Below are 230,686 nucleotides of genomic sequence, written 5' to 3'. Positions count from 1 at the left end.
TCTCCCAGTCATTCACATCGTCGGAGATTTTGCTATCTTGGTTTTGCTCATCGCCAAAGTTAACATTAGCCACCACCAACTCATCCACATTGTTGGCCAGTTGCGATAAGCGTTGCATGATGGTATTTTGATCTACACTATTGACGGACAGTAATTGTTTTAAGTCTTGATTAATGGCCGTGCGAATCGGTTTAACTTGCGGATCGTCCACTTTGGTCAGCACTTCATCGGCCACTTTTAACAGCGCAATACTGGTATCAATATCGTTATCTAACAACAATTTACGTAACGCATTGGTGAGTAAGAAATCTGCCTCACTGAGTAACCATTCACTCGGTTGTGCATTACTGTTATTGGCCAATTTATTTACTTGGTCTTTTAACGCAGAATAAGCGTTGTCTTTGTCAGACAGGCTTTGTTCAAGGCTTGCCAATTTTTGATCGTTGGCTTTTAAACTGGCGAGAACGTTTTCCAGTTGTGCACGTTCTTGCTCAAAATTTGGCATTTCAGCGAGAGAGGGACGATTATTGGCGGTCGTGACTACATCACCTGAGATTTTTTGCTCAAGTGCGGTGACTTTTTGGTTAATTTTATCCACTTCAAGTTGACCAAAATAATAACCCGCACCGCCTAGGCCTAAAGCAACTAATAAGGCGAGTAACCCCATAGCTGAACCGCCTTTTTTGACCACCACCGTTTCGGTTTGCACAGGTTCGCTTTTGGCTGGCTCGGATGTTGTTGGCTCAGCTGTCACGCTTTGTTTCTCGTCTTTTTTACTTGTTTGAGCGTTGTTAGCGTCGGCTTGCGTGCTATTTAACACCGGCTCAACTTTGGCTTTTTTATCTGCTTTTTCAGTGAATGCTTGTTTCACGTTTTCAACCTCTTTTTCTACAATAGTTTGTGTTTCAACCGCATCAGATTGATTTGCTTTTTTATTGCTCATACCCACTCTCTCTCTAAAATTAAGCTGTTAATAACGTTAGGGTTTCCACCAAACTGGCATTATCTGCTTTGGGTGAAATAATAATCTTCTCGGGTTGCCAACCCACAGCAATGGCTAAATTCGCAATACGGCGACTGATGGTGACAAGTTGACAACTTTTTAACCAAGTTTGGTCTCTCACTGGCACAAAGTCAACCAAAGAATGCAAAATTTCCGTACTGGTGACGATCACAGATTGCACGCCAGCACGTTTCCATAAGTCAATTTGCACCTCGGCCTGATACTGAATTGGCAAGCGTTGATAACATTCTACCACATTAATCGTGGCACCACGTAATTTTGCTTGCTCGGCAAAATATTCCCGTCCGCCATTGCCTCGTAATATCAAGATATTTTTGTCCGCCAATGTCTGCATGGCTGTTAAACTTAACACGCCCTCGCTGTTTTCTTGCTGAAAAGGATAGTGTACCGCCCTTTCTGCTAGGCTCGCAAAATATTCTGCGGTGCCTTGTCCCACGGCAAAATACTGTAAATCTTCACGCCAGTGAAACCCCGTGGCTTGCAAGGTTTCTGTGGCAAATTTCACCGCACTTTTCGACACACAGAAAATATAATCTCCCGCATTTAACTGGCTGATTCGGTTGGGTAATTCATTTAACTCTCGGCCTGCGGACAAGGAAAAAAAAGGCAAATGAATATTCGCGATTCCCGCTTTATTCAATTTCTCCGCTAACTGTTTGCCAGCCTCATCTGGTCGAGTAATCAACACTGCCATAACCATTAATCCTGATAGATTTCAGCTAAAATCTTGTCTGCCCCTTGGGCTAAAAGCTGTTCAGCAATCTGCACGCCTAAAATCTCGGCATTTTGCACCGCAGTTTTGCCGCTTGCCCGAATAATTTTTGAACCGTCTAAAGCACCCACTAACGCTTGCAAATAAACTTCATGGTTTTCTATCACCGCAAACCCCGCAATCGGCACTTGGCAACCGCCTTGTAAATGATTATTCATTGCACGTTCAGCTAATACACAAGCGGTGGTTTCAGGATCCGCCAAAGGGGCAAGCAATTGTTGCACTCGCTCATCAGCAATACGGCATTCAATTCCTACCGCTCCTTGCCCCGCTGCGGGGAGCGAACAATTAATATCCAAATAGGCCGTAATACGTTGTTGTAAACCCAATCGAATTAACCCCGCAGAAGCCAAAATAATCGCATCATAATCGCCATTATCTAACTTGCTTAATCGGGTCCCCACATTGCCACGTAGTGACTGAATGTGCAAATCGGGGCGTAAATTCTTAAGCTGGCATTGACGGCGTAAACTAGAGGTACCGACAACCGATCCTGTTGGCAAGGCCGCTAAATTCGGATAGTGATTAGACACAAAAGCATCTCGAGGATCTTCACGTTGGCAAATCACGCTTAACCCTAAGCCAGTCGGAAATTGCATGGGGACATCTTTCATGGAATGCACCGCAATATCTGCCTCACCATTTAATAAGGCCTGTTCTAATTCTTTGACAAACAAGCCTTTTCCGCCAATTTTTGCCAGTGGCGTATCTAAAATGACATCCCCTTTCGTCACCATTTTAACCAGTTCAATGGTTAAATCTGGATACAAGGCTTGCAAGCGATCTTTTACATAATTGGCTTGCCATAACGCCAATGGGCTTTGTCGAGTGGCTATTCTTAAACGGTTATTCATATTATCGTCAAACTATAAAATCATCTTAATTAATTTATCGGCTTTAATGCGAGAAAAACGTTTTAACAAGCGTTGAACCGGTGCAGGATATTGTTCCAGCGTATCCAGTTCTGAATAATGTTTCACAATATGCGTATATTGACGAATTTCACTTAACTCTTGTTGTATTTTCGGTTGTAATTGTTGTTTTGGATCGGAAATAAATAAACCATTTTCCGCATCAAGTCGCCAAGCTCGTGGGTTTAAATTATTGCCGGTTAATAACATATATTGATGATCCACCCAAATGCCTTTGAGATGATAACTATGATCTTGATCTTTCCAAAGACGAACGGTTAGGTGGCCGTTATTCATTTCATGTTCAAATTTTTTACAAAACGAACGGAGATTTTTTTCATATAAATAGGGCAAACCTCCGGCCATTTTAAAGGGTTCAGATGGCGGAATATAAAAATCGTTGGCGGTTTTATCTCCCACAATAATTTCCACTTGCTTACCGTCATTTAACAGGTCACGAATTTTGATTTGTAAAGTGCGTGGAAAGTTAAAATAAGGCGTACAAATGGTTAATTTTTCTTCCACTAATACAAATAAATCTTGGATGGTTCGGTTAAGCAAATTATCTCTGGCCCCTAAGCCAAATAAAGGCGTGATACACAATTCATCGGCTAATGGCTCCGCACCTTTTACCTGATAAGCCCCTTGCGTCATTAAGTGACGACGGAAAGATTTAATGTGATGCTTAATTTCTTTGGTGGTTGGGCGTTGTTTATCGTCCAATGGGAAAACCGCATCGGGTGCGGTTAAATAGGTTTGCATAAATTGCACTAAGCTGTCTGCCAAAGGAGCATTTTTAATTTTTTGATAACGGTCGTAACGATATTTATCTTGTTGATATAAATACACATTATTAATGCTGGCACCGCTGTATAAAATGATGTCATCAAATACAAAGCCTTTAATATGTAATACGCCAAAGACTTCACGATTATTAATCGGCACCCCAAAAAACATCGGATCATTTTGATGCAACGCACGCTGTTCTGCATACCAATCCGCATTGGTTTTGCCTTTTTCGGCCCCAATTAAATTGCGTTGAGCCCGATGCCAATCCACAAAGATTTTCACGTCTAAATGCGGATTTTTGGCTTTGGCTTGGTAAATTTCGGCTAAAATTTCTTCACCAGCCTCATCTAATTGCCAGTAAAGTGCGGTGAAATAAATGCGAGTTTTGGCCGTTCGGATTAAGTCAATAATCGCTTGCTTAAACGCCTTGGGCCCTGAAATAAATTCAATATTATCCGCTTGTTGTGGCACATAATTGAGTTGTGCCAAATGCTGTTTAGCTCTATTTCGTCGATTAATAAACATAATATTTCTTCGTTTTATTCCGTTTCATTGAGTTAGTTTACAATATTTATCAGAGAATAGGGTAGAAAAAAGCATTTTTTTGCTATAATAGCCACAATCTTACTTTATTAGTGACCACATTATGAACAAATCTAAATCTTCCTCTTTCAGTCAACCTACTTTTTCGACAGCGTCCGATGAAAAACGTTTCAAACCGGCCTTTAAACAAGAACGTCAATTTGATGATCGTGCCGATAGACGTGAACGACATGATAAATTTGCCAAAAATAAACCGCACTTTGCGAACAAAAGTCCAGCACGACATGAAAACAGGGAGTTTGCTGAACATTCGGATCGCCGTTCAGCTCGTACAACACGCCAGACCTATCGTCAACCAGTGTTAGAACCGCAAATTACCGAAACCACGTTAGGTGGCGTAAAAGTGATGGTGAAATCCACTGGTGTGAGTGACAAACCGAGAGAGAAGAAAACAGGTGCATTGTCACCGAGAGCCCCAGAAAAAATCAAGAAAAATCGGGCGGAAGAAATGAAAATCTTCGGGGAAAATGCTTGTTTAAGTTTGTTCGCTCAACGCCCTGAAACCATTGTTCGAGTTTGGGCGACGGTGGAAATGTCGCATAAAATCGGGGATATGCTCAGTTATTTAGCCGGTAATAAAAAAGTCTATCACATTGTAGATCGTGACGAATTAGAATTAGTCAGTGGTTCAGAACATCACGGTGGCATTTGTATGTTGGTGAAGAAACCTCGCACCTTTACCTTGACAGGTTATGTGGATTTACCACGTAAAGCCGATTGTTTATTGATGTTAGACGGTGTGGCGAATAATCCACAAAATCTCGGTGGCATTTTGCGAACCTGTGCATTCTATGGCGTGAAAGGGATTGTAACCAGTCAACCTGAGATGTTACTCAATGCCAATACCGCACGTGTGGCCGAGGGCGGTTTAGAATATGTGCATATTTTACAAGCCCATGACGGTGAAACCGCTTTGCAACAATTACGTCAAGTTGGTTATCAAGTGGTACATATTAGCCAAGAAAAACAGGCTCAAAGCGTGAATAGCCTGAAGTTACAAGATAAAGTCGTGTTTGTGTTAGCGAACGGTTGGGCAACAAAAGAGGATACACAAGTGAATTTAAGTTTAGCCAATCCGCTAAAATCGGGCTTGAATGTCGCAGTGGCGACTGGGGTGCTGTTAGCAAAATGGGTGGCTCGATAGATTACAATTTATCCGCATGATGAATTAACACAAAACGTTCCCAAAGTTCTTCTTGGGTTTCCAGATGCTCGGGATCGAGAATAATACATTTCGTGATTGGGCAAACTTTTTGGCACGTTGGGGTGTCATAATGTCCGACACATTCGGTGCAAAGATTGGGATCGATTTCGTAAATATCATCACCAATAGAGATCGCATCATTCGGACATTCCGGCAGACACATATCGCAATTCGTGCATTTATCAGTGATGAGTAACGCCATAACATTCTCGTAAGTTTAAAAGTGGGCGATTATAGCCAATTTTTACATAAATTTAAAGGTTAAAAATGAAACAAAAACAGCAGAAACAACTTCTTCAATTAGGCGTTATCTTGATCGGTTTGGTGATTTATTTTGCCATGGATTGGTTTAAAAGTGGGGCTCAATCCTTGCCAACAGGAAACACATCCACTCAACAAACCCAAAAACAACACTCAAACAACCAGAATTCAACCAATCATCATCAAAGTGCGGTGCAAACGGACTACGATTTTATTATGCGTCATGATGCGATTGGTCCGAATAAACAGGCGAAAACCGATTATTACATGCTCGCTTTATCTTGGTCACCGGCTTTTTGTGACAGTCAGCAAGAGAAATATGGCAACAATCTGCCTCAATCGGCTCAACTGCAATGTGGTACGCAACAACAATATGGCTGGGTGATTCATGGTTTATGGCCACAAAATGCTCACGCACATAGCACCAGTGATCACCCAAGATTTTGCCAAGGGGATTTGCCAGCAGTGGATTATACGATCATTCAAAACTATTTAAGCGACAGCCCTAGCCCGAATTTACTGCAAGGCGAATGGGAAAAACACGGTGCCTGTGCCTTTGATTCTGCCGAACAATATTTTAAAAAACAGCAAGATTTATACCGCAGTTTAACCTTACCGACGCAACAATTAAGCAAAAAAGAGCTGTTCCGTTGGATGAAACAACATAATCCAGCGTTAAAAAATGCTTATTTAGGGGCAAGTCGTGCGGAATTATTTATTTGTTATGATTTAAATTGGCAAGTGATAGATTGCAAATAACTGACAATAATTTGATCTAAAGCAGTTACAATAGCATTCAGATCTCGCTATAATAGGGCGGATGTACAGTTTTATTATTTTTAACATAAAGAGGAAATATTATGTCAGTAATCAAAATGACAGACCTTGATTTAGCCGGTAAACGTCTTTTTATCCGTGCCGATCTTAATGTGCCAGTCAAAGACGGCAAGGTGACATCGGATGCACGTATTCGTGCCACCATTCCAACCTTAAAATTCGCCTTAGAAAAAGGGGCGAAAGTCATGGTGACTTCTCACTTAGGTCGTCCAACCGAGGGCGAATTTGATGAAGCTTCTTCATTACAACCCGTTGTAGATTACTTAAACAAAGCATTAGATGTGCCAGTACGTTTAGTGCGTGATTACTTAGACGGTGTTGAAGTGAATGCAAACGAAGTCGTGGTATTAGAAAACGTGCGTATTAACAAAGGTGAGAAGAAAAACGATCCTGAATTAGGCAAAAAATACGCCGCACTTTGTGATGTATTCGTGATGGACGCTTTCGGTACCGCTCACCGTGCCCAAGCCTCAACCTATGGCGTGGCAGAATATGCACCAGTGGCTTGTGCTGGCCCATTATTAGCGGCAGAATTAGATGCCTTAGGCAAAGCTTTAAAAGAACCACAACGCCCAATGTTAGCCATTGTGGGTGGTTCAAAAGTATCGACAAAATTAACCGTGTTAGATAGCCTTTCAAAAATCGCTGACCAAATTATTGTGGGTGGTGGTATCGCTAATACCTTTATTGCTGCCGAAGGCAAAGCCGTGGGTAAATCGCTTTACGAAGAAGATTTAATTCCTGAAGCTCAACGTTTAGCTAAACAAACCAAAATCCCTGTGCCAGTGGATGTGCGTGTGGGTACTGAATTCTCTGAAACGGCTCCAGCCACTGAAAAATCAGTAGATGCGGTTCAAGCAGATGAATCTATCTTCGATATTGGTGACAAAACAGCAGAAGAATTAGCTGCAATCATCAAAGCATCAAAAACGATTCTTTGGAACGGTCCAGTAGGTGTATTTGAGTTCCCTAATTTCCGTAAAGGCACCGAAGTAATCTCCAATGCGATTGCTGAGGCTACTGCAAACGGTGCATTCTCTATTGCAGGTGGTGGTGATACATTAGCAGCGATTGATTTATTCGGTATTAAAGATAAAATTTCTTACATCTCAACTGGTGGCGGTGCGTTCTTAGAATTCGTAGAAGGCAAAGTGTTACCTGCGGTAGAAATTTTAGAAAAACGTGCGAACGGTTAATTAATTTAAACCCTCACCCCTGCCCCTCTCCCAAAGGGAGAGGGGAAAAGTGCGGTGAAAAAATGAGAAATTTTTAAACTTCCGATCTCGTCCCCTCTCCCCTTGGGAGAGGGCTAGGGTGAGGGTAAAAAATTCAAATTTAAATAAGGAAAAAACAAAATGGCATTATTAGACATTGTAAAACCAGGCGTTGTAACTGGTGATGACGTTCAAAAAGTATTCGCTTATGCAAAAGCACATAACTTTGCAATTCCTGCGGTAAACTGCGTGGGTTCTGACAGTGTAAATGCGGTATTAGAAACCGCTGCACGTGTGAAATCGCCAGTAATTATCCAATTCTCAAACGGTGGTGCAGCATTCTATGCCGGTAAAGGTATCAAACCAACTTCAGGCACACGTCCAGATGTATTAGGTGCCATTGCGGGTGCAAAACATGTACATAGTTTAGCTGTTGAATACGGTGTGCCAGTGATTCTTCATACTGACCACGCGGCGAAAAAATTATTACCATGGATTGACGGTTTATTAGATGCCGGTGAAAAACACTTTGCTGAAACAGGCAAACCATTATTCTCATCTCACATGATTGATTTATCTGAAGAGCCAATTGCAGAAAATATGGAAATCTGCAAAAAATACCTAGCTCGTATGGACAAATTAGGCATGACCCTTGAAATCGAAATCGGTATCACCGGTGGTGAAGAAGATGGCGTGGATAACAGCGATGTGGATGAATCACGTTTATACACTCAACCAAGCGAAGTACTTTTCGTGTATGACAGTCTTCACCCAATCAGCCCGCGTTTCACTGTTGCAGCGGCATTCGGTAACGTACATGGGGTTTACAAACCAGGTAACGTGAAATTAAAACCATCTATTTTAGGTGCATCACAAGATTTCGTTGAAAAAGAACGTAATCTACCGAAAAAACCAATCGACTTCGTCTTCCACGGCGGTTCAGGTTCAAGCCGTGAAGAAATCCGTGAAGCCATCGGTTACGGTGCCATCAAAATGAACATTGACACCGATACACAATGGGCATCTTGGAATGGTATTCTTCAATTCTACAAAGCTAATGAAGCCTATCTTCAAGGTCAATTAGGTAACCCAGAAGGTCCAGATTCACCAAACAAAAAATTCTACGACCCACGTGTTTGGTTACGTAAAATGGAAGAATCTATGTCTAAACGCTTAGAACAATCTTTCGAAGATTTAAATTGTGTAAACGTATTATAATTACGTAAAATACGCTAAAATATCACCGCACTTTTGCTAATTATTGAGCGAAGTGCGGTTTTTTTATGGTGATTTTAGGGGAAAATGAATAAATGAATTTATCACTGGATTTTATTAAGCAGAATAAAATACTGACGTTAACCAATGCAAGTGTTGGGCTATTTTTTCTGACGGTTTTACTGTTTAAAGGCTCGCATAATATCGGGTTTGCCTTATTAGTGGCAATAGGCATTATTTTTGCTATTTATCATGTGGTAAAAAAACAAAAAGCAAATTTCATAACACAAGATAAATGGATAACCGTCAGTTTCGTGTTTTATGTGTTGGTCTTTTTGCTATCACTACTTGTTAATGGTGGCAAAATGAGCGAACTGGATAATCCAAGCCGAGCCTTATTGGTGTTACCGTTGATTTTATTATTTATCAAATACCCACCCAAATTAACCGTATTATTAACTTGTATTCCAATCGGTGCCACCCTTGCTGGCATTGTGGCATTGACGCATCGTTTTGTGTTGCATTATGTGAGAGCATTTCAGTACCAAATGCAGATTCAAGCGGGTGATATGGCCATGTCATTAGGTATGTTTAGCTTTGCTATTGCCTTATATTTTGCTTATAAAAAACACACAAAATTAACCGCACTTTGCTTTATCGCCTCATTATGCGGTATTTTAGCCAGTTTACTTTCTACCGCTCGTGGTGGTTGGGTTGGCGTGCCTGTTATTCTTGTGGTGATCTTTTGGGTTTATCGTAAACAGGTATCTAAAAAAGTGATTGGCATAGTTTCTACTATTTTAGTGCTGTTAATTGCCGTCGCTGTGATGATCCCACAAACCAGAATTACCCAACGTATTCAACAAATGGAACATGATATTACCGTTTATATGGATAAAAATAATACTAGCACTTCGCTAGGTGCAAGATTTGATATGTGGAAAAGTGCGGTGTTAATGGCGAAAGAAAAACCACTATTAGGTTGGGGAGCTGAGGGCAGTAACCAACAGCGTAAAGAACAAGCCAAACAAAAATTAGTGAACCCTATCGTTGGTCATTTTACTCACGCCCATAATCAATATTTAGATGATCTTTCTAAACGTGGTATTTTAGGATTACTCGCCTTGTTGGGGATTTTATTGATTCCATTGCGTTACTTTTGGAAACACACTGCCTCACAACATGCCACGATAAAATTAACCGCACTTTTGGGCACCATTCATATTATTTCAGTGATCTTCTATGGTTTAAGCCAAGGTTTCTTTGCCCATAATTCAGGCACCATTTTTTATTTTCTGGTGACAATGATTTTTTATGGGGCGTTAAAAGAGCAGTTGAAACAAGAATAAGGCCAAAGGGTAGGGCGGACGGGGGACGGGTCCGCCCTATTATCTATCCCAAAATCATCAATGCCCAAACCACCACAAAATTCACAATCGCCACAAACACCGCTGCGGAGCCTTGATCTTTGGCTCTGCCTGATAACTCGTGGCGTTCAGTGCCAATACGATCAATGGCACATTCCACCGCACTGTTGAGCAATTCTGCTACTAACACAATCAAATAAGATCCCAGCATAAATGCCAGTTCAACTTTATCTTTTGCCAGCCAAAACGCCAACGGTACGATAAAAATGCCTAAAAAGAGTTCGTGGCGAAAAGCGGCTTCGTTTTGCACCGCACTTTTTAAGCCTTGCAAGGAATAGCGAGTGGAATTAATTAAATGGGTGAATCCCGTGGTTTTGTCGGTCATGAAATTTCTCTTTTAAATACGTTTTACATCAATCACATCATCAAGTTGAGCCAAGCGAGCAATCACTTTGCTTAACATCTCAACGTGACTTAATTCTAATTCCAAATCAAGGGTGGCAAGTTGGCGTTTTTTGTCGGTGCGAGTGGATACGCCGCTGACGTTGATTTTATCATTGGCAAGCACCGTGGTAACATCACGCAACAAGCCATTGCGGTCACTTGCCATGACCCGAATATTAATGCTGAAATTGCCTTTTAATTCTTTGCCCCAACTGGTATCTATCACCCGTTCTTCATTGGCTAGGCGGAGTTTTTTCAGCTGTTCACAATCGGTACGGTGAATGGAAATGCCTCGACCTTGGGTAATATAACCCACAATCTCATCGCCTGGGATCGGTTGGCAACAGCGAGCAATATGGTGCATTAAATTGCCGACACCATTCACCACCACATAGCCTTCGGATTTTTGTTGAGTATTGACCGCACTTTTTGGATTATTTTTTTGGCTAACATGTTTTAAGATTTCTTCATCAGCTTGCTCCGCTGTTGGCTTAATCAATTTGCCTTGCAAGAAATTAATCAGTTGGTGCAATTTAATATCACCGTTGCCCAAACCATTATATAAATCGTCTAATTGTTTCAAATTATAACGTGGTAAGGCATATTGTTCTGCCTGTTTTAGGGTGATGTTTAAGCGGTTAAGTTCCGCTTCTAACATCTCTTTACCCAACGGAATATTTTTATCCCGATCCAGCTTTTTAAACCACGCCATAATTTTGGAGCGAGCTTTGGCGGTGTGGGTAAAACCTGAATTTGGATTCAACCAGTCTCGGCTTGGGTTGGGATTTTTCTGGGTGATAATTTCCAGCTGATCGCCCATTTGTAATTGGTAGGTAAACGGCACAATCCGCCCTGCCACTTTCGCCCCAATACAACGGTGTCCCACATCGCTGTGAATGGCGTAGGCAAAATCCAACGGTGTCGAACCGGTTGGCAAATCCACCACTTCGCCTTTCGGGGTGAACACATACACACGGTCGTCAAACACTTGCGTCCGCATTTCTTCCAGCATTTCGCCGCTGTCCACAATATCCGCTTGCCACGCTAACAGTTTGCGTAACCACGAAATTTTTTCTTCGTAGGCAGACATCGATCCTGTGGTGCCTTCTTTGTATTTCCAGTGGGCAGCGACCCCAAGTTCCGCATCATTGTGCATTTGATGGGTGCGGATTTGCACTTCAATGGGTTTATCACCTTCGCCTAACACCACGGTGTGAATAGACTGATAACCGTTCGGTTTCGGGTTGGCAATATAATCATCAAACTGTTCGGGCAAATGGCGATAATGGGTATGTACCACGCCCAGTGCGGTGTAACAATCTTGCAAATTTTGCACCAAAATCCGCACCGCCCGAATGTCGTACAAGCCTTCAAACGCCAGATGTTTTTTCTGCATTTTCCGCCAAATGCTGTAAATATGCTTCGGTCGTCCGTACACATCCACCATATCAATGGTTTCGTGCAAATAGCCCGATAGTTGAGTCACAAAATCCTGAATATATTGCTCACGATCTAAACGGCGTTCGCCCAGTTTATGGGCGATAATCCGATATTGCTCCGTTTGCAAATTGCGGAAACAATAATCTTCCAATTCCCATTTCAACTGCCCGATCCCCAACCGATTGGCAAGGGGAGCATAAATATTGCTACATTCTTTGGCAGCGGCGATTTTTTCCGCTTTGGAATAACGTTTATCCGCATCACGCAAATAGGTAATACGTTCCGCTAACTTAATGATTACACAACGGAAATCGTCCACCATTGCCAACAGCATACGGCGGATATTGTCAATTTGCAGATTATTATCGGATTGGTTGGCGTTGAGTTGGCGAATGTTGTTCATCTCCAACACGCCTTTGACTAATTTACTGATTTTGCTACCAAAATCTTCTTTGACTTGCTCTAGCGTAACAATTTTGGCGTGAACCACAGGGAACAACATTGCGGCAAGCAAAGTGTCGCCATCCATATTCAAACTGTGCAGAATTTCCACCATTTCCACGCCGTCACGCAGATACCAATGACTATTTAAGAAAAGCTGTTCCGCATTGGCTCGGGCGTATTGCCACGCCTTAGTGAGATCCTGTTCAATTTGCACAGGCAAATCTAAATTTTCACACCAGTGGTGAATATTAAAATCCTTCGGATTTAATAAATGAGAACCACGCACCGCAACCATAATCTTTCCTTATTTTTTCTCAAACAGCGAGATACTTTCCAAATGTCCTGTGTGGGGAAACATATCAATCATCGCTACTTTACGCAAGCAGTAGCCCGATTGCAACAGTTTTTCGGCATCTCGTACCAAGGTGGCAGGATTGCACGAAATATAGAGTATTTTTTCCGCTTGCAACTGGCACAGCCCATCAATGGCAAAGGCGGCACCGCTACGGGGCGGATCGAGCAAAATTTTATTAAACGGCACTGTCGCCCAAGGCTGATTTAAAAACGGCTGATCCAAATTGCCTTGCTCAAATTGGACATTCTGACAGCCATTTTGTTCCGCATTTTTACGCGCTTTCGCCACCATTTCCGCTACGCCTTCCACGCCAACAACAGTCTGCACTAACTGGCTGATCGGCAAGGTGAAATTGCCCATTCCGCAAAATAAATCTAACACATTATCGCTGGATTCTGGCTCCAACCAATCCAACGCCGTTGCCACCATTTGCTGATTTAACACACGGTTAATTTGAATAAAATCCCGAATATCAAACTGGAGCGACAATTCCCCCAAGCGATAAAACGGCGGTTCGCCAAAGACCTGCTGAATTTGCGCATCATCTTGCACAAACAGCATTAACCGCTCTTGCTCAGCAAATGCCAACAACAAAGTGCGGTCTTTTTCGCTTAAATTTTGGCGATGTCGCAACAGCATTGCTACACCATTATCGGCGGCGGTTAGTTCAATATGCCCGAGTAATTTGGGTTGGGAAAACTGATTTAACAGAGTTCGTAATTTAGGGAGCAAGCGATCTAACGCTGGCTCCAGCACATCACATTGCGAAACATTGACAATTTGCACCGCACTTTTTTGCCGAAAGCCCATTTCCAGCTGTTTGGTTTTCGGATTCACATTCAAACTCAACCGCACTCGGCGGCGATATTGCCAACCTTCGCCCACGATCATCGGCATAAATTCAAGGCCTTGTGGCTGCAACTTTGCCAGCCGTGAAAATAACGCCTGCTGTTTGGCAAGCCGTTGCATTTCCAGTGGAATATGCTGACTTTGACAGCCGCCACAGGCTTGATACACCGCACATTGTGGCGATTGGCGTTCAGGATTGGCTCGCAAAATGTTGGTCGCCACCGCTCGTCCATATTGCCGTTTTTCTTCTACTACCCGAACTTGCACTGTTTCATCAGGCAACGCATTTTCTACAAACCACGTCTTGCCCTGCAGCTTCGCCACACCCAAGCCTTGATAATCCAGAGATTGAATATCAAGGGTTAAGTGCGGTGTTTTTTCTTGCGGTTTTGGGTTTTTGGGTTGCGTGTAAAATAATGCCATACTAGTTCAAATACAAAATCTGTTGCGAAAATAATTCCCGACTTTTCAACGGTTTATTGCCTAAATAGGGTTTTAACGCCATTCGGGTAAAGCGTTTGGCAGCTTTTAATACGTCGGGATCATCAAAAATCAACTGCTCAAAGGCTAACAAATCGCGTCCGTAAAAGGTTTGGTTATTTTTAATCAAGGATGCAATAAAGCCTTTTTCTTCCCGATATTGATAGGTCATTCCGCTGTCCACGGGCAAACCCGATCCTGCACAATGCCCGAAATCCACGCCATAACCTAAAATCTGCAATAACTGAAATTCAAAGGTGCGTAACGCAGGTTCGACATTTTCCGCTTGAGCCAATGCCATTAAACATTGCAAATAATATTGAAATAACAACGGATTAGGCGTTTCCTGTTCGATCACCCGACACAGCAATTCATTCACATAAAAGCCACTAAACAACGCCGTTTGTTGCAACGGAAGAGCAATCGCCGCAGGTTCAGCTTTGGTCAAGGTTTTCAACTCACCTTTCCCCGACCAACGCAACAACAACGGCGTAAACGGCTGTAACACGCCTTTCCACGCCGACTGTTTACGTCTTGCCCCTTTCGCCAACACCGTCAACCGCCCTGTTTCTTCGGTAAATAAATCCACCAACAGACTGGTTTCACTGTACGCTCGGCGGTGTAGCACAAAGCCTCGTTGCCAATTTTCGATGATGTTTTCTCCGTTGAAAAATATTGGAGTATTTTAGCAGAAAATGGAGCGGATGGATTGTGATTTATGAAATTGTGAGAGAATTTATTTGAGAAAAAAGCGAGAAGTGCGAGCCTATTTTCCCAAACTCCCCTGCACAAAATACCGCTGATCTTCCCAACGTAACAACGTCATTCGATTACCCCATGCACAACCTGTATCTAAGGCATAAATATTGCTCGGTGTGGGTGTATCCACCAGACTTGCCCAATGTCCAAAAATAATATTTTCGGTTTGGAATAATGGATTATCGCATTGATACCATGCCATTAATTCGGTTGGAGCTTGATCTAACGGCACTTTACAATCAAAATCCAACCTATGATCCGCATAGCAAAAACGCATACGGGTGAACACATTAATAATGTAACGTAAACGATCAATACCCGTTAATTCAGACGACCAACGATCAGGATTGCTGTCATACATTTGTTTGAGTAAATCCGCATAGTGGTCGGATTGTAAAACCGCTTCAACTTGTTTGGCACATTGTTGAGCCGTGTTCAAATCCCAGTCCGGCGAAATACCAGCGTGAACGAGAGTAAAATTCAGTTTTTCATGATGAATAAACAAGGGCTGATGACGTAGCCAATCCATTAATTCAGCAAAATCAGGGGCAGCAAAGATGGCATCGACTTTATCTCGAGCGTTGACTTTTTTAATCCCCAGTGCGGTGGAAAGTAAATGTAAATCATGATTGCCTAATACCGTATGACCACGTTGTCCTAAAGATTTAGCAAAGCGTAAACATTCAAGGGATTTATCACCACGAGCAACCAGATCACCGGTGAAATAAAGTTCATCTTGCGTGGCATCAAATTGAGCTTGTTGCAACAAAAGTTGCAATTCATCATAGCAACCGTGTAAGTCGCCGACAAGGTAAGTTGACATTTTTTATTCCTTTACTGCCTCTCCCAGTGGGAGAGGAGGGAGAAAATCCGACGGATTTTCGGGAGGTGAGGGTGTAAATTGACCCTCACCCTAACTCTCTCCCAAAGGGAGAGGGGATCGATTATATTTCATCAATAATTTCTATTTTTTCTTCCACTGGTGGATTATCATATAACCAATTGGCTAATCTGGCATAATCCGCAATACTCAAATTTTCTGCACGCGCATTTAAATCCACCCCAAGTGCGGTGAGATTTTCCGCAGAAAATAGCGTTGATAAGGCATTACGCAAGGTTTTACGGCGTTGATTAAAGGCTTGATTGGTCACACGATTTAACCAATACAGATCTTTCACTGGATTTGGCAAAATCTGATGGGGAATTAACCGTACGACCGCAGAATCCACTTTCGGTGCAGGTTTAAATGCCGTTGGTGGAACTTCTAATACAGGCATGACTTGGCAAAAATATTGTGCCATAATCGTAAGCCGTCCATAAGCCTTGCTGTTCGGTGCTGCACACAAGCGTTTGACCACTTCTTTTTGTAACATAAAGTGCATATCTTGGATTTTGTCGTGGAATTTGAATAGGTGAAACATTAACGGTGTCGAGATATTGTAGGGTAAATTACCAAATACCCGTAATTTTTGCCCTTTCTCCGCCAGTTTTTCATCATCATACAATTTGCCAAAATCAAATTGCATCGCATCGGTTTCAATCACCTTTAATTTTTGATGTAAAAAAGGATGATGACGTAAGCGTTCAGCGAGATCTCGGTCTAATTCGACGACGGTTAACTGATCTACTTGTTCACCGACAGGTTCGGTTAATGCCCCTAAGCCAGGTCCAATTTCCACCAGATATTGATCTTTTTGCGGATAAATCGCAGAGACAATGCCTTGAATCACATTGTCATCATGTAAAAAGTTTTGCCCGAAACGTTTTCGTGCGGTATGGCCTAAATGTCTTTTTGAATTCATGAGTTATCTATTATTGACAGTAAAATAAAAAAGGTGGGCGATTGCCCACCTCAGACAAATGATTTATTTAACAAGATATTGAATATCCGCCCCTTTACGCAAGGCTTTTACCCAATCCTTGGATTCTTCTTGTAGTTGTTGATTGACTAAAGTTTCATAGGCTTTTTGGTGGAATGTATTTTCACTGGCCTGACCTTGTTTGCTGTCGGTCACTTCTAAAATATGCCAACCAAATTCCGTTTTAAATGGCGCCGTAATCGTGCCTTTTTTCGCTGTTGATACTTGTTTCGCAAATTCTGGTACATAATTATCGGCAGGTGCAAACCCTAAATCACCGCCATTTGCGCCAGACAGATAATCTTTTGAATAATCTTTAGCGGCGGCCTCAAAGGTCGTTTTACCCGCAACGATATCGGCACGAATTTGGCTTAATTTCGCTTTGGCTTGTGTATCATTTAACAACGGATTGAGTTTCAATAAAATATGACGTACTTTGTAATGCGTGGTGGTTAAGGCCTTTTCATTGCCACTTTGTTTGGCTTGTTCCCACATTTTATGGCTCAAGGCTTCCACTTCTTCACGGCTGACATCAATATATTTCCCAATGCTACGATTACGTACTTCCGACATTAAAATCTGATTAGCAATATTATTACGGAATTGTTGTAATGACATGCCTTGGTAATCTAGTGCGTCTAATAATTGGCCATAGGTTAAGCCATTTTGTGCCGCAATGTTCTGCACAATTTGATCCACTTGGGCGGGATTGACTTTGACGCCTGATTCTTTAATGGCTTTCTGCACCAATATATCATCAATAATGCTATCTAAGGCCTTGCTACGGTTGGTTTCGTTGTTTGCTTTGCCGCCTAATGCTTGTCTTACTTGGCTTTCCAGAATAGGGTTGCCATCCACGGTGGCGACAACTTGCTCAACCGCTTGCGCATGGGTCGAGAACGCTAATACACTGATCGCAACAAGGAAAATTGATTTTAAAGCATGAAATTTCATAGTTATCCGTTCATAAAAGTTAATTAAATACAACCTGTTAGAGTACAGGTTGGGTAAAAAGTTCCCATCCTTATTTTGACAGCAAAGCCACATTGTAGCAACTGTCAAATTTCATGGTACGCACTTGCACTTTTTCCTGACGGCTGGTCGGTACATTTTTACCCACATAATCCGCTCGAATCGGCAATTCACGGTGGCCACGATCCACTAAAATCACTAATTCAACTTTGGCCGCCCGTCCAAAATCCACTAAGGCATCCAAGGCGGCTCGAATAGTACGCCCAGTGAACAGCACGTCATCCACCAAAATCACCGTTTTATTTTGAATGTTAATATAATCGGATGATCCTTTATAGACGGGAATTTGGCTCGGTTCTGCATATTCTAAATCATCACGATAGAACGTAATATCTAAATCAAACGCAGGCAGTTCTTGCTCGGTTAAATTGTGAATTTTACGTTTAATCAGCTCGGCAATTTCGGCGCCACGGCGTTTAATCCCAACGATAATTAATTCATTCAGATCGGCATGTTTTTCGATGATTTCATGGGAAATACGTGAAATGGTACGCATAAATTGGTCTTCATCAATAATGATCTTTTCCATAAAAATTCCTACTGTCAAATTTGCTACTACTATAACAAAAATTCTGCGAAAAATAACCGCACTTTGATGAAAAAATCTTTATAATAGCGAAAAAAGCACTAAATTCATGGCCATCAATGGCGTTGAGGAGAAAAAATGAAACAAAAAGTTGTATTGGCAACCGGTAATCAAGGCAAAGTCAAGGAAATGTCAGATGTTTTGGCGGATTTCGGTTTTGAGGTAATTGCCCAAACAGAATTGGGCATTGAAAGCCCCGAAGAAACAGGCTTAACTTTTGTAGAAAATGCCTTACTAAAAGCACGTTATGCGGCGAAATTATCCGGTTTACCCGCCATTGCGGACGATAGCGGATTAGTGGTTGCCGCATTAAATGGCGAACCTGGTTTATATTCCGCTCGTTACGCAGGAGCTGATGGTGATGAGCAGGCGAATCGCAAAAAATTATTACAAAAATTAGCAGATGTCCCCACCGAACAACGTCAAGCCAAATTCGTCAGTTGCATTGTGTTATTACAACACGAAACCGATCCAAGCCCGATTATTGCGGAGGGAGAATGTTTTGGGCAAATTGATTTTGTGGAAAAAGGATCAAACGGTTTTGGCTATGACAGCTTATTTTTTAGTCCAGAAAAAAATTGTACTTTTGCGGAATTAGAGCCTGCGGAGAAGAAAAAAATCTCCCATCGAGCCAAAGCCTTAGCCGTCTTAAAAATGAAATTACAAAAATAATGACCGCACTTTGTTTACCGCCATTAAGTTTATACGTGCATATTCCTTGGTGTGTCCAAAAATGCCCTTATTGTGATTTTAATTCCCATGCACAAAAGAGCGAAATTCCAGAAAGGGAATATGTACAACATCTGTTAACCGATTTACAACAAGATCTTGAACGTTTGAAAGACAGCGTACAGGATCGTTGTTTACATTCCATTTTTATTGGTGGGGGAACGCCGAGCCTATTTTGTGCGGAAAGTATTCATCAATTATTACAGGGGATTGAGCAACAAATCCCCTTTTCACCGAATATTGAAATTACCTTAGAAGCCAACCCTGGCACCGCCGAGGCAGAGCGTTTTAAGGGTTATGTTAAAGCAGGCGTAACACGCATTTCAATGGGCATTCAAAGTTTTAACGATGAAAAATTACAAGCGTTAGGACGTATTCACAATGCAGACGAAGCCAAAACTGCGGTGCAATTTGCCAAAGAATCTGGGTTAAAAAGTTTTAATTTAGATTTAATGCACGGTTTGCCGAATCAGACCTTACCACAAGCCTTAGATGATTTACGCCAAGCGATTGCCTTAAATCCACCGCATTTATCTTGGTATCAGCTCACCATTGAACCCAATACGATGTTTGCCTATCGTCCGCCACGTTTGCCAGATGATGATGAACTTTGGGATATTTTCGAACAGGGGCATCAATTATTAACCGAAGCAGGTTATCAACAATATGAAACCTCTGCCTATGCCAAACCTGATTTTCAATGTCAGCATAATTTAAATTACTGGCGTTTTGGCGATTATTTGGCGATTGGTTGTGGCGCCCATGGCAAAATGAGTTTTACCACAGGTGAAATCTTGCGTTACAGTAAAACCAAACACCCCAAAGGTTATATGCGTGGTGAATATTTATATGAACAAAAAAACGTGCCCGAAATTGACCGCCCTTTTGAATTTTTTATGAATCGTTTTCGCTTGTTGGAGGCGGTACCGAAAAGAGAATTTGAGCAATTTACTGGGCTACCGCAAAGTGAGGTGCAAAAACAGATAGATTTTGCGATTAAACAAGGTTATGTACAAGAAACTCACGAGCATTGGCAAATCACCCAACATGGTAAGTTATTTTTAAATGAATTGTTGGAGTTGTTTTTAGGGGATGAATAAAATCAATGTAATTACTTCACATATTGCAATAGTTTCAATACTAATTTACATAATCAATTGACTTTTTTTAAACTCAAATACTATCGGAGAGATAGTTTAAAGCTGAATGAAGTTGTTGGGAACTAAATTTGAGCCTATCCCATATTTTGTGTAAACACCAATTTTACTTAATATTAACCAAATTCTAGTACCAAACAGTTTAATGGGACTTTCTAATCGCAAAGCAATATTGATGATCCGATGATACTATTTTACCACCCTACAACCCAACAGTGGGGTTTTCCCTTGCATTCAGCGCAGCAGAGTGTCAAACTAACCCTATCCCGATTTTAACCAGATAACCGCAGAGAGATAATATGACAACCACTAAAAAAACCAAAAAAAACACCGCACTTGTGGATCCCAATCGCCAACAAGAACAAGAAAAATACGAAAACCCCATCCCAAGCCGTGACTTTATTATTCAAATTATCCGAGAACATAACGCCCCCATGAGCCGTGAGGAAATCGTGGCGACCTTTGGCCTACGCCATGAAGATGAACTGGAGGGCATTCGTCGCCGTTTGCGAGCCATGGAAAATGATGGACAGTTAGTGTTCACCAAACGGAAACGCTATGCTTTGCCGGAAAAGTTAGATTTAATTAAAGGCACCGTGATTGGACACCGTGATGGCTACGGCTTTTTAGAAATCGAAAGCCCGGCTAAAAATGCAGTCGCCAATAAAGATTTATTTATTCCAAATAACCAAATGCAACGGGTTATGCACGGCGATTTTGTGTTGGCCCAACCGGCGGGATTTGACCGTCGTGGTCGCCAAGAAGTGCGGATTGTGCGTGTGTTAGAAAGCCGTAAAAAACACGTGGTCGGTCGCTTTTTCCTCGAGGATGGCATTGGTTATGTGGTGCCGGATGATAGCCGTATTGGGCGAGATATTTTAATTCCGAATGAATTTCGTCAAGGGGCGAGAATGGGGCAAGTGGTGGTGGTCGAACTGAAACCCCGCACCGCTAGCTTTAGTCAGCCGGTGGGCATGATCAGCGAAATTTTAGGCGACAATATGGCCAAGGGCATGGAAGTGGAAATTGCCTTACGCAATCACGATATTCCGCATACTTTCCCAGATGCTGTCCAAAAAGCGGTGAAAAAACTGAGTGAAGACGTGCCAGAAGAAGCGAAAAAAGGGCGTATCAATTTACGTGATTTGCCGTTAGTGACCATTGACGGCGAAGATGCTCGAGATTTTGATGATGCCGTACATTGTCGCAAAGAAAAAAATGGCTGGCGGTTATGGGTGGCCATTGCGGATGTCAGCTATTATGTGCGGTTACGCACTGCCTTAGATACCGAGGCTCGCAATCGGGGGAACTCCGTTTATTTTCCGAACCGAGTGGTGCCGATGTTGCCTGAAATTCTGTCAAATGGCTTATGTTCACTTAATCCACAAGTTGATCGCCTATGTATGGTGTGTGAAATGGAGGTGTCCCATAAAGGCGAATTAAAAGGTTATCAATTCTATGAGGCGGTGATGAACTCACACGCTCGTTTAACCTACAACAAAGTCGCACGCATTTTAGAGGGCGACGAGGCACTTTGCCAACGTTATCACGCTTTGGTGCCGCATTTGAAAGAATTGCACACCATGTATCAAGCCTTGTTAGAGGCACGTCATTTACGGGGAGCCATTGATTTTGAAACCATTGAAAGTAAATTTATTTTTAATGAAATGGGACGCATTGAGCGAATCGAAAAAGTGGAACGCAATGACGCTCACAAAATCATTGAAGAATGTATGATTTTGGCCAATATTGCCTCAGCAAATTTGATGGAACGTCACCAAGAACCCGCCTTGTATCGGATTCATGCGGGTCCAAGTGAAGAAAAATTAACCGCATTTCGTGCGTTCCTCAGTGAATGTGGCTTATCCTTACGTGGCGGCAACAAACCTACCACCGCCGATTATGCCGAATTATTAAGCCAAGTGAAACAACGTCCCGATCAAGAACTGATTCAAACCATGTTATTACGCAGCCTTAGCCAAGCGGTGTATCACCCTGATAATATTGGTCATTTTGGGTTAGCCTTAGAAGAATATGCGCATTTTACTTCGCCAATTCGCCGTTACCCTGATTTAACCCTACACCGTGCCATTAAATATTTGATTGCCAAAGAAAAAGGCGCAAAACGCAAAACCACACCAAGTGGCGGTTATCATTACAGCTTAGAGGAAATGGACGCCCTAGGCGATCAATGTTCCATGACCGAACGCCGTGCAGATGACGCCACAAGAGAAGTCGCCGACTGGTTAAAATGCGAATTTATGCAAGATCACGTGGGGGATGAATTTGACGGTGTGATTTCCTCTGTCACGGGTTTTGGCCTCTTTGTTCGCCTTGATGATTTGTTTATTGACGGCTTGGTACATATTTCCACCCTCGATAATGACTACTATCAATTTGACAGTGCCGGCCAACGCTTAATCGGCGAAAACAGCGGTATGCTCTATCGTTTAGGCGATAAAGTCAGAATCAAAGTTGAGGCCGTCAGCCTCGAACAACGCCAAGTGGATTTCTCCTTGGTTTCTAGCGAACGCAAACCTCGCCGAGTGGGTAAAACCGCAAAAACCAAAGCGAAAAAATCGGAAAAAGAGGTGAAAAAGCACCGCAGTTTGAAAACCGAAAAAGCGAAAAACAGCGGAAAAGAGAAGAAATCAAGCAGTAAAAAACGCAAACCTCGCTAACTAGCTGTTATACAAATGCAAAGCGACGTCGATTTAGATTGACGTCGCTTTATTTTTACCCTTGTGTCGCTAAATAAAGTACCGTTGCGGCCACACGAGAATGCACATTGAGCTTACGTAGCAAATTGCGAATATGGACTTTGACGGTTTCTTCCGAAATAAATAATTGCGACGCAATTTGTTTATTGGACAGGCCCGTGGCAATCAGACGCAACACGTCCAATTCTCGCTCGGTTAAAGAATGAATAGGATCGGCATCGGCCACATGGCGTTCTCGCAACAGCGCTTGAATACTGTCACTCAACATCACTTCACCGCAAGCCACTTGTTTCAGTTGGGCAAGTAAGGTATCAGGTTCAGTGTCTTTTAACAAATAACCATCCGCCCCCGCATCAATGAGCGCAAACACATCATTTTTGGCATCCGATACAGTTAAAATCACAATGCGGGCATCCACGCCCTCAGCACGCAAGGCCTTTAAGGTGTCTAGGCCTGACAACCCTTTCATATTCAAATCTAAGATAATTAAATCTGGCGCCAATTTGAGCGCCAGAGAAATGCCATCATTGCCATTACTTGCCTCGCCAACAACCCTGAAATCATCTTCTAATTCAATCAGTTGTTGAATACCACGACGCATAAGGGGGTGATCATCAATAATCAGGATCTTAATTTTATCTTTCATTACACACTCTCTATATCTGAACGCTACGCATTATAGAATAAATCGTTATATATTGTCTTAATTAGCGGTGAACAGCAGTAAAAGGCACAATCTTTCGGCCCTCTCGATCAAACACTAATTGATAAAATTGAGGATAGTTAAAATCACGTTGAATAATATGATATAAATTGTTGCCTGAGCTATCGGCTTGGTGATAGATATGATTGATTTCTTTTATTTTATCTTCTTTTTCGCCATCACAATGACGATAAATTTCAATGTGATTTTGTTCATCTAAAATGTATACATTAAAGGTGCCGTCCGCATTGTCTTTAAAGAAAAATTGCAAAAATCCCTCGCTCGCAAAAGCGTCAATTTCCACTGGATAGCTACGATTATGTTGCTGTGCTGAAAGTTGATGTGGAAAGTGCGGGGCTTTTTCATCAAATTTTGCAGTATGCGCCAGTTCCTCAATATTGGCCACTTGGACATCCGGAATTTCCAGCCAACGTATGCCCCGATTTTCGAAGAAAAACTGCCAGTTTTTACCGGCAATCCGTAACATATTCGGGCTGTTCGCCGAAGAAATGGTGCCAACTTGAATACCAATACATTTATTCACCAAGGTTAACACTAAATCATGTAACGCTCGCTGATAGTTCTCACTGTAACAAAACACCTCAACGGATTTAGGCGAATCTGAACCTCGATGAATTTTATTGGTTAGCACTTTTAACGCCAATAAAATGGCATTCTGACCGTCAAAATGCAACGTCCGAATTTCATTCCAGACATTGCGGTAAATCAGATCGATACTGCCCACCAAACTTTCTTCATTTTGACCAAAACTAAATAAATCCGCTTGTTGAATATTGATCCGAGGTTGCACCAAATTTTGCGTTGGGTCCGAGGCTAAATTCACAAAAACCGCTAAATGCCGAATTTCACAAGGGTGGTGCAATTCTTCATTGGTGGCGGGCGGCACTTGCACAGGGAAGAACTGCGTTAAATCTGCCACAAAGGTTTTGAGCTTGTTTAACGATACCGTCTGGCTAAAAATATGCAACTGAGTTTTCTTGGTTAACAAGCCATTAAAATACGCCCAAGACACCAGTTTATGCAAATTCGGGTTGTATTCCACATGGCGATTATAAGAGGCAAGCTCAGAGGCCTCTGGCGCTTGATTGACCACATACCATCCCGCTCGGGTATCGTGCTTGGTTCTTGGCACTTCAATAAACGTCAGATGTTCTTCCGATAAATCATTAGAAATTAAGGGGTTAACCAATGACACTTTGCCTGGTAATTCCTCAAAGGCACTGTATAATTTTCTTGACAGAATACTAATATCCTGCGGCATAATGGTGGCGTCCACATGATTTTTACGGGCAAACTTGATCAGATTACGATAGCTCATCATTAACATTTGAACTAAATCATCATAAGAACGTTTGACCATTTTGATTTTCCAAAATGGTCGCTGATTAAGCTCCTCTATGGTATCTTGGCTCCAACCCCATTGTTTCACCATTTCCGATAATAAACAAAAACGCCACCCCTCGGCTTTGGTGTACCATAAATCTTCCGTCGCCTTAATATAAAAACAACGACGCACAAAGTTTAACCGTTTAAAATCGCCCAGATAAGTCAAATAACTGGTTACCCGATCTAACATGGCGAGATAAGGATCAAAATGATGATCTTCGGTACGATCCGTTAATAAATGAAATTTGAAATCAGATGAAATTAAATAGGTGTTTGGATATTCCCAATAATAGGCCTCAAGCAATAAAATCTTGATGGTGGATTTATAAGGTGCATCAATGCCTTTATAAAGATGCCACAAACTGGCACCAAAATATTCATTGGCGGAAAATGCCCCAAGGCCGCCAAAATCCACCCAATCTTGCGGATCAATCTCTTTATTTAAAATTAATTGTTCCACTTCGGTTTCGTATTGTTTTTCATCTTCGACCAGTAAATGCAACCACAATAAGGGTTTACCGGCTAAGCGAATCGCAGAACGATAAAATTCGTCAAGCAACAACATATATTGGGCAGAACCACAATTTTCTGATGTCATGGGATCGGAATAACGAAAACAACGAAAACGTTCTTGATCCATCAGGAAAAAATTCACATCCACTTCAAATTGTTTCGCCCAATATTGGATAGCCAAAGTTTTTTGAGTTAACAATTCTCGTTCATGTTGATTCAGATCTTCACGATGACAGACCCAAATATCTAGATCAGAAGATGCCGTTTGTGAAATAGAGGCAATGCTCCCCATCACATACACGCCATAAATTGCATCAAAAGTGCGGTGAGAAAATCCATTAATTTGTGAATATGACAACTCTGGCATAACCCGAGTTAAGTATTCTTGCTGATAATCCGATAATTGAAATTGACTAATACCCGCCGGAGAACCCACGACAAAACCAGGCAAACTGGGGTGGTTAACCTGCAATAATAATGTCACTAGTTTAAAGATATGCTGAAACTCGCTGGAGGCACCCGACAACGCTCGTACCACCCGAAAATGCTCAAGATCAGCCACCTGCTTTTTAGCAAATTCAATATCGTACTTCAAGAAAACACCTAATTTTTTCAATAGGTAACGTTTGTTACTTTATCATTTCGGGGCGGAGAAAGCAAATAATGAGGCGAGAAAGTCGGTGGCTTGTAAAGTGCGGTGAGAAAAATGAACGTTTTTTACTGCCTTTTTTATAAGCAAAAGAAATATAACCTAACTAAAAATTATTGGCTCGTAATAAGCTGTTTTTGCATAATCGGTTTTATTTTTACCAAGAAAGACCAAATTGTTGAGAATTTTTATCGGTGCTTATCCATTTTAGGTGCATGGACAATGTCCGTCCGAGTACGTAATTGAATTAATTTAATAAAAGGAAAAAATAATGATCGTAAAATTAGAAACTGCGGGGCTAGTTTGCCCATTCCCACTTGTGGAGGCCAAAGAAACAATGGCAAAATTAAACAAAGGCGATGGCATTGAGATTGAATTTGACTGTACGCAAGCTACAGAGGCTATTCCCAACTGGGCTGCGGAAGAAGGCTACGACGTAACGAACTTTGAGCAAATTGGTGATGCGAAGTGGACGATTACGGTGGTAAAATAAAAGATTAATCCTATGAAAAACGGTGTAAAAAACAAAGATTTTACACCGCACTTTCTTTATTTCGAGTAAAAAACTACTCCGCCAAAAATCCCCCGCTCTGATGTTGCCATAATTTGGCATACAAGCCATTCTGAGCCAACAATTCAGCGTGGGTGCCTTGTTCGACGATTTGTCCTTGATCTAACACAATTAGACGATCCATTGCGGCAATGGTGGATAAACGGTGGGCGATGGCGATCACGGTTTTGTTTTCCATCATTTTATCCAGACTTTGTTGAATCGCCGCTTCCACTTCGCTGTCTAAGGCACTGGTGGCCTCATCAAGCAATAAAATTGGGGCATCTTTTAACATCACACGAGCAATGGCAATACGTTGGCGTTGTCCGCCTGATAGTTTTACGCCCCGTTCACCCACATGTGCATCATAGCCTCGGCGACCATTTGCATCACTCAATAACGGAATGAAATCTGCTGCTTCGGCACGTTGGGCGGCATTCAGCATCTCTTGTTCGGTGGCGTTGGGGCGACCATAGATAATATTTTCACGTACAGAACGGTGTAACAATGAAGTGTCTTGCGTCACCAAGCCAATTTGGCTACGTAGGCTTTCTTGCTGTACATCAAGGACATTTTGACCGTCAATGGTAATGGTGCCTTGTTGCGGTTCGTAAAAACGTAAGAGTAAATTGACGATGGTGGATTTTCCTGCGCCTGAACGGCCAATTAAACCGACTTTTTCTCCCGCTTTAATGGTTAAATCAAAGTGTTGAAGTAGCTGTTTTTCAGGGGAATAAGCGAAACTCACATGATCAAAATGAATTTCCCCTTGGCTCACTTGCAATGCCGTGGCATTCGGTTTGTCGACAATCGTATGGGGTTTGGACAAGGTTTCCATACCATCATTCACCGTACCAATATTTTCAAATAAGCGGGCGGATTCCCACATAATCCAATGCGCCAAACCATTGACTCGTAATGCCATGGCGGTGGAGGTCGCAATGGCGCCAACGCCAACCGCCCCCTGTTGCCAAAGTACCACACCTAAAACGGCTGTGCTGAGAGTTAGGAAGATATTGCTCGCATAAGTTAATACATCTAGGCTTGTGCCTAACCGCATTTGGGCGTGAACCGTGACCATAAATTCTTCCATAGAACGTTTGGCATAGGCCGCCTCACGCTCACCGTGCGAAAATAATTTTACGGTGGCGATATTGGAATACGCATCGGTAACCCGTCCTGTCATCAGTGAGCGAGCGTCCGCTTGATGTTCGGCGGTTTTGGCTAATTTAGGAATGAGATAATATAAAATGCTGCCGAAAATCACGGCCCAAATCAAAAACGGCACAAGGAACCAACTGTCAAAGGCCACCAAGACCACGCCTGACGTAATAAAATAAACGCCCACATAAATGACCATGTTTGCTACCGTTAATACGGTATCACGCACAGCCAATGCGGTTTGCATCACTTTGGCAGACACTCGTCCGGCAAATTCATCTTGGTAAAAAGTGAGGCTTTGCCCAAGCATAAGGCGGTGGAAATTCCAACGCAACCGCATAGGGAAAACCCCTTGCAAGGTTTGCAAGCGTACCGTGGAAGTCAGGAATGTCCAGCCGATACTTAAAATGAGAATCAGCAACATACCGATTAAATAAGGGCCTTTTTCTGCCCAAAGGGTAGTGGCTGTGTAGGCTCCTAGCCAGTCTACTAATTTTCCCATAAATTGAAACATCAAGGCTTCCATTACCCCAATGCCAATGGTTAAAAATGAGAAAAATGCAATCCACGCCTTTGTTCCCTCTAAATTTGACCATAAAAAACGCCATAATCCTTTTTCGGGGGTTTTAGGGGGACTGTCAGGATAGGCGTTAATGCGGTTTTCAAACCAAGAAAATATTTTATTAAACATCGTGCTTTCCTTATAAAACAAAAGGCAACGAGGAAAGTTGCCTTAATCTGGTGATATTATAACGCAAAACGTGATAAAAAAGCACCGCACTTTTAAATAGATTAAACCCAATTATCCAACAATAAATTGGGAATACGGCAAAATTCTTTGGTATTGTTGGTCACAAGGGGAACGTTTAGACTTAATGCTTGAGCCGCGATCAACATATCTAATGAGCCAATAATTATCCCTTGTTGTTGTAAATCATTTCTCAGTTTCGCATAATGCCAAATGGCGTTTGTGTTAAAGGGAAGAATATCTAAGGGCACCAGAAATTTATTAAGAGCCTCTTTGTTGCGTAGCGACCCTGATTTTTCCACCCCAAACGCCAATTCGGCAGCAGTTATGCTAGAAATTGCCAGATCGCCTAATTCATATTGTGCAAAGCGTTCAAACACTTGTGGCGGTTTGTGGTTAATAATATAAATGCAAATATTGGTGTCTAACAGATACTTCATAAAATCTCTGCCCTCATTTGCTCCCCTTGCTCGGCTCGCTCAATCGGGGTATCAAATTCATACACGGCTTCTTGCATGGCAAGCCATGGATTTTTTTTCGGCATCAGCAAAATCCCTTGCCCATATTTTTGAATGATGACTTCACTTTCATCATTAAAGGCAAAGGCTTTGGGTAATCTGACCGCTTGAGAACGCCCAGACATAAATAATTTGGCGGTTTGCATATTGCCCCTTATTGAGTTGATATATTACATTGGGATATATCATAGCAAAGGTGTTTGATGTATTCAATAAAAAGGATAAAAAAGCACCGCAGTTTTTTCTGCGATGCTTAATATGAATGGATGTTTTCGTGATATAGTTTATTCCAACACCTTGCCTTTCAACTCCGGAATTAAGAACAGGGTCGCCAACATATCTAGCACATAAATCGTAGCAAGGAACGCAATAGCAATTTGGAATGAATAAGCCGACACCACGGCGCCTACAACAATCGGGCCAAAACCACCCACTGCACGTCCGATATTAAATAACACATTTTGTGCCGTGGCTCGTGCCTCGGTGGGATAGGCTTCAGACATTAATGCGCCATAACCACCCATCATGCCGTTCACAAAGGCACCTAATAATGCGCCTGCAAACAACATGGCCGCTGGGTCAGTTAATTGAGAATAAACCACAATACTAATCACTGCCCCTAATTGGAAAATCAGGAAACTTGGCTTACGTCCAATAGCGTCCGCTAACCGGCCAAAAATCCAAATGCCCGCCATCATGCCACAAATGGTGACGGCGGTCCAAAGGCCAGATTTGGTTAAACTAAAACCGAGTTGTTTGGATAAAAAGTTAGGTAACCAAATCATAATGCCGTAATAACCGAAGTTTTGTACGGAGGTTAAAACCACAATACCGAGGCTGACTTTGGCGGTATTTTTGTCTTTCACCAATAATGTAAATGGCGATTTTTTGGGTTTATTCGTGATGGCTTGTTGTTTCACAAAAACGTCGGGTTCATGTAATTTAGCACGTAAATACCAAGCCACAAAAGCAGGGAAAATGCCCACTAAGAACATCCCTCGCCAACCGATAACAGGCAATAATAACGGGGTCAATAATGCCGCAGCGAGTACGCCAATTTGCCAGCCTAATGCCACATAGGAGGAGGCTTTAGCTCGATGGCGAGCGGGCCATGTTTCAGCGGCTAATGCCATGCCAATCCCAAATTCACCGCCTAAACCGATACCCGCAATGGTGCGATAAATCAGTAAATCCCAATAACCTTGTGCAAAGGCACAAAGTCCTGTGAACACGGCAAATAGCACGATTGTCCATGTCAGCACTCGCACACGCCCGTATTTATCACTTAATGCACCAAAAATCAGCCCGCCTGCCACAGCGCCAATAAGCGTCCAAGTGACTAATGAGCCACCTTGTGCGGGTGTTAAGGCTAAATCAGCCGAAATGGCGGTGAGCATAAAACCAAGAATGAGTAAATCAAAACCGTCCATGGCATAACCGACGGCCGATCCGAATAAGGCTTTCCAGCCATATTTATCAACATGATGCGTTGTCATAATGTACGTCCTTTTGTTGCTCACAGGCAACATTTAAAGTTAAAAAGGAGGGTGTTTTCATTTCCAACATGGAAATTGGCGCTATTTTAGGGCGTCTTACCGCATTTGGCAACTGGATTTTGCTTTACCCTTTCTTATTTTCTTTCAAGGCCGCAAAATGCGCCCCTTTTGCGATCATACGAAGTTGTAAAATGACCCGTTCTTTTAATTCCGCCCGATCTTTTTCATCCATATCCAAGGCCTTGGACATGGCACTAAACGTCAGCGTCACACTGGCGTCGGCTTGCATATAACCAATATATCTTGAATAATTAAAGCGATAAGTAATAAACTCGCCCAATTCTTCGATAAAGTGTTTAATTTCACGGGAAACTGCGGTGCGAAAAAGTAAAGATGTGCCCGCACTTTCTCGTAATAATAAGCGAAAAACGTTTGGATCGTTTTCAATAAATTCGAAAAAGGTTGCAATGGAAACTTCGATCACACTGCCACCATTACGTAAGCGTTTCTGGGCCTGTCGCATCAATTGACGTAAGGTTAAACCCGCCTCATCAACCATGGTCAACCCCAATTCTTCCATATCTTTAAAATGGCGATAAAAAGAGGTCGGTGCAATGCCCGCCTCTCGGGAAACCTCACGCAAGCTCAAATTGGCAAAACTTTTTTCAGCGGTAAGCTGATTAAACGCCGCATTAATGAGCGCCTGACGTGTTTTTTCCTTTTGTAATGCTCGAATACCCGCCATAAGATTACTCAGCTAAAATCGGTTTAACCGCATTGGCGATGACTAGTGCAATGCGCTCATAACGTTGACGTAACGGCGAACCTGGGCGATAAATTAAGGTAATCGCACGTGTGGGTTCTGGGTTCACACAAGGAATATATTTGACGCCTTGGCGCTCGCCCTCATTATGAACAGCCAATTCTGGCATCAAGGTAATCCCCGCATTGGCGGCCACCATATTACGCAAGGTTTCTAAACTGGTGGCTTGAAAATGCGCATTTTCTCTGGCGCCGGCGGCAAAACAATAGCCGAGCGCTTGCTCCCTTAAACAATGCCCGTCATCTAACATTAAGATTTCTTTATTATTTAATGAGGACAGGGAAAGTTGTTTTTCCGTTGACCAAGGATGTTTATCCGACACCGCCACCAACATTTTTTCATGGAAAATCGGTACCTCAATAAAAGGTTGGGTTTCTTCCACAGAGGCCACAATCGCACAATCTAAATGCCCCGTTTCGAGTTGGTCAATTAAATGCGCCGTTTGCTGTTCGTATAAAAACAGCTCCAATTCAGGAAATTCATGGGTTAAAACTGGCATAATATGCGGTAATAAGTAAGGCCCCACGGTCGGGATCACACCAATATGTAATGGGCCCGTCATATCTTTGCCTTGATTGCTCGCCATTTCTTTCAGCAATTTCACTTCACGCAACACGGTTTTCGCTTGATCGACTAACAATAACCCCGACTGGGTAAACAGGACTTTGCGACTGGTACGTTCCAATAACACAATCCCTAATTCATCTTCCAACTTACGGATTTGTCCGCTCAACGTTGGCTGACTCACATGGCAAGCATCCGCTGCACGCCGAAAATGTTTATATTCAGCCAAAGCAACAAGATATTCCAAATCACGGATATTCATAAAAAAATTCCTTATAGGTATGAACAATTAAAAGGATAGAATTAATTGATTGTAACTATACCACAAAATTGCCTATAATCCACCCCGTTAAATAAACAATCACTCAAATCGGAGAAAAAATTATGTCAAATATGGAAGGAAAAAAAGTTCCTCAAGTTACATTCCATACTCGCCAAGGCGACGCATGGGTTGATGTGACCTCAGCAGAATTATTCGACAACAAAACTGTCGTGATGTTCGCTTTACCAGGTGCATTCACGCCAACTTGTTCATCTACTCACTTACCACGTTATAACGAATTAGCTTGCGAATTCAAAGCATTAGGCGTAGACGACATCATCTGTATGTCAGTTAACGACACTTTCGTGATGAACGCATGGAAAGCAGACCAAGAATCTGAAAACGTGACTGTCATTCCAGATGGTAACGGTGAATTTGCAGCAGGCATGGGTATGCTTGTTGACAAAGATGACTTAGGTTTCGGCAAACGTTCATGGCGTTATTCTGCGTTAATCCGCAACGGCGTAGTAGAGAAAATCTTCTCTGAACCAAACGAACCAGGCGACCCGTTCAAAGTATCTGATGCAGACACTATGATCAAATACTTAAATCCAAAATGGGAAGCCAAACCATCCGTCACCGTATTCACTAAACCAGGTTGCCCATTCTGTGCAAAAGCCAAAGGTTTATTAAAAGTGAAAGGTTACACATTTGAAGAAATCGTATTAGGTCGTGATGCGTCAACTATCTCTGTTCGTGCTATCACTGGCAAAACTTCTGTTCCACAAGTCTTCATCGGTGGTGAATATATCGGTGGCAGCGACGATTTAGAGAAATATTTCGCTTAATTTAAGCTGAAAAATTTAGAAAAAATGAACCGCACTTTCAAAGTGCGGTTTTTTTTATGCTAATTTTTCTCTAATAAGGTTTTATGTTCTTGAATAATCGCCATAAACGGCTGGGCAAATCGTTCCCATTTAATCGCTCCGACCCCATTAATTTGTAACATTTCCACTTTACTGGTCGGTAAATAGAGTGACATTTCTTGTAAGGTGGCATCGCTAAATACAATATAAGGCGGAATATTTTCTCGGTCAGCAATTTGTTTACGTAAGAAACGTAATCGTGCGAAGAGATCCTTGTCGTAATGGCTCACGGCGTGGCGTTGTGGTGCTGCCACCGTGGCAATAGCAGATAGTCTTGGGGTCGCCAATGCTAATGGCACTTCACCACGCAAAATAGGTCTGGCACTTTCGGTAAGCTGCAGTTGCACACCCACATCGTTCATGACTTGGTGAATAAAGCCGAGATGAATTAATTGGCGGATCACCGATTGCCAATATTCTTTGCTTTTGTCCTTACCGATACCGTATACACTTAATTGTTCATGTCGGTGATCACGGATTTTTTGGTTGTTCATGCCACGCATGACCGCTATCACATATTGCATACCAAAACGTTGCCCCGTGCGGTAAATGGTGGAGAGAATTTTTTGTGCATCAATTAAGCCATCGTATTTTTTTGGCGGATCGAGGCAAATATCGCAGTTTTTACATGGCGTTTGACGATTTTCGCCGAAATAATTCAACAACACCAAACGGCGACAAGTTTGACTTTCGGCAAATTCACCAATGGCCTCTAGCTTATGTTGTTTGATCTCTCGCTGTGGCGTTTCGGGTTCTTCCATAAGCATTTTATGCAACCAACCGTAATCCGCAGGCTCGTAAAACAGCACGGCCTCCGCAGGCAAATCATCTCGTCCTGCACGCCCTGTTTCTTGATAATAGGCCTCAATGCTGCGAGAAAGATCAAAATGTGCCACAAATCGCACGTTAGATTTGTTGATCCCCATGCCAAAAGCAATGGTCGCGACCACCACTTGAATATTGTCCCGTTGAAATGCTCTCTGCACCCGTTCCCGCTCGGCAAATTCCATGCCTGCATGATAAAACGCCGCCGACACGCCCCGTTTTTGCAAGGCTTCGGCGACTTTTTCCGATTTATTACGGCTGTTGCAATACACAATGCCACTTTTGCCTTTTTGTGCCACCACAAACTGACAGAGTTGCTCCATGGGCTTAAATTTTTCTACCAAGGTATAACGAATATTCGGGCGGTCAAAACTGCCGATATATAAGTGCGGTGAATTTAAGCGGAGATTTTGCCAAATATCCTGTCTAGTGGTGCTGTCGGCAGTGGCGGTCAACGCCATCACTGGCACATCAGGAAAGGTGTTTTTTAAACCGCCAAGTTGTTGATATTCAGGGCGAAAATCATGTCCCCACTGGGAAATACAATGTGCCTCATCAATGGCAATAAAGCTCACTTTGCAATGGGAAATAAAGGCAAAAAAACTGTTGGTCATCACCTTTTCAGGGGAAAGATAAAGCAATTTCAGTTCACCCGAAATGGCTTTATTTTGCACCTGTTGCTGTTGTTCGTAAGTTTGCGTGGAGTTGAGATAATCTGCAGAAATGCCGTTGGCTAACAGTTGATCCACCTGATCTTTCATCAATGAAATCAAGGGCGAAATGACCAAGGTTAGCCCCGAAAAACACAAGGCAGGAATTTGATAACACAGGGATTTCCCGTTGCCCGTAGCCATCACTACAAGGCTGTCTTGTCCACGTAAAGCGGATTGAATGACCTCTTCCTGTCCTGTACGGAAAGATTGATAGCCGAACACGTCCTTTAACATTTGTAAAGGATCAGTCTGTAATGGCTCAGAAACTGCGGTGGAAAAATCTTGCATTTTTTGCACCGTACTTTTTTGTTCAATTTCGCCAGACAAGGTCATTAAGCAAAGCTCACTTCTTCACCATGCGCCGCACAGGCCTCACTTAAACAATCGTAAAAACGTTTGCCGTCATGGTTAATCCAATCGTTATCTTTCCATGCAAAATGCAACCCGCCTAAACGGCTGGCTAACCAAAGCTCCAACATGGATTCTTGTTTATTAATCACAATTTGCGTACGATTGCCAAAGGTCATGGTAAACACAGAGCCTTGGCGTTCAAAATCTACGTCCACATCTTGCTCATCACATTGTTCTTCAATATGATCCCACACTTGTTCAATATTTTGATGAAATTCAACTAGGTTCATTTTTGTTCTCTCAGTAAAATCGTTAGGGTAAATTATAGAGAGTTTCAGCGAGTAAGGATAGAGGAAATATTGATTTAGTTGGCGTGAGTCATCAGGAATGTGTGAAAATTGGAATGGAGATCACAAAATTGTCGATCAATTTCACTTTCAAATCATCGGAATTATGATACACTTTTCAGAAATTGACGGGAGGCTGTATGGAATTGAACAAAGAACAAGAACGCTATCTCACCGAATTGTGGCAAGAGGGCATAGATAATGATGACTTTGAAGAGATAACGCTCGCACAAATTAAGGCAAAACGGGTTGAACGAGCAGAATATTTAGAAAATAAAAAAGCCATTGATGAGGTATTTTATAGTGAAGTGGCGTACGCTTAAAGGTTCAAAAATCAATGAATTTATGGCGTTGCTTTCCGATGAGGCTTTATTATATGTGGAAACCGTGTTAGACAATTTTGAACCAGTAAAATCGCCTTTTTCTATTGAAATCAATAGTTTTACTTCTTTGCAGTGTATTGTAAATAATAATATCGCTTATATTCTTTCTTTCAATTATGGGCGTTTTTCCAATATTAATACAGGGAGAACCTCTCGAGAAGTCAATTTTATTCAACTATTGAAAGAAAAATATTTTTCTTGCAATCAGTTCATTCATCTTTCTCCAAAACAACAAAGACGTTTAACTCGTCTGATAAAAAATAATTATTAATCAAGTTCTTATATACGGACGGATAATCATCATGAAAAAACACATTTCTCTTATTATTTTCACCGCACTTTGTGCCAGTCTTGTCGGCTGTGGCGTAAAAGGGCCGTTATATTATCCACAAGACAATACCCAACAAGCTCAACAAAAATAGGATACTGAGATGGATTATTTCCAATATAAAAACGATCGCCTTTTTGCGGAAGATCTTGCTGTGACCGCTTTGGCAGAGCAGTTTGGTACGCCGCTTTATGTGTATTCTAAAGCGACCTTGGAACGCCATTGGCACGCTTTTGATAAAGCATTTGGTGAGCATCCCCATTTAATTTGTTTTGCGGTGAAAGCCAATTCCAATATTGCAGTGTTACAAACCATGGCAAGACTCGGTTCAGGTTTTGATATTGTGTCGCAAGGGGAACTGGAACGGGTGTTGAAAGCAGGCGGTGAGCCGTCTAAAGTGGTGTTTTCGGGCGTGGCAAAAACGGCGGTGGAAATTGAGCGAGCGTTGCAGGTGGGGATTCGTTGCTTTAATGTGGAAAGTGTACCAGAATTGTATCGCATTAATGAGGTAGCGAAAAAGTTAGGCAAAATCGCCCCGATTTCCTTGCGGGTCAATCCCGATGTAGATGCCCATACGCACCCTTATATTTCCACGGGATTAAAAGAAAATAAATTTGGCGTGAGTGTGGAACAGGCTCGTGATGTGTATCGTCAAGCCCGTCAATTAGATCATATTGAAATTGTCGGCATGGATTGCCATATTGGGTCACAACTCACTGAATTACAACCCTTTTTAGATGCGGCAGATCGGTTGATTGTGTTAATCGAACAGTTAAAACAAGATGGTATTCAGTTGAAACATTTGGATTTAGGCGGCGGTTTAGGTGTGCCTTACACAGACGAAACTCCACCCCATCCAAGCGAATATGCCAAGGCGTTGTTAGAAAAATTGCAAGGACTAAATTTAGAGATTGTGTTAGAACCGGGGCGTGCAATTACGGCCAATGCGGGGATTTTGGTGACCAAGGTGGAATATATTAAAACCAATGAAAGCCGAAACTTTGCCATTGTAGACGCCGGCATGAACGATATGATTCGTCCCGCCTTGTATCAAGCCTATATGGCTATTATTGAGGCGGATCGTTCTTTAGGACGTGAAAAAGCCCTGTATGATGTGGTGGGGCCGGTGTGTGAAACCTCGGATTTTCTGGGTAAACAACGTGAATTGGCGGTAGCTGAGGGCGATTATTTGGTACAACGTTCTGCTGGTGCTTATGGGGCAACCATGAGTTCTAACTATAATTCTCGCCCACGCACGGCGGAAGTGTTAGTAGACGGTTCGCAAGTGCATGTCATTCGTCAGCGTGAAAGCTATGAAAATTTATGGCAGTTGGAAACCTTATTGCCTTAACAGAAAGATAAAAAGGAGTATGAAGATGAAATTATATTATTTAAAAGGATCTTGTTCTACGGTGCCACATATTGCATTGGAATGGATTGGTCAACCTTATCAAGCTATTGAAGTCAGCCGAGAGGCCATTAAACAAGCGGATTATTTAGCCTTAAATCCACAGGGTTCAGTGCCGTTATTGGTGGACGGTGATTTTGCCTTGTCACAAAATGTGGCTATTTTAACCTACTTGGATAATTTACATCCCGAGGCCAAAATTTTCGGCAGTAAAACGGTGCAAGATAAAGCCAAAGCCACCAAATGGTTAGCCTTTTGTAATGCAGATATTCACCCTCTCTTTAGTCGCATTTTTAATGTGCCAGTCTACTTGAAAGAGAATGAGGACTTAGTGAAACAATATCGTCAAGAATTGGCGGAAAGATTATTGCGTTTATATGCCATTGCGGACGATTATTTGAGCCAACATCAGTACTTTGGCGAACAGATTTCCGTAGCGGACGTGTATTTTTATATTACGTTACGCTGGTGCCAAGTCATTGGTTTGGATTACAGCCATTTACGCCATGTGACCGCACATTATCAACGTGTTGGGCAAAATGCCGGCGTGCAATCGGTGCTTAAACAACAAGGATTACCTGCCTAATGCCAAGTTTACGTCATTATCATACCTTTGCTATTGACGCACAGGCAAAAAGTATTGTAGAAATCACCGCACTTGAGCAATTTTCACCCGCTTGGACAGCGGCAAAAGCGGAAAATCAGCCCGTCTTGTTATTAGGCGAAGGCAGCAATGTGCTATTTGTGCAAGATTTTAACGGCACCCTGTTAGTCAATCGGTTAACAGGCATTGAACATAAACAGGATAATGACTTTCATTATTTACACGTTGCGGGTGGGGAAAATTGGCACAAATTGGTGCAGTGGTCGTTACAACAAGGGATTCAAGGGCTAGAAAATTTAGCCTTAATTCCAGGCTGTGCGGGTTCGGCACCGGTGCAGAATATCGGCGCCTATGGTGTGGAATTTAAAGATGTGTGCGATTATGTCGACGTGTTGGACTTGGCGCAAAATCAGGTATTTCGTTTAAGCGTTGCAGACTGTGGCTTTGGCTATCGTCATTCCGTCTTTAAACAACAATATGCCAAGGGTTTTGTAGTGGTGGCTGTGGGATTAAAATTGGCGAAAAACTGGCAACCTGTCTTGAAATATGGTTCTTTAGCCAATCTTGATGTGAAAACAGTAACGGCACAACAGATTTTTGACGAAGTGTGTGCGGTGCGTCAAGCCAAGTTACCCGACCCAAAACAAACGGGTAACGCTGGCAGTTTCTTTAAAAACCCTGTGGTGACGGCACGTCAGTTCCAAGATTTACAAGCAGAATACCCTACCATTCCTCATTATCCGCAAGCCGATGGTTTTGTGAAATTAGCGGCGGGTTGGTTGATCGATCAAGCGGGGTTAAAAGGTTATCAAATCGGCGGCGCCATGGTACATCAACAACAAGCCTTGGTGTTAGTGAATACGGGGAACGCCACCAGTTCAGATGTGGTGGAATTAGCCCATCATATTCGACAAGCCGTGGCCGCTAAATTTGATGTGTATCTTTCGCCAGAAGTGCGTTTTATCGGAGAAAATGGCGAAGTCAATGCGGACAATGTGATTAGTTAACATAAAAAGGACTGAGGCCGATGTTATCGTTATCAGTCCTTAATATTGATCTCACTAAGGTCAGATGTGGTAAAAGTGCGGTGTTTTTTATCCTTTCCATTTCTCAAATAAAGGTGAATTGACTACATTATCCACCCTATCAAACGCAATTATCTTACCATTTTCCATCAAAATCACTTGCTCTGCCAAGGTCGTGAGTTCATCAACGCTATGCGTGACATACAAAATTGGAATCGCAATTTGTTGAGCGAGATTTTCTAAATAGCTTAATAGCTCTTGTTTACGCGGTAAATCTAGGGCGGATAAGGGTTCGTCCATCAGCAACATTTCAGGTTGACTTAATAAGGCTCGCCCAATAGCGACTCTTTGTTTTTCCCCACCAGATAGGCTGATGGGGTAACGATTGAGTAAATGTTCAATACCGAGGAGTTGCACAATTCGGTCAAATTCCACCGCACTTTTTCCGCTTTTGGCTTGCATGGCATAGCGTAAATTGCCTTTGACGGAATAATGGGGAAATAAGCGTCCGTCTTGGAATACATAGCCCATGTGGCGTTTATTCGGGGGCAGACAAATCCCTTTTGCGGTATCGACTAATATTTTATCGTCTAACTTGATGTGGCCTTGATCGGGGTGGATTAAGCCACTGATTAAATTAATTACACTGGATTTACCCGAACCTGACAAGCCAAAAAGTGCGGTGACATTTTGGCTTGGAATTTGGGCGTTAAGTTGTAATTCAAAATTGCCTAAGCGTTTAGTTACATTAATTTCTAACATCAGATTGCCCCAATTTTTGTTGTGTTCGTTTGGCGAGCCATTCGGAAATAATCAGCGAGAGTAACGCAATAATAATGGAAATTAAACAAAGGCGAGCCGCAGCTCCCTCGGCGTTCGGGGTTTCAATAAAGGAATACATGGCGAGCGGTATGGTTTGCGTAACATTGGGAATGTTCGACACAAAGGTAATGGTTGCCCCAAATTCACCAAGGGAACGAGCAAAGCCTAAAATCATGCCTGCCAAAATACCAGGGAAAGCTAAAGGTAAGGTGATGGTGTAAAAGGTTCGCCATGGGGAAGATCCGAGTGTCAGGGCGGCTTGTTCAAGACGCATATCAATGCTTTCAATGGCTAAACGGATAGAGCGTACCACTAAGGGAAATGCCACTACGGCGGAGGCCAAAATTGCACCGTTAAGGCTAAAGCCAAAGGTAAAGCCAAACCATTGCGAAATATATTTACCAATAAAGCCATTGCGTCCCATGGAAATCAATAGTAAGTAACCGATAACCACAGGTGGTAACACAAGTGGTAAATGCACAATGCCGTTCAGTAAAGATTTGCCCCAGAATTGTTTGCGAGCCAGTAACCATGCAATAGCGATAGCGAATGGCAAGGCCCAGATATTCGCCCAAAAGGCGACTTTTAGGCTTAAAATAATGGCGTTAATTTCCGAGGGTGAGAGTTTTATATAGTCAATCATATAGCGAGTTTGCTTGTTACAAGGGCGGATACACCGATCCGCCCCTACAAATATTTTATGTCATTATTTACGCACAATCGGTGGCACAAAGCCTAAACCTAAATCCCATGGCTGTTCAATCCACGTATTTTGTGGAATATCGACTACGTAATCATCAACTAATGGGGCACCAGCAGGTTTAGCAAAAACGGTCACAAATTTAGCTTTTGGATACATTTTGCGAATTTCACGTGCGGTGTTGCCGGTATCCACTAAATCGTCCACCACGATAAAGCCTTCGCCGTCGGTTTGAGCAGCATGTAAGACTTTTAATTCACCTTGTTGATCATGATCGTAGCTTGAAATACACACGGTTTCAACGTGACGTAGCCCCAACTCACGTGCTAATACAGCAGCAGGAAACAAACCGCCACGGCTGACGGAAATAATGCCTTTCCATTGTGTGGCTGGTAATAAACGCTCGGCTAATTTGCGTGCGTGCATTTGGAACATATCCCAAGTGACAATATACTTTTCACTCATAATTTTACCCTTAACTTGATTTGAGAGAAATTTAAAAATTGCGTAAGGATACCATTTTCCATAAGGTGAATGCCAGAAATTTTGTTTTTTGCACCGCACTTTTTATGAAAAATAATAGAAATATCAGGAATATTTGTACTAAATCGGAAATTGATCCATAATTAACAGGTTTTTTAAGGAGAATTTATTATGTCAGAGATTCAAACATTACAACCAACGTTATTATGGCAATGGTTTGATCGCTTGTGTGCGATCCCACGTCCGTCACATCATGAAGAAAAAGTGGCAGAATTTATTGTAAATTGGGCGAAAGAAAAAGGGTTATTTGTTGAGCGTGATCAGATTGGCAATATTTTAATTCGTAAACCGGCTAGCAAAGGCATGGAAAATCGTCAAAAAGTGGCGTTGCAAGCACACTTAGATATGGTGCCACAAGCCAATGAAGGCACGACTCATGATTTCTTAACCGATCCAATTTTACCTTATATTGATGGCGAATGGGTGACGGCCACAGGGACAACCTTGGGGGCAGATAATGGTATTGGCTTAGCCTCTGCGTTGGCGGTGTTAGACAGTGAAGATGTGGCTCACCCTGAATTAGAAGTATTATGCACCATGACCGAAGAGGCCGGTATGGATGGGGCACATCATTTAAAAGCCAACTGGTTGCAATCCAGTTTGATGATTAATACCGACACGGAAGAAGTGGGCGAGATTTATATTGGTTGTGCGGGTGGTGAAGATGCCAAAATCACCTTACCTGTTGAACGTGAGCAAAATCCATTTACTAAAACCTATCGAGTGTTATTAAAAGGGTTACGTGGTGGTCATTCAGGTTGTGATATTCATACCAACCGTGTTAATGCGATTAAATTATTGGCTCGTTTTTTAGCCAATGTACAACAAACACAAGCCTTTTCCTTTGCTTTAGCGGAAATCCGTGGTGGTTCGGTGCGTAATGCAATTCCACGTGAGGCCAGTGCGACCTTGTGTCTGAATGATGAAACGGCACTACAAACTGCGGTGCAAAATTTCCAAGATTTTTTACAACAGGAATTGGCGATGGCGGAACCGAATGCAGTCATCAGTTTACAAGCGGTGGAGAACGAAAAAACAGCCTTTAATCAGCTATCCACCCATAACGCTGTGCATTTATTAAATGCGTTACCTAATGGTGTGATTCGTCACAGTGATGTGGTGGCAGGCGTGGTGGAAACCTCAAGCAGTATTGGCGTGTTAACCACCGAAGAACAAGCGGTCACTGGTTTGGTATTAATGCGTTCTTTGGTCGAAAGTGGTAAACAATACAGTGAAAATTTATTGCATTCGATCACCGCATTATGTGGTGCTAGCGTGAAATTCTCAGGCAATTATCCCGGTTGGCAACCGCACCCTGATACCGATATTTTGCGTTTAACCGAAAAACATTATGCCGACGTGCTAGGACATCCTGCGGAAATCAAAGTGATTCATGCCGGATTAGAATGTGGTTTGATTAAACAAGTGTATCCGCATATGGAAATTGTATCTTTTGGGCCGACGATTCGTAATGCTCACTCGCCAGATGAGAAAGTGCATATTCCAGCAGTGCAAACTTATTGGAAAGTGTTAACAGCGGTGTTAGCGAATATTCCGGCTTAACACAACTGCGGTGCAAAATACAGAAAATTCGGGGACAATTAAAAATTTGATATGAAAATATCAAAGAAAGTGCTACAATTCCACGTTCTTAAAAATGTCCCGAATTTTATAATTTTATTGATAGGTTAATTTATGGCTCTTGTCACTGAGAAAAAGAAAAATGCACCTGAGCAAACAGCAGGGCAAAAATCCGTTGGTTTAAACCGTTTATTGTGGTTATTAGCTATCGTTGTGATTATTGTTGCGGCGGTGGGGAATGTTTATTTTGTCGATCAATATTCAACAGCTGTTCGAGTAGTGGGTATTGTGGTGTTAATTGCCATTGCTTTAGGCTTGGCAGCGATCACGAATCAAGGGGCGAAAGCACTTTCTTTCTTTAGCGACGCTCGTGTCGAAATGCGTCGAGTGGTGTGGCCAACTCGTTCAGAGGCAACACAAACTACATTGATTGTGGCCGGTGTAACCGTGGCAGTTTCCTTAATTTTATGGGCGTTTGACAGCATTATTATTAGCGTCCTTGATTTCTTAACCAATTTGAGATTCTAATCCTATGACAGAAACAACAACAGCAAAAAAACGCTGGTATGTATTACAGGCTTTCTCTGGTTTTGAGGGGCGAGTAGCGACAACATTACGTGAATATATTAAATTAAACCACATGGAAGATCAGTTTGGTGAAGTGCTGGTGCCGACCGAAGAAGTGATCGAAAATGTCGCAGGTAAACGTCGTAAAAGCGAACGTAAATTTTTCCCAGGCTACGTGCTCGTCCAAATGGAAATGAATGATTATACTTGGCAGTTGGTACGTAGCGTGCCGAGAGTATTAGGCTTTATTGGTGGAACTGCCGATAAACCGTTACCAATTAGTCAACGTGAAGCGGATTTAATTTTAAATCGTGTGGAACAAAATGCCGATAAACCACGTCCGAAAAATACCTTTATGCCAGGCGAGGAAGTCCGTGTTACCGAAGGACCTTTTGCTGACTTTAATGGTACCGTGGAAGAAGTGGATTACGAAAAAGGTCGGGTTAAAGTCTCTGTTTCTATCTTTGGTCGTGCAACACCAGTTGAGTTGGAATTTGGCCAAGTAGAAAAAGCCCATTAATGGATTGTATTTGATAAAAAATAGTCGGGGCGTATTGCATACGCCCTAAAATTTGATTAAAATACAGCCCTTTTAACGTCCTCGCCTTGTGTGGGGGTAAATAGAAATCTTGCATTCGCAAGGAAATAAACAGGGGAGCTGCTTAAGTAAAGTCTGGCGGCGTTATCACCCAAATATAAGGAAACTTAAAAATGGCAAAAAAAGTCCAAGCATACGTTAAGTTGCAAGTTGCAGCGGGTATGGCTAACCCATCACCACCAGTTGGTCCTGCATTAGGTCAACAAGGTGTGAACATCATGGAATTCTGTAAAGCATTCAACGCTCGTACTGAGAGCTTAGAAAAAGGTTTACCAATTCCAGTGGTTATCACGGTATATGCAGACCGTTCATTCACGTTCATTACTAAAACCCCACCAGCTGCCGTATTATTGAAAAAAGCAGCCGGTATCAAATCTGGTTCAGGTAAACCGAACAAAGATAAAGTGGGTAAAGTCACTTTAGAACAAGTGCGTCAAATCGCTGAAACCAAAGCAGCAGATATGACGGGTGCGACTATTGAAACGAAAATGAAATCAATCGCTGGTACTGCTCGTTCAATGGGCTTAGTGGTGGAGGAATAATACGATGGCTAAATTGACGAAAAAAATGAAAGCAATCAAAGCTGGCGTAGATTCTACTAAAGCGTATGAAATCAACGAAGCCATTGCAGTGTTAAAACAATTTGCAACCGCTAAATTCAAAGAAAGCGTTGATGTGGCAGTAAACTTAGGTATTGATCCTCGTAAATCAGACCAAAACGTACGTGGTGCCACTGTGTTACCACATGGTACAGGTCGTGAAGTACGTGTTGCTGTATTTACTCAAGGTGCTAATGCAGACGCAGCGAAAGCGGCAGGTGCAGACTTAGTCGGCATGGAAGATCTTGCTGAGCAAGTGAAAAAAGGCGAAATGAACTTCGACGTGGTTATCGCCTCTCCAGATGCAATGCGTGTTGTGGGTCAATTAGGTCAAGTATTAGGTCCACGTGGCTTAATGCCAAACCCGAAAGTGGGTACTGTGACACCAAACGTTGCTGAAGCCGTGAAAAATGCGAAATCTGGTCAGGTTCGTTACCGTAATGATAAAAATGGTATTATCCATTCTACTATCGGTAAAGCAGACTTTGCGCCAGAACAATTAAAAGAAAACCTACAAGCCTTGTTGGCGGCTTTAACGAAAGCAAAACCAACCAGTGCAAAAGGTATCTTTATCAAGAAAGTCAGCCTGTCTACCACAATGGGTGCAGGTGTAGCTGTTGATCAGTCTTCACTTTAATTGATTATGCGGTTTGAAAAAAGTGCGGTTTTTTTACCGCACTTTTTTATAGAAATGGCTTTACCAATAGGAAAAAGTCGTCTATAATAACCGACCTAATTTTGCTATTTATAGCAAAATAATTGATGGTGCTTGCCTATTCAAGCCCCATCCAAGACCGTCGGTGGTGGCGTAAAATTGGTCACCTTAATATCCAACGTAGATGGTGAACAGAAAAAGAATTTTCTGCTTCTGTACACCGAAGTCGTCCTAGTGGCTATATTGAAATAGTTTATTAGGGAGTTTAATTCCGAGAAATCGGAGTGTATTCAGGAGCTAAAAGCCAATGGCATTAAATCTTCAAGACAAACAAGCAATTGTTGCTGAAGTAAATGAAGCAGCCAAAGGTGCCCTATCAGCAGTGATCGCGGACAGCCGTGGTGTGACTGTGGATAAAATGACTGAGTTACGTAAAACAGCTCGTGAAGCTGGCGTTTCAATGCGTGTGGTTCGTAATACTTTATTACGCCGTGCCGTTGAAGGGACAGAATTCGAATGTTTAAAAGATGCGTTTACTGGTCCAACTCTGATTGCATTTTCAAATGAGCATCCAGGTGCAGCAGCACGTTTATTTGCTGAATTTGCGAAAGCAAACAAAGAGTTTGAAGTTAAAGGTGCCGCCTTTGAAGGTAAAATCCAAGATGTTAATTTCTTGGCAACATTACCAACTTACGAAGAAGCGATTGCACGTTTAATGGGTACAATGAAAGAAGCTGCGGCAGGCAAACTTGTTCGCACTTTTGCAGCATTACGCGACAAATTACAAGAAGCCGCTTAATTTTAAAAGCACTTCTTAAATCGTTTATCAACTTATTTACTTTAGGAATTGATTGTTATGTCATTAACTAACGAACAACTAATCGAAGCGATTGCTTCAAAATCAGTATCAGAAATCGTTGAATTAATCGCAGCGATGGAAGAAAAATTCGGTGTTTCAGCAGCAGTAGCTGCAGCCGCTCCAGCCGCAGGTGCAGCAGGTGCAGCAGCAGAAGAAAAAACAGAATTCGACGTAGTTCTTGCTGAAGTGGGTGCAAACAAAGTTGCTGTGATCAAAGCAGTACGTGGTGCAACAGGTTTAGGCTTGAAAGAAGCGAAAGACTTAGTTGAATCTGCACCAGCTAACTTAAAAGAAGGCATCTCTAAAGCAGAAGCTGAAGCATTGAAAAAAGAATTAGAAGAAGCGGGTGCGAAAGTCGATATCAAATAATTTTGATTGACACTTTTTCCACTTCGGAAACCAGATTTTCTGGGAAAGTGGCTGACGGTATTCCGTCAGCCATTTTGTGCTATCAAGATAGCATAAATAAAACCACCGTTTCATTGTCGATAAATTAAGTTAAATCAAGCTGTTAGCTTAATGACAATCCGCTCATCAGAAGTAAGGTTCAGAGTGCGGTATCTAACAAACGGATTCAACTCATTGTAACAGGTCGGTAAAAATTTTTATTTTTTCACCGCACTTTTAAACTGTTGCAATTCGGTCACACTAAAAAATTACAGAGGAACCCCAATGGTTTACTCCTATACCGAGAAAAAACGTATTCGTAAAAACTTCGGCAAACGTCCGCAAGTTTTAAATGTACCTTATTTATTAACCATCCAGTTAGATTCTTTTGATAAATTTATCCAAAGCGATCCAGAGGGACAACAAGGCTTAGAAGCCGCATTTCGTTCTGTATTCCCGATTGTGAGCAACAACGGTGCCACAGAATTACAATATGTGAGCTATAAACTAGGCGAACCGGTATTTGACGTGCGTGAATGTCAAATTCGTGGTACCACATTCTCCGCACCATTACGTGTTAAATTGCGTTTAATCAGCTATGACCGTGACGCCGCACCGGGTACGATCAAAGATATTAAAGAACAAGATGTTTACATGGGTGAAATCCCATTGATGACGGAAAACGGTACCTTTGTGATCAACGGCACAGAACGTGTTATCGTGTCACAATTACACCGCAGTCCAGGCGTATTCTTTGATTCTGACAAAGGAAAAACCCACTCATCAGGTAAAGTGCTGTATAACGCACGTATTATTCCTTACCGTGGTTCTTGGTTAGACTTTGAATTCGATCCGAAAGATAACTTATTCGCTCGTATTGACCGTCGTCGTAAATTACCGGCAACGATCATTTTGCGTGCCTTACACTATACGACCGAAGAAATCTTAGATTTGTTCTTCGAAAAAGTCGTATTTGAAATTCAAGATAATAAATTATTAATGGCATTAGTGCCAGACCGTTTACGTGGCGAAACCGCCAGCTTTGATATTGAAGCTAATGGCAAAGTCTATGTAGAACGGGGTCGTCGCATTACGGCTCGCCATATTCGTGCTTTAGAAAAAGACAATATTGATAAAGTGGAAGTGCCAACTGAATATATTATCGGTAAAGTGGCAGCCAAAGATTATGTAGATTTGGAAAGTGGTGAAATTATTTGCCCTGCTAATATGGAATTGTCGTTAGAGCTATTAGCGAAATTAGCTCAAGCAGGTTACACCACCATTGAAACCTTATTTACCAATGACTTAGACTTTGGTCCATATATTTCTGAAACCTTACGCGTGGATCCATCTTATGACCGTTTAAGTGCGTTAGTGGAAATCTACCGTATGATGCGTCCAGGTGAACCGCCAACAAAAGAAGCGGCAGAAGGTTTATTTGATAACTTATTCTTCTCACAAGATCGTTATGATTTATCGGCTGTGGGTCGGATGAAATTCAACCGTTCATTAGGCATTGAAGAAGAACACGGTAGTGGCGTATTAAGCAAAGAAGACATTGTGAATGTGATGAAAAAACTCATCGACATTCGTAACGGTCGTGGCGAAGTGGATGATATTGACCACTTGGGTAACCGTCGTATTCGTTCTGTAGGTGAAATGGCAGAAAACCAATTCCGTATTGGTTTAGTGCGTGTGGAACGTGCCGTGCGTGAGCGTTTATCTTTAGGCGATTTAGATGCGGTCACACCACAAGATTTAATTAATGCCAAACCAATTTCCGCCGCCGTGAAAGAATTCTTTGGTTCATCACAATTATCGCAATTTATGGATCAAAACAACCCATTGTCGGAAGTGACCCATAAACGCCGTATTTCTGCTTTAGGACCAGGTGGTTTAACCCGTGAACGTGCAGGCTTTGAAGTGCGTGATGTACACACCACCCACTATGGTCGTGTGTGTCCAATCGAAACCCCTGAAGGTCCGAATATCGGTTTGATTAACTCACTTTCCGTGTATGCACGGACGAATGACTACGGTTTCTTAGAAACCCCGTATCGTAAAGTAGTCGATGGTCAAGTGACCGAAGAAATCGAATATTTATCTGCCATTGAAGAAGGTAAATATGTCATCGCACAGGCGAACTCCAATCTTGATGAAAACTTCCGCTTTACCGATGCCTTTGTTACGGCACGTGGTGAACACGGTGAATCAGGGTTATATCGCCCAGAAGACATTCATTATATGGACGTTTCCACCCAGCAAGTGGTGTCAGTGGCGGCAGCGTTAATTCCATTCTTGGAACACGACGATGCGAACCGTGCCTTAATGGGTGCGAACATGCAACGTCAAGCTGTTCCAACCTTACGTTCCGATAAACCATTAGTCGGTACAGGGATGGAAAAACCAATCGCCCTTGACTCTGGTGTGGCTGTGGTAGCGAAACGTGGTGGGACAATCCAATATGTGGACGCCTCTCGTATCGTGGTGAAAGTCAACGAAGATGAAACCATTCCAGGTGAAGCAGGGATTGATATTTATAACTTAATTAAATACACCCGTTCTAACCAAAACACTTGTATCAACCAAATTCCTTGTGTGAATTTAGGTGAACCAGTGGGGCGTGGTGAAATCTTAGCCGATGGTCCATCAACCGACTTAGGTGAATTGGCGTTAGGTCAAAATATCCGTGTAGCATTTATGCCTTGGAACGGTTATAACTTTGAAGACTCAATGTTAGTGTCTGAACGTGTGGTGCAACAAGATCGTTTTACCACCATTCACATTCAAGAATTATCTTGTGTGGCACGTGATACCAAACTCGGTTCGGAAGAAATCACCGCTGATATTCCAAATGTGGGTGAAGCGGCGTTAAGCAAACTGGATGAATCAGGTATTGTGTATGTCGGTGCGGAAGTGAAAGGCGGCGATATTCTGGTCGGTAAAGTGACACCAAAAGGTGAAACTCAATTAACCCCAGAAGAAAAATTATTGCGTGCGATTTTCGGTGAAAAAGCATCTGATGTGAAAGATAGCTCACTTCGTGTACCAAATGGCACATCAGGTACGATTATTGACGTGCAAGTCTTTACCCGTGACGGTGTAGAGAAAGACAAACGTGCCTTAGAAATCGAAGAAATGCAACTCAAACAAGCGAAAAAAGACCTTGTGGAAGAGTTGGAAATTTTAGAAGCAGGCTTGTTCTCTCGTGTGCGTAACCTATTAATTGACGGTGGTGTAAGCGAAAAAGAATTGGATAAAATGGATCGTGCGAAATGGTTAGAACAAACCTTGAGCGATGAAGCGAAACAAAACCAATTAGAACAACTTGCTGAACAATATGAAGAATTACGCAAAGACTTTGAACACAAACTTGAAGTGAAACGTGGCAAAATCATTCAAGGTGATGATTTAGCCCCAGGCGTGTTAAAAGTAGTGAAAGTCTATCTTGCGGTGAAACGCCATATCCAACCAGGTGATAAAATGGCGGGTCGTCACGGTAACAAAGGGGTTATTTCAAAAATTAACCCTGTGGAAGATATGCCGTACGATGAAAACGGTCAACCTGTGGAAATCGTGTTGAACCCATTGGGCGTACCATCTCGTATGAACATCGGTCAGATTTTGGAAACTCACTTAGGTTTAGCGGCCAAAGGGATTGGTGACCAAATCAATGCCATGTTGAAACAAAAACAAGACGTGGAAAAATTGCGTGGCTATATCCAAAAAGCCTACGATCTTGGCGGTGGTTCACAACAAGTGGATTTAACCACCTTTACTGATGAAGAAGTGTTACGTTTAGCGGAAAACTTACGTAAAGGTATGCCATTAGCCACACCAGTATTTGACGGTGCGGAAGAGCGTGAAATCAAAGAGTTACTACAATTAGGTGGCTTGCCGACTTCAGGTCAAATTACCTTATACGATGGTCGTACAGGGGAAAAATTTGAACGTCCTGTCACCGTGGGTTACATGTATATGCTCAAATTGAACCACTTAGTTGACGACAAAATGCACGCTCGTTCAACCGGTTCTTATAGTCTTGTTACACAACAACCGTTGGGTGGTAAAGCCCAATTCGGTGGTCAGCGTTTCGGTGAAATGGAGGTCTGGGCATTAGAAGCCTACGGTGCTGCTTACACCTTACAAGAAATGTTGACAGTGAAATCCGATGATGTGAACGGTCGTACGAAGATGTATAAAAACATCGTCGGCGGCACCCATTATATGGAACCAGGCACACCAGAATCTTTCAATGTGATTATGAAAGAAATTCGCTCGCTTGGTCTTAACATTGATTTAGACGAAGAGTAAGCCGACAGGCAAATTATCCGCTAAAGTGCGGTTAAAAAAATCAAAATTTTTACACCGCACTTTGAATACGTTTAACTCCGATAGGAGCAAAATCTGTGAAAGATTTAGTTAAATTTTTAAAAGCACAATCAAAAACTGCAGAAGATTTTGATGTGATTAAAATCGGTTTAGCCTCACCTGATATGATCCGTTCTTGGTCATTTGGTGAAGTGAAAAAACCAGAAACCATTAACTACCGTACATTCAAACCAGAACGTGACGGTCTTTTCTGTGCCAGAATTTTCGGACCAGTGAAAGATTACGAATGTTTATGTGGTAAATATAAACGCTTAAAACACCGTGGCGTGATCTGTGAAAAATGTGGCGTAGAAGTGACCCAAACCAAAGTTCGCCGTGAACGCATGGGACACATTGAGTTAGCCTCACCTGTAGCACATATTTGGTTCTTAAAGTCACTACCGTCCCGTATCGGTCTATTATTAGATATGCCATTGCGTGATATTGAACGAGTGCTTTATTTCGAAAGCTACATTGTGATCGAACCGGGGATGACGGATCTTGAAAAAGGTCAATTACTCACCGAAGAGCAATATTTAGAAGCCGAAGATCGTTTCCAAGATGAATTTGAAGCGAAAATGGGGGCAGAGGCCATTCAAGCGATTTTGCGTGAAATGGATCTTCCACATGAATGCGAAGTATTGCGTGAAGAATTGCAAGAAACCAATTCCGAAACCAAACGCAAAAAAATCACTAAACGCTTGAAATTAATCGAGGCCTTTATTCAATCTGGCAACAAACCAGAATGGATGGTGATGACCGTATTGCCAGTGTTACCACCTGATTTACGTCCGTTAGTGCCGTTAGACGGTGGTCGTTTTGCCACGTCTGACTTGAACGATCTCTATCGCCGTGTGATCAACCGTAACAACCGTTTAAAACGTTTATTAGATTTAATCGCACCCGATATTATTGTGCGTAACGAAAAACGTATGTTACAAGAATCGGTCGATGCCTTATTAGATAACGGTCGCCGTGGTCGTGCCATTACAGGGTCAAACCGCCGTCCATTGAAATCGTTGGCAGATATGATCAAAGGTAAACAAGGTCGTTTCCGTCAAAACTTATTAGGTAAACGTGTTGACTATTCAGGTCGTTCAGTTATCACCGTAGGTCCATACTTACACCTACATCAATGTGGTTTACCGAAAAAAATGGCGTTGGAATTGTTCCGTCCATTTATTTATGCGAAATTAGAAAGCCGTGGTTATGCGTCAACGATCAAAGCTGCCAAAAAAATGGTGGAGCGTGAAGATGCGATCGTATGGGATATTTTAGCGGACGTGATTCGTGAACACCCAATCTTATTAAACCGTGCGCCGACATTGCACCGTTTGGGTATTCAAGCCTTTGAACCGTTATTGATTGAAGGGAAAGCGATTCAGTTGCACCCATTAGTGTGTGCGGCGTTCAATGCGGACTTCGATGGTGACCAAATGGCGGTACACGTACCATTGACACTCGAAGCACAATTAGAAGCTCGTGCGTTAATGATGTCCACCAACAACATTTTATCCCCTGCCAGTGGTGATCCGATTATCGTACCATCACAAGACGTGGTATTGGGTCTGTACTATATGACCCGTGATAAAGTCAACGGCAAAGGCGAGGGTATGTTGTTGCAAGACCCGAGAGAAGCGGAAAAAGCCTACCGTACAGGACAGGCGGAATTACATTCTCGAGTCAAAGTGCGTATCACCGAATACAGCAAAAATGCGGATGGTGAATTTGAACCACAAACCAACTTAGTGGATACCACCATTGGTCGTGCCATTTTATGGATGATCGCACCAAAAGGAATGCCATTTAGTTTGTTTAACCAAACCTTAGGCAAAAAAGCGATTTCAAAATTGATCAACGAAAGCTATCGCCGTTTAGGTATGAAACCAAGCGTGCTATTCGCTGACCATATTATGTACACAGGCTTTGCTTACGCCGCACGCTCAGGTTCATCTGTCGGTATCGATGATATGGTGATCCCAGAGAAGAAATACGAAATTATTTCGGCAGCAGAAGAAGAAGTGGCAGAAATTCAAGAGCAATTCCAATCAGGTTTAGTCACTGCTGGCGAACGCTATAATAAAGTGATCGATATTTGGGCAGCCGCCAACGAACGTGTTGCCAAAGTGATGATGGAAAACTTGTCCACGGAAGAAGTGATTAACCGTGACGGTAATCCTGAAAAACAAGCCTCGTTCAATAGCATCTTTATGATGGCGGACTCTGGGGCACGTGGTTCTGCGGCTCAGATTCGTCAGTTAGCAGGTATGCGTGGTTTGATGGCACGTCCAGACGGTTCGATTATCGAAACTCCAATCACTGCAAACTTCCGTGAAGGCTTGAACGTATTACAATACTTTATTTCTACCCATGGTGCACGTAAAGGTTTGGCGGATACCGCATTAAAAACCGCAAACTCAGGTTATTTGACTCGCCGTTTAGTTGACGTGGCACAAGACTTAGTGATCACTGAAGACGACTGTGGTACGCACGAGGGTATCGTCATGATGCCATTGATCGAGGGTGGTGATGAAAAAGTCCCATTGCGTGAACTCGTATTAGGTCGTGTAGCCGCAGAAGACATCTTAAAACCAGGTACAGACGATGTATTAATTGCACGTAATACCTTGTTAGATGAAAAACTTTGTAACGTATTAGACGAAAATTCCGTGGATACCGTGAAAGTACGTTCCGTGGTAACCTGTAACACCGACTTTGGTGTCTGTGCGAAATGTTACGGACGTGACTTGGCACGTGGTCACTTGATTAACCAAGGTGAAGCGGTGGGCGTTATCGCTGCTCAATCTATCGGTGAACCAGGTACACAGTTAACCATGCGTACGTTCCATATTGGTGGTGCGGCATCTGCAGCAGCCAAAGAATCCAGCGTTCAAGTGAAAAACAACGGTACCATTCGTTTAGCCAACGTGAAATTCGTTAATAACAACGAGGGTAAATTAGTTTTAACTTCTCGTAATACCGAATTAACCGTGATTGACGCATTCGGTCGTACCAAAGAGCATTATAAATTGCCTTACGGTACCATTTTAAACAAAGCAGACGGCAGCGATGTCGAAGCCGGCGAAACCATTGCAAATTGGGATCCGCATACCATGCCGGTTATCTCTGAAGTAGCGGGTTTCGTGAAATTCGTGGATATCGTGGACGGCTTGACCGTGACACGCCAAACCGATGAATTGACCGGTTTATCTTCTATCTTAGTGCAAGATGTGGGTGAACGTGCAACAGCCGGTAAAGACTTACGTCCAGCGATTAAATTAGTGGATGCCAAAGGTAACGATATTTTAATCCCAGGTACGGATGTGGCTGCACAATACTTCTTACCAGGTAAAGCGATTGTGAACCTTGAAGACGGTGCAGAAATCAATATCGGTGATCCATTAGCACGTATTCCACAAGAATCCGTCGGAACCAAAGATATTACCGGTGGTCTTCCACGAGTAGCCGACTTATTTGAAGCACGTAAACCGAAAGAGCCAGCGATTTTAGCCGAAATTTCAGGTATCGTGTCATTCGGTAAAGAAACCAAAGGCAAACGTCGCTTATTGATTACCCCAACAGACGGCTCCGATGCGTACGAAGAAATGATTCCAAAATGGCGTCAACTCAACGTATTTGAGGGCGAAATGGTGGAACGTGGCGACTTAATTTCCGATGGTGCAGAAACCCCACACGATATTTTACGCTTGCGTGGTGTTCACGCCGTGACGGAATATATCGTCAACGAAGTGCAAGAAGTTTACCGCTTACAAGGGGTAAAAATCAACGACAAGCACATCGAAGTCATCGTTCGTCAAATGTTGCGTAAAGCCATTATCACCAAAGCCTACGATTCTGAATTCTTAGAGGGCGAGCAAGTGGAAGTGGCACGCATTAAGATCGTGAACCGCAAACGTGAAGAAGAGGGTAAACCGTTAGTGGAATATCAACGTGAATTGTTGGGTATCACTAAAGCCTCTTTGGCAACGGAATCTTTCATCTCCGCAGCGTCGTTCCAAGAAACCACTCGTGTGTTAACGGAAGCAGCAGTTGCTGGTAAACGTGATGAATTACGTGGCTTGAAAGAAAACGTGATTGTCGGTCGCTTAATTCCAGCCGGTACCGGTTTTGCGTATCACCAAAACCGAGTGAAAAACCGCCATGCAGGTATTCAAATTGAAGAACCTGTGGTGAAATTCTCTGCCGCAGATGAAGCAGAAATTGAAGCGGAATTCAACAATATGGTTGCGGATGACCCAACTGCGAGTTTGACAGAAATGTTGAATATGGTGGATGATGAGTAATCGTTAATCTTGATGAAAAAGCCCCGAGTTGATCGGGGCTTTTTTTACTTTCTATTAAACCCTAGCATAGTAAACAAAATACTTGGTGAAATTCCACCGCACTTCACTACTGCCCTTTTTTTACTATCGCTGACTATTCAATTTTTGTTCGACCTCGATCTTACTTTCTGAATTTGGTAACGGTTTTTCTTCCACATAAGAGGTAATGGCTTGAATCATTTGTGCATTTTCATTACGCACCATATTAATTCTTTCAATGTCATTACAAGGGTTTTCAATGTCCTGATACCCTCTATCTTCAGCTAAATTGAAATAATTACTGGCTTTTTCTAAATCATCTTTATTCGGAGAATCTTTATAAATTAAACTCAGCATGTAATAGGATTCTGCTTGTAAATCTATCTGGTTTTTATCTTCGGTTATACGCTTAAAATAGGTTTTGGCTTGTTCAATATCTTCATATTCCTTGTTCTTATAAAAATGGCAAGCAAGATTGAAATTAGAAATCGGTAATTTATCATTGTGATACCAAATATCTAAAGCTATTGAAATGTTTTTTTCTATGCCTAATCCTTGATAGTACATACTCGCCATAAAATTCTTGGCATAAGCATGATCTTGTTTCGCAGCTTTGCTAACCCATTCAAAGGCTTTTGCGGCATCTTTTCCCACGTATTCACCTTTATGATACATAATCGCCAAGCTGTTTTGAGCTTCACTTTCGCCTTGCTGAGCCGCTTTTTCAAATAACGTAAAAGCTCGACTAAAATCTGGTTCGGTTCCCTCACCACGATAATACATTAAAGCCAGATTATTAATCGCTGAAAGATCCCCTTGCTCTGCAGATTTTTGATACCATTCAAGGGCTTTGGAAAAGTTCTGCACCGTTCCCATGCCATCGTGATACATTACCGCTAGATTATATTGGGCAATCGCATCGCCTTGTTCCGCTGCGATTGTCATCCATTTAAAGGCTTCCTCCGTATCTTTCTCTGTGCCTTCTCCATTAAAGTACATTTGAGCCAAATTAAAAATAGCATCGAGTTTATCCCCTTGTTCAGCGGATTTTTTTGTCCATTCAAAGGATTTCTCAAGATTTTTTTCTACGCCTTTACCATGGCGGTAAAGCAAGGACAAATTAAATTGAGCAAAGCTTTCTCCTTGTATGGCGGCTTTGCTATTCCATTCAAATGCCTTAATAAAATCTTGGGGAATGCCTTCACCATTGTTGTACAACAACGCGAGATTCGTTTGCGCATCAACATAACCTTGATTGGCGGCTTTTTCATACCATTTAAACGCCTGCTGAAAATCCTGTGGCACACCGTACCCAATGTAATACGAAACGCCCAGATCATATTGTGCATCAAGCTGCCCTTGTTTAGCTGCCTTCTCACACCATTGTACTGATTGTAATGGATCTTCTTCAACTTCTACACCTTCTCGATATACTCGACATAAATCAAGCTGTGCAAGGGCATCGCCTTGTTGAGCAGATTTCATAAGTTGTGCAATGTCCATTTGTTGTGCTGTTTCGGTTTGTTGAACAACCTCTGTTTCTTGAGCTGCATTTTCTGGCTGTCCATACGCAGTTAAGCAACAAAATAAACCAGATAAGCCAAGGATTTTTTTATAGTTACGTATTTTCTTTATCGCCCACATTGCTTATTCACCTCATCAATAGACTTCGCCCCATTTTCATCTTTTACTTGAATATGAGTAAAGGTATCTTCTTTACTGTTATAAGCAGCAATAAAGACCTGTTCTCCAATAGATAACTCTCGATTATTGCGGTTAGTACAATAAACTCGGTATTTATCGCTCACTGAATGAAATGTAGCGAAAGTAAAATATTCTCTGAGCCATTTTTTATTATAATGCTGATTTAAATTAACGATATGAGCAAAAACAATAAAACTAAGTAAGAGAACCATATTGAGAGAGATAAAGCTCGTTTGTGTCGGGAACTTTTTGTTTTTTATTAACACATAAAGCGTGTTTTTATAGAAAATATACAGCATAAAACCTAGGACAAAAATAGAAAAATACAGAATGAAATAAATACTTTTTACAATAGCTTTATAATTCGATATATCCGTTTCTGAGGTATGAATGAAACTATATGCAATATCTGAACTTGCGATATCCAAACTGGAGAAAAAAATTGGGATAATAATGATATTGAATAAGATAAGCACCAGTTTATATTTATCAGGAAAATGGTCAAATAACTGTGTTTTCGATAGGAGATAAAAGAGATCGATCAGTAACAAAATAAACAAGACGACCAAATAGACCAAGCTATCATCATAACGAATCATAAGCTGAGAATGATTCTGCAAAGTATAAATTTTCGGCATCAGCACCAAGTTCTCAATACTGATTTTGGTGAGTAAGCCTGTAATTAAATCTCGCCCTAAAAACACGAAAAGGTTTAATAGAATTAATACAACTGCTCGTCTTTCCTTTTTCAGAATAGGAAGTATAGAAAATAATCTTTGAGTATTCATAATACCTAACCTTGATTAAACAAAACGCCGAATAATCGGCGTTTTATCTAAATTAACAGCGAAGAAATTACAAAATCTCTTTCGCTTTTGCCACCACGTTTTCCACGGTGAAACCAAATAATTTGAATAATTGGTCTGCTGGGGCAGATTCGCCGAAACCGTGCATTGCCACAATACGACCTTCAAAGCCTACATATTTGTACCAGAAGTCTGCGGTTTGTGCTTCAATCGCTACACGTTTGGTAATGTGTTTTGGTAATACGCTTTCACGATAGGCTTCGTCTTGTTTGTCGAATACGTTGCTGCTTGGCATAGAAACCACACGCACTTTTTTGCCTTCGGCTTTCAACACGTCCGCTGCTTTCACGGCTAATTCCACTTCAGAACCTGTGGCAATTAAGATCACATCAGGGTTGTTACAACCACAATCCACTAAGATGTAACCACCACGAGCCACATTAGCTAATTGCTCTGCTGTGCGTGGTTGTTGGGCAAGATTTTGACGAGTGAAAATTAAGGCACTTGGACCCTCTTTGCGTTCTACCGCAGATTTCCACGCTACCGCAGATTCCACTTGATCCGCTGGTCGCCATGTTTCTAAGTTTGGAATTAAACGTAATGCCGCTGTTTGTTCCACTGGTTGATGAGTTGGACCATCTTCGCCCAAACCGATAGAGTCATGGGTGTAAACAAACAAGGCACGTTGTTTCATTAATGCTGCCATACGCACTGCATTGTGAGCATATTCAAAGAACATTAAGAATGTTGCACCATAAGGAATGAATCCACCGTGTAAGGCAATACCGTTCATAATCGCCGACATACCGAACTCACGCACACCGTAGTTGAGGTAGTTGCCGTCCACATTGGTGGTTGCACGAATCGGTTTTGAACCTGACCATAGGGTTAAGTTTGAACTAGCTAAGTCTGCTGAACCGCCTAAGAATTCTGGTAAAATGTGTGCATAGGCTTCAATCGCATTTTGTGAGGCTTTACGGCTCGCAATAGAAGCAGGGTTAGCTTGTAATTTTTCCACAAAGGCTTGGCTTTCGGCTGCCCAGTTGGCTGGTAATTCACCGCTCACACGGCGTTTAAATTCTGCTGCAAGTTCTGGATAGGCTTTTGCATAAGCCGCAAATTTTTCATTCCATGCCGCTTCCGCTGTTTGACCTTTGGCTTTCGCATCCCATTCTGCATAAATATCGGCTGGGATTTCAAATGGGGCATAATCCCATTCAAGGGCTTTACGGGTTAAGGCAATTTCTTCATCACCTAATGGCGCTCCATGGCAATCGTGCGATGCAGATTTGTTTGGTGAGCCGTAACCGATAATGGTTTTACAGATAATTAAGGTTGGTTTATTAGTTTCTGCTTGGGCTTGTTTGACCGCTTCGGCAATTTGTTGTGGATTATGACCATCAATCGCTGGGATCACTTGCCAACCGTAGGCCTCAAAACGTTTTTGGGTATCGTCGGTGAACCAACCATCCACGTGCCCATCAATAGAAATATTATTGTCATCGTAGAATGCGATTAATTTACCTAAACCTAAGGTTCCCGCTAATGAACAGGCTTCGTGTGAAACCCCTTCCATTAAACAGCCATCACCTAAGAACACATAAGTAAAGTGATCCACAATATCGTGACCTACACGGTTAAATTGACCCGCTAAGGTTTTTTCTGCAATCGCCATACCCACTGCATTGGTGATACCTTGACCCAATGGACCTGTGGTCGTTTCTACCCCTGGAGCATAACCATATTCAGGGTGACCTGGAGTTTTAGAATGTAATTGACGGAAATTTTTTAAATCTTCGATAGAAAGATCATAGCCTGTTAAATGTAACAAACTGTAAATCAACATCGAACCATGTCCATTAGATAACACAAAGCGGTCACGATCTGCCCATTTTGGATTGGTTGGGTTATGTTTTAAAAATCCACGCCATAATACTTCGGCAATGTCCGCCATACCCATCGGGGCACCAGGGTGACCTGATTTTGCTTTTTGCACTGCATCCATACTTAAAAAACGGATGGCATTGGCAAGTTGCTTTTGGGTTGTCATTATTTACTCCTAATAAAATTAAATGAAGATTAATCTTGCCATTTTACCTGATTTTTCATGATAAACGGGAAATTAATGCGATTGATAATATAAATAGCGTTAAAATGTGATCTAGCTCATCCTTTTAAGGAAGAAACAAGAAAAAAGTGCGGTGAAAAATAGCCAACATTTTCACCGCACTTTCTCATATCACACCTATTATACTTACGCTTTTGCTTTCGCAGCCGCTTTGACGATCACGGCAAAGGCTGCGGCTTTTAATGAGGCACCGCCTACTAACGCACCATCAATATCTGGCTGAGTAAATAACTCTGCGGCATTCGCATCATTCACAGAACCACCATATTGGATAATCACTTGATCTGCTACCGCTTGAGATTTCACCGCAATATGATCACGAATAAATTTATGTACCGCTTGCGCTTGTGCTGGGGTGGCAGATTTACCGGTGCCAATGGCCCAAATCGGCTCATAAGCAATTACCGCACCGTTAAAGGCCTCTACGCCTAACGCATTGATTACCGCATCAATTTGTCTCGCACAAACTTCTTGGGTTTTGCCCGCCTCGTTTTCCGCCTCAGATTCACCGATACATAACACTGGTACTAACCCCGCCTCTTTTAACACGCCAAATTTTTTCGCAACAAATTCATCACTTTCTTTGTGATAAGTACGACGCTCAGAGTGGCCGATAATAATATATTTTGCCCCAAAGTCTTTTAACATTTCCGTAGAAATATCGCCAGTAAACGCCCCTTGTTTATTCAGATCGACATTTTGCGCACCTAAAGCAATGTCACTACCTACTAATGCGGTTTCTGCTTCAGCCAAATACATCACCGGTGGGGCAATAGCCACGCCACAACCGTCAACGCCTTGAAGTTCTTGTTTCAAGCCTACAATTAATTCTTTGGTAAAGGCTTTGCTACCGTTTAATTTCCAGTTACCCATCACGAGTGGTTTACGAACTGCCATTTAAATTCTCCTTGAATGACCTAGTTGATTTAATAAAAATGATGCTATCTAATATAGCAAATTTTCAGCCTATTTTTGCTTTTTTTTCACGTTTTTTTGATCTAACAGATGATTATTCTTGATTTACAAGGTAAAATCTACTGTATAAGTTTGTTATTTTTTAATCAACACTCACCTAAGAACCAGACATTATGCGTATTTTCAAAGCTGAACAATGGAATTTAGCGGTATTACTACCGTTATTTGAAGAATACCGTTTATCACACGGCATGGCGGAAAACCCAGAACGCACTCATACCTTTTTAAATAACCGTATTCGCTTTAGTGAAAGTATCTTTTTCTTAGCCTTTGACGATCAGCAACAAGCCGTCGGTTTTATTCAGCTTTATCCTCGCATCTCTTCTTTAAGACTACAACGCTATTGGCAACTCACCGATATTTTTGTGCAAAATACCCCGAAAAAAACCGAGATTTACACCGCACTTATTGAAAAAGCCAAAGAATTTGTCTGTTTCACACAGGCCAACGTGCTGACCGTTGAACAAGATCAGCAACAACGTCATCTGTTAGAAATGGAAGGATTTAAACTCAATCCGCAAAAAGCCGTGTTTGAGTTATTGTTAGACTAACAAACTCTCAATTTCTGCGGGAATGACTTTCGGCTCTGGCACAAACACCTGTTTATGGCGATTGAGTTCACCTTTTTCTAATACGATATGACTTTTCGGTACTTTAAACAACTTACTCAAATATTTTAATAAATAGGCGTTAGCAGCACCATCAATCGGAGGGGCTGTAATGCTGAGTTTTAATTCATCGTCATGCACACCCACAATCGCATCACGACTGGCTTTGGGTTGTAACAACAAGCGTAATCGTAATCCGCCGTTAATTCGTTCTACTGCAGCCATAAACACTTCGCCAATTTATACCGCACTTTACACGATTTTCCAAAGGCCAAACGGCACGATATCATACATCACTTTGTCTAACCAAAATAAGACAAAGGCTAAAAGCATTGGTGAAAAATCGATCATGCCTGTTTTCGGTAAAAGACGACGAATTGGGCTAAGAACGGGTTCACCTAATTGGTACAACAAATAAGCAAGCGGATCGTTACCACGACGGAACCAGCTCAAAACCGCACCAATAAAAATCACGTATAAAATCATTTCCCCAAAGATCTTCAACAGCGTTAATACGCCAATCAACGCAAATAAACCCACATTTGCAGCCACCGTATCAAACGACCATGTACCACCTAAAATGGCCAATAACGGATATTTAATTAAACCGAGCAAAAAGACAAAAAGTAACGCTGCGATATCGATATTTTTATAGGCTTTAAAGGCTTTAAAGGCTTTACGAATCGGATTTAACACAGGATCCGTTAATTTCACCACCGCTTGTGAAATCGGATTATAAAAGTCAGCTTTACAATATTGCAACCACATCCGCAACATCACCACTAACATATAAACGCCCAACAGGCTATTAACTAAATATTGAATTGAATTCATGAACTAACCCCAAGAATGATTAAACTAATCCAGAATATAGGGGTTAAAGAGAGGAAAATCAAGGGAAAACAAGTAAACGTTTTCCCCTATTAAAAATTATTTTGAAATATGATGTACAAAAATTGCCCCAGCACACATGATTGCGGCAAATACGGCAAGTCCGAATGTCCATTCCATGTTAAAGCTCCTCTTTTAGTTTATGTAATTGGCGTCCCATATATAATCCAGCATAAACACCTGAACAAAGCAAAATAGTGTTAATAATTTTTATCTGAATTGGACTTTCTCCGTACAGCATAACAGGAATCGCCAAAATTGCAACTTTTGCCACATCAACACAAAGCTTTGCCCAATCATTTAGCGTTTCTTTCTCATAGGGTTGACGAAATAAATTAAACATACTGCTACACCTCGATCATATTGTTGTTGAAACCTAGAGTAAAAAATACCGATTTCTATGTCAATCCTATTTCACGAGTAGCGAGTGATAATTTATCAAATTTGGAATGGAGATCACAAAAGGAGAGGATAATTTTATCACGTGATTACAATGGACTTTCCACTTGTAACTGCCCATAAATTTCCACCACCGTTAAAATCAAACAAGAACGTAATAATTTTTCTTGACGAGAATGTTTCATTTGAAACACTAAAGAGTCAGCATCTTCCTTAATCGGCTGAAAATCTAACAGACTTTTATTTTCGAGAAAATTTAATGAATGAGCAAAACGCACCACAATATGATCAACAAAATCATATTCCTTTTCATCATTGTTTAAGGTTTCTTTCATTTGAATAAAGGCTGATACATCTTCAAACAATTCATGGCTAATCACACCTAATCCCAACAAGACTTTTAAACGAATAGATAAATCAAACAAAGGGCCTGATGTTTCAAATAAACTTTCTACCACGGACTGCACCGCAAAATCTGTTTTACGAAAAACACGGTTAATCAGTTGATCCACAGCTTGGTCAAAAATGGCGACGGTAGCGGTAATAAAGCCTCGAATGGAACTTGCCTCATTGAGTTTTTCATAAATGGGATCCTCTGACAACACAATGTAAATCCTTATAAAATGACAGAAAGTGCGGTATTTTTAACCGCACTTTATAGATTATAGACGTTTCACCTTAAATAGCCTGATATGCCGTGACAATTTGCTCAATGACGTTTTCATCTTGCAATTCGGTGTACTTCTTCACCGTTGCCAGTACGCCATTATCCGCTAAGGATTGGGCTAATTCAACCGCTTGTGGATCATCTTGATTACGATAGGTTAAAGCATAAGCAATAGCGTTAATCAAATTTTTGTTCGGTAAGCCATATTCTATGGTGCCACGCAACGGTTTAATTAAGCGATCATTATAACTCAGTTTACGCAATGGCTGACGACCAACACGATCGACATCATCCACCAAATACGGATTGGCAAAACGTTTCAGGATTTTCTCAATGTAAGCCGCATGAGCTTGCGGAGCGAAACCATAACGTTTAATCAATACCGCTCCACTTTCTTGCATCACTGCTTTGACAAAGGCTTTGACTTCATTATCTTCAATACTTTCCTTGACGAATTGATAGCCTTTGGCCTTGCCATAATAAGAGGTTACGGCATGGCCTGTATTTAGCGTGAATAATTTCCGTTCCACAAATGCCATTAAATTATCGGTTAATTCCATGCCTTTAATGGCGGGAATCGTGCCTTTAAATTGGGTTTGATCCACAATCCATTCGCTAAATTCTTCCACGGTCACCAATAAAGGATCACTTTCATCTGCTTGTACAGGTGGCACAATGCGATCCACTGCACTGTCAACAAACCCCACTAACTGCTCAGCCTTGGCTTGCACCTCATGGGTTAAGTGATTAAACACTTCCTGTTTTAAGAACGTAGTACCTCGCACCATATTTTCACAGGCAATAATATTTAACGGTGTTTCAATGCCTGCGTTAAAACGTGCAGTGATGCCTTTAGCGATGGAACTGCTGATAATCTTCATTACTGTCGGTCCCACCGCCGTAGTGACTAAATCCACTTGACTGAATAAATCAATTAACTCCTGTTCATCTTTAGAATTGACGGCACTTACATTTTCTACTTTTTCAATCGTGTTAATGCTATCGCCGACAATTTTCACATTGTAAGACTGTTGAGTTTTGAGCAAATTCACCACGCTGTCGTTGACATCAGCAAAGATCACTTGCACGTCGCTGTCCGCTAATAATTTACCGATAAAACCTCGTCCGATATTCCCTGCACCAAAATGTAATGCTTTCATATTTATTCCTTTTTAATCAATTCATTGGCATAGTTAAAAACTACGCCAATTTTTACCGCACTTTACGCTTTTAATAATTCTAGTACTTTATTTACATCATTTGTCGACGTGAGTAACGCAATGGTTTTATCATCATCTAAAGCGTTAGTAATGGCGGACACTACCTGAACGTGTTCATTGTTACGAGCAGCAATACCAATCACCAATTTGGCCACACCGTCTTCTTCATCGGTAAAACGTACACCTGCCGGATATTGGCAAACCACTACACCTGTTTTGAGTACGGCATCTTTGGCTTCAATCGTGCCGTGCGGGACCGCAATGCCCTCGCCTAAATAGGTAGACACTAATTTTTCACGCTCAAACATTGCATCCACATAACTTGGTTCTACAAACCCTGCTTTGACTAATTGCTCACCCGCAAAACGAATGGCATCAAATTTATTGTCAGCTTGTAACCCTAAGAAAATCTGTTCTTTGCTTAGGCTGAATGTCGTACCATTGACTTCTACGGTATGATTTTCAACCGCAGTTTGTGCTGGCTTTTCGCCAGATAAATGGGCTTTTAAATCCCCTACTAAGCCATCATAGAATTTATTGTCTAAGAAATTCTGTAATGAGAAGTGCATAGCGTTTGGTACTTGTTGTTTAGCACGCAAGGTTAAATCCTGATGGGTAATCACGACTTGTGCATTATCAGGCAAATCATTGATAGCACAGTTTGCCACTTCAATCGGTAAACCTGCATCTTTGACTTTTTTACGTAACATGCTCGCCCCCATTGCACTGGAGCCCATTCCCGCATCACAAGATACAAAGATTTTTTTCAGGCCTGCAAAATCCTTGACAGCAATCGTATTCGCCTTGGTATTTTTCATCGCTTTAGAGGCAGCTTGCATTTCTTCTAAACTGTTTGAGCTCTCTTCTTTTTGAATTTTTAAGAAGAATGCAGAAATCACAAAGGAAACGGCACAAGCGGCAATCACAGAAGTAATCACACCAAAGAACGAGGCTTTTGGTGTCATGGCTAACACCGCAATGATTGAACCTGGAGAGGCTGGCGCTTGTAACCCTGCATTAAATAAAACTAGCGTGAACACACCAGTTGCACCACCCGCAATCACAGCAAGCAATAAACGTGGGTTCATTAACACATAAGGGAAATAAATTTCGTGGATACCACCGAAGAAATGAATAATCGCTGCACCGCCTGAAGTTTGTTTCGCTGAACCTTTACCAAAGAACATATAAGCTAACAATACGCCTAACCCTGGGCCTGGATTGGCTTCAATTAAGAAGAACACGGATTGACCAAATTCTTGTGATTGTTGAATACCAAGAGGCGAGAAAATACCGTGGTTAATCGCATTATTTAAGAATAAGATTTTAGCCGGTTCTACAAACAGAGAAGTAAGAGGTAATAACCCATTATTCACCAATACATCTACGCCAGCAGCCAACACTTCGGATAAAGATTTCACCACAGGGCCAACCACATAGAAGAACAAAATGGCTAAAATCATACCGATAATACCAGAGGAGAAGTTATTTACTAACATCTCAAAACCACTTTTAATTTTGCCGTCTGCCCACTTGTCGAAAGATTTAATAGCCCAACCGCCCGTCGGTCCAGCAATCATGGCCCCTAAGAACATAGGGATATCTGTTCCGACAATCACACCCGCAGTGGTAATTGCCCCAACGACTGCACCGCGATCACCCCCAACTAATTTACCCCCAGTGTAACCAATTAATAATGGCAACAAGTAAGTAATCATTGGCCCAACGAGCTTGGCGAGATTTTCATTCGGGATCCAACCCGTTTGAATAAACAGGGCTGTAATAAAACCCCACGCAATAAATGCCCCGATATTAGGCATCACCATATTAGATAGAAAACGTCCAAAATTTTGGATTTTCACTTTTGCATTTGCTGATAACATTTTTGACCTCTTATAATGAAGATTATGAGTAGTTGAAAAATAACACAATGCCAAAGTAACGCAATTTTTTTATTTCAAAAATGTGAAGTAGATCACACTTTATTTTTATATCTTGAATTTAAAAATGTGATATAGATCACACTTTTACCATTTTATTCAATTTTTTGTGATCCAGATCACATTTTATAAGGACAATAAAAACTCTCACCCCCCATTTAAAAAATGGAATATTATCCCCATTATGATGCAAAGTGCGGTTTATTTTTCTTTATTTTTTATTTTTCGCTATAATACCCCAACAAAAACAGGAACAAATGATGACCAAATACAATAAATTACGCATTGAATGGGATTGTCGCCGAGGCATGCTAGAGTTAGATAAAGTGATTATGCCATTTTATCAACAGCATTTTGAGCAACTCTCCGAGGCACAAAAACACACTTTTATTCGTTTATTGGCTTGTACCGATTTACAACTTTTTTCGTGGTTCTTTAATCGTACGCCCGCTCCCGATCCTGAATTACAAGCGATGGTGGATTATATTCATCAGATTTTGCAATAAGAGAGCTAAATTTGGCGGTGTTTAAAAATTTTTTGAACTTTTCGCAAAACACCCGCTCTAATTGATTACAACGGCTTGCTGTGTTATCGCAAGCAACAAGAGATAATATGACTGAACAGATTACCGATCAGGCTTTAGTAGAAAGAGTACAGCAAGGGGATAAGAAAGCCTTTAATTTGTTGGTTTCTCGTTATCAGAACAAGGTAGCAGGCTTATTAACACGTTATGTACCACGCAATGACATTCCCGATGTGGTGCAAGAATCCTTTATCAAAGCGTATCGCTCAATGGATTCTTTCCGTGGTGACAGTGCTTTTTATACTTGGCTTTACCGAATCGCAGTGAATACTGCAAAAAATTATTTAACGGCACAAGGTCGTCGCCCACCCAATGAAGATATTTTGGCGGAGGACGCTGAAAGTTATGATTCAGGCACGAACTTGCGAGATGTGGATACGCCAGAGAATGAATTACTCTCGGCAGAATTAAAAAAAATTGTTTTTGACACCATTGAGAATATGCAAGAGGAGTTGAAAACTGCAATTACCTTACGTGAGCTTGAAGGTTTGAGTTACGAAGAAATTGCCGACATTATGGATTGTCCAGTAGGTACAGTGCGTTCTCGAATTTTCCGAGCCAGGGAAATTATTGAAAATAAAATTAACCCGTTGTTACAACAGTAAAATGTGTCGCAACAGAAAATAAACAGTAAATTGGGGTATTATTATGCAAAAAGAGTTACTTTCCGCCTATATGGACGGTGAACAAGTAAGTAACGAATTCACTGCAACATTATGTCGTGATAGCGAATTACAACAAAGTTGGGCGAATTTTCATACCATTCGTTCAGTGATTCGTGAAGAAAGTGCGGTCTTTTTAGGCAGCGATTTTACGGCCAAAATGGACGCCTTAATTGAGGCGGAAACACCATTGCAAATGTCACAACCGACACCGGAAGAAGTCGAAACTTCGCCGTTTATGCAAAAATTAAAAGCCATGTTTGCCCCATTGACACAAGTGGCAGTAGCCGCAGCGGTATGTTTGGTGGCAGTGTTAGGTGTGCAGACTTTTAATGCGAACCAAGCGGAAAAATCGGCGGATACGCCAGTGTTGCAAACCTTACCATTCAATAACGGTGTGCAACAAGTGAGCTATAATGCACCAAGTAAAGATGTCATTACTAATGAACAAATTGAACAGAAAAACAAACGTATGGGCGCAATGTTGCAGAATTATGAATTGCAGCGCCGTTTACATGCTGACGGTGTGAACTTAGGTCAACATCAAAAATAGTTTATGGTTATACTCAGATCACCACCGTTCACGGTGGTGATTTTGTTTGCAAGGCATGGTAATATGGAAAATAAACGTTGGAATGGATCTATGCTAAAAATAATTAAAAATACCACCGCACTTTGTTTATTACTCGGTCTGTCTTGTGTCGCATTGGCTGAAGAGAGCTTAACGCCAAAACAACTGGTGAGTGCCATGAGCAAGGCACAAAGCCAGTTGAATTATCAAATTTCCTTTGTGCAAACTAATACCACGGATTTACAAACTTTCCGTTATAAACACGTCATGTTGGATAATAAAAGTTATGCCCAACTCACCACCTTAGAAAGCGGCAAACAGGATATTATTCGCCGTGATAATTTGGTCAGCTATTTTCAAGCGAATTTTACCCCGTTTACCATTCAAGCTAACCACATTGTGGATTATTTACCCACGATTTTATCGGCTAATTTAGACAAATTTTCTGAATATTATGATTTCTCTGCTTTAGGACGTAACCGTATTGCCGATCGTTTGGTGCAAGTGATTAAAATTATGCCAAAAGATGATTTTCGCTATCAATATCTCTTATTTATTGATGAAGAAAATCATTTGTTGCTCCGCAGTGATCTGCTTGATCGAAATGGTAATACTTTGGAAAGTTTCCATGTGGTGAATTTATATATCGGTGATGAAATAAACGGTTTGGCAGAACAACTCAATGCCGTGCATTTTCCCCCGTTATTAACCAATGAACCCGTTGCACAAAAGCCCATTACTGGCTGGCAAACAAACTGGATACCACAAGGTTTTAGTTTGGTTCATGAAAACATGGAACTCGAAGATAGCGATAATCAGAATATCATTGAAAGCCGCTTGTACAGTGATGGATTATTTTCTTTTACCATTTATGTGGCGGATAAAATTATCAATGAAAATCAGGATCACCTTTGGCAACAAGGGGTCAACACCATTTATAGCGAAAACATCGGTGACAAAGAAGTGACCCTGATTGGTCAAATTCCTGCGGCCACCGCTAAACGCATTGTACAAGATTTACAGTTTAAATAAAGGTCGTGGGTGATGATAACAGAAAGCGCCGTCGTCATTGATTATCAAGCGGGTGTGGCAACAGTGAAATGTCAATCACAATCCGCTTGTGGCGCCTGCGCTGTCAAATCAGGTTGTGGGACTTCAGCGCTGTCTGAACTCACTGGCAAAGTAGGCGAACATATTTTTACACTAGAAACCATTACGCCCTTAAAAATCGGCCAAACCGTGGAAATCGGTTTAGCGGAAAAATCCTTATTATTCTCCGCCTTATTACTTTATGTTGCTCCCTTACTCACCATTCTGATCACCGCTTTTATTGGCGAGCATCTATTCCAACACGAACTCTTACAGGCTATTTTTATCTTTTTTTGCACCGCACTTTCTTTTGTGATTGTGCGAGTTTACGCTAAAAACATGCAAAAAAAATCGGCATTTAAGCCGATTTTGTTGCGTGTGCTTTGAACATTGGAATAAATTAGTTTTCTTCCGTTCTTGTTCCACTCGGTTTACGCCGTTTGCCAATATTCTTCGTATCTTTATGACGCACTTTGACTTTTTTCTTCTGCTCGTCTTTTTTCTTCTCTTCTCGTTTCGCTTTAATACGAGCTTTGGCTTTTTTACTCACGGTTTTTACTTCACCGTCTTTCGGGGCTTTAGTGCGAGGTTCTAATCCCTCAATAATTCTTGGTTTAAGCAATTCTTCGGTATAACGTTTAATCTTACCGAGTAAGCCGTAATCATGCGCCTCGACAAAAGACACGGCGGTACCTTTTTTACCCGCTCTTGCTGTACGGCCGATACGGTGTAAATAGGTGTCTGCACTATAAGGCAGATCGAAATTCATAATATGGCTGACATCCTCAATATCAATGCCTCGAGCAGCGACGTCCGTTGCCACTAACACGGTGACCACGCCATTTTTGAGTTTATCAATGGCATTATTCCGTTGGGTTTGCGCCATTTCACCCTCTAAATAGGTGCTACGAATATTGCGTTTGCGCAAGGTTTCCGACAGCTCACGCACATCTTCACGACGACGTACAAACACAATGCCACGAGTCACTTGTTCATTTTCAATAAAGCGCACCAGTAACTTGGTTTTATGTTCCACGTTATCCGCATGATAATACCATTGGTTAATTTTCTTGCGTTCACGACGGCTTGGTTCGGCGTCTACTTGTAGCGGGTCTTGCAATAAACGCTCGGCAAAATCGGTTAATAATTCGCCCTCTAAAGTCGCAGAAAATAACATAGTTTGTTCACGCCAACGGGTTTCCGCCGCAATTTTTTCTGCATCTTGTCCAAAGCCCATTTGTAACATGCGATCGGCCTCATCAAAGATCAGAATTTCGACCGAACGACAGTCAAAATTTTCTTCTTTGATATATTGCAATAACCGACCAGGAGTGGCAACCACTAAATCTTGGTTCTTATTAAACACTTCACCGTGATTTTGATAGGCCACGCCGCCCGTAATAGTGGCAATGTTTAAATGGGTAAACTGCGCCAGTTCTTCCGCTTGCTCGGCCACTTGCATGGCTAATTCACGGGTAGGAGTAAGGACTAAAATCCGTGGTGGCCCAGGTTGACGGCGTGGATTGTCTAATAAATGCTGAATGGCGGGCAATAAAAAGGCCGCCGTTTTGCCGGTTCCCGTTGGGGCAGAGCCTAATACATCTCGCAGTTCCATGGCCGCCGGAATGGTTTCTTGCTGAATCGCCGTTGGGCGAGTATAACCCTTTTTCGCTAAGGCTTTCAGCAATAGCGGGGAAAGGTCAAGTTCTTCAAAAGTCAGTTGTGACATCATTTTCTCTAGTTTATTGTCAAAATTATGCTAAATTATACCGCACTTTCAGGCAATCGGGGGATTTATGTCGGGGTTTCGTTTTAAACAATTTTATATTCAGCATGATCGCTGTGCCATGAAAGTGGGTACGGACGGTATTTTACTGGGTGCTTGGGCCGATATTCAACAGGCGACGCATATTTGTGACCTTGGTACGGGATCGGGATTGGTGGCGTTAATGCTCGCACAACGTACGCATCCGCACGTGCAAATTGTGGGGGTGGAAATCGATCCTGATGCGGCTCAACAGGCCCAAGATAATGTTAATCAATCGCCATGGAAAAATCGGGTACAAATTCTTCAGCAAGATATCAGGGAATTTGCGCTAAACTGCGGTGAAAAAAGGCCTAAATTTGATTTAATCGTGGCTAATCCACCTTATTTTGCGCAAGGCGTGGATTGCCGAGATGCCGCACGCAATACCGCCCGTTATACCCAACAACAAACCCATATAGATTGGCTCCATGTAGCTGAACAGTGCTTAACCGAGCAAGGCAAAATTCAATTTATTTTACCGTTTGAACAAGCAGAAACACTGATTAAAAACACCGCACTTTTTTGCAATCGGCGTTGTGAAATCATCACCAAACAAGGCAAGTCGCCACATAGAATGTTAGTTTCCTTTGAAAAGAGAAAAACCGCACCTCAAATTGAGCAATTAATGATTTATGATGAAAATCATCAATATACGGCGGAATTTATTGCATTAACTGCGGCGTTTTATTTGAATATATAAAATGACTAAAAGCCATCAGAGGATGGCTTTTAGCAATAAGAAGGGGGCCTAATTAAAGAATATTTTTAAATTCAGCCAAGACATCTTTTGGCCATACGCTTGATTGTACTTCGCCAATGTGATGTTTTTGCAACAACAACATGGCTAAACGAGATTGCCCAATCCCACCACCAATAGACAATGGCATACGGCCGTTAATTAAATCTTGGTGCCAATCAAATTTTAAACGATCTTCATCATGCGTAATGGCTAACTGTTTGCGCAACGCAGTTTCATCCACACGAATCCCCATGGAAGAAAGCTCAAAAGCACGTTCCAATACAGGGTTCCAAACGAGAATATCGCCGTTTAAACCTTTGTATTCACCCTCAGAAACCGTTGTCCAGTCATCATAGTCTGGCGCACGACCGTCATGTGGTTTACCGTCAGATAACACGCCACCGATACCGATTAAGAACACCGCACCGTATTTTTTACAAATTTCGTTTTCACGTTCTTTGTCCGTCATGCCTGGATAGGCTTGCACCAAATCTTCTGAATGTACAAAGGTGATTTCTTTCGGTAAGAACGATTTCAAGCCGTATTTTTCATCCACCGCTTGCTCGGTTTCTAAAATCGCGGAATAAATTGAACGTACGGTTTCTTTTAAGTAAGCTAAGTTACGTTGACCGGCTGGAATCACTTTTTCCCAGTCCCATTGGTCCACATAAATTGAGTGCGTTTGGTCTAAGCTGTCCTCATCTGGACGTAAGGCTTTCATGTGAACAAATAAGCCCTCGCCCTCAGCGAAACCAAAACGGGCTAACGTATGACGTTTCCATTTTGCTAATGAATGTACCACTTCAAATCTGGCATCTTCAATCATTTTTACATTCACTTGAACCGCTTTTTCTTTACCTGATAAATTATCTTGAATCCCATTACCCACTTGACTTAAGATGGGACCTTGAACTTCAACCAGTCCCAAATGTTGCGCTAATTTTTCAGTAAACGTGTTTTTGGCAAAGCTAATTTCTTGTTGTTGTAAAATAAATGATTTTTTCATGGTTAAATACCTTTGTTCTTGTCAATTAAAATAGGTGTTTCGCTTGTTGCGTAACGCTTGTTGCATATTATTTAACATTACAAGCATATTTTTCAATACTTTTTATAAAAGTTTCGATATAATACAGAAAATATTCAAAATACACATAATAATTTTAGATAAATTCTAATAACGAGGTAGCTATGCAAACTATTGACAACTTAGATCAGCAAATTTTACGTGTTTTAACCAAAGATGCTCGCACACCTTATGCTGAAATGGCCAAAAAATTTGGCGTTAGCCCAGGGACAATTCATGTGCGAGTCGAAAAAATGCGTCAATCCGGCATTATTGAGGGCACCAAAGTGCGAATTAACGAACGCAAATTGGGCTATGATGTGTGCTGTTTTATTGGGATTATCCTCAAATCCGCCAAAGATTACGACAAAGTAATCCACCGCCTTGAAAGTTTTGACGAAGTGGTCGAGGCCTATTACACCACAGGCAACTATTCAATTTTTATCAAAGTCATGACCCACACCATTGAAGAACTACATCATGTGTTGGCCACCAAAATTCAGTTGATTGATGAAATTCAATCCACGGAAACCCTGATTTCTATGCAAAATCCGATCTTGCGAGATATTCGGCCTTAAGCATAGAACCTAGACAGACAAAAAGTGCGGTAAAAATGATCTGCACCCCAAAAGTTGGACCAATAATCAACTAAGTAAGGTGTAGATTTTATGACTAAATACAATCAAGCATTTAAACAACAATTCGTTGATTTTTACTTCACAAATCACGAAAGCCTATCCATAACACTCAAACATTTTAACCTACCAAATGAAATAGTTCGACACTGGATTGTATAATTCAAACATTCAAGCAGTAATGGGTTAGCTGTACGACAAAGCAAACAAAAATATTCTCCCGAGTTTAAATTTAAAGTGGTTCAAAGCGTACTTTTAGGTCAATTTTCAGGTCGTGGTGCGGCGTTACATTTTAGCTTAACAAGTTCTGGAATGATTAGCCAATGGTTGAAAACCTTTGAAAAACAAGGTATAAATGGCTTATTGCCTAAACCAAAAGGTCGCCAAACGATGAAACCAAAATATCCTAAAATGCCCCAAAACCTAAGAATCGGCTAGAATAACTCGAACTTGAAAATCTAAGATTGAGAGCGGAGAACGATTTTCTAAAAAAGTTGGACGAGATTATCAAACGAGAAGACAGGCAACGGCAGAAGCCGTCCAAGCCTTAAGATTACGCTATCCCTTAGCTTTGTTGCTCGACATTGTGGGACTTTCTCGTAGTGTATTTTTCTATCATATCAAGCCTAAAACGGATAAAGATGAAACGCTTAGAGCCAAAATCAGGGGGATAAAAACAAAGCACCCAGAGTATGGCTATCGCCGTGTAACTGCTGAGCTAAAATGAGTAAATCATAAGAAAATTCAACGTTTTATGCAGGAAATGGGCTTGCAGGTGAAAGGCAAAAAATGCCGAAAATATAATGCCTATCGTGGAAACGTGGGGAAAATAGCAGAAAATCGGCTTAACCGTGATTTTAGTGCGACTAAACCGAATGAAAAATGGCTGACTGACATTACGGAGTTCAAGGCAAAAGATGGTAATAAACTCTATTTTTCGCCGATTTTGGACACATTTAACAACGAAATGGTCGGACATCACAGCAGTACAAATCCAAACTGGGCATTAGTGGAAAGGATGTTGCAAAAAGCATTGAAAAAACGTTCAAAACGGGAAAAAACGATTTTACATTCAGATTAAGGATGGCACTATCAAATGCGAGCTTATCAGGGAATATTGCAAGAAAATGGTATTGAGCAGAGTATGTCACGCAAGGGAAATTGCTTAGATAATGTGGCAATGGAAAGTTTTTTCGGGCGAATGAAAACAGAACGTTTTTATGGGAAATCTTTTAAGACCATTGATGAAATTAAAATCATGATTGATGAGTATGTTAGCTATTACAATGAAGAGCGTATTCAATTAAAATTAAAAGGACTGAGTCCGATATAATATCGTCCTCAGTCCCTGATGTAAGTGTCTAACTTTTTGGGGGCAGATCAATAGGTCTTTCCTTTTTTGCTAATTAAATATAGTTTATCGGATTTTTTTTAATTTGATACGATAAATTGGAGTATTGTACCGTTTATTGGTGGGAGAGATCATCATGATGAATTATTTCCCCATTCAGATTGAAATAATTTTTGTCTTTATCGGCTTGTCTATCTCGCTTTTTAGTATTAAAGTGTAGCAATCGTTTTACCAAAAACTAAGGATTAAAAATGGATCAACTCGAACTGAAAAAACAAGCAGCGAAAGCGGCTTTGCAATTTGTGAAACCTGATATGATCGTGGGCGTGGGGAGCGGTTCCACGGTGAATTGTTTTATTGATGTACTTGGCAGCATGGCAGACCAAATTAAAGGTGCCGTAGCCGCATCAAAAGCATCAGAAGAATTATTACGTAAGCAAGGCATTGAAGTGTTCAGTGCCAATGATGTATCAAGCTTAGATATTTATGTGGACGGTGCGGATGAAATTAATCCACAAAAAATGATGATTAAGGGCGGTGGTGCGGCGTTAACTCGTGAAAAAATCGTGGCATCATTGGCGAAGAATTTTATTTGTATTGTGGATAGTTCAAAACAAGTTGACGTGTTAGGTTCAACCTTTCCTTTACCTGTCGAAGTGATTCCAATGGCACGTTCTCAAGTGGCACGTAAATTGGTCGCTTTAGGTGGCTCGCCAGAATGGCGTGAAAATGTGATTACAGATAATGGCAATGTCATTTTAGATGTCTATAATTTTAAAATCCTGAATCCAGTAGAAATGGAAAAAACATTAAACAATGTGGCGGGTGTGGTGACGAACGGCATTTTTGCGTTAAATGCAGCAAATACTGTAATTATTGGCACGCCAGAGGGTGCAAAAATTATTAAATAAAGCACCGCACTTTTTCTTTCATTTATTAAAAACACAACATCATTAGGAAGGCAAATATGACAAACAAAGTGTCTTTAGACAAATCAAAAATTAAGTTCTTATTGCTAGAGGGCGTGCATCAAAATGCGTTAGATATTTTGAAATCCGCTGGTTACACTAATATTGAATACCACAAAAAAGCCCTTGAACCTGACGAACTGAAAAAAGCGATTAAAGATGCCCATTTTGTGGGATTACGTTCTCGCACCAATCTCACCGCTGATATTATTGCCGAGGCCAAGAAATTGATTGCGGTGGGTTGTTTCTGTATTGGCACCAACCAAGTGGATTTAAAGGCGGCAAAAGCTCGTGGGATTCCAGTATTTAACGCGCCTTTCTCCAATACACGTTCCGTAGCAGAATTAGTATTAGGCGAAATCCTATTATTAATGCGTAATATTCCAACCGCCAACGCACAAGTTCATCGTGGTGAATGGAATAAAAGTGCGGTGGGTTCTCGAGAAGTACGAGGCAAACGTTTGGGCATTGTGGGTTATGGTCATATTGGTTCGCAATTAAGTATTATTGCGGAGTCCTTAGGTATGAATGTATTTTTCTATGATGTGGAAACCAAATTGCCGTTAGGTAATGCACAACAAATTTCATCACTAGAAGAATTATTAAGCACCAGTGATATTGTGTCATTGCACGTACCTGAATTGCCATCCACTAAAAACTTAATGAATGCGGAACGCATTTCACAGTTGAAGAAAGACTGTATTTTTATTAATGCAGCTCGTGGTACGGTGGTGGACATTGACGCCTTGGCCAAAGCCTTAGAACAAGGTCATATTCGTGGTGCGGCCATTGATGTGTTCCCTGAAGAACCAGCGTCTGCAGATGAAGTGTTTGAGTCGCCATTACGTCAATTTGATAATGTGATTTTAACCCCCCATATCGGTGGTTCAACGACGGAAGCACAAGAAAATATTGGGACGGAAGTGGCCAGTAAATTTGTTAAATATTCCGATAACGGTTCAACCCTTTCTTCGGTGAATTTCCCAGAAGTGTCTTTACCAGAGCATACTGGCACCAAACGCTTATTACATATTCACCACAATAAACCGGGTGTGTTAAATAAAATCAACCAAATTTTTGTGGAAGGAAATATCAACATTGCCGCTCAATACTTGCAAACCGATCCGCAAATTGGTTATGTGGTGATTGATGTAGAAACCGAAAATACCGAGGGTTTATTAACTAAACTCAAAGCCATTGATGGCACTATTCGGGCGAGAGTATTGTTCTAAATTTGATAAGAAAAATGCCGCAGTTGTGTCACAAAATGCGGTGTTTTTTTATGTGTTTTTTACAACCCTAAAATCTCTTTCACAAAGGGAATCGTTAATTTGCGTTGTGCTTGTAATGAGGCCTTATCTAATTTTGCGACGGCTGTAAATAAGCTGTGCATATCTCTATCTAAACGTTTGATTAAAAAATTTGCGGTATCTTCAGGTAACTCAATCCCTAATTGATGGGCGTTTTGCTGTAAGGCTTGGATTTTTTGCGTTTCGTTGAGCGGGTGAAGTTGATAGATTTCTCCCCAACGTAAACGTGAGGCAAGATCGGGTAATTTCACGGGGAGTGAAGTAGGGGATTGATCGCTACTAATCAGTAAAAGTGCGGTGCCTTTTTCTTTGATTCGGTTAAATAAATCAAAAATAGCCAGTTCCCAGTCGTGATGACCGATAACAGCTTGTAAATCGTCGAGGCAAATGACATCTTGTTGTTCAAGATTGTCTAAAACTGCGGTGGAAAAATAGGCGTATTTGCTTAACGGCACATAAATACTGCGACGATTTTCGGCCAGAATATAATTGGTCACGGCTTTGAGCAAATGGCTTTTGCCACTGCTGGCCGTTCCCCAAATATAAAAGAATGGTTGTTGTAATTGTTGGAAATTTTTGTGCAACGAGTTGAGCAACAAGAGGTTATTGTCGCCGTAAAAATTTTCTAAGGTTTCATCATCTAGTTGATGAATAGGGAGAGAAAGTTGTTGCACAAAAAATCCTATCAATTTCCCTCTCCTGTTGGGAGAGGGATAGGGTGAGGGTTATTCTTCGACTTTATTTTCCGCTTTTGGTAACACCAAGTTAAGAATAATGGCCACGATAGCACATAAGCTGATACCTTTGACCGAAAGTTCGCCCACGTTGACGAACATACCGCCGATACCGAAACTCATGACCACAGAAATAATACACAAGTTACGAGCCTCTGTCACATCTACTTTAGCACGGATTAAGGTACTCATTCCTACTACGGCAATAGAGCCGAACACCAACATCATAATACCGCCCATGACGATGGTTGGAATGGTGGAAAGGAATGCCCCCACTTTGCCACAGAATGAAATAGCAATGGCCCAAACGGCGGCCCATGTCATAATATTTGGGTTAAAGTTGCGCGTTAACATCACGGCACCCGTGACTTCCGCATAGGTGGTATTTGGTGGGCCACCTAATAAGGAGGCGGCAGATGTGGCGATACCGTCACCTAATAAAGTGCGGTGTAACCCCGGTTTTTTTAGGAAATCTTTGCCCGTCACAGAGCTAATTGCCATAATACCGCCCACGTGTTCAACCGCCGGTGCAATGGCAATCGGGAGTAAGTATAAAATGGCTTCCAGTTTAAATTCTGGCGTGGTGATTTGAGGTAAGCTAAACCAAGCGGCGTCATATACCGGTTGGAAATCAATTAAGCCTAAGCATAAGCATAAAATATAACCAACTGCGATACCGAACATAATCGGAATCAGTTTCATAATCCCTTTGGAGAACACGGCTACGCACAATGTGGTAAGCAAGGTGACTAAGGACACTAACACGGCTAAGTCATATTCATAAACTTGCGTCACACCGTCTGGTTTACCCACAGCCATATTTACTGCGGTTGGTGCAAGCCCCATACCAATAATGATGATCACTGGCCCCACGACTACTGGAGGGAAAATGCGCTCTAAAATACCCGCACCCCGTAATTTTACCAAGGTACTTAAGGCAATATAGACTAAACCGGTACAAGCCAAGCCACCCATTGTCACGGCAATGCCCCAAGTTTGTACGCCGTATTGAATGGGGGCGATAAAGGCAAAGGAGGAGGCGAGGAAGATCGGGACTTGTTTACCGGTGCAAAGTTGGAATAATAATGTCCCTAACCCTGCGGTTAACAGTGCAGTATTCGCATTTAAGCCAGTGATTAATGGCACAAGAACCAAGGCACCAAAGGCGACGAATAACATTTGTAAGCCCACAAAGGCTTGTTTAGTTTTACTTTGAATTTCAGGTGTTGTCATAGTTTTTTACTTCAATAAGCGGCCAAAGCTCACTGACTTTGCACCGCGGTTGCAGAAAAATGCCCTTGATAAAAATCAAAGGCATCAGGATTTATTTCGTTCCAAAAATCTTATCACCCGCATCACCCAAACCTGGGATAATGTAACCATGTTCATTTAAATGGTCATCAATGGACGCCGTGTATAATTCAATATCAGGGTGAGCTTGTTCTAAGGCTTTCAGACCCTCTGGAGCTGCCACTAATACAAGGACTTTAATTTGTTGGCAGCCTTTTTGTTTTAATAAATCAATGGTGGCAATCATCGATCCACCAGTCGCTAACATTGGGTCAACCACGATAGCTAAACGTTCTTCTAAATCACTGGCGAGTTTTTGGAAATATGGCACAGGCTCTAAGGTTTCTTCATTACGGTACATACCAACTACGCTAATTCTGGCACTTGGAATATGTTCTAATACACCGTCCATCATGCCTAAACCAGCACGTAAAATCGGCACCACGGTAACTTTTTTACCTTTAATTCTATCGACGTTGACCGGACCGCACCAACCGTCAATGGTGACATTTTCCACTTCTAAATCGGCGGTGGCTTCATAAGTTAACAAACTCCCCACTTCCGTGGCTAATTCACGAAAGTGCTTGGTGCTGATATCAGCCATACGCATTAAGCCTAATTTATGTTTGACTAAAGGGTGTTTTACTTCGACGATTTTCATAGGAGATCCTTACTTAAAATTTGCGAGAGAATTGCAGTAGATAAATTTCGTGGATTTTAAAATATTTTTAACCAAATTAACAGCAGAATTTTTTATTTTAGGTTTCTTTTTTTACTGAAAATAGATTAGAATTGAGTATCCTTAAGGAAGTCGTTGTATAACATTGGAGAGAGGCCTATGTCTTTATTATTAGTGGATGATGACCAAGATATTCGTTCTTTATTGGTAGATTTGTTGTCTTTGGAGGGATTCCAAGTCGACGAGGCTGAAAATGGCAAAGTGGCCTTGGAAAAATTGGCGGACAACACTTATCGTTTGATTTTATTGGATGTGATGATGCCTGTAATGGATGGTATTACGGCGTTAAAAGAAATTCGTCAACGTTATAATACGCCGGTGTTAATGTTAACCGCACGAGGTGACGACTTGGATCGTATTCAAGGGCTGGAATTGGGGGCGGATGATTATTTGGCGAAACCCTTTAATGACCGTGAGTTGATTGCGCGGATTAAAGCCATTTTACGTCGTACCGATAGCAGTACCACTGTCCCCCCTCAGCACATCACGAATGTCGAGGGACTCGTGCTAAACACGGCGACCAAACAAGCCAGTTATCAAGGCCATTCTTTAGATTTAACCACAACCGAATTTGGTTGCTTAGAGTTGATCGTGTCGAACCTCAATCAAGCTGTGAGCAAAGACGAACTCAGCATGAAAGTACTTGGCAAAACCTTGTCACCCTTTGACCGTTCCATTGATATGCACATGTCAAACTTACGTAAAAAATTACCGCCGAGAGAAAATGGCGATTTATGGTTTAGAACCTTACGAGGGCGAGGCTACGCCATGTTATCCGATGAATATTGCGATAAACGTGCCGATAATAATGCGTCAAATGGCAACCTTGCGGGGGGGGGTAATCCTATGATTTATAAAGAAAAATTAAACTGGTGGAATGATGATCAAAGCCACCTTTAATTCGCTTGCAGTTAAAATTTTCGCATTATTCTGGTTTATTTTTGCCTTACTGTTGCTGTCAGCACTTTTTATTCCACAATTAGACTCTCGCTTATATGTGGGCTTAACCTCTAAAGAAGTGAATAAATACCATCAGGATATTATTAATGCGGTGCGTTCTCAGCAATTTTCTCGCTTATTGGTGACACCAGAGGCATTTATTGAAGAAAAATTGAATACGCCTCGCCCGGTATTGGTTGACGAAACGCAGCGTATTATTGGCGCCCGAGAAAATGAAGTCGGCTATATTCGTGATTTTATGAAATATTCGACAGATTTATTGCGCCCACAACGCAAGACCTTTTATGATCTCTCCATTGCTGGCCCCTTTAGCATTCATATCAATAGTGATGAACATCAATATTCCTATTTTGCTTATTTTATCACCTATGTCGATCCTCAAAAGGAAATTGCCAACTATATCTTTGACCGTCCTTTTTTACTCTTGTTTTTGCTAATGTTGGTATCGACGCCGATTTTAGCGTGGCTCGCATACAGTTTAACCCAGCCTATTCGCCGTTTACAGCGTGCGGCAAATGCTGTAGCGATGGGGAATTTTAGTGTGAATAAAGAACTGGAAAAAACAGGTGTGGTGGAATTGCGCCAAGTGGGACGCAGTTTCAACCAAATGTCGAAATCTTTAGCGGATTTGATTAATACTCAACGGCAAATGATGTCGACGGCCTCACATGAGCTACGTACACCGTTAACACGTTTACAATTAGCGGCCAGTTTGATTCGACGTAAAATGGGGGACAGCAGTGAATTACAGCGGATTGAAAATGAAACTCATCGCTTGAATGCCATGGTGAGTGATTTATTGCTGATTTCTGCGACGCAAGTGAAAAATAATCTGTATCGTGAGTGCATTCGGCTCCCAGAAATCTGGCAAGAAGTCTTAGCCGATGCCATGTTTGAGGCGAGAGAGATGAATATCGGTATGAACGTGAAACAGCAGATCCATTCCCCTGAAAAGCACCAAATTTATGGGAATTTAGAGGGCTTATCAAGTGCTCTAGAAAACGTGATCCGCAATGCGCTTAAATATACTCACTCGCTTATTGAAGTCACCTTTTCGTTGCGTAAAAAACAACTGTTTATTATGATCGAAGATAACGGTGAGGGGTTACCCGACAACGAATATGAACGGATTTTTGCGCCGTTTTATCGAGTAGACGAATATCGCACACAACAAAAAACCGGTGCGGGATTAGGTTTAGCGATTGTGTACAGCACGGTGCAAGCTCACCAAGGTAAAGTCTGGGCAGAAAAAAGCCCATTGGGTGGTCTGCGAGTGGTGATCAGATTGCCATTATGGCAAGAGTAAATAAAGCAATCTCCCCGCTCATGGCGGGGAGATTTGAGTTTAAAGGGCTTGAATTTTACTTGGCCGTTTTAAGAAAAATAACGCCACCACGGCAATGAGTAGCACAAAACCGACGGCAATATACAGGCTTTGTTTTTGCCAACCTAAATCTAATAAAGAACCCGCAATGGTCGGCGCCAGAATCGATCCCACACGCCCCATGCCAATCGACCAACCCACACCGGTACTACGAATATCCGCCGCATAAATATTCGGATTGAGCGTATATAAACCGCTGATACAGCCGTTCATTAACGCCCCCACCAATACACCAAACACCATGGCTAACCATAAAATAGCAGAGGAGAAAATAAAAATAATAATGGCGCAAGAGGAGAGCACCGTAAATAGCATTAATACATGACGGGCAGACCAACGGCTCGCCAATAAGCCATAACATAAGGAGCCAATGGTGCCACCAATGGAAATCATCATACCCACCACAATACTGGCATTTTCCGTCATGCCCGCCTCTTTTAATAGGGCTGGCGTCCAAGAACTGACGAAATAGAAACTGAACATAATGGCGAAGAAAGCCGTCCAAATTAACAACGTCGAACGCAAATATTGGGCGTTAAATAATTGCGAAATAGGCAATTTTTTCACCGCACTTTGACCGTCTTGTTGTGCGGTTTGCATTGGCAATGACCAATCTTTGCCTAAGCCCATTTTTTGCGTAATTTTGTTTAACCGTTGTTGCGCATTGTGCGGTTGTTTATTTAACAGAAAATCAATGGATTCAGGCAACCAAGCCAATAACACCACAAAGCATAAACCTGTTAAAGCCGCACCGGCTAAATACACCGCACGCCAACCGTACACATCTTGCAAACCGACAGCAAAAAAGCCCCCTAACACGGCACCTACGCCAAAGCCCGCCGCATACACGCTGATGGCGAAACTCCGCCATTTGCGAGAGGAGTATTCGCTAGTTAATACGTTGGTGCCAACTAAAATACCGCCCACGCCTAAGCCGGTGAGTAAGCGCCAACCGAATAGGGCGTCATGATGGCTAATAAAGGCAGATCCCAACATCCCCAAGGCGGATAAGCCAATGGCAATCAGTAATAACGGACGACGGCCGATTTTATCCGCCAGTGGGGCCAAAAATAAGGAGCCGGCGGTCATTCCTATTAACCCTGCACTCATTAAATACCCGAGTTGCACGCCAGATAAGGCAAATTCGGCTTTAATGGAGGAGGCGGTAAAGGCTAGCGCCAATACATCAAAGCCATCTAATAAGTTCATAATGGCGGCCATAGCCACAATAGCCCATTGGTAGCCAGACATGGGGCTTTGGTCGATCTTTTCTCGTAAATTCATAGGGTTCCTTAAAGGGATAATAAAAAATAATTATACGTTATCTTCGGTTTTATCTTCTTGTGCCACATCGTTGCTGGTGGTTTCTTCCGCTTTTTCCACCGCACTTTGAATGGTCAAGTTAATTTCAGCCGAAATCAAACGGGTGAAAATATCCGATAATTGTTGTAATTTGGTCAAATCTGCTTGGCCATTTTCATCAAAATAACCGTTTGTTTTCAAGCTATTAATAAAACCAGAGAACACGGCTTTATCAAAAAATTCAGGAGCATTAATCCCATGTAATACCGATAAACGTTGTGCCACCGATTGGCTTTCTTTTTCCAAACTTGCACGAGACATGCTCGGATCGTTACACAGCAAGCTCACCGCAATTTGATAACGTTGCAAAATCTCACGCATACCGGCTGACCATAGTTGTAAACCACGCACTTTTGGTCGGTTGATACTGAGCAAGCTATCGTTGCATTTGATTAATTCTTGGCGGGCTAATTCAGCAATCACACTTTCAATGCGTTGATTCAGTTCTTCGTTACTAAAATGTAAAAATAACTCGGCACGTAAGAACGGATAAATTTTATTCACCGCATCAATCACCAAATCTTTTTGGGTAGCCTCATAATGCAACACAATGCTCGCCACTAAAGACGGTAACACAAATAAGTGTTGGATATTGTTGCGATAATAGGTCATTAATACCGCTGAATTACGTTCTAAACGGATAATTTCCCCGAAATTATCTTTTTCCGTTAACACGCCGACACGATCCAAGCTCAACACATGATTGAGCATTTCCTCTGGCGTTTCCGTTGGAATAATCACATCTTGTGAATATGGCGTATTTTGTAATAATTGTTGATAGCTTTCCAACTGCTCCAATAATTGCTCACGGGATAGCGCACGTTGGCGTGAGGACAGTAAGGCGGTGCCGGTTAAGTTCATGGCATTAACGGCGGCGGCGTTGTTAATGTTCACCATTACTTGATTGGCTACTTGATCCACCGCTTGGTTAAACCAACTTGGGCGTTCTTCTTGGAGGCTTTGTTTCCATTCTGGATAATGTTGCGTGAGGTAGCTATTGAGTGAAATCGGTTCGCCAAAGTTTACATAACCTTTGCCAAGATTGCGTAATTTCTTGATCACTCGCAACACTAAGCCTGCATTTTCTTTCTCTTTGGCGGCGCCACGCAATTCTTTGGCGTAAGTATCGACTTCTAACACATGTTCATAACCCACATACACTGGCACCAAGGAAATCGGGCGAGTTTGGCCTTGTTGTAAGGCTTGTAAGGTCATGGACACCATGCCGGTTTTCGGCGCCAATAAGCGACCTGTACGTGAACGACCGCCCTCAATAAAGAATTCCACGGCATAACCACGGTGGAACAATTCCGCTAAATATTCACGGAACAGCGTAGAATAGAGGCGATTGCCTTTGAACGTACGGCGAATAAAGAATGCCCCGCCACGACGGAATAAGCCGCCCACCGGCCAGAAATTAAGGTTAATCCCAGCGGCAATATGCGGTGTCACTAAGCCTTGATGATACAGCACATAAGACAGCAATAAATAGTCAATATGGCTACGGTGGCAAGGAATATACACAATTTCATGCCCCTCTAAGGCCAGTTTACGCACACGATCAGCATGTTGTACATCAATGCCTTGATACAGTTTATTCCATAACCAACGTAAAAAACGGTCGGCAATACGCAAACTTTCATAGCTCACATTGGCGGCAATTTCATCCAGAATTTTTTGTGCCTCTTGGGTGGCTTTTTCATGGCTTATTTTTTTAGCCGTGGCCTCATCATCAATGGCTTGTAAAATGGTTGGCGATTGCAATAGTTTTTTGAACATGGCTTGACGATTCGGTAAGCGAGGACCCGCCGCAGAAATACGCTGTTTGGCAAAGTGCATTTTCGCTACACGAGCCAATTTTTGAGCGATTTTTTCATCTGAACCATGTTCATCCACCATATAACGTAATGACACCGCTTGCGAGAAACGCACAAAGGTATCACGGCCAAACCATAACACTGTAAAGGTTTTTTGAATGCCATTCAGTAAGCGTAATTTTGGCAAGCCATTTTTATCTTCTTGCCCCGGTGAACGCCCCCATAACACCGAAACGGGCACCACTTGCACATTTAACTCGGGCAAACTGCGGTGTAATTCTAAGTAGTTATAGAATACTTTTTCCGTTTCTTTTTTGGCGCCCTTAGATTTAAAGAAACTATGTCCCTCATCTAAAAATACATAACGAGGTAGTTTTTCACCGTTGATTTCATTGGGTTGCAACGGATCGGGCAACCCTACATTTAAACAATTACGTTGAAAAATCACTAAATCCGTTTGTGAGGTATAAGGCAGAACATAAACAAAGGGTTGATTGATATCCAATTCCAATTCTTCTATTGGGTGATGTGGAATAGAATTGTTTTTGACCAATAATGATAAAGGGAACGCTAAAATTTTACGGTAGAGATTGGCTAAAGTTGACATTGAAAAATCCTTTGGTTTTATCAAATTAGCGCTAGTTTATCATAGCTTAATGATTTGTTTCAAAAACTTATTGTCGATAAGAGAGAACAGTATTAATATGTAACAGAATTGCAACAAAAATAAGGAGCTCCTATGTTTAGTTTTTTACAAAATTACCAAAAACACGTTGATGAACGTGCTGTACAAGGTGTTGTTCCCAAACCATTAGATGCAGAACAGACGGCACAGTTAATCGAATTGCTGAAACATCCGCCGGCAGAAAAAAGTGCGGTGGATTTGCTTGAACTTTTTGAGACTCGCATTCCAGCCGGAGTGGATGAGTCGGCTTATGTGAAAGCCAGTTTTCTGGCGGCCTTAGCCAAAGGAGAAACCCGTTCACCGCTGATTTCAACGGAACATGCCGTCAAGTTGCTCGGTACCATGCAAGGCGGTTATAATATTGAGCCGTTATTGGCCGCCCTCGATAATCCTACTCTCGCTCCCATTGCTGCAAACGCCCTTTCTACTACTCTACTCATGTTTGATAATTTCCACGACGTGGCGGAACGTGCCAAACAAGGCAATACGTTTGCGCAACAAGTCTTACAATCTTGGGCTGACGCCGAATGGTTTTTATCTCGCCCCAAATTGGCGGAAAAATTAACGGTCACCGTGTTTAAAGTCACGGGTGAAACCAACACCGATGATCTTTCACCGGCACAAGATGCGTGGTCTCGTCCCGATATTCCATTGCATGCCTTAGCCATGTTAAAAAATGAACGGGATGGTATTGAACCAGATGACGCAGGGAATATCGGCCCGATTAAACAAATTGAACGCCTGAAACAACAAGGGTTCCCCTTGGCTTATGTGGGCGACGTGGTGGGAACGGGTTCCTCACGTAAATCCGCCACCAACTCGGTACTTTGGTTTATGGGGGAAGATATTCCTTATATTCCAAATAAACGGGCGGGCGGCGTGGTGCTTGGCGGTAAAATTGCGCCGATTTTCTTTAACACCATGGAAGATGCGGGTTCGTTGCCGATTGAAGTGGATGTCAGCCAACTGAATATGGGTGATGTGATTGATATTTACCCTTATGCGGGCAAAATTTGCCGTCATGATACGGACGAGGTATTAGCGGAATTCCAATTAAAAACCAATGTGTTATTGGACGAAGTACGAGCGGGTGGCCGTATTCCATTGATTATCGGCCGTGGCTTAACCCATAAAGCTCGTGTGGAATTAGGTTTGCCAGAAAGTGACGTGTTCCAAAAACCACAAAGTGCGGTGCAAAATCACCGAGGTTTTACCCTTGCACAAAAAATGGTTGGCCGAGCTTGTGGCGTGGACGGCATTCGACCGGGTCAATATTGCGAGCCACGCATGACTTCGGTCGGTTCACAAGATACCACTGGACCAATGACCCGAGATGAACTTAAAGATCTGGCTTGTTTGGGTTTCTCCGCTGATTTAGTGATGCAATCGTTCTGTCATACCGCCGCTTATCCAAAACCAGTGGACGTGGTGACCCATCACACCTTACCTGATTTTATTATGAACCGTGGCGGTGTTTCACTGCGCCCGGGCGACGGTGTTATTCACTCTTGGTTAAACCGCATGTTATTGCCTGACATCGTCGGTACCGGTGGCGATTCCCATACTCGTTTCCCGATTGGGATTTCATTCCCTGCGGGTTCTGGCTTGGTCGCATTCGCCGCAGCCACTGGCGTGATGCCATTGGATATGCCTGAATCAGTGTTAGTGCGCTTTAAAGGCGAAATGCAACCAGGGATTACCTTACGTGATTTGGTACATGCGATTCCGTATTATGCCATTAAGCAAGGCTTATTAACGGTGGAAAAAGCGGGTAAGAAAAATATTTTCTCTGGACGTATTTTGGAAATTGAGGGATTGGAACATTTAAAAGTGGAACAAGCCTTTGAACTTTCCGATGCGTCGGCTGAACGTTCTGCGGCGGCCTGTACCATTAAATTAGACAAAGCGCCGATTATTGAATATTTAAATTCCAATATTGTGTTGCTGAAATACATGATCGCCGAGGGTTATGGCGATGTGAGAACCTTGGAACGTCGTATTCGTGATATGGAAAAATGGCTGGATAACCCAGAATTAATGCAAGCGGATCCCGATGCAGAATATGCGGCGGTGATCGACATTGATTTGGCGGATATTAAGGAACCGATTGTGTGTGCACCAAACGATCCCGATGATGCCCGTTTGTTGTCCGAGGTACAAGGTGATAAAATAGATGAAGTGTTTATCGGTTCTTGTATGACCAATATCGGTCATTTCCGTGCCGCAGGGAAATTATTGGCGAAATTTAAAGACATGATCCCAACCAAATTGTGGATTGCACCGCCCACCAAAATGGATGCGTCTTTGTTGAGTGACGAGGGCTATTACAGCATTTTCGGGAAAAGTGGCGCACGGATTGAAATCCCCGGTTGTTCACTTTGTATGGGGAACCAAGCCCGTGTGGCCAATAAAGCCACGGTGGTGTCCACCTCCACCCGTAACTTCCCGAACCGTTTAGGACAAGGTGCCAATGTGTATTTGGCCTCAGCGGAACTGGCGGCGGTGGCCTCCTTGTTGGGTCGTTTACCGACACCGCAAGAATATTTATCTTACGCCAATGATTTACAGCAAGATAAAGACGATACTTACCGTTATATGAATTTCGACCAAATTAGCCGTTATACGCAAAAATCCGATAATGTGATTTTCCAATCTGCAGTATAACTTTTTGATAAGGTTGATTTTTTAATGAAAGGTGCGTATTGTCACGCACCTTCTATTTTTTATTGGAGAGCATAAATTGGAAACTCGTTATTATTTTATTTTTGCCGCTGTTTTCGTGGTATTGCAATTATTTTTGTATATTTTTAACCGCACGTTAGGTTGGTTATATGGTGCGTTTTTACCCCAACAAGGGCGATATGCCTTTGCGATCCTTAGTTATCTCTTGGCGAACGGCATTATTTTATTGACCGTTTTGCGTGTTTCACCGAGCTTATTTCGGGTAACGCCTTATATTTTGGTGATTTTACTGTATTCTGCGTTTATTAGTCTTGCATTCGGGATCATTTGGTGGCTAGGTAAAAGTTATTTCCAGAGTCCTCGTTTATTGGCATGGGCTTATCCCGTGGCCATGTTCGGGCTGATTTCGGTGAGTGTATACAATGCTTACACACCGAAAATTGTGCATTATCAAATTACCCTTGATAAACCGCTCAAGCCGCTACGAATCGGGCTAGCCAGTGATTTTCATTTGGGCACGTTGTTTGGCGCCAAACAGATGGATCAACTGGCGGCGATTTTTGATCAACAAAAAGTCGATCTTATTTTGCTCCCTGGGGACATTATGGACGACAACGTGGACGCTTATTTAAGCCAACAAATGCAACCGAGTTTAGCCAAACTTAAGGCCCCCTTAGGCGTTTATGCCACCTTGGGAAATCATGATTTCTTTGGCGATCAACAACGGATTGCCGAGCAAATTAAACAAGCGGGTATCAAGGTTTTATGGGACCAAACCGAAACCATTCATCAGGAATTTGTGATTGTGGGGCGCAATGATGATTTAGTCAAAGATCGCCCGAGTACCGCACAATTACTGGAATCGGTTGATGCCTCATTGCCGATTTTTGTGCTTGATCACCGTCCCTCAGAAATTGAACAAATTTCACAATTACCCGTGGATTTACTGGTGGCGGGGCATACGCATAACGGCCAAATTTTCCCTGCGAATTTGATTACCAAATTAACCTACCGTTTGGCTTACGGTCATGAAAAAATTGGTCATGGTCATTTTATCGTGACCTCTGGCTATGGCTTTTGGGGCATTCCAATGCGCCTCGGTTCGCAATCGGAAGTGGTAATTATTGATGTAAAAGGCAAGGAATAAACAAGCCCTCACGCTAAAAATAACGTAAAAAAACACCGCACTTTTTAGGCAATGATCAACGTAGATTAAGCCGAAAAGTGCGGTGTAAAATAGCGCAGAATATTATTTCTTCAATACCACCATATCATCACGATGTATCGCCACTGCGCCATATTCATAGCCCAGAATTTGTTCAATTTGCTGAGATTTTTTGCCTTGAATACGGCTTAAGGCATCACTGTTATAACGTGGCATACCGAGCGCAATGTCTTTGCCACTGCGGGTGCGGATTTTGACCACTTCACCCCGTGAAAAACGTCCTTGCACTTCCACAATCCCCGCAGGCAATAAGGATTTTTGTTGGATTAACAGCGCATTTTCTGCCCCCTCATCAATCACCAACGTACCTGCTGACGGCGCAGCGAAAAGCCATTGTTTACGGCTTTCCAAGTGTTCAGCCGGTACCGTAAATTTGGTGCCAATAGGTTTATCATAGGCCAAATCCACGATCACATTTTCACGATTGCCCGACACAATAATGGTTTCAATGCCCGAACGGGTGGCCACATCCGCCGCCGTGATTTTGGTGGACATCCCGCCCGTGCCTAAATTGGTGCCACTGCCACCGGCAATCGCACGAATATGATCGTTAATTTGCGCCACTTCAGGAATTAATTTTGCCTCAGGATTTTTGCGAGGATCACTGTCAAATAATCCTTGTTGATCGGTCAAGAGATAAAGCTGATCCGCTTGCACTAAAATCGCCACCAAAGCAGATAAATTATCGTTATCACCCACTTTAATTTCTGCGGTGGCAACGGCGTCATTTTCGTTGATCACAGGAATAATGCGGTTGTCTAGCAACGCATGCAAGGTATCACGTGCATTAAGAAAGCGTTCACGATCTTCAATGTCGGCACGACTTAATAAAATTTGCCCAATGTGAATATCGTAAATAGCAAAAAGCTGCTGCCACGTTTGAATCAGTTGACTTTGACCAACGGCGGCCAATAATTGTTTAGAGGCAATGGTCGGCGGTAATTCAGGGTGATTGAGATAATCACGCCCTGCAGCAATGGCGCCTGACGTGACAATCACAATGCGAAATCCCGCTTGATGCAGTTGAGCGAATTGACGTACAATTTCAATCATATGTGGGCGGTTTAATGTTGGCGAACCTTGCGTTAAGGTGCTGGTGCCAAATTTCACCACAAGGGTTTTTTGTGTCATAATAAAAGCCTAGAAATGAGAAATGCGATTAAATTAACATTAAAATCTAAAAAAATCATTAATTTTTTACCGCACTTTTCTTGATTTAAGACAAATTAAATAATGATAAAACCCCGTATAATAGGGGCCAATTTATTGGTTAGGATGATGTCATGGAACAATATCAACAAACAGAAACAGAAGCTGAAGAACAGCAACGTGAAATCACGAGGCTTTGTGTCTTGGTGGCGCAACTATTATTACAACATGGTGCCGAGAGTATGGTGGTGTCGCAAAGTGCGGTACGTTTAGGCAAAGCCTTGGGGGCGGAATCGGTGGAATGTGCGCTCACACCGAACGCCATTGTGTTGACCACCTTAATGCACGGCCATTGTATTACCACCGCACGGCAAAATAGCGATAAAGGCATTAATATGCAAGTGGTGACCGCCGTACAGCGGATTGTGATTTCGGCAGAACATCATATTTATGACATTCACTTGGTGCGTAAAAAATTAGAACAGATTAAACCGCTGAAATATAACCGTTGGCTTGTGGTGTTTATGATTGGCTTATCTTGCGCCTGTTTTTCCCATCTTTCTGGCGGTAATCATATTATTTTTGGTATTACCTTTGTGGCCTCTGCGGTGGCCATGTTTGTACGGCAAGAATTAGCTAAACGGCATTTTAATCCGCTGATTGTGTTTGGTGTCACGGCTTTTGTGGCCACACTCATTTCAGGTTGGGCGTTAAAACTCAATTTAGGCAACAACCCTCAGATTGCCTTGGCGTCAAGTGTATTATTGTTGGTTCCCGGTTTCCCGTTAGTGAATTCCATTGCGGATATTTTAAAAGGCCATATTGGTATGGGTTGGGCCCGTTGGACCTTGGCCACGGTGTTGACCTTTGGCGCTTGTATGGGCATTGTTCTCGGATTAAATGTTTTAAATATTGCACATTGGGGAAATTAACATGGATTTGATTTTATTATTACTGGACGATATGTTTTTTGCCGCTATTCCTGCGGTGGGTTTTGCGTTGATTTTTAACGTGCCACCTAAAGCCTTGATTTATTGTGGTGTGTTAGGCGCATTGGGGCATAGTTTCCGCACCCTGTTATTGCATTTTGATGTCGCCTTGGTGTTGGCAACCTTGCTTGCCTCTGCGTTGATTGGGTTTGCGGGTGTGCATATTTCACAACGTTATTTAGCGCACCCAAAAGTGTTTACGGTGGCGGCGATTATCCCAATGATTCCAGGGATTTATGCCTATAAAGCGATGATTGCCATTGTACAAATTAACTATCATGGTTATGCCCCCGATCTGTATGAACATATGATTAACGATTTTATTAAAACCGGATTCTTACTCGGGGCGTTAGTAATTGGGTTGGCCTTGCCAAGATTAATGTTTTATCGCAATACGCCCGTGGTGTAATGGCGACAGAAAGTGCGGTGTTTTTGGGGCGAGTTTTGCCAATATTCGCACCGCACTTTAAGCATTTTCCATCATTTCTTTATAATGTCGGCGACAGACGGAAAGGTATTTATCATTGCCACCGATTTCAATTTGATTGCCGTCTTTCACCACCTCGCCTTGCGCATTTAAACGCAACACAAAATTGGCCTTACGACCGCAATAGCAAATGGTTTTCAATTCTTCTAATTGATCCGCCCAAGCGAGTAAATGTTGGCTGCCCTCAAATAAATTCGCCTGAAAATCCGTGCGTAAACCATAACATAACACGGGAATATTGAGCTTATCCACCACATCACTTAATTGACGAACCTGTGCTTGACTTAAAAATTGCGCCTCGTCGATCAAAATACAATGTAATTTCTCTTGTTCCACATGTAGCTTGATTTCTTGCCAGAGATTGCTGTTTTTATTAAATAATCTTGCCTCTTGGCTGATACCAATTCTTGAGGTAATTTTCCCGACACCAAAGCGATCGTCAATGGCCGCGGTGTAAAGCAACACGTTCATTTGACGTTCCACATAGTTGTAGGCTGATTGCAACAGGGTGGTGGATTTTCCTGCGTTCATGGTGGAGTAATAAAAATAGAGTTTTGCCATGGTTGTTAACCTTTTAAATTGATGCCAATTCCGTCATGGCCCAGCGGGGTTTGACGTCAATGGCGAGATCCGATTGTTCACCATTTTTTAAACGTAAAAAACCCACGTAAGCGATCATGGCACCGTTGTCCGTGCAAAATTCGGGGGCAGGGTAAAAGACTTGCCCTTTTAAACTTTGCATTAATTGCTGTAAGCCTTGGCGTAATTGCTTGTTTGCACTGACCCCACCCGCAATAACTAAACGATTGTAGCCCGTTTGGGCTAATGCTCGTTTGCATTTAATCGCTAAGGTATCGACCACGGCAGTTTGGAAAGCGTGAGCAATATCCGCTTTGTCTTGTTGGCTGAGTTCGCCTTGTTGTTTGATTAATTGGTTGATCGTATTGGCCGCCGCCGTTTTTAAGCCAGAAAAACTGAAATCTAAGCTCGGTCGATCCGTCATAGGTTTGGGAAACACAAAACGCCCCGTTTGCCCTTGTTCGGCTAAACGAGAAAGGGCGGCGCCACCGGGGTAATCTAAACCCAGTAATTTAGCGGTTTTATCAAAGGCCTCACCGGCGGCGTCATCAATACTTTCACCCAATAATTGATAAAGCCCCACGCCCTCGACTTGCACTAATTGCGTATGTCCACCCGACACTAACAAGGCCACAAAAGGAAACTGCGGTCGATTTTCGGGCCGTTCTAACATGGGTGCAAGTAAATGCCCCTCCATGTGATGTACGCCAATAGCGGGAATATGCCACGCATAAGCCAGTGAGCGAGCAATGGTGGCGCCCACTAACAAGGCGCCAACTAAACCTGGGCCAGAGGTGTACGCAATGCCATCAATATCCTGAGCGGTGAGATTGGCTTGTTGCAAGGCTTGCTGAATTAAGGGCAAGGTTTTGCGAATATGATCACGGGAGGCCAATTCTGGCACCACACCACCGTAATCCGCATGCAAGGCAATTTGGCTATACAGTTGATTGGCGATCAAGCCTTGTTGTTCATCATAAATCGCCACGCCGGTTTCATCACAGGAAGTTTCAATGCCTAGGATCTTCATCAAATACTCTTTATTTTGTTATTCTGCTAAAAAATAAGTGAGATTTTACCGCACTTTAGCGATTTTGCACAGAAAAGATCAAAATCCTACTTTACTTTTAGGGGTAAATTAGATTAAAATTGCGACCTTTATTGAGTAAGTTACTCAGTAATTTTGCAAAATTAACTCAACTTATTTATCAAATTTTAATAGAGGTGATGGCTTATGCCAGTAATTAAAGTTCGTGAAAACGAATCATTTGACGTTGCATTACGTCGTTTCAAACGCTCTTGCGAAAAAGCGGGTATTTTAGCAGAAGTGCGTGCACGTGAATTCTACGAAAAACCAACAACAATTCGTAAACGTGAAAATATTTCTCGTGCTAAACGTCACGCAAAACGTGTTGCACGTGAGAACTCTCGCAACACACGTTTATATTAATTAGACGTTCTAATTAACATTTGCGCTAAACAAACCGTGAAACCACTTGGAATCACGGTTTTGTTCATTTAATTGTTGTCTTGGTTTGGCTCACATAAAGGGTTATCTATGGCTGGTTTGATTCCACGTTCTTTTATTAATGATATTGTGGCAAAAGCGGATATTATTGATGTGGTGAATTCTCGGGTAAAACTGAAAAAAGCCGGTAGCAATAATTATCAAGCCTGTTGCCCTTTTCATCATGAAAAGACCCCGTCTTTTACGGTCAGCAAAAGCAAACAGTTTTACCATTGTTTTGGTTGTGGCGCCCATGGTAATGCCATCAGCTTTTTAATGGAATACGACAAACTGGAATTTGTTGAGGCGGTGGAAGAATTAGCCGCTATGCTTGGCTTAGACGTGCCACGGGAAGAACGCCAACATAAGTCTGATAAACCTTATGTGAATTATCAAACCAAAAAAGATCTGTATCAATTAATGCAAGAAATTGCGGAATTGTATCAACAACAATTGCCACAATTTGCCCATGCACAAGCCTATTTACAACAACGCGGCTTATCCGACGAGATTATTGCCCGTTTTGCCATTGGTTTTGTCCCCGATAGCTTTGATCTGGTGGTGCGTCACTTTGGCCATAACAAAGCCGAACAGGAACGTTTGTTTTCCTTAGGCATGCTAAAACGCAGTGAACGTGGCAAGGTCTATGATACATTCCGTGATCGTGTGATGTTTCCTATTCGTGACCGCCGTGGTCGAGTGATTGCCTTTGGTGGACGAGTGATTGGCGACGGCACGCCCAAATACCTTAATTCACCAGAGAGCGTGACTTATCACAAAGGCAATGAGCTGTATGGTTTATATGAGGCCTTGCAAATTAACGATAGCCCGAAAGCCTTGTTGGTGGTGGAGGGCTATATGGATGTGGTGGCCTTGGCGCAATTTGGGGTGGATTATGCAGTGGCCTCACTCGGCACAGCCACCACACCAGAACAAATTAATCAGCTCTTTCGTACCACCGATCAAGTGATTTGTTGTTACGACGGTGACCGAGCGGGCCGAGCCGCTGCATGGCGAGCCTTAGAAAACGCCTTGCCTTATTTAGAAGATGGCCGTCAGTTACAATTTGTTTTTCTGCCAGAGGGGGAAGATCCCGACACCTATATTCGTCAATATGGCAAACAACAATTTGAGGATTATTTACAACAAGCCCAATCCTTGAGCGATTTCTTATTTGATCACCTACTGAAAGACGTCAGCTTAGACAGTAAAGAGGGCAAAAGTAAATTAGCGTCGTTAGCGGTGCCATTAATTGAACGTATTCCGGGCGAAATGTTGCGGATTTATTTAAAAAATAGTTTAGCCCATAAATTAGGTATTATCGATCCTCAACAAATTGAACGTTTATTAGCACAACCAAAACAAAAAAGTGCGGTGCAAAAAATGCCCGAAGTGAAACGAACGCCTATGCGTTTGATGATCGCCCTATTATTGCAAAATCCGCAATTGGCACTAGAATTTGACTATGACGTTTCTCCCCTAGCAAGTTTAAATGAACCAGGTTTGGCTTTATTCGATAAATTAACCACATTATGCCGTGACAATGTGGGGATGACCTTAGGGCAAATTTTAGAACATTTTCGTGATACCGAAGACTATAAACCCCTTGAAATTTTGGCCACATGGGATCATCTAATAGAAGATGAACATATTAGTGCGACCTACATTGAAACCTATAATTTCTTGTTGGTGCAAATTGTCGAACGTCGTATTGAACAATTAATCGCCAAAGACCGAACTAACGGTTTAGACGAAACAGAAAAACAAGAGCTTGCTCACTTATTAACCGTACGAGCGAAATAAAACAATAGTGAATTAGCCACAAGAGTGATAAAATTTAACCCATTTTATCTTAACTATCTCAACGAACCCAAGTAAAGGCGGAGCCATTTATGGAGCAAAATCCACAATCACAATTAAAATTGTTAATAGCACAAGGGCAAGAACAGGGCTATTTAACCTTTGCTGAAGTCAACGACCATCTTCCTGAAGAATTGGTTGATGCTGAACAGATCGATAATATTATTCAGATGATCACAGATGCTGGGATTCTTGTATTGGAAACCGCACCCGATGCAGATGATCTTATCTTAAATGAAAATATCGATAATATTAATGATGATGTGATCGAAGAAGCGACCCAAGTTTTATCTAGCGTAGAGGCAGAATTAGGGCGTACCACAGATCCTGTGCGCATGTATATGCGTGAAATGGGGAGTGTCGAATTGCTAACCCGTGAGGGTGAAATTGATATTGCTAAACGCATTGAAGACGGCATTAATGCCGTGCAAAGTGCGGTGGCAGAATACCCAGAATCCTTGACTTATTTATTAGAACAATACGAAAAAGTGGAAGATGGATCGGTACGTTTAGTGGATTTGATCACTGGCTTTGTGGATCCGAATGTGGTGGAAGAAGAGGCCATTGAAGAAATTGATGAGGATATGGCCGATGAAGACGATGATGAAAATTCAGAAGTCGCAGATGTGGATTTAGATGATGAAGAAGATGAAGAAGAAACCGAATCTAGCTCCGATGACAGCGATAATGCCATTGATCCAGAAGTGGCCAGAGAGAAATTTGCGGCATTAAAAGCGCAACACATTAAAATTTTAGGCCTGATTGAAAAACACGGACGCACGCATAAAAAAGTGCGGTCAGAAATTCAAGCGTTATCTGAAATTTTTGTACAATTCCGCTTAGTGCCACGCCAATTTGATTTATTGGTGATGTCGATTCGAGACATGATGAAACGCATGCGCAAAGAAGAACGCCAAATTCAACGTTGGGCCGTGGATTATGCCAGAATGCCAAAGGACGATTTTATTAAAGTCTTTTATGGCAAAGAAACTAACGATGCGTGGTTAGTCAAAATTCTAGACAGCAAGAAAACCTATGCACCGAAATTGGCGGAATATGCCGACAATATTCGTCAAGCCATTGTACGCTTACAACAGCTTGAACAAGAATCCCGCTTAACTATTCCACAAATTCGTGAAATTGGCGAACGTGTCGCACAAGGTGAATCCAAAGCCCGTAAAGCCAAAAAAGAAATGGTGGAGGCTAACTTGCGTTTGGTGATTTCCATTGCGAAAAAATACACCAACCGTGGCTTGCAATTCCTTGATCTGATTCAAGAGGGCAACATTGGCTTGATGAAAGCCGTGGATAAATTTGAATACCGTCGTGGTTACAAATTCTCCACCTATGCCACTTGGTGGATTCGTCAGGCCATTACTCGCTCCATTGCGGATCAGGCACGGACTATTCGTATTCCAGTACATATGATTGAAACCATCAATAAATTGAACCGCATTTCCCGTCAAATGTTGCAAGAAATGGGACGCGAGGCTACACCAGAAGAATTGGCAGAACGGATGGGCATGCCAGAAGATAAAATTCGTAAAGTGTTGAAAATTGCTAAAGAACCGATTTCTATGGAAACCCCAATCGGTGATGACGACGATTCACATTTAGGTGATTTTATCGAGGACAGTACCCTTGAATTGCCATTAGACAGTGCCACTGCACAAAGTCTACGAGCAGCCACCCATGAAGTGTTGGAGGGTTTAACCCCGAGAGAATCCAAAGTACTACGCATGCGTTTCGGGATTGATATGAACACCGACCATACGTTGGAAGAAGTGGGTAAACAATTTGATGTGACCCGTGAACGTATTCGTCAAATTGAGGCTAAAGCATTACGTAAATTACGTCATCCAAGTCGCTCGGAAACATTGCGTAGTTTCCTAGATGAGTAAACGCCAATTTCTACTTATCGTTAGCTCCCTCGTTAGAGGGAGCAATATTTAAGCGATTAGAGCATAAAAATCAGCCTAATCGCTGTCTCACAATCTCAAACAAACACACCCCCGTAGCAACGGAAACGTTAAGGGATGAAACCGATCCTGCCATGGGAATGCTCACTAACTGATCACAACATTCACGAGTTAAGCGTCGCATACCCTCTCCCTCGGCGCCCATCACTAAGGCAATAGCGCCTGTTAATTTGGTTTGATACAGGGTTTCTGTGGCTTCGCCCGCCGTACCAATCACCCAGATATTGTGATCTTGCTGTAGTTCTCGCAAGGTACGAGCTAAATTTGTTACCCGAACTAAGGGCATGGTTTCCGCTGCACCACAAGCGACTTTACGAGCGACTGACGTTAATTGCGCGGATTTATCTTTTGGTACAATCACTGCATCCACACCTGCGGCATCGGCGGTCCGTAAACAAGCCCCGAGATTATGTGGATCGGTCACGCCGTCTAGCACCAATAAAAACGGACTTTGTTTGTTTTGCAAAATCTGATCCAGATCGTTTTCATTTAATTCTTTGGCTGCTTGCACTCGGGCAATAATGCCTTGATGCACTTCGCCGTTGGCTTTGTTATCCAAACTTTGACGGTTGAGAAATTGCACCGTAATGCCTAATTTGTGCAAGTCGTTGAGTAAAGGCTGTAAGCGTTTATCTTCACGGCCTTTAAGTACTAACACTTCAATAATACGTTCGGGCGTACGTTGTAAAAAGGCACTCACGGCATGAATGCCATAAATTTGTTCTGACATGGTTATCCTTTTAAATGAGTCAATTATTGCGCTTTAAGTTGCGCAATTTTTTCTTTATTAAAGAAATAATGGGTGCCGCAACATTCACATTGCATATCAATGCTGCCATTATGTTCTGCTAGGATTTCATCTATTTCAGCATCTGAAATTAACATTAAAGCAGAGCCTGAACGTTCGGCGGAACAACCGCAATGAAAGACGATAGGTTGAGCAGGGTACACTTCAACACTTTCTTCGTGATATAAACGGTACAGCATTTCTTCCGCCGATAAACCGAAAATTTCTTCGGGTTTGATGGTGGTGGTGAGCGTGGCTAAATGCTCAAAATCTTCCGGTGAACCCTGACCATCTGGCATAATTTGTAACAACATGCCAGCCGCAACGGGGTTACCCTCAAATTCACCGGTGTGAATAATTAATTGCGTTTGTAGTTGTTCGGAACGCATGAAATAATCTTCTAGGCATTCGGTAATGGTCGGTTTGTCTAAGGCGACCACACCTTGATAGCGCTCGCCCTCGTTTGGCGCAATGGTGATCACTAACACGCCTTTGCCAATCATTTGTTGCAAGCTCATTTGGTCGGTAACTTCGCCTTGCAAGCGAGCTAACGCACGGATTTGTTGGCTGTCGGAACCATTGACTAAGGCTAATTTTAACGGACCGTCGCCTTGAATTTGCACGGTAATATTGCCGTTAAATTTTAGCGTAGCGGTGAGTAAGGTAGTGGCGACCAGCATTTCGCCAAGTAAGTTTTGTACGGCTTTTGGGTAATGATGGGTATTTAAGGTATCGATAAAACTTTGGTTAATCCGCACCCATTCGCCACGTACGGCACGGTTTTGGAAGAGGTAGCGATACAGTTTGTCGTTATCTTTGTGAGGGTCTTTTAAGTAATCGGCCATGTTCTTTTGTGGTTCCTTGTAAAAACTGCGGTGTATTTTACCGCACTTTTTGTGATTTGGTTACTGATGTTTAAATTGAATGAGTTCTCGCCGTTCTTTTTTATTTGGTCGACGATCAGGATGTGGCATAGCATTCATTTTGCGAGCTAATGCAATTTTTTCACGTGTTTCAATACTTTGCGCCGTTTCGCAATACAGTAATTGTGCCTCGGGGGCGCCACGGCGTTGTGTGGAAAGTGCGGTGACGTTGATCTCTTTTTCTTCGTTGCCTTGGCGTAATTTGATGTTTGCACCGATTTCCACGGTTTTATTGGGTTTCGTGCGTTGTCCATTATAATGCACCTTACCACCGTCAATCATTTCTTTGGCAATGGTGCGAGTTTTGTAGAAACGTGCTGCCCATAACCATTTATCAAGACGAACATCATTATCGTCTTGTTGTGCCTGTGATTTATTTGATTTACCTTTTGCCATGATTTTCCCTTAAATCTGTTCGCTGTTTATGGTATCGTTATTCTTATTTTTTGTAAAACGAGAGATCACAAAATGCCCCTATTTTCTGAAAAAACCTTACCACAAATTTTGAACATTCAAACTGCTTGTCAATCCCGTATTTTTACCATTCAATCGGTGGATCTCAAATTCTCCAATGGAATTCACCGCACTTATGAGCGTTTTAAGCCTGCCAGTCGGGCGGCGGTGATGGTGTTGCCGATTGATGGCGATGATCTGTTAATGGTGCGAGAATATGCCATGGGAACCGAGCGTTATGAGTTGGGTTTCTGCAAAGGGTTGATGGAAAAAGAGGAAACCATTGAACAAAGTGCCAACCGTGAAATGCAAGAAGAACTGGGCTTGGGCGCCAAACAGTTTATTCATTTACGCACGGTCAATTCTAATTTAACTTTTATGAACAGCCCAATGCACATTTTAGTGGCACGCGATTTTTATCCATCAAAATTAGAGGGTGATGAGCCGGAGCCGTTAGAAATCCTGCGTTTCCCTTTGGCAAAATTAGATGAATTACTGAACAATCCTGATTTTTGTGAGAGTCGTAATTTAGTCGCTATTTATGCTTTGCGAGATTATTTAGAAAAAATATAAAAATTCGTTAAATTAATTAAATTTTATTAAATAAAGTTGATTAATTATTATATGGTGATATTTATGCTTTTTTTACGGCGTAAATTACAGTAAGATACTGAGGTTTTTTATATTAAGGGATAATTTATATGTCAAGCAATGATCTTTCATTAAAAGAATTAACACTGCGAGGAACGATTCTCGGGGCGTTAATTACCGTCGTGTTTACGGCGTCAAACGTTTATTTAGGGCTGAAAGTGGGCTTAACGTTCGCTTCCTCTATTCCGGCTGCCGTGATTTCTATGGCAGTATTAAAATTTTTCAAAGATGCCAATATTCTTGAAAATAACATGGTACAAACCCAAGCCTCTTCTGCGGGGACCTTATCTTCGGTGATCTTCGTGTTGCCGGCCATGTTAATGATGGGGTACTGGCAAGGCTTTCCATTTTGGCAAACCTTATTGATCTGTATCTCTGGTGGGGTACTCGGGGTGATTTTCACCGTGCCATTGCGACATGTGATGGTGGTCAAAAGTGATTTACCGTATCCAGAGGGCGTTGCAGCGGCTGAAATTTTGAAAGCCGGTGATGATCATTCTGGCGACAGTGGCATTAAAGAAATTGCCACCGGTGGTGTGATTGCTGCGGTGGTGGGATTTGCGACCAATGGACTGCGTGTGATTGCCGACAGTGCGAGCCTTTGGTTTAAAGGCGGCAATGCGATTTTCCAAGTGCCAATGGGCTTTTCACTTGCCTTGTTAGGTGCGGGTTATTTGGTTGGTATCGTGGGCGGTATTGCGATTCTACTCGGTATCTTCATTGCATGGGGCATTGCGGTGCCATATTTTACCTCTGCTTCACCAATGCCAGTAGATGCAGACATGGTCGGCTATGCGGTGAGTATTTGGAAAAGTAAAGTACGCTTTATCGGGGTAGGTACTATCGGTATTGCGGCGATTTGGACATTATTAGTGTTAATGAAACCGATGGCACAAGGGATGATTCAATCATTCCGTGCGTTAAAGGATCCAAATTTTAAAAATAATGACCGCACTACGCAAGATTTATCACCGAAAGCCATGATTTATATTAGCTTGGTTTCCGTGGTCTTGATTGTATTAGCTTTATATAGTTTCTTAGAACCCGTGGGTATTGAACCTGCAGTCGCCATTACGTTAATTGTGGTTTGTACGTTATTGGCCTTTGTGATCGGTTTCTTAGTCGCCGCCGCTTGTGGTTATATGGCCGGTTTGGTGGGTTCATCATCTAGCCCAATTTCCGGTATCGGTATTATTTCCGTGGTTATCACGGCCATTGTGTTAATGTTAATTGGTTCATCTGCTGGCTTATTAGATACCGCTGACGGTCAAAAATTCTTAACGGCGTTGACCTTATTTAGCTGTTCTATCGTGATCTGTACGGCAGCCATTTCTAACGATAACTTACAAGATTTAAAAACCGGTTATCTGATTCATGCCACCCCTTGGCGTCAACAGGTTGCCTTAATTATTGGGGTCATTGTTGGAGCGTTAGTGATTGCACCGGTGCTTGATATTCTCTATTATTCTTATGGATTTACGGGTGCTGTACCACGTGAGGGAATGGATCCAAGTCAAGTGCTTTCTGCACCACAAGCGACCTTAATGATGACTATTGCTAACGGTATTTTCTCCCATAACTTAGAATGGGGTTATATCTTCTTTGGTATTGGTTTAGGTGTGGTGGTGATTATCATTGATGCGTTATTGAAAAAATCATCTAACAACCGTTTCGCTTTACCTGCATTAGCGATTGGTATGGGGATTTATTTACCGCCGTCAATTAATGCACCATTAATTATTGGGGCGATATTGGCTTGGTTGACGAATCGTCATTTAGACAGCTATGCGAAACGTTCTGGCAAGAATGCCGATGAACTCAAGAAAAAAGCGGAACGCTCAGGGACGTTATTTGCTGCGGGTTTAATCGTGGGTGAAAGTTTAATCGGGGTACTTCTTGCCTTTATTATCGCAGGCTCGGTCACTTCCGGTGGGTCTGACGCACCACTCGCACTCAACCTTGAAAACTGGGGCGGCACCGCTGAGATTCTCGGGCTGATCGTCTTTGCCGCTGGGGTAACGATTTTTGCGCAGCGTGTACTTAAAGCGAAAAAATAATATAATAGACGCTCTCGATTGAGAGCGTTTTTTTATGGATGGATTTTATATGAACTTGCCCCAAATTGATGTCATCATTCCCTGTTATAATGCGGAACAGACTTTAGAACGTGCGGTAAAATCGGTGTTAAATCAACCGCAGTTAGGCACCTTATGGCTCATTGATGATGCCTCTAGCGATCAGACATTAACATTAGCGAACCAACTAGCCCAACAATTCCCCGATAAAATCCAAGTGGAACAGATGCCCCAAAATAGCGGTGTGGCGAAAACACGAAATTGGGGAGCGTTACAAACTGCGGTGGAATTTATTGCCTTTTTAGATGCCGATGATGCCTATGAACAAGGGGCATTGGAAGTGGCTAGTGCGGTATTTGCTTTCCGTCCTGATATTTCCGTGGTACGTTTAGCTTTAACGCCGATTAATTTAGCGGAACGCTATGCGAATCACCCTAATTTTGATTTTGCTTGGCAACATATGCGAATGACCTGTGGTGGCAATGTGGTATTTCGGCGTTCATTTTTTCTGGCTTGTGGTGGTTTTCCACAAGAAGAATTATTTAAACGTTTTGGCGGTGAAGACGGCGCCTTAGGGATTGCCACGACCAAAATCAGTGGGGTAGCCACCTTGTTCAATGAAAAAGGCGTATTACATTACTGCCGTGATGGCATGCACGCCGAGCGTTTATTAGATGCGATTTTGTTTCAACAGGCCCCTGAAAGTATTACGCCACAAGACATGGCACAAGCCGAATCCGTGACGGTTCGGATTTGTCAGCAAATTGAACAGTTAAAGTGCGGTTTAAATTCTGTTAATATAGGCATACAACCTTTAGTGTTAGAACGAAAATAGGAATTCCTGTGAAAATAATTATTCTTGGAGCCGGCCAAGTGGGGACAACCTTGGCTGAGAATTTAGTCAGCGAAGATAACGATATTACCTTAGTCGATAATGATGAGGCGAATACCAGTAGCTTACAAGATAAGTTTGATTTGCGCGTGGTGATTGGTTCTGCCTCCTCGCCACGTGTTTTACGTGAGGCGGGCGCTACGGATGCGGATTTATTAGTGGCGGTCACGAATTCCGATGAAACCAATATGGTGGCTAGCCAAATTGCTTATACGTTATTTCGTACGCCGACCAAAATCGCTCGGATCCGTAATTCCGAATATTTACGTGAAAAAGAGAAATTATTTACCTCGGATGTGATCCCCATTGACCATATTATTTCGCCAGAAAACTTGGTGACGGAAGATATTGTTCGCTTAATTAATTACCCTGGCGCCTTGCAAGTGGCGCATTTTGCCGAGAAACAAATTAGTGTGGTGGTGTGTAAAGCCTATTACGGTGGCCCATTGGTAGGTTATGCCATTTCTGCTTTGCGTGAGCATTTGCCACATATTGATTGCCGTGTGGTATCGATTTTTAGACAAGATAAAGCCATTCGCCCACAAGCCTCGACCATTATTGAGGCGGGGGATGAAGTCACTTTTATTTGTGCAACCGAACATATTAAAGCGGTGATGTCTGAATTACAACGTTTAGAGCGTTCTTATAAGCGCATTATGATTGCGGGTGGCGGCAATATTGGGTTAACCGTGGCGCAAAAATTAGAAAATAATTGCACCGTCAAACTGATTGAACGTAATGCAGAACGGGCGGCACAATTAGCAGAGAAATTATCCAATACCTTGGTTTTTCATGGTGACGCCTCCGATCATGGTTTGTTATTTGAAGAACAAATTGAAAATATGGATGTGTTCATTTCCTTAACCAGTGACGACGAGGCCAATATTATGTCAGCGCTATTGGCGAAACGGTTGGGGGCAAAAAAAGTCATGGTCTTGATTCAACGCATGGCCTATATTAACTTGATTCAAGGGGGCGCCGTGGATATTGTGGTGTCGCCGCAACAAGCCACGATTTCTGCGTTATTAGGGCATGTACGAAAAGGGGATATTATCAACGTGGCCTCTCTCCGTCACGGCACCGCAGAGGCCTTGGAGGCGGTGGTACATGGTGACAAAACCAGTTCAAATATTATTGGGCGTAAAGTGGGTGAGCTAAAATTACCTAACAGTGCCTTAATTGGTGCGGTGTTACGTGCGGGGGAAGTCATTATTGCTCGCAAAGAATTGGTGATTGAAGAAAATGATCATGTAGTGGTATATTTGGCAGATAAGAAACAGGTCTCTGAAATTGAGAAACTTTTCCAAACCACGACGTTTTTTATCTAAAAAATAAACAAAATGCTATACAAATTGCATAAAATTTATATAATACACGGGCTTTAATAGCAATTTATTTAGAAAGGAAAAAATTATGAGCTTTATGAAAGAATTTCGCGAATTTGCGATGCGTGGTAATGTTGTTGATATGGCAGTCGGTGTGATCATCGGTGGCGCATTCGGTAAGATCGTGAGTTCATTGGTTGCTGATGTGGTGATGCCAGTTTTAGGTATTGTCACAGGTGGCGTGGATTTCAAAGATTTAAAAATCGTATTAGCGGAAGCGGTGGGCGAAACTCCAGCCGTGACCTTAAACTACGGTGTCTTTATTCAAAATGTGTTTGATTTCATTATTATTGCATTTGCGATCTTTATGATGGTGAAAGGCATTAACAAAATGAAGAAACCAGTAGAAGAAGCCCCAGCCGGCCCAACAACGGAAGAATTATTAACCGATATTCGTGAATTATTGAAAAAATAATCATAAATTGGCAAACAAAAACCCGACATATGGTTCGGGTTTTTTTATTTTCTTTTACAGGGCAATTTTTCTTAATTTCGCATAATAGAACCCATCCCCCCCTTGTTCTGAGGGGAAAAACTGGACGCCGATATTTTGCTGTTCAAAGGGCAAATCTTCTAATTTCGCATTATTATTTTCGGCCAGAAAACGTTCAATTTGTTGCGCATTTTCTTCAGGCAACACCGAACAAGTCGCATAGAGTAACACGCCATTGGGTTTTAAGGTGGCCCAAAGTGCGGTGAGAATTTGCTGTTGTAATTGGACTAATGGGGCAATATCACTTTCTTGACGTAACCATTTGATATCGGGGTGGCGTCGGATCACACCAGTCGCAGAACAGGGCGCATCTAATAAAATACGATCAAATTGCACCGCACTTTGTTTGCCAATAATCGCTTTTGCCACGGTTGGTAACCATTGTTTAGGTTGGCTTGCATCACCGCAAATAACGAGGGCTTTTTGATGTAACCGTGCCAGATTTTCTTCCACCCGTTTTAAGCGGCTCTGTTCTACATCCAACGCCACCACCTTGGCTTGCGGCGCCAATTCTAAAATATGCGTGGTTTTCCCCCCCGGGGCGGCACAAGCGTCTAAAATCAGTTCGCCATTTTGTCCCCCTAAGAGTAGAGCAGACCATTGTGCATGGACATCTTGCACGGTTAGCCATCCCTCGGCAAAATGGGGTAAATTTTGTACGGCGGTAGGGTTGGCTAAACGTAACGCATAAGGATTGTCGTCCGTAAAACTGGTTAAATCTGTTTCGGTGAATAATTGTTGACGGTAATCTTGCGCTGAACAATGTTGTGCATTCACCCGAATCCACATTGGCGGTTTTTGATTATTTGCCTCGATAATGTCCCGCCAGTTTGGATAGGCCTTTTTCAGCTTATTGACGAACCATTCAGGGTGATAGGTTTGCCAATGTTTATCCACCACGGCCAATAGGTTGTCTTGTTCACGTAAGAAACGGCGTAATACGCCATTAATCAGGCCACGAAAACCCTCGGATTTCAATGTTTTGGTGGCATTTACTACTTCATTAATGGCGGCATGTGGCGGAATGCGGGTGTAAAGTAACTGATACAAGCCGACCAATAATAAACAATGGACGATCCGTGTTTTGCCTTTTAGCGGTTTATCCACGAGCAAGCGAATAATCCATTCCAGACGAGGCAAAACACGACAAATACCAAAGCAGATTTCTTGTAATAGGGGCAAATCCTGTGCTTTTACTTGGCCTTGTTTTTCTGGCATGAGCGCAGAGAGGGATTTGCCTTGATCCAACACTTGTAACATCATTTGTGCGGCGGCGGCTCTGACTTCCATGGGGTGCGAAAGTGCGGTGTTTTTGGTCGGTTTTTTTGTGTCGGTCATAAAACATTCCCCACCTTAAACCAATCGGCGCGCCCATTGAGAAAATCTTGTACCCACATGGGTTTTTTGCCCGCAGGCTGTAACTGGGTAATATTAAGTACACCTTGGGCGGTGGCGATTTGAATGCCATGTTTATCCACCGCAATAATGCTGCCCGCTGTTTTATCCTGATGTGGCAAACAGGTCGCTTGATGAATTTTAATACGTTCTTCTTGCCCATGATGGGAGAGTGTGAGAAACGCCATGGGAGCGGGATTAAAGGCACGAATATTGCGTTCTAACTGTTCCGCTGACAACGTCCAATTTAATTGGGCCTCTTCTTTGCTCAGTTTTTCTGCATAATTACTTTGGCTATCTTGTTGTTTTTCTGAGGGAAATTTTCCATTGGTTAAATTATCCAATACCTCAATCAGCGCAGGGGGCGCCAATTCTGCCAATTTATGATAGAGCGTTGCGGAGGTTTCATGAGGATCAATATCACAATAGACTTTGTGTAACATATCACCTGTGTCGAGGCCCACATCCATTTGCATAATGGTGACGCCCGTTTGTTTATCGCCCGCCCAAATGGCCCGCTGAATGGGGGCGGCACCACGCCAACGAGGCAAGATCGAACCATGCACGTTTAAACAACCAAACTTAGGCGCTTGCAACACGGCTAAAGGTAAAATTAAACCATAAGCCACCACCACCATCACATCCGCCTTGAGATTGGCTAATTCGGCTTGCGCCTCCACTTGACGCAGGGATTTCGGTTGATAAATGGGTAATTGATATTGCTCGGCCAGCTGTTTGACCGGACTGGCTTGGAGTTTCTTACCTCGGCCAGCGGGCTTGTCCGGTTGTGTGTACACCGCAATCACATTGTGTTGCGAATTCAATAGGGCTTGTAAATGTTGGGCGGCAAAATCGGGTGTGCCGGCGAAAATAATGTTCAGTTTCTGCATAGGGTAAAGTGCGACGTTATGTTAATCAAAGTAGGCATAATGATAGCCTTTTCACCATGATATTTCCAGATGAAAGACAGAAAAAAAGGTTGTTTAACTCTAAACAACCTTTTCGCATGTGAATTATTGATTATTCTCGTTGTGCGCCATAGGCCCCTTTCACCGCAGTATTGTTTTGTTTTCCTTCAAACACGCCGGTTAAATGACTTGCATTATTGCCATAAAATGCGCCTTGTGTGGTTACATTATTTTTGTCACCTTGGAATTTATTACCATTTAATGTTGCCTCTAAGTTCACCGTCTCATTTGTCTTGAACGTTAATGCGCCAGTTAATTTTTTCGTACCAAAGTCTACATTAAATGTTGCAGAACCTTTTTCAGCATCCTCTTGTGATGCGTTATCAATAATCGCTTTACCGTTATATGTCGCATGTCCTGAAGTTGGCACAGTGGCTAAGTTATCGCCCTGAGCAAAGGCAATATACTTACCATCTACTTGTCTTAATCCATACATAATAGGGGAATTTGTTAAATTACTAATCTGGCTTCCATTGATATTAATGAATCCCGTTCTCGAAGAAATAATACCGCCTAAATTCTTTAATCCGGGGGCGAGTTCCATTGATTGACCATCTATTACCAATATATTCTGTGCATCAGATGTTTTACTTGTTTTTATACCCGAGCCTTTTGTATAAAAGCTATTCGCATCGCTTGGTGTGGTTATTGTTTGATTGGTTGAAGTTGTTGGGGTTGTAGCTGTTTGATGGGTTGATGTCGTTGGATTTGTTGCTGTTTGATCGGTTGATGTTGTTGGGTTTGTTGATGTTTGATCAGTTGATGTTGCTGGGTTTGTTGCTGTTTGAACAGTTGACGTCGTTGGTTTTGTCACTGTTTGATTAGTTGTTGTTTTGGTGTCGGCATGATTATCATCACTACCACCGCCACTACTTCCGCATCCTGCCAAGGCAATAGTCATTGATGAAACTAATAACGTGAGTGTTAAGGTTTTCATTTTAAATCTCCTTATATCCTTAAATTTGGGTAAACATCAAAATACAATTAGATAGATCATTGTTCAATAACGAATTAAAGAACTGTTCCATTATAGTACACCTTAAAATAACAACAGAACTTATGCCAATATAAACAATATTTTTATATTTGCCAAGCCAGTTTGCGCTAAATTTGGTACTTATTTTTATCCCCAATATCAAAATGCAACGGCATACGCCATTTTTGAATGGCGAGCACAGCGAAAAGTACAGTGCAAATTACGCATAAAATTTGTAATCCTAAGGTGATTTGCATGACTTTGGTGACCCATAATAAGGCCACAAAAATCGGCATCAGGTTCAAGGCAAAAATACGGAAACAAAAATATTCTTTAAAGCAAAGCCCGCCCAAGGTCACCAATGCAGCACCCAGTGCTAATTCTGTTTGGCCGATAATTTGGAAAAATAAGGCTAACCATGTGGCAAATTGTAATAACAGACGGAATGATTTGAGATAAATATGCAAGGATGAGGCACAAAGTAATGCTGCCGCCAACAGGCCAATGTGCGCAAATTCATAATAGGGTAAAAGTGCGGTGAAAATCGCCGCAAAAACAAAACCGCTACGATAAAGACACACGGTCAGTTTATCTAAAACGTCCATTGGGGATTTAATGTGCGGATCAGCCATGATAATTCTCCTGATTTTGTGATCTTGATTCCAAATTGAACAAGCAATGATTGCGTTCATTCGGTTTTTCGGTAAGAGTATCACAAATTCACTTAAATGATAAAAGATAAAATGAACTGGTTTGGCTTGAGTTGTGTGCAATGTCAGCAAAAATTGGCCATAGGATCCCATGGGTTATGTAGCCGTTGTAATGAGGAGATTCGCCGTTTTGCCTATTGCGGTTGCTGTGGGGCAGAATTAATCCGTGATGAACTGCATTGTGGAAAATGTTTACAGCAGGAACCTGCATGGCAACAAATGGTGATTATCGGACGCTATGCGGAACCTTTATCTACCTTGATTCACCGTTTTAAATTCCAAGGGCAATTTTGGTTAGATCGTAGTTTGGCACGTTTGCTTTATTTGGCGGTACGACAAGCCAGACGTACTCATGGGTTAACGTTACCAGATGTGATTTTACCGGTGCCACTGCATCATGTTCGCCATTGGCGACGTGGTTATAATCAAGCTGCATTATTGGCGAAATGGTTGGCTCGCTGGTTAAACATTCCTATGCGAGAAGATTTTTTGTTACGCACTAAACATACCCCAAGTCAGCGTGGTTTAACCGCTAAAGCTCGGCGTAATAATCTAAAAAATGCGTTTATTGTGCAAAATAAGATAAAAAAATGCAATTATCGTTCAGTTTGTCTTATTGATGATGTGATTACCACCGGTTCAACCATGAATGAAATGGCGAAACAATTACGCAAAATGGGGATACCACATATTCAAGTTTGGGGGCTGGCTCGCACATAAAATTTGCATAAAAGCCGATCTCAGCGTATCATTTCCGACTAAATAAGTAAGATTAAAGACACGCAAGGAAAAACATGCAACAAATTAGTATTTCAGCCGCTGCACAGGCACATTTTCGTAAATTATTAGATCAACAAGAAGAAGGGACCAATATTCGTATTTTCGTGGTGAACCCCGGTACACCGAGTGCGGAATGTGGTGTGTCTTATTGTCCGACCAATGCGGTGGAAGAAACCGATACCGAAATGCAATATGATACATTTTCTGCTTTTGTGGATGAAGTGAGTTTGCCTTTCTTGGAAGATGCGGAAATTGATTATGTGACTGAAGAATTGGGGGCGCAGTTAACTTTAAAAGCACCGAATGCGAAAATGCGTAAGGTGTCGGATGATGCTCCATTAATTGAACGTGTGGACTATGTGATTCAAACCCAAATTAACCCACAATTAGCGAGCCATGGTGGACGGATTACCTTAATTGAACTGACTGATGACGGCTATGCCATTTTACAATTTGGCGGTGGCTGTAATGGTTGCTCCATGGTGGATGTGACCTTAAAAGACGGTGTGGAAAAACAATTAGTCGACATGTTCCCGAATGAATTAAAAGGGGCAAAAGATGTGACCGAACACCAACGTGGTGAGCATTCTTATTATTAATTTGGCTAATATTTAGCGTAAAAGTGCGGTGAAAATTTTTGTGTTTTCTCGCACTTTTTATATGGTTTATTTTGCAGAAAAATAAGCTCTCGCAATTTCTTCATCTTGTTGAATTTGCTGTTTTAACGCCTCAAGGCTAGCAAATTTTATTTCATTGCGTAATTTATAGCAAAATTCAATTTGAATATTCTGTCCATATAAATGCTGATTAAAATCAAACAGATGTACTTCTAATAATTGTATTGTGCCATTAATGGTGGGTCGTTGTCCGACATTCGCAACACCTTGTACAATTTGTCCATTTTTTAATTCTGCACGTACGGCATAGACACCTTTAATGGGATTGACTTGGCGATGTAAATGAATATTGGCGGTCGGGAAACCAAGCGTACGCCCTAATTTTTTGCCATGAATCACTTTACCCCAAATGCGATAAGGGCGACCCAATAATTTTTCGGCATCAACCAGTCGATCTTCTGCCAGTGCTTGGCGAATGGCAGTACTGCTAATACGTAATTGCTCCAAGCAAAAAGTACGGTTATTTTCCACTTCAAATCCATATTGCTGACCGGATTGTTGCAGTAATGCAAAATTGCCTTGTCGGGCTTGCCCAAAGTGGAAATCATCCCCAATGCTTAGGAATTTTACGTTGAGTTTATTGACTAATAATTCGCTAATAAAATCTTGTGCAGTTTGTTCGGCAAAAGTGCGGTCAAATTTAACACAGATAACATAATCTATGTTGGCTTGTTGAAAGTAATGTAACTTATCTCGCAATCGCATTAATCTTGCTGGTGCTTTTTCCCCTTGAAAATATTCCCGAGGTTGTGGTTCAAAAATCATCACCGCTGTGGGTAAATTTAATGCCTGCGCTTTTTCTTTTAAATGGCTTAAGATTTTTTGGTGTCCTAAATGAATGCCGTCAAAATTGCCGATGGTTAAGGCACAAGGGGGAAAATTACGTGGAAAATGATGAATACTGCGTATTAGTTGCATAGTAAATGGATTGATATCTTTAAATTATTGGCTTTATTATACGCATAAATAGCAAAAAAGCCTAGCACTGGCGTACTAGGCTAAATATGTGGTCGCTACTCCGTAGCTTAACCCTGCACGCAAGTGCAGGGCTTTTTGCTAATTACATCGCTTCCGTAAACGTACGAGTAATCACATCTTGTTGTTGTTCACGCGTTAATGAGTTGAAACGTACCGCATAACCTGAAACACGAATGGTTAATTGTGGGTATTTTTCAGGGTGTTCAACCGCATCTAACAAGGTTTCACGGTTTAATACGTTCACATTCAAGTGTTGACCGCCTTCCACTTCAGCCTCGTGGTGGAAATAACCGTCCATTAAGCCCGCTAAGTTACGTTTTTGTGCTTCATAATCTTTACCTAACGCATTTGGTACGATAGAGAAAGTATAGGAAATACCGTCTTTCGCATAAGCAAATGGTAATTTAGCTACAGAAGTTAATGAAGCTACCGCACCTTTTTGGTCACGTCCGTGCATTGGGTTTGCACCTGGTCCGAATGGCGCACCTGAACGGCGACCATCTGGGGTGTTACCGGTTTTCTTACCATACACCACGTTAGAGGTAATGGTTAACACAGATTGTGTTGGTACGGCATTGCGGTAGGTTTTATGGGTTTGGATTTTCTTCATAAAACGTTCAACTAAATCCACCGCAAGATCATCTACACGGCTGTCGTTGTTACCGAATTGTGGATATTCACCTTCGATTTCAAAGTCGATAGCCACATTGCTTGCGACCACGTTACCGTCTTTATCTTTAATATCGCCACGAATTGGTTTCACTTTGGCATATTTAATCGCTGATAAAGAGTCCGCTGCCACAGAAAGTCCAGCAATACCGCACGCCATGGTACGATAAACATCACGATCATGTAATGCCATTAATGAGGCTTCATACGCATATTTATCGTGCATAAAGTGAATGATATTTAATGCAGTGACATATTGCGTAGCTAACCAATCCATAAAGTGATCGGTACGTTCCATGACTTCATCAAAATCTAAGTATTCTGACGTAATTGGTGCAGATTTCGGACCGACTTGCATACCTGATTTTTCATCAATACCACCGTTGATCGCATAAAGCATGGTTTTCGCCAAGTTTGCACGCGCACCGAAGAATTGCATTTGTTTACCGACCACCATTGGTGATACACAGCACGCAATCGCATAGTCGTCATTGTTGAAGTCAGGACGCATTAAATCGTCATTTTCGTATTGTACAGATGACGTATCAATAGACACTTTGGCACAATAGCGTTTAAAGCCTTCTGGTAACTGTTCAGACCAAAGAATGGTTAAGTTTGGTTCTGGTGACGGTCCCATGGTGTAAAGAGTGTGTAAAATACGGAAACTGTTTTTTGTTACTAAGGTACGACCGTCTAAGCCCATACCCGCTAAGGTTTCAGTTGCCCACATTGGGTCGCCAGAGAATAATTGATCGTATTCTGGCGTACGTAAGAAACGTACCATACGCAATTTCATCACTAAGTGGTCGATTAATTCTTGTGCTTCTTGTTCAGTAATTTTGCCTGCTTGCAAATCACGTTCGATATAAATATCTAAGAATGAAGACACACGACCGAATGACATTGCTGCACCGTTTTGTGATTTAACCGCCGCTAAATAGGCGAAGTAAGTCCATTGTACGGCTTCTTGTGCGTTGGTTGCTGGATTTGAAATATCAAAACCATAACTTGCTGCCATTTCTTTAATTTTACCTAACGCACGATGTTGTTCAGCAATTTCTTCACGTAATTGAATCGTTGCTTGAATATCTTCGCCTGCTTCTAAACGTGGTTGTAATGACGCAAATTGTTTAAATTTGTCTTTCATTAAGAAATCAATACCGTACAAGGCAACACGGCGGTAGTCACCGATAATACGACCACGACCATACGCATCTGGTAAACCAGTAATGACGCCTGATTTACGGCAACGTAGAATATCTGGTGTATAAACATCAAATACCCCTTGGTTGTGGGTTTTACGGTATTCCGTAAAGATATGTTCAACTTCAGGGTTTAATTCACGGCGATAAACTTGGCATGAACCTTTCACCATTTTAATCCCACCGTAAGGGATAATCGCACGTTTTAAAGGCGCATCAGTTTGTAAACCGACGATTTTTTCTAATTTTTGGTCAATATAACCTGGTTTGTGTGAAGTAATGGTGGACGGTGTGTCACAGTCGATATCATACGGCTCGTGAGTAGCATTTTCCACTTTAATTTTTTCCATTACATCGGCCCAAAGGGTCGCCGTGGCAGGGGTTACTTCCGCTAAGAATGATTCGTCACCCTCATACGGTGTATAGTTTTTTTGGATAAAATCACGTACGTTGACTTCAGTTTGCCAATCACCCGCAGTGAAACCTTGCCATGCTTGTTGTTGAGTTTCTGTTAATTGAGTCATTTGGATACTTTCCCTCTTTAATTAATAAACTTTTCACGATATAAAAACAAGTGAACTTGCTTTTACGACTAACCTAATGTGCGTGCGGTCGGTTCGTAAACCATTGCATTAACGCAATACAAGCCCCACCACCCACAATGTTACCTAAGGTAACGGGAATTAAATTTTTGACGATAAAATGATAGACATCTAAATCCGCAAAACGTGCCGGATCCACATTAATTAATTGCCAAAATTCTGGCGAAGATCCCTGTGCGGTTAAAATACCTAACGGAATCATAAACATATTGGCCACGCTATGCTCAAAGCCCGAGGCCACGAATAAGCCAATCGGTAAAATCATAATAAAGGCTTTATCGGTTAAGGTTTTACCGGCATAACTCATCCAAATCGCAATGCACACCATAATGTTACACAGGATACCTAAGCAAAAAGCCTCACTCCAAGTATGATGAATTTTATGTTGTGCAGTTTGTAAAATGGTTAAGCCCCATTGACCGTTTGCAGCCATTAACTGACCACCAAACCAGATTAAACTGACAATAAAAATCGCCCCAACAAAATTGCCTAAATACACCACCACCCAGTTACGTAGCATTTGTGCGGTGTTAATCCGCCCCCCGACACGAGCGACCAATGTCATGGTGGAGGAAGTAAATAATTCTGATCCACAAACGACCACCATAATCACGCCCACGGAAAATACTAAACCGCCCACTAATTTGGTTAATCCCCAAGCGGCACCGGCACTGCCTGTTTGTGTGGTGGTATAAAAAACGAATGCCAACGCAATAAACGCCCCTGCAGAAATGGCCGATAGAAAAGAGTAGAATTGATTTTTACTGGCTTTATAGGCCCCTGCATCTTCACCAATTTGTGCCATTTGCGTTGGGCTTGCCATAACTGTTGAGCTGTTTTCTTCAGATTTCATCATTTTTAATTTTTATATTGCTATGCTACATCTCTTGCTATGCGACGTATAAGCTAAACATTTTTTGAAAATTTACAAATTTTGTTAATTATACGGATAAACTCGCCCCAAAAGCAAAGAAATTTCATCAAACTCCGCAGAAAACTTGTTTTAGATCAAAAAGCATAACGAGCCTGTAACAAGGCATTAACAAATGCCCTTAAAAATTGCAATTTCTTTCAATTTCTGCTAAAAAGTGCGGTAAGATTTTTCCAATTTTTATAAAGGACAAGGCCATGCCACAAGAAACCATTTTCAGTAAAATTATCCGTAAAGAAATTCCTGCCGATATAGTGTATCAAGATGACTTGGTGACCGCATTTCGTGATATTTCACCGCAAGCCAACACCCATATTTTAATCATTCCGAACAAATTGATTCCAACCGTCAATGATGTGACCACAGAAGATGAAATTGCTTTAGGACGGTTATTTACCGTGGCAGCCAAAATTGCCGAACAAGAGGGTATTGCGGAAGATGGCTATCGTTTAATTGTGAACTGCAATAAACATGGCGGACAAGAAGTGTTTCATTTACACATGCACCTTGTCGGTGGTGAACCTTTAGGCAGAATGTTGGCGAAATAATATGAAAAAAATTCTCCTGATTTGCACCGCACTTTTTCTGACCGCTTGTAGCTCCGTGCCGTCGTTGACCTATACGCACAAGCCGATTTTAAATATTGCAGCGGAACTCCATCCGCTGATTGAAGCCAGTGTGACGGCACAGTCCGCTTGGGTTAAAAATAAATCGGCCCAACAGATTAATGTGCAATATGATGTATTTTGGTACGACCAAAATGGCGTGACGCAACCGGTGAGCTTACAACAAGATCAATATCGGGCGACGTTATTGCTTGCACCTGAACAACAGCAAGCGATTCATTTGAGTAAGCCGACACCGGAAAGTGTGAATTATAGGTTGTATTTGCAGTTGAAACAATAAACTATCGCAAAACTATCATAGTGGCGTATTGCATATGCCCTATCTCACTCAAAGGTTAATACTAAGGGCGTATGCAATACGCCCCTACACATACGAATAAGGCAAATTATGTCAACCCTATTAATCGATCTTAAAGGTCAACAACTCGAGCAAGAAGAAATCGAAAAACTAGCACATCCCCTCGTCGCTGGCTTAATTCTATTCACTCGCAATTTTTACGACCTGGAACAAATTCAAGCCCTGATTAAAGAGATTCGTCAGCGAGTGAAAAAGCCCTTATTGATCACCGTGGATCAAGAGGGCGGTCGAGTACAACGTTTCCGTGAGGGTTTTACCCAACTGCCTGCCATGCAATCTTTTGCGGAAATCGGTTTCAATCAGGAAACCCAACAACATCTGGCCTTAGAAAGCGGTTGGCAAATGGCCGCTGAAATGACGGCATTGGATATTGATTTAAGTTTTGCACCAGTGCTAGATTTAGGGCATCAATGCAAAGCCATCGGCGATCGTAGTTTTAGTGGTGATATTGAACCTACCATTCGCCTTGCCACGGCGTTTATCCACGGCATGAAACAAGCAGGCATGGCAAGCACAGGCAAACATTTCCCAGGGCATGGTCACGTTATCGCCGATAGTCATTTAGAAACGCCTTATGATGAGCGTCCAAGTGCGGTGATTTTTGAGCAAGATATTCAGCCGTTTCAACAGTTGATTGCCAACAATTTGCTTGATGCAATTATGCCTGCTCATGTGATCTATACGCAATGTGATGATCAACCAGCCAGTGGGTCAAGTTACTGGTTACAAACCATTCTTCGCCAACAATTCGGCTTTAACGGCACCATTTTCTCTGATGATCTTGGCATGAAAGGGGCAGGATTTATGGGCGATTTTGTAGAGCGTAGCGAAAAAGCCTTGCAAGCAGGTTGTGATTTACTCTTGTTATGTAACGAACCTGATGGCGTGGTGCAAGTGTTGGATAACTTAAAACTGCAAGAAAATGCACTGCACTTTGAGCAACGTCAACAGCGTTTACGTTCACTATTTAAGCAAAAATCTTTTTCGTGGCATGAACTGACTAAAACCGAACGTTGGATAAAAAATCACAAAGTATTGACTGCATTTCAACAGCAATGGTTGGAATGTAAGTAAACCCTCACCCTAACCCTCTCCCAGAGGGAGAGGGAAAATTTTTTCATAAAATATAACATTATGCACAGGATTAACTGCCACTACTACCAAGCTCAACAATGCCAGTCTTGTCAATGGATAGCGAACGACTATCCATTACAATTACACCAAAAACAAGTGCATCTAAAACAACAGTTGGCTAAATTAGATCTGTCAAAACTCGCTTGGTTTGAACCTTTTCCATCACCACTGACAGCGTTTCGCAATAAAGCCAAAATGGTGGTGTCGGGAGCGGTAGAACGCCCGATTTTAGGTATTATCAACGAGCAAAATCAAGCAGTGGATTTAACCGATTGTGAACTTTATCCCCCACATTTCGCTGATGTTTTCCCTATTCTCAAAGACTTTATTGGACGTGCAGGGTTAGTGCCATACAACATAGCGAAACAAAAGGGTGAACTGAAATTTATTTTACTTACCGAAAGCCGTTATAACGGTGAATTGATGTTGCGTTTTGTATTACGCTCTGAAAACAAGATTGCGTTAATTCAACGAGAATTAGCGAAATTACAAGCAAAATTACCACAGTTAAAGGTAATTACCGCGAATATTCAACCCCAGCATGCGGCGATTTTAGAGGGCGAAAAAGAAATTTTTCTCACTGAACAGCAAGTGTTAGAAGAACAATTTAACCACATTCCGCTATTTATTCGTCCACAAGGTTTTTTCCAAACCAATCCAACCGTGGCAGAAAACCTCTATGCGACAGCTCAACAGTGGATAAAAGATTTTCCCGTTAATTCGCTGTGGGATTTGTTTTGTGGCGTAGGCGGATTTGGTTTACATTGTGCGAAAGCACTTAGCGAGAAAAATCCGCATGTTGAATTAACTGGCATTGAAATTTCACCGTCTGCCATTCAAGCAGCGAAAAAATCAGCGGAAAAGTGCGGTCTAAAAAATGTCAATTTTCAATCCCTCGATGCGGCTAATTTTGCTCTAAAGGATCAACAAACGAAGCCTGATTTAGTCATCGTCAATCCCCCAAGACGAGGTATTGGCAAGCCGTTAGCCCAATTTCTCAATCAAATGCAACCGCCATTTATTTTATATTCCAGCTGTAATGCAGTGAGCATGGGAAAAGATTTAGCCGAATTAAGCCATTACCAACTTCGTAAAATACAACTATTCGATATGTTTCCACATACTAGTCATTATGAAGTGTTGGGGTTGTTGGTAAGCATTTCTTCTGGTGAGATTGAAGAATATGTATAGAAAAATGCACTTTTCTATACATATCCCATTTGCTCATTGTAACTTCGGACTTGTCCATTTTCTAAACCAAACAGGTAATAGCGTGGATCCCATGGCGGAGAAAATAACCAAAGCGACACCAACTGCAGTGACCAAAGAAAGATGTTCGCCTAAAATCAGCAAAGCAAGAAAAACCCCAAACACAGGTTCTAACGCACTGAAAATAGCGGAAATATTGGCACTGACATCTTGTAAGCCTTTATTCCATAAAATATAGGCTAACCACGTGCAACCTACGGATAAATAAAGAATCCCCCAAATACCCTCGCTACTCGGATTAATCTGCCAATTTTGGGTAAATAATAAGGTCATCGGAACACAGGTTACGGTGCCTAATACAATTAAAATATTGGTAAATTCAACCGCTTTGAGTTCTTTCATAACATCTTTGCTCATATATAAACAAAACGCAAAAATGAAACCACCAGAGAGAACCATTAAGCAACCTAATAGGCTGACATCGCCTTGTTCTTCAGAACCTAATACCACTAAGGCAACCCCGATAAAGGCAACGATACCAAACAGAATGTCGATTAATTTAAGCCGTTGTTTGAAGAATAATACGCCAACTAGCACAGTAATTAAGGGTTCTGCCCCTAACATAGTAACGGCACTGGCGGCGGAGGTGAAAGATAGCCCGATAAATTGCAACATAAATACCGTTGGAAACACCAAACATGCAATCAGCCACATTTTTTTGACTAAATGGCTTGGAATTTTGCGATAAGCAGGAAAAAAGGCAGGCAAAGAAAAAATGGCTGCAATGGCTAAACGTAATTGCACGGTAATGGCAGGGTCAAACATCGCATAACTATATTTTCCTGCAATAAATGAACTTCCCCAAATAAGGGCAGCTAATAAGAGATAAATCATGGTTATCCTTAGCTTTTGGCTAATAAATCCTGTTTGCGGATACCGAGTAAGATTAACATAGCAAAATAGCTTACTGCAGCAAGGCAGATTAACCAAGCTAACCAATGTACTCGTTTAAAAAATGTCATGGCGTGCCATGTCATTAATTCAGGACTAAAATACCACACCAACGATCCCATTACCACGGCAGAAAGCAAAACTTTGCTAAAAAAGACCGCACTTTTTTTCGAAAAATGATACACATCGGCTTGGGCTAATCCACGATAAAGCAAATAAGCATTAAGCGTAGCCGACATGGCAGAAGCAATGGCTAAACCCACATAACTAAACGGAATGGCTAATAAATTAAAGCCCATATTGCTGACCATGGCAATAATCCCAATTTTAACGGGTGTTTTGGTGTCTTGTCTAGCGTAGTAACCGTTCGCCAGAATTTTAATTAACATAAAACTCAATAAGCCAGCATTAAATCCCCACAGCGAAAGGGCAGCGGCTTGCACATCATTGAGCAAAAATTGCCCACGCATAAATAAAGTGAGTAACATGGGTTCAGCTAATACCGCAATACCGATCATGGCTGGCACGCCGAGTAATAAAATCATTCGCACGCCCCAATCCATAGTTTGACGAAAATCCACCGCACTTTTTTGTGCATCATCACTACGATTCACATGATGACGAGCTAATGTGGGCAAAATCACGGTAGAAATCGCAATGCCAAATAAACCGAGCGGAAATTCCAGTAAACGGTCGGAATAATACAGCCAGCTAATCGATCCAGTCATCAAAAAACTGGCAATAAAGGTATCAAGCAATAAATTAATCTGACTGACGGAAACGCCGAATAAAGCGGGAATCATCAGGGTACGGATTTTTTTCACACCGACATCATTCCACGCCCATTGAGGTTTAACTAATAAGCCAGCTTGACGCAAAAAGGGAATTTGAAACAGAAATTGTAGCAAACCACCGACAAAAATACCGATTGCCAACGCAAGATCGGGGCTATCTAAATGTGGTGCTAATAAAAGTGCGGTGCAAATCATGGCAATATTCAGCAATACAGGCGAGAAAGACATCACGCCGAATTTGCCAATAGTGTTTAAAATCGCCCCTGATAACGCCACAAACGTAATAAACCATAAATAAGGGAAAGTAATTTTAAGCAATAATGACGCTTGGCTAAATTTTTCCGCATTGGGTCCATCGTTAAGCCAATCCACAAACCAACCTGTACCGAAAATGGCGGCGACAATCGGCGAACCAATCATAGCGAATGCAGTAACAAGAGTCACTAAACCGCCTAAAGTACCCGATACTTTGGCAATAAATTCGCGAGTTTTGTTGATGTCGCCTGATTTTTGATATTCCGCTAACACTGGCACAAAGGCTTGCGAAAAAGCTCCCTCTGCGAACAAACGGCGTAAAAAATTCGGAATACGGTTAGCAAATAAAAACACATCGGCGGCAGCTCCCGCCCCAATAATATTGGCAATCACCACATCTCGCACTAAACCGAGTACCCGTGAAAGTAATGTCATGCTGCTGACGATAATGCCTGATTTTAAAAGTCGTTTACTCAAAATGGTTGTTCTCAATGTAGAAATCGGAAAAAATTAGCTTAATTTTATAGAAATTTCATTTTAATGCTATATTAAAACAAAAAAAACTGATAAAATCTCGCTCTACATTGTTTAAAGCGTTGCTTAACGGCTTATAGCAACCGAAAAACGGTGCCAAGATTCGGTTGTGTCTCACCGAAAACAACAAATTTACAGACAGCTCATTCTAATTTTGAATGAAAGAGCAATATTGATTAATTAACAGAAATTCTTAGGAGTTTGACCTTGGCTAATATCAAGTCAGCAAAAAAACGTGCGGTTCAATCTGAAAAACGCCGTCAACACAATGCAAGTCAACGCTCAATGATGCGTACTTACATCAAAAAAACTTATGCAGCAGTAGCAACTGGCGATAAAGCAGCTTCAGAAGCCGCTTTCGTTGAGATGCAAAAAGTCGTGGATCGTATGGCATCTAAAGGCTTAATTCACGCTAACAAAGCAGCTAACCACAAATCTAAATTAGCCGCTCAAATTAAAAAATTAGCGTAATCTAAATAAGATAGAGCCACAATAGTTAAACATTGTGGCTTTATTTTTATCTAAAAATAACAAAATATAGCCAATTTACATATCTATCTCAATAACTTCAAGTACTTATCCCAATCAAAATACTGTCCTGGGTCAATCTTCCGCTCGGGGGAAATATCACAATGTCCCACAATGCGATCGGCGGTGATTTTCGGGTAAATTGCCATAATTTGACGGGTAATTTCGGCTAATTCCTTGTATTGTGCCTCCGTAAATGGCTGTTCATTGCTCCCTTCTAATTCAATCCCAATAGCATAATCATTGCATTTATCTCGACCTTGAAAGCTCGACAAGCCAGCGTGCCATGCACGATCTTGTAAGCTCACATACTGGGTAATTCGCCCATCTCGTTCAATAAAAAAATGGGCGGAAACACGTACTTGATAAATGTCCTCAAAATAAGGGTGAACGGTCGGATCAAGTTTACCAAGAAAGAAATCATCTACAAAGCCACCGCCAAATTGTTCTGGTGGCAGACTGATGTAATGAATGACTAACAGCGAAATATCCTGCGGATCGGGGCGTGAATCAAAATGCGGAGAGGGTAAATGTCGAATATTTTTTAGCCATCCTTGTACGTTTACCATCGGTTTTGCCCTCTAAAAAAGTGATTTTTGTGATCTTGATTCCAAAATTGAACAGTTTATTTTGCCAAATTTTGACTTGGCGTGCAAAGTGTAACGGAATTTATTTTAACAAAAGGAAAACACTATGAAAATTCACCGCACTTTTAACCATGCCATCCAATCTTTTTCCTTCAAAAAAGGTTTTACCTTAATTGAATTAATGATCGTGATTGCCATAGTGGCGATTTTAGCCACCATTGCCATTCCAAGCTATCAAAATTACACCAAAAAAGCCGCCATTTCAGAGCTGTTACAAGCGGCAGCCCCATATCGCTCCGAAGTGGAACTCTGTGTCTATAATCAAGGGGCGGTGACAGACTGTTCGGGCGGTAAAAATGGGATTCAAGCTAATACGACGACAGCCAAAGGGAAATACGTTAAATCTGTCGCCGTATCCGCAGGCGTAATTACAGTGGTCGGCAATGGCAGCTTAGACGGTGTTAGTTACACCTTAACAGCCAGTGGCACCGCCAAAGATGGGGTGACGTGGGCGGCAAACTGCGGTTCAAATACGGAACTTTTCCCATCTGGTTTTTGTAGCACAGGACAATAAATATGTCACTACTTTCTAGCACAAACACGTTAAATAAAACGGTGAGCAGCCAAGAGGGGAAACGCTTTGAAATTTCACCGCAGTTATGGCAACAAAATCAGCAACAGCAAGCCATTTTAATCCGCTATTTGGCTTGCCCCTTGGCGGAAGATGAACATTGTGTCTGGCTCGGGCTAGATAGTCTGGCGAATTTATCAGCGTGCGAAACTTTCTCGTTTCTCACGGGTAAAATGATTGAGCCTGTGTTATTGGAAACCAAGGTACTCAAAGGCTTATTGCAGGATCTGGCTCCGCAAGCGTTGATGGTGCAAGAAAGCCCCGTGTTTTACCACGCTCAACCGCAAGAAAGCGAAGACAAGCATCACTCGGCTCAACAAAGTGATGAGCCCGTGATTAAGTTGCTCAATCAAATTTTTGAAAACGCCCTACATCAACAGGCATCGGATATTCACCTTGAACCGCAACCCCAACATTTGCAGGTGCGTTTTCGGGTGGATGGTGTGTTGCAAAACCAACCGCCGATTGCCTTGGCGTTGTCTAGTCGAGTGATTTCTCGCTTAAAATTGTTGGCAAAATTGGACATCAGCGAAACTCGTTTGCCACAAGATGGTCGCTTTCATTTTAAAACCACCTTTTCCGATATTTTGGATTTCCGCCTTTCTACTTTGCCGACTCCGTTGGGCGAAAAAGCCGTGTTGCGGATGCAGCAAAACAAGCCTGTACAATTAGCGTTTTCAGATTTAGGAATGAACGCCGATCAGCAACAACGTTTTCAACAGGCGTTGGATCAACCGCAAGGGCTAATTTTAGTGACGGGCCCCACAGGGAGTGGAAAAAGTATCACCCTTTACACCGCACTGTCTTATTTAAACCGTCCCGAAAAGCATATTATGACCGCCGAAGATCCCATTGAAATTCCACTGTCAGGCATTATTCAAACCCAAATTAATCCCCAAATTGGCTTGGATTTCAGTCGGTTATTGCGAACCTTTCTGCGTCAAGATCCCGATATTATTATGCTCGGCGAAATTCGTGATGAAGAAAGTGCGGCAATGGCATTGCGTGCCGCCCAAACGGGGCATTTGGTGCTGTCAACCTTACATACTAATGACGCCCCATCCGCCATTCCACGCCTGTTGCAATTGGGGATTAAACAACACGAAATTGATAACAGTTTATTGTTGGTGATCGCTCAACGGTTAGTGCGGAAACGTTGCCAAAAGTGCGGTGGAAAAGCGGATAATTCTTGTGATTGTCATCAAGGCTACAAAGGGCGAATTGGGCTTTATCAATTTTTACAACCTAATTCGGACAACCAGTATCAATTAGATTTCAAGACGTTACAACAGGCTGGTTTGCAAAAGGTGGAGCAAGGAATTACAGATCTAGCAGAAATTAGAAGAGTGCTAGGCAATTAAATCATTTTACCCTCACCCCAGCCCTCTCCCAGAGGGAGAGGGGGTTGTACTGTGGAGCAAAATAAAATGAAACTCAAAATGTACCGTTGGCAAGCCCTCAATCGCCTTAACCAAAAACAAAAAGGCGTATTGATTGCCGAAACTGAACAGACTGCACGGCAACAATTATTTAGCCGTGGCTTGCAGCAAATTAAGCTACAACAAAATTGGCAACTGTCTACCAAACCGAGTTCGGCGGAGCTTTGCGATACCTTGTTGCAGTTGGCGATTTTGCTCAAATCTGCCGTGCCGTTAAAAAATAGCCTGTTGATTTTATTGCAAAACTGCACCAATATTCAGCTCAATCACTGGTTACGCCAACTGCTAGAGCAAATTGAAACGGGTCTGTCTTTTTCGCAAGCCTTACAGCAACAAGGTAAATTTTTAAGCCTACAAGAACGCCAACTGATTCAAGTAGGCGAAATGACGGGTAAACTCGCCACGGTTTGCAGCCAAATTGCCGAACACCGCCAACAATCGGTGGCATTACAACGCAAATTACAGAAGATCCTGCTTTATCCGATGCTCGTTCTTGGTATTTCGCTACTTTTAACCGCCCTTTTACTGATCTTTATTGTGCCACAATTTGCTGATATGTACGGTAACAATCAGGCTCAACTGCCGTTTTTTACTCAAGTGTTGCTGTTTTTATCGGACGGATTACAACAATATTTTTGGTTGCTCATTTTGTTTATTGTAGGGTTGATTTTTCTGATTAAACAGCAATTAAAATCCTCCCTTTGGCTTAACCAACTCAAAACCAAATTGATCACCAATACGCCCGTTCTTGGCAATATCGTTCAGCTATCAAGATTAGTGAGCTTTTGTCGGGGATTAGCCTTAATGCTCACCTCTGGTGTGCCGTTAAACCAAGCCTTGCAGTCTTTTCTACCACAAAAGAAAAGCTGGCAAAGCAAGGTAGAATTGCAAGGGGATTTAACTCTGATTCAAGAAATCCAAGCCATATTGCACTGGATCGCACAAGGCTATGCCTTTTCTGCTGCCGTGGGATCGGGCTTGTTCCCAATGCAAGCCCAGCAAATGCTACAAGTGGGCGAACAGTCGGGACAGTTGTCCTCAATGTTGCAACATATCGCCGACAGCTATCAACAACAGCTGGATCACAAAATTGACTTGCTGTCGCAAATGCTTGAGCCGTTGTTAATGGTGGTTATTGGCGGACTGATTGGCTTGATTATGCTCGGGATGTATTTGCCGATTTTTAATATGGGATCGTTAATCCAATGATAATACTCGGATTTTGTCTATTAGGTGGTTTGCTTGGCGTTGCTGTACGGCATTATTTGCAAAACTTAGCCACGCAAATTCAACAGGAAATTTACCAAAGCTATGTGGATCTTTTCCCCGAAAATGCACCGCAGAATTGCCCCGAACATTCTCGCTTAACGCCCATCAAGTGCGGTGGATTTTGGCTGTATTTTGGCGTAGGGGCGATCTTTTTTGGCTTGAACGGCTATTATTTCCCTGAACCGCTACAAGCGTTATTTTGGGGAGTATCAGGCACGCTATTATTTTTAATCGCCAAAATTGACGGGCATTATCAATTTATTTCCGTCACTCATTGCCAACTGTTAATGGCGTTAGGCATCACGGGTGCCTATTACCAGTTTACCCCAATTTCCCTTGAACAAGCCCTGCAAAGCCTGTTAGTCGGTTTTGTAGCGTTCTATATGATTTTTTATCTTGCTCGCTGTTTTTATCAACAAGACGCTCTCGGGCGTGGTGATTATTGGTTAATGGGGGCATTAAGCAGTTTTCACCCTTGGCAACAACTGCCGTATTTGGTGTTTGTGGCGTGCTGTTTGGGGTTGGTGTTTGCTGGGTGGAAATGGCTGAAAGGGGCGAAAGTAGCGTATTTGCCGTTTGCACCGTTTTTGGTGATTGGGCAGGTGGTGGTATTAATGATTGAGTATTTTTATTATTAATCCCACGGATTGACCATTTTCAAGCCCACTATATCAAAATCTTTCACATTGCGTGTCACCAACGTCAGATTATGTTCAAGTGCGGTTGCGGCAATCCAAGCATCATTTTCAGGGCGTTTATTTGGGGCGTGTAATGTGGCACAGATTTCAGCGGTTTTTAAGTTTATGGGTAAAATTCTAGATTGAAATTGGGTTTTTATTGTCTTTTCAAACCATTGTTGAATAATTTTAGCTTGCGTAGGATCTCGCCGTTGCAAGTTTAAAATACCACGCTCAATTTCCATTATTGAAACAACCGAAATAAAAATATGTTCTTCGGGAATTTTCTTTGCCCATTCAGACACATTTAAATTGGCATAGCCCAGTGGAATTTTTCGCAGTTCGCTAATCACATTGGTATCAATTAAAAACATCATTAAAATTCCACTTCAGGGCGTTGATCATCAAGGGTACGTTCGGGCAATTCAAATTCAATTTCAGCAACTTGTGGATCAGCAGTGGCGAAAATGTCATAGAGTGAACGTGTTGGCGAAAGGTTATTTAAACGTTGGTATTCGCTGTAATTTAATATGACCACATCAGGCTTACCATATTTTGTAATGAGTACTGGATCTATTTTGGCAAGTTTATAGGCTTTGCCTGTGTTTTGGTAAAATTCTCGGCTGGTAATGACGTTCATTTTTTCCCCTTATCTTTAGGTTGATAATGTTAATACATTGATAGAATTGTTGCAACAATAAGTTGTGTTCCTGTCCATTTTGGTTTGTGATGTTCAAACTATCCGCCCAAATTTTTACGTTAAAATAAAAAATTTGGGCGGGCTTTATTTTATAAATAGCAGCATTGTTTAAAAAAAAATCGATCAGAGTATACTAAATTGTGCAAAAAAAAAACAATGGTAGAATACAAAACAATCAACTATACACAGGTAAAAATCCATGTCTAAACACAGTGATTTCTCACAAATTGTGAATGAATTGGTACTCGCAGAAAGTGCCGATCCTACACATCGCTACCATTCTTTCGATTATTGCTATGCGCATTTTCATCCGAGTAATACGCAATCACGCCAAAATCTTGAATTGGGTTGCTATATTTTATGGGGCTATCTCTCAAGCTGGGGAATGTTGCGTGGAAGCACTTTTCTCTTTCAAAAAAATCCTGCCGCATTAAAAGAACTTGTGCAATTTATTATTGATGACAAAAATAAAGCACTGTGGGCGATTAGCCTTGATGACTATCCTGCAAACTATCAAAAACTGACTGATTTATATACTCAAATTCATTCCATTCTTGTACGTATTGCGAAAGATGTTTCGGAAAAATTGGGTAAAGAAAAGCGTGTAACCATTACACTCGTTACCAAAATTTTATTGGGTGTGTTTGGTATTGTGCCAGCATACGATCGCTATTTTTGCGAAACCTTTAATGAGATAGCCAAAGTACAAAATAAAAAAGCCACAAGTTTTTATTCATTTGATGAAAATTCATTATCGATTATTCACGATTTTTATCTTGAAAATAAACAGGATATCAAAGCCATTCAAGCAAAATTGAAAGTGATTGATTTTAATGGTAATCCGACAGATCTCACTTATAGTGCAGCTAAAGTGATTGATATGTATGGATTTAATAAATTGTACAATTCAAATAAGGGGTAAATATCGGCTTTAAATTGAAAATAGGTTGTATATTGTTTTATTACATTTCGTTTCATTTTACATTTTAGGAATTTTACTATGAAAAAAATTATTTTAGCATTATTAATTGGTTTAACCGCAACAGGCGTTCAAGCTAAATCAGAGAAAAAAACATTAGAGCAATATGGGAAAATGACAGTTGCTGAGTTTGGTAATCAGTTTGATTCTGATATTACCCTTGACGATTTTGCTGCGACACCTCTCTCTGATAAAGTAAAAGCCAATTCAGAGAAATTATCGAAAGAAATTAGAACTGCGGTTGATGATGCACGTTTTAATAATATTACTTACACTGAGCTATCTACAGGTGTTTTTGCAAGTTGGCGAGATCCTAAACTTAAAGAAGCACGCGAAAATTATAATAACAGCTTATTTCAACTTGCTATGATAGGGTTGGATTGTCGTAATTTAGAAAAAAACTATCCAGAAGAAGCAAAGCGTAAAAATGCGTCTGAATTTTGTCAATCAAAAGTTCAAGATCTCATTGATATGGTTGATAAAAAATATGGATTAGGGAAAACAAATTAGATGGATACTATTTTAAATTTTTTCTCAAAAACAATCGTTTTTATTTGGGATTTGTTTGTTACATGTTTGGGCTATATTTGGGGCTGGATTGTCGCATTCTTTGGTTTTTTATCCACTGTGCCGATTTCAGATAGTCCTTTTATCAATGCGACAGTGTCGTTTATTATCGTAATGGTTGTGTTAGCTATTATTGGTAAAATTGTCGATACAGCCCAAAAGAAAGCGGAAGATGCCAAATTGCAAGCGGAATTGGAAGCTGCAGAAAAGGCAGCGTGGGAAAGAGCAAATACTTGCCCACATTGCCACGAAATCGGCTTTCTTGTATTAGATAAAACCGAAGAATTGGAACGATATAAAGGCACTCGAGAAGTGAGAGAACGTTCAACGCGCGGTGTAAAAACACGTCACGTCAGTTGCACAAAAATAGTGGAAAAAGATTATTACCACTGTAAAAAATGCGGCGAAACTTGTTCTTCAACAAAAACGAGAGAATTGGCTTAATTTTTAAATACACAGTTAATGGTAGCGAGATTATTGAAGCAAGACAGTTTTGATTTTTCGCTAAAATGATTTTTTAATTAATACGGAGTACAAAAAATGAAAAAATTAGTATTGAGTTTACTGCTAGGTTTATCTAGCGCATCGTCTTTTGCATTATCTGATGCAGAAGGATTAGCTCTGTACAGAAATCTTGCCCCTAAACAACTTATGGCTATTTCTGTTTTTGGGAAAGAAAAAAATATGACACCTGTGGAGTTTGTTAATAGTCTTCCGCAAGAGTGTAACAGTTATCTTAAACAATTAGCTGAAAATAATGTTAATAAAATAGGCAAAGGAGACCTAGAAAAAATTATTAAAGGATTACAATATGACATTGGTCAATCTTCATCTGTTTCTAAAGATGATGTAATTGACTTCAATTTTTTTGGTGAGAGAGTAGATTTATTAATTGCAATTAGCAAAGATAAAACAGGTAAGTATTCAAACTTATCTGAGTACTGTGTTAAAAAAAATCAGGCACTAAAACCATAAATAATTTGCTTTTCTCACTAAAATTTTGAGCGTATACTTCTCTTCATTGAAAATTGAAATATACGCTCATTTTTCACCCAAAGTACATGATAAAGTGTTACTCTTATTTTGGCAATTCAAGGTTAGTCTACACAGGATATAACCAATGAGTAAAATATAATGAAAAGATTTATTGTGTATCTGTTTTTCAGTTTACCTGTCTTCGCCCAAGCCACCGATTGGACACCGCTTTTTGAGTATCGAACAGCTTCCCAAAAAGCAGAAGATAACGCAACGCAATATAATAACGAGATTAAGGTTATTGAATCACTCATTAAAAGTGCACAGATGTCTGTTGATATGGGATGGGAAACGGAAGGGGTAAAGGTAAATACTTGCGTAGCCACACCAGAAGCGGTAAACGGTCAATATTCTAATGTTCCACTTCCTTATCGTAAGAATTTACTTCCAGCTAAAACCTTAAAAGATGGCTTGGGCGGTTCTGAAATCCCCTTAAAAAATGCCAGTTTATTTGGCTTGAAAATAAAAAGTATTCAGTTAATTTGCGGCTTCGAGAACTGGAATGAAGATATTGTTTTTGCACCAATGAGTGAACGTGAATTTCAATTGCTTAAACAAGGCTTTAATAAAGTCGCAGGCTCAGGAATAGGTTGCGGTGCTGGTTCTTGGTATACCGTGGTTACAGGCAACTCAAAGCGTGCAGTGCTTGAGTATGATTGTGGATTTTAAATATAAAGTGAAGTTTAAACGTGTTCATTACTAACGAACAATCGTGTTTGATAGTAATGAACACGTTTGTTTTATGTTTGGGATAAATAGGATAAGATAACCTAAAAATCACAAACGGAGAAAACAATGACCTACATCATCGGACTGACAGGCGGTATCGGTAGTGGTAAAACGACCATTGCCAATCTTTTTGCAGAACAAGGCGTGCCATTGGTGGATGCGGATGTGGTGGCTCGTCAGGTGGTGGAAAAAGGATCGCCCTTGTTGGAGCAAATTGCGGTGCATTTTGGGCAGGAAATTTTAACCGAAAATGGCGAGCTAAATCGTGCAGTGTTGCGTGAAAAGGTGTTTAATAATGCAAGCGAGAAACATTGGCTAAATCAGTTGTTACACCCCGCTATTCGGGCGGAATGTTTGGTGCAATTACAGGCTCAAACTGCCCCTTATGTGTTGTTTGTGGTGCCGTTATTAATTGAAAATAAATTGACCGCACTTTGTGATCGGGTGTTGGTGGTGGATGTGTCGGTTGAAACGCAATTAGATCGTGCCAGTCAGCGAGATAATAATAAACGCCAATTAATTCAACAAATTATCAATACTCAGGTAAGCCGAAATGAACGCCTAAAGGTCGCAGATGATGTGATTAATAATGATGGGGATTTTGCACAAACTAAGAGCGAACTTCGCCAAAAAGTGCTAGAATTACACCAATATTATTTGCAATTAAGTGAGAAGAAAAATGGCAGAAACCTTTAGCGTAGAGTGTCCAACTTGTAAAAAGCCTGTGGTTTGGTCGCCTGAAAGTGCGTATCGCCCTTTTTGCAGTAAACGTTGCCAATTAATTGATTTAGGCGAATGGGCAGCAGAAGAAAAAGCTATTCCTTGTGAAACGGCAGATTTTGCTGAAAGTAGTGAGTTTTCAGAAGACTGGGTAAAATAAACATGAATATTCAACACCAACACAACAACGAGCAAGGCGAATTTTTTGTTTTGGACGATAATGGCACCAAGATCGCTGAATTAACCTATTTTTTCGTGGATAATCAAACCATTAATGCTAATCATACTTATGTGTCAGAAGTGTTGCGAGGGCAAGGTGTGGCGGATAAATTATATCAAGCATTGGTAGCGTTTATTCGGGAAAAAGATCTAAACTTGATACCAAGTTGTAGCTATATTGCGAGAAAGTGGGAACGAGAAACAAAATAAGCACAAAACAGGTAAAGTGTGGTTGAATTTTGCAAAATTTTTGCTAGAATTGACCGCACTTTTTTCTTGATGAAATAAAGTAAAAATTAGTTCGGTTGAAGCTAGTTGGAGAATAGGGAATTGACCCTATACCGACGAGGTAAAATCTTTCAGGTGCTGTCTATTAAGAATAATGTCAGCAAGGACTGCTAGTGGACGAACCCTTGGAGAGATTTCGTACATTCAAAGTAATGTAGCGGAACGCCGAAGGCGAAAGAGTGATTTTTGTTGTAAAACAAACACTTCAAACGCTCAGGCAAAAGGACAGGGGCGAAAGGTTATTCCAGTTTTTACGCTGTTTGGCAGCGTATTCTTCTATGCTTTCCGCTACCTTGTATAAATTTTTTAAAATTTTTACGAGAATCATTATGTTAATGTCAGATTTTTTATCATCCATTGATAGCTTTATTTGGGGGCCGCCGCTACTGATTTTATTAGCTGGCACAGGGCTTTATTTAACCCTACGGCTTGGTTTTATTCAAATTGTGCAGTTGCCACGTGCCTTGGGTTATATGTTTAAACGTGAGAAAGGTAATGGGCAAGCGGGCGACGTGTCTGCTTTTGCCGCACTCTGCACCGCACTTTCGGCGACGATCGGTACGGGGAATATTGTGGGCGTGGCGACGGCTATTCAAACCGGTGGGCCGGGGGCAATGTTTTGGATGTGGTTAGTGGCCTTGTTAGGGATGGCGACCAAATATGCTGAGGGATTGTTAGCGGTCAAATATCGGGTGCGTGATAAAAACGGCTTTATGGCGGGCGGTCCGATGTACTATATTGAACGTGGGCTAGGGCTTAAATGGTTGGCAAAATTATTTGCGATTTTTGGCGTGTTGGTGGCGTTTTTTGGCATTGGGACGTTTCCGCAAATTAATGCGATTACCCATGCCATGCAAGATTCTTTCAATGTGCCAGTCGGTATCACCGCAGCGGTGGTGACGGCGTTGGTGGCAGCGATTATCTTGGGGGGCGTAAAACGCATTGCCAAGGCGTCGACTTTAATTGTGCCATTTATGGCGATACTTTATGTGCTTACGTCGTTGGTAATTTTACTGCTTAATGCCGATAAAATACCGGCAGCGATTTCCTTAATTATCCAGAGTGCGTTTAATCCGCAAGCGGCTATCGGTGGGGCATTAGGGTTAACCGTGATGAAAGCCATTCAAGCTGGCGTTGCTCGGGGGATTTTTTCCAATGAGGCTGGCTTAGGTTCGGCACCCATTGCGGCAGCAGCGGCACAAACGAAAGAACCTGTACGCCAAGGGTTGATTTCCATGACTGGGACATTTTTAGATACCATTATTGTGTGTTCCATGACAGGACTGGTGTTGGTGATAACCGGTGTTTGGAACGGTCCCACAGAGGGGGCGGCAGCCACCAATTTAGCCTTTGCACAAGGATTAGGTTCAAGCATAGGGGCGACCATTGTGACGATTGGCTTGCTGTTTTTTGCGTTTACCACGATTTTAGGTTGGTGCTATTATGGCGAACGTTGTTTTGTGTATCTCTTTGATATTCGAGGCATTAAAGTTTACCGTGCGATTTTTATTATGCTGGTCGCTTGTGGGGCGTTTATTGAATTAAAAACGATCTGGATTTTAGCTGATATTGTGAATGGTTTAATGGCGTTTCCAAATTTGGTGGCATTGATTGGTTTGCGTCATGTGATTGTGAATGAAACAAAGGATTATTTCCGACGCTTACAGGACGGTGAATTGCATGATCATGCGTTAGCTACGGCGATGAAATAAAGCTGATTTTTTGTTGAAACCACGTTATGATAAACGTGGTTTTTTTATTAGGACGAAATATGCCAACTTTAATTTTCTTACATGGATTACTTGGCACCAAAGCTGATTGGCAAGCCATTATCGAAAAATTGCAAAAAAATGCACCGCAGTTTAATTGTTTTGCATTGGATTTGCCATTTCATGGTGAAAATAAGCAAGTAGAAGTAACGGATTTTGAGCAAACCGCTCAATTTATTTCACAGCAAATCCAGCAGAAAATTCAAAATAAGCCTTATATTTTAGTGGGTTACTCATTAGGTGGACGGCTAGCATTATATTATGCGTTGCATTCCCATTGTGCAAAAGGCCATTTACAAGGGGTCATTGTAGAGGGGGCGAATTTAGGGCTGAACAATGAACAGGAAAAGCAACAACGTTGGCGAAACGATCAACAATGGGCCAAACGGTTTATAACGGAATTGCCTGAAACGGTGTTGCAAGATTGGTATCAACAGCCGGTTTTTTCGCATTTGACTGGCCCACAACGTGCGGCATTAATTGCTAAACGTGCCACAAACTGCGGTGAAAATATCGGGAAAATGTTATTAGCAACCAGTTTAGCGAAACAGCCAGAGTTGAGTGAGAAAGTGCGGTCTAAAATATTGCCAATTTATTATATGGTGGGCGAACGAGATCAGAAATTTACGCAATTAGCGATACAAAAAAATTTGTCATTTTGCACTATTCCACAAGCAGGGCATAATGCCCATTTAGAAAATCCCCAAGCCTTTGCGGAACAATTACAGCGTTTTGCTTTTGAGATCGCAAAAGTTCCGTTATAATGACCGCACTTTTTATTAAAAACAATTAAGGACATTTTTATGCAAAATCCAAAAGATGATGTGCTTTACGCCCCGATTGAATGGGTCGATCACAGCAACGGTTACAGCGATATTCTTTATCATAAATCCACTGATGGCATTGCCAAAATTACCATTAACCGCCCTGAAGTGCGTAATGCGTTTCGTCCACAAACGGTGAAAGAAATGATTAACGCCTTTGCAGACGCACGTTTTGATGAAAAAATCGGTGTGATTGTGTTAACCGGTCAAGGCGAAAAAGCGTTTTGTTCTGGCGGTGACCAAAAAGTACGTGGTGACTACGGCGGTTATAAAGACGAAAGCGGTGTGCATCATTTAAACGTATTAGATTTTCAACGTGATATTCGCACTTGCCCGAAACCTGTGGTGGCCATGGTAGCTGGTTATGCTATTGGTGGTGGTCACGTGTTGCATATGCTTTGTGATATTACCGTGTCTGCGGATAACGCCATTTACGGTCAAACAGGACCGAAAGTGGGTTCCTTTGACGGCGGTTGGGGGGCCAGTTATATGGCTCGCCTTGTGGGTCAGAAAAAAGCCCGTGAAATCTGGTTCTTATGCCGTCAATACAACGCCCAAGAGGCCTTGGATATGGGTTTAGTGAACACCGTTGTGCCTTATGCGGATTTAGAGAAAGAAACCGTGCGTTGGTGCCGTGAAATGTTGCGTAACAGCCCGATTGCGTTACGTTGCTTAAAAGCGGCATTAAATGCCGATTGTGACGGACAAGCAGGTTTACAAGAATTAGCAGGTAATGCCACCATGTTGTTCTATATGACCGAAGAAGGGCAAGAGGGACGCAATGCGTTTAATGAAAAACGCGCCCCTGATTTTAGTAAGTTTAAGCGGAATCCTTAATTAAAACTAAAGGCGGATATCCGCCTTTTTATGATTTAGCTAAATAATAATGAAGTGATGAATGAAACAATCTTGGGTAGCATGATGAATGCGAAAAAAATCCAGACTGGTAATACTATTGGGAGAAAGAAATTTCTTAATTTATAATTTGTTGTGTCATGAAAATGATTTTTCTTAAACCGTCTATCTTTTTTCCCTTTTTTAGTTTGATGTTCATAATGTCCTGATTTTTGCGTTATGAGTAAAATGATAAGTAAGTAAGCACCGACATTCTGTCTTAGTACGTCAAAAAAAGAGGATTGCTCTTGTGTTAGCGAAAAAATAAGAGAAAAAACAAGATTAATTAAAATTATGCTGATGCCTAAATATAGTTTCTTAACATACTTTAATTTAATGTAAGCATAATAAGAAAAAATAACGGATACTATAGCTCCTAAAAAAGGGATAATGAAAACCTTTATCATTAATGTGATGCCCTTATGCTTTATTTAAGTAAAGTAATATAGGAGTCACCATTATCAGCAGGTTCAATTTTGTAACGAATTTGGCGACTAATGGTGTTTTTTAATCGACTTCTTGTCATAGATAAATGTTCTTCAGAGATCAGTTCTTGGCGACTTTTTAAAATGACGTCGTAGGATCGAAGTGTAGTAGAAAATGGTGCTGTCAGATTTGTGCTCGTATCAGGATTCTGAAGCATTTCATAGCGAGTATCTGGTTGCTTGAGTGATTCAATTAGATCTTGATAAAAAGCGATCGCATCCTTAGCATTCCGCTTTCTATGAGGTGAAATCGTTACTTTGTATTCGGGGTTTTTATCTGCTTCGGTCTGAATTTCTTGAATAGTTTGTTCTAATTCCTTAATTTCTTCCAAAGCCATGGCATCTGCTTTGGCTTTTAATTCTGTGATTTTCTGTTCATATTCGGCCATTTCTTTTTCAGTATTTTTGATACCTTTATCTATTATTTCTTGAACTTGTTGATCGCTTAATTGCGTAGAAAACTGTGTTGTACACAGCAAAATATCCAGTTTCTGATGTTTATCTGTCATCCTTGTTCCTGAATATTGAATATCGCTGTTTTGATAATCATTAGGCAGTTTCTGCTTGATTAATCTCGATACTGTATCTAAAACTTTTGTATCAGAACAATTAGGGGTTGTTTTTCCACAGCCAGAGAGAGCAAATAAGGCAAGTGTACAAGGCAGTAAAATATAGGTGTTCATAATATTTCCAAATGATTGAATAATAAAGAGTTAAATGATACAATTTTGAATAGTATTTATCCACAGACAAAAAGTGAGATAAATCCACTTTTTCTTAGTTTTTCAATTAAATAGGACAACATAATGGACGTACATAATACAATTAAAGCAATGCGTAAGATCAGTGGATTATCACAAGAACAGGTTGCGGAAAAACTAGATATGTCGCCGACAGGTTATGCAAAAATTGAAAATGGTGAAACTAAGTTGAACTTGGATAAACTACAACAAATCGCTAATATCTTTAATATTGATATGGTTGAACTTATTCAATCTCCTGAAAAAGCCCTTATTTTTTCTATTGGTGATAATTCCAATCATAAACAGTATATTGGTGCAACAGAGAGCATTATTGCTGAAAACGAAAAACTAAAATTAATACTTTCCCATAAAGATGAATTGTTGGCGAAACAACAAAAAGAAATCGCCATGTTGGAAGACATGATTGCCTTATTAAAAGCGAATCACTAGATATTATAGTAGGGACGAATTGATATAAAATATCGAGTGTTATTGTGGATCAACAAATTATTAGGTTAAAACAGCGATTTGAGCATTATCAAAAAGCCTTAGCACGTTTGAGCGAGGCCATTGAAAAATGCGACGATGCGATAGAGAAAATTGATGGACTTATTGAAAATATCGTTCAAGAAAGCATTATTCAACGTTTTGAATTTACCCACGAATTGGCGTGGAAATTGATGAAAGATATTTTGCAGTATGAGGGGGATTTTGAGGGAGGTTCAAGAACCGCAACTCGTGAAGCCTTTAATTTGGGTTATATTTCTCAGGGCGAAGTTTGGATGGAAATGATTAAAACTAGAAATCTTACGGTACATACCTATAATGAAGATATTTTAGAAGATGAGTTCAATAAAATTATTTCTCAATATTTCCCTTTACTTCTTGAGTTCAGACAAAAAGTAGAAACCCTATGCCAAAATTTGGATTAAGCGATAAATCAATCAAACAAATTCAGGATATTTTGCGAAAATATCCCGAAATAGAGCAAGCGATTATTTACGGTTCTCGGGCCATGGGCAATTATCGTGAGGGTTCGGATGTTGATTTAACTTTAAAGGGCGAAAATGTCACCCAACAAACTTGCGGTAAAGTTTGGCTAGATTTAGACGATTCTTATTCCCCTTATTTATTTGATCTTTCCGTTTATCATTTATTAACCAATCCTAATTTTATTGCTCAAATTGACAAGTTTGGGCAGGTTTTTTATCGAAGAGAAAATAATGAGAAGTTATAATTTATATCGTTACAGCATTCCCGTTGACAGTCAGTTAATTCTCCGCAACCGTTTTTTAAAAAAACGAGAGGGCTTGTTGGTGCAAGTGGTTTGTGGTGAACACGAGGGCTGGGGTGAAATTGCACCGTTGCCAGAATTTAGCCAAGAAACCCTTGAACAAGCACAACAACAAGCCATTGATTGGTTAAGCCGTTGGGATAAGGCGCGTTCTTGCAATGAAAAATTGCCGTTAAATGATGAGGAAGTTTATCCCTCAGTGGCCTTTGGGTTGAGCTGTGCCTTGGCGGAGTTGAAAGGTAAATTGGGTGAGCAAGGCAATTATCAAACCGCCCCGCTGTGTTATGGCGATCCTGATGAATTATATGAGCCACTGGATCAAATGCAAGGCGAAAAAGTGGCGAAAATTAAGGTCGGTATGTATGAGGCCAATCGGGACGGATTAATTGCCGATATGTTGTTGGAGGCGATTCCTGATTTGCATTTACGCTTGGACGCTAACCGTAGTTGGACGCCAGTTAAAGCGGCCATGTTTGCTAAATATGTCAAACCTGAATACCGTTCTCGCATTCAATTTTTAGAAGAACCTTGTAAAACTCGTGAGGAAAGTCGTCAATTTGCGGCTGAAACAGGCATTGCCATTGCGTGGGATGAATCGGTGCGTGAACCGGATTTTGTGGTGCAAGCGGAGCCAAATGTGGCGGCGATTATTATTAAACCAACCTTAGTCGGCAGCATTGAAAAATGTGTGCGTTTGATTGAACAGGCCCATGCTTGCGGGTTAAAAGCAGTGATCAGTTCTTCCATTGAGAGCAGTTTTGGTTTAACGCAATTAGCACGTTTAGCCCAACAATATACGCCAAATATGGTGCCAGGGTTGGATACGTTAGATCTGATGGAACATCAAATTGTGCGAACTTGGCCAGATTCCACCTTGCCTGTGATTGATTTGGATTCGGAATTTCTTGAGAAAGTTACGGTCTAAAAGGTTAGACCACATTTTATTAAGCTGAGTTTTTGTAAAAAATCGTTATAATGCCTCAGATTACAGCAAAAGGATAAGATTATGTCGCTATCTGCACGCATTTTGTTATTAAATGGCCCGAACTTGAATATGTTGGGGGCGAGGGAGCCAAAGCATTATGGCTCGCTGTCGTTGTCGCAAATTGAACAGCATTTACAGCAGCTTGCTCAACACTGCGGTGTAAAATTGGATTGTTTTCAAGCCAACAGTGAAGAAAAGTTGATTGATAAAATTCACCAGAGTTTTCAGCAAGTGGATTTTATTATTATCAATCCGGCGGCTTATACCCACACGAGTGTAGCCTTGCGTGATGCGTTGTTAGCGGTGGCTATCCCTTTTGTGGAAGTGCATTTGTCTAATGTTCATAAACGTGAGCCGTTTCGTCATCATTCTTATTTTAGTGATGTGGCGGAGGGCGTGATTTGTGGATTGGGGGCAAAAGGTTACGAATATGGATTGGATTTTGCCGTGCAATTTTTAGCAAAAAAAGCAGAAAATCGTTAAATTTTCACGAAATTTGCATAAATTCGCATAAAATTGTCGCCAAAAGCCACTTTTTCGGGTAATCTTGTTTTTCTCAAAAAGAGCAGAATTTTTTCACCGCACTTTGATGATTCATTGGGTTATTAAAGTGATGTAAAGTGCGGTTCGTTTTTATATTATTTTTCAGGAAATCTACATTATGGCAATGGATATTCGTAAAATCAAAAAATTGATCGAATTAGTTGAAGAATCAGGCATTATGGAATTGGAAATCTCCGAGGGAGAAGAATCCGTTCGTATTAGCCGTGGTACGCCGGCACCAACTGCGGTGCAATACCAACTTCCAGCAGCGGCTCCAGCTCCAGTCGCACCAGCACCTGTTGCACCAACGGCAACAGCAACTGCAACGCCAGCACCTGCTGCACAAGAAGTATCAGGTCACCAAGTGCGTTCGCCAATGGTGGGAACATTCTATCGTAGCCCAAGTCCAGAGGCAAAAGCCTTTGTGGAAGTGGGACAAGCGGTGAAAGTGGGCGATGCCCTTTGTATCGTGGAAGCCATGAAGATGATGAACCGCATTGAAGCGGACAAAGCTGGCGTGGTGAAAGCCATTTTAATTAATGACGGTGATGCGGTTGAGTTTGACGAACCGTTAATCGTGATTGAATAATATTTTCTAATGGGCGGTATTGCCCATTATTTTTATCTTCCCCAATTTTAATCTGGAATAATCTTATGTTAGAAAAAGTGGTTATTGCCAATCGCGGTGAAATTGCCTTACGTATTTTACGTGCATGTAAAGAACTCGGCATTAAAACCGTTGCGGTACATTCTACCGCCGACCGTGATTTAAAACATGTTTTATTGGCTGATGAAACCGTATGTATCGGCCCCGCCCCATCAACCAAAAGTTATTTAAATGTGCCTGCGATTATTGCAGCCGCTGAAGTGACCGGGGCGGATGCGATTCACCCTGGTTATGGTTTCTTATCGGAAAATGCGGATTTTGCCGAACAAGTCGAATGTTCAGGCTTTACCTTTATTGGCCCAACCGCTGATGTGATTCGCTTAATGGGCGACAAAGTGTCCGCTATTAATGCTATGAAAAAAGCGGGCGTGCCTTGTGTACCGGGTTCCGATGGCCCATTGGGTTCGGATATGGCGAAAAATAAAGAAATTGCCAAACGTATCGGTTTCCCTGTGATTATTAAAGCCTCCGGTGGCGGTGGCGGTCGTGGTATGCGTGTGGTGCGTAATGCGGAAAGCCTTGAAGAAAGTATTGCCATGACCAAAGCGGAGGCCAAAGCAGCCTTTAATAACGATATGGTGTATATGGAAAAATACTTGGAAAACCCACGTCACGTGGAAATTCAAGTATTAGCCGATACCCACGGCAATGCAGTGTATTTAGCGGAACGTGATTGTTCAATGCAGCGTCGTCACCAAAAAGTAGTAGAAGAGGCACCGGCACCGGGGATTTCTGACCAAGTTCGCCAAGATATTGGTTCACGTTGTGCCAATGCTTGTGTGGAAATTGGTTATCGTGGCGCGGGTACTTTTGAGTTCTTGTATGAAAACGGTGAGTTTTATTTTATTGAAATGAATACACGTATTCAGGTTGAACACCCAGTGACAGAAATGATCACGGGCGTAGACTTGGTGAAAGAGCAGCTACGCATTGCGGCTGGTTTGCCACTTTCAATTAAACAAGCGGATATTAAAGTCAAAGGTCATGCCATTGAATGCCGTATTAATGCGGAAGATCCAAAAACATTCTTACCGTCACCGGGTAAAGTGGTGCATTTGCATTCACCGGGTGGATTAGGTGTGCGTTGGGATTCCCATGTGTATGCAGGTTATACCGTGCCACCGCATTACGATTCCATGATTGCGAAATTAATTGTGTATGCCGACACCCGAGAGGGGGCGATTCGCCGTATGCAAAATGCTCTATCCGAAACCATTATTGATGGGATTAAGACCAATATTCCGTTACATCATTTAATTTTGGAGGATAAGAACTTCCAAAAAGGTGGGGCGAATATTCATTATCTCGAGAAGAAGTTAGGTATTTCAGAATAGTAAAAAGAGAGTGGATTGTCAGGATCCACTTTTTTATTAGGAGAGAACATGACATTACAACAACGTTATCGGCAAGCCGCACGTGAGGCACGTTGGGCGTTAGGATTAACCATTCTTTACATGATTGGCTGGGCAGTTTGTGCTTATTTGCCAGATAACAGTGCAGGCCCCTTGGGTTTTCCTTTGTGGTTTGAATTATCTTGTATTTATCTGCCTGTCTTGTTTATTGTGGTGGCTTATTGGCTGATTAAAATTGTGTATCAAGACATTGATCTTGACATTTCAACGGAAAAGGACCGCACTTTATCAAATTCGCAAGATAAGGACATCACATCATGAACTTAGGGATTATTTTTCCTTTAATTATTTATTTAGCTTTTGTATTTGGTGCCGCAGTTTATGCGTACGTAAAACGGTCAAAAGGTGATTTTTTAACCGAATACTATGTGGGAAATCGCTCCATGACCGGCTTTGTGTTGGCCATGACCATTGCCTCCACCTATGCCAGTGCCAGTTCTTTTGTGGGGGGGCCGGGGGCGGCCTATAAATATGGCTTGGGTTGGGTGTTGTTAGCCATGATCCAAGTGCCAGCGGTGTGGTTAGCTTTAGGGGCGTTAGGCAAAAAATTCGCCTTGTTATCTCGTGAAAGTAAGGCATTGACAATCAATGATTTACTGCTTTATCGTTATAAAAATAAAGTCCTTGTTTGGATTGCAGGCATTGCCTTATTAATTGCCTTTTTTGCCGCCATGATGACTCAATTTATCGGCGGTGCTAGATTGTTATCCACCACTATCGGGATTTCTTATACCAGTGCCTTGTTAATTTTTGCGGCCACTGTTGGCATTTATACCTTTATTGGCGGATTCCGAGCTGTGGTGCTGACGGATACCATTCAAGGCACGGTGATGATTTTAGGTACATTGATTTTACTCGGTGCGGTCATTTATGCCACCGGTGGGCCAGAAAGTGCGGTGCAAAAACTGACTGAAATCGATCCGCAGTTAGTCAGCCCTTATGGCCCCAATGACATGCTAGGCTTTCAATTTATGGCGTCATTTTGGGTGTTAGTCTGCTTTGGCGTGGTGGGCTTGCCTCATACCGCCGTGCGTTGTATGGCGTTCAAAGATAGCAAGGCTTTACACCGTGGCATGTTAATTGGCACCATTATTCTCAGCGTGATTATGTTAGGCATGCACTTAGCCGGTGCGTTAGGGCGAGCCGTTATTCCGGAGCTAACCATTCCCGATCAAGTGATCCCAACCTTGATGTTACAAGTGTTACCGCCGATAGTGGCAGGGATTTTCTTGGCTGCTCCCATGTCAGCGATTATGTCCACCATTGATGCGCAATTAATCCAATCCTCAGCGATTTTCGTGAAAGATTTGTATTTATCCGCCAAACCAGAAATGGCCACCAATCAGAAAAAAATCAGTTGGTTTTCTTCCATTATCACACTCACCATTACGGTGCTTTTGGTGCTGGCGGCTTTAAATCCACCTGATATGATTATTTGGTTAAACCTATTCGCCTTTGGTGGACTAGAGGCCGCCTTTTTATGGGTGATTGTACTGGGGATTTATTGGGATAAAGCCAATGCTACTGGGGCCATTAGTTCTATGGTGACAGGTTTGGCTTGTTATATTTTATTGGTGCAATTAAAAGGCGTAGATTTAACGTCCTTGCCTGAGGCTTTGCAATATGTGGTACAAGGGATTAAATTATTCAGCAAATTCCACGAAATCGTGCCGTCTTTGGTGTGGGGGCTGATTGCGTTCTTAGTGGGTAATCGGTTTGGTGCAAGGAAAGGAAAAACCGAGTAAAAGATAGACTTATTTTCATTATGTTAATCGCCCTGTATGTCAGTACAGGGCGATTTTTTTCAGCAGTATACTGCTTTTACTTTGTATTGACATACAAAGTAAATCAAGGGCTGTAAATCATCTTTAAAGGATTTTGTACTGAACTTGAAGGATGAATTAGGTCTATTTTTCTCATTTTCACTAAGGAGTCACTATGACAAATCTCAAAAAACTTGCATTACTCACCGCACTTTTAGGGGCATCTAATGTTGCTTTGGCTGATAATTCTGATCCTTATCAAGGCTGGTTTGTGGGAGGAGGTTTGAATACCTCTAAATTTGATGTATCGAATGATACAGGTTTTTCCACATCAGGTTCTTATGCCGTTGGATTTGAGATCTTAGGCGGTTATAGCTTTACGTTCTATGATAAGTTTGTGGGCCAAGCTGAAGCAAAACTGCGTATTAGTCATTCTAAATCAGGCATAGATGGTGTTGATCTTTTTAAAGAAAAATACAGCACGAGTCTTGCGTATTTACAAGGTTATAAGGTTACTGAGCAGTTTGTACCTTATGTTAAATTAGGCATAGATGTGGCTCAGATTGATTCAGATGCATCTATTGATCGTTATATCGATGGGGATACGACTAGCCGCTTTATTTATGGCATTGGTGCAAAATATGCGTTAAATAGTCATTCTGTCATTGGGGTGGAATATACTTTTGCAGATGCTCCTCATCAACGTACTAATGAGCTTGTTGCAGAAAGTAACACGTTTAGTTTGACGTATAGTTATCATTTCTAGGGGGAGAATATGAAAAAATTTATCTTAACGAGCTTCATGGCATCTACGATCGCCTTAACTGGTTGTGCGACGATTGTTGGGGATAAAACCCAAACCTTGCCAATTTCGAGTAATCCAGATGGGGCAAATTTTGTTATACAAGATGAACAAGATATGGTGGTTTTTCGTGGTGTAACGCCATCAAAGGTACAACTTGAAAAGAGTACAGGGAAATATTTTGGCAAGAAAGAATATAAGATCACCTTTACTAAAGCGGGCTATCAGCCACAAACTTATCAACTTGAAACTAAACCAAATGGCTGGTATATCGGTGGAAATCTTGTTTTTGGTGGATTGATTGGTTATTTAGCCGTGGATCCATTTAATGGTGGAATGTATACCATTCATCCAGAACAAGTCGGCGTCAGTTTGAGTTTGGATAATTCGCCTGAAAAAGTGGCAACCCCCAACACGTCAAAAGTAAAGAAAACGAAAAGAAGTAAATCGAAAAAATAATCTTGAAAAACCTAGCACTTACGTACTAGGTTAATCATTATGACGCTAATCCGTAGCTGTATCAAGATGCGGAGCATCGTTACTTCGTTAGCCCTACGCAAGTGCAGGGCTTATTCATTCTCCAAACTATCCTTAAACGCCAAATATTCTTCCAATAATTCAATCGCACTTAAACAACGTTCACGGCGTTGTTTGGTGCTTGCAATTTGTGGCTCAATGACCCTTTTTTGCTCTGCGGTGGCAAGGCTGAGTTCAATTTCTTGCTGTGCTAATTTTTCATTCAGAGCATGCAAAGCCTCATAATATTTGACCAATTTCTCTCGTGGCGGTAGTAATTCAATTTGTTGGCGTAACTGATCACGTTTATTTAAAACAGGTTTCTTTTCTACCGCAGTTTGTGGGGTTTGTAATAAGCGAATGGCATCTTGTAATGCGGTGTATTGTGCGACCAGTTTTTCCGTGAAAAAGGCAAATTGAGCTTGATCCTGTTCGCTAAGTCGTTGCAGTTGCTGGAAACATTGTTGCATCTCATTTAAATAGAAATCAACGGTTTGAAAATTCTCACTAAATAACATGGGGTCGAATTTGTTATAAAGGGTTTCTTGTTTGAGATGTACATATTGTTGTGCTAATTCAACAATATATTGATTTAATTGGCCTAAAAGTGCGGTGTGATTTTTCATATTTTTATGGAGAAATCCCCCTAACATTCATTAGGGGGAAAAGGGGTTAAAGAACCATGGCGGCAATCCAGCCGAATGCAATTAATGGAATATTGTAGTGTAAGAATGTCGGCACCACGCTGTCCCAGATATGGTCATGTTTGCCATCTACGTTTAAGCCAGAAGTTGGGCCCAAGGTAGAATCCGAGGCCGGTGAACCTGCATCACCTAAAGCGGCTGCGACCCCCACAATAGACACCGTAGCGAGTGGTGAGAATCCCACAGCAATACATAATGGCACATAAATAGACGTGATAATCGGTACGGTGGAGAATGAGGAGCCGATCCCCATGGTGATAAATAACCCCACCAATAACATTAAGAAAGCGGTGAGTCCTTTATTATCTTGTCCAAGACCTTGGCTAAAGACTTCCACTAATTGTGTCACGCCACCGGTTTCATTGATTACATTGGCAAAACCCGAGGCGGCAATCATCACAAAGCCGATCATGGCCATTAAACGTAAACCTTGTTGGAAAATATCGTTGCTTTCTTTTAAGCGGAAGATGCCACATACTGCAAAGATGATTAAGCCAGCCAAACCACCAATAATGGTGGAGCTAGTGAATAATTGTAATGCAAAGGTGACCACGATAGCCACCACGCTGACCCAAGCATGGAATGGTTTGATGTTGGCAATATGTTGCTCAATTTCAGCGGTGGTCGGTTCTGCCGTAGTAACGGCATATTCTCTTGGTTTGCGATAGCTGACAAAAATAGCAAATAATAAGCCTAAAATCATGCCAGTGACAGGAATCGCCATGGCCATGGAAACTTCAGCGACGCTGGTATGTACGCCTAATGACGCCCCGACTTCGTTGATATTTTTGACTAAAATGCTTTCAATAAAGATTTTACCAAAGCCCACTGGCAACAACATATAGGTGGCTGTTAAACCAAAGGTTAATACACAAGCCACGGCACGGCGATCCAGTTTTAAGCGGTTAAAAATACTTAATAACGGTGGCACCACAATAGGAATAAAGGCAATATGCACTGGCAACAGGTTTTGAGAGGAGATCGCAAACGCCACTAAAACGGCCAAAATAAAATACTTAAAGCCAGCGACGGAACTGCCACTTGGTTGTTTGCCAAGGCGTTTGATCACCTTGTAGGCGAGTAAATCGGTGATACCCGATTTAGAAATCGCCACGGCGAACGCCCCTAAAATAGCGTAGTTCATGGCCACTTCGGCACCGCCACCTAAACCGCCGGTAAACACTTCAATGGTTTTCGATAACCCAAGACCACCGGTTAATCCTGCGGTTAAGGCAGAAATCACTAAGGCGATCACGACATTGATACGTAATAAACTCAGCACGAGCAATACGATGATGGAAATAACAACAGGATTGGTCAGCATAGATTTTATGTCCTTATATTTATAATGAATGATTTAAATGTACTCAAAAAAATGAATTTGTCTAGGGGATTTGAAAATTTTTTATAAAAATAACCGCACTTTTTTTGAATTAAATAAGGAATATTCAATAAAGTGCGGTAAAAAATAAGGAAATTTTATTCGGGTATCGCCAATTATTTAGTTTAATAATGTAAGGCAGTTAAAATATATTCAATATAGGGATGATATTTAGAATGTGTTAGATTGGCAAGTTCTCTCCCTTGCTTTCTAACTAAAGCATGAACATAGCACTCACCGTAAATAGTGAGCGTTAAGATAATAGGCGGGCCAAAAAATGTGGTATTTTTCACCGCACTTTTTAGCCATAACCTAGAATGTGAAACTAAGCTTAGAGCCTACATCCACGCATTATTGCGAATAATACCCACCGCAATACCTTCTACTTCAAAGCGTTCTTGTTCACGTAAATTGACTACAATCGGCTCGTATTCTTCATTTTCAGGGTGTAAATAAATCACATCACCTTTGCGTTCTAAACGTTTTACGGTGACTTCGTCTTCAATACGGGCCACAATTACTTGACCGTTGCGTACATCTTTGGTGCTGTGAACGGCTAATAAGTCGCCGTCTAAGATACCAATATCTTTCATGGATTGACCGTTGACTTTAAGTAAGAAATCCGCCTGTGGTTTAAACATTTCTGGATCCACTTTGTAGGTACCCTCAATGTGTTGTTCGGCTAAAATTGGTTCACCTGCGGCGACACGGCCAATTAAAGGTAACCCTTCCACTTCTTCCTCGTCATTGGATGACATCAATAAACGAATGCCTCGAGACATGCCTGGTACCATTTCAATGGCGCCTTTACGAGCCAAGGCTTTTAAATGTTCTTCTGCGGCATTAGGCGATTTAAAGCCTAATTCCCGAGAAATTTCCGCCCGTGTTGGTGGCACGCCAGCGGTTTCAAGGTGATGTTTTAAGAAGTCATAGACTTCTTGTTGACGAATGGTGAGATTTTTACTGAGTGTTCTCATAGTTGTGCTTTCCTTTATGTTGTTTCGTACAGGTTATTTGAAATTATATACAGACTGGAATAAATTGCAATAAAAAGTTGATATTTTTTTATGCAAATTGGGGGTTACAAGAAATTTACTGAATATTACTTAAAATTTTGTTATAATTTCTCAACTATTTTTGATTATTTAAGGAATTTTTCATGTCTGTTTTAGGACGTATTCACTCATTTGAGTCTTGTGGCACGGTAGATGGACCTGGCATTCGGTTTATTTTGTTTATGCAAGGTTGTTTAATGCGTTGTAAGTATTGCCATAACCGAGATACATGGGATTTAGATGGTGGCCGTGAAATTGGCGTGGAAGAATTAATGAAAGAAGTGGTGAGCTATAAGCATTTTATGAATGCCACTGGTGGCGGCGTGACAGCCTCGGGGGGCGAGGCAATTTTACAAGCGGAATTTGTGCGTGACTGGTTTCGTGCCTGTAAAGCTGAGGGGATTAATACCTGTTTAGACACTAATGGTTTTGTGCGTGCTTATAATGAGGTGATTGATGAATTGTTGGATGTCACTGATTTAGTGTTGCTTGATTTAAAACAGCTCAACGATAAAATTCATCAAAATTTGATTGGTGTGCCGAATAAACGCACCCTTGAATTTGCCAAATATTTACAAAAACGTAATATCCCGACTTGGGTGCGTTATGTGGTCGTGCCGGGCTATACCGATGCCGATGAAGATGTGCATTTGTTGGGTCAGTTTATTGAGGGTATGCAAAATATCGAGAAAGTCGAATTGTTGCCTTATCACCGTTTAGGAGCGCATAAATGGAAAACCTTGGGCGTGGATTATGAACTGGAAGACGTGTTACCGCCGAAAAAAGAAAGCCTTGAGCATATTAAGCAGATTTTAGAGGGCTACGGACATATTGTGAAGTTTTAGTTCAAGCGATAAGGTCTTTATGCAACCATAATGGTTAAAATTGTGGAGTTTACCCCATTCTTTTGGTCTAATTCCCCATATTGTTCAAAATTTGTGTAAATAAAGTTACCATAAACCCCAAAAGCCTTGTATAATAGCCGATGCTTTTTTGTATCCGTTTTAGCGTGCGGCTATCAAAAATATTTTGTAGATAAACAAAGAATATTTTTGCTAGTCGCAAATTGGAACAAAAGAGCAGAGTGTTATATCAACCAATCAAATGATTAAAAAAGGAAAAACATTGTGAATCCAATTGTGAAACAATTTAAATACGGTCAACATACCGTGACGCTTGAAACCGGTGCCATTGCCCGTCAAGCAACCGCAGCCGTGATGGCAAGCATGGACGACACAACGGTATTCGTTACTGTCGTGGCAAAAAAAGATGTAAAAGAGGGACAAGATTTCTTTCCATTAACTGTGGATTATCAAGAACGTACCTATGCAGCGGGTAAAATCCCCGGTGGCTTTTTCAAACGTGAAGGCCGTCCATCAGAGGGGGAAACCTTAACTGCTCGTTTAATCGACCGTCCAATTCGTCCATTATTCCCAGAGGGATTTTTAAACGAAATTCAAATTATTGCGACCGTGGTGTCAGTAAATCCGCAAATCAGCCCTGATTTAGTGGCTTTAATCGGTGCTTCTGCCGCATTATCTTTATCTGGTGTACCATTTAATGGCCCAATCGGTGCGGCTCGTGTTGGTTTCATTGATGATCAATTCGTGTTAAACCCAACCATGGCAGAACAAAAACAAAGCCGTTTGGATTTAGTGGTGGCTGGGACAGACAAAGCCGTATTAATGGTAGAATCGGAAGCCGATGTATTAAGCGAAGAACAAATGTTAGCAGCGGTGGTATTCGGTCATCAGCAACAACAAGTGGTCGTTGAAGCCATTAAAGAATTTGCTAAAGAAGCCGGCAAACCACGTTGGGATTGGGTTGCACCTGAACCAAATACGGCATTAATTAATAAAGTGAAAGCGATTGCGGAAAGCCGTTTAGGTGATGCTTATCGTATTACGGAAAAACAAGTACGTTATGAGCAAATTGATGCGATTAAAGCAGATGTAATTGCTCAAATCACCGCTGAAGATGAAGAAGTGAGTGAAGGTAAAATTATTGATATTTTCACCGCACTTGAAAGTCAAATCGTGCGTGGACGTATCATTGCAGGTGAACCACGTATTGACGGTCGTACCGTTGATACCGTGCGTGCGTTAGATATTTGTACTGGCGTGTTACCTCGTACTCACGGTTCAGCAATTTTCACGCGTGGTGAAACGCAAGCCTTAGCGGTAGCAACTTTAGGTACCGAGCGTGATGCTCAAATTCTTGATGAATTAACGGGTGAACGTCAAGATAACTTCTTATTCCACTACAATTTCCCTCCGTATTCTGTGGGTGAAACAGGACGTGTGGGTTCACCAAAACGTCGTGAAATTGGTCACGGTCGTTTAGCAAAACGTGGTGTCGCTGCCGTGATGCCAAGCATTACCGAGTTCCCTTATGTGGTGCGTGTAGTGTCTGAAATTACCGAATCTAATGGTTCATCTTCTATGGCATCTGTTTGTGGTGCGTCTCTTGCGTTAATGGACGCCGGTGTGCCAATTAAAGCCGCTGTTGCTGGTATCGCCATGGGCTTAGTGAAAGAAGATGACAAATTTGTGGTGCTTTCTGATATTTTAGGTGATGAAGATCACTTAGGCGATATGGATTTCAAAGTCGCCGGTACTCGTCAAGGTGTGACTGCGTTACAAATGGATATTAAGATTGAAGGCATTACCGCTGAAATTATGCAAATTGCCTTAAATCAAGCGAAAAGTGCTCGTATGCACATCTTAGGTGTGATGGAACAAGCCATTCCTGCACCACGTGATGACATCTCTGATTTTGCACCACGTATTTACACCATGAAAATCGATCCGAAGAAAATCAAAGATGTGATCGGTAAAGGTGGTGCAGTGATTCGTGCGTTAACCGAAGAAACTGGCACATCTATTGATATTGATGATGACGGTACGGTGAAAATTGCCGCCGTTGACGGTAATGCAGTTAAAGCAGTGATGGCACGTATTGAAGACATTACCGCTGAAGTCGTGGCAGGTGAAATTTACAAAGGTAAAGTCACACGTTTAGCTGACTTTGGTGCGTTTGTTGCTATTCTTGGTGGCAAAGAGGGCTTAGTGCATATTTCTCAAATCGCTGAAGAACGTGTTGAGAAAGTGACAGATTACCTTGCGTTAGGTCAAGAAGTGCAAGTCAAAGTGGTGGAAATCGATCGTCAAGGTCGTATTCGTTTAACCATGAAAGACATTGCAGAAAAACAAGAAAATGTTGAACCTGCTGAACAAACAGCGGTCGAACAAGAATAATTTGTAAAAAAGCGACCGCACTTTATGCTAAATGCTTAAAGTGCGGTTTATTTCTCACAAATTTTGTCTAATTTAAGGCATTATAGGCAATGATATTGCTAGAAAGGTTAGTTGGAACCAGTAAAATACTACTGCGTTTAGTTTTTGTTGTTGTGTTATCAGGTTGTGTTAGTAGCACGAACGGTGTATTTGTAACAAAAAATAAGGTGACCTTGGCGGAGCAATATCCAAACATTCACTTTGAACAAGAAGTGATGATTGCTCGAATTAGCCAAATGTTGGTGATTGGACAGCTATCAAAAGACGAACGTGCAAATTTACATTTTGAGCGTGGCGTGCTTTACGATAGTCTAGGGCTTTGGGGATTGGCACGTTATGACTTTACCCAAGCGTTAGAACTGCAGCCGAACATGGCCGCAGTTTATAATTATTTAGGTTTATATTCGTTATTAGATGAAGATTATGATGCGGCGTTGGAGGCTTTCAACGTGGTATTTGAATTGGATCCCGATTATGAATATACCTATTTAAACCGTGGTTTAGATTTTTATTACACTGCACGTTATAACCTGGCACAACAGGATTTTTTGAAGTTTTACACTTCCGATAAAAAAGATCCTTATCGTACCCTGTGGTTATATTTAAATGAGCTTAAATTTAAACCCAATGAGGCGAAACAGAATTTAGTAAACCGAGCGGAACAGCTTTCTACTGAATACTGGGGGACTTTTATCGTCCAATATTATTTGGGCAAACTTTCAGAACAAGCATTATTCGACAAAGCAAAATCCTTTGTTGATCCGCTATCATCACAGTATGCGGAAATCTTGACTGAAACGTATTTTTATCTAGCAAAACAAAAACTCAATATTGGTAATTTGAGTGAGGCGGAAACCTTATTCAAATTGGCATTGGCAAATCAGGTGTATAATTTCGTTGAGTATCGTTTTGCATTGTTTGAACTGGCTAAATTGAAAGACATGGAAACCAGCGAGCAAAACAACGTGGTTACACAAAATAGCCCGACAAAATAATCGCCAAAGTGCGGTGATTTTTGTGCTATTTTTGGCGTAATTGAATTATACAAACTGAGAAAGCCCATTGAGCTTTCCTAGGGGCAATGCCCCCTAATAAACAATTCGAGTATTTTAATGACTGAAACAACTATGACTTTTGGCGACTTAGGTTTGCCAGAATTTATCCTTTCTGCAGTAACAGAAATGGGCTTTACTAATCCATCACCTATCCAACAAGCCTGTATTCCACACCTATTAAACGGTCGTGATGTGTTGGGGATGGCACAAACCGGTAGCGGTAAAACGGCGGCATTTTCCTTGCCATTATTGGCACAAATTGATGTGGAACAAAAACATCCACAAATGTTGGTAATGGCTCCAACTCGTGAATTAGCCATTCAAGTGGCCGATGCTTGTGAGCATTTTGCGAAAAACGCCAAAGGTATGCGTAGTGCCACTCTTTACGGCGGACAACGTTATGACATTCAATTACGAGCTTTAAAACAAGGGGCACAAGTCGTGGTGGGGACACCTGGACGTATTTTAGACCACATTAAACGTGGCACCTTAAATTTATCTGAATTGAAATTCATTGTGTTAGATGAAGCAGATGAAATGTTACGCATGGGCTTTATTGAAGATGTGGAAACCGTGATGGCGGAATTGCCAGAAAAACACCAAACGGCGTTATTCTCAGCGACCATGCCAGAACCGATTCGTCGTATTACCAAACGTTTTATGACCGATCCGCAAGAAGTGAAAATTCAATCTACCCAACGTACCAACCCTGACATTGCTCAAAGCTGTTGGTATGTACGTGGCTATCGTAAAAATGATGCCCTATTGCGTTTCTTAGAAGTGGAAGATTTTGACGCCGCGATTATTTTCACTCGCACTAAAACCGGTACCATGGACATCACCGAATTATTAGAAAAACATGGATTCAGTGCGGCAGCGTTGAACGGCGACATGACCCAACAAGCTCGTGAGCAAACCTTAGATCGTTTACGCAACGGTAGCCTTGATATTTTAGTGGCAACAGATGTGGCCGCTCGTGGTTTAGATGTGGAACGTATCAGCCTTGTGGTGAACTACGACATTCCATTAGATGCAGAAAGCTATGTGCATCGTATCGGCCGTACTGGCCGAGCCGGTCGTTCAGGCAGTGCATTGTTGTTTGTGGAACCCAGAGAACGCCGTTTATTGGGCAATATTGAACGCTTAATGAAGAAACCGATTGACGAAGTGGGCGTACCGAATCATGAACAATTACAGGCTTGTCGCCGTGAAAAATTCGTGCGTAATATTACCAAACAATTAGAACACCATGATTTAGAAAAATACCGTGGTTTAATTGAAGATTTGTTTACTGCGGATCAAGATTTAGAAGATATTGCGGCCGCCATGTTAATGTTATTACAAGGCAAACAAAAACTCATTCTTCCACCGGATCCACCAATGGAAAAACGTTCAAGCCGTGATCGTGATGATCGTCGTGGTGATCGTCATGAGCGTCGTGACCGCAGTGATCGTGGTGAACGCCGTGGTTATGGTAATCCAGTGCCAATGGATCTTTATCGTATTGAAGTGGGCCGTGCGGATGGCGTGGATGTGCGTCATATCGTGGGTGCCATTGCTAACGAGGGTGATATTGATAGCCGTAATATCGGTCATATTAAATTATATGATGAGTATTCCACGGTGGAATTACCAAAAGGTATGCCGAAAGAATTGTTGCAAACCTTTAGCAAAACGCGTGTGTTAAATAAACAAATTCGTATGACATTTGTCAGCGAGGCACAAGGTGGCGAGCGTGGCGGACGTGATGATCGTCGTGGTGGCAATGGCAATAGCCGACGTCGTAGTAATGACCGTAACGATCGTGGCGAGCGTAGTTTCCGCGGTGATCGTAAATTCTCAGGTAAAAATGACCGCGGTTTCAAAGAAAACAGTGGCAAAGATTTCCGTGAGAAACGTCAACGTTAATTGACCTGTCTAAGATGAAAAAGGGACGCTATTTTTAGCGTCCTTTTGTTTTTCCCGAAGTGAATTAAAACACACCCATATTGCGTAATCCCGTGGTGATAATTTCTACCCCAAGGGACATCAATAATAACCCCATAATACGAGTAATCACGTTTGAGCCTGTTTTGCCTAATTTTTTAATCAGCGGTTTAGAATAACGGAATAAAATATAACAGCCCACCCCAAATAACATAATGGTGATGGACGAATACACATAATTGATCAAGGTATGTTGAGTAGAACCAAATACAATGGTTGCACTAATGGAACCAGGGCCTGCCATAATTGGCATGGCTAACGGCACCACGGCAATGTTATTGTAGTCGTCAAAGTTTTCATTTTTTTCTTCTTTATTGATTTTATGTTCACCGATTTTACCGTTAATCATGGTTAACGCAATCATGGCTACCACACCACCGCCAGCAATGCGGAAAGAATCAATAGAAATTTTGAACGTGTCTAAAATAAAATTACCGAAAAAGAAACTGACTAACAAAATCATCACAATAGAAAAACAAGTAACCAACGCCGTACGGTTTTGTTGTTCTCGGGTTTGTTCTGACGTCATGGAGTAGAAGATTGGCGTGACGCCAATGGGGTTAACCAAGGCGATCAGCCCCATAAAGAACTGGAGATAGATAGCTAATTCCATATTTTATCCTAAGGAAAATGATTTTGGCGTTATTATAATGGATAGCGTAGCAGAGATAAATAAGCCCGATATAAAAAAGTGCGGTGAAAATCACCGCACTTCAGGGGGAAATTTAAACAGGGGGGATTACATCATACCGCCCATGCCACCCATACCGCCCATACCAGCAGCTGGATCTAATTTATCGTCTTTCGGTAACTCAGTGACCATACATTCAGTCGTGATCATCAAGCCTGCCACTGAAGCGGCAAATTGTAATGCAGAACGAGTGACTTTGGTTGGGTCTAAGATACCCATTTCGATCATATCGCCGTATTCTTCCGTACCGGCATTATAACCGAAGTTACCAGAACCGGCTTTCACCGCACTGGCCACCACAGAACCCTCTTCACCTGCATTTTCTACGATTTGACGTAATGGGGATTCTAAAGCACGTAAGGCTAATTTGATACCGACATTTTGCTCTTCGTTGTCGCCAGTTAAGGTTTCAGCCACTTTCGCTGCTGCACGGACTAAGGCCACGCCACCACCGGCAACGATACCTTCTTCCACCGCTGCACGAGTGGCATGTAACGCATCTTCCACACGGTCTTTCTTCTCTTTCATTTCGACTTCAGTGGCTGCACCGACTTTAATGACGGCCACACCGCCAGCAAGTTTCGCTACACGTTCTTGTAATTTTTCTTTGTCGTAGTCAGAAGTGGATTCTTCGATTTGTTGACGAATTTGGGTTACACGACCTTTAATCTGAGCCTCGTCACCGATACCGTCAATAATCGTGGTGTTGTCTTTGTTGATGACCACACGTTTGGCTTGACCTAAATCTTCCAAGGTCGCTTTTTCTAATTCCATACCGATTTCTTCAGAAATCACGGTACCGGCCGTTAAAATCGCGATGTCTTGTAACATAGCTTTACGGCGATCACCAAAGCCTGGGGCTTTTACGGCGGCCACTTTCACAATACCACGCATGGTGTTCACCACTAAAGTCGCTAAGGCCTCACCCTCAACATCTTCTGCAATGATTAATAATGGTTTACCGGCTTTTGCTACGCCCTCTAACACGGGTAACAATTCACGAATATTAGCGATTTTTTTATCCACTAATAAAATGTACGGATTGTCTAATTCAACCGTTGCCGTTTCTGGTTTATTGATGAAATATGGGGATAAATAACCACGGTCAAATTGCATACCCTCAACCACCGCTAATTCATCTTCTAAACCGGTACCGTCTTCAACGGTAATCACGCCCTCTTTGCCCACTTTTTCCATGGCTTGAGCGATTAATTGACCGACCACACTGTCGCTGTTGGCAGAAATGGTGCCCACTTGTTCAATTTCTTTCGAGGTTTCACATGGTTTAGACAAGGCTTTTAATTCCGTGACCACGGCAGCCACGGCTTTGTCGATCCCACGTTTTAAATCCATTGGGTTCATACCCGCCGCTACGGCTTTTAAGCCCTCATTTACGATAGCTTGGGCTAAAACAGTGGCGGTCGTTGTACCGTCACCGGCGGCATCATTGGCTTTAGAGGCAACCTCTTTCACCATTTGTGCACCCATATTTTCAAATTTATCGGCTAATTCAATTTCACGTGCCACAGACACACCGTCTTTGGTAATCGCAGGTGCCCCAAAGGCTTTATCTAAAATCACATTACGACCTTTCGGGCCTAAAGTCACTTTTACGGCGTCCGCAAGCACATTTACGCCGGCTAACATTTTTACACGAGCATCATTGCCAAATTTTACATCTTTTGCTGCCATTTTCTTATTCCTTCTCTATTATTCTACGATTGCTAAAATATCATTTTCAGAAACGATTAACACTTCTTCGCCGTCAATTTTTTCGGCTTTCACGCCGTATCCCTCATTGAAAATCACGGTGTCACCCACTTTCACATCTAACGGTTGCACGGTGCCGTTTTCTAAGATACGGCCTTTGCCTACCGCAAGCACTTTTGCTCGAGTGGATTTAGTTGCCGCCGTGCCGGTTAACACGATACCACCAGCGGATTTGGTTTCTACTTCTTCACGTTTGATAATTACACGATCGTGTAAAGGACGAATTGCCATTTGAATTTCTCCTAAATTAGATTTATTAAAAAAGTATCAATAATATGGGGCGAGAATTTAGGCTTTCAAGAGGAAAAATAAATTTTTTTGCAAAATGTAGGCATAAAAATAGGGCAAATCACTTTCGCCCTATTTTTGAAATTTGCGGATGTTGGCTTTCTAGCCCATACCATATTGTTTTAATTTTTTACGTAAGGTACCACGGTTAATGCCTAACATAATGGCGGCACGGGTTTGGTTGCCACGGGTATGTTGCATAATGATGTCTAGCAAAGGGAGTTCCACTTCAGCTAACACAAGCTCATAAAGATCATTGACATCTTGACCGTCTAATTGAATTAGATAATTTTTAATTGAACGTTTTACTGAATCACGTAAAGGTTTATTCACCGCTTGTGATTGTGCATTTAATTCTGGCACGATAAATTTTGTCGAAATTGTGGTTTGTTCAGTCATTTGAATTTCCATTCTTATTAATAAAATTAAAAAAATCTTCCAATGCAACTAACTGCTCAGTAGCGTTGCTAATGGCATTAAAAGTCCGTTTAAAATCGGAATCGGGTTGAATTCCTTGTAAATACCAGCCAACGTGTTTGCGAGCAATGCGATAGCCTTTTTCAGGGCCATAGAATTGATGTAATTCTTCAATATGACGTAAAATTACACCGCACTTTTCCGTTAAGCTGGGGGCGCTTACACAGGGTGTTTCCCCTGTTGAGTTGGTGTCAATGTGTTGTGCCAAAGATTGAAATATCCAAGGATTCCCCAACGCACCACGCCCGATCATAATTCCATCTGCACCCGTATAATCAAGTACAAATTTTGCTTTCTCTCGCGAGAGAATATCGCCATTGGCAATGATGGGAATCGACACCGCTTGTTTCACGGCTTTAATATTCTGGTATTCTGCCTCCCCCTCGAATAAACATTCACGAGTACGTCCGTGAATGGTTAACGCAGTAATACCACATTGTTCCGCAATTTGAGCGATTTCTACGCAATTTATATGCTGTCGATCCCAACCTGTACGTATTTTCAACGTAACAGGTACTTCCACGGCATTCACCACAGCGGTTAAAATGTCTGTGACCAAATCGGGGAATTGTAGCAACGCAGAACCCGCTAGCTTTTTATTCACCTTTTTGGCAGGGCAGCCCATGTTAATATCAATGATCTGCGCCCCATATGCCACATTCACTTGCGCCGCTTGTGCCATTTCTTGCGGATCAGAACCCGCAATTTGCACGGCATTAATGCCGGCAGCTTGGTGATGAGCCAAACGTAATTTTGATTTTTCCGTATGCCAGACTTGTGGGTTAGTGGACATCATCTCCGAAAACGTCAAGCCCGCACCATAGTGCGAACAGAGTTTGCGAAACGGTTGATCCGTAATCCCCGCCATGGGGGCAAGCAGAATGCGGTTTTTTAATTGATATGAACCAATCCGCATTTTATCCCCCAATTTCTCACATACAGAAAAAAATTAAGCCGAATATTGATTAAATATTCGGCATTAATAACCGACAAGGTTGGCTATAATACGCAAATTTTCGTCATTTGCAAAGCATAATTTTTAAACAATTTAAAGAAAATTTGCCTTTTTGCCGTTGACATTTTGAAATTAAGCGAAATTACGCCAATTTTCCGGTAATTCGGCACCATTCTTCCCGTTCCACCACAGGATCAAGGGCGAATGTTTGCTGATAAGCCTCGCAAACCGATGGCGCTTGGGTGGACAAAATACCCGACAAACCTAAATCCCCTTGCGGTTTCACCAGTTGGCTAATCACCGGATATAATTCTTTCAATGGCCCCGCCAAAATATTCGCCACCACCACATCTGCTTTTAACGCCGTTGGTTTGTCGTCTGATAAAAATAACTGCAAACGATCCGCTACGCCATTGTTTTCAGCATTATTGCGACTGGCTAAAATGGCTTGCGGATCAATATCGATCCCAATCGCCGATTTTGCCCCGAGTTTTAACGCCGCAATAGCTAAAATCCCTGAACCACAACCGAAATCAATTACGGTTTTACCGTTTAAATCCAAGCTATCTAACCATTCCAAACACAATGCCGTGGTCGGGTGTGTGCCTGTACCAAACGCAAGACCAGGGTCAAGCATGACATTCACCGCATTTTCATCAGGCACCTCACGCCAACTTGGGCAAATCCATAAACGTTTGCCAAATCGCATTGGGTGGAAATTATCCATCCATTCCCGCTCCCAATCTTTATCCTCAATTTGCTCAATTTTATAGGCAAAATCGGGTGCTAACAGTTGGCTGTTGCGAAGTGCGGTTAAAATTAACGCCATTTCCGTTTCCGCATCAAATAACGCCACCACATCCGTATTGCCCCAAAGGCGAGTTTCCCCCGGGAGGGGTTCAAAAATCGGCGTATCTTGGCTGTCCATAAACGTCACCGATACCGAACCGATTTCTTCTAAAAAATCACTGATTTTTTCTGCTTTTTCGCTGGTACTGTTTAAGCGAAGTTGTACCCAAGCCATAGTTTTTTCCTTTTTTTATTGAATGTGCTAAATAAATTGGCGTTATTTTAGCATAAAAAAAGATCGCCACAGGCGATCTTTCAAGGGAAATCGAACAAAGATTAAAGCTGTGGTTTCACCACATTTTTACGTTCTTCTTCAAGTTGTTTTTGTCTCATTGCCTCATTGTAGGCTTTTTCACGTTCCATTTTTGCATCTAAAAGATCAGTCGAAATTAAGTAAAGGGTTTGATCAGTGGTTCGATAAACAAGCTGATTGGATTGGGCTTCCTGCTCATTTTTTATTTTTCCTGCAGACCAGATTATATTGCCCGCCCATTTAGTGGTGGGTTGACCGTATTTTTCAATGACCGATTGATAAAAGGCTTCTTTATCTGAGGGGGTAAGATACTGTTTGCCTAATGCTTCTGCGGAATTACTAAAGCTATACATAATAGATGTGACACGCACATTTTTAAGACATTCGTCAATATTTTCGTCTAACCATCTATCCACGGAATACAGAATATTTACTGTGCCGAGTTTAGGGATCGACGCCATGAGTTGCCCCATCTCGTCACAGGAATTTTTTTCTTTAATGCGTTTGACAATGGAAAGTTGGTCAGCCACTTCTTGCCCATATTTACTGGTTAATACCTTGTCCACTTCCTCTTGGGTCATGCCCAATTTTAGCCCGAACATATCAAAGTTGTTCACATCGTAGGTATTTGCTGCCATCGCTTGTGATGACATGAGTGCGGCACATAACACCGCAGAAGACTTAATGAGATGAGAGATTTTCATAATACATCCTTATTATATTAAGTGAAAAATGATTTTATATTGCTCAAAACAACAATAAGCCTTAGGCTTTTATATAAGCCATAAGCCATAAGCCATAAGCCATAAGCCATAAGCCATAAGCCATAAGCCATAAGCCATAAGCCATAAGCCAAGGCAATTTTGTCCGATTATATGGAAAAATGCAAGGAAGAAATTCAAAAATGTTATTTTTTTGTTACTGAACCACCAGCAACCCAATCGCCCCTTTATCCGCCTGCACTAAATCCCCTGAACCAAAAATAAACGGATGGGTATTGGCAGACAAATTATCAAATTTCACTAAAATACTGGCTTTGTTTTCGATCCACAAGGTGTCTTTCCAGACCAATTCATTTTCGGGAGTGTGGTTATCATTTTGGCTTTCTACCACAAATCTTGCCCCTTGAATACGGAAACTGACCGGGGAAGAAACGCTGACCTGCCAACGTTCAACGCTGCCTTGTTTGGCACTCACATCAATACGACGGGGGTCAAAGCGTTTTTGGTTAATCATGGCGTTGATATTGTCTAAATGAAATTGGCGTTCTTGCACGATTTCCGTTGGCAAGCTGGCAATTTGGCTAAATTGATAGCGTGGCTTATTGGTAAACGCTGCGAGTAACCCTTCGGGACGCAGTTCTAAAATATGGTTATCCGCCAATTCGCCGTCGCTATCAAAGAACAAGCCGATTTTATCGAGTACGCCTCGTTTTTTGCCGGTAATTAAGCTGACATTGCCACCCTCGTTTAAATCCACTAGGATTTCAAGGCGTTCCCCTGAGCCGAGCATAACGGATTTTACCGTTTTCGGTTCAGGCAAAAAGCCCTGATCTTGGGCGATAATCAGAAAATCCCGTTCATCATCAAAACGTAATTCATAAGCACGAGAAAGCGAGGCATTCAGCAAACGTAACCGCACCCAACCCCGAGCCACGCTCAAATAAGGCGATTGTTGGCCATTCACAAATAAGCGTTCGCCCAGAAAGTGCGGTTCATTTTGTTGAAATAATTGCGAGCCACTGCTGTTTAGGCTTAAATCTTGTAAAATCAAGGGAATATCATTGACACCATAGTTATTGGGTAGCGACGATTTTTTGCTTTCGTCATCTTCCACAATCCACATGCCCACCAGTCCACGATAATTTTGATAAGCCGAACTGGCGAGGGAACAAGATTGGTAATAACACAGCCCAGCGGATTGTGTAATCGGCACAATCGGTGCCCAACTTTCACTGGGTTTTAAACTATGCCCAATGCCCCCGAGAAATTCGCTGTTCACTTGCAAACCCTGAATATTCATGGCCACCAGTTGCGGCAGGTTATTGCGATAGTTGAGTTTCACAAAATCCCCTTGACGCACTTTCACCGTCGGGCCGAGATATTGACCGTTAAAGCCCCACACTTCAACCAAATTATTTTCCAATAATTTCACTTGGGTGCTTTCTAAGCCTAAAAACAGCGGTTTACCTCGACGAAGTTCAATCAAAGGCGGAATCACCAACGGTTGATTCACCGCCGCCCACAAGGCTGTCGGCAAGGTGGCTAAAGCGGTGGCAAGGGCGGTTTTTTTAAACAACTGACGGCGAGCATAATCCATGGTGACATCCTTTATGATTGAGCAATTTCCGCATCTAATTCAGCGATACGCTGTTGCATGAGTTGATGGCAATGGTTGGCAAATTCACGCACATTGTCTTTATTAAATTGGAGACTGTCAATGGGTGGCAGAATTTCGCAAATCACTTTGCCATTATGCAACCGATTTAAATCAATTTTCCCTTGTGTGGTCGAACACACCACTGGCACAATCGGTACGCCCGCCGCAATCGCCGCATGAAATGCTCCCGTTTTAAATGGCAATAAACCACGCCCACGACTGCGAGTACCCTCGGGGAACATCCACACCGACAGATTATCTTGATTGATACGTTGTGCCACTTGGCCCATGGTGTTATGGGCTTTATTTTTATTATCACGATCTAACAGAATGTTGCCCGTTGCCCAATACACCAAACCAAAAAAGGGGATCCAGATGAGGCTTTTTTTGCCGATACTCACGGTGCGAGGTTGCACCATATAAGATACTGTGACCATGTCGTAGTTATTTTGGTGATTGGCGATATAGACGCAAGGGCCAATGTTGGCGGATTCGGGGGAATAACGGTGTTCAACGGTTAAGCCGAAGAGGGGATATAAGCGGCCGAACCAACGTGCGACGACGCTAACGTTATTGGGATTTTTGAAACGAATGAGTGAGTAGATCGTGCCACAAATACAGATAATTAGGCAGAATAGGACGACAATAATAATTCTGGCGAGTTTTAGCATGTTGTTGTTTTCCTGTTTGGTTTTTTGTGGGATTATAACAGGTTTTTTGGGTTTGTTTAATATCGGTTTTCGCCGATGGCGACTTACTTTTTCTTTGCTTGTGCAAAGAAAAAGTAAGCAAAAAGAAAGCACACCCCGACTTTGCCTTGTTTCCTGAAAAAGGGTTAATTTGCTTAACGGAAAATGGCTGAACTCGCTACGCTCAGACAGACGCCATTTCCCTACAAATTACCCCTTTTCAGGCGGCAAACACGGGGCCCCAGTGGGTATGAGGGGTGTTAAAGTGCGGTGTTTTTTATTGATTTTTTAGAACGAATGGTTTTATCTTAATTGAAAATATTCTATGCAGATTGTATTGCACTGGAATAAAAACTGTTGTAATTTCATTAAAAATCATCAGAAAAAGGAAAAAATTATGTCAGAACTTCATTTTGAAACCCTACAATTACATGCTGGTCAAGAAGTGGATAGTAGCAGTAAATCTCGAGCTGTGCCGATTTATCAAACCACATCTTACGTATTTGATGATGCACAAGAAGCGGAAGATTTATTTGCTTTGCGTAAGCTAGGCAATATCTATACTCGTATTACTAATCCCACTGTGGCAGTGTTTGAGAACCGTATTGCCGCACTGGAGAAAGGCGTTGGAGCGTTGGCTACGGCATCAGGCATGGCAGCGATTACTTATGCGATTTTAGCTTTAGCCCATGCGGGTGATCATGTGGTGGCAGCGAGTACTATTTATGGCGGAACCTTTAATTTATTAAAAGAAACCTTGCCACGTTATGGGATCACAACGACCTTTGTCAATGTAGAAGATCTCACAGAAGTGGAAAATGCGATTCAAGAGAATACCAAATTGGTATTGATTGAAACCCTAGGCAATCCGTTAATTAATATTCCAGACCTTGAAAAAGTAGCGGATATTGCACATCGTCATCGTATTCCATTGGTGTGTGATAATACGTTTGCCACCCCTTATTTGATTAATGTGTTCTCACATGGCGTGGATATTGCCATTCATTCTGCCACTAAATTTATTGGTGGACATGGTACCACCATTGGTGGCGTGATCGTGGATTCGGGCAAATTTGATTGGGTAGCATCAGGCAAATTCCCACAATTTGTGGATGAAGATCCGAGCTATCATAATATTAGCTATACTCGAGATATTGGGGCAGCTGCTTTTATTGTGGCGGTACGAGTGCAGTTATTGCGTGATACAGGGGCAGCCCTTTCGCCATTTAATGCGTTTTTATTATTACAAGGTTTGGAAACCCTGTCATTACGAGTGGAACGCCACATTGAGAATACACAAAAAATTGTGGATTTCTTGAGCCATCATCCGAAAGTGGAAAAAGTCAATTATCCAAGTTTGCCAAACAGTCCATATTATGCCTTGGCACAAAAATACTTGCCAAAAGGTACAGGGTCGATTTTTACTTTCCACGTCAAAGGTGGAGCCAAAGAAGCCCGTCAGGTGATTGATAAATTAGAAATTTTCTCAAATTTAGCTAATGTCGCCGATGCAAAATCCTTAGTTGTTCACCCTGCGACCACCACGCACGGTCAATTAACCGAAAGCGAATTGTTAGCTTGTGGTGTCACCCCAAATCAAATTCGTTTATCCATTGGATTAGAAAATGTGAATGATTTGATTGCGGATTTAACTGTGGCGTTGGAGAGTATTTAACTTTATACACAAACAAGAGTGCGGTGAAAAATGTGAGAGATTTTCACCGCACTATTTAGTACTATGCCACATCACTTTCAGTCAATTAGTCATGATTAGACATGATTTGTCTAATTAGACAAAATGACGTACAATAATGGCTAATTCTATACAATAAGGTATGTGGTATGAAAGATCCTTTATATTTTCCTAGAACAGAATTAGCAAGTGCATTGCTGGCGAGCTTAAAAGCAAGTATTACTCACGCCTTTACGCTATTTGCCCCACGTCGTATGGGGAAAACAGAATTTCTAATTAATGATATTGCTCCCCTTGCTGAAAAAGATGGCTTTAATGTATTTTATTTTTCTTTTATGGACGGCAATAGTGCGAACAATGCTGACGAGTCTTTTCATCAAGCATTACATCAATTCGCTCAAGAAATACGCACAGGCAATGGTGTAAAAACCTTATTTAGCAGCTTTACCAAAATAGACTTGTTGGGCGTTGGGTTAGAAAGAACATTAAGCGAAAAAACATTACCAAATATTAGCGAGATTATTGCGTGCATTGCCGCAGATAATCGACCCTCATTACTATTGTTAGATGAAGTCCAAGAATTAGCTCGGATTCCCAATACAAGTTATCTGATTCGTAGCCTAAGAACAGGATTGGATTTAAATAAAAATCGGGTTAAAACCATTTTTACAGGGAGTAGCACAAACGGTTTACGTATGATGTTTAACGATGTGAAAGCCCCATTTTTCCACTTCGCTCATGCGTTAGATTTTCCGAATCTCGATCAACATTTTACTGACTTTCTGGCTGATGTGTATCAAGAACGCATGAGTAAATCCTTAGATAAGCACGCATTATACGCAGTATTTGAACGCCTAAACTATACACCTATGTATATGCGAGCGATTATTCAAGATATGATTATCAACCCCGCATTAAGCCTTGAAAAAGCGGCTCAAATTCGGTTAGAACAAATGCAAGAAAATGGTAATTTTACTGCACAATGGCGAGAGTTAACGGCAATAGAGCAGTTCACATTACTAGCGATAGCCAAAGGGCAAAGTGCAGTATATGGTGCGGAATTTCGGGAGCAAATGGCAGAAACCTTAGGGGTAGAAGAGATAAAGGTGAGTACAATGCAAAGTGCGATTAGGAAACTACAACGTAAGGATCTCATCAGTAAAACCAGCCACGGCGTATTGCACATTAATAGTCCATTATTACACACTTGGATCATAGAAAACGTTGAATCCACTCACTTAGCTTAACTATCTTTTTATTAGCGTAAAGTGCGGTGAAAAATATTGAAATTTTTCACCGCACTATTTGAAACTTATCCTAGCTGCTTTTTTAGTAAATCATTCATACTTTTTAATAACTCATTTTCATTTTTCAGCCCTTGTATAATTTCATCTTTGTACGAAACTATGGCTTGTAAGCGTTGAATTTCATCTACCACATCATCTTTTCCAACAGAAAAATAGGTATTAGTTACGGATTCATTATTGGAAACATTGTTAAATTGGATACGAGAATCTTCACCATAAGAAAGCAAATCAATAATATCAATACCAAAGACAGCAGATATCTGCTCAAGACGATGTAAATTTGATCGAGTATCGCCACGTTCAATTTTTGCATATCCTTGCTTTGACATACTTAATTTGACAGCCATTTCTTCTTGAGTAAGTTGATGATCTTCTCTTAATTTGCGAATTTTCTCATTAGTTTTCATAATAATATAACTTTTTAGGTACTTGAATATAACTTACTGTGTATTGTATCACCAAAGTATAACAATTAATATACAAATGCAGTTTAGTTTATCATTAACAATATAAAAGGAGATTTAAAATGAAATTTTCAATTCGTTTCTATCCAGATGACAGTAAGAAAACCACTATGAATACTGTTATTTATGCTAATTCTGCATCTGAAGCTAAGCAACTCTTTCTACGTAGCCATCCTAAAGCGATAATTATTTCGCTTATTTAATCTGTGATTTGGGAGTATTTATGTCAGAAGAAAATGTATCGAATACAGCCTTAACGGTTGTTTCAACTCTATTGAAAACCCCAATGATTAGAGTAAACCGTAGCTCTTTTTTGTTAGAGATTCTTGATCCCAAAGGCAACTTAACTCCTGAACAGCATACAAGATTATTAACAGAAGGGCCGATTAAATCAGGAATCTTTAAGGTAAATGAAATTGAACGTGTCGCTCGGGAACTATGTCAAAAAAGGCGTTGGCAAAGTTCAGGGACTTCATTTATGGCTGGATTACCTGGTGGATTAGCAATGGCAGCAACCATTCCTGCGGATACTATGCAATTTTGGGGTTTTTCTTTAAAATTGGCTCAAGAGATTTCATATTTGTATGGTAATGGCGATTTATGGAATGGTGGAGAACTAGATGAGAACAAAGTTCAATCAGAGCTAATGATTTTTATGGGGACAATGTTAGGGGTGGCTGGGAGTGCTGCATTATTACGTCAAATTACCGTATCGGCTGGTAATACCATGATTAAGAATATGGCTAGAACTGCTATAACTAAAACTGCATGGTATCCAATTTTAAAACAGATAGCAAAATACGTGGGGATTAAAATAACCAAGGATACTGTGCAACGAGGAGCCTCCAAAGTTATCCCAGTATTGGGAGGGGTATTATCTGGTGCATTAACCTATGCTACTTTAGGACCCATGAGTAACAGGTTGATTAATGCCTTTAGTAAGTCCGCTGATGGATATACTGAAGAAGAAATGGCGGAAGATCAAAATGAAATTCGACGTGAGATGCCAGAAATTTTTGATGCTATATATACGGTGAATGAAGATGATCCTAATGTAGTATCCGATGAATCTGCAGACTTTGAAGATTCCACGAGCGATGATAATCAGGAAAAATATACAATTCCAGACAAACAAGCAAAAACAGCTAGAACGGTAGCAGGTGCTGCGACTAAATTTGGTTTTATGGGTAAATTTTTACGGTAACTGTTTTATTTGATGTCATTCAAAAGCAAAATGCGGTGAAAAAAAATTGAAATTTTTCACCGCACTATTTTATTCCAAGCCTAAATTAGCCTTTCATTCTCGCTTTCGCCTCTTCAATCGCCTCCGCCACTCGCAACGGAGACACCCCACCCCTGGCATTACGTTTATCCAAACAGGATTGCAATGATAAAATAGGGTAAACATCTTCGCCAATGACATCACTAAATTGACGAAATTCTTGCACGGTTAAATCTTCTAAGCCTTTTTGAACTTGAATTGCATAAACCACGGTTTCACCCACAATATGATGTGAATCACGGAACGGCACGCCTTTTGCTACTAAGTAATCAGCGAGCTCGGTCGCATTAGAGTAGCCTTTGAGTGCAGCCTCTCGAGTACGGTTGATATTAACTTTGATGTCCTCTAATACAAATGCAGCCATGGTTAAGCAATCGTGCCAGGTGTCTAAGGCGTCAAAAATGCCCTCTTTATCTTCCTGCATGTCTTTGTTGTAGGCCAATGGCAAGCCTTTGACGGTGGTGAGCATACCCATAAGTGAACCGATCACACGCCCAGTTTTACCTCGAATCAATTCGCACGCATCGGGGTTTTTCTTTTGTGGCATGAGTGATGAACCTGATGTGACTCGATCAGATAATTCCACAAAATCCGCCTCGCCACTGTTGAAAATAATCATATCTTCAGCGAAACGAGAAAGGTGTGCCATACTTAATGACGCAGTGGAAAGCAATTCAATAATATGATCACGGTCAGAAACACTGTCTAAGCTGTTGCGAGTGGCGAAGTCAAAACCAAGATCTTGTGCTAATTGTTCACGGTCGATAGGATAGGCTGTACCTGCTAATGCCCCACTGCCGAGTGGGCAAGTATTCATACGGCGATAGGCATCTGCTAAACGGCTATAATCTCGTTCTAACATTTCTACATACGCCATACACCAGTGAGCAAAGCTGATTGGTTGAGCACGTTGTAAATGGGTATAACCAGGCATCACGGCGTGTTGATTATTTTCAGCGGTTGCCACTAATTTGGCTTGTAGTTCACGTACGCTGTATTGCAATTCCGTGACTTGCTGTTTGCACCACATTTTTATGTCAAGGGCGACCTGATCGTTACGGCTACGTCCTGTGTGTAGCTTTTTACCTAGATTGCCGACTTTATCGATGAGCTTACTTTCTACCCAACTATGAATATCTTCCGCATCATCTTGCAAAATTGCCAGCGGATTTGAGCGCACTTCAATTAACAACTGATTTAATGCTTGTTCCAGTTGAGCTTGTTCATCTGTGGTGAGAACGCCGACACTCACTAATGCCTTTGACCAACCCACTGAACCCTCAATATCTTGTTCAGCTAAACGATAGTCAAAACGTAGTGAATCATTAAAATCTTTAAAACGTTTATCTGCCGCTTGAGTAAAGCGACCGCCCCATAATGCCATGTTGTGTTGTCCTTTTGTTTTTATTTCAGTTAAGGATAAATTCTTGTGCCGATAATCTCACCTGCAAAAAGTGCGGTGAGTTTTTCAGGATATTTCCAATTCGCAATATCTACGCCACGTTGTAATAATTGTGCCGCATCAAGTGCCGCTTTTACTTTAACAATCATACCGTCAGTAATGACCTTATCAGCAATTAATTGTTCAATTTGTGCTGCGGTTAATTGTGAAATACGTTGTTTATTGCCGTCTAACACGCCGTCCACATCAGACAGCATGACTAAATCTGCGTTAATTAATGCCGCAATAGCGGTGGCAGCTTGATCAGCGTTGACATTCATTAAATGCCCTTGATCATCAACAGCAATAGAGCTAATAATCGGTAAAAATTTGCTGGTTAATAATTGCTCTAACAGCGTAGCGTTTTTCGCTTGAACATTGGCGACATGACCTAATTCAGGATCAAATTGCACCGCACTGGTCAAATTGCCGTCAGCAAGACTTAATCCGACAGGATTTAACTGAAATTTTATGGCTTGTGCTAACAGTTTTTTATTGGCAATGCCAGCCAACGCTCCCACGATAATGTCAATTTGATCGCTTGGAGTCACTCGCAAGCCATTTTTCTTTTGCACAGGTAAGTTTAATCTTTTCATTAAATCATCCACTACGCAACCGCCACCATGCACGATAACTAAAGGGCGAGTAGCCTGTTGTAGATAATCTGCTAAGGCAAGGAATAAATTTTCCATGGCAGCAGGGGTATCTAATAACACACCGCCTAATTTAATCACTAAAGGTCTAATCATTGCGATAAATCCTTAAAATAAACCGAGCGTTTCATTATAACCGAAACGAATATTGGCACATTGTACCGCTTGTGAGGCAGCCCCTTTCAGTAAATTATCTTCCGCCCCGATAATCACAATATGCCCGTTATGGGTGGCAAAACCAATATCACAATAAGGGGTAAATTCCACCGCTTTAATGCTTGGTAAACCTTGCTCATACACTCGCACGAGCGGGCAATTAGCGTAATATTGTTGATAAGCGGATCTGATTTGCTCGTCGGTGACGCCCTCTTTTAATTTGGCCGTAATGGTGGCTAAAATACCTCGTTTAAAATTGCCTAAGTGCGGTGTAAAAATGACTTCGGTGCCTAAATGGGTAGCAATTTCAGGTTGATGACGGTGGGTAAAGACACCATAAGCGTTCAGGCTCACTTCGCAGAAACTGCTAGTAATGGCTGGCCGACGACCGGCACCGCTCACGCCACTGACCGCATTAATCACCGGTAATTGATTGAGATCTAATAAATTATTTTCAATTAATGGTTTTATACTTAATTGTGACACCGTTGGATAACAACCGGCTACCGCAATTAAATCGGTTTGTTGAATCTGCTTACTGTTCCATTCGGCAAGGCCATATACCGCAAAATTGAGAAGTTCAGGATATTGATGTTCAAAACCATAATATTTGGTGTAAAATTCTGCATTATTGACACGGAAAGCCCCCGATAAATCGAATACTTGGCAATCTTGTTGTAAAAAAATTGGGGCAAGGTTATGGCTAACTTCATGTGCTGTGGCGAGAAATACAATATCGGCATCATTTGCTAGCAAGGATAAATCTTCAGGCAACGGCCGCAAAGGCAGATCACAGAATGTACGTAATTGCGGATAAAGATCAGAAATGCGTTTATTGGCATCTACACTTTGCTGTGAAACATAAAGTCCTGCCAGATCAAAATGCGGATGACGAGTGAGAATTTGAGCAAGCTCTGCACCAGTATAGCCACTGGCTCCGACAATAATGGCTTTTTGTGTCATAATGTAATCCTGTTTTTGTTATAGTGATTATTTATGCTATTATTCTGCATAAATATTTAAAAAGCAACTGTTATTAGGCAAATTAAATGAAAAAACATCTCTCTTTTATCCAAATGTATCAACAACTGATTGCCATACCGACCATTAGCAGTATTGATAAAAACTTCGATCAATCGAACCGCAGTTTAATTGAATTGTTAGCGAATTGGCTAAAAGATCTTGGTTTTCAGACGGAAATTCTACCTGTGGCGGGCAGTAATGACAAATATAATTTACTGGCAACTTATGGTGAGAGAGAAGGCGGTTTATTATTGGCAGGGCATACGGACACCGTTCCCTTTGATGAAGGGCGTTGGACATTTGATCCGTTCAAGCTAACAGAAAAAGATGGCAAATTTTACGGTTTAGGCACGGCGGATATGAAAGGCTTTTTTGCTTTTGTTCTGGATGCCATTCAGCAGATTGATTTAACCCAACTCACCAAACCTTTACGCATTCTAGCCACGGCTGACGAAGAAACTTCCATGTTGGGGACAAGAACCTTTATTCAACATGCCCATATTCGCCCCGATTGTGCGGTGATTGGCGAACCCACGTCTTTACGCCCAGTGCGCGCCCACAAAGGGCATATTGGCAAAGGCTTGCAAATTATTGGCAAGTCGGGCCATTCTAGCGATCCTGAAAAAGGCGTAAATGCCATTGAAATTATGCACCAAGCCACAGGTTATTTAATGCAAATGCGAAATGAGCTGAAAGAAAAATATCATCACGCCGATTTTGCCATTCCTTATCCCACCATGAATTTCGGCTCAATTCACGGCGGTGATGCGGTCAATCGTATTTGTGCTTGTTGTGAATTGCAATTTGATATTCGTCCCTTGCCTGCTATGCAGTTAGAGGATTTGGAAAGCATGTTGCGAGAAAAATTGGCTCCGCTATTTGAACAATATGGTGATCTTCTCACCTTGCGAAATTTGCATGAGCCGATACCGGGTTATGAATGTGAGCATTCTGCACAAGTCGTGCAAGTGGTGGAAAAATTGTTGAGAGAAAAATGTGAAGTGGTAAACTACTGCACCGAGGCACCCTTTATTCAACAACTTTGTCCGACGCTTGTGTTAGGGCCAGGTTCCATTGAACAAGCCCATCAGCCGGATGAATTTTTATCGGCAGAATTTATTAAACCAACACAACAACTGTTGACGAAGTTGATTAATCATTTCTGTTAAGGATTAAATTAGAAATAATCTAATTGAAAGGCGTTAATTTTAAATATAATATAACAATAGTGTTTGTTTGTTAAATGTAACCAAAAATATTATTGTTATCTTTGAAATAATTGGTTACTTTTTCTATGCAACCACATTGCAAGAATTTACTGACTCTTAAAATTTAACTTGGAAGGAAGTTTCTATGTCAAACACACAAGCGATTGCTAACGTATTTAAACTTATCGAAGAAAACAATATCAAATTTGTTCTTCTTCGTTTTACGAACATCAAAGGCAAGGAACACGGCGTATCATTACCTGCCAGTGCCATTGATGAAGATTTCTTTGAAGAGGGCAAAATGTTCGACGGATCTTCCGTTGAGGGCTGGCGAGCGATTAACAAAGCCGATATGCTTTTAATGCCAATTCCAGAAAGTGCCGTAGTGGATCCCTTTGCACAAATCCCAACGCTTTCTATTCGTTGTAGTATCTATGATCCGAACACCATGCAAAGTTATGATCGTGACCCACGTTCTATTGCCTTGCGTGCCGAACAATATATGCGTTCAACCGGTGTCGCAGATAATGTCATGTTTGGGCCAGAACCAGAATTCTTTTTATTTGATGATGTGCGTTTTTCTACGGAGCCAAATAAAGTATCTTACGCCATTGATGACGAAGAGGCCATGTGGAACACCAACCGCAAATACAAAGAACAAGGCAACAATGCTTATCGTCCATTGAAAAAAGGCGGTTATTGTGCCGTAGCACCGATTGATAGCGGACATGATATTCGTTCTGAAATGTGTTTATTGCTTGAAGAAATGGGCTTAGTGATTGAGGCACATCACCATGAAGTAGCGACTGCTGGTCAAAATGAAATTGCGACCAAATTCAATAGCTTAACGTTGAAAGCGGACGAAACTCAAATCTACAAATATATCGTGCAAAACGTGGCATTAGAACACGGCAAAACCGCTTGCTTTATGCCAAAACCGTTTGCCGGTGACAATGGTTCAGGTATGCACTGTAATATGTCATTAAGTAAAGACGGTAAAAATATCTTTATGGGTGACAAATATGCGGGCTTGTCCGAAACGGCGTTATATTATATCGGTGGTATTATCAAACACGCTAAAGCCTTAAATGCCTTTACTAACCCAAGTACAAACTCATACAAACGTTTAGTGCCAGGGTTTGAAGCTCCCGTATTATTAGCTTACTCGGCCAGTAACCGTTCTGCATCTATTCGTATTCCTGCGGTGACCAGTCCGAAAGCAACCCGTGTCGAGGCTCGTTTCCCTGATCCAATCGCAAATCCGTATTTATGTTTTGCAGCTTTGTTAATGGCGGGCTTAGACGGCGTGGTAAACAAAATTCACCCAGGTGATGCCATGGACAAAAACCTTTATGACTTACCACCAGAAGAATTAAAAGAAATTCCAGCGGTGTCAAGCTCATTAGAGGAGGCTCTTGATAATCTTGCAAAAGATTATGAATTCTTAACCCAAGGTGGTGTATTCACTAAAGACTTTATCGAAACTTATATCGGTATGAAACGTAAAGAAGTAGAACGTTTGAACATGACTCCACACCCAGTGGAATTTGAAATGTATTATGCGTAATTGCTAGTCTAAACCAACAAAAATGCCTTGAGTAATCAAGGCATTTTTTATATTCATGTTGATTGCAATAGGTATTAGAAACCTGCTGCGGATTTCACTGAACTTACGGCATTTGTTGCATTGGTTACCGCAGTTTTCGCATTGCTGACCGCACTTGACACATTGGAGACTGTTGAACTTGCGTTGCTTACAGAAGTCGTTGCGTTAGCCATTTTAGAGGTGGTAGTTGAGGTCATGTTGTTGACTTTGTCACTCACGGTAGTGGTGATATTAGACGCTGCATTATTTACGGTGGTGTTGACGGCTGTGGTAATATTGCTCGCCGCAGAGTTTGCCGCAGAATTAGCCATTGCACTTGTTACTGTACTTTCTGTACTTGAGCTCGCTGTGGCTGTTGAGCTAGATTCAAATGCTGAACAAGCCGTTAAGATAAATGCAGTGGCGGCTAATGTGGTGGTACCGAGAGTAGATGTTAATTTCATAATAAACCTTAATTAAAAATAAAAAATAATGCCTTGTGAATTCAAGACGACAGTTAGACTGGGGATGTTGGAAAAAGTTCTTCGCTAAATTGTTTCAGCATCAAAAAAACTGCGGTGAAAAAAATGAACTTTTTCCACCGCAGTTTGTGTACTTGGGGAACAAATTAGGCGTTACACCTCCAAATACTCCATTATCCCCTCTGCGGCACGGCGTCCCTCGGCAATGGCGGTTACCACTAAGTCCGATCCTCGGGTAATGTCGCCACCAGCGAAGATTTTTGGGTTAGCGGTTTGTTGGGTGAGTTCACCGTTGGCTTTAATTCGGCCACGTTGATCCACTTCTACACCCACCGCATCAAGCCATGGCATGGCATGGGGGGCGAAACCGAATGCCACAACCACTGCATCACATGCCACCACTTCTTCACTGTTTGGAATGACTTCCGCACGGCGGCGGCCGTTGTTGTCAGGTTCGCCCATTTGGGTACGGACAATTTTAATGCCAGTCACTTTGCCAGAAGCATCGGTTTGAATTTCCAGTGGATCGGCTTCGATTTCAACCGGTTGCGCGTTAAATTCAAAATCGACACCCTCTTCTTTAGCGTTATGATATTCTTTTTTCGAACCAGGCATATTGGCAGCGTCACGGCGATAAACACAGGTTACTTCCACCGCACCTTGTCGAACCGAAGTACGCACGCAGTCCATAGCAGTATCACCACCACCCAGTACCACCACACGTTTACCCTGCATATTCACAAAATCAGGGGCATCAAAGCCGAGTAAATGTTGCGTATTGCCGATGAGAAATGGTAAGGCAGAATAAACGCCAGTGGCATTTTCATTGGGAATATCTGCTTTCATGCCTTGATAGGTACCGACACCTAAGAATACTGCATCATACTGTGCGACCAGTTCGTCTAGTGTGATATCTTTGCCAATTTCTACTCCTAAGTGGAATTTTACGCCTAATTCGGTAAATAGCTCACGGCGACGTGTCATCACGCTTTTTTCCAGTTTGAATGCAGGAATACCAAAGGTGAGCAAGCCCCCAATTTCTTGTTGGCGTTCGTAAATACTGACTTCTACACCGTTACGAAGTAATACATCGGCACAACCTAAGCCAGCAGGTCCAGCACCGATAATAGCCACTTTTTTACCCGTTGGAACGGCATTAATAGTTGGTTTCCAGCCCATTGCAAAGGCTTTTTCAGTGATATATTTTTCCACATTACCAATGGTGACAGCGCCAAATCCGTCATTTAAGGTACATGACCCCTCGCATAAGCGATCTTGTGGACAAACACGACCACAGACTTCTGGCAAACTGTTGGTGGAATGAGCTAATTCTGCCGCTTCAATAATACGTCCCTCATGGGCTAAACGTAGCCAGTTCGGAATATTATTATGTAACGGACATTTGTTTTGACAATAAGGATTGCCACACTCCAAACAGCGATCCGCTTGAGATTGTGCCTGTGTATCGCTAAATACATTGTAAATTTCCACAAACTCGGTTTTTCTTACGTTAAGTGGAATTTTCGGTGGATCCACACGTTGCAAGTCGATAAATTGATAGACGTTTCCACGACCCATAGTTTATTCCTTCAAATCTTTAAAAATTTTTTCTTTTTCCACCGCACTTTGGCTTAAATAAAGTGCGGTGAAAATCCCACAAATTTTTATTACTGAGCTAACGCACCTAATTCATTCACGGTACGGCGTTTATGCCCTAATAACCCATTAACATCATTGGCTTTTGGTTTTATTAACACAAATTGCGAAACATATTGTTCCCAGTTAGCCAAAATACGTTCACCAATACCACTATGAGTTAATTCTACATGGCGAGAAATTAAGCCACGTAAATGCTCTTGATGGGTTGGTAAATCTACAATGCTTAAACCCTCTACTAATTCGGGGTTAAGCCGTTGTTTAAAACCGCCATCTGTATCAAGCACATAAGCGAATCCACCCGTCATGCCAGCACCAAAGTTAATCCCCGTTTTGCCTAACACTGTGACGATACCGCCAGTCATATATTCACAACCGTTATCGCCGATACCCTCAACCACAGCGGAGGCACCAGAGTTACGCACCGCAAAACGTTCGCCAGCACGTCCTGAGGCAAATAATTCACCGCCAGTGGCACCATATAAACAAGTGTTGCCCACAATGGTGGCATCTTCCGCCTTGAATGAAACACCTGCGTGCGGTTTGATCACTATACGACCGCCAGCCATACCTTTACCCACGTAGTCGTTAGTATCACCTGTTAAGGTCAGATTCACGCCACCTGCCAGCCATACCCCTAAACTTTGTCCAGCGGTACCAGTTAAATTAATATTAAATTCTTGCAATGGATTACCACGATTGCCGTAACGTGCTGCCAAAATACCAGAAAGCGTTGCTCCAATAGAACGATCTAGGTTGCTCACGTCAAAATTCATTTCACTATTCAAGCCACTTTCTAACGCCTCTTGTGCTTGTTCTACAATCGCTTTGTTTAACAAACCTTTGTCAAATGGTGGATTGTGTTGCGTACAATATCTTGCACTGCCAGCTGGCACTTGTGGCGAATAGAGTAATTTAGTTAAATCTAAACCACGTTGTTTACCCGTATGACCATCAATAATTTCCAATAAATCAGTGCGACCGATTAAGTCGGTTAATTTTTCCACGCCTAATTGGGCTAAAATCTCACGCACATCTTGTGCAATAAATTTAAAGTAATTCATGGCTTTTTCTGGCAAGCCAGTATAATGTTTACTGCGTAAGGTTTCGTCTTGGGTCGCAATACCAGTGGCACAGTTATTTAAGTGACAAATACGCAAGTATTTACAACCTAATGCCACCATTGGACCTGTACCGAAACCAAAACTTTCTGCCCCTAAAATGGCGGCTTTGACAATATCTAAACCTGTTTTTAAACCGCCATCCACTTGCAACCGCACTTTATGACGCAAATTATTTTCCACTAACGCCTGTTGTGCTTCGGCTAAACCCAATTCCCACGGTGAACCTGCGTATTTCACGCTGGATAATGGGCTTGCCCCAGTACCGCCGTCATAACCTGCAATGGTGATCAGATCGGCATAGGCTTTGGCGACGCCAGTGGCAATCGTACCCACACCTGGTAAAGACACTAATTTCACCGAAATTAACGCTTTCGGGTTAATTTGTTTGAGATCGAAAATTAATTGAGCTAAATCTTCAATGGAATAAATATCATGGTGCGGTGGTGGTGAAATCAAGGTTGACCCTGGCACCGCATAGCGTAATTGTGCAATATAAGGGGTCACTTTATCCCCTGGTAATTGCCCACCCTCACCGGGTTTTGCTCCTTGTGCGACTTTAATTTGAATCACTTCCGCACTCATTAAATAAGCAGGCGTTACCCCAAAGCGACCAGAGGCGACCTGTTTGATTTTAGACACTTTTTCAGTGCCATAGCGTTTCGGATCTTCACCGCCCTCACCTGAATTTGAATAACCGCCTAAACGGTTCATTGCCGTGGCTAAGGCTTCGTGTGCTTCTGGACTTAATGCACCGATAGACATGGCGGCACTGTCAAAGCGTTTATATAGATTTTCCGCTGGTTCAACTTGTGCGACATCAATCGCATTATTGGGATCGGTTTTGAGCTTTAACATATCACGAATAGTCGCCACAGGACGATGATTCACAGCATCACGATAGGCTTTGTATTGCTCATAATCACCGCTATTGACGGCTTTTTGCAGGTTTATCACCACATCTGGGTTATAGGCGTGATATTCCCCTTGCGGTTTGAATTTCAAAAATCCGCCCATATCCAAATCTTGACTTGGTCGCCATGCCCGTTTGCGTAATTGACTAAGTTGCTGGTCAAAATCTGCAAAGCTGGCACCCTCAATACGGCTAGTAATGCCAGGGAAACAAAGATCAGTAATTTCTGAACTCATACCCACTAACTCAAATAATCTGGCACAACGATAAGATGAAATGGTGGAAATCCCCATTTTCGACATAATTTTGTACAAGCCTTTATCAATGCCATAACGGAAATTTGCCGTCACTTGACGTAAGGATTTTTTGATTGAACCCGTTTTCACCATTTGCCCTAAGGTTTCATAGGCAAGATACGGATAAATAGCAGTTGCCCCTAAACCAAGTAACACCGCAAAATGATGCGGACTGCGAGCTTCGGCAGTTTCGACTAAAATATTGGTATCACAACGTAAATTGGCAGACACTAATTGATTTTGTAATGCCCCTACTGACAAGGCAGTTGGAATCGGTTGATAGAATTTACTAATATTGCGATCGGATACGGTTAATAAAACCGCACCATTTTGCACCGCACTTTTGGCTTCTTCACATAGATTTTCAATGGCTTGTTTTAAGCTCATTTCATCGGGGTTATAGGTTGCGTCTAAAATTTGGTGTTTATAATATTGCTGTGGTAAATCCAAAATTTGTTGCATATCGGAATAGACCAAAATCGGTGATTTAAAACTGACTCGATGGCTCATTCCTTCCGCTTCAAAGAACACGCTCATTTCACGTCCGATACTCGTGTTTAATGACATCACATGAGCTTCACGTAATGGGTCAATCGGTGGGTTTGTTACCTGTGCAAAATATTGACGGAAATAATCAAAAATTACTCGTGGACGTTCAGATAGCACTGCAAATGGCGTATCATCACCCATCGAACCGACCGCTTCTTGCCCGTTCTCACCCAGTACACGAATGATATTCTCAATTTCTTCGTTATCGTATAAGAATTGTTTTTGATACACCAATAACTCTTGTTCGCTTAACGTTGTCGCACCAATTTGGCTATCATCTACTTGATCAAATGGCACTAAGCGTTTGACGTTTTTATCTAGCCATTGGCGATAAGGGTGTCTGGAGCGAACTTCATTATCAATTTCATCGGAATGCACTAAACGCCCTTTTTTGGTATCAATCACTAATAATTGCCCCGGTCCAACCCGTCCTTTTTCTACCACTTCATCAGGTGCATAATCCCAAATACCGATTTCTGATGCGATAGTAATTAAGCGATCTTCGGTGATCACATAACGAGCTGGGCGTAAACCATTACGGTCTAGGTTACAAGCAGCATAACGACCGTCAGACAGCACAATCCCAGCAGGACCGTCCCAAGGTTCCATGTGTATAGAGTTAAAATCATAAAAAGCTCGCAGATTATCGTCCATGTCAGGGTTATGTTGCCACGCAGGCGGTACTAATAAACGCATGGCACGGAATAAATCCATACCGCCACACACAAACAGCTCCAACATATTATCCAACGAGCTAGAATCCGAACCACTTTCATTTACGAATGGTGCAGCAGTTTGTAAATCTGGAATTAACGGTGTGCGATATTTATAACCCCTTGCTCTCGCCCAAGCTCGGTTGCCTGAAATGGTATTAATCTCACCATTATGGGCTAAATAGCGGAATGGTTGAGCTAATTTCCAACGGGGTTGGGTATTGGTGGAAAAACGTTGGTGGAATAAACAAATCGCAGATTGCATGCGTAGATCGGCTAAATCTGTATAGAATTTCGGCAAATCTTTCGGCATACACAAACCTTTATAAATCACGGTTTGATTAGAAAAACTACAAATATAAAAATCATCATGGCTGATACGTTTTTCAATACGACGACGAGCCACAAACAAACGGCGTTGTAAGTCTTGATTTCGCCAACCGCTCGGTGCATTAATAAACACTTGTTTGATCGCTGGCATATCTGCAAGAGCGATTGAGCCTAAAACCGATGGATTGGTTGGCACATCACGCCAATAGGCAATGCCTAAGGTTTCTTCGGTCAGTTCTTGATTAATAATCTCAATAAATTCGGCTATTAATTTCTCATCTTGCGGTAAAAAAATCTGACCCACCGCAAAATTTTTGGCTAAGGAAAAGCCATTCTCATCGGCGATATGGCGAAAAAAGGTTTCTGGCATTTGAATAGATAAACCGCAACCATCGCCAGTTTTACCGTCTGATAAAATCGCCCCACGATGTTGCATCCGAGATAAGCCTAAAATGGCATTACGTACGACTTTGTGGCTCTGCACGCCGTCAATATTGGCGATCAGCCCAAAACCGCAGTTTTCACGCACTTCACTGCGATCATATAGCGTTGTCATAAGTTGTCTTCCTGCAAATAGAGTAAAAGTAAAATTGTTTTAGCTAACAAGGTGGGAAAAATAACAGATTTTACACCGCACTTTGTTATTTCGTTATATAGGTAAAATCATCTTAGATTGAATAAGGGTTTGTGTAAATATATCGAATATTATATTTATATAAACGCCATAATAATTAAATAAAACATAAATAAATATCGTTTATTTTATATCTTATCTAATATTGGTTTGATGAATAATTTTATCTATATAATTTAATGATTATTTAAGGCTTATTTTAAACAAAAATAGCCTATTTTGTAATTTATTTAGAAAAAATATAATTTTTGCACTTATTGACTGAATAAAAATAATTTTCATTTAGTTGTGTTGATTTATCTTTTGAGAAGATGAAAAAAAGCATTGCATTTTGAATTGTGTTTTTGCATAGTAGAACCCGAGCTGTTCAAACAGCGATTGTAAACAAACATATTACTCATATTAAAAAAGGAAACATATTATGTCTAACACAGTATCATCATTAGAACAATTTTTAGCTTACGTGGCACAACGTGACGGTCATCAACCTGAATTTTTACAGGCAGTGCGTGAGGTATTTACCTCTATTTGGTCATTTATTGAAAAAAATCCAAAATACCGTTCACAAGCATTATTAGAACGTTTAGTTGAACCTGAACGTGCATTCCAATTCCGCGTAGCATGGACAGATGACAAAGGTCAAACCCAAGTCAACCGTGCTTTCCGTGTGCAGTTCAATAGTGCGATTGGTCCATTTAAAGGCGGTATGCGTTTTCACCCATCAGTTAACTTATCTATCCTAAAATTCTTAGGTTTTGAACAAATCTTCAAAAATGCCTTAACAACCTTGCCAATGGGCGGGGCGAAAGGCGGTTCCGACTTCGATCCAAAAGGTAAATCTGATGCGGAAGTGATGCGTTTCTGCCAAGCATTAATTGCAGAATTATATCGTCATATTGGTCCAGATACTGACGTGCCAGCAGGCGACATTGGTGTAGGTGGTCGTGAAGTGGGCTATCTTGCAGGGTATATGAAAAAATTATCTAACCAAGCTGCTTGCGTATTCACTGGTCGTGGGCTTTCCTTTGGTGGGAGTTTAATTCGCCCTGAAGCCACAGGTTACGGCTTAGTTTATTTTGCACAAGCCATGTTAGCGGAAAAAGGTCAATCTTTCCAAGGTAAAACCGTTTCTGTTTCAGGTTCAGGTAATGTTGCTCAATATGCGATTGAAAAAGCGTTACAACTTGGTGCAAAAGTGGTTACCTGTTCAGATTCATCGGGCTATGTTTATGATAAAGACGGTTTCACCGCAGAAAAATTAGCTGCCTTAATCGAAATTAAAGAAGTGAAACGTGGTCGTGTGAAAGATTATGCGGAACAATTCGGCTTAGAATATCATGCAGGTCAACGTCCTTGGGGAGTAAAAGTCGATATTGCATTGCCTTGTGCCACCCAAAATGAAATTGAATTAGCTGATGCACAAAAACTCATTGCCAATGGCGTACAATTAGTGGCTGAGGGGGCTAATATGCCAACCACTATTGAAGCGACTGATGCGTTCTTAGCGGCTGATGTATTATTTGGACCAGGTAAAGCTGCCAATGCAGGTGGGGTAGCGACATCTGGTTTAGAAATGGCACAAGGTTCACAACGTTTATACTGGAGTCGTGAAGAAGTGGATGCCAAATTACACAGCATTATGTTAGATATTCATGCCAACTGTAAAAAATATGGTTCAGGTGAGGGCAAAAATATTAACTATGTGGTGGGGGCAAACGTGGCTGGTTTCGTTAAAGTCGCTGATGCCATGTTGGCACAAGGTGTCTATTAATTTTTTACTGCTTTGACTAAAATAGAATAGGGCGGATCGAGTGGATTCGCCTTGTTTTTTTGCATTTTTCGATAAAACAAAAAACCCAGCTTTGGCTGGGTTTTTTAAGCAATTTACTTATTATTCAGCAACAACGATAACGTTTAATGCTGCGAATACTTCACCGTGAAGTTGGAAACGAACTTCGTGATCGCCAGTGGTACGTAATGGACCGGTGGATAAACGAACTTCTGATTTTTCAATTTTCACGCCGGCTGCCGTTACGGCTTCAGCCACATCACGTGTGGTGATAGAACCGAATAAACGACCGCCGTCACCTGCTTTAGAAACGATAGTCACGCTTTCTAATGCGGTGATTTGTGCTGCACGAGCTTGTGCTTCTGCTAATTCAGCAGCGGCTTTGGCTTCAAATTCAGCACGACGTGCTTCAAAGTGTTCAATGTTAGCGGAGGTTGCCATTACTGCTTTCCCTTGTGGGATTAAGAAGTTACGTGCAAAACCTGATTTAACATTGACTTGATCACCCACTTTACCTAAGTGAGCAATTTTATCTAAAAGAATGACTTGCATTACCCTGTTCTCCTTGATTACTGATGATTGTCAGTGTATGGAAGTAACGCTAAATAGCGTGCGCGTTTGATTGCACGAGCTAGTTGACGTTGATACTTCGCACGAGTACCGGTAATACGGCTTGGGACAATTTTGCCGCTCTCTGTGATATAGTTCTTTAATGTTGCGATATCTTTATAATCGATTTCTACGACATTTTCCGCTGTGAAACGGCAGAACTTACGACGACGGAAATAACGTGCCATTTGGCTACTCTCCTAATCTATAAATTCGATTTGCTCGGCATGCAAAACTAATTGGCTTAAGCCGTTGGCTTGTTTATGTGAGCTTATAAATCCCACCACCAATAATTTGCTACCGACCGTAATGCTTTGAGTCTGTTGCATTAATTGATTGCCACTGATTTGGATTGGCATTTTGCACCATGCTTGACGTGGTAGTCCAGCTTCTTTTTGTTCAGAACGGTGTTCTAAATAAAAACGGCAATGTTCAATCCCATTTGGGCTTTTCGATCGTTTGGGTAAATCCGCAACGGTGCCGATTAACGATAAACGATTATCAATGTTCAACTTACTCCTCAGCATCCTCAAAATCGTTGGTTTCAACTTCAGCTAAAGCTGGACGACGATCGTCTTTGGCTTTAACCATTGGGGACGCTTCTGTTACGGCGTGCTTAGTACGAATAACTACGTTACGAAGAATAGCGTCGTTGTAACGGAATGTTGTTTCTAGCTCGTCGATGACGTGTTGAGGCGCTTCTACATTCATCAGCACATAATGTGCTTTGTGTAATTTGTTAATTGGGTAAGCCAATTGGCGACGACCCCAATCTTCTAGGCGATGTACTTGACCGCCAGCTTCTGTGACAGAACCTGTGTAGCGTTCAATCATACCTGGTACTTGTTCGCTTTGGTCCGGATGAACCATAAAAACGATTTCGTAGTGACGCATTACTGCTCCTTACGGGTTAATCAGCCTCCGACGGTAAGACCAGTCACCAATCTTGCGGAAGCAAGGAACGAAAATAGGATGTGACTGTAAGGCGAGGATTATACAGAATTGTGGTGCGAATTCAAGTAAATTTGTGGAAAAACACCGCACTTTTGATTTATTTTGCTGAAAAGTGCGGTGTAAATAGGGTTACATTTCTTGCTGTGTATGAAAAAGCACCTCATGGCGCATGGCAAGGCTCCGTTTAGCTCGTTTTAAACGATGGATCCGTGTAGTGCGTCGGGTTTGTTCGGTAAAAAATCTTTTCACTTTCTTTAATTGAGGTTTACGTTTGAATGCCATGATTCCTCCTAATTATTGGGACTGTTCGGGTTGGTTGTCGCTATTCTCAACGTCGTTTTGTTGGCTTTCGTTGCTTTGATTTTCTTGCACACGGTGATAGTTCACAATGCTATTCATATAACGACGGATATTTTCCACATATTGAAAGGCCTCATAACCTCGTGCATAGCCGTATTTTAAGGTACTGTAATAGCGTTTTTCCGCCAATAGTGGTAGATTTTTTTTCACATCAGACCAATTATCGGGATCTCCGCCTAAATTTTTAGTTAAACGGCGCACGTCAATTAAATGGCCCAAGCCCATATTATAACCAGCGAGAGCAAACCAAATGCGATCTTCTTGTGGAATACTATCTGGCATTCGGGCCATCAGCCAGTGTAAATATTCGGCTCCCGCTTTGATACTTTGCTCGGGATCGGTGCGATCCTTGATTTTCATATAATCCGCCGTGGCTTTAGTCAGCATCATAATACCTCGTACCCCCGTAGGCGAGGTAGCATCTTTATCCCAATGGGATTCTTGATAAGCCACTGCAGCTAACAAACGCCAGTCTAGTTCCCCTTGATATTTCTCAAAAAGTGCGCTGTATTTAGGCAAAATATTTTCAATAGCATTAGTATAAGAACGCATATCGACATAATCAAATTTGGAAAAATGATTAAAATATTTTTCTTCAATACGAGCAATTAAACCGTTTTCAATGGCGTTGTGCATAAAATCCAACAATGCGGCTTGCAATTCATTATAGGAACTGTTGGGCAAATACCAATGTACCGTGGATTCATCCGCCACATCAAAGGCCACCGCAATTTGTGGTTTCACTTGTTGTATGGCTGACACATCAAGGGAGTTGGCAATGGTGTAAGCAATTTTGCCATCCGCTACTTGCAACAACAACGCTTCTTGATTTTGTTTGTGATCAATGGACCAACGCAAGGCGGGAAAGCTGTCTTTTTTGCTTTGCAACAAACTGTCTAATTCATTACCGCCTGCGATCACCACTTCTTGTTGCAATTTATCTAACCCGCTTGGTCGAGGTTGACCTTGGCGGTAAACCAATTGCCACGAGGCAGAATGATAGGCAGGGCCAATTTGGAAATGTTCGTTTTTTTGTGGTTGATACAGCAAATTGGCTGCCGCAACATCAATTTCATGCTGATTTAAGGCCTCAAACAGCGCCTCACTGTTCTCTAAGGTGCGAATTTCTAATTGCACACCGAGATAATCCGCAAAGGCTTTGCTCAGTTCATACTCTAAACCCGTTTCACCATTGGCATCAATAAAATAAGACACCGGATTATTGATGGTGCCTACCACAAGGGTTTTGCGCTGAATAATTTCTGCGTAATGATTGGATTCTGAGCGCATAATCTGTTGCCATGGGAACACCATATCAATGGCCCACAGCAACAATGCAAAGCTCGCAATAATACGTAGGAAGAGGCCTTTCATCTGAACCTTATAGCAACGTGACCGGCACTTTTACCACTAATTTTTTCAATTTTGCCACTTTGCCGTCCACATTGACACAAGGTTTATGCGGTTCGTAAGGTAAAAAGACCACAAACATATTCGGGCGCATTAAAATGGTATTTTTGTCGGCAAATTCGCTGGCGGTAACTTGGTAATCATCTTCAGCATTGTAGGGTTCGTATTGGGATAAATCGGGGCTAGCAATACCATATTCAATATTTTCAGCGCCCTCGATTAACAGTTGCACATCAATATAGTCATGATGTAATTCTGCTTTTTTGCTTTCAGATGAACCGGTTTCAGGTGACATCACGTTCATATAAATGTCTGAGGTCAAATCGTGACGACCATTTTCTAAACTCGCCAAATCCAAGGTTTTTAAATGTTCGCAGACATCTACAATCACTTTTGGTAAACCACGAGCATAATCAGCATTGGTTAAACAACCCGTAAACATAATAATTCTCCTTAATTAGATAAAATAATCATTTTTGCACCGCACTTGAACAGTGCATGGTGAAATAATACTACAATCATTTGGCAATATGCTAAAAAATTCTGCAAATCCGCCAGAATATTTTTGAAAAACTAGACTTACATCAAAGTTTTGCATATAATCACCGCACTTCTCAACCGCCCCCATAGCTCAGTCGGTTAGAGCAGTCGACTCATAATCGATTGGTCACAGGTTCAAGTCCTGTTGGGGGCACCAGCATCTAAAAATTACTGACTAATTCCATATGACATATCTTCTAATTCTTTATTATTGGTTTCAGGGATAAGATATTTGACCATAAAAAATGATCCAATGCAGCAAATACCATAAAAGAAATAAGTTGGTGCTAAACCAAAGTATTGGAGCATTGGAGGAAATGTCCAAGTCACAATAACATTTCCTATCCAGTTTGCACAAGTCGCCACACCAAGTCCAGTTGTTCTAATCGCATTCGGGAAAATCTCCCCTAACACAACCCATAATGCAGGACCCCAAGTGCAACAGAAAAAGATATAAAACAAATGTGCACTAACCAATGCAGCCCAAGATAGTACAGGCGATAAAACAAGCCCGCTTTCACCTTGTGTCGCATTGGTAAAAATAATCCCCGTAATCCATAAAGAAATACCCATACCAATAGAGCCAATTAAGAGTAATTTACGGCGACCTAATTTATCAATAAACAACATCCCTACAATCGTCATTAATACACCGATGATGGTTGTGCCAATAGGGACCGCAAAAGAAAGCGATTGTGAAAATCCAACAGCACTCCAAAGTGATGAAGCATAATAGAGAATAATATTAATCCCCGTAAATTGAGCAACAAAAGCAAAACAAATTCCCACCCAGACTACAGGGACAAAACCTGTTTTCTTGGATAGTACGTTACGAATTGAAACAATTTCATCTACATTACCTAAACTTTGTTTAATTTGTTGTAATTTATCATCAGGATTTAATTCTCCCGTATAATCAACTAAAACCTGTTTGGCTTGTGTCAATTTATTTTTACTCACCAAATAACGTGGTGATTCAGGTAATTTTAATGCCATTACACCGTAAAGCACAGCAGGAAAGACTTCAACGAGTAACATCCAACGCCAAGCGAGCAAGCCCCCCCACAAGGTCGCATTTGGAGAATGTTCTGTATTAGCTAAGAGATAATTAGAAATAAAAGAAACAAGTAAACCAATCGCAATAGCTAGTTGTTGTAAACTGCCTAATCTTCCTCGTAAATGTGCTGGAGAAACTTCTGCAATATAAGCAGGTGCAATAACGGCAGCGATACCAACACCTAATCCACCAATAAATCGCCATAAGGAGAAATCCCATAAACCTACCGCTAAGGCAGAGCCGACAGCTGAAATAGAAAAAAGTACGGACGCCACTAGCATGACCTTGACTCGTCCAAATCGTATTGCACCTAAGCCTGCATACCAAGCACCAACAGCAGAACCAAATAAAACGGATGCGACTGCAAAACCTAACTCTGTTGAAGAGAGAGCAAAACCAAATTCTGCACTACGAATTGATTCCACTGTGCCGCTAATGACTGCCGTATCAAAGCCGAATAAAAATCCGCCTAATGCAGCTATCATAGAAATGTAGATCACTGGGTTGATATTTTTCATAAGTTACTCCTTGTGTTGAGAGGCAAGCCATTGAAAGACTGATAATTTTTTATTGCTAATGTGATCTTCATAAAGATCCAGAAAAACACAATGGGGATCTATCTCTCTATCTTGAATAATCACTTTCGCATAATCAGTTTTTTCAATATTGTCATTGTGTGATTGTAGATAATTTACAATCGCATTGGTATGTTGAATAGGAACGGTATCATCTAGCTGACTATGAATAAACCATAAAGGAATATGTTTTAATGTATCTAACTGATGGGAGAGCGGCACTTTTGCTGGGCAACAGATAACGCCAGCACAAAACAAATCTGGCATACAAGATATTAAACGTAAAGCCTGATATCCTCCCATTGATGCACCAATAACATAAACTCTACTTGTATCTATATTATATTTCTGAATAATCTCTTTAACTAGATTTACCAAGGTGTCGGTATAATCCCGTACACCATAATATCTATTTTGTTTAAACTTAAATTCATCTAACCAATATGATGGGCATTGGGGAGCTAATATATAGGGATAATCAAATTGTTTTTGATGTATTGGTTGTAAGAAAGAAGTTACCATTTTATCTGCAATAATATGGCATCCATTCATTCCCCCTTCTCCACCTCCATGTAAACAAATGATTAGTGGATGCTTAACATTATTAGGTTCTGGTTGATATAAGTTATAGTGAAGATCATCAAAGGTAGAGGTGATGAATTTTTCGACTTCCAACACTCTAATAGGCTGCATCTTAATCTGTTGATTTGAAATAGTACAATGTACTTTATCTACAACGAGATCAAATGAAATATTAAATTGAATATGACATATTTGTTGCTTAAATTCTTGTTCTAGGAATTTGAGTAACTTGGTTTTCTGGCAGAAAATATCTTTCTTCACATATACCAGTAAATATTGTTTTATTTTGTCAAAATGATAGTTGGTTATTTCTAACCCTTCCCATTTATTATCCGTATTTTCACTTAAAATAGCGACTTCTAATTGTTTAATCTCAATATTTTGACAAGGTTGGGATAACTTAAATTGAAATTGCGTGATCTGCCCACCTAAAATACCCACCTCAGCAATAGGCTGACAGTAACAAGATAAATGCGTGTTCATTATTATCCTCTATTAGTGAAATTGTTTTTATGATATTATCAGATGATATTAATCCATTTCTAACAAGATTTTCGCTATTTTTTAGCAAAATCGTATTTTGGCGGTAAGGTGAAAATAGAATTAAAACTGATGAAAGATGCGGCAGAAATCGTTCAGTCCTATCTTCCTTATACCAATATTGGCATACAAAAAAACAGACTTTCCTATTTTGATGGAATGAAAGCATTATGTCATTGGCACGATGATGTTGAACTCGTCAAAATTATTGATGGTGAGATGAATTATTATGTTAATGGTAAGACTTACCATTTAAAGAAGAATGACGGCATTATTGTTAATTCTAAAGCGATGCACTATGGTTTTTCCCGTCATAATAGGGATTGTCATTTTATTTGTGTCCTGATTAATCCTTACATTTTAGGCGAAAATTCACCAATATATCATCATTTCATTTTTCCAATTATCTCATCTTATCATTTAGATGTCTGTTGCCTATACGAACATAATATTCAACATCAAAATATCTTAAAAAATATAGAACAATTTGGTGCTATCTATTCTGAACAAATACATCATCATCAATCTATTGATTTTGATTGTATCGCTATTGCATGCTATTTCTGGAAAAATTGGTATAACCTCATTAAAGAAAAAATAGATAATAATCCACATGAAGATGTCAGGGAACTCTTGTTACAAAAGAAAATGACCCAGTTTATTTACCAAAACTATATGCACCCATTGAAACTAGATAATATCGCATCTTCTGCCAATATTTGTCGTAGTAAATGTTGTCAATTATTCAAGAAATATGTTCAACAAAGCCCAATTTCTTTCTTAAATGAATATAGAATTGAGAAAGCGAAAGAAATGTTACTGAATACATCGGGTAGCATTACGGATATTGCATATAGCTGCGGTTTTAATAATTTAAGTTATTTTTCAAAACAATTTTACAAAGTAACACAATATACGCCTAAGAAATATCAACAAGAAAAGCTGACAGAGATAAAAGGGAGCGATAGTCATTAGACTCACTTATACTCGGCAATACACTTGTTATAAACCGTTATTAGCGGGCACCAAACATTTCCTATCCTTTCAATCCTGTGTTAAAATTGCTCTCTTTTAAATAGCATATAGAAAATACAATATGAATTTAACCGATTTTTTACTCCATAAATTAGATGATCTGAAAGCCACGGATATTCAAGCCATTGATGTGAGAAAGAAATCATCTATTACGGATGATATGATTATTTGCACCGGAACATCTAGTCGCCATGTAGCTTCACTCGCTCAGAAATTGATTGATGAAAGCAAACAAGCCGGCTTTGAAACCTTTGGCGAAGAGGGCAAAGCCACGGCTGATTGGGTGGTGGTGGATTTTGGCCAAGCCATGGTACATATTATGCAAGCCGATAGCCGTGAACTTTATCAGCTTGAAAAACTTTGGGCGTAAAAATTAACCGAAAATTGACCGCACTTTTATGAAAATACAGCTCATTGCCGTGGGGACCAAAATGCCTGACTGGGTGAAAACCGGTTTTGAAGAATATCAACGGCGTTTCCCGAAAGATATGCCCTTTGAATTGGTGGAAATTGCTGCCGGTAAACGGGGTAAGAATGCCGATATTAAACGCATTTTGGAACAAGAGGGCAAAGCCATGCTCAATGTTTGTGGGAAAGGTAAGATTGTGACTTTGGATATTCCGGGCAAACCTTGGACCACGGCAGAATTGGCCCAGCAATTAGAAAGCTGGAAAAATGATGGGCGTGATCTGTGCTTGTTAATTGGTGGGCCAGAGGGACTGTCGCCAGAATGTAAAGCCGCAGCGGAACAAAGTTGGTCCTTATCGCCCTTAACCTTACCTCATCCGTTGGTGCGAGTGGTGGTGGCCGAAAGCCTGTATCGGGCGTGGTCGCTGAGTACCAACCACCCTTATCACCGTGAATAAATGATTATGCGTTGGTTAACTCAATTATTTGCCACCTTATTTGCCAAACCTCGGCATGAACCGATCCGTGATAATCGTGCGGAGCGGAATTTATTTGTGCGCCGTGCCTTGGTGGCGTTTATCGGCACCTTGGTGTTGGCGGTGGTGTTGCTGACCAATCTATACCATTTACAGGTGGTGGATTTCGATAAATATCAAACCCGCTCTAATGGCAATCGGATTAAATTATTACCTGTCGCTCCCACAAGGGGCTTGATTTATGATCGTAATGGCACCTTGTTAGCGGAAAATTTAACCTTTTTCGGTTTGTATATTGTGCCAGAAAAAGTGGAAGATTTAGACCGCACTTTTGAAGAATTACGCATGATTGTGGGGTTGACCGACGACGATATTGCCCAATTTAAAAAAGAACGTCGCCGTTCGACCCGTTATACACCGATTTTGTTAAAACCCAATTTAAACGAAGAACAAATTGCCCGTTTTGCCGTCAATCAATATAACTATCCGAGTGCTGACATTCGTCCGTATTTTAAACGCAATTATTTATACGGCGAGGCCATGACTCATATTCTAGGCTATGTGTCAAAAATTAATGATAAAGACGCCGAACGCCTGAAAAAAGAAGAAAAAGACGCCATGTATGCGGGGACCGCGGACATTGGAAAATTGGGGATTGAACGTTATTACGAAGATGAATTACACGGCAAACCGGGTTATGAACAGGTGGAAATTAATAGCCGTGGTAAGGTGATTCGCAAACTCAGCGAACAACAACCGGTAGCGGGGAAAAGTATTCATCTCACCATTGATTTGCCGTTACAGCAATTTATTATGGAACGTTTAGGCAAACAAAAAGGCTCCGTGGTGGTGTTGGATCCGAAAGACAGCAGTATTTTAGCCATGGTATCCAGCCCGAGTTACGATAATAATTTATTTGTTGGTGGCATTTCAGGGGCGGATTATAAACGTTTATTAGAGGATGAAGATCGTCCGTTGTATAGTCGTGCGACACAGGGCGCTTATCCGCCCGCTTCCACCGTGAAACCCTTTGTGGCGGTGGCAGCATTAACGGAAAATGTGCTCACCACCAGTACCACCGTGTCTGATCCCGGTTATTGGGTGTTGCCGAATACCACCAAACGTTTTCGTGACTGGAAAAAATCGGGCCACGGCAATACCGATTTACAAAAAGCGATTACCGAATCTTCTGATACCTATTTCTATCAAGTGGCTTATAAATTAGGCATTGATCGGTTATCAGAATGGATGAAAAAATTCGGTTTTGGCATGCCAACAGGGGTGGATATCAAAGAAGAAACCGCTGCCATTATGCCAGATCGGGAATGGAAACAAAAACGCTATAAAAAACCTTGGGTGATGGGTGATACCATTCCCGTGGGCATTGGTCAAGGTTATTGGACGGCCACGCCGTTACAATTAGCCAAAGCCTTGGCGGTGTTAATCAATAATGGGCGTGTGAATACCCCGCACTTAATGCAAGAAATTCATGGTTCCTTGGTGGAACCCTATAAAGATCCATTGTTGTATGAAGACATTAGCGAACCCACGGAGGGCGCTTGGGCGGCCGCCAAACGAGGCATGTACGGCGTTATTCATAGTGCCTCAGGCACGGGGCGCAAAGCCTTTGCGGGCGCTGCTTATGACGCCGCAGGAAAATCCGGTACCGCACAGGTGTTTAGCCTGAAAGAGGGGCAAAAATATGATGCCCATAATTTGAAAAAATTCTTGCACGACCACGCTTGGTTTATGGCCTATGCGCCTTATAACGAGCCCAAAGTGGTGGTGGCCATGATTCTTGAAAATGCTGGGGGCGGATCCAGTAATTCTGCGCCGATTGTGCGCCAAATTATGGATTATTATTTGTTGCAACGATTACCAAAACGTAATATCGATCCAACTGACAACGTTGATAACGCACTTGCCCCTGAAAGTGCGGTGCAAAAAAGTGAAGAAACAGAGATAACAGAATGAATGAAAAACCGGCGTTGATCCCCAATTTATGGGGCAAACTACACCTCGATTTTTGGCTACTCATTGGCTTGATTGTGATTTCAGGTTATGGTTTGCTTGTGCTTTATAGTGCCTCGGGTGGCAGTGAAAACATGTTCCGTAGTCGGGTGATTCAAGTGATTTTAGGCTTTGCGGTGATGTTCATTATGGCGCAATTACCGCCAAGGTTTTACCAACAAATTGCGCCTATTTTGTATATTGCGGGGGTGATTTTATTGGTGTTAGTGGATTTAATCGGCACCACCAGTAAAGGCGCACAACGTTGGCTCGATTTGGGCATTGTCCGTTTTCAACCCTCGGAGATCGTGAAATTAGCGGTGCCATTAATGGTGGCGGTGTATTTAGGCAATCGACAACAACCGATTAATTGGAAAGAAACCCTGATTGCCTTTATGATGATTATTTTCCCGACCTTATTGGTGGCCATTCAGCCTGATTTAGGCACCTCGATTTTAGTCAGTGCGTCGGGCATTTTTGTGGTATTCTTAGCGGGCATGAGTTGGTGGATCATTCTGGCCGCCGTGTTAGGATTAGCCGCGTTTATTCCGATTATGTGGTTGTATTTAATGCACGACTATCAACGCACAAGGGTATTGACCTTGCTCGACCCTGAAAAAGATCCTTTAGGGGCGGGCTACCATATTTTGCAATCAAAAATTGCCATTGGTTCTGGCGGTATGTGGGGCAAAGGTTGGATGGAGGGCACTCAATCTCAGCTCGAATTTTTACCCGAACCTCATACCGACTTTATTTTTGCGGTATTAAGCGAAGAACATGGTTTAATTGGCGTGTTAATTTTATTGGCGATTTATTTTTTTATTATTAGCCGTGGATTAATCATTGGGGCGCAAGCGAAAAATGCCTTTGGGCGGATTTTAACGGGCGCCACATTTTTAATTTTCTTTGTGTATATTTTTGTGAATATCGGTATGGTGAGTGGTATTTTGCCCGTGGTTGGTGTGCCATTACCGCTCGTGAGTTACGGCGGCACCTCCTTTGTGACATTAATGGCGGGGTTTGGTTTGGTCATGTCCATTCACACCCATAAAACAAAAAGTCTGTATGGGCAAGGGAACTAAATGACCATGTTAATACTCTATATAAATTGGGAATAATCCATTTGGGAACGTTATGATGAAATTAAAACTCTTATTAGCCATTTTCTTAGCGGCTTTTTTAACCGCCTGTACCTCCTCGGCGCAAGCAAGCAAAAGTCAACATACTGTGGTGACAAAATCTGCGCCTAAGGCACAACCAACGACAACGAATAAAACGCCAGTTTACACGCATAATGGTAAGCAATATGCCGTGGTCGAAAAAGCCACTGTACAAAGAGGAAAAGCCAGTTATTACCATAAAAAATTTAATGGCCGTCACACGGCAAGTGGTGAAATTTATAGTGGGGCAAAATTGACGGCCGCCCACCGCACTTTGCCGTTTGGTACCCATGTGTTGGTGACCAATTTACGCAATAACCGTCAGGTGATCGTCAAAATCAATGATCGTGGGCCGTTTAGCAAAACAAAAATTATTGATTTATCGACCTCGGCTGCCTCAAAATTGGGGATCATCACTGCAGGTATTGCTGATGTGAAAGTCGAAAAACTCTATCTTGTTCATAATTAAGCATTTAAAGGATTATTGAAATGTTGCAACATTCACTTAGAAACACCAAAATTGCCTTAACGGCGGGGTTATTATCATTATCATTTGCCAGTGTCGCCGACGTCGATTTTGGTATGGCGCCACCGCAAATTAACGCCCAAACCTATATTTTAATGGATTACAATTCGGGTGCGGTGTTAGCGAGCCTAAACCCTGATCAACGTCAATATCCCGCCTCCTTAACCAAAATGATGACGAGCTATGTGGTGGGGACGGCGATTCAACAGGGGAAAATTAGCCCAACGGACACGGTCACCATTGGGGAAAGTAGTTGGGGACAAAAATTCCCAGGTTCGTCTAAAATGTTCCTTAACCTTAATCAGCAAGTCTCGGTGTCTGATTTAAACCGTGGTATTATCGTGGTTTCAGGCAATGACGCTTGTGTGGCCATGGCCGAACATGTGGCGGGTTCCACCGATAAATTTATTGAATTGATGAATCAATATGCGGATCAGTTTGGCTTGAAAAACACACATTTCACCACGCCACACGGCTTAGACGATCCCAATCAATATTCTTCCGCTCGTGATATGGCCATTATTGGTTCGCATATTATTCGTGATCTTCCAGAAGAATATAAAATTTATGCCGAGAAAGATTTCACCTTTAACAAAATTAAACAGCCAAACCGCAATGGTTTATTATGGGATAAAACTCTGCACGTGGACGGCATGAAAACCGGTCATACGGATCAAGCTGGCTATAACCTCGTTGCCTCCGCCACCAATAACGGCGATATGCGGTTAATTTCGGTGGTGATGGGCGTTGCAACGCAGAAAGGCCGTGAAGTAGAAAGTAAAAAATTATTACAATGGGGCTTTAACAGCTTTGAAAGTATTAAAACCTTACAAGCGGGCAAAGCCATTGAAGAAAAAACCGTTTATTATGGTGATGAAAATAAAGTCGCTGTGGGCATGTTGCAAGATGGTTTTATTACCATTCCGAAAGGCCGACAAGCGGATTTAAAAGTGCGTGTAGAATATGATGGCAAAGGTTTAGAGGCGCCATTAGCGAAAGGCCAAAATGTCGGAAAAGTGATTTATCAATTAGACGGTAAAGATATTGCCGCCGTCAATGTGCAAGTCATGAAAGATGTCGGCGAGGCCGGTATCTTTGGCCGAGCATGGGACTGGCTAATCTTAACCATTAAGAGCTTATTCTAATTAAAGTCACGCATTACTCGCAAAAAACTTTCAGAAAATATACCGCACTTTTTATTGAAGTGCGGTGCTTTTTTAACAAATTTAAGGAAAAATCATGGCAGAGATCAATGTCAAAGAAATTAATTTAGCAGATATTCCACAACAACAATTAAAAGATCTGTTAGACTTTCCTTGTGCCTTTACCTTTAAAGTGGTCGGTAAAAACCGCCCTGATTTAATGGATGATGTGGTGGTCACCACGCAAAAATACGCCAAAGGCGATTATAAACCCCGTGAGCATATCAGCTCAAAAGGCACCTATAATTCCATTTCCATTGATATTATTGCAGAAAATATTGAGCAAGTGGAAACCCTTTATACCGAATTAGCCAAAATTGAAGGCGTCAGAATGGTGCTTTAAAACGGAGGCCTGAATGAATATTCCTTTGATCGTCCGCCAACTTGGCATGCAAGATTACCAAGAGGTTTGGCATAATATGCAAGCCTTTACTGACCAACGCACCGCAGATACGCCAGATGAAATTTGGTTGGTCCAACACCCCGCTGTATTTACCCAAGGACAAGCGGGCAAACCTGAACATCTATTGCAAGCAAGCAATATTCCTGTGGTGCAATCGGATCGAGGCGGACAAATTACCTACCACGGTTTAGGCCAACAGGTGATGTATGTGTTGATTGATATTAAACGCCATAAAGCACAGGGTCATGATATTAGCGTGCGTGATTTAGTGACGGCGCTTGAACAGTCGGTGGTAAAAACGCTGGCGGATTACCATGTGACCGCTTATCCAAAACCCGATGCCCCAGGGGTGTATGTAGATTGTCAGGGGATTGAGAAAAAAATCTGTTCCTTGGGTTTGCGTATTCGCAAAGGTTGCTCCTTTCATGGACTCGCCTTGAATATTCAAATGGATTTGCAACCTTTTCATTATATTAATCCTTGTGGTTATGCCGGACTCGAAATGTGCCAGCTCGCCGATTTTGTGGATCCCGTTGAAGCAGAATGCGAAAAAGTCGCCCCGAAATTAGTTGCACACTTTACCGCAATTTTAGGCTATAATACGCAACAAATTTTTAACAATTAAACATAATTTTAATCTGAAAAAGACAGCATAGGATATAAAATGGGTACTCCCTTTAAAATGGAACGTGGCGTTAAATACCGTGATGCGGCGAAAACGTCTATTATTCAGGTGAGAAATATCGATCCCGATCAGGAATTATTAAAAAAACCCTCGTGGATGAAAATCAAACTGCCTGCCAGTTCGGCTAAAATTGACAGCATTAAGAACGGCATGCGTCGTCATGGTTTGCATTCCGTATGTGAAGAGGCCTCTTGCCCAAATTTACACGAATGTTTTCATCATGGTACCGCCACCTTTATGATTATGGGCGCCATTTGTACCCGCCGTTGCCCGTTCTGTGACGTGGCACATGGTAAACCCTTGCCATTGGATCCCGAAGAACCACGCAAAGTGGCGGAAACCGTGCAGGATATGAAATTAAAATACGTGGTGATTACCTCTGTTGACCGAGATGATTTGGCCGATCGTGGCGCTGCGCATTTTGCTGCTACCGTGCGTGAAATCAAAGCCTTAAATCCTGGTTGCAAAGTGGAAATTTTGGTACCCGATTTTCGAGGACGCATCGAACAAGCCGTAGCGATTTTGAAACAAAATCCGCCCGATGTGTTTAACCACAATCTTGAAAATGTCCCTCGTTTATATCGTGAAGTTCGCCCTGGGGCAGATTATCAATGGTCGTTACGCTTGTTACAAATTTTCAAAGAAGAGTTTCCCGATATTCCAACCAAGTCGGGCTTAATGGTGGGCTTAGGTGAAACCAACGAAGAAATTTTGGCGGTAATGCAAGATTTACGTGATCACGGTGTGACGATGTTGACCGTTGGGCAATATTTGCAACCAAGCCGTCACCATCTAAAAGTGGAACGTTATGTGCCACCAGAAGAATTTGATATGTTCCGCCACGAAGCCGAAAAAATGGGCTTTGAACACGCCGCTTGCGGACCTTTCGTGCGTTCATCTTATCATGCGGATTTACAGGCCAGTGGTGGCGTGGTGAAATAATTAGGCTATATAGAAGTGAACGAAGTGCGGTGGAAAAATGAAGAGTTTTTCCACCGCACTTTTTTGTGTGCTGTTAGCTTTGGAAATGTCATTGTTTATTTGTAAGAATTAAATGCAGAGCCTATCCCATATTTTGTGTAAACACCAATTTCACTTAAAGGTGATCATTTAAACGATCACCGAATTCTAGTACAAAATATTACGAACTCATATGCACGATACAATGCTGAATTCTTGTTTCAGGAAAGCCTTTTACACCGTTTATTTTGTCTTGGAAATTCAAACCTAAGATTTAGACGAATTTTACCACCTACAAAAACAATATATCACCACCACACTTGGTATCAAAAATCTCAAAACCGAGATTATTTTGCAAACCGTAAAAAATACCACGGAATTGCCGTTGTCGTCTTATTCTAAGAAATAGAGCCGACAGGATTAATCCTTTAGTCAATAAAATTATGTTAGAATTATGCAAACTTATTTTTCTAAGGACACCCTATGTACTGGTTCAAAAACGCCATTATTTACCGCTTAACCAAAAATCTGGATTGGTCAGATAGCCATTTACAACAAAGTTTAACGCCAAATGAATACCACCCTTGTAGCCAATCTGACATGAGTAAATTTGGCTGGACTAAACCGTTGCGCGAATCGGAGGCATTATATTTTTCCAACGGCAAACAGATTCTATTGTTGGCACACAAAGAAGATAAAATCTTGCCAAGTCCCGTGATTAAACAAGAATTAGATGAACGTGTGCGTCAGTTGGAAGAAAAAGAAAATCGCAAATTGAAAAAGACCGAAAAACAGGCATTGAAAGATGATGTGGTGGCCATATTGTTGCCACGAGCGTTTAGTAAACATCAGCAAACAGCGATTTGGATTAACACCGAAACCAATTTAATTTATGTGAATGTGGCCTCTTATAAACGAGCGGAAGATGCCTTGGCATTGTTGCGTAAATCATTAGGATCGTTACCTGTAGTGCCGTTGGCTTTTGCCAATGAACCCGCCATTGTGATGACCGATTGGTTGGTGCAACAAAAAATACCCACATTTTTTACCGCACTTGATGAGGGCGAACTCAAAGCGGCGGATAATCAAGGCATTATTCGTTGTAAAAATCAGGATTTAGAAAGCGAAGAAATTTTATCTCATTTGCAAAAAGATAAATTTATCAGCAAGTTATTATTAGAATGGGAAGAGCATTTACGTTTTGTGTTACATGATGACGGCACATTAAAACGTTTGAAATTTGCCGATAATATTCGGGAAAAGAATGACGATATTTTAAAAGAAGATGTGGCACAGCGTTTTGATGCCGATTTTTTGTTAATGACTGGCGAACTTGCCAAGTTAACCGAACATTTATTAGATGAATTTGGTGGCGAAAAAATGCGTATGGACAACGCTTAAACGGATTCAAAAAAAAGCCCATAAAATTATGTGGGCTTTGTCATGCTTTAATCACGTTTAATGTCGCTTAAAGTACTTTTGGTACACGAATTTTTTGGCCTGGGAAGATTTTGTTAGCATCTTTAATCACTTCTTTATTCGCCTCCACGATAGCCGGATATTTTGCTGCATTGCCATAGAATTTTTTCGCAATAGCAGAAAGAGTATCGCCTTTTTGAATCACATAAAATTCGTCTTCGGTGGCTAATTGTTCACCGTTTGCAAGGTTCACCGCATCCACGTTAACCGATTCCACGCCTGCAATATTGCCAGCCATCAAAATAGCTTTTTCTAATGCACTGGCTGAAGTGGCATCGCCTGAGATTTTGGCTACACCATCTTCCACCGTTACAGCGACATTATCAATACCAGGATTGTCTTCCGCAATGTGATTGGTGACCGCTTGTGATGGATCTTCATCTTTACCAAAAATTTTTTTACCGATATTTCCTACGAAATCAAATAAACCCACGTTTCTTTCCTTCTTGTTGTATAGTGACAAATATATTTATCAGTCGAAACCAATAAAACCTCGCCTACAATAACCAAAGCCTACACGGATGTCTATAAATTTTTAAAAAATTAACCGCACTTGCTGCTTTTTCAGGTAAAATAGCCCTGTTTTGATTATGAGAGAGTAGAAAATTTATGCGTTGGCAAGGTCGAGAACAAAGTTCAAATGTAGAAGATAGACGTGGCAGTGGCTCAAGAATCAGTGGTGGTAAAAAAACAGGTGTATTGGGTTTTATTGTGTTGTTAGTGGGCGCTTATTATGGTGTGGATTTATCGGGTTTAGTCGGTGTTGATACTGCCAGTTTAGGCGGTACAATGAGTAGTTCCTCTAAATTATCGGCACAAGATGAACAAAATTTAAATGAACTTTCTCGTGTGGTATTACGAGATACCGAAACCACATGGCAAGGTTATTTTAGCAAAAACGGACAACGCTATGTTGCACCAACGATGGTGTTATATTCTGGCGCCACCTCAACCTCGTGCGGCACGGGTCAAGCTGCTATGGGGCCGTTTTATTGTCCCAATGATAAAAAAGTCTATTTAGATTTGTCTTTCTATGCGGACATGAAAAACCAATTAGGCGCCGCTGGTGATACCGCCTTTGCCTATGTAATCGCCCACGAAGTCGGCCATCACGTGCAAAATGTGTTGGGTATTTTGCCTAAAGTGAACCGTTTACAACAACAAAATCCGTCGCAGGCCAATGCGTTGTCGGTGAAATTAGAATTACAAGCGGACTGTTTTGCGGGCGTTTGGGGCTATCAAGCGGCTCGAAATAATTTATTAGAAACAGGCGATTTAGAAGAGGCCTTTGCTGCAGCGGAATCGGTCGGGGATGATCGACTACAAAAACGCAGCCAAGGTTATGTGGTGCCAGATAGTTTCACCCATGGCACGTCAGCACAGCGTTTACAATGGTTTCAACGAGGGCTAAAAACGGGCGATCCAAGTCAGTGTAATACGTTCTAATTGACGACATAAATGAGGCATGATTGGCCTCATTTTATTTTTTCAAAAATCCGATCAGTCACACCGTTATGCGTTTGTCGAAAATATCATTAGCCTAACCCGCCTAAATTTAGGTAGAATAGGGATTATTTATTTATCGAGAAAAATCCATGAGCCTATTTGCCTTGTTCTATATGCTATTTGCCTATTTACTAGGTTCGATTTCCAGTGCGATTTTAATTTGCCGTATTACTGGCTTACCCGATCCCCGCACGGTGGGATCGCATAATCCGGGAGCGACCAACGTATTGCGTTTAGGTGGCCGATGGGCAGCCTTGGCGGTGCTGATTTTCGATATGTTAAAAGGCATGTTACCCGTGTGGGCGGGTTATTATTTAGGCTTAACCCATTTTGAATTAGGTATGGTGGCGTTAGGCGCTTGTTTAGGCCATATTTTCCCGATATTCTTTAAATTTAAAGGTGGCAAAGGCGTGGCGACGGCCTTTGGTTCCATTGCCCCGATTGCTTGGGGCGTCGCTGGTTCCATGATCGGCACTTGGTTGTTGGTATTTTTAATTAGCGGTTATTCTTCTCTCAGTGCAGTAATTGCGGCGTTATTAACGCCGTTATATGTATGGTATTTCAAACCTGAATATACTTTCCCTGTCGCCTTGGTGTGTTGCTTATTAATTTATCGCCATCATGATAATATTCAGCGTTTATGGCGTGGGCAAGAAAGCAAAATTTGGTCTAAATTCAAGAAATAAACAAAAATAATGAAAAAATTTTTACTTCTTCTCGTTGTCTTGGCATTGGCTATCAGCGGTTGGGGCTATCGCCAAATGCAACAAGTTGTGAACCAAGCTGTCACCGTGCGACCCGATCAACTATTAACCGTGAAACGTGGCACCACAGGCAAAAAACTGGCGGATCTTTTTGAGCAAGAACACTTAGTGGCGGACGCAAAATGGTTGCCTTGGGCATTAAAATTACAGCCACAATTCAATAATGTGAAAGCAGGCACCTATTCACTCAATGGGGTGAATACCCTTGCGGATGTCTTAACAATCCTAAATGAGGGGAAAGAGGCACAATTTAGCTTACGTTTTACGGACGGTGAAACTTGGCGAGATGTAAAGAAATCGCTACAAAATGCACCGCACTTGGCCTCCTCCATTCAAGCCAAAACTGCGCAAGAATTATTACAACTACTTGAATTACCTGAAAATAGCCAACATTCTTTAGAGGGTTGGATCTATCCCGATACCTATAATTATGTGCCAGACTCCACCGACTTAGCCCTATTAAAGCGAGCAACTGACCGTACACAAAAATTGTTGGCACAACTTTGGGCGGAACGAGATGAAGATTTACCGTTACAAAGCCCTTATGAGATGCTAATTTTGGCCTCTATTGTAGAAAAAGAAAGTGGCGTACAAGCCGAACGTGGCCGCATTGCCTCGGTGTTTATTAACCGCCTAAAATCCAATATGAAATTACAAACGGATCCGACCGTTATTTATGGCATGGGCGACAATTACAACGGCAATATTCGTAAAAAAGATTTGGAAACCCCGACCGCTTATAATACTTATGTGATTGATGGTTTACCCCCAACACCGATAGCCAATCCAAGCGAAAGTGCGTTGCAAGCCGTAGCTCACCCCGAGAAAACCGATTTTCTCTATTTTGTGGCTGATGGCACCGGTGGACATAAATTTAGCCGAAATTTAGCCGAACACAATCAAGCCGTGCAAGCCTATTTGCGTTGGTATAAACAAAACAAAAAAACGGATAAAAAATAATATGACTGGAAAATTTATTGTACTCGAGGGCTTAGAGGGTGCCGGCAAAACCACCGCACGTCACGCCATTGTGGAACAACTGCATGCCAACGGGATCACCGATTTAGTGTTTACTCGAGAACCCGGTGGCACGCCTTTAGCAGAGAAATTACGCCAACTAATTAAACACGAAACCGAAGAACCTGTCACTGACAAAGCGGAATTATTAATGCTCTATGCCGCACGTATTCAGTTAGTGGAAAATGTGATCAAACCGGCCCTTGCACAAGGCAAATGGGTTATCGGTGATCGCCACGATATGTCCTCCCAAGCCTATCAAGGCGGCGGTCGTCAGTTAGATCAAGATTTTATGCTTAACCTAAAAAATAGTGTCCTCGGTGATTTTAAACCTGATTTTACCCTTTATTTAGACATTGAACCCGAACAAGGGCTAGCCCGAGCCAGAGGCCGTGGCGAGCTAGATCGCATTGAGCAACAAAATTTAGATTTTTTCCACCGCACTCGGGAGCGGTATTTGGAATTAGTTGCTCAAGATCCAAATGCTACCACTATTAATGCGGGTCAAGCATTGGAACAGGTTACTGCGGATGTGAAAGCGGCAGTGCAGAAGTTTGTTAATGCTGTTGCCATTAATATACCCACATAAACTAGCCACAGCGTGGCGCAACAATGCCTAACCCCGTACGAAAGTACAGGGAATGCTGATAATATCATTTTCTCTCCTTTTTATTTAACTCATTTCTATACTTTTTAGTCTAACATATTGCTCGAAAAAAAAACAATGGTAGTATTCATTTTAATCAGTAATTTTACTGATACTGAATATATCATTTACCTATGGAGTTTTTTTTATGTCTATTAGTATTTACCATCTATTAGGTGTTATTGAGGATAAATATCAAGAAATGCGAGATCTATTAGAATATATTTCTGATAATAGTTTCGAGTTGCATGACGATTATCTACAAGTAAAAGATGTCGAACAATTTGGCAAATTATTGGCGGAATGCGAGTCGTTAGCCTATGACACCGACTTATCTGACGGAGAAGAATATAACGACAATGAGCAGTTCGAGTTATTAGAAGAGGCTCAACAACAGATTGACGAAGAATTAGAGCAGTTTTCTTCGTTAAATATTAACAAAACCACACTTCAAGATCTTCAAAATATTTTAGATGTCTAAAACAGGAGCATTCAAATGTTAAAACACACAAAATTACTCGGCATTACACTTGCTGGCTTAATGTTATTCTCAATGGAAACACAGGCAGCAACAACGCCTGTTCAATTACTAGAAGAAAAGGTAAAAAACCTGAAAGATCCTCAACAAGCATCTCAAGTTCAAAAAGCTATCGGCATTTGTTATCTACAGGGTTTGAGTGACTACGGTTGTAAGAAAAATTTAAAAAAAGCAGAGCAATGGTTAACTAAAGCAACAAAATACGGTGATGCAGAAACTAAATTTTATTTATCTATTACTTACTTTTCTCTAAAGAAAAATACAGATAAAGCGGCGGATCTTCTAATTGAATCTTGCAAAAGCGGATATTCAGATGCTTGTGATTTGATAGAAGAAGCCAAAAAGAATTTAAATTAGCACTTATAAACTTACCCATAATACAAACCAAAACCTGTTTCTGAAAAAATTTCAAAAACAGGTTTTTTATATTTTTTGCTATCTCCGAACAGATCGGGTATAGTTTCTTTTCATATAGTAACGGGCATTAATACAGAAAAAATGACAACACTCTACCCTTGGCTCACCCCCACTTACCAACAAATTACTCAGTCTTTTTCACAAGGGCGGGGCCATCATGCTTTGCTGTTTAAGGCAGAAATGGGCGTGGGTGTGGAGCAATTAATTGATGCGGTGGCGAAGTTTTTGATTTGTACCGAATCGGAAAAGCCTTGTGGACATTGCCATGCTTGCCAGTTAAGCCAAGCGGGGAATCACCCTGATGTCCATTTGCTAGCGCCTATAGAGAACAAAGATATTGGTGTGGATCAAGTACGTGAAATTAACGAAATCGTCAATCAGCATGCTCAACAAGGCGGTAATAAAATTGTCTGGGTGCAAGGTGCAGAGCGGTTGACCGAGGCAGCAGCCAATGCCATTTTGAAAACGTTAGAAGAACCTCGTCCAAATAGCTATTTTTTGTTGCAAGCGGATTTGGCGTCACCTTTAATGGCGACCATTTACAGCCGTTGTCAAATGTGGTTAGTCAATGTGCCAGAGACGGCGTTGGCGGAACAATGGTTACAAACGCAAACCAATGAAAAAATAGAAGAAATTTCCACCGCACTTCGTATTAGTTATCAACGGCCGTTGTCAGCATTGACTTTCTTACAACAAGGCTTAATGGAAAAACGGCGAGAATTTTTACGCCAATTTTGGGTATTTTATGTGCGTCGTTCGCCATTGGAATTATTGCCGCTATTTGAAAAGGAATTGATTTTTCATCAAATTGATTGGTTATTAGCATTTCTAACAGATGCCTTAAAAGATAAATTAGGCGTTCAAGAAAATTGGATTTGTCAGGATTTAGCCCGAGGCGTGCAACAATTTAGCCAAAAACAGACCATGTTGGGATTATTACGAGCCAATCAAATTGTGCAAAATATGCGGTTGGATTTAATTCAAATTAATGCCGCCAATCAAGAGATTATTTTATTAGACGGTTTAACTAAACTGATTACAGAAGTATTTGAACAATAAGAGGAAATATGTTTATTGTAGATAGCCATTGCCATTTAGACGCACTGGATTATGAAAATATACATCAAGATGTGAATGATGTGATTAACAAGGCAAAAGCCCGTGACGTACAACATTTGCTCACCATTGGCGTCACATTAAGCCGTTTTGAAAAGCAGCGGGACAGTTTGGCGCACCGTGATGACGTATCCTTTGCTTGTGGCGTCCATCCCTTGGATTTAGAGGACGAACCCTATGATGTGGAGCGTTTAATTCAGTTGGCACAACATCAAAAAGTGGTGGCTATTGGCGAAATCGGCTTGGATTATTATTACAGTGCGGATAATAAAGCCTTGCAACAGGCCATTTTCGCCAGCCAAATTCAAGTGGCCAATCAATTAGATAAGCCTGTGATTATTCATACTCGTACAGCGGGTGATGACACCATTCGATTGTTGCAAGATAATCAGGCGGAAAAGTGCGGTGGCGTCATTCATTGTTTTACAGAAACCATGGATTTTGCCAAACAAGCGTTAGATTTAGGGTTTTATATTTCTTGTTCCGGTATTGTGACCTTTAAAAATGCCGAGGACATTCGGGAGGTGATCCGCTATGTGCCGTTGGATCGCTTGTTAGTGGAAACGGACAGCCCTTATTTAGCGCCTGTGCCTTATCGTGGTAAACAAAATCAACCCGCTTATACTCGTGAAGTGTGCGATTATGTGGCCACCTTAAAAGGGTTAACGCCAGAACAATTTGCCGAACAAACCACCAAAAACTTTGAGCGTTTGTTTAAAATTCAGGTACAATAACAGCCTCTCCCCTTGGGAGAGGACGAAGAAAATCCGTCAGGATTTTCGGGCGGTGAGGGTTAAAACTCATGAAATCCCCCCTAAAAAAACACAAAAAAATTTTATTTTTGTGATCTCGATTCCAGAATTGAATTAAAAATCTTGCCTATTTACCACCGCACTTGATAATGCTCCCATTCACTCAACACATGGAGCAAGCAATGAAACAACCCTCACGCTATATTGATCTCACCACCGACTACGGCTTTAAACGCATTTTTGGTACCGAAGTTAACAAAGACTTACTGATGGATTTTCTCAATGAATTATTTCAAGGTAAGAAAATCATCAAAGACTTGGTTTACAACAAAAATGAACACGTAGGCGACACCGCAGAACAAGGCAATGTTATCTTTGATCTCACTTGCACAACAGATGATGATTCTCAATTTATTATTGAAGTGCAACGGAGCAAGCAAACGTATTTTAAAGAACGCACTATTTACTATGGTAGCAAACTGATCAGCGATCAAGCGCCACAAGGGGGAATCAGCGGTTGGAATTATGCGATTTCTGAAGTTTATGTGATCGCCCTGATGGACGGTTTTCATTTTTCCGATACTGATGAATATTTACACGATATTTGCCTATTCAACAAAAAGACAGGCGAAATTTTTTATGATAAACTTGGGTTCATCTATATTGAATTACTGAATTTTCACAAAGCTGAATATGCGTTGGAAAGCGATTTGGACAAGTGGTTATACGTATTGAAAAATATGGCGAACTTAAAAAAATTGCCTGCTTTCTTAAAAAAACCGGTTTTCCAAAAATTGTTTAAAATCGCCGAATACACCAATTTAAGCAAGGGAGAAAAAGAAATGTATGATGTGAGCTTAAAACGTAAATGGGATGAATTTTCTGCGTTAGAATATGCCACAGAGCAAGGGATTTTGCAGGGGATACAGCAAGGTATGCAACAAGGAGAGCTAAACGGGTTACGGAAGAGTGCTAAGAATATGCTTTCTCTAGGATTGGATTTAGAGATTATTTCTAAAGCGGTCGGCTTGCCTGTTGATGAAATCAAGAAATTGGGACATTGATTAGAATTTAATCATAGAGGTGTAAAAACTTTCCCCTCTCCCAAAGGGGGGACTTTTAATAGGAACTTTTATTATGCGTAAAACAATCAAATATTTTCTCTTTTTGGTGGTGATTTTATTCCACGCAGTATTATTTTCGGGTATCCATTTTATTTTCCCCCATTACGACACGACCTATATTACCGGCGTAGAAGTCAAACGAGTGGATAAAGACGGCCCGATTACCAAAGCCAATCCAGCAGATGGTCCAACTCGTGATGTGTATTATATTTATACCCAAAAAGCGGGAGAAGAAAAACCCATGGTGTATCGCAATGAAGATACCCGTTGGGGTTTTCCGTTCTATTTCAAATTTGGATCAGCGGATTTACAAGCCAAAGCGTCGAATTTTGCTGGCAACAAGCAAATGGTGGAAGTGAAATACTATGGCTGGCGTTTAGTGATTTTTGATGAATACCGCAATATGGTGTCCATGAAAGAAGCAACAGACACGAGTCCAAGTATGCCGATTTTAAGCTATATTTTCTATTTCTTAGGCTTGATTACTTTGTTCTTCTCCATTCAATTTATCCGTGGTTGGTTTGATAGCGAATAAGTCTATGGGATTAAGTTTCATTGTCGCCACCACCCTAAATGGGGTGATTGGCAAAGATAACCAAATGCCGTGGCACTTGCCTGCGGATTTGGCGTGGTTTCGCCAAAATACCCAAGGAAGAACGGTCATTATGGGGCGGAAAACCTTTGAAAGTATCGGCCGTCCCTTGCCGAAACGCACCAATATCGTGCTTTCACGCCAGCCATTTGAGGCGGAGGGCGTTATTTGGCAAAACAGCCTAGAAACTGCGGTGCAATTTGCTCGAGATTTAAACCCTGACCAAGAGATGATGTTGATCGGTGGCGGGCAATTATTTCAGCAATATTTTCCCCAAGCAGACAAACTTTATCTTACGCAAATTCAAACCGAACTGGATGGTGATACCTTTTTCCCTGCGATTAACTGGGACGAGTGGCATATTGAAGTGGAACAATTTCGGGAAAAAGATGAACAGAATGCCTATGATCTGCGGTTTTTGGTATTAACCAGAAAATAGTCAATTTATGCTTGTTTTAAACTCAAAACCATTCTAAACTAAACCCATAGTCGGGGTGCTACTATGACGACATAGCGACGACATAGCGGCTGAGAAAATACCCGTAAAACCTGATACAGCTAATACTGGCGTAGGGAACTATCTTCATTTTATCCGCCCATTATGCTGCATCTTTTCTTTTCACGGATAGGTAAAGGAAATTCTATGCAATTCAAGTATTTAAATCTTGTTCGAGAACGTAATCCACTGGTACATTGTATGACCAATATTGTGGTCACCAACTTTTCTGCCAATGGATTACTGGCGCTCGGTGCCTCCCCTTTTATGTCGACCATGTCGGAGGAGGCGGCAGAAATTCAACAATTTTCCAACGCACTTTTGCTCAATATTGGCACCATTCATGATTTTGATGTGGAGGCCATGATTATCGCTGGGCAAGCCGCCAATCAACACGGCGTACCTGTGGTGTTAGATCCAGTGGGTGCAGGTGCAACAGCCTATCGCCGTGCCACGGTGCGGAAGATTTTAGAGCAGGTTAAGATTTCTGCGATTCGTGGTAACGTGAGCGAAGTAGCGTTTTTGGCGGATGTAGCTTGGCAAACAAAAGGCGTGGACGCAGTCGAGGGGCAAGGTGATATTGCCGACATTGCTAGAGTCGCCGCTCAAAAATACCAATGTTGTGTGGCGATCAGCGGTGAAATTGACTATATCAGCGATGGCAAACGGGTTGCCAAAATTGCCAACGGCACGCCACTATTTCCTAAAGTCACGGGGTCAGGTTGCCTACTCGGTGCCGTGGTTGGGGCATTTCTCGGTGTGGCGGAAAAAGACGATGAATTTAACGCTTGCGTTGAGGCTTGCACCGCCTATGCCGTAGCTGGCGAACTCGCCGCCCAAGGATTACACAATCAATTAGGCGATTTTGCCGTACAATTTATCAATCAATTAGCCGATTTAACCCCTGAAAAAATTAACCAATTAGCGAGGATTGATCATGTCTAACGTAGTAGCACAAGCCTTAACCATCGCAGGATCCGATAGCGGTGGCGGAGCAGGTATTCAAGCGGATTTAAAAACTTTTCAAATGCGAGGCGTATTTGGCACGGTGGCGATTACTGCAGTGACCGCCCAAAATACTTTAGGTGTCTTTGATATTGCCCCGATTCCCCTTGCCACCATTTCTGCGCAAATTAAAGCCGTGGCGGAAGATTTTGATATTCATGCAGTAAAAATTGGTATGCTTGGCAATGCGGAGATTATTCAATGCGTGGCGAAAAATCTGGAGCAATATCAGTTTCCTCAAATTGTGTTAGATCCGGTGATGATCGCCAAAGGTGGAGCATCTTTATTGCAACAAGATGCCGTGACCGCCTTAAAACAGTTTATTTTGCCAAAAGCCACGGTGATTACGCCGAATTTGCCTGAAGCGGAAGCCTTAACGGGCATTAAAGTGGTGGACGATGCCAGTGCGGAACGTGCCGCTCGCTTATTACAACAATGGGGCGTGGAAACCGTAGTGATTAAAGGCGGACACAGTGGCAATTCACAAAGTGCGGTCTGTTTGGACTGGGTTTTCACCCCGACCGAACAATTCCGCCTACAAGCCGAACGTTTCCCGACCGCCCAAACCCACGGCACCGGTTGTACGTTCTCCGCTTGTATTACCGCCGAACTCGCCAAAGGCAACAGCGTTGAACAAGCCATTCGCACTGCCAAAGCCTATATCACGGCGGCGATTAGTCACCCGTTAAATCTCGGTCATGGACACGGACCGACTAACCATTGGGCGTATCAAGATGAACAATAAGCAACAAATTCAACAAATGTTGTCGGTGTATTTTATTGCGGGTACGCAAGATTGCCTACACTTGTCGGGTGATCCCGCTCAAAATCTACTGGAGATATTAAAACAAGCCTTGCAAGCGGGCATTACCTGTTTCCAATTTCGGGATAAAGGTAAACATTCGTTAGCACATCTGCCAGAACAACAAAAACAGCTCGCCAGACAATGCTTAGCGTTATGTCGCCAATATCAAGTGCCATTTATCGTTAATGATAATGTCGCATTAGCCGTGGATATTGGGGCAAATGGCGTACACGTCGGGCAATCGGATATGGCAATTCAGCAAGTGTTAGAAAAAACGCAACACAAACTGATCGTTGGCTTATCCACCAATAACTTAGATCAGGTTTTAGCCGCTCAACAACAAGGGGAGATTGATTATATTGGTGTGGGCCCGATTTTCCCCACTGGCTCAAAAGCCGATCATTCCGCTGTGTTAGGTGTAGAATTTGTAGAAAAATTAAAGGATTACGCATTAAGTAAGCCTTTTGTGGTGATTGGTGGCATAAATCAGTATAATGCTCACACATTAAAACAAGCGGGCGCAGATGGTGTGGCTGTGATTTCTGCCATTACCCAAGCAGAAAATATCCAAACTGCGGTGGAAAAATTGAAATATTAAGGAATAAGATGACAGATAAAATATTTATCCATGAACTGACGGCCTTTGCCCGTATTGGCGCCTATGATTGGGAACAGACCATTAAGCAAAAGCTAATTTTTAATATTGAAATGACGTGGGATTTTCGTCAAGCGGTAGAAACTGAAAATCTGCAATATTGCTTGGATTATGCGGAAATTTCGCAGAAAATCATTGATTTTGTCGAAAGTCAGCCGTTTAAGTTAGTGGAAACCGTCGCACACAAAGTGGCGGATTTGTTACAACAACAATATGGTATTCAATCCTTACGCATTGAATTGCATAAACCGAAAGCGGTGGCGCAAGCGCGTTCAGTGGGTGTCATTGTGGAAAGATAACCCCTATCAACAAAAAAGTGCGATGATTTCACCGCACTTTTTTGACTCTCATTTCAATAATTTATCTAATGCCGTGACCCAAATGGCGGTCTAGCAAACCACACAACAATAATTAAAGACAAATACAACATGGCAGATAGCCAAAAAATTTCATTGGCACCAATAATAAAACCTTGTCCTGAAATTGTTTGTGCTAATTGAATAGAGCTTTGTTGATCACTAAAACCGAGATTCGCCATCTGTTGATAGTATTGATGCGTGTTGAAGTCATATTGGGTAATGTTTTCCGTTAATCTCGTATGATGCAAAGCCTCTCGCCGATACCACATAAATGTGGTCAAGGATGTCCCAACGGAACCCGCCAAGGTCCGTAAAAAGTTAAACAAGCTCGAGGCAGAGGCAATTTTTTGTGGTAGCAAACCTGACAACGTAATGGTCGTCAATGGCATAAAGAAACAAGCCACTGCAAAGCCTTGTACAAACTGTGGTAATGCAAAATCCCAGAATGTACTTGCGGTTTCAAAGGTCACTGCTCGCCAATAGAACGTTACCGCATACATAATAAAACTAAAAGTGACCAAAATCCGCATGTCAATACGATGCCCAAATCGGCCGATAATCGGTGACAAGAAAATTGGCAATAACCCCACCGGTGCGGCTGCCAGCCCCGCCCATGTAGCGGTGTAGCCATAAACCTGTTGAAATAACAGCGGCAGTAACACCACGGAGCCTAAATACACCAAAAAAGCAAGGCTCGTACACAAACAACCAATCACAAAATTTCGCTGTTGAAACAAGGAAATATCCACAATTGGATTGTCATCGCCGAGCGACCAAATCACCAAGGTAATCAATGCAATAGCGGAAATAATGGTTAACACCACAATTTCGGTGGAATTAAACCAATCCAGTTCTCGTCCCTCATCTAGCATTAATTGCAAGCAACCTACACCTAATACGAGTAAGCTCAGGCCCACCAGATCCACTGGGCGATGTTCCGTTGCGGTTTCACGGTCGCCTAAGGTTTTCCATGTCATAAATAGCACAGCTAAACCAATCGGAATATTAATAAAGAAGATCCAACCCCAGTGCATATTATCGCTGATCCAACCGCCTAAAATCGGGCCAAAAATCGGTGCCACCACCACGGTCATGGACCAAAATGCCAACGCCATGCCACGTTTTTCTGGAGGATAGTTATTGAGCAATAAACTTTGCGAAAGGGGAACAATCGGGCCGGCCGCCAAGCCTTGCAGAATTCGACATAAGATCAACATACCAAGACTATGCGAGATACCACATAACCAAGAGGCCACCACAAAGCCAAAAACCGCCCATAAAAATAACCGCACTTCGCCAAAGCGTTTAGCTAGCCAGCCGGTAATCGGAATAGCAATCGCATTCGCCACCCCAAAGGAGGTGATAACCCAAGTCCCTTGACTGCTTGATGCCCCGAGATCACCGGCAATGGTGGGGATCGCCACGTTGGCAATGGTGGAATCTAATACTTGCATAAAGGTCGCCAATGCCAAAGCAATGGTCATGATCGCAAGTGCGGCCCCATGAACTGGTTTTTGCATCGCCAACCGCCTTAATAGGTATTTTGTGAAATAATCGAATTCACTAAATTTTCCACCGCAGTTTGATCATAGACTAAACTTGATGTGGAATAGCGGGTTTGCTGTTGGTTTTGATCATGAGCGGTTCGTAATACCTCACCATCAGTTTGCTGGACATTCACTTCCACCTGAGAAGACAAACCGATACGGAGCGGATATTTTTGCAACTGTTCAGGATCTAACGCAATGCGAACTGGCACACGTTGCACTACTTTAATCCAGTTCCCTGTGGCATTTTGTGCGGGCAACAAGGAAAACGCACTGCCTGTTCCCATATCAATCCCCGATATTTTTCCATTAAATTCAACGTTATCACCGTATAAATCTACTTTGATTTTCACCGGTTGGCCAAGTCGCATATGTCTTAACTGGGTTTCTTTGAAGTTCGCATCAATCCACATTTGATCCACTGGAATCACCGCTAATAATGCCGATCCAACCGCCACTTTTTGCCCCACTTGCACCGAACGGCGTGCCACATAGCCATCAATCGGACTGACGATTTGACTACGTTGTAAATTTAACCACGCCTGTTTTAATTGGCTGACGGCACTCAATACCGCAGGTTGCTGTTCTAAGGGTACATCAAGCAATAAGGCCTGGTTCGCTGCTAATTGATTTTGTGTCGCCAGTAAATCTACTTTGGCTAATTCAACCGCCTCTTTTGCATGTAAATAACTTTCTTTATCAATAGATTGGGTTCTATTTAGCTGTTCACGACGTTGTAAATTTCCACGTGCTTGTTCAAGACTAACAGTCTTACTTTGTACCGTGGCAGAAAGTTGTTTTATACTATAATTTAATTGTGAAATCTGACGTACTGCACTGGCTAAATTACTTTGAGCTTGTTCAAAAGCAAGCTGTAAATCACTGTTATCTAAAGATAATAACGGCTCACCGGCTCGCACAAAATCCATGTTATCCACATTTATTTGCTGAACATTACCGCTGACTTGTGATGAAATCATCACTTGATTTCCACTCACATAAGCATCATCGGTCGTTTCATAGCCTTTGACAAAAAAGAACCAATAAAGCCCTGTGGCTAAGGCAATTAACAATAAAATAACGATAAAAATAGATAGTGCTTTTTTACGATTTCTTTTTTTGCTGGAAGGAAAGTTTTTTTCTTCTGACATATTATGTTTCCTTATTTGACAGATTCGTTTACAAGACGACTGCCTATTTTAACGCAAAAAGCGGTCAAAAATCTCATTTATCTTGTTGATTAACACAAATTTTCCAGCAATATTCTCTTTTTCCCAACCGGCTAATAAGATTTCTGGGGTAAATTGCTGTTGTGCCACTGCTGCCAAAGGCAAATAGCTAATATGCCAAGGTTCACGCCCGACTTCTTGATATTGTTCGGGTTGCATAAACGGCAAACCGAAATCAAAGTGCGGTAATTTTTCTTGCAGAAATTGGCTCAACTCAAAGAAATAGCCACCCTGTTGATATTCCCAAGGTTCAAGTTGCAAATTCTGCCCTACTGGCAATAAATCAGGATCAAAAAAATCAATTTCTGTCCCCCAATGATGACGGCTTGCCCCCGGCATGGCTGACCAACGCAAGATCGCTTGTGCTTTTTGCCAGTCATCTAATGGGCTTAAATCAAGTGGGTTACCTTGATCGTCATGGACTTTCCGCTCGCCGTTAAATTTACCATTCCAAATTAACTGCTGGCGTTGAAAATCCCGAAAACTACTGGCTGGCTGTAAATTAAAGCCATTTTGCACCGCACTTTGTTGTAACCCTTGAAAGGCTTTCACCGCCTGCGGTTGCAAAAAATGATTTGACGAGTGCGGACAAGGCAATGGCACTAAATGCGTGCGAGATTTACCGGTTAATTGATCGATAGTTAATTTCATATTTTTGTCTTGATTTTTAGTAAACATAACGCTATTATTTAGGAACTGCCTAGCAGTAGTTGCAGCTACTGCTAGGACTTTACGTTAAATCATTAGTAAGCAGGTAGTGCTATAACTAATAAGATAACGAGGATTAGTATTTTAACTGTCATAATCCAGTTCCTTTTTGTAAGCCCCACTCGCCAGCGTGGGGTTTGCTGTTTCTAGCCCCATGCTAGCGAGTGGATTATATCACAACTGGATTTTAAACCACTATATTTATTTTCACTATTTTAGTTAAGTAAATTCCTCAACATTTCCCGATACACTTCTCCTAATGTCACCAAATCACTGACACTCACACATTCATCCACTTTATGAATCGTGGCATTAAGCGGTCCAAGCTCCACCACTTCACAGCCCATTAAGGCGATAAAACGAGCATCGGACGTACCGCCGCCTGTGTCTAACTGCGGTGAAATGTTGACGATTTTTTCAAGAGCATCAACGACCGCTTTCACCAATTTATTCGGTTGGGTTAAAAACGGTTTTCCCGACAAATTCCACTCAATTCGGTGTTTTAAGCCGTGTTTTTGTAGCAGTTCAGCGACCTTGTTTTTAATGAAATCATCGGTGACTTCGGTGCAATAGCGTAAATTAAATTGCACAAAAAGCTCGCCAGGAATCACATTATTACTGCCTGTGCCCGCTTGAATATTGGCGATTTGCAAACTGGTAGGCGGAAAAAATTCATTGCCGTTATCCCATGGGTAAGTGGTCAGTTCCTGCAAAAAGGGCACCGCTTTATGTACAGGGTTCTCAGCTAGATGGGGATAGGCAACATGTCCTTGAATGCCTTGAATATAGAGATTGCCCGTGATCGATCCTCGTCTGCCGTTTTTCACAATATCACCGAGCGTTTTTGAGCTAGACGGCTCGCCCACAAGGCAATAATCAATGTTTTCACCACGAGCCATTAAGGTTTCCACCACTCGCACCGTACCGTCTTTGGCGGCAGCTTCTTCATCAGAGGTAATTAACAAGGCAATGGTGCCTTGATGATTTGGGTGAGCTTTGACATAGTCTTCTGCCGCCACCACCATCGCCGCCAGCGATCCTTTCATATCCGCTGCCCCACGGCCATACAGCATATCACCCACAATGTCTGCAGAAAAAGGTGGATACGTCCATTGGCTTTCATCCCCCGCCGGTACTACATCGGTATGCCCTGCAAACGCAACAATCGGAGCGGTTGAGCCGTGTTTTGCCCACAGATTTAAGGTGTCATTAAAGGGAAACCATTCAATGCTAAAGCCTAATTTTTCAAGGCGGTCAGCAATCACCTGTTGGCAACCTTGATCGTCAGGGCTGATAGAGGGACGGCGAATAAGATTTTGAGCGAGAGAGAGAATGTCGTTTTTCATTTTATTTTCAATATGTTATTTTTCTATATTATGAGTAGATGATGTGGCATTAATGACTTGCAATCCATTCAAGCAATGCACTATTCATTCGAGTTTGCCAGCCTTTTCCAGTGGATTTAAAATACTCTAATATCTTATCATCAAGGCGAATTGTTACAGGTTTTTTAGGATTTACCGAATAGGGGCGACCTATTTTCTTTCTTAACTCATTTAAATCTGAACTCATCATCGCATTGTCCCAATCAAACTGTTGCTCAGAGTCATCTTTTACTACCTTATCAGGAGCGTTGGCAAGCAGTACATTTTTATCCATAAATGATGTCAATGAATTTTCTCGTTTCATATTTATCCGCCTTTCTAATTGAAATAATATGGGGAAATTCTCTGTCCACCCAAACCATAAAAACAACTTGATGATGTAATATCCCATAGCTTTGTAAGCGTTGTTCACCATAAAAAAGTCTTTTATCTTCAGTGGTTAACATAGGATTATCAAAAATCACTTCACAGCCAATAAAATCAATACCGTGTTTAGCAATATTGATAATTCGTTTATTTTCATCATAACTAATTAACATCTAAACGCTCACGAATCCTTTAATAATTGTATGTACAAAAAATAAGAATGTCAAATAAGTGAGAGAATACAAAAGAGAATGTTAAATAGCTATATTCCTTTGTCATTTTTGGAATACAGATCACAAAAATGAATTTTATTCAGGGGAAAACCACCTATTATCCCCTGTGATCTTTACAGATTAAATGCGTGTTGATATTCAGTTTGGTCAAATCCAATTAACGCCACGCCATCTTGCAAAATAATCGGACGTTTAATCAGTGTAGGTTGTTCTACAAGCACTTGAAGTGCGGTGTTTTTTTCAAGATTTTTTTTCACCGTTTCATCTAAATTTCGCCACGTGGTGCTACGTTTATTAACCAGATTTTGCCAACCGAATTGGCTTTCTGCTTTAGCTAAAAAATCAGGTGCTAAACCGTCCACACGATAGTCGTGTAGTTGATGTTCAATATGATTATCGGTCAGCCATTTTAAGGCTTTTTTTACCGTGTCGCAGTTTTTGATACCGTAAACTTTTATCATCATTTCTTCCTTTATGAAAAAAAGTGCGGTTAAAAATTTTCGCTTTTTTTCACCGCACTTTATCTGATTATTTCAACAAATACGCTCTTAAAGTGGCAAAATCATTGTCCATTTCATCTGACAATAACGGCAATTTGTTGTGTTTATCAAGGGCTTCTGGCAAGGGTAATTCAATGTCTAAAATTCGCTCTACGCTTTCTTTGAATTTGGCTGGGTGAGCGGTGCAAAGGAATAAGCCTGTTTCGCCTGTTTGCAACTGATCTTTTAACACTTGGTAAGCAATCGCACCATGTGGTTCACACAAATAACCTTGAGCGTATTGGGCTTTCAGTGCGGTTTCCGTTTCAGCGTCATTTAATGCTCCTGAACCTAATTCGCTTAACTGCCAGCCGTTGCGTTTAAATAATTCTTCTACCCGAGGCCAGTTGTTTGGTCGGCTTACGTCCATGGCATTAGATAGCGTAGCCACGGTTGCATTGGGTTGCCATTCGCCTGTTTGTAAGTAACGTGGCACCGTGTCGTTGGCGTTGGTGGAGGCAATAAAGCGTTTGATTGGCAAGCCTAAGGTTTTGGCAATTAAGCCAGCAGTTAAGTTACCGAAGTTACCACTTGGCACGGACACCACCAAATTTTGGCGTTGTTCGGTGTTCAACTGGGCTGCAGCTTCAAAATAGTAGCACACTTGAGCCAGTAATCGACTGATATTAATCGAGTTAGCCGAATTTAAGCCGATAGCTTGACGGAGTTCTTCATCATCAAAGGCTTGTTTAACAAGGGTTTGGCAAGCATCGAAGTCGGCGTTAATCGCCACCGTGCGAATATTGCCACCGAGTGTGCAGAACAGTTTTTCTTGTAATGGGCTGATTTTGCCTTTCGGATATAAAATCACCACGTCAATATTGTCTAATCCGTAAAACGCATGAGCCACCGCCGCCCCTGTGTCGCCTGAAGTTGCCGTTAAAATCGTAATTTTGCCATCCCCACGCACGGTAGCAAGGGCTTGTGCCATAAAGCGACCGCCGAAGTCTTTAAAGGCTAATGTTGGACCGTGGAATAATTCTAAAGCATAAATATTGTCCGCCACTTTCACCACGGGAGCAGGGAACGTAAAGGCATTTTTCACCATAGCATTGAGTTTGTCGGCTGGGATTTCATCACCGATTAATGCAGCTAAGATTTTTTGGCTACGTTCCACTAAAGGCAATGCCAATAATTCGTCAATATTGCTTAATTGCGGAATGGTTGCTGGAAAAAATAAGCCCTGATCTTTACCTAAGCCTTGACGGACGGCTTGGGCGAAGTTGACTTGTTGTTCTGGGTGTTTGATGTTGTATAAATTCATTTTTGTTCCGATTCTGTCGTTTTCTTCATTTGACTGGGTGATTTGGGCGTATGCAATACGCCCCTACAATGTTATTTTTATTCTACGCTAATTCCCTTGCCCCTGCATTATCCACTTTGCAAATATGCACAAAACCCTCGTTATTTTGTAGATAATGATTTTCAAGGTAATTTGCCACTTTGGTGGCAGTCGCAAGATCAGGGGTAATGCTAAACATGGTCGGTCCTGATCCTGAAATGCCACTGACTAACGCCCCTAAATCTCGGCTGGCCTGTTTCACTTCGGCGAAATTTGGCAGTAAGGCGGCACGATAAGGCTCAGCAATAACATCTTTCATCATTAAGGCTGCCAATACATCTTGCCCTGTATGGCAAGCGTGCACAAAGCTGCCTAAATGGCGACCGTGGGCGATCATATCCTGACGAGTATAGCTTTTTGGTAAAATGGCACGAGCTTCTGCCGTGGAGACTTCAATACCGGGGTACGCCAACACCCAATACCAACTGTCAAAAAAAGGCAATTTTTGACTGATATTGCCTAGACTTTGCACCATTAATTGCAAGCCACCGAGATAACAAGGGGCAACATTATCATAATGGATGGAGCCTGAAATTCGCCCCTCCAATTCGCCCATCATTTCTAATAATTCCATTTTGGAAAACGGCTCATCATGGAATTTATTTAACGCCACCAAGGCTGCCACAATGGAACAGGCACTGGAACCCAGTCCCGAACCAATTGGCATATTTTTTTCCAAGGTTAAACGCAAGCCTTTGGTTTTACCACCACGCAATTTAAAGCGTTCGCTGAATAGCACGTAGGCTTGATACACAATGTTTTTTTGTGGCTCTTTTGGCAATTTTCGCACAAAATAGCCCGCACTTTCTAACTCAAATCCTTGCGGAATGTCTTCAATTTGCACCACATCGCCGAGCAATGAGCCATCAATCGGTGAAATTGCCGCCCCGAGGGTGTCAAAGCCCACATTGATATTGGCACTGGAGGCTGGGGCATAAATTCGTAATGTCGTCATTGTGTTTGTCCTTAGGATTTTAAGGTTCTTAAAATATCCGCAAAGATCCCTGCGGCAGTCACCGCATTACCTGCACCATAGCCACGTAATAACAATGGAATTGGCTGATAATAGCGGGTATAGAACGCCAACGCATTTTCACCGTTTTTCACTTTATATAAAGGATCATCGCCGTCCACGGCGACAATAGACACCTTACATTTGCCATTTTCAATCTGACCCACATAACGCAATACTTTTCCCTCGGCTTTGGCTTTTGCGACTCGCTCTGCAAATTCCGCATCTAATTGCGGTAACATAGCCATAAATTCATCGACATTTTTACCTTCGCTAAAGCCTTTTGGTAGCACGCTATCTACTTCAATGTCGGCTAATTCAAGGTTTAAACCAATTTCACGAGCTAAAATTAATAGCTTACGCGCTACATCAGTTCCCGATAAATCATCTCTTGGATCAGGTTCAGTAAAGCCTTTTTCACGAGCAAGTGCGGTGATTTCTGATAAGGTTTTGCCCGTTTCTAATTCACCAAAAATAAAGGACAATGAACCAGATAAAATTCCGTTAAATTTTACCACATCATCACCTGCGGCAAGCAGATTTTGTAAGTTTTCGATCACTGGCAAACCGGCACCCACATTGGTGTCATACAAGAATTTACGCTGTGTACCACGTGAATTTTCACGCAGTAAATTATAGTATTCAAGTTCTCGAGTGTTGGCCTTTTTATTCGGCGTGACCACATGGAAACCCTCGCTTAATGCTCTAGCATATAAAGCTGGTACCGAATCGGAAGACGTGCAATCCACAAATACTGGATTAACCACGTGATGTAACTTAATGAAAGACAATAACACATCAAAATCTGACGGTTGAGTGGCATTGGCTAAATCGTCTTTCCAATTATCCAAATTCAAGCCGTTTTCATTCAATAGCATTTTGTTGGAATTGGCTAAGGCACAAACTCGGATTTCAATGTCCTTTTTTGCCAAATATTCTCTTTGACGTTTGATTTGTTCGATTAATTCGCCGCCGACACCGCCGACGCCGACAAGAAACATGTCCACCACTTTTTTATTATTAAACAAGGCTTGGTGCGTCGCACGCACTGCCTCAATGGCTTTATTTAACGGCACCACGGCAGAAATAGAACGCTCGGAAGAACCTTGTGCAATGGCCACAATGCTGATATTCGCACTAGCCAAAGCAGAGAAGAAATTCGCCGCAATGCCTTTGGCTTGTTTCATGCCGTCACCGACCACGGAAATAATCGATAAATCATGGATGACTTCCACGGGGTCTAAGGCTTTAGAGGCTAACTCTTGGGCAAATTCGGCGTTTAATGCGGCTTTGGCTTTCTCCATGGCTTTCGTTGGCACGCAGAAACTGATACTGTATTCGGAAGAAGATTGCGTAATTAAAATCACGGATACGCCGGCTTTTGACATGGTCGAAAATACTCGAGCGGCCATGCCCACCATACCTTGCATACCGGCACCCGATACATTAAACATAGCAACGTTATCTAAATTGGTAATGCCTTTCACTTGTAGGCCGTCTGAAACACGTTCATTGCCATCAATCACTGAACCCGGAGCGTCTGGATTGCCGGTATTTTTAATTAAGCATGGAATTTGTGGTTCAACTAATGGCCCGATCGTCCGTGGGTGAATCACTTTGGCCCCGAAATAAGACAACTCCATGGCCTCACGATAAGACAAACTTGGTAACAAACGAGCGTCAGGCACTAAACGAGGATCGCAAGTAAACACGCCGTCCACATCGGTCCAAATTTCACATACTGAGGCATGTAAACAAGCGGCTAAACAGGCAGCAGAATAGTCAGAACCATTACGGCCTAATAACACCAATTCGCCTTTTTCATTACCGGCAGTAAAACCTGCCATCAGCACCACATTTTTCGCTGGAATAGAACTGGCATCCACACGTTTGGTGGATTCCGTAATATCCACACTGCTTTCTAAATAAGAACCATGGGCTAATAATTTTTGCACCGGATCAACTAAGGTCACCTCATAACCGCAAGCCTCAAACCAGGCTTTCATCATAGCAATAGACAATTTTTCCCCACGACAATCAATGGTCGCTTTGACGCTATCTTCTACTTTACCCGCTTGACGAATTTGGCTATCTAATTGTTTAATTTGAGCAAATTCCGCATCAATTAAGGCTTTCGTCCCTGCCAGATCAAATTTATTATTTTTTGCATGTAATCCGTTAATAATATGATAGAAAATATCAAGGGCTTCACTAAAATGATCTTCGGTAGGTTGATTTAGACTGGCTTTTTCTGAAATGGCGACAAGGTGATTGGTGATTTTGGCAGGTGCCGATAAAACCCCTGCAGCCTGTTCTTCTAAATGGGCTTTTTCGATCAGCTCTGCGGCTTGTAAAAAACGTTCTGGGTTGGCTAAAGATGTGCCACCAAATTTGAGTACTCGCATAATGTTTCCTTAATGTTGTGAATGTTTAAAATCTTGTATAAAAAAACCCGCACTTTATCGTTGTTGCGGGTTTTGTTGAATTTGATTACGCACTAACCCGCCCCATTCATCGTCATAATGGTGGTGGTCATAATCATGGTAAAAGTGCGGTTTAATTTCATTATTTTTTTCCGAAATTTTTAACTGACGTTAGAAATACCGAAATTTTATAACATTGTCAAATAGAAAATAAAAAATAATACTAAAAAATTATCTTTGGTGCTTATTTTTTAGAAATCAGCTAAAATAGCGGTTCAAAATTAAGGAAAATTAAAGGCTCGCTATATGCAAATTAAAAATAATTTAGATCAGATTCATCAGCAAATTGAACAAGCCTGTCAACAAGCCAACCGCTCACCGCATTCTGTACAATTATTGGCGGTATCAAAAACCAAAACCGTGGAAGATATTCAGCAAGCGATTGACGCCGGTCAATGGGCATTCGGTGAAAATTATGTGCAAGAGGGCGTGGATAAAATTCAACATTTTAACGCAGTCGGTGTCGCCTTAGAATGGCATTTTATTGGGCCGTTGCAATCCAACAAAACACGTCTCGTGGCGGAAAATTTTGATTGGATGCAGACCTTGGATCGTGCCAAAATTGCGGATCGTTTGAATGCTCAACGACCTGAGGGGAAAGCACCGTTAAATGTATTAATCCAAATTAATATCAGCGATGAACAAAGTAAGTCGGGCATTCAACCGAAAGACATGTTGGCTTTAGCAAAACATCTCGAAAATTTACCGCACTTACGTTTACGTGGATTAATGGCCATCCCTGCACCAACCGATAAAATTGCGCAACAAAAAATGGCATTAAGTGCCATGCACGCCTTATTTGAGCAACTGCGAAAAGCCTTGCCAACACAACAAATTGACACGCTTTCCATGGGGATGACCAGTGATATGGAAAATGCGATTCTTTGTGGCTCAACCATGGTACGAATTGGCACGGCGATTTTTGGTAAACGCAATTATTCCAGTAACTAACGATTGTATTTAGCAAAACTATGTTATAATCGACGGGTTTAACTTTACATGAATTTTAAGAGCAGACATGAATATTCGTTGGACAGCGATTCTCGCTATTATTATGCTGAGTTTATTGGGGTGGTATTATTCCTTAAATCAGACAGATAGCGGATTAACTGAATTAATCAAGAAAGAAGAAAGCCCCGAATACACCGGTGACAAAATGAGCACGGTGGTATATTCGCCCACGGGGGCAAAACAATATGTGGCCATTTCCGATAAAGTAGAATATTACGAAAATGACGGTCATACGGATTTCCAAACGCCGATTGTGTATTTATTCGACATAGAAAACGAAAAAACACAACAAAAAGAAAGTTGGAAATTGCAGGCCAATAAAGCCACCTTAAGCAAGGATAATATGTTGTATTTAGAGGGAAATGTACTGGGCGAAAGTTTGTTACCCTTGTCTAAATTACAACGCATTGAAACGGAAAGTGCGGTGGTCAATTTAACCACACAAGACATTCATTCCGATAAACAAGTGAAAATTAACGGCTTAAATTTTACGTCCACAGGGCTAAAATTAACCGGCAATTTGCAACAACAAGTAGCGACATTGAAAGAACAAGTCAAAACACACTATGAGATTAGTAAATCAAATGATGAAACAAAAAATACACCATAAACTTATTTTATTAACGGCAATGATGATGACTTCCGTGTCAGTGTTTGCCTTAAAAGATGATACCAATCAACCGATTAGCATTACCTCTGACAACCAGTCTTTAGATATGGAAAGTAGCGTGGTGACATTCACGGATAACGTGGTAATTACCCAAGGATCGATTTTAATCAAAGCCAGCAAAGTCACCATCACTCGCCCACCAGAAAATTCGGGCAAAAAAGAAACCGTGGAGGCCTTTGGTAGCCCAGTGAGTTTTCACCAGAAATTAGACAACGGCAAACCGGTGGATGGCAAAGCCAATAAAGTGCATTATGATTTAGGCGCTGAATTTTTAACCCTAACTGGCAACGCAGAGCTTAAACAATTAGACAGCAAAATCAATGGTGACCGTATTACCTATGATGTGAAAAAACAACAACTTAAAGCCAACAGCGCAAAAGGTAATCGAGTGAAAACCGTGTTAATTCCAAACCAATTAAACGAGAATAAGAAAAAATAAGGTCACCAATTATGTCTGTGTTAAATGCGGAAAACCTCGCAAAAAGTTATAAAAGCCGTAAAGTTGTGTCGGACGTGAGTTTCACTGTCAAATCTAACGAAATTGTCGGCTTACTCGGCCCTAACGGGGCGGGCAAAACCACGTCATTTTATATGGTGGTGGGCTTGGTTCGCCATGATGAGGGCAAAATTACCATTGATGGCGAAGATATTAGCCTGTTACCTATGCACAATCGAGCGCAAAAAGGGATCGGCTATTTGCCCCAAGAGGCCTCTATTTTTCGCCGTTTAAGCGTCTATGACAATTTAATGGCGGTGCTAGAAATTCGTAAAGATTTGAATACCGCACAACGCCGTGCAAGAGCCGATGAACTCATTGAAGAATTTAATATCGGGCATATTCGTGATAACTTGGGCCAATCACTTTCTGGAGGCGAACGTCGCCGTGTGGAAATTGCCCGAGCCTTAGCCGCTAACCCGAAATTTATTTTATTAGATGAACCCTTTGCGGGGGTTGACCCAATTTCGGTGATCGATATTAAGAAAATCATCACAGACTTACGTAATCGAGGCTTAGGCGTGTTAATTACCGATCACAATGTGCGTGAAACCTTAGATGTCTGCGAACGAGCCTATATTGTCAGTGCTGGCCACATGATCGCCACCGGTACACCAAGCGAAGTGATGAATAACGAGCAGGTTAAACGTGTTTATCTCGGTGAACAATTTAAATTATAAAGAAGAAAAATATGACAAAATTCACCGCACTTTTAACCCCCGAAACCATTCGTCAAGGCGTTATTTGTACGAGTAAAAAAACCGCACTAGAAATGGCCGCCAACCTCTTAGCCGAACAAGTCAACATAGACGATTTTGGCGAAATAGAATGCTTTGAAAGCCTATTTAATCGGGAAAAATTAGGCTGCACAGCGATAGGTAATGGCATTGCCATGCCTCGTTCACGCATGCCAAACGGTGATAAAGTCTGTGCCGTATTTTTGCAATTAAGCCACGCCATTGATTATGACGCAGCGGATAAACGAGAAGTGGATCTCATTTTAGCCATTCTTATTCCCGAGGCATTTTGCCCCGATTATACGCCAGTGTTGGTGGAATTTAGCGAAAAATTAAAAGACAAAGCCTTGCATAAACAGCTCCGAGCAGCACAAAGTGCGGAGGAAATTTGGCAAGTTTTCCAACAGTTTGATGAAAAAATAACGGAAGATTCAGATTTACCCACATAACCACATTATTGAGATAAATTATGGAATTAATTATTGTTAGCGGACGCTCAGGGGCAGGAAAATCCGTCGCCCTACGTGCTTTAGAAGATATTGGTTACTACTGTGTCGATAATTTACCCATTGAACTCCTCCCCCAGTTAGCCCAAATTCTCTCTAAAAATCAACAGCTCGCTGCGGTCAGCGTGGACATTCGCAACTTACCAGATTCAGCCGAATCCCTCGAGCAGATGATCAACCTGTTATCCACCCAACATCAGGTTAAAATTATTTTCCTCGATACGGATCAAGATGTCTTAATCCGCCGTTACAGTGATTCCCGCCGCCCTCATCCGCTTTCATCCATTAAAGATATTTCCCTTGAAGTGGCCATTAATGCCGAACGGGATTATTTGGAACCGCTATATCAACAAGCCAATATTATTGTGGATACCACCGAATTATCCACCCACGAACTGGCCGAAAAATTACGTAATTTCTTACGTGGCAATCATAATAAAGAACTGAAAATTGTGGTGGAATCCTTTGGCTTTAAATACGGCATTCCCCTTGACGCCGATTATGTATTTGATGTGCGTTTCTTACCCAATCCCCACTGGGATCCTGCGCTACGCCCGATGACCGGCCTCGATCAACCCGTGATTGAATTTTTGGAACGGCATACCGAAGTCTATAATTTTATTTACCAAACCCGCCATTTTATCGAAACATGGTTGCCAATGTTGGAAAAAAACAACCGCAGTTATTTAACCATTGCCATCGGCTGCACGGGCGGAAAACACCGTTCGGTGTATATTGCGGAACAAATTGGCAAGTATTTTCAAGATAAAGAAAAAAATGTGTCGATTCAGCATAATTCGTTGAAAAAGCAGGTATAATGGACAAAATGGTTGCTATTTAGCATTTTCTTTAACTGAATAGCAACTTTTCTTATTCAAAAAATCCTGTATAAACAAGATCTTATTCTTTGTTTTTAAACCGCTATGTGTAGCTAATTTCTTCTTCAGTTCTTTAAATAGCCTTTCAATCCGATTTGTTGTTTTTTCAATCTTTAGTTCAGGATATTTCTCAAAAGTAAACAGGACATTTTCATGTCGTTTTAAGCTGAAATAGGCACTTCTAAGTTGCTTGTGTTTGAACGGTTTTCTACCATTTTGTTCAGCTTTTTCTGAACGCTCTAGCAAGTAATTTTTGTGCTTCTGATGCCATTCATTTAGATTACGATAAAATATTTTTTAGTACTTTTTTTAAGCGTTTTTATCAGCTCTTGTAGCTCTTTTCCTGCTTCAGATTTTGGTTTCCTTGTGAGCTTTCGCATAACGAGTACAACTTGATGAAACTGGCAAAGTTGACATGTTTCCCATCACAAGTAATGGATTGAATTTTATATCCTTTTTCTCGCAACTTGTTCATTACAACTTTGTAATAAATAGCTTTTTCTGTTTTGACAATTTGATGATAGATCACTGTATCGGTAAGCGAATTCATAAAAACCATAACCCCAAATTTACGTCCAAAGAAGGTAACATCCATGATGATATTGATAGGGGTGAATTCAGGCTTAATAAGCACCGATTTGGGGGCTTTTTTGATGTGTCTTTGAATGGTTCGTATTGAACGTTGGTACGTTTCTGATAGCTCTTTTAACGTTTGTTTTTTAACAGAGTAATCGTGCCAAATTTGAGCAGAATTTAGAGAAGAATTATTGCTAAATAATTTCCCACAAGATGTGCATTTGAAACGTTGGATCTTATTTCTGATTCTGTATTTTTTCGTGGTATTTTTTAAGCAAAATGGGCAATTTTTTTGTGCATCATTTTGGAAGCAGGTTAAAGCCTTATACTATAAGGCTTTAATTTACTACTTAGCAACCATTTTGTCTATTAAGCCTAGATATTTAAAAAATAGCATAAACAAAAACGACCCTAGGGTCGTTTTTTGATGGTTATTTTTCCATAAAGCTCGAATTTTGCTGATACACATCAAGGAATAGTCCCAAAGGTGGACGGTTAGACGACTCTGGCTGATAAGTGCGGTCGTATTTTTGATAGTTTCCTTTATTATCAATATGATATTGTGTACCATTTGGCGTAATAATCACATTCCAACGGTAATTAGAGACCAATACCCACTCGCTTGGTGATTGGGTGTGGTCGAATAAATTATGCCCTTGGGTGTAATCTGCATTGCTGTTTTTCACCCAAAATAGGTTATACATCAAGGCCGGCACCACATCAATATGACTGGTGAGTTTGTCCTCCTCACCAGTATTTAACTCTTTCCACGCCACAATCATTGGCACATGAATTTCTTCTGGCGCAAAATAATTAAGCAATTCTCCCTCGGTTTTTTGGAACGAATAACCTTGCTCGCCTGTGATAATCACGGCAGTATTCTCCAATGCCTGTTGAGCGTTTAAATCGGCCAAGATAAGGCTAATTTGCTGATCTAATTGCGTTAATTGCGCCTGATAAAAGGCTTGTTCTTGTGCCTCAGTCGGCAAGTGTTGCTGACGAGTGAGTTCACCGATATCTAAATTCAAATAGCTAAACCAAGGTTGATCGGCCGATTTTTGTTTAAACCAAACTTGCCAATTTTTCACCGCACTTTGATTATCAATTTGACTATTTTTCGCCTTCAGTTTGGGTAATTTCATCTGATGAAATAAGGCTTGGTGGAAAATGCTCGGTTTAAAATTTGTGGCAGAGAATAACCCGAATTGATAGCCATCTTGTTGCATTTTTTCAATCAAGACCGAGGTTTGTTTGTGATTTAACAAACTATCGGTATAGTTCGCATTTAAGCCATAGAATAAACCGGTAATCGCCGCATTATTGCTACTGCCCGTGGTGTAATGGTGCGTAAATTGCGTCGCTTTTTCGGCAAATTCCGTTAACGCTGGCATTTTTTCTTTTTGCACCGCATCTTGGCGTAAGCCTGACACCGTGATAATGAATAAATTAGGTTTATTTTCAACGGGTTCGTAACTCAATGCCTGTTTCGGATAGTTGATCATTGGCGTATCGGGACGCCCCTCTTGATCTAAGGTGGTTTCATATTGTTGTTTATCTAATAGGCCGTGTTTTTCTAAGAACGTGCGGGCAGTCATGGGATAAGACAACGGAAAATTGGATTTTTGCATGGTAATCGGGCGATATAAATAAGCGTCCGCCCAAGCATAGATTAAATGCGTGGTAATAAACAACCCTGTCAATAACACACCGACGCCACGGATCCATTTTTGCCGTTCTAAACTGCGTAATTTATACCAAGCCCAACGGGAAAACAGCATTTGCGCCAATAGCATTAACGGCATAGGCGTAAAGAAAATCTGCCAATCTCGTGACAGTTCGCCATTTTCAGGGTTAACCAGCAAATTCCATACCACGCTAGAAAGGTGCAAGTTAAAACGTGAAAAGACTTCAGTATCGACTAACAATAACGTCGTGGCAATGGTGGCAATAATCACGCTCACGCCACGGAAAGTGCGTTCATTTTTAATGATAAAACTGAGCGGAAACAGCACCAATAAATAGGCACCAAAGGCAATAAAACTAAAATGGCCGAGAATGCTGATAAAGAAATAAAGTCGTCCGAGAAAAGTATGTGGCCAGTCAATCAAAAAAGCGTAGCGAGAGCCAATGGCGACCGCCCAGAGAATATTAAAAAAGGCAAACCAATGTCCCCAAGAAATTTTTTGGGACGTCTGTTCACGGTATTGTCTGCCATTTTTAATCCAAAACATAACGCACTCTTAACTTTGTTATTTTGTGGGTTTGACGGAATTGATTAACGCCTCAGAAAAGGCTTGGGCGAGGGCCTGTTGTTGCTGTACGCCCACGCTACTGATCAGCAAATTCGTCACCATATTACCTAACACCATTAAAGACAAATCCACCGGTGCTTGATGTTTTTCTAACACGGCGATCATTTCATTTAAGATTGCATCTACTTGTTTATCTTGATATTTTGAGTTGCTAGCCATAATTGTATTTATTTTCTATCATGTATTTGCAAATACTACCACATTTTTAGCCAAAGTGCGGTTATAATTAACAGGATTTTACTATTTTCAAATAACAAAGAAGAAAAAATGAGCATTACCGTTAATCAAATTGTATTACATCAAATTATTAAAACCGCCAGTGAGGACGAAACTTCGCCGGTGAAATTAGATAGCATTTTACGTGAAACCTTGTTGCCAATTACGCCAGAAGTGGAGCAATTAATGCTTGAATTACATCAAGTATATCAAAGCAAAGCCAAAGGCTATGGTGTGTTCCAAGCACAATCGGTTTTTGCACAGGCACTCAATCGATTACTGGAAAAAGAAACGGATTTTTTACCGTTTAGCTATCAATCGACCCAACTGTTAGTCAATGAATTGGGCAAATATCCCTTTGCAGAAAGTGGTACGTTCGTGTTGTGTCAGTATAATTTCTTGGCAACGGATTATTTATTTGTTGCGCTGTTGGACAGTCGGATCAGCATGTTAGTGGACGAACAATTAGAAATTCACCGCACCCAATATTTGAACATTAACCAATTCGATATTGCCGCACGGATTAATTTAACGGATTTACGTGTGAACGCCACCTCAAACCGATATTTGACTTTTATCAAAGGCCGTGTCGGTCGCAAAATCAGCGATTTCTTTATGGATTTCCTTGGCGCTGAGGAGGGGTTAAATCCGAAAGTGCAAAATCAATGTTTATTGCAAGCGGTGAGTGATTATTGCGAACAGGGGGAATTGAACAATGAGCAGACACAAGCCGTGAAAAAGCAAGTGTTTGATTATTGCAAAGGACAAATTAATTGCGGTGATGATATTGAATTACGGGAACTTTCTGAAGAATTACCTACTCTAAATGAGCGTCCTTTTGTGGAATTTACCCAACAGCAAGAATACGGCTTGGAAGAGAGTATTCCGCCTGTGCCAACGGCGTTAAAATCTTTAACCAAATTTTCCGGTTCAGGCAAAGGCGTAACCTTGAGTTTTGATGCGTCGTTGATCAATAATCGCATTATTTGGGACGAACAAAATGACAGCCTCACGATTAAAGGCTTACCCGCGAATTTGCGTGATCAGTTACAGCGGAATGTAAAAAATTAATTTGGCAATAGCGTTCAGATTCGGTATTATCACAATCATAACAACGATTAATAAAAAGGTAGAAAAATGCAGTTAAAATCCATCACGGCGGTGATCGTACTCGCTT

228 protein-coding genes, 1 tRNA gene, 3 pseudogenes and 2 riboswitches (2 of these 234 running past the window's edge) are annotated in these 230,686 nt (G+C 41.6%); of the genes and pseudogenes, 129 read left to right on the top strand and 103 right to left on the bottom strand.

Annotated features, from left to right (window positions below; genetic code table 11):
- The 4 genes in view from ACTG7Q_RS01445 to pssA are tightly spaced (at most 19 nt apart) and all read right to left on the bottom strand, a layout consistent with a single transcriptional unit that may run on beyond the window.
- Positions 1 to 943 carry the 5' portion of a uroporphyrinogen-III C-methyltransferase gene (locus ACTG7Q_RS01445; protein ID WP_439240100.1) on the bottom strand. The gene continues 539 nt to the left of window position 1, outside the view, so 943 of the gene's 1,482 nt are visible here — the first part of the coding sequence; it begins with the start codon at positions 941 to 943; its stop codon lies beyond the left edge, outside the window.
- A 19-nt stretch (positions 944 to 962) separates the two neighbouring features.
- Complete coding sequence (locus ACTG7Q_RS01440; protein WP_439240098.1) at positions 963 to 1,718, bottom strand: uroporphyrinogen-III synthase; 756 nt, start codon at positions 1,716 to 1,718, stop codon at positions 963 to 965.
- Between the two features lie 5 nt (positions 1,719 to 1,723).
- Positions 1,724 to 2,650 carry a hydroxymethylbilane synthase gene (gene hemC, locus ACTG7Q_RS01435; RefSeq protein WP_439240096.1) on the bottom strand — a complete coding sequence of 309 codons (927 nt, stop codon included), beginning with the start codon at positions 2,648 to 2,650 and terminating at the stop codon, positions 1,724 to 1,726.
- A 12-nt stretch (positions 2,651 to 2,662) separates the two neighbouring features.
- Positions 2,663 to 4,021: a CDP-diacylglycerol--serine O-phosphatidyltransferase gene (gene pssA, locus ACTG7Q_RS01430; protein ID WP_439240094.1), complete on the bottom strand. Its 1,359-nt coding sequence runs from the start codon at positions 4,019 to 4,021 to the stop codon at positions 2,663 to 2,665.
- A gap of 121 nt (positions 4,022 to 4,142) precedes the next feature.
- Between pssA and ACTG7Q_RS01425 the strand changes: the two genes are divergently transcribed.
- A complete protein-coding gene (locus ACTG7Q_RS01425; protein ID WP_439240092.1) occupies positions 4,143 to 5,243 on the top strand; it encodes a TrmH family RNA methyltransferase in 1,101 nt (366 codons plus the stop codon).
- 1 nt (position 5,244) lies between these two features.
- Here the strand turns inward: ACTG7Q_RS01425 and ACTG7Q_RS01420 are convergent, their stop codons facing one another.
- Entirely contained in the window at positions 5,245 to 5,505 is a 261-nt protein-coding gene (locus ACTG7Q_RS01420; protein WP_439240090.1) for a YfhL family 4Fe-4S dicluster ferredoxin, read from the bottom strand.
- Between the two features lie 65 nt (positions 5,506 to 5,570).
- Between ACTG7Q_RS01420 and ACTG7Q_RS01415 the strand changes: the two genes are divergently transcribed.
- The 4 genes from ACTG7Q_RS01415 (at position 5,571) to ACTG7Q_RS01400 (ending at position 10,179) form a co-directional block, all read left to right on the top strand.
- Positions 5,571 to 6,323 (top strand): ribonuclease T2 family protein, encoded by a 753-nt coding sequence (locus tag ACTG7Q_RS01415; RefSeq protein ID WP_439240088.1) that lies wholly within the window; start codon positions 5,571 to 5,573, stop codon positions 6,321 to 6,323.
- A 101-nt stretch (positions 6,324 to 6,424) separates the two neighbouring features.
- The gene (locus ACTG7Q_RS01410) at positions 6,425 to 7,597 is read left to right on the top strand and encodes a phosphoglycerate kinase (RefSeq protein ID WP_439240086.1); all 1,173 of its coding nucleotides are present in this window, start codon (positions 6,425 to 6,427) and stop codon (positions 7,595 to 7,597) included.
- Between the two features lie 159 nt (positions 7,598 to 7,756).
- Positions 7,757 to 8,833, top strand: a complete 1,077-nt coding sequence (gene fbaA / locus ACTG7Q_RS01405; RefSeq protein WP_439240084.1) for a class II fructose-bisphosphate aldolase — start codon at positions 7,757 to 7,759, stop codon at positions 8,831 to 8,833.
- 92 nt (positions 8,834 to 8,925) lie between these two features.
- On the top strand, positions 8,926 to 10,179 hold the full coding sequence (locus ACTG7Q_RS01400; RefSeq protein ID WP_439240082.1) for an O-antigen ligase family protein: 1,254 nt from the start codon (positions 8,926 to 8,928) through the stop codon (positions 10,177 to 10,179).
- Positions 10,180 to 10,222: 43 nt separating this feature from the next.
- Here the strand turns inward: ACTG7Q_RS01400 and ACTG7Q_RS01395 are convergent, their stop codons facing one another.
- The 8 genes from ACTG7Q_RS01395 to pyrR all read right to left on the bottom strand — a co-directional run bounded on the left by ACTG7Q_RS01395 (position 10,223) and on the right by pyrR (position 18,388).
- The gene (locus tag ACTG7Q_RS01395) at positions 10,223 to 10,582 is read right to left on the bottom strand and encodes a diacylglycerol kinase (RefSeq protein WP_439240080.1); all 360 of its coding nucleotides are present in this window, start codon (positions 10,580 to 10,582) and stop codon (positions 10,223 to 10,225) included.
- A gap of 12 nt (positions 10,583 to 10,594) precedes the next feature.
- Positions 10,595 to 12,820, bottom strand: coding sequence for a GTP diphosphokinase (relA, locus tag ACTG7Q_RS01390; protein WP_439240078.1), 2,226 nt, complete (start codon positions 12,818 to 12,820; stop codon positions 10,595 to 10,597).
- Between the two features lie 9 nt (positions 12,821 to 12,829).
- Positions 12,830 to 14,152 carry a 23S rRNA (uracil(1939)-C(5))-methyltransferase RlmD gene (rlmD, locus tag ACTG7Q_RS01385; protein WP_439240076.1) on the bottom strand — a complete coding sequence of 441 codons (1,323 nt, stop codon included), beginning with the start codon at positions 14,150 to 14,152 and terminating at the stop codon, positions 12,830 to 12,832.
- A 1-nt stretch (position 14,153) separates the two neighbouring features.
- Complete coding sequence (gene recO, locus ACTG7Q_RS01380) at positions 14,154 to 14,864, bottom strand: DNA repair protein RecO (RefSeq protein WP_439240632.1); 711 nt, start codon at positions 14,862 to 14,864, stop codon at positions 14,154 to 14,156.
- Between the two features lie 111 nt (positions 14,865 to 14,975).
- Positions 14,976 to 15,791 (bottom strand): bis(5'-nucleosyl)-tetraphosphatase (symmetrical) ApaH, encoded by an 816-nt coding sequence (apaH, locus tag ACTG7Q_RS01375; RefSeq protein WP_439240074.1) that lies wholly within the window; start codon positions 15,789 to 15,791, stop codon positions 14,976 to 14,978.
- 121 nt (positions 15,792 to 15,912) lie between these two features.
- Positions 15,913 to 16,770 (bottom strand): 16S rRNA (adenine(1518)-N(6)/adenine(1519)-N(6))-dimethyltransferase RsmA, encoded by an 858-nt coding sequence (gene rsmA, locus ACTG7Q_RS01370; RefSeq protein ID WP_439240071.1) that lies wholly within the window; start codon positions 16,768 to 16,770, stop codon positions 15,913 to 15,915.
- 63 nt (positions 16,771 to 16,833) lie between these two features.
- On the bottom strand, positions 16,834 to 17,781 hold the full coding sequence (locus tag ACTG7Q_RS01365; protein WP_439240069.1) for a peptidylprolyl isomerase: 948 nt from the start codon (positions 17,779 to 17,781) through the stop codon (positions 16,834 to 16,836).
- A gap of 70 nt (positions 17,782 to 17,851) precedes the next feature.
- Entirely contained in the window at positions 17,852 to 18,388 is a 537-nt protein-coding gene (pyrR, locus tag ACTG7Q_RS01360) for a bifunctional pyr operon transcriptional regulator/uracil phosphoribosyltransferase PyrR (protein ID WP_439240067.1), read from the bottom strand.
- A 135-nt stretch (positions 18,389 to 18,523) separates the two neighbouring features.
- On the opposite strand from pyrR, the gene rdgB reads away from it, so the two are divergent.
- From rdgB to rnr, 3 genes are all read left to right on the top strand, one after another.
- A complete protein-coding gene (rdgB, locus tag ACTG7Q_RS01355; RefSeq protein ID WP_439240066.1) occupies positions 18,524 to 19,117 on the top strand; it encodes an RdgB/HAM1 family non-canonical purine NTP pyrophosphatase in 594 nt (197 codons plus the stop codon).
- Positions 19,117 to 20,274, top strand: coding sequence for a radical SAM family heme chaperone HemW (gene hemW, locus ACTG7Q_RS01350; RefSeq protein WP_439240064.1), 1,158 nt, complete (start codon positions 19,117 to 19,119; stop codon positions 20,272 to 20,274). The genes rdgB and hemW overlap by 1 nt, the downstream gene beginning before the upstream one ends.
- A gap of 356 nt (positions 20,275 to 20,630) precedes the next feature.
- The gene (gene rnr / locus ACTG7Q_RS01345) at positions 20,631 to 23,012 is read left to right on the top strand and encodes a ribonuclease R (RefSeq protein ID WP_439240062.1); all 2,382 of its coding nucleotides are present in this window, start codon (positions 20,631 to 20,633) and stop codon (positions 23,010 to 23,012) included.
- 55 nt (positions 23,013 to 23,067) lie between these two features.
- On the opposite strand, the gene narL is transcribed toward rnr, so the two are convergent.
- Complete coding sequence (gene narL, locus ACTG7Q_RS01340) at positions 23,068 to 23,697, bottom strand: two-component system response regulator NarL (RefSeq protein ID WP_439240060.1); 630 nt, start codon at positions 23,695 to 23,697, stop codon at positions 23,068 to 23,070.
- A gap of 61 nt (positions 23,698 to 23,758) precedes the next feature.
- On the bottom strand, positions 23,759 to 26,269 hold the full coding sequence (locus tag ACTG7Q_RS01335) for a class I adenylate cyclase (protein WP_439240058.1): 2,511 nt from the start codon (positions 26,267 to 26,269) through the stop codon (positions 23,759 to 23,761).
- A gap of 325 nt (positions 26,270 to 26,594) precedes the next feature.
- Between ACTG7Q_RS01335 and ACTG7Q_RS01330 the strand changes: the two genes are divergently transcribed.
- Entirely contained in the window at positions 26,595 to 26,816 is a 222-nt protein-coding gene (locus tag ACTG7Q_RS01330; RefSeq protein ID WP_439240056.1) for a sulfurtransferase TusA family protein, read from the top strand.
- Positions 26,817 to 26,889: 73 nt separating this feature from the next.
- Here the strand turns inward: ACTG7Q_RS01330 and ACTG7Q_RS01325 are convergent, their stop codons facing one another.
- The 6 genes from ACTG7Q_RS01325 to oxyR all read right to left on the bottom strand — a co-directional run bounded on the left by ACTG7Q_RS01325 (position 26,890) and on the right by oxyR (position 32,445).
- A complete protein-coding gene (locus ACTG7Q_RS01325) occupies positions 26,890 to 28,725 on the bottom strand; it encodes an ABC transporter ATP-binding protein (RefSeq protein WP_439240054.1) in 1,836 nt (611 codons plus the stop codon).
- A gap of 101 nt (positions 28,726 to 28,826) precedes the next feature.
- Positions 28,827 to 29,222, bottom strand: coding sequence for a type II toxin-antitoxin system tRNA(fMet)-specific endonuclease VapC (vapC, locus tag ACTG7Q_RS01320; protein ID WP_439240052.1), 396 nt, complete (start codon positions 29,220 to 29,222; stop codon positions 28,827 to 28,829).
- Positions 29,219 to 29,446, bottom strand: coding sequence for an antitoxin (locus tag ACTG7Q_RS01315; protein ID WP_439240050.1), 228 nt, complete (start codon positions 29,444 to 29,446; stop codon positions 29,219 to 29,221). Before ACTG7Q_RS01315 ends, vapC begins: the two co-directional genes overlap by 4 nt.
- A 138-nt stretch (positions 29,447 to 29,584) precedes the next feature.
- Positions 29,585 to 30,796, bottom strand: coding sequence for an MFS transporter (locus tag ACTG7Q_RS01310; protein WP_439240048.1), 1,212 nt, complete (start codon positions 30,794 to 30,796; stop codon positions 29,585 to 29,587).
- Between the two features lie 124 nt (positions 30,797 to 30,920).
- Positions 30,921 to 31,541, bottom strand: coding sequence for an HTH-type transcriptional repressor FabR (fabR, locus tag ACTG7Q_RS01305; protein ID WP_439240046.1), 621 nt, complete (start codon positions 31,539 to 31,541; stop codon positions 30,921 to 30,923).
- A 4-nt stretch (positions 31,542 to 31,545) separates the two neighbouring features.
- Positions 31,546 to 32,445, bottom strand: coding sequence for a DNA-binding transcriptional regulator OxyR (gene oxyR, locus ACTG7Q_RS01300; protein ID WP_439240044.1), 900 nt, complete (start codon positions 32,443 to 32,445; stop codon positions 31,546 to 31,548).
- A gap of 122 nt (positions 32,446 to 32,567) precedes the next feature.
- Here oxyR and ACTG7Q_RS01295 point away from each other — a divergent pair, with 122 nt between their 5' ends.
- Positions 32,568 to 33,293, top strand: a complete 726-nt coding sequence (locus tag ACTG7Q_RS01295; protein ID WP_439240042.1) for a glutathione peroxidase — start codon at positions 32,568 to 32,570, stop codon at positions 33,291 to 33,293.
- Between the two features lie 59 nt (positions 33,294 to 33,352).
- Here ACTG7Q_RS01295 and recQ read toward each other — a convergent pair whose 3' ends face one another.
- Both recQ and cyaY read right to left on the bottom strand, forming a co-directional pair.
- The gene (gene recQ / locus ACTG7Q_RS01290; RefSeq protein ID WP_439240630.1) at positions 33,353 to 35,197 is read right to left on the bottom strand and encodes a DNA helicase RecQ; all 1,845 of its coding nucleotides are present in this window, start codon (positions 35,195 to 35,197) and stop codon (positions 33,353 to 33,355) included.
- Positions 35,198 to 35,241: 44 nt separating this feature from the next.
- Complete coding sequence (gene cyaY, locus ACTG7Q_RS01285; RefSeq protein ID WP_439240040.1) at positions 35,242 to 35,550, bottom strand: iron donor protein CyaY; 309 nt, start codon at positions 35,548 to 35,550, stop codon at positions 35,242 to 35,244.
- A 197-nt stretch (positions 35,551 to 35,747) separates the two neighbouring features.
- Here cyaY and ACTG7Q_RS01280 point away from each other — a divergent pair, with 197 nt between their 5' ends.
- From ACTG7Q_RS01280 to murB, 6 genes are read left to right on the top strand one after another with little or no spacing between them, the layout of a single operon-like run.
- Complete coding sequence (locus tag ACTG7Q_RS01280) at positions 35,748 to 35,930, top strand: hypothetical protein (RefSeq protein WP_439240038.1); 183 nt, start codon at positions 35,748 to 35,750, stop codon at positions 35,928 to 35,930.
- Positions 35,911 to 36,261: a hypothetical protein gene (locus tag ACTG7Q_RS01275; protein WP_439240036.1), complete on the top strand. Its 351-nt coding sequence runs from the start codon at positions 35,911 to 35,913 to the stop codon at positions 36,259 to 36,261. Before ACTG7Q_RS01280 ends, ACTG7Q_RS01275 begins: the two co-directional genes overlap by 20 nt.
- Before the next feature lie 31 nt (positions 36,262 to 36,292).
- Positions 36,293 to 36,412, top strand: a complete 120-nt coding sequence (gene lptM, locus ACTG7Q_RS01270) for an LPS translocon maturation chaperone LptM (protein ID WP_439240034.1) — start codon at positions 36,293 to 36,295, stop codon at positions 36,410 to 36,412.
- A gap of 9 nt (positions 36,413 to 36,421) precedes the next feature.
- Entirely contained in the window at positions 36,422 to 37,669 is a 1,248-nt protein-coding gene (gene lysA / locus ACTG7Q_RS01265) for a diaminopimelate decarboxylase (RefSeq protein WP_439240032.1), read from the top strand.
- A 25-nt stretch (positions 37,670 to 37,694) separates the two neighbouring features.
- Complete coding sequence (locus ACTG7Q_RS01260) at positions 37,695 to 38,312, top strand: glutathione S-transferase family protein (RefSeq protein WP_439240030.1); 618 nt, start codon at positions 37,695 to 37,697, stop codon at positions 38,310 to 38,312.
- Positions 38,312 to 39,337 (top strand): UDP-N-acetylmuramate dehydrogenase, encoded by a 1,026-nt coding sequence (murB, locus tag ACTG7Q_RS01255; RefSeq protein WP_439240028.1) that lies wholly within the window; start codon positions 38,312 to 38,314, stop codon positions 39,335 to 39,337. The genes ACTG7Q_RS01260 and murB overlap by 1 nt, the downstream gene beginning before the upstream one ends.
- 93 nt (positions 39,338 to 39,430) lie before the next feature.
- Here the strand turns inward: murB and modC are convergent.
- The 3 genes and pseudogenes from modC to gpt form a co-directional block, all read right to left on the bottom strand.
- A pseudogene (gene modC / locus ACTG7Q_RS01250) lies at positions 39,431 to 40,117 on the bottom strand (molybdenum ABC transporter ATP-binding protein); the annotation flags it as partial.
- Complete coding sequence (modB, locus tag ACTG7Q_RS01245; RefSeq protein ID WP_439240026.1) at positions 40,104 to 40,820, bottom strand: molybdate ABC transporter permease subunit; 717 nt, start codon at positions 40,818 to 40,820, stop codon at positions 40,104 to 40,106. The pseudogene modC and the gene modB, both read right to left, overlap by 14 nt.
- 63 nt (positions 40,821 to 40,883) lie before the next feature.
- Positions 40,884 to 41,342, bottom strand: coding sequence for a xanthine phosphoribosyltransferase (gpt, locus tag ACTG7Q_RS01240; protein ID WP_439240024.1), 459 nt, complete (start codon positions 41,340 to 41,342; stop codon positions 40,884 to 40,886).
- Between the two features lie 189 nt (positions 41,343 to 41,531).
- Here gpt and ACTG7Q_RS01235 point away from each other — a divergent pair, with 189 nt between their 5' ends.
- The 9 genes from ACTG7Q_RS01235 (at position 41,532) to rpoC (ending at position 55,341) form a co-directional block, all read left to right on the top strand.
- Positions 41,532 to 42,983: an aminoacyl-histidine dipeptidase gene (locus ACTG7Q_RS01235; protein WP_439240022.1), complete on the top strand. Its 1,452-nt coding sequence runs from the start codon at positions 41,532 to 41,534 to the stop codon at positions 42,981 to 42,983.
- Between the two features lie 132 nt (positions 42,984 to 43,115).
- Complete coding sequence (secE, locus tag ACTG7Q_RS01230) at positions 43,116 to 43,529, top strand: preprotein translocase subunit SecE (protein WP_439240020.1); 414 nt, start codon at positions 43,116 to 43,118, stop codon at positions 43,527 to 43,529.
- A gap of 4 nt (positions 43,530 to 43,533) precedes the next feature.
- Positions 43,534 to 44,088 carry a transcription termination/antitermination protein NusG gene (nusG, locus tag ACTG7Q_RS01225; RefSeq protein WP_439240018.1) on the top strand — a complete coding sequence of 185 codons (555 nt, stop codon included), beginning with the start codon at positions 43,534 to 43,536 and terminating at the stop codon, positions 44,086 to 44,088.
- A gap of 191 nt (positions 44,089 to 44,279) precedes the next feature.
- A complete protein-coding gene (gene rplK / locus ACTG7Q_RS01220; protein ID WP_132302850.1) occupies positions 44,280 to 44,708 on the top strand; it encodes a 50S ribosomal protein L11 in 429 nt (142 codons plus the stop codon).
- 4 nt (positions 44,709 to 44,712) lie between these two features.
- Positions 44,713 to 45,402, top strand: a complete 690-nt coding sequence (gene rplA / locus ACTG7Q_RS01215; protein ID WP_439240016.1) for a 50S ribosomal protein L1 — start codon at positions 44,713 to 44,715, stop codon at positions 45,400 to 45,402.
- A 325-nt stretch (positions 45,403 to 45,727) separates the two neighbouring features.
- Positions 45,728 to 46,219 (top strand): 50S ribosomal protein L10, encoded by a 492-nt coding sequence (gene rplJ / locus ACTG7Q_RS01210; RefSeq protein ID WP_386689169.1) that lies wholly within the window; start codon positions 45,728 to 45,730, stop codon positions 46,217 to 46,219.
- Between the two features lie 57 nt (positions 46,220 to 46,276).
- A complete protein-coding gene (rplL, locus tag ACTG7Q_RS01205; protein ID WP_439240014.1) occupies positions 46,277 to 46,648 on the top strand; it encodes a 50S ribosomal protein L7/L12 in 372 nt (123 codons plus the stop codon).
- A gap of 303 nt (positions 46,649 to 46,951) precedes the next feature.
- Positions 46,952 to 50,980, top strand: a complete 4,029-nt coding sequence (gene rpoB, locus ACTG7Q_RS01200) for a DNA-directed RNA polymerase subunit beta (RefSeq protein ID WP_439240012.1) — start codon at positions 46,952 to 46,954, stop codon at positions 50,978 to 50,980.
- A gap of 95 nt (positions 50,981 to 51,075) precedes the next feature.
- Positions 51,076 to 55,341 carry a DNA-directed RNA polymerase subunit beta' gene (gene rpoC, locus ACTG7Q_RS01195; protein ID WP_439240010.1) on the top strand — a complete coding sequence of 1,422 codons (4,266 nt, stop codon included), beginning with the start codon at positions 51,076 to 51,078 and terminating at the stop codon, positions 55,339 to 55,341.
- Between the two features lie 123 nt (positions 55,342 to 55,464).
- On the opposite strand, the gene ACTG7Q_RS01190 is transcribed toward rpoC, so the two are convergent.
- From ACTG7Q_RS01190 to tpiA, 4 genes are all read right to left on the bottom strand, one after another.
- Positions 55,465 to 57,003, bottom strand: coding sequence for an SEL1-like repeat protein (locus ACTG7Q_RS01190; protein ID WP_439240008.1), 1,539 nt, complete (start codon positions 57,001 to 57,003; stop codon positions 55,465 to 55,467).
- Positions 56,991 to 57,851, bottom strand: a complete 861-nt coding sequence (locus ACTG7Q_RS01185; RefSeq protein WP_439240006.1) for a hypothetical protein — start codon at positions 57,849 to 57,851, stop codon at positions 56,991 to 56,993. Before ACTG7Q_RS01185 ends, ACTG7Q_RS01190 begins: the two co-directional genes overlap by 13 nt.
- A 67-nt stretch (positions 57,852 to 57,918) precedes the next feature.
- Entirely contained in the window at positions 57,919 to 59,919 is a 2,001-nt protein-coding gene (tkt, locus tag ACTG7Q_RS01180; protein WP_439240004.1) for a transketolase, read from the bottom strand.
- A gap of 204 nt (positions 59,920 to 60,123) precedes the next feature.
- The gene (tpiA, locus tag ACTG7Q_RS01175) at positions 60,124 to 60,894 is read right to left on the bottom strand and encodes a triose-phosphate isomerase (protein WP_439240003.1); all 771 of its coding nucleotides are present in this window, start codon (positions 60,892 to 60,894) and stop codon (positions 60,124 to 60,126) included.
- 191 nt (positions 60,895 to 61,085) lie between these two features.
- Between tpiA and ACTG7Q_RS01170 the strand changes: the two genes are divergently transcribed.
- Positions 61,086 to 61,523 (top strand): GNAT family N-acetyltransferase, encoded by a 438-nt coding sequence (locus tag ACTG7Q_RS01170; protein WP_439240001.1) that lies wholly within the window; start codon positions 61,086 to 61,088, stop codon positions 61,521 to 61,523.
- On the opposite strand, the gene yggU is transcribed toward ACTG7Q_RS01170, so the two are convergent.
- The 6 genes from yggU to ACTG7Q_RS01140 all read right to left on the bottom strand — a co-directional run bounded on the left by yggU (position 61,515) and on the right by ACTG7Q_RS01140 (position 66,640).
- A complete protein-coding gene (gene yggU / locus ACTG7Q_RS01165; RefSeq protein ID WP_439239999.1) occupies positions 61,515 to 61,805 on the bottom strand; it encodes a DUF167 family protein YggU in 291 nt (96 codons plus the stop codon). The genes ACTG7Q_RS01170 and yggU overlap by 9 nt on opposite strands.
- 27 nt (positions 61,806 to 61,832) lie before the next feature.
- Entirely contained in the window at positions 61,833 to 62,414 is a 582-nt protein-coding gene (locus tag ACTG7Q_RS01160) for a YggT family protein (protein WP_439239997.1), read from the bottom strand.
- A gap of 178 nt (positions 62,415 to 62,592) precedes the next feature.
- Positions 62,593 to 62,814 carry a hypothetical protein gene (locus ACTG7Q_RS01155; RefSeq protein ID WP_439239995.1) on the bottom strand — a complete coding sequence of 74 codons (222 nt, stop codon included), beginning with the start codon at positions 62,812 to 62,814 and terminating at the stop codon, positions 62,593 to 62,595.
- Positions 62,815 to 62,959: 145 nt separating this feature from the next.
- Complete coding sequence (locus ACTG7Q_RS01150; protein ID WP_439239993.1) at positions 62,960 to 63,475, bottom strand: MltR family transcriptional regulator; 516 nt, start codon at positions 63,473 to 63,475, stop codon at positions 62,960 to 62,962.
- Between the two features lie 73 nt (positions 63,476 to 63,548).
- Positions 63,549 to 64,697, bottom strand: a complete 1,149-nt coding sequence (locus ACTG7Q_RS01145; protein ID WP_439239991.1) for a mannitol-1-phosphate 5-dehydrogenase — start codon at positions 64,695 to 64,697, stop codon at positions 63,549 to 63,551.
- 62 nt (positions 64,698 to 64,759) lie between these two features.
- Complete coding sequence (locus ACTG7Q_RS01140) at positions 64,760 to 66,640, bottom strand: PTS mannitol transporter subunit IICBA (protein ID WP_439239989.1); 1,881 nt, start codon at positions 66,638 to 66,640, stop codon at positions 64,760 to 64,762.
- A gap of 317 nt (positions 66,641 to 66,957) precedes the next feature.
- Here ACTG7Q_RS01140 and ACTG7Q_RS01135 point away from each other — a divergent pair, with 317 nt between their 5' ends.
- From ACTG7Q_RS01135 to ACTG7Q_RS01115, 5 genes are all read left to right on the top strand, one after another.
- Entirely contained in the window at positions 66,958 to 67,203 is a 246-nt protein-coding gene (locus ACTG7Q_RS01135; protein ID WP_439239987.1) for a succinate dehydrogenase assembly factor 2, read from the top strand.
- 107 nt (positions 67,204 to 67,310) lie between these two features.
- The gene (gene rpoE, locus ACTG7Q_RS01130) at positions 67,311 to 67,886 is read left to right on the top strand and encodes an RNA polymerase sigma factor RpoE (RefSeq protein ID WP_439239985.1); all 576 of its coding nucleotides are present in this window, start codon (positions 67,311 to 67,313) and stop codon (positions 67,884 to 67,886) included.
- 43 nt (positions 67,887 to 67,929) lie between these two features.
- A complete protein-coding gene (locus ACTG7Q_RS01125) occupies positions 67,930 to 68,496 on the top strand; it encodes an RseA family anti-sigma factor (protein ID WP_439239983.1) in 567 nt (188 codons plus the stop codon).
- 90 nt (positions 68,497 to 68,586) lie between these two features.
- Positions 68,587 to 69,546 (top strand): sigma-E factor regulatory protein RseB, encoded by a 960-nt coding sequence (gene rseB, locus ACTG7Q_RS01120; RefSeq protein ID WP_439239981.1) that lies wholly within the window; start codon positions 68,587 to 68,589, stop codon positions 69,544 to 69,546.
- A gap of 12 nt (positions 69,547 to 69,558) precedes the next feature.
- Complete coding sequence (locus ACTG7Q_RS01115) at positions 69,559 to 69,990, top strand: SoxR reducing system RseC family protein (RefSeq protein WP_439239979.1); 432 nt, start codon at positions 69,559 to 69,561, stop codon at positions 69,988 to 69,990.
- 13 nt (positions 69,991 to 70,003) lie between these two features.
- Here ACTG7Q_RS01115 and srmB read toward each other — a convergent pair whose 3' ends face one another.
- On the bottom strand, positions 70,004 to 71,332 hold the full coding sequence (gene srmB / locus ACTG7Q_RS01110) for an ATP-dependent RNA helicase SrmB (protein WP_439239977.1): 1,329 nt from the start codon (positions 71,330 to 71,332) through the stop codon (positions 70,004 to 70,006).
- 67 nt (positions 71,333 to 71,399) lie between these two features.
- Here srmB and ACTG7Q_RS01105 point away from each other — a divergent pair, with 67 nt between their 5' ends.
- Positions 71,400 to 72,110, top strand: a complete 711-nt coding sequence (locus ACTG7Q_RS01105) for a tRNA1(Val) (adenine(37)-N6)-methyltransferase (protein WP_439239975.1) — start codon at positions 71,400 to 71,402, stop codon at positions 72,108 to 72,110.
- 52 nt (positions 72,111 to 72,162) lie between these two features.
- Here the strand turns inward: ACTG7Q_RS01105 and asnA are convergent, their stop codons facing one another.
- Positions 72,163 to 73,155 carry an aspartate--ammonia ligase gene (gene asnA / locus ACTG7Q_RS01100; protein ID WP_439239973.1) on the bottom strand — a complete coding sequence of 331 codons (993 nt, stop codon included), beginning with the start codon at positions 73,153 to 73,155 and terminating at the stop codon, positions 72,163 to 72,165.
- A 182-nt stretch (positions 73,156 to 73,337) separates the two neighbouring features.
- Here asnA and asnC point away from each other — a divergent pair, with 182 nt between their 5' ends.
- The 4 genes and pseudogenes from asnC to serA all read left to right on the top strand — a co-directional run bounded on the left by asnC (position 73,338) and on the right by serA (position 77,398).
- Positions 73,338 to 73,790 carry a transcriptional regulator AsnC gene (gene asnC / locus ACTG7Q_RS01095; protein WP_439239971.1) on the top strand — a complete coding sequence of 151 codons (453 nt, stop codon included), beginning with the start codon at positions 73,338 to 73,340 and terminating at the stop codon, positions 73,788 to 73,790.
- 90 nt (positions 73,791 to 73,880) lie between these two features.
- Positions 73,881 to 75,180, top strand: a pseudogene (locus ACTG7Q_RS01090) (IS3 family transposase).
- Positions 75,181 to 75,449: 269 nt separating this feature from the next.
- Positions 75,450 to 76,109: a ribose-5-phosphate isomerase RpiA gene (gene rpiA / locus ACTG7Q_RS01085; RefSeq protein ID WP_439239968.1), complete on the top strand. Its 660-nt coding sequence runs from the start codon at positions 75,450 to 75,452 to the stop codon at positions 76,107 to 76,109.
- Positions 76,110 to 76,165: 56 nt separating this feature from the next.
- Complete coding sequence (gene serA, locus ACTG7Q_RS01080) at positions 76,166 to 77,398, top strand: phosphoglycerate dehydrogenase (RefSeq protein WP_439239966.1); 1,233 nt, start codon at positions 76,166 to 76,168, stop codon at positions 77,396 to 77,398.
- A 59-nt stretch (positions 77,399 to 77,457) separates the two neighbouring features.
- Here the strand turns inward: serA and hda are convergent, their stop codons facing one another.
- From hda to upp, 3 genes are all read right to left on the bottom strand, one after another.
- Positions 77,458 to 78,150 (bottom strand): DnaA inactivator Hda, encoded by a 693-nt coding sequence (gene hda, locus ACTG7Q_RS01075; RefSeq protein ID WP_439239964.1) that lies wholly within the window; start codon positions 78,148 to 78,150, stop codon positions 77,458 to 77,460.
- Between the two features lie 51 nt (positions 78,151 to 78,201).
- Positions 78,202 to 79,443 (bottom strand): nucleobase:cation symporter-2 family protein, encoded by a 1,242-nt coding sequence (locus ACTG7Q_RS01070; RefSeq protein WP_439239962.1) that lies wholly within the window; start codon positions 79,441 to 79,443, stop codon positions 78,202 to 78,204.
- 91 nt (positions 79,444 to 79,534) lie between these two features.
- Positions 79,535 to 80,161, bottom strand: a complete 627-nt coding sequence (upp, locus tag ACTG7Q_RS01065) for a uracil phosphoribosyltransferase (RefSeq protein ID WP_439239960.1) — start codon at positions 80,159 to 80,161, stop codon at positions 79,535 to 79,537.
- A 177-nt stretch (positions 80,162 to 80,338) separates the two neighbouring features.
- Here upp and ACTG7Q_RS01060 point away from each other — a divergent pair.
- A pseudogene (locus tag ACTG7Q_RS01060) lies at positions 80,339 to 81,022 on the top strand (response regulator); the annotation flags it as partial.
- A gap of 94 nt (positions 81,023 to 81,116) precedes the next feature.
- Entirely contained in the window at positions 81,117 to 82,505 is a 1,389-nt protein-coding gene (gene cpxA / locus ACTG7Q_RS01055; RefSeq protein ID WP_439239958.1) for an envelope stress sensor histidine kinase CpxA, read from the top strand.
- Between the two features lie 39 nt (positions 82,506 to 82,544).
- On the opposite strand, the gene ACTG7Q_RS01050 is transcribed toward cpxA, so the two are convergent.
- The gene (locus tag ACTG7Q_RS01050; protein ID WP_439239956.1) at positions 82,545 to 83,867 is read right to left on the bottom strand and encodes an MFS transporter; all 1,323 of its coding nucleotides are present in this window, start codon (positions 83,865 to 83,867) and stop codon (positions 82,545 to 82,547) included.
- 30 nt (positions 83,868 to 83,897) lie between these two features.
- The gene (gene plsB, locus ACTG7Q_RS01045; protein ID WP_439239954.1) at positions 83,898 to 86,369 is read right to left on the bottom strand and encodes a glycerol-3-phosphate 1-O-acyltransferase PlsB; all 2,472 of its coding nucleotides are present in this window, start codon (positions 86,367 to 86,369) and stop codon (positions 83,898 to 83,900) included.
- A gap of 132 nt (positions 86,370 to 86,501) precedes the next feature.
- Between plsB and acnB the strand changes: the two genes are divergently transcribed.
- Both acnB and ACTG7Q_RS01035 read left to right on the top strand, forming a co-directional pair.
- The gene (acnB, locus tag ACTG7Q_RS01040) at positions 86,502 to 89,111 is read left to right on the top strand and encodes a bifunctional aconitate hydratase 2/2-methylisocitrate dehydratase (RefSeq protein WP_439239952.1); all 2,610 of its coding nucleotides are present in this window, start codon (positions 86,502 to 86,504) and stop codon (positions 89,109 to 89,111) included.
- A 76-nt stretch (positions 89,112 to 89,187) separates the two neighbouring features.
- Positions 89,188 to 90,276: a metallophosphoesterase gene (locus ACTG7Q_RS01035; protein WP_439239950.1), complete on the top strand. Its 1,089-nt coding sequence runs from the start codon at positions 89,188 to 89,190 to the stop codon at positions 90,274 to 90,276.
- Positions 90,277 to 90,378: 102 nt separating this feature from the next.
- Here ACTG7Q_RS01035 and proB read toward each other — a convergent pair whose 3' ends face one another.
- Positions 90,379 to 91,485, bottom strand: a complete 1,107-nt coding sequence (gene proB / locus ACTG7Q_RS01030) for a glutamate 5-kinase (RefSeq protein ID WP_439239948.1) — start codon at positions 91,483 to 91,485, stop codon at positions 90,379 to 90,381.
- Between the two features lie 152 nt (positions 91,486 to 91,637).
- On the opposite strand from proB, the gene ACTG7Q_RS01025 reads away from it, so the two are divergent.
- Complete coding sequence (locus tag ACTG7Q_RS01025; protein ID WP_439239946.1) at positions 91,638 to 92,435, top strand: threonine/serine ThrE exporter family protein; 798 nt, start codon at positions 91,638 to 91,640, stop codon at positions 92,433 to 92,435.
- Position 92,436: 1 nt separating this feature from the next.
- The gene (locus ACTG7Q_RS01020; protein ID WP_439239944.1) at positions 92,437 to 92,901 is read left to right on the top strand and encodes a threonine/serine exporter family protein; all 465 of its coding nucleotides are present in this window, start codon (positions 92,437 to 92,439) and stop codon (positions 92,899 to 92,901) included.
- A gap of 57 nt (positions 92,902 to 92,958) precedes the next feature.
- Here ACTG7Q_RS01020 and ACTG7Q_RS01015 read toward each other — a convergent pair whose 3' ends face one another.
- Entirely contained in the window at positions 92,959 to 93,540 is a 582-nt protein-coding gene (locus ACTG7Q_RS01015; RefSeq protein ID WP_439239942.1) for a thymidine kinase, read from the bottom strand.
- Between the two features lie 13 nt (positions 93,541 to 93,553).
- Entirely contained in the window at positions 93,554 to 94,588 is a 1,035-nt protein-coding gene (gene tsaD / locus ACTG7Q_RS01010) for a tRNA (adenosine(37)-N6)-threonylcarbamoyltransferase complex transferase subunit TsaD (protein WP_439239940.1), read from the bottom strand.
- A 204-nt stretch (positions 94,589 to 94,792) separates the two neighbouring features.
- Between tsaD and rpsU the strand changes: the two genes are divergently transcribed.
- From rpsU to rpoD, 3 genes are all read left to right on the top strand, one after another.
- Positions 94,793 to 95,008, top strand: a complete 216-nt coding sequence (gene rpsU, locus ACTG7Q_RS01005) for a 30S ribosomal protein S21 (protein ID WP_439239938.1) — start codon at positions 94,793 to 94,795, stop codon at positions 95,006 to 95,008.
- Positions 95,009 to 95,116: 108 nt separating this feature from the next.
- Positions 95,117 to 96,868 carry a DNA primase gene (gene dnaG, locus ACTG7Q_RS01000; protein ID WP_439239936.1) on the top strand — a complete coding sequence of 584 codons (1,752 nt, stop codon included), beginning with the start codon at positions 95,117 to 95,119 and terminating at the stop codon, positions 96,866 to 96,868.
- Between the two features lie 89 nt (positions 96,869 to 96,957).
- On the top strand, positions 96,958 to 98,826 hold the full coding sequence (gene rpoD, locus ACTG7Q_RS00995) for an RNA polymerase sigma factor RpoD (protein WP_439239934.1): 1,869 nt from the start codon (positions 96,958 to 96,960) through the stop codon (positions 98,824 to 98,826).
- A 70-nt stretch (positions 98,827 to 98,896) separates the two neighbouring features.
- On the opposite strand, the gene rlmB is transcribed toward rpoD, so the two are convergent.
- Genes rlmB through hslR form a run of 3 tightly spaced genes read right to left on the bottom strand, consistent with a single transcriptional unit; the run spans position 98,897 to position 101,010 of the window.
- Positions 98,897 to 99,634: a 23S rRNA (guanosine(2251)-2'-O)-methyltransferase RlmB gene (gene rlmB / locus ACTG7Q_RS00990; RefSeq protein WP_439239932.1), complete on the bottom strand. Its 738-nt coding sequence runs from the start codon at positions 99,632 to 99,634 to the stop codon at positions 98,897 to 98,899.
- Between the two features lie 23 nt (positions 99,635 to 99,657).
- Positions 99,658 to 100,536 carry an Hsp33 family molecular chaperone HslO gene (gene hslO / locus ACTG7Q_RS00985; RefSeq protein WP_439239930.1) on the bottom strand — a complete coding sequence of 293 codons (879 nt, stop codon included), beginning with the start codon at positions 100,534 to 100,536 and terminating at the stop codon, positions 99,658 to 99,660.
- Positions 100,537 to 100,596: 60 nt separating this feature from the next.
- Positions 100,597 to 101,010, bottom strand: a complete 414-nt coding sequence (gene hslR, locus ACTG7Q_RS00980; RefSeq protein ID WP_439239928.1) for a ribosome-associated heat shock protein Hsp15 — start codon at positions 101,008 to 101,010, stop codon at positions 100,597 to 100,599.
- A 72-nt stretch (positions 101,011 to 101,082) separates the two neighbouring features.
- Between hslR and nudE the strand changes: the two genes are divergently transcribed.
- The 5 genes from nudE to mscL all read left to right on the top strand — a co-directional run bounded on the left by nudE (position 101,083) and on the right by mscL (position 106,485).
- Positions 101,083 to 101,640 carry an ADP compounds hydrolase NudE gene (gene nudE, locus ACTG7Q_RS00975; protein ID WP_439239926.1) on the top strand — a complete coding sequence of 186 codons (558 nt, stop codon included), beginning with the start codon at positions 101,083 to 101,085 and terminating at the stop codon, positions 101,638 to 101,640.
- Positions 101,641 to 101,768: 128 nt separating this feature from the next.
- On the top strand, positions 101,769 to 103,775 hold the full coding sequence (locus ACTG7Q_RS00970; RefSeq protein WP_439239924.1) for an OPT family oligopeptide transporter: 2,007 nt from the start codon (positions 101,769 to 101,771) through the stop codon (positions 103,773 to 103,775).
- Positions 103,776 to 103,824: 49 nt separating this feature from the next.
- The gene (locus ACTG7Q_RS00965; RefSeq protein WP_439239922.1) at positions 103,825 to 104,628 is read left to right on the top strand and encodes a glycosyltransferase family A protein; all 804 of its coding nucleotides are present in this window, start codon (positions 103,825 to 103,827) and stop codon (positions 104,626 to 104,628) included.
- 8 nt (positions 104,629 to 104,636) lie between these two features.
- The gene (gene trkA, locus ACTG7Q_RS00960; RefSeq protein ID WP_439239920.1) at positions 104,637 to 106,013 is read left to right on the top strand and encodes a Trk system potassium transporter TrkA; all 1,377 of its coding nucleotides are present in this window, start codon (positions 104,637 to 104,639) and stop codon (positions 106,011 to 106,013) included.
- 85 nt (positions 106,014 to 106,098) lie between these two features.
- On the top strand, positions 106,099 to 106,485 hold the full coding sequence (gene mscL / locus ACTG7Q_RS00955; RefSeq protein WP_439239918.1) for a large-conductance mechanosensitive channel protein MscL: 387 nt from the start codon (positions 106,099 to 106,101) through the stop codon (positions 106,483 to 106,485).
- 54 nt (positions 106,486 to 106,539) lie between these two features.
- On the opposite strand, the gene rsmB is transcribed toward mscL, so the two are convergent.
- The 4 genes from rsmB to ACTG7Q_RS00935 all read right to left on the bottom strand — a co-directional run bounded on the left by rsmB (position 106,540) and on the right by ACTG7Q_RS00935 (position 110,534).
- Positions 106,540 to 107,901, bottom strand: coding sequence for a 16S rRNA (cytosine(967)-C(5))-methyltransferase RsmB (gene rsmB / locus ACTG7Q_RS00950; protein WP_439239916.1), 1,362 nt, complete (start codon positions 107,899 to 107,901; stop codon positions 106,540 to 106,542).
- On the bottom strand, positions 107,898 to 108,848 hold the full coding sequence (fmt, locus tag ACTG7Q_RS00945; protein ID WP_439239915.1) for a methionyl-tRNA formyltransferase: 951 nt from the start codon (positions 108,846 to 108,848) through the stop codon (positions 107,898 to 107,900). Before fmt ends, rsmB begins: the two co-directional genes overlap by 4 nt.
- 130 nt (positions 108,849 to 108,978) lie before the next feature.
- Positions 108,979 to 109,863, bottom strand: a complete 885-nt coding sequence (locus ACTG7Q_RS00940; RefSeq protein ID WP_439239914.1) for a transferrin-binding protein-like solute binding protein — start codon at positions 109,861 to 109,863, stop codon at positions 108,979 to 108,981.
- Between the two features lie 167 nt (positions 109,864 to 110,030).
- On the bottom strand, positions 110,031 to 110,534 hold the full coding sequence (locus ACTG7Q_RS00935) for a DUF2301 domain-containing membrane protein (RefSeq protein ID WP_439240628.1): 504 nt from the start codon (positions 110,532 to 110,534) through the stop codon (positions 110,031 to 110,033).
- 111 nt (positions 110,535 to 110,645) lie between these two features.
- On the opposite strand from ACTG7Q_RS00935, the gene ACTG7Q_RS00930 reads away from it, so the two are divergent.
- Positions 110,646 to 111,332 (top strand): amidophosphoribosyltransferase, encoded by a 687-nt coding sequence (locus ACTG7Q_RS00930; RefSeq protein ID WP_439239913.1) that lies wholly within the window; start codon positions 110,646 to 110,648, stop codon positions 111,330 to 111,332.
- Positions 111,333 to 111,406: 74 nt separating this feature from the next.
- A complete protein-coding gene (gene nfuA, locus ACTG7Q_RS00925; protein ID WP_439239912.1) occupies positions 111,407 to 111,991 on the top strand; it encodes a Fe-S biogenesis protein NfuA in 585 nt (194 codons plus the stop codon).
- A gap of 66 nt (positions 111,992 to 112,057) precedes the next feature.
- Here nfuA and ribF read toward each other — a convergent pair whose 3' ends face one another.
- From ribF to focA, 3 genes are all read right to left on the bottom strand, one after another.
- The gene (gene ribF / locus ACTG7Q_RS00920) at positions 112,058 to 112,987 is read right to left on the bottom strand and encodes a bifunctional riboflavin kinase/FAD synthetase (RefSeq protein WP_439239911.1); all 930 of its coding nucleotides are present in this window, start codon (positions 112,985 to 112,987) and stop codon (positions 112,058 to 112,060) included.
- A 142-nt stretch (positions 112,988 to 113,129) separates the two neighbouring features.
- Positions 113,130 to 115,442, bottom strand: a complete 2,313-nt coding sequence (pflB, locus tag ACTG7Q_RS00915; protein ID WP_439239910.1) for a formate C-acetyltransferase — start codon at positions 115,440 to 115,442, stop codon at positions 113,130 to 113,132.
- Between the two features lie 73 nt (positions 115,443 to 115,515).
- The gene (gene focA / locus ACTG7Q_RS00910) at positions 115,516 to 116,373 is read right to left on the bottom strand and encodes a formate transporter FocA (protein ID WP_439240626.1); all 858 of its coding nucleotides are present in this window, start codon (positions 116,371 to 116,373) and stop codon (positions 115,516 to 115,518) included.
- Positions 116,374 to 116,648: 275 nt separating this feature from the next.
- Between focA and hinT the strand changes: the two genes are divergently transcribed.
- From hinT to rlmC, 4 genes are all read left to right on the top strand, one after another.
- Positions 116,649 to 116,999 (top strand): purine nucleoside phosphoramidase, encoded by a 351-nt coding sequence (hinT, locus tag ACTG7Q_RS00905; RefSeq protein ID WP_439239909.1) that lies wholly within the window; start codon positions 116,649 to 116,651, stop codon positions 116,997 to 116,999.
- A 1-nt stretch (position 117,000) separates the two neighbouring features.
- A complete protein-coding gene (locus ACTG7Q_RS00900) occupies positions 117,001 to 117,357 on the top strand; it encodes a YcfL family protein (protein ID WP_439239908.1) in 357 nt (118 codons plus the stop codon).
- 108 nt (positions 117,358 to 117,465) lie between these two features.
- The gene (gene nagZ, locus ACTG7Q_RS00895; RefSeq protein WP_439239906.1) at positions 117,466 to 118,509 is read left to right on the top strand and encodes a beta-N-acetylhexosaminidase; all 1,044 of its coding nucleotides are present in this window, start codon (positions 117,466 to 117,468) and stop codon (positions 118,507 to 118,509) included.
- A gap of 60 nt (positions 118,510 to 118,569) precedes the next feature.
- Complete coding sequence (gene rlmC / locus ACTG7Q_RS00890) at positions 118,570 to 119,760, top strand: 23S rRNA (uracil(747)-C(5))-methyltransferase RlmC (protein WP_439239905.1); 1,191 nt, start codon at positions 118,570 to 118,572, stop codon at positions 119,758 to 119,760.
- Between the two features lie 33 nt (positions 119,761 to 119,793).
- Here rlmC and ACTG7Q_RS00885 read toward each other — a convergent pair whose 3' ends face one another.
- Complete coding sequence (locus tag ACTG7Q_RS00885; RefSeq protein ID WP_386695753.1) at positions 119,794 to 120,672, bottom strand: DMT family transporter; 879 nt, start codon at positions 120,670 to 120,672, stop codon at positions 119,794 to 119,796.
- An 8-nt stretch (positions 120,673 to 120,680) separates the two neighbouring features.
- Positions 120,681 to 122,255 carry a murein biosynthesis integral membrane protein MurJ gene (gene murJ / locus ACTG7Q_RS00880; RefSeq protein WP_439239904.1) on the bottom strand — a complete coding sequence of 525 codons (1,575 nt, stop codon included), beginning with the start codon at positions 122,253 to 122,255 and terminating at the stop codon, positions 120,681 to 120,683.
- A gap of 264 nt (positions 122,256 to 122,519) precedes the next feature.
- On the opposite strand from murJ, the gene rpsT reads away from it, so the two are divergent.
- Positions 122,520 to 122,783 carry a 30S ribosomal protein S20 gene (rpsT, locus tag ACTG7Q_RS00875; RefSeq protein ID WP_386689482.1) on the top strand — a complete coding sequence of 88 codons (264 nt, stop codon included), beginning with the start codon at positions 122,520 to 122,522 and terminating at the stop codon, positions 122,781 to 122,783.
- Positions 122,784 to 122,866: 83 nt separating this feature from the next.
- Here the strand turns inward: rpsT and ampD are convergent, their stop codons facing one another.
- Entirely contained in the window at positions 122,867 to 123,409 is a 543-nt protein-coding gene (gene ampD / locus ACTG7Q_RS00870; protein ID WP_439239903.1) for a 1,6-anhydro-N-acetylmuramyl-L-alanine amidase AmpD, read from the bottom strand.
- Between the two features lie 124 nt (positions 123,410 to 123,533).
- Here ampD and ppdD point away from each other — a divergent pair, with 124 nt between their 5' ends.
- From ppdD to ACTG7Q_RS00850, 4 genes are all read left to right on the top strand, one after another.
- The gene (ppdD, locus tag ACTG7Q_RS00865; protein ID WP_439239902.1) at positions 123,534 to 124,001 is read left to right on the top strand and encodes a prepilin peptidase-dependent pilin; all 468 of its coding nucleotides are present in this window, start codon (positions 123,534 to 123,536) and stop codon (positions 123,999 to 124,001) included.
- A gap of 2 nt (positions 124,002 to 124,003) precedes the next feature.
- Positions 124,004 to 125,419 (top strand): GspE/PulE family protein, encoded by a 1,416-nt coding sequence (locus tag ACTG7Q_RS00860; RefSeq protein WP_439239901.1) that lies wholly within the window; start codon positions 124,004 to 124,006, stop codon positions 125,417 to 125,419.
- Between the two features lie 66 nt (positions 125,420 to 125,485).
- Entirely contained in the window at positions 125,486 to 126,706 is a 1,221-nt protein-coding gene (locus tag ACTG7Q_RS00855; protein ID WP_439239900.1) for a type II secretion system F family protein, read from the top strand.
- Positions 126,703 to 127,404, top strand: coding sequence for a prepilin peptidase (locus tag ACTG7Q_RS00850; protein ID WP_439239899.1), 702 nt, complete (start codon positions 126,703 to 126,705; stop codon positions 127,402 to 127,404). Before ACTG7Q_RS00855 ends, ACTG7Q_RS00850 begins: the two co-directional genes overlap by 4 nt.
- On the opposite strand, the gene ACTG7Q_RS00845 is transcribed toward ACTG7Q_RS00850, so the two are convergent.
- Together ACTG7Q_RS00845 and ACTG7Q_RS00840 are read right to left on the bottom strand one after the other, a co-directional pair.
- Positions 127,401 to 127,820, bottom strand: coding sequence for a type II toxin-antitoxin system VapC family toxin (locus ACTG7Q_RS00845; RefSeq protein WP_439239898.1), 420 nt, complete (start codon positions 127,818 to 127,820; stop codon positions 127,401 to 127,403). The two genes, ACTG7Q_RS00850 and ACTG7Q_RS00845, sit on opposite strands and share 4 nt — an antisense overlap.
- Entirely contained in the window at positions 127,820 to 128,083 is a 264-nt protein-coding gene (locus ACTG7Q_RS00840; protein ID WP_439239897.1) for a type II toxin-antitoxin system Phd/YefM family antitoxin, read from the bottom strand. The genes ACTG7Q_RS00845 and ACTG7Q_RS00840 overlap by 1 nt, the downstream gene beginning before the upstream one ends.
- Positions 128,084 to 128,342: 259 nt before the next feature.
- Between ACTG7Q_RS00840 and ACTG7Q_RS00835 the strand changes: the two genes are divergently transcribed.
- The 11 genes from ACTG7Q_RS00835 (at position 128,343) to menB (ending at position 136,110) form a co-directional block, all read left to right on the top strand.
- Positions 128,343 to 129,065 (top strand): hypothetical protein, encoded by a 723-nt coding sequence (locus tag ACTG7Q_RS00835; RefSeq protein WP_439239896.1) that lies wholly within the window; start codon positions 128,343 to 128,345, stop codon positions 129,063 to 129,065.
- Between the two features lie 78 nt (positions 129,066 to 129,143).
- The gene (locus ACTG7Q_RS00830) at positions 129,144 to 129,632 is read left to right on the top strand and encodes a hypothetical protein (protein WP_439239895.1); all 489 of its coding nucleotides are present in this window, start codon (positions 129,144 to 129,146) and stop codon (positions 129,630 to 129,632) included.
- Positions 129,633 to 129,683: 51 nt separating this feature from the next.
- Positions 129,684 to 130,133 (top strand): hypothetical protein, encoded by a 450-nt coding sequence (locus ACTG7Q_RS00825; protein ID WP_439239893.1) that lies wholly within the window; start codon positions 129,684 to 129,686, stop codon positions 130,131 to 130,133.
- 96 nt (positions 130,134 to 130,229) lie between these two features.
- Positions 130,230 to 130,664, top strand: a complete 435-nt coding sequence (locus ACTG7Q_RS00820; protein ID WP_386697271.1) for a hypothetical protein — start codon at positions 130,230 to 130,232, stop codon at positions 130,662 to 130,664.
- Positions 130,665 to 130,823: 159 nt separating this feature from the next.
- Complete coding sequence (locus ACTG7Q_RS00815; RefSeq protein WP_386697269.1) at positions 130,824 to 131,393, top strand: hypothetical protein; 570 nt, start codon at positions 130,824 to 130,826, stop codon at positions 131,391 to 131,393.
- Between the two features lie 126 nt (positions 131,394 to 131,519).
- Entirely contained in the window at positions 131,520 to 132,149 is a 630-nt protein-coding gene (gene coaE / locus ACTG7Q_RS00810; protein ID WP_386697267.1) for a dephospho-CoA kinase, read from the top strand.
- Positions 132,133 to 132,333, top strand: coding sequence for a DNA gyrase inhibitor YacG (yacG, locus tag ACTG7Q_RS00805; RefSeq protein ID WP_132301902.1), 201 nt, complete (start codon positions 132,133 to 132,135; stop codon positions 132,331 to 132,333). Before coaE ends, yacG begins: the two co-directional genes overlap by 17 nt.
- A gap of 2 nt (positions 132,334 to 132,335) precedes the next feature.
- Positions 132,336 to 132,602, top strand: coding sequence for a GNAT family N-acetyltransferase (locus ACTG7Q_RS00800; protein WP_439238662.1), 267 nt, complete (start codon positions 132,336 to 132,338; stop codon positions 132,600 to 132,602).
- Positions 132,603 to 132,795: 193 nt separating this feature from the next.
- A riboswitch (glycine riboswitch) is annotated at positions 132,796 to 132,919 on the top strand.
- A 90-nt stretch (positions 132,920 to 133,009) separates the two neighbouring features.
- Entirely contained in the window at positions 133,010 to 134,392 is a 1,383-nt protein-coding gene (locus ACTG7Q_RS00795) for an alanine/glycine:cation symporter family protein (protein WP_439239892.1), read from the top strand.
- A gap of 59 nt (positions 134,393 to 134,451) precedes the next feature.
- Positions 134,452 to 135,213, top strand: a complete 762-nt coding sequence (gene menH, locus ACTG7Q_RS00790; RefSeq protein ID WP_439239891.1) for a 2-succinyl-6-hydroxy-2,4-cyclohexadiene-1-carboxylate synthase — start codon at positions 134,452 to 134,454, stop codon at positions 135,211 to 135,213.
- 39 nt (positions 135,214 to 135,252) lie between these two features.
- Positions 135,253 to 136,110 carry a 1,4-dihydroxy-2-naphthoyl-CoA synthase gene (gene menB, locus ACTG7Q_RS00785; RefSeq protein ID WP_439239890.1) on the top strand — a complete coding sequence of 286 codons (858 nt, stop codon included), beginning with the start codon at positions 135,253 to 135,255 and terminating at the stop codon, positions 136,108 to 136,110.
- Positions 136,111 to 136,594: 484 nt separating this feature from the next.
- Here menB and ACTG7Q_RS00780 read toward each other — a convergent pair whose 3' ends face one another.
- The gene (locus tag ACTG7Q_RS00780) at positions 136,595 to 137,335 is read right to left on the bottom strand and encodes a hypothetical protein (RefSeq protein WP_439239889.1); all 741 of its coding nucleotides are present in this window, start codon (positions 137,333 to 137,335) and stop codon (positions 136,595 to 136,597) included.
- A gap of 123 nt (positions 137,336 to 137,458) precedes the next feature.
- Here ACTG7Q_RS00780 and ACTG7Q_RS00775 point away from each other — a divergent pair, with 123 nt between their 5' ends.
- From ACTG7Q_RS00775 to ACTG7Q_RS00725, 11 genes are all read left to right on the top strand, one after another.
- Positions 137,459 to 137,845 carry a helix-turn-helix domain-containing protein gene (locus ACTG7Q_RS00775; protein WP_439239888.1) on the top strand — a complete coding sequence of 129 codons (387 nt, stop codon included), beginning with the start codon at positions 137,459 to 137,461 and terminating at the stop codon, positions 137,843 to 137,845.
- Between the two features lie 44 nt (positions 137,846 to 137,889).
- Positions 137,890 to 138,327: a nucleotidyltransferase substrate binding protein gene (locus ACTG7Q_RS00770; protein WP_439239887.1), complete on the top strand. Its 438-nt coding sequence runs from the start codon at positions 137,890 to 137,892 to the stop codon at positions 138,325 to 138,327.
- On the top strand, positions 138,309 to 138,632 hold the full coding sequence (locus tag ACTG7Q_RS00765) for a nucleotidyltransferase domain-containing protein (RefSeq protein ID WP_439239886.1): 324 nt from the start codon (positions 138,309 to 138,311) through the stop codon (positions 138,630 to 138,632). Before ACTG7Q_RS00770 ends, ACTG7Q_RS00765 begins: the two co-directional genes overlap by 19 nt.
- Complete coding sequence (gene menC, locus ACTG7Q_RS00760; RefSeq protein ID WP_439239885.1) at positions 138,619 to 139,614, top strand: o-succinylbenzoate synthase; 996 nt, start codon at positions 138,619 to 138,621, stop codon at positions 139,612 to 139,614. The genes ACTG7Q_RS00765 and menC overlap by 14 nt, the downstream gene beginning before the upstream one ends.
- Positions 139,615 to 139,695: 81 nt before the next feature.
- On the top strand, positions 139,696 to 140,157 hold the full coding sequence (gene aroQ / locus ACTG7Q_RS00755; protein ID WP_439239884.1) for a type II 3-dehydroquinate dehydratase: 462 nt from the start codon (positions 139,696 to 139,698) through the stop codon (positions 140,155 to 140,157).
- A 184-nt stretch (positions 140,158 to 140,341) separates the two neighbouring features.
- Positions 140,342 to 140,806 (top strand): acetyl-CoA carboxylase biotin carboxyl carrier protein, encoded by a 465-nt coding sequence (gene accB, locus ACTG7Q_RS00750; protein WP_439240624.1) that lies wholly within the window; start codon positions 140,342 to 140,344, stop codon positions 140,804 to 140,806.
- 65 nt (positions 140,807 to 140,871) lie between these two features.
- Entirely contained in the window at positions 140,872 to 142,218 is a 1,347-nt protein-coding gene (gene accC / locus ACTG7Q_RS00745; protein WP_439239883.1) for an acetyl-CoA carboxylase biotin carboxylase subunit, read from the top strand.
- A 48-nt stretch (positions 142,219 to 142,266) separates the two neighbouring features.
- Positions 142,267 to 142,557: a YhdT family protein gene (locus ACTG7Q_RS00740; protein WP_439239882.1), complete on the top strand. Its 291-nt coding sequence runs from the start codon at positions 142,267 to 142,269 to the stop codon at positions 142,555 to 142,557.
- Positions 142,554 to 144,041: a sodium/pantothenate symporter gene (gene panF / locus ACTG7Q_RS00735; RefSeq protein WP_439239881.1), complete on the top strand. Its 1,488-nt coding sequence runs from the start codon at positions 142,554 to 142,556 to the stop codon at positions 144,039 to 144,041. Before ACTG7Q_RS00740 ends, panF begins: the two co-directional genes overlap by 4 nt.
- Positions 144,042 to 144,234: 193 nt before the next feature.
- On the top strand, positions 144,235 to 144,825 hold the full coding sequence (locus tag ACTG7Q_RS00730) for an outer membrane beta-barrel protein (protein ID WP_439239880.1): 591 nt from the start codon (positions 144,235 to 144,237) through the stop codon (positions 144,823 to 144,825).
- A 9-nt stretch (positions 144,826 to 144,834) separates the two neighbouring features.
- Complete coding sequence (locus tag ACTG7Q_RS00725; RefSeq protein WP_439239879.1) at positions 144,835 to 145,320, top strand: hypothetical protein; 486 nt, start codon at positions 144,835 to 144,837, stop codon at positions 145,318 to 145,320.
- 110 nt (positions 145,321 to 145,430) lie between these two features.
- On the opposite strand, the gene priC is transcribed toward ACTG7Q_RS00725, so the two are convergent.
- From priC to lexA, 3 genes are all read right to left on the bottom strand, one after another.
- Positions 145,431 to 146,003 carry a primosomal replication protein PriC gene (gene priC / locus ACTG7Q_RS00720; RefSeq protein WP_439239878.1) on the bottom strand — a complete coding sequence of 191 codons (573 nt, stop codon included), beginning with the start codon at positions 146,001 to 146,003 and terminating at the stop codon, positions 145,431 to 145,433.
- Between the two features lie 46 nt (positions 146,004 to 146,049).
- Positions 146,050 to 147,405: a Na+/H+ antiporter family protein gene (locus ACTG7Q_RS00715; protein ID WP_439239877.1), complete on the bottom strand. Its 1,356-nt coding sequence runs from the start codon at positions 147,403 to 147,405 to the stop codon at positions 146,050 to 146,052.
- A 395-nt stretch (positions 147,406 to 147,800) separates the two neighbouring features.
- Positions 147,801 to 148,439 carry a transcriptional repressor LexA gene (gene lexA / locus ACTG7Q_RS00710; protein WP_439239876.1) on the bottom strand — a complete coding sequence of 213 codons (639 nt, stop codon included), beginning with the start codon at positions 148,437 to 148,439 and terminating at the stop codon, positions 147,801 to 147,803.
- 182 nt (positions 148,440 to 148,621) lie between these two features.
- On the opposite strand from lexA, the gene pflA reads away from it, so the two are divergent.
- From pflA to ACTG7Q_RS00690, 4 genes are all read left to right on the top strand, one after another.
- Positions 148,622 to 149,362, top strand: a complete 741-nt coding sequence (gene pflA / locus ACTG7Q_RS00705) for a pyruvate formate lyase 1-activating protein (protein ID WP_439239875.1) — start codon at positions 148,622 to 148,624, stop codon at positions 149,360 to 149,362.
- Positions 149,363 to 149,644: 282 nt separating this feature from the next.
- Positions 149,645 to 151,774 carry a polyribonucleotide nucleotidyltransferase gene (gene pnp / locus ACTG7Q_RS00700; RefSeq protein WP_439239873.1) on the top strand — a complete coding sequence of 710 codons (2,130 nt, stop codon included), beginning with the start codon at positions 149,645 to 149,647 and terminating at the stop codon, positions 151,772 to 151,774.
- Between the two features lie 92 nt (positions 151,775 to 151,866).
- Positions 151,867 to 152,808, top strand: a complete 942-nt coding sequence (nlpI, locus tag ACTG7Q_RS00695) for a lipoprotein NlpI (protein ID WP_439240622.1) — start codon at positions 151,867 to 151,869, stop codon at positions 152,806 to 152,808.
- Between the two features lie 117 nt (positions 152,809 to 152,925).
- Positions 152,926 to 154,776 carry a DEAD/DEAH box helicase gene (locus ACTG7Q_RS00690; RefSeq protein WP_439239872.1) on the top strand — a complete coding sequence of 617 codons (1,851 nt, stop codon included), beginning with the start codon at positions 152,926 to 152,928 and terminating at the stop codon, positions 154,774 to 154,776.
- Positions 154,777 to 154,840: 64 nt separating this feature from the next.
- On the opposite strand, the gene ACTG7Q_RS00685 is transcribed toward ACTG7Q_RS00690, so the two are convergent.
- The 9 genes from ACTG7Q_RS00685 to ACTG7Q_RS00645 form a co-directional block, all read right to left on the bottom strand.
- Positions 154,841 to 155,467, bottom strand: a complete 627-nt coding sequence (locus tag ACTG7Q_RS00685; RefSeq protein ID WP_439239871.1) for a YchE family NAAT transporter — start codon at positions 155,465 to 155,467, stop codon at positions 154,841 to 154,843.
- Between the two features lie 126 nt (positions 155,468 to 155,593).
- Entirely contained in the window at positions 155,594 to 157,237 is a 1,644-nt protein-coding gene (gene groL / locus ACTG7Q_RS00680; protein ID WP_439239870.1) for a chaperonin GroEL, read from the bottom strand.
- Between the two features lie 18 nt (positions 157,238 to 157,255).
- Entirely contained in the window at positions 157,256 to 157,546 is a 291-nt protein-coding gene (locus ACTG7Q_RS00675; protein ID WP_439239869.1) for a co-chaperone GroES, read from the bottom strand.
- A gap of 159 nt (positions 157,547 to 157,705) precedes the next feature.
- Positions 157,706 to 158,002, bottom strand: coding sequence for a DNA-binding transcriptional regulator Fis (gene fis, locus ACTG7Q_RS00670; protein WP_439239868.1), 297 nt, complete (start codon positions 158,000 to 158,002; stop codon positions 157,706 to 157,708).
- Positions 157,995 to 158,996: a tRNA dihydrouridine synthase DusB gene (dusB, locus tag ACTG7Q_RS00665; RefSeq protein WP_439239867.1), complete on the bottom strand. Its 1,002-nt coding sequence runs from the start codon at positions 158,994 to 158,996 to the stop codon at positions 157,995 to 157,997. Before dusB ends, fis begins: the two co-directional genes overlap by 8 nt.
- A 181-nt stretch (positions 158,997 to 159,177) precedes the next feature.
- Complete coding sequence (prmA, locus tag ACTG7Q_RS00660) at positions 159,178 to 160,059, bottom strand: 50S ribosomal protein L11 methyltransferase (RefSeq protein WP_439239865.1); 882 nt, start codon at positions 160,057 to 160,059, stop codon at positions 159,178 to 159,180.
- A 101-nt stretch (positions 160,060 to 160,160) separates the two neighbouring features.
- Positions 160,161 to 160,841, bottom strand: a complete 681-nt coding sequence (locus tag ACTG7Q_RS00655; protein ID WP_439239864.1) for a hypothetical protein — start codon at positions 160,839 to 160,841, stop codon at positions 160,161 to 160,163.
- Positions 160,842 to 161,055: 214 nt separating this feature from the next.
- Positions 161,056 to 162,456 (bottom strand): multicopper oxidase domain-containing protein, encoded by a 1,401-nt coding sequence (locus ACTG7Q_RS00650; protein ID WP_439239863.1) that lies wholly within the window; start codon positions 162,454 to 162,456, stop codon positions 161,056 to 161,058.
- 11 nt (positions 162,457 to 162,467) lie between these two features.
- Positions 162,468 to 163,187, bottom strand: coding sequence for a 1-acylglycerol-3-phosphate O-acyltransferase (locus tag ACTG7Q_RS00645; protein WP_439239862.1), 720 nt, complete (start codon positions 163,185 to 163,187; stop codon positions 162,468 to 162,470).
- A gap of 415 nt (positions 163,188 to 163,602) precedes the next feature.
- On the opposite strand from ACTG7Q_RS00645, the gene ACTG7Q_RS00640 reads away from it, so the two are divergent.
- Positions 163,603 to 164,880 carry an O-acetylhomoserine aminocarboxypropyltransferase/cysteine synthase family protein gene (locus tag ACTG7Q_RS00640; RefSeq protein ID WP_439239861.1) on the top strand — a complete coding sequence of 426 codons (1,278 nt, stop codon included), beginning with the start codon at positions 163,603 to 163,605 and terminating at the stop codon, positions 164,878 to 164,880.
- A gap of 167 nt (positions 164,881 to 165,047) precedes the next feature.
- Positions 165,048 to 166,145 (top strand): ATP-binding protein, encoded by a 1,098-nt coding sequence (locus tag ACTG7Q_RS00635; RefSeq protein WP_439239860.1) that lies wholly within the window; start codon positions 165,048 to 165,050, stop codon positions 166,143 to 166,145.
- Between the two features lie 65 nt (positions 166,146 to 166,210).
- Here ACTG7Q_RS00635 and ACTG7Q_RS00630 read toward each other — a convergent pair whose 3' ends face one another.
- The gene (locus tag ACTG7Q_RS00630) at positions 166,211 to 166,612 is read right to left on the bottom strand and encodes a helix-turn-helix domain-containing protein (protein WP_439239859.1); all 402 of its coding nucleotides are present in this window, start codon (positions 166,610 to 166,612) and stop codon (positions 166,211 to 166,213) included.
- A 119-nt stretch (positions 166,613 to 166,731) separates the two neighbouring features.
- Between ACTG7Q_RS00630 and ACTG7Q_RS00625 the strand changes: the two genes are divergently transcribed.
- On the top strand, positions 166,732 to 166,872 hold the full coding sequence (locus tag ACTG7Q_RS00625) for a hypothetical protein (protein WP_439239858.1): 141 nt from the start codon (positions 166,732 to 166,734) through the stop codon (positions 166,870 to 166,872).
- Between the two features lie 20 nt (positions 166,873 to 166,892).
- Positions 166,893 to 167,873 (top strand): hypothetical protein, encoded by a 981-nt coding sequence (locus ACTG7Q_RS00620; protein ID WP_439239857.1) that lies wholly within the window; start codon positions 166,893 to 166,895, stop codon positions 167,871 to 167,873.
- Between the two features lie 85 nt (positions 167,874 to 167,958).
- On the opposite strand, the gene argH is transcribed toward ACTG7Q_RS00620, so the two are convergent.
- The 3 genes from argH to argC are packed head-to-tail and all read right to left on the bottom strand — an operon-like array spanning position 167,959 to position 171,164.
- Positions 167,959 to 169,335, bottom strand: a complete 1,377-nt coding sequence (gene argH / locus ACTG7Q_RS00615) for an argininosuccinate lyase (RefSeq protein ID WP_439239856.1) — start codon at positions 169,333 to 169,335, stop codon at positions 167,959 to 167,961.
- A gap of 29 nt (positions 169,336 to 169,364) precedes the next feature.
- A complete protein-coding gene (gene argB / locus ACTG7Q_RS00610; protein ID WP_439240619.1) occupies positions 169,365 to 170,138 on the bottom strand; it encodes an acetylglutamate kinase in 774 nt (257 codons plus the stop codon).
- A gap of 15 nt (positions 170,139 to 170,153) precedes the next feature.
- Entirely contained in the window at positions 170,154 to 171,164 is a 1,011-nt protein-coding gene (gene argC, locus ACTG7Q_RS00605; RefSeq protein ID WP_439239855.1) for an N-acetyl-gamma-glutamyl-phosphate reductase, read from the bottom strand.
- Between the two features lie 86 nt (positions 171,165 to 171,250).
- Here argC and argE point away from each other — a divergent pair, with 86 nt between their 5' ends.
- Entirely contained in the window at positions 171,251 to 172,393 is a 1,143-nt protein-coding gene (gene argE / locus ACTG7Q_RS00600; RefSeq protein WP_439239854.1) for an acetylornithine deacetylase, read from the top strand.
- A gap of 184 nt (positions 172,394 to 172,577) precedes the next feature.
- Positions 172,578 to 173,999, top strand: coding sequence for a type I glutamate--ammonia ligase (gene glnA / locus ACTG7Q_RS00595; RefSeq protein WP_439239853.1), 1,422 nt, complete (start codon positions 172,578 to 172,580; stop codon positions 173,997 to 173,999).
- Between the two features lie 74 nt (positions 174,000 to 174,073).
- On the opposite strand, the gene ACTG7Q_RS00590 is transcribed toward glnA, so the two are convergent.
- The 3 genes from ACTG7Q_RS00590 to gltB all read right to left on the bottom strand — a co-directional run bounded on the left by ACTG7Q_RS00590 (position 174,074) and on the right by gltB (position 180,633).
- Complete coding sequence (locus tag ACTG7Q_RS00590) at positions 174,074 to 174,481, bottom strand: hypothetical protein (RefSeq protein ID WP_439239852.1); 408 nt, start codon at positions 174,479 to 174,481, stop codon at positions 174,074 to 174,076.
- Between the two features lie 171 nt (positions 174,482 to 174,652).
- Positions 174,653 to 176,077, bottom strand: a complete 1,425-nt coding sequence (locus ACTG7Q_RS00585; RefSeq protein ID WP_439239851.1) for an FAD-dependent oxidoreductase — start codon at positions 176,075 to 176,077, stop codon at positions 174,653 to 174,655.
- Positions 176,078 to 176,166: 89 nt separating this feature from the next.
- The gene (gltB, locus tag ACTG7Q_RS00580) at positions 176,167 to 180,633 is read right to left on the bottom strand and encodes a glutamate synthase large subunit (protein ID WP_439239850.1); all 4,467 of its coding nucleotides are present in this window, start codon (positions 180,631 to 180,633) and stop codon (positions 176,167 to 176,169) included.
- A gap of 499 nt (positions 180,634 to 181,132) precedes the next feature.
- Between gltB and gdhA the strand changes: the two genes are divergently transcribed.
- Entirely contained in the window at positions 181,133 to 182,482 is a 1,350-nt protein-coding gene (gene gdhA, locus ACTG7Q_RS00575) for an NADP-specific glutamate dehydrogenase (RefSeq protein WP_439239849.1), read from the top strand.
- Positions 182,483 to 182,602: 120 nt separating this feature from the next.
- Here gdhA and rplI read toward each other — a convergent pair whose 3' ends face one another.
- The 7 genes from rplI to nanQ all read right to left on the bottom strand — a co-directional run bounded on the left by rplI (position 182,603) and on the right by nanQ (position 186,275).
- Complete coding sequence (gene rplI / locus ACTG7Q_RS00570; RefSeq protein WP_439239848.1) at positions 182,603 to 183,052, bottom strand: 50S ribosomal protein L9; 450 nt, start codon at positions 183,050 to 183,052, stop codon at positions 182,603 to 182,605.
- 17 nt (positions 183,053 to 183,069) lie between these two features.
- On the bottom strand, positions 183,070 to 183,297 hold the full coding sequence (rpsR, locus tag ACTG7Q_RS00565; RefSeq protein WP_005759927.1) for a 30S ribosomal protein S18: 228 nt from the start codon (positions 183,295 to 183,297) through the stop codon (positions 183,070 to 183,072).
- Between the two features lie 12 nt (positions 183,298 to 183,309).
- A complete protein-coding gene (gene priB / locus ACTG7Q_RS00560) occupies positions 183,310 to 183,636 on the bottom strand; it encodes a primosomal replication protein N (protein WP_439239847.1) in 327 nt (108 codons plus the stop codon).
- A complete protein-coding gene (rpsF, locus tag ACTG7Q_RS00555) occupies positions 183,623 to 184,003 on the bottom strand; it encodes a 30S ribosomal protein S6 (RefSeq protein WP_439239846.1) in 381 nt (126 codons plus the stop codon). The genes priB and rpsF overlap by 14 nt, the downstream gene beginning before the upstream one ends.
- Positions 184,004 to 184,192: 189 nt before the next feature.
- Complete coding sequence (locus ACTG7Q_RS00550; RefSeq protein ID WP_439239845.1) at positions 184,193 to 184,345, bottom strand: hypothetical protein; 153 nt, start codon at positions 184,343 to 184,345, stop codon at positions 184,193 to 184,195.
- 12 nt (positions 184,346 to 184,357) lie between these two features.
- Positions 184,358 to 185,797: a membrane-bound lytic murein transglycosylase MltF gene (mltF, locus tag ACTG7Q_RS00545; RefSeq protein WP_439239844.1), complete on the bottom strand. Its 1,440-nt coding sequence runs from the start codon at positions 185,795 to 185,797 to the stop codon at positions 184,358 to 184,360.
- A 7-nt stretch (positions 185,798 to 185,804) separates the two neighbouring features.
- Positions 185,805 to 186,275, bottom strand: coding sequence for an N-acetylneuraminate anomerase (gene nanQ, locus ACTG7Q_RS00540; protein WP_439239843.1), 471 nt, complete (start codon positions 186,273 to 186,275; stop codon positions 185,805 to 185,807).
- A 178-nt stretch (positions 186,276 to 186,453) separates the two neighbouring features.
- Between nanQ and ACTG7Q_RS00535 the strand changes: the two genes are divergently transcribed.
- Positions 186,454 to 186,530 (top strand) — tRNA-Ile (locus tag ACTG7Q_RS00535).
- An 11-nt stretch (positions 186,531 to 186,541) separates the two neighbouring features.
- Here the strand turns inward: ACTG7Q_RS00535 and ACTG7Q_RS00530 are convergent.
- Positions 186,542 to 187,948 carry a sugar porter family MFS transporter gene (locus ACTG7Q_RS00530; RefSeq protein WP_439239842.1) on the bottom strand — a complete coding sequence of 469 codons (1,407 nt, stop codon included), beginning with the start codon at positions 187,946 to 187,948 and terminating at the stop codon, positions 186,542 to 186,544.
- Positions 187,949 to 187,951: 3 nt separating this feature from the next.
- Positions 187,952 to 189,070: an alpha/beta fold hydrolase gene (locus ACTG7Q_RS00525; protein ID WP_439239841.1), complete on the bottom strand. Its 1,119-nt coding sequence runs from the start codon at positions 189,068 to 189,070 to the stop codon at positions 187,952 to 187,954.
- Between the two features lie 108 nt (positions 189,071 to 189,178).
- On the opposite strand from ACTG7Q_RS00525, the gene ACTG7Q_RS00520 reads away from it, so the two are divergent.
- From ACTG7Q_RS00520 to rdgC, 11 genes are all read left to right on the top strand, one after another.
- Positions 189,179 to 190,102, top strand: coding sequence for a helix-turn-helix domain-containing protein (locus ACTG7Q_RS00520; protein WP_439239839.1), 924 nt, complete (start codon positions 189,179 to 189,181; stop codon positions 190,100 to 190,102).
- Positions 190,103 to 190,223: 121 nt separating this feature from the next.
- Positions 190,224 to 190,532 carry a ribosome silencing factor gene (gene rsfS, locus ACTG7Q_RS00515; RefSeq protein WP_439239838.1) on the top strand — a complete coding sequence of 103 codons (309 nt, stop codon included), beginning with the start codon at positions 190,224 to 190,226 and terminating at the stop codon, positions 190,530 to 190,532.
- Between the two features lie 28 nt (positions 190,533 to 190,560).
- A complete protein-coding gene (gene rlmH / locus ACTG7Q_RS00510) occupies positions 190,561 to 191,028 on the top strand; it encodes a 23S rRNA (pseudouridine(1915)-N(3))-methyltransferase RlmH (RefSeq protein WP_439239836.1) in 468 nt (155 codons plus the stop codon).
- Positions 191,029 to 191,034: 6 nt separating this feature from the next.
- The gene (gene mrdA, locus ACTG7Q_RS00505) at positions 191,035 to 193,020 is read left to right on the top strand and encodes a penicillin-binding protein 2 (protein ID WP_439239835.1); all 1,986 of its coding nucleotides are present in this window, start codon (positions 191,035 to 191,037) and stop codon (positions 193,018 to 193,020) included.
- Complete coding sequence (gene rodA, locus ACTG7Q_RS00500) at positions 193,017 to 194,138, top strand: rod shape-determining protein RodA (RefSeq protein ID WP_439239834.1); 1,122 nt, start codon at positions 193,017 to 193,019, stop codon at positions 194,136 to 194,138. The genes mrdA and rodA overlap by 4 nt, the downstream gene beginning before the upstream one ends.
- A 52-nt stretch (positions 194,139 to 194,190) precedes the next feature.
- Entirely contained in the window at positions 194,191 to 194,685 is a 495-nt protein-coding gene (locus tag ACTG7Q_RS00495) for a septal ring lytic transglycosylase RlpA family protein (RefSeq protein WP_439239833.1), read from the top strand.
- Between the two features lie 20 nt (positions 194,686 to 194,705).
- Complete coding sequence (locus ACTG7Q_RS00490) at positions 194,706 to 195,887, top strand: serine hydrolase (RefSeq protein ID WP_439239832.1); 1,182 nt, start codon at positions 194,706 to 194,708, stop codon at positions 195,885 to 195,887.
- A 94-nt stretch (positions 195,888 to 195,981) separates the two neighbouring features.
- Positions 195,982 to 196,287 carry a DUF493 family protein YbeD gene (gene ybeD, locus ACTG7Q_RS00485; RefSeq protein WP_439239831.1) on the top strand — a complete coding sequence of 102 codons (306 nt, stop codon included), beginning with the start codon at positions 195,982 to 195,984 and terminating at the stop codon, positions 196,285 to 196,287.
- 13 nt (positions 196,288 to 196,300) lie between these two features.
- Positions 196,301 to 196,972, top strand: a complete 672-nt coding sequence (gene lipB / locus ACTG7Q_RS00480) for a lipoyl(octanoyl) transferase LipB (RefSeq protein ID WP_439239830.1) — start codon at positions 196,301 to 196,303, stop codon at positions 196,970 to 196,972.
- A gap of 39 nt (positions 196,973 to 197,011) precedes the next feature.
- Complete coding sequence (gene lipA, locus ACTG7Q_RS00475; protein ID WP_439239829.1) at positions 197,012 to 197,974, top strand: lipoyl synthase; 963 nt, start codon at positions 197,012 to 197,014, stop codon at positions 197,972 to 197,974.
- Between the two features lie 501 nt (positions 197,975 to 198,475).
- On the top strand, positions 198,476 to 199,393 hold the full coding sequence (rdgC, locus tag ACTG7Q_RS00470) for a recombination-associated protein RdgC (protein ID WP_439239828.1): 918 nt from the start codon (positions 198,476 to 198,478) through the stop codon (positions 199,391 to 199,393).
- A gap of 67 nt (positions 199,394 to 199,460) precedes the next feature.
- Here the strand turns inward: rdgC and lysM are convergent, their stop codons facing one another.
- Positions 199,461 to 199,904: a peptidoglycan-binding protein LysM gene (lysM, locus tag ACTG7Q_RS00465; protein WP_439239827.1), complete on the bottom strand. Its 444-nt coding sequence runs from the start codon at positions 199,902 to 199,904 to the stop codon at positions 199,461 to 199,463.
- A 176-nt stretch (positions 199,905 to 200,080) separates the two neighbouring features.
- Between lysM and ypfJ the strand changes: the two genes are divergently transcribed.
- The 15 genes from ypfJ (at position 200,081) to folB (ending at position 211,203) form a co-directional block, all read left to right on the top strand.
- Positions 200,081 to 200,917 carry a KPN_02809 family neutral zinc metallopeptidase gene (ypfJ, locus tag ACTG7Q_RS00460; RefSeq protein ID WP_439239826.1) on the top strand — a complete coding sequence of 279 codons (837 nt, stop codon included), beginning with the start codon at positions 200,081 to 200,083 and terminating at the stop codon, positions 200,915 to 200,917.
- Positions 200,918 to 201,066: 149 nt separating this feature from the next.
- Complete coding sequence (gene plsY / locus ACTG7Q_RS00455) at positions 201,067 to 201,663, top strand: glycerol-3-phosphate 1-O-acyltransferase PlsY (RefSeq protein ID WP_439239825.1); 597 nt, start codon at positions 201,067 to 201,069, stop codon at positions 201,661 to 201,663.
- A 9-nt stretch (positions 201,664 to 201,672) separates the two neighbouring features.
- Positions 201,673 to 202,701, top strand: coding sequence for an endolytic transglycosylase MltG (gene mltG, locus ACTG7Q_RS00450; RefSeq protein WP_439239824.1), 1,029 nt, complete (start codon positions 201,673 to 201,675; stop codon positions 202,699 to 202,701).
- Position 202,702: 1 nt separating this feature from the next.
- On the top strand, positions 202,703 to 203,347 hold the full coding sequence (gene tmk, locus ACTG7Q_RS00445; RefSeq protein WP_439239823.1) for a dTMP kinase: 645 nt from the start codon (positions 202,703 to 202,705) through the stop codon (positions 203,345 to 203,347).
- A gap of 259 nt (positions 203,348 to 203,606) precedes the next feature.
- Positions 203,607 to 203,885 (top strand): hypothetical protein, encoded by a 279-nt coding sequence (locus tag ACTG7Q_RS00440; protein ID WP_439239822.1) that lies wholly within the window; start codon positions 203,607 to 203,609, stop codon positions 203,883 to 203,885.
- A 15-nt stretch (positions 203,886 to 203,900) separates the two neighbouring features.
- Positions 203,901 to 204,299, top strand: a complete 399-nt coding sequence (locus ACTG7Q_RS00435; RefSeq protein WP_439239821.1) for a hypothetical protein — start codon at positions 203,901 to 203,903, stop codon at positions 204,297 to 204,299.
- Positions 204,300 to 204,440: 141 nt separating this feature from the next.
- A complete protein-coding gene (locus ACTG7Q_RS00430; RefSeq protein WP_439239820.1) occupies positions 204,441 to 205,418 on the top strand; it encodes a DNA polymerase III subunit delta' in 978 nt (325 codons plus the stop codon).
- Between the two features lie 8 nt (positions 205,419 to 205,426).
- Entirely contained in the window at positions 205,427 to 206,209 is a 783-nt protein-coding gene (locus ACTG7Q_RS00425) for a TatD family hydrolase (protein WP_439239819.1), read from the top strand.
- Between the two features lie 200 nt (positions 206,210 to 206,409).
- Entirely contained in the window at positions 206,410 to 207,291 is an 882-nt protein-coding gene (locus ACTG7Q_RS00420) for an Rpn family recombination-promoting nuclease/putative transposase (protein ID WP_439239818.1), read from the top strand.
- Positions 207,292 to 207,364: 73 nt separating this feature from the next.
- Positions 207,365 to 207,886 carry a DUF1523 family protein gene (locus ACTG7Q_RS00415; RefSeq protein ID WP_439239816.1) on the top strand — a complete coding sequence of 174 codons (522 nt, stop codon included), beginning with the start codon at positions 207,365 to 207,367 and terminating at the stop codon, positions 207,884 to 207,886.
- 4 nt (positions 207,887 to 207,890) lie between these two features.
- Entirely contained in the window at positions 207,891 to 208,382 is a 492-nt protein-coding gene (gene folA, locus ACTG7Q_RS00410; RefSeq protein ID WP_439239815.1) for a type 3 dihydrofolate reductase, read from the top strand.
- A gap of 41 nt (positions 208,383 to 208,423) precedes the next feature.
- Positions 208,424 to 208,536, top strand: a riboswitch (TPP riboswitch).
- A gap of 50 nt (positions 208,537 to 208,586) precedes the next feature.
- Positions 208,587 to 209,384: a hydroxyethylthiazole kinase gene (gene thiM / locus ACTG7Q_RS00405; RefSeq protein WP_439239814.1), complete on the top strand. Its 798-nt coding sequence runs from the start codon at positions 208,587 to 208,589 to the stop codon at positions 209,382 to 209,384.
- The gene (gene thiD, locus ACTG7Q_RS00400) at positions 209,377 to 210,189 is read left to right on the top strand and encodes a bifunctional hydroxymethylpyrimidine kinase/phosphomethylpyrimidine kinase (RefSeq protein ID WP_439239813.1); all 813 of its coding nucleotides are present in this window, start codon (positions 209,377 to 209,379) and stop codon (positions 210,187 to 210,189) included. Before thiM ends, thiD begins: the two co-directional genes overlap by 8 nt.
- Positions 210,179 to 210,847, top strand: a complete 669-nt coding sequence (gene thiE, locus ACTG7Q_RS00395) for a thiamine phosphate synthase (protein ID WP_439239812.1) — start codon at positions 210,179 to 210,181, stop codon at positions 210,845 to 210,847. The genes thiD and thiE overlap by 11 nt, the downstream gene beginning before the upstream one ends.
- Positions 210,848 to 210,855: 8 nt before the next feature.
- Complete coding sequence (gene folB, locus ACTG7Q_RS00390) at positions 210,856 to 211,203, top strand: dihydroneopterin aldolase (protein ID WP_439239811.1); 348 nt, start codon at positions 210,856 to 210,858, stop codon at positions 211,201 to 211,203.
- A 65-nt stretch (positions 211,204 to 211,268) separates the two neighbouring features.
- On the opposite strand, the gene ACTG7Q_RS00385 is transcribed toward folB, so the two are convergent.
- The 10 genes from ACTG7Q_RS00385 to thrA form a co-directional block, all read right to left on the bottom strand.
- On the bottom strand, positions 211,269 to 212,783 hold the full coding sequence (locus ACTG7Q_RS00385) for a DHA2 family efflux MFS transporter permease subunit (RefSeq protein ID WP_439239810.1): 1,515 nt from the start codon (positions 212,781 to 212,783) through the stop codon (positions 211,269 to 211,271).
- Positions 212,784 to 212,794: 11 nt separating this feature from the next.
- The gene (locus tag ACTG7Q_RS00380) at positions 212,795 to 213,961 is read right to left on the bottom strand and encodes an EmrA/EmrK family multidrug efflux transporter periplasmic adaptor subunit (protein ID WP_439239809.1); all 1,167 of its coding nucleotides are present in this window, start codon (positions 213,959 to 213,961) and stop codon (positions 212,795 to 212,797) included.
- A gap of 48 nt (positions 213,962 to 214,009) precedes the next feature.
- On the bottom strand, positions 214,010 to 214,690 hold the full coding sequence (locus ACTG7Q_RS00375) for a M15 family metallopeptidase (RefSeq protein ID WP_439239808.1): 681 nt from the start codon (positions 214,688 to 214,690) through the stop codon (positions 214,010 to 214,012).
- 272 nt (positions 214,691 to 214,962) lie between these two features.
- Positions 214,963 to 216,093, bottom strand: coding sequence for a succinyl-diaminopimelate desuccinylase (dapE, locus tag ACTG7Q_RS00370; RefSeq protein WP_439239807.1), 1,131 nt, complete (start codon positions 216,091 to 216,093; stop codon positions 214,963 to 214,965).
- A 49-nt stretch (positions 216,094 to 216,142) separates the two neighbouring features.
- Positions 216,143 to 216,436, bottom strand: coding sequence for a BrnA antitoxin family protein (locus ACTG7Q_RS00365; RefSeq protein ID WP_439239806.1), 294 nt, complete (start codon positions 216,434 to 216,436; stop codon positions 216,143 to 216,145).
- Positions 216,399 to 216,671 (bottom strand): BrnT family toxin, encoded by a 273-nt coding sequence (locus ACTG7Q_RS00360; protein WP_439239805.1) that lies wholly within the window; start codon positions 216,669 to 216,671, stop codon positions 216,399 to 216,401. The genes ACTG7Q_RS00365 and ACTG7Q_RS00360 overlap by 38 nt, the downstream gene beginning before the upstream one ends.
- 173 nt (positions 216,672 to 216,844) lie before the next feature.
- Positions 216,845 to 217,192 carry an ArsC family reductase gene (locus ACTG7Q_RS00355; RefSeq protein WP_439240617.1) on the bottom strand — a complete coding sequence of 116 codons (348 nt, stop codon included), beginning with the start codon at positions 217,190 to 217,192 and terminating at the stop codon, positions 216,845 to 216,847.
- Positions 217,193 to 217,259: 67 nt separating this feature from the next.
- Positions 217,260 to 218,534 (bottom strand): threonine synthase, encoded by a 1,275-nt coding sequence (gene thrC, locus ACTG7Q_RS00350; RefSeq protein WP_439239804.1) that lies wholly within the window; start codon positions 218,532 to 218,534, stop codon positions 217,260 to 217,262.
- Between the two features lie 82 nt (positions 218,535 to 218,616).
- On the bottom strand, positions 218,617 to 219,567 hold the full coding sequence (gene thrB, locus ACTG7Q_RS00345; protein WP_439239803.1) for a homoserine kinase: 951 nt from the start codon (positions 219,565 to 219,567) through the stop codon (positions 218,617 to 218,619).
- Between the two features lie 11 nt (positions 219,568 to 219,578).
- Entirely contained in the window at positions 219,579 to 222,029 is a 2,451-nt protein-coding gene (thrA, locus tag ACTG7Q_RS00340; protein ID WP_439239802.1) for a bifunctional aspartate kinase/homoserine dehydrogenase I, read from the bottom strand.
- A 324-nt stretch (positions 222,030 to 222,353) separates the two neighbouring features.
- Here thrA and ACTG7Q_RS00335 point away from each other — a divergent pair, with 324 nt between their 5' ends.
- The 6 genes from ACTG7Q_RS00335 (at position 222,354) to rapZ (ending at position 226,345) form a co-directional block, all read left to right on the top strand.
- Positions 222,354 to 223,058: a YggS family pyridoxal phosphate-dependent enzyme gene (locus tag ACTG7Q_RS00335; protein ID WP_439239801.1), complete on the top strand. Its 705-nt coding sequence runs from the start codon at positions 222,354 to 222,356 to the stop codon at positions 223,056 to 223,058.
- Positions 223,059 to 223,125: 67 nt separating this feature from the next.
- Positions 223,126 to 223,728, top strand: coding sequence for an LPS export ABC transporter periplasmic protein LptC (gene lptC, locus ACTG7Q_RS00330; RefSeq protein WP_439239800.1), 603 nt, complete (start codon positions 223,126 to 223,128; stop codon positions 223,726 to 223,728).
- Positions 223,706 to 224,227: a lipopolysaccharide transport periplasmic protein LptA gene (gene lptA / locus ACTG7Q_RS00325; RefSeq protein ID WP_439240615.1), complete on the top strand. Its 522-nt coding sequence runs from the start codon at positions 223,706 to 223,708 to the stop codon at positions 224,225 to 224,227. The genes lptC and lptA overlap by 23 nt, the downstream gene beginning before the upstream one ends.
- A gap of 11 nt (positions 224,228 to 224,238) precedes the next feature.
- Positions 224,239 to 224,964 (top strand): LPS export ABC transporter ATP-binding protein, encoded by a 726-nt coding sequence (lptB, locus tag ACTG7Q_RS00320; protein ID WP_439239799.1) that lies wholly within the window; start codon positions 224,239 to 224,241, stop codon positions 224,962 to 224,964.
- A gap of 11 nt (positions 224,965 to 224,975) precedes the next feature.
- On the top strand, positions 224,976 to 225,470 hold the full coding sequence (locus ACTG7Q_RS00315) for a PTS sugar transporter subunit IIA (RefSeq protein WP_439239798.1): 495 nt from the start codon (positions 224,976 to 224,978) through the stop codon (positions 225,468 to 225,470).
- A 20-nt stretch (positions 225,471 to 225,490) separates the two neighbouring features.
- Entirely contained in the window at positions 225,491 to 226,345 is an 855-nt protein-coding gene (gene rapZ / locus ACTG7Q_RS00310; RefSeq protein WP_439239797.1) for an RNase adapter RapZ, read from the top strand.
- Positions 226,346 to 227,412: 1,067 nt separating this feature from the next.
- Here the strand turns inward: rapZ and ACTG7Q_RS00305 are convergent.
- On the bottom strand, positions 227,413 to 229,212 hold the full coding sequence (locus ACTG7Q_RS00305) for a DUF3413 domain-containing protein (RefSeq protein WP_439239796.1): 1,800 nt from the start codon (positions 229,210 to 229,212) through the stop codon (positions 227,413 to 227,415).
- A gap of 18 nt (positions 229,213 to 229,230) precedes the next feature.
- A complete protein-coding gene (locus ACTG7Q_RS00300; protein ID WP_439239795.1) occupies positions 229,231 to 229,452 on the bottom strand; it encodes a YejL family protein in 222 nt (73 codons plus the stop codon).
- 108 nt (positions 229,453 to 229,560) lie between these two features.
- Between ACTG7Q_RS00300 and yejK the strand changes: the two genes are divergently transcribed.
- Positions 229,561 to 230,580, top strand: coding sequence for a nucleoid-associated protein YejK (gene yejK, locus ACTG7Q_RS00295; protein WP_439239794.1), 1,020 nt, complete (start codon positions 229,561 to 229,563; stop codon positions 230,578 to 230,580).
- A 66-nt stretch (positions 230,581 to 230,646) separates the two neighbouring features.
- On the top strand, positions 230,647 to 230,686 hold the 5' end (the start) of the coding sequence (gene bamE / locus ACTG7Q_RS00290) for an outer membrane protein assembly factor BamE (RefSeq protein ID WP_439239793.1). 374 nt of this gene lie beyond the right edge of the window; the window shows 40 of its 414 coding nt (coding positions 1-40); its start codon is at positions 230,647 to 230,649; its stop codon lies off the right edge, out of view.

Source organism: Lonepinella sp. BR2474 (genome assembly GCF_051851555.1).
Taxonomy (GTDB): domain Bacteria; phylum Pseudomonadota; class Gammaproteobacteria; order Enterobacterales; family Pasteurellaceae; genus Lonepinella.
Note: the sequence above shows the minus strand (reverse complement) of the source record. Positions and strands in the feature narration are given on the sequence as shown.

What these genes read in the sequence shown, in the direction of transcription:
- ACTG7Q_RS01440 (WP_439240098.1), bottom strand. Translation starts at nt 1,718, where the DNA reads ATGGCAGTGTTGATTACTCGACCAGATGAGGCTGGCAAACAGTTAGCG.
- hemC (WP_439240096.1), bottom strand. Translation starts at nt 2,650, where the DNA reads ATGAATAACCGTTTAAGAATAGCCACTCGACAAAGCCCATTGGCGTTA.
- pssA (WP_439240094.1), bottom strand. Translation starts at nt 4,021, where the DNA reads ATGTTTATTAATCGACGAAATAGAGCTAAACAGCATTTGGCACAACTC.
- ACTG7Q_RS01425 (WP_439240092.1), top strand. Translation starts at nt 4,143, where the DNA reads ATGAACAAATCTAAATCTTCCTCTTTCAGTCAACCTACTTTTTCGACA.
- ACTG7Q_RS01420 (WP_439240090.1), bottom strand. Translation starts at nt 5,505, where the DNA reads ATGGCGTTACTCATCACTGATAAATGCACGAATTGCGATATGTGTCTG.
- ACTG7Q_RS01415 (WP_439240088.1), top strand. Translation starts at nt 5,571, where the DNA reads ATGAAACAAAAACAGCAGAAACAACTTCTTCAATTAGGCGTTATCTTG.
- ACTG7Q_RS01410 (WP_439240086.1), top strand. Translation starts at nt 6,425, where the DNA reads ATGTCAGTAATCAAAATGACAGACCTTGATTTAGCCGGTAAACGTCTT.
- fbaA (WP_439240084.1), top strand. Translation starts at nt 7,757, where the DNA reads ATGGCATTATTAGACATTGTAAAACCAGGCGTTGTAACTGGTGATGAC.
- ACTG7Q_RS01400 (WP_439240082.1), top strand. Translation starts at nt 8,926, where the DNA reads ATGAATTTATCACTGGATTTTATTAAGCAGAATAAAATACTGACGTTA.
- ACTG7Q_RS01395 (WP_439240080.1), bottom strand. Translation starts at nt 10,582, where the DNA reads ATGACCGACAAAACCACGGGATTCACCCATTTAATTAATTCCACTCGC.
- relA (WP_439240078.1), bottom strand. Translation starts at nt 12,820, where the DNA reads ATGGTTGCGGTGCGTGGTTCTCATTTATTAAATCCGAAGGATTTTAAT.
- rlmD (WP_439240076.1), bottom strand. Translation starts at nt 14,152, where the DNA reads ATGGCATTATTTTACACGCAACCCAAAAACCCAAAACCGCAAGAAAAA.
- apaH (WP_439240074.1), bottom strand. Translation starts at nt 15,791, where the DNA reads ATGTCAACTTACCTTGTCGGCGACTTACACGGTTGCTATGATGAATTG.
- rsmA (WP_439240071.1), bottom strand. Translation starts at nt 16,770, where the DNA reads ATGAATTCAAAAAGACATTTAGGCCATACCGCACGAAAACGTTTCGGG.
- ACTG7Q_RS01365 (WP_439240069.1), bottom strand. Translation starts at nt 17,781, where the DNA reads ATGAAATTTCATGCTTTAAAATCAATTTTCCTTGTTGCGATCAGTGTA.
- pyrR (WP_439240067.1), bottom strand. Translation starts at nt 18,388, where the DNA reads ATGGAAAAGATCATTATTGATGAAGACCAATTTATGCGTACCATTTCA.
- rdgB (WP_439240066.1), top strand. Translation starts at nt 18,524, where the DNA reads ATGAAACAAAAAGTTGTATTGGCAACCGGTAATCAAGGCAAAGTCAAG.
- hemW (WP_439240064.1), top strand. Translation starts at nt 19,117, where the DNA reads ATGACCGCACTTTGTTTACCGCCATTAAGTTTATACGTGCATATTCCT.
- rnr (WP_439240062.1), top strand. Translation starts at nt 20,631, where the DNA reads ATGACAACCACTAAAAAAACCAAAAAAAACACCGCACTTGTGGATCCC.
- narL (WP_439240060.1), bottom strand. Translation starts at nt 23,697, where the DNA reads ATGAAAGATAAAATTAAGATCCTGATTATTGATGATCACCCCCTTATG.
- ACTG7Q_RS01330 (WP_439240056.1), top strand. Translation starts at nt 26,595, where the DNA reads ATGATCGTAAAATTAGAAACTGCGGGGCTAGTTTGCCCATTCCCACTT.
- ACTG7Q_RS01325 (WP_439240054.1), bottom strand. Translation starts at nt 28,725, where the DNA reads ATGTTTAATAAAATATTTTCTTGGTTTGAAAACCGCATTAACGCCTAT.
- vapC (WP_439240052.1), bottom strand. Translation starts at nt 29,222, where the DNA reads ATGAAGTATCTGTTAGACACCAATATTTGCATTTATATTATTAACCAC.
- ACTG7Q_RS01315 (WP_439240050.1), bottom strand. Translation starts at nt 29,446, where the DNA reads ATGCAAACCGCCAAATTATTTATGTCTGGGCGTTCTCAAGCGGTCAGA.
- ACTG7Q_RS01310 (WP_439240048.1), bottom strand. Translation starts at nt 30,796, where the DNA reads ATGACAACGCATCATGTTGATAAATATGGCTGGAAAGCCTTATTCGGA.
- fabR (WP_439240046.1), bottom strand. Translation starts at nt 31,541, where the DNA reads ATGGCGGGTATTCGAGCATTACAAAAGGAAAAAACACGTCAGGCGCTC.
- oxyR (WP_439240044.1), bottom strand. Translation starts at nt 32,445, where the DNA reads ATGAATATCCGTGATTTGGAATATCTTGTTGCTTTGGCTGAATATAAA.
- ACTG7Q_RS01295 (WP_439240042.1), top strand. Translation starts at nt 32,568, where the DNA reads ATGTCAAATATGGAAGGAAAAAAAGTTCCTCAAGTTACATTCCATACT.
- recQ (WP_439240630.1), bottom strand. Translation starts at nt 35,197, where the DNA reads ATGCAAGATTTTTCCACCGCAGTTTCTGAGCCATTACAGACTGATCCT.
- cyaY (WP_439240040.1), bottom strand. Translation starts at nt 35,550, where the DNA reads ATGAACCTAGTTGAATTTCATCAAAATATTGAACAAGTGTGGGATCAT.
- ACTG7Q_RS01280 (WP_439240038.1), top strand. Translation starts at nt 35,748, where the DNA reads ATGGAATTGAACAAAGAACAAGAACGCTATCTCACCGAATTGTGGCAA.
- lptM (WP_439240034.1), top strand. Translation starts at nt 36,293, where the DNA reads ATGAAAAAACACATTTCTCTTATTATTTTCACCGCACTTTGTGCCAGT.
- lysA (WP_439240032.1), top strand. Translation starts at nt 36,422, where the DNA reads ATGGATTATTTCCAATATAAAAACGATCGCCTTTTTGCGGAAGATCTT.
- ACTG7Q_RS01260 (WP_439240030.1), top strand. Translation starts at nt 37,695, where the DNA reads ATGAAATTATATTATTTAAAAGGATCTTGTTCTACGGTGCCACATATT.
- murB (WP_439240028.1), top strand. Translation starts at nt 38,312, where the DNA reads ATGCCAAGTTTACGTCATTATCATACCTTTGCTATTGACGCACAGGCA.
- modB (WP_439240026.1), bottom strand. Translation starts at nt 40,820, where the DNA reads ATGATTGACTATATAAAACTCTCACCCTCGGAAATTAACGCCATTATT.
- gpt (WP_439240024.1), bottom strand. Translation starts at nt 41,342, where the DNA reads ATGAGTGAAAAGTATATTGTCACTTGGGATATGTTCCAAATGCACGCA.
- ACTG7Q_RS01235 (WP_439240022.1), top strand. Translation starts at nt 41,532, where the DNA reads ATGTCAGAGATTCAAACATTACAACCAACGTTATTATGGCAATGGTTT.
- secE (WP_439240020.1), top strand. Translation starts at nt 43,116, where the DNA reads ATGGCTCTTGTCACTGAGAAAAAGAAAAATGCACCTGAGCAAACAGCA.
- nusG (WP_439240018.1), top strand. Translation starts at nt 43,534, where the DNA reads ATGACAGAAACAACAACAGCAAAAAAACGCTGGTATGTATTACAGGCT.
- rplK (WP_132302850.1), top strand. Translation starts at nt 44,280, where the DNA reads ATGGCAAAAAAAGTCCAAGCATACGTTAAGTTGCAAGTTGCAGCGGGT.
- rplA (WP_439240016.1), top strand. Translation starts at nt 44,713, where the DNA reads ATGGCTAAATTGACGAAAAAAATGAAAGCAATCAAAGCTGGCGTAGAT.
- rplJ (WP_386689169.1), top strand. Translation starts at nt 45,728, where the DNA reads ATGGCATTAAATCTTCAAGACAAACAAGCAATTGTTGCTGAAGTAAAT.
- rplL (WP_439240014.1), top strand. Translation starts at nt 46,277, where the DNA reads ATGTCATTAACTAACGAACAACTAATCGAAGCGATTGCTTCAAAATCA.
- rpoB (WP_439240012.1), top strand. Translation starts at nt 46,952, where the DNA reads ATGGTTTACTCCTATACCGAGAAAAAACGTATTCGTAAAAACTTCGGC.
- ACTG7Q_RS01190 (WP_439240008.1), bottom strand. Translation starts at nt 57,003, where the DNA reads ATGTGGGCGATAAAGAAAATACGTAACTATAAAAAAATCCTTGGCTTA.
- ACTG7Q_RS01185 (WP_439240006.1), bottom strand. Translation starts at nt 57,851, where the DNA reads ATGAATACTCAAAGATTATTTTCTATACTTCCTATTCTGAAAAAGGAA.
- tkt (WP_439240004.1), bottom strand. Translation starts at nt 59,919, where the DNA reads ATGACAACCCAAAAGCAACTTGCCAATGCCATCCGTTTTTTAAGTATG.
- tpiA (WP_439240003.1), bottom strand. Translation starts at nt 60,894, where the DNA reads ATGGCAGTTCGTAAACCACTCGTGATGGGTAACTGGAAATTAAACGGT.
- ACTG7Q_RS01170 (WP_439240001.1), top strand. Translation starts at nt 61,086, where the DNA reads ATGCGTATTTTCAAAGCTGAACAATGGAATTTAGCGGTATTACTACCG.
- yggU (WP_439239999.1), bottom strand. Translation starts at nt 61,805, where the DNA reads ATGGCTGCAGTAGAACGAATTAACGGCGGATTACGATTACGCTTGTTG.
- ACTG7Q_RS01160 (WP_439239997.1), bottom strand. Translation starts at nt 62,414, where the DNA reads ATGAATTCAATTCAATATTTAGTTAATAGCCTGTTGGGCGTTTATATG.
- ACTG7Q_RS01155 (WP_439239995.1), bottom strand. Translation starts at nt 62,814, where the DNA reads ATGTTTAATTTATTTCGTCAACCCTATGAGAAAGAAACGCTAAATGAT.
- ACTG7Q_RS01145 (WP_439239991.1), bottom strand. Translation starts at nt 64,697, where the DNA reads ATGAAAGCATTACATTTTGGTGCAGGGAATATCGGACGAGGTTTTATC.
- ACTG7Q_RS01140 (WP_439239989.1), bottom strand. Translation starts at nt 66,640, where the DNA reads ATGTTATCAGCAAATGCAAAAGTGAAAATCCAAAATTTTGGACGTTTT.
- ACTG7Q_RS01135 (WP_439239987.1), top strand. Translation starts at nt 66,958, where the DNA reads ATGACCAAATACAATAAATTACGCATTGAATGGGATTGTCGCCGAGGC.
- rpoE (WP_439239985.1), top strand. Translation starts at nt 67,311, where the DNA reads ATGACTGAACAGATTACCGATCAGGCTTTAGTAGAAAGAGTACAGCAA.
- ACTG7Q_RS01125 (WP_439239983.1), top strand. Translation starts at nt 67,930, where the DNA reads ATGCAAAAAGAGTTACTTTCCGCCTATATGGACGGTGAACAAGTAAGT.
- rseB (WP_439239981.1), top strand. Translation starts at nt 68,587, where the DNA reads ATGCTAAAAATAATTAAAAATACCACCGCACTTTGTTTATTACTCGGT.
- ACTG7Q_RS01115 (WP_439239979.1), top strand. Translation starts at nt 69,559, where the DNA reads ATGATAACAGAAAGCGCCGTCGTCATTGATTATCAAGCGGGTGTGGCA.
- srmB (WP_439239977.1), bottom strand. Translation starts at nt 71,332, where the DNA reads ATGTCACAACTGACTTTTGAAGAACTTGACCTTTCCCCGCTATTGCTG.
- ACTG7Q_RS01105 (WP_439239975.1), top strand. Translation starts at nt 71,400, where the DNA reads ATGTCGGGGTTTCGTTTTAAACAATTTTATATTCAGCATGATCGCTGT.
- asnA (WP_439239973.1), bottom strand. Translation starts at nt 73,155, where the DNA reads ATGAAAAAATCATTTATTTTACAACAACAAGAAATTAGCTTTGCCAAA.
- asnC (WP_439239971.1), top strand. Translation starts at nt 73,338, where the DNA reads ATGCAAACTATTGACAACTTAGATCAGCAAATTTTACGTGTTTTAACC.
- rpiA (WP_439239968.1), top strand. Translation starts at nt 75,450, where the DNA reads ATGGATCAACTCGAACTGAAAAAACAAGCAGCGAAAGCGGCTTTGCAA.
- serA (WP_439239966.1), top strand. Translation starts at nt 76,166, where the DNA reads ATGACAAACAAAGTGTCTTTAGACAAATCAAAAATTAAGTTCTTATTG.
- ACTG7Q_RS01070 (WP_439239962.1), bottom strand. Translation starts at nt 79,443, where the DNA reads ATGACAACACCTGAAATTCAAAGTAAAACTAAACAAGCCTTTGTGGGC.
- upp (WP_439239960.1), bottom strand. Translation starts at nt 80,161, where the DNA reads ATGAAAATCGTCGAAGTAAAACACCCTTTAGTCAAACATAAATTAGGC.
- cpxA (WP_439239958.1), top strand. Translation starts at nt 81,117, where the DNA reads ATGATGATCAAAGCCACCTTTAATTCGCTTGCAGTTAAAATTTTCGCA.
- ACTG7Q_RS01050 (WP_439239956.1), bottom strand. Translation starts at nt 83,867, where the DNA reads ATGAATTTACGAGAAAAGATCGACCAAAGCCCCATGTCTGGCTACCAA.
- plsB (WP_439239954.1), bottom strand. Translation starts at nt 86,369, where the DNA reads ATGTCAACTTTAGCCAATCTCTACCGTAAAATTTTAGCGTTCCCTTTA.
- acnB (WP_439239952.1), top strand. Translation starts at nt 86,502, where the DNA reads ATGTTTAGTTTTTTACAAAATTACCAAAAACACGTTGATGAACGTGCT.
- proB (WP_439239948.1), bottom strand. Translation starts at nt 91,485, where the DNA reads ATGACACAAAAAACCCTTGTGGTGAAATTTGGCACCAGCACCTTAACG.
- ACTG7Q_RS01025 (WP_439239946.1), top strand. Translation starts at nt 91,638, where the DNA reads ATGGAACAATATCAACAAACAGAAACAGAAGCTGAAGAACAGCAACGT.
- ACTG7Q_RS01020 (WP_439239944.1), top strand. Translation starts at nt 92,437, where the DNA reads ATGGATTTGATTTTATTATTACTGGACGATATGTTTTTTGCCGCTATT.
- ACTG7Q_RS01015 (WP_439239942.1), bottom strand. Translation starts at nt 93,540, where the DNA reads ATGGCAAAACTCTATTTTTATTACTCCACCATGAACGCAGGAAAATCC.
- tsaD (WP_439239940.1), bottom strand. Translation starts at nt 94,588, where the DNA reads ATGAAGATCCTAGGCATTGAAACTTCCTGTGATGAAACCGGCGTGGCG.
- rpsU (WP_439239938.1), top strand. Translation starts at nt 94,793, where the DNA reads ATGCCAGTAATTAAAGTTCGTGAAAACGAATCATTTGACGTTGCATTA.
- dnaG (WP_439239936.1), top strand. Translation starts at nt 95,117, where the DNA reads ATGGCTGGTTTGATTCCACGTTCTTTTATTAATGATATTGTGGCAAAA.
- rpoD (WP_439239934.1), top strand. Translation starts at nt 96,958, where the DNA reads ATGGAGCAAAATCCACAATCACAATTAAAATTGTTAATAGCACAAGGG.
- rlmB (WP_439239932.1), bottom strand. Translation starts at nt 99,634, where the DNA reads ATGTCAGAACAAATTTATGGCATTCATGCCGTGAGTGCCTTTTTACAA.
- hslO (WP_439239930.1), bottom strand. Translation starts at nt 100,536, where the DNA reads ATGGCCGATTACTTAAAAGACCCTCACAAAGATAACGACAAACTGTAT.
- hslR (WP_439239928.1), bottom strand. Translation starts at nt 101,010, where the DNA reads ATGGCAAAAGGTAAATCAAATAAATCACAGGCACAACAAGACGATAAT.
- nudE (WP_439239926.1), top strand. Translation starts at nt 101,083, where the DNA reads ATGCCCCTATTTTCTGAAAAAACCTTACCACAAATTTTGAACATTCAA.
- ACTG7Q_RS00970 (WP_439239924.1), top strand. Translation starts at nt 101,769, where the DNA reads ATGTCAAGCAATGATCTTTCATTAAAAGAATTAACACTGCGAGGAACG.
- ACTG7Q_RS00965 (WP_439239922.1), top strand. Translation starts at nt 103,825, where the DNA reads ATGAACTTGCCCCAAATTGATGTCATCATTCCCTGTTATAATGCGGAA.
- mscL (WP_439239918.1), top strand. Translation starts at nt 106,099, where the DNA reads ATGAGCTTTATGAAAGAATTTCGCGAATTTGCGATGCGTGGTAATGTT.
- rsmB (WP_439239916.1), bottom strand. Translation starts at nt 107,901, where the DNA reads ATGACCGACACAAAAAAACCGACCAAAAACACCGCACTTTCGCACCCC.
- fmt (WP_439239915.1), bottom strand. Translation starts at nt 108,848, where the DNA reads ATGCAGAAACTGAACATTATTTTCGCCGGCACACCCGATTTTGCCGCC.
- ACTG7Q_RS00940 (WP_439239914.1), bottom strand. Translation starts at nt 109,863, where the DNA reads ATGAAAACCTTAACACTCACGTTATTAGTTTCATCAATGACTATTGCC.
- ACTG7Q_RS00935 (WP_439240628.1), bottom strand. Translation starts at nt 110,534, where the DNA reads ATGGCTGATCCGCACATTAAATCCCCAATGGACGTTTTAGATAAACTG.
- ACTG7Q_RS00930 (WP_439239913.1), top strand. Translation starts at nt 110,646, where the DNA reads ATGAACTGGTTTGGCTTGAGTTGTGTGCAATGTCAGCAAAAATTGGCC.
- nfuA (WP_439239912.1), top strand. Translation starts at nt 111,407, where the DNA reads ATGCAACAAATTAGTATTTCAGCCGCTGCACAGGCACATTTTCGTAAA.
- ribF (WP_439239911.1), bottom strand. Translation starts at nt 112,987, where the DNA reads ATGCAACTAATACGCAGTATTCATCATTTTCCACGTAATTTTCCCCCT.
- pflB (WP_439239910.1), bottom strand. Translation starts at nt 115,442, where the DNA reads ATGACTCAATTAACAGAAACTCAACAACAAGCATGGCAAGGTTTCACT.
- focA (WP_439240626.1), bottom strand. Translation starts at nt 116,373, where the DNA reads ATGAAATCTGAAGAAAACAGCTCAACAGTTATGGCAAGCCCAACGCAA.
- hinT (WP_439239909.1), top strand. Translation starts at nt 116,649, where the DNA reads ATGCCACAAGAAACCATTTTCAGTAAAATTATCCGTAAAGAAATTCCT.
- ACTG7Q_RS00900 (WP_439239908.1), top strand. Translation starts at nt 117,001, where the DNA reads ATGAAAAAAATTCTCCTGATTTGCACCGCACTTTTTCTGACCGCTTGT.
- nagZ (WP_439239906.1), top strand. Translation starts at nt 117,466, where the DNA reads ATGTCAACCCTATTAATCGATCTTAAAGGTCAACAACTCGAGCAAGAA.
- rlmC (WP_439239905.1), top strand. Translation starts at nt 118,570, where the DNA reads ATGCACAGGATTAACTGCCACTACTACCAAGCTCAACAATGCCAGTCT.
- ACTG7Q_RS00885 (WP_386695753.1), bottom strand. Translation starts at nt 120,672, where the DNA reads ATGATTTATCTCTTATTAGCTGCCCTTATTTGGGGAAGTTCATTTATT.
- ampD (WP_439239903.1), bottom strand. Translation starts at nt 123,409, where the DNA reads ATGGTAAACGTACAAGGATGGCTAAAAAATATTCGACATTTACCCTCT.
- ppdD (WP_439239902.1), top strand. Translation starts at nt 123,534, where the DNA reads ATGAAAATTCACCGCACTTTTAACCATGCCATCCAATCTTTTTCCTTC.
- ACTG7Q_RS00860 (WP_439239901.1), top strand. Translation starts at nt 124,004, where the DNA reads ATGTCACTACTTTCTAGCACAAACACGTTAAATAAAACGGTGAGCAGC.
- ACTG7Q_RS00855 (WP_439239900.1), top strand. Translation starts at nt 125,486, where the DNA reads ATGAAACTCAAAATGTACCGTTGGCAAGCCCTCAATCGCCTTAACCAA.
- ACTG7Q_RS00850 (WP_439239899.1), top strand. Translation starts at nt 126,703, where the DNA reads ATGATAATACTCGGATTTTGTCTATTAGGTGGTTTGCTTGGCGTTGCT.
- ACTG7Q_RS00845 (WP_439239898.1), bottom strand. Translation starts at nt 127,820, where the DNA reads ATGATGTTTTTAATTGATACCAATGTGATTAGCGAACTGCGAAAAATT.
- ACTG7Q_RS00840 (WP_439239897.1), bottom strand. Translation starts at nt 128,083, where the DNA reads ATGAACGTCATTACCAGCCGAGAATTTTACCAAAACACAGGCAAAGCC.
- ACTG7Q_RS00835 (WP_439239896.1), top strand. Translation starts at nt 128,343, where the DNA reads ATGTCTAAACACAGTGATTTCTCACAAATTGTGAATGAATTGGTACTC.
- ACTG7Q_RS00830 (WP_439239895.1), top strand. Translation starts at nt 129,144, where the DNA reads ATGAAAAAAATTATTTTAGCATTATTAATTGGTTTAACCGCAACAGGC.
- ACTG7Q_RS00820 (WP_386697271.1), top strand. Translation starts at nt 130,230, where the DNA reads ATGAAAAAATTAGTATTGAGTTTACTGCTAGGTTTATCTAGCGCATCG.
- ACTG7Q_RS00815 (WP_386697269.1), top strand. Translation starts at nt 130,824, where the DNA reads ATGAAAAGATTTATTGTGTATCTGTTTTTCAGTTTACCTGTCTTCGCC.
- coaE (WP_386697267.1), top strand. Translation starts at nt 131,520, where the DNA reads ATGACCTACATCATCGGACTGACAGGCGGTATCGGTAGTGGTAAAACG.
- yacG (WP_132301902.1), top strand. Translation starts at nt 132,133, where the DNA reads ATGGCAGAAACCTTTAGCGTAGAGTGTCCAACTTGTAAAAAGCCTGTG.
- ACTG7Q_RS00800 (WP_439238662.1), top strand. Translation starts at nt 132,336, where the DNA reads ATGAATATTCAACACCAACACAACAACGAGCAAGGCGAATTTTTTGTT.
- ACTG7Q_RS00795 (WP_439239892.1), top strand. Translation starts at nt 133,010, where the DNA reads ATGTTAATGTCAGATTTTTTATCATCCATTGATAGCTTTATTTGGGGG.
- menH (WP_439239891.1), top strand. Translation starts at nt 134,452, where the DNA reads ATGCCAACTTTAATTTTCTTACATGGATTACTTGGCACCAAAGCTGAT.
- menB (WP_439239890.1), top strand. Translation starts at nt 135,253, where the DNA reads ATGCAAAATCCAAAAGATGATGTGCTTTACGCCCCGATTGAATGGGTC.
- ACTG7Q_RS00780 (WP_439239889.1), bottom strand. Translation starts at nt 137,335, where the DNA reads ATGAACACCTATATTTTACTGCCTTGTACACTTGCCTTATTTGCTCTC.
- ACTG7Q_RS00775 (WP_439239888.1), top strand. Translation starts at nt 137,459, where the DNA reads ATGGACGTACATAATACAATTAAAGCAATGCGTAAGATCAGTGGATTA.
- ACTG7Q_RS00765 (WP_439239886.1), top strand. Translation starts at nt 138,309, where the DNA reads ATGCCAAAATTTGGATTAAGCGATAAATCAATCAAACAAATTCAGGAT.
- menC (WP_439239885.1), top strand. Translation starts at nt 138,619, where the DNA reads ATGAGAAGTTATAATTTATATCGTTACAGCATTCCCGTTGACAGTCAG.
- aroQ (WP_439239884.1), top strand. Translation starts at nt 139,696, where the DNA reads ATGTCGCTATCTGCACGCATTTTGTTATTAAATGGCCCGAACTTGAAT.
- accB (WP_439240624.1), top strand. Translation starts at nt 140,342, where the DNA reads ATGGATATTCGTAAAATCAAAAAATTGATCGAATTAGTTGAAGAATCA.
- accC (WP_439239883.1), top strand. Translation starts at nt 140,872, where the DNA reads ATGTTAGAAAAAGTGGTTATTGCCAATCGCGGTGAAATTGCCTTACGT.
- ACTG7Q_RS00740 (WP_439239882.1), top strand. Translation starts at nt 142,267, where the DNA reads ATGACATTACAACAACGTTATCGGCAAGCCGCACGTGAGGCACGTTGG.
- panF (WP_439239881.1), top strand. Translation starts at nt 142,554, where the DNA reads ATGAACTTAGGGATTATTTTTCCTTTAATTATTTATTTAGCTTTTGTA.
- ACTG7Q_RS00730 (WP_439239880.1), top strand. Translation starts at nt 144,235, where the DNA reads ATGACAAATCTCAAAAAACTTGCATTACTCACCGCACTTTTAGGGGCA.
- ACTG7Q_RS00725 (WP_439239879.1), top strand. Translation starts at nt 144,835, where the DNA reads ATGAAAAAATTTATCTTAACGAGCTTCATGGCATCTACGATCGCCTTA.
- priC (WP_439239878.1), bottom strand. Translation starts at nt 146,003, where the DNA reads ATGAAAAATCACACCGCACTTTTAGGCCAATTAAATCAATATATTGTT.
- ACTG7Q_RS00715 (WP_439239877.1), bottom strand. Translation starts at nt 147,405, where the DNA reads ATGCTGACCAATCCTGTTGTTATTTCCATCATCGTATTGCTCGTGCTG.
- lexA (WP_439239876.1), bottom strand. Translation starts at nt 148,439, where the DNA reads ATGAGAACACTCAGTAAAAATCTCACCATTCGTCAACAAGAAGTCTAT.
- pflA (WP_439239875.1), top strand. Translation starts at nt 148,622, where the DNA reads ATGTCTGTTTTAGGACGTATTCACTCATTTGAGTCTTGTGGCACGGTA.
- ACTG7Q_RS00690 (WP_439239872.1), top strand. Translation starts at nt 152,926, where the DNA reads ATGACTGAAACAACTATGACTTTTGGCGACTTAGGTTTGCCAGAATTT.
- ACTG7Q_RS00685 (WP_439239871.1), bottom strand. Translation starts at nt 155,467, where the DNA reads ATGGAATTAGCTATCTATCTCCAGTTCTTTATGGGGCTGATCGCCTTG.
- groL (WP_439239870.1), bottom strand. Translation starts at nt 157,237, where the DNA reads ATGGCAGCAAAAGATGTAAAATTTGGCAATGATGCTCGTGTAAAAATG.
- ACTG7Q_RS00675 (WP_439239869.1), bottom strand. Translation starts at nt 157,546, where the DNA reads ATGGCAATTCGTCCTTTACACGATCGTGTAATTATCAAACGTGAAGAA.
- fis (WP_439239868.1), bottom strand. Translation starts at nt 158,002, where the DNA reads ATGACTGAACAAACCACAATTTCGACAAAATTTATCGTGCCAGAATTA.
- dusB (WP_439239867.1), bottom strand. Translation starts at nt 158,996, where the DNA reads ATGCGGATTGGTTCATATCAATTAAAAAACCGCATTCTGCTTGCCCCC.
- prmA (WP_439239865.1), bottom strand. Translation starts at nt 160,059, where the DNA reads ATGGCTTGGGTACAACTTCGCTTAAACAGTACCAGCGAAAAAGCAGAA.
- ACTG7Q_RS00655 (WP_439239864.1), bottom strand. Translation starts at nt 160,841, where the DNA reads ATGAAAATCTCTCATCTCATTAAGTCTTCTGCGGTGTTATGTGCCGCA.
- ACTG7Q_RS00650 (WP_439239863.1), bottom strand. Translation starts at nt 162,456, where the DNA reads ATGGATTATGCTCGCCGTCAGTTGTTTAAAAAAACCGCCCTTGCCACC.
- ACTG7Q_RS00645 (WP_439239862.1), bottom strand. Translation starts at nt 163,187, where the DNA reads ATGCTAAAACTCGCCAGAATTATTATTGTCGTCCTATTCTGCCTAATT.
- ACTG7Q_RS00640 (WP_439239861.1), top strand. Translation starts at nt 163,603, where the DNA reads ATGTCAGAACTTCATTTTGAAACCCTACAATTACATGCTGGTCAAGAA.
- ACTG7Q_RS00635 (WP_439239860.1), top strand. Translation starts at nt 165,048, where the DNA reads ATGAAAGATCCTTTATATTTTCCTAGAACAGAATTAGCAAGTGCATTG.
- ACTG7Q_RS00630 (WP_439239859.1), bottom strand. Translation starts at nt 166,612, where the DNA reads ATGAAAACTAATGAGAAAATTCGCAAATTAAGAGAAGATCATCAACTT.
- ACTG7Q_RS00625 (WP_439239858.1), top strand. Translation starts at nt 166,732, where the DNA reads ATGAAATTTTCAATTCGTTTCTATCCAGATGACAGTAAGAAAACCACT.
- ACTG7Q_RS00620 (WP_439239857.1), top strand. Translation starts at nt 166,893, where the DNA reads ATGTCAGAAGAAAATGTATCGAATACAGCCTTAACGGTTGTTTCAACT.
- argH (WP_439239856.1), bottom strand. Translation starts at nt 169,335, where the DNA reads ATGGCATTATGGGGCGGTCGCTTTACTCAAGCGGCAGATAAACGTTTT.
- argC (WP_439239855.1), bottom strand. Translation starts at nt 171,164, where the DNA reads ATGACACAAAAAGCCATTATTGTCGGAGCCAGTGGCTATACTGGTGCA.
- argE (WP_439239854.1), top strand. Translation starts at nt 171,251, where the DNA reads ATGAAAAAACATCTCTCTTTTATCCAAATGTATCAACAACTGATTGCC.
- glnA (WP_439239853.1), top strand. Translation starts at nt 172,578, where the DNA reads ATGTCAAACACACAAGCGATTGCTAACGTATTTAAACTTATCGAAGAA.
- ACTG7Q_RS00590 (WP_439239852.1), bottom strand. Translation starts at nt 174,481, where the DNA reads ATGAAATTAACATCTACTCTCGGTACCACCACATTAGCCGCCACTGCA.
- ACTG7Q_RS00585 (WP_439239851.1), bottom strand. Translation starts at nt 176,077, where the DNA reads ATGGGTCGTGGAAACGTCTATCAATTTATCGACTTGCAACGTGTGGAT.
- gltB (WP_439239850.1), bottom strand. Translation starts at nt 180,633, where the DNA reads ATGACAACGCTATATGATCGCAGTGAAGTGCGTGAAAACTGCGGTTTT.
- gdhA (WP_439239849.1), top strand. Translation starts at nt 181,133, where the DNA reads ATGTCTAACACAGTATCATCATTAGAACAATTTTTAGCTTACGTGGCA.
- rplI (WP_439239848.1), bottom strand. Translation starts at nt 183,052, where the DNA reads ATGCAAGTCATTCTTTTAGATAAAATTGCTCACTTAGGTAAAGTGGGT.
- rpsR (WP_005759927.1), bottom strand. Translation starts at nt 183,297, where the DNA reads ATGGCACGTTATTTCCGTCGTCGTAAGTTCTGCCGTTTCACAGCGGAA.
- priB (WP_439239847.1), bottom strand. Translation starts at nt 183,636, where the DNA reads ATGCTGAGGAGTAAGTTGAACATTGATAATCGTTTATCGTTAATCGGC.
- rpsF (WP_439239846.1), bottom strand. Translation starts at nt 184,003, where the DNA reads ATGCGTCACTACGAAATCGTTTTTATGGTTCATCCGGACCAAAGCGAA.
- ACTG7Q_RS00550 (WP_439239845.1), bottom strand. Translation starts at nt 184,345, where the DNA reads ATGGCATTCAAACGTAAACCTCAATTAAAGAAAGTGAAAAGATTTTTT.
- mltF (WP_439239844.1), bottom strand. Translation starts at nt 185,797, where the DNA reads ATGAAAGGCCTCTTCCTACGTATTATTGCGAGCTTTGCATTGTTGCTG.
- nanQ (WP_439239843.1), bottom strand. Translation starts at nt 186,275, where the DNA reads ATGTTTACGGGTTGTTTAACCAATGCTGATTATGCTCGTGGTTTACCA.
- ACTG7Q_RS00530 (WP_439239842.1), bottom strand. Translation starts at nt 187,948, where the DNA reads ATGAAAAATATCAACCCAGTGATCTACATTTCTATGATAGCTGCATTA.
- ACTG7Q_RS00525 (WP_439239841.1), bottom strand. Translation starts at nt 189,070, where the DNA reads ATGAACACGCATTTATCTTGTTACTGTCAGCCTATTGCTGAGGTGGGT.
- rsfS (WP_439239838.1), top strand. Translation starts at nt 190,224, where the DNA reads ATGAATTTAACCGATTTTTTACTCCATAAATTAGATGATCTGAAAGCC.
- rlmH (WP_439239836.1), top strand. Translation starts at nt 190,561, where the DNA reads ATGAAAATACAGCTCATTGCCGTGGGGACCAAAATGCCTGACTGGGTG.
- mrdA (WP_439239835.1), top strand. Translation starts at nt 191,035, where the DNA reads ATGCGTTGGTTAACTCAATTATTTGCCACCTTATTTGCCAAACCTCGG.
- rodA (WP_439239834.1), top strand. Translation starts at nt 193,017, where the DNA reads ATGAATGAAAAACCGGCGTTGATCCCCAATTTATGGGGCAAACTACAC.
- ACTG7Q_RS00495 (WP_439239833.1), top strand. Translation starts at nt 194,191, where the DNA reads ATGATGAAATTAAAACTCTTATTAGCCATTTTCTTAGCGGCTTTTTTA.
- ACTG7Q_RS00490 (WP_439239832.1), top strand. Translation starts at nt 194,706, where the DNA reads ATGTTGCAACATTCACTTAGAAACACCAAAATTGCCTTAACGGCGGGG.
- ybeD (WP_439239831.1), top strand. Translation starts at nt 195,982, where the DNA reads ATGGCAGAGATCAATGTCAAAGAAATTAATTTAGCAGATATTCCACAA.
- lipB (WP_439239830.1), top strand. Translation starts at nt 196,301, where the DNA reads ATGAATATTCCTTTGATCGTCCGCCAACTTGGCATGCAAGATTACCAA.
- lipA (WP_439239829.1), top strand. Translation starts at nt 197,012, where the DNA reads ATGGGTACTCCCTTTAAAATGGAACGTGGCGTTAAATACCGTGATGCG.
- rdgC (WP_439239828.1), top strand. Translation starts at nt 198,476, where the DNA reads ATGTACTGGTTCAAAAACGCCATTATTTACCGCTTAACCAAAAATCTG.
- ypfJ (WP_439239826.1), top strand. Translation starts at nt 200,081, where the DNA reads ATGCGTTGGCAAGGTCGAGAACAAAGTTCAAATGTAGAAGATAGACGT.
- plsY (WP_439239825.1), top strand. Translation starts at nt 201,067, where the DNA reads ATGAGCCTATTTGCCTTGTTCTATATGCTATTTGCCTATTTACTAGGT.
- mltG (WP_439239824.1), top strand. Translation starts at nt 201,673, where the DNA reads ATGAAAAAATTTTTACTTCTTCTCGTTGTCTTGGCATTGGCTATCAGC.
- tmk (WP_439239823.1), top strand. Translation starts at nt 202,703, where the DNA reads ATGACTGGAAAATTTATTGTACTCGAGGGCTTAGAGGGTGCCGGCAAA.
- ACTG7Q_RS00440 (WP_439239822.1), top strand. Translation starts at nt 203,607, where the DNA reads ATGCGAGATCTATTAGAATATATTTCTGATAATAGTTTCGAGTTGCAT.
- ACTG7Q_RS00435 (WP_439239821.1), top strand. Translation starts at nt 203,901, where the DNA reads ATGTTAAAACACACAAAATTACTCGGCATTACACTTGCTGGCTTAATG.
- ACTG7Q_RS00430 (WP_439239820.1), top strand. Translation starts at nt 204,441, where the DNA reads ATGACAACACTCTACCCTTGGCTCACCCCCACTTACCAACAAATTACT.
- ACTG7Q_RS00425 (WP_439239819.1), top strand. Translation starts at nt 205,427, where the DNA reads ATGTTTATTGTAGATAGCCATTGCCATTTAGACGCACTGGATTATGAA.
- ACTG7Q_RS00420 (WP_439239818.1), top strand. Translation starts at nt 206,410, where the DNA reads ATGAAACAACCCTCACGCTATATTGATCTCACCACCGACTACGGCTTT.
- ACTG7Q_RS00415 (WP_439239816.1), top strand. Translation starts at nt 207,365, where the DNA reads ATGCGTAAAACAATCAAATATTTTCTCTTTTTGGTGGTGATTTTATTC.
- folA (WP_439239815.1), top strand. Translation starts at nt 207,891, where the DNA reads ATGGGATTAAGTTTCATTGTCGCCACCACCCTAAATGGGGTGATTGGC.
- thiM (WP_439239814.1), top strand. Translation starts at nt 208,587, where the DNA reads ATGCAATTCAAGTATTTAAATCTTGTTCGAGAACGTAATCCACTGGTA.
- thiD (WP_439239813.1), top strand. Translation starts at nt 209,377, where the DNA reads ATGTCTAACGTAGTAGCACAAGCCTTAACCATCGCAGGATCCGATAGC.
- thiE (WP_439239812.1), top strand. Translation starts at nt 210,179, where the DNA reads ATGAACAATAAGCAACAAATTCAACAAATGTTGTCGGTGTATTTTATT.
- folB (WP_439239811.1), top strand. Translation starts at nt 210,856, where the DNA reads ATGACAGATAAAATATTTATCCATGAACTGACGGCCTTTGCCCGTATT.
- ACTG7Q_RS00385 (WP_439239810.1), bottom strand. Translation starts at nt 212,783, where the DNA reads ATGCAAAAACCAGTTCATGGGGCCGCACTTGCGATCATGACCATTGCT.
- ACTG7Q_RS00380 (WP_439239809.1), bottom strand. Translation starts at nt 213,961, where the DNA reads ATGTCAGAAGAAAAAAACTTTCCTTCCAGCAAAAAAAGAAATCGTAAA.
- ACTG7Q_RS00375 (WP_439239808.1), bottom strand. Translation starts at nt 214,690, where the DNA reads ATGAAATTAACTATCGATCAATTAACCGGTAAATCTCGCACGCATTTA.
- dapE (WP_439239807.1), bottom strand. Translation starts at nt 216,093, where the DNA reads ATGAAAAACGACATTCTCTCTCTCGCTCAAAATCTTATTCGCCGTCCC.
- ACTG7Q_RS00365 (WP_439239806.1), bottom strand. Translation starts at nt 216,436, where the DNA reads ATGAAACGAGAAAATTCATTGACATCATTTATGGATAAAAATGTACTG.
- ACTG7Q_RS00360 (WP_439239805.1), bottom strand. Translation starts at nt 216,671, where the DNA reads ATGTTAATTAGTTATGATGAAAATAAACGAATTATCAATATTGCTAAA.
- ACTG7Q_RS00355 (WP_439240617.1), bottom strand. Translation starts at nt 217,192, where the DNA reads ATGATAAAAGTTTACGGTATCAAAAACTGCGACACGGTAAAAAAAGCC.
- thrC (WP_439239804.1), bottom strand. Translation starts at nt 218,534, where the DNA reads ATGAATTTATACAACATCAAACACCCAGAACAACAAGTCAACTTCGCC.
- thrB (WP_439239803.1), bottom strand. Translation starts at nt 219,567, where the DNA reads ATGACGACATTACGAATTTATGCCCCAGCCTCCAGTGCCAATATCAAT.
- thrA (WP_439239802.1), bottom strand. Translation starts at nt 222,029, where the DNA reads ATGCGAGTACTCAAATTTGGTGGCACATCTTTAGCCAACCCAGAACGT.
- ACTG7Q_RS00335 (WP_439239801.1), top strand. Translation starts at nt 222,354, where the DNA reads ATGCAAATTAAAAATAATTTAGATCAGATTCATCAGCAAATTGAACAA.
- lptC (WP_439239800.1), top strand. Translation starts at nt 223,126, where the DNA reads ATGAATATTCGTTGGACAGCGATTCTCGCTATTATTATGCTGAGTTTA.
- lptA (WP_439240615.1), top strand. Translation starts at nt 223,706, where the DNA reads ATGAAACAAAAAATACACCATAAACTTATTTTATTAACGGCAATGATG.
- lptB (WP_439239799.1), top strand. Translation starts at nt 224,239, where the DNA reads ATGTCTGTGTTAAATGCGGAAAACCTCGCAAAAAGTTATAAAAGCCGT.
- ACTG7Q_RS00315 (WP_439239798.1), top strand. Translation starts at nt 224,976, where the DNA reads ATGACAAAATTCACCGCACTTTTAACCCCCGAAACCATTCGTCAAGGC.
- rapZ (WP_439239797.1), top strand. Translation starts at nt 225,491, where the DNA reads ATGGAATTAATTATTGTTAGCGGACGCTCAGGGGCAGGAAAATCCGTC.
- ACTG7Q_RS00305 (WP_439239796.1), bottom strand. Translation starts at nt 229,212, where the DNA reads ATGTTTTGGATTAAAAATGGCAGACAATACCGTGAACAGACGTCCCAA.
- ACTG7Q_RS00300 (WP_439239795.1), bottom strand. Translation starts at nt 229,452, where the DNA reads ATGGCTAGCAACTCAAAATATCAAGATAAACAAGTAGATGCAATCTTA.
- yejK (WP_439239794.1), top strand. Translation starts at nt 229,561, where the DNA reads ATGAGCATTACCGTTAATCAAATTGTATTACATCAAATTATTAAAACC.